A 230686-nucleotide genomic window follows, 5' to 3' on the forward strand; every position below is an offset into this window, starting at 1 on the left:
ATGCAGCACCTGCGCCACCTCCGGACGCGCCTCCAGCCACTGCGCGATCGCCAGCGCGCTCGATTGATGCTGGGCCAGCCGGACCGCCATCGTTCGCAGCCCGCGACTGCCGAGCCAGCAGTCGTCGGGACTGGCGATCTGCCCCAGCTGAAAGCTCGTCTCGCGCAGCGCCTTGAAATGGCCGGGCCCTGCCGTCACCGATCCGAGCATCGCGTCCGAATGGCCGACGACATATTTGGTGCACGCCAGGATCGTCAGATCGACGCCGTGGCCGATCGCCGGAAAGAACAGCGGCGTGGCCCAGGTATTGTCGAGCAGGGTCGTCACGCCGCGCGCGCGCGCGGCCGCGACAATGGCGGGGATGTCCTGCACCTCGAAACTGAGCGAGCCGGGACTTTCCATGAAGATCGCGCGGGTCTTCTCGCCGATCAGGTCGGCGATGCCCGCACCGATCAGCGGGTCGTAGAAGCGGGTCGTGATGCCGAACCGCTTGAGCAGGCCGTTCGCCATCCCGCGCGTCGGGTCATAGGCGCTGTCGACCAGCAGCAGTTCGTCGCCCGGCGACAACACCGAGAGCAAAGCCGCCGCGATCGCCGCGACCCCCGATCCATAGAGGAACGTGCCTTCCGCCCCGGGTTCGAGCGTGGTCAGCGCATCCGCAAGGCTCCACTGCGTCGGCGTCCCCTTGCGGCCGTAGAACAGCCGGTGATGCGTATCGCGGGTCGCGCTGTCGCGGAGATGGCTGACGGAGTCATACAGGATCGTCGACGCCCGCCAGACCGGCGGACTGACGATCGCCCCCTCCCCGACACCACGAGTCCATTCCGCGCGACGTCCGGCGAGCACCACCTTGGTGGCGTCGCCGACCGGCCTTGTCGTTTCGGTCATTGCGTTCCTGTCGCGTTCGCGCCCATTGCCTTCGGCGTCGACGGATCGCCGCCCCATTCCGACCAGCTGCCGTCGTACAGCGCGGCTTCGTTGCCAAGGAGGTGCGCGCCGAACGCCAGCACCGCCGCGGTGATTCCCGATCCACAGGTCGTGACGATCGGTCTGGCGAGATCGATGCCCGCGCGCTCGAATGTCGATCGCAGCGCGTCCCCCGTCTTCCACGTGCCGTCCGCGTTGAACAGCGTGGCATAGGGCAGCGACTTGGATCCGGGGATATGCCCCGATGTGGTGCCGGGTCGCGGGTCCGCCTCGGCACCGGTAAACCGGGCGGCGGAGCGTGCATCCACGACCTGCTCGGCGCCGCTCGACAGGTTCGCGGTCATCTGGTCCTTCGTGCGAACAGCCTTGTCGTCGGCCCAGATGGTGAAGTGGCGATGCCGCACCGCTTGCTTGCCCGACTCCGTCTCGCGCCCTTCGGCCTGCCATTTCGCCAGACCGCCGTCGAGGATCGCGACATTGTGCGCACCGAAGGTTCGCAGCATCCACCAGGCGCGTGCCGCCGTGCGCCAGGGCGAGCTGTCGTACAGCACGATGCGGCTGCCGTCGCCGAGCCCGAGCGACTGCATCCGGCTGGCGAACTTGGCGGGCGACGGCAGCATGTTGGGCAGGTCGCTGTCGGTGTCGCGAAGCTCGGCGAGGTTCATGAATACAGCGCCAGGAATATGCGCCGCCGCATAGTCCGCCGCGGCGTCGCGACCTTCGGCATAGGTTGCGTCGACGACCCTGAGATCGCCAGCGCCCGGGACGCTGGTCTCGAGCGCGTTCGCCAACCATTCGGTGCTCACCAGCGTGTCCATGCCCTGCCCTCCTGACGGTTGGCGTGGATAGTAACCGGCGCACAGTCGAACGTCGAGGCCGCGGCTCGGCGCCGTTCCGCCAGCTAGGTCTTGAAGGCCAGCCCGATCGTCACCGCCAGCCCGATCAGCGAAAGCATCTGGACGGTCGGCCAGTCGACCCAGCCGACCGCGTCGGGATCGCGCCGCCGATGGCGACGGCGGGCGCCCAGACCCGATGCGATCGCGAGCGCCGCAAAGCCGCCGCTCGCCGTCCACAGCAACGGTGCCATGTCAGCTCCCGAGCTTTTCCACCTTGTCCTGAAGACTGGCGAGTTCGGTGCGCAGGGCAGCGATCTCCTCGTCCTTCGTCGCCACCGGCCTGGCTGCTGGTGCGGGGGATGCTGCACCCGCAGCATTGCCGGGGGCAAAGGCCTGCGCTGCAACGTCGAACATCGCCAGATTACGCTTGGCAATGTCGGCGAAGGGCGAATGGGCAAACGCCCCCTCGACCGCGGTCTTGAACTGTTCCTGATTGCGGCGGAAACTGTCCATCGAGGCCTCGAGATAGCCGGGCACCATCTTCTGCATCGAATCGCCGTACATCGAGATCAGCTGGCGCAGGAAATTGACCGGCAGCATCGTCTCGCCGCGGCTTTCCTCCTCCATGATGATCTGGGTGAGGACGTTGTGCGTGATATCCTCTTCGGTCTTCGCATCGACGACCTTGAAGTCACGGCCCTCGCGAGTCATCGTCGCGAGATGATCGAGCGTGATGTAGGATGATGTTTCGGTATTATAAAGCCGCCTGTTGGCGTACTTCTTGATGATGACAAGCCCGTCGACCGTGCTTTGCTTCTTCATATGCAGCCCCTCCACGTGACCGGGGCAAACGCTACGCGCTTTGACATTGCGCCGCAACATGGTCCACGGCCGTTGCCGCTGTTCCTCGCCATGTTGCGCAACGAAACCGCAGCATCGCCCGACCGCCGCGCGCGGGCGCTGGCCGGGCTCGACCGCTATCAGGCCGCGCCCCGGGACCTGCCCCTGCCACCCCGCCCGATCCGCGCGTCGGCCGGCCGGGCGGTCCTGCGCGACTATGGCGGTGGCACTACGGGCAAGCCGGCGGTCATCGTCATACCCTCGCTGATCAACCCCGCGGCGATCCTCGATCTTTCCGCGGACACGTCGCTGATGCGGTGGCTGGCCGCGCGGGGATATCATGCGCACCTGCTCGACTGGGGAACGCCGGGGCCCGAGGATCGGGACCTCGACCTCGACGCGCATGTCGCGCGCATCCTCCTGCCCCTGCTGCAAGGATTTACCAAACCGCCGATCCTGGTGGGCTATTGCCTGGGCGGCACCCTCGCCGTCGCCGCTGCCGCCTTGACGCGGGTGGCGGGGCTGGCGACGATCGCCGCACCCTGGCATTTCGCCGGCTATGGCGAGATCGCGCGCGCGGAGATGGCGCGACTTTGGCGCGCCGCTGCTCCGTTCGCGCGCCAGACGGGGCTGTTGCCGATGGAAGTGCTGCAAAGCGGGTTCTGGCAGCTCGCGCCCGCGCAGACGATCGCGAAATACGAGGGGTTCGCCGACCGCGATCCGACCAGCCCCGGCGCGCGCGCGTTCGTCAGGCTGGAGGACTGGGCGAATGCGGGTGCGCCGCTCCCCGCCGCTGCCGCCGCCGCGCTGTTCGGGGACATGATCGCCCGGGACCTTCCTGGGCGTGGTCTGTGGCGGATTGCCGGTCGCCCGATCGCCCCGCGGGCATTGTCCTGCCCCGCGGTCGAATTCGTCGCGCGCAACGACCGGATCGTGCCCGCCGCCACCGCGATCGGGCTCGCGGACCGGCGCGACGTCGATGCCGGCCATGTCGGCATGATCGTCGGCAGCCGTGCCCGCGCCCAGCTGTGGGAGCCGCTCGCGAACTGGATAGATTCGCTCGGCTAGCGTATTGCATCCGCAAAACGAGAGGACCCGTCATGACCGCCACCCACCCCAGCGACATCGTCATCACCGCCGCCAAGCGTACCCCGGTCGGCAGCTTCCTCGGCGCCTTCGCCACCGTCCCCGCGCATGAGCTCGGCCGCACTGCGATCGAGGCGGCACTCGCGCAGGCGGGTGTCGACGGCGCCGATGTCTCCGAAGTGATCCTCGGCCAGGTACTGACCGCGGCGCAGGGGCAGAACCCCGCGCGTCAGGCGTCGATGGCGGCGGGCGTTCCCAAGGAAGTGCCCGCCTGGGGCGTCAACCAGGTCTGCGGCTCGGGGCTGCGCGCGGTCGCGCTTGCCTGTCAGGCGATCCAGACCGGTGACGCGACGATCGTCGTCGCCGGCGGGCAGGAATCCATGTCGCTGTCCGCGCACGCCCAGTCGATCCGCGGCGGGCAGAAGATGGGCAATCTCAGCCTTGTCGACACGATGGTCAGCGACGGTCTGACCGACGTGTTCAACGGCTATCACATGGGCATCACCGCCGAAAATCTCGCCGAGCAATATCAGGTTACGCGCAGCGAACAGGACGCCTTCTCGGTCGGCTCGCAGAACAAGGCGGAGGCGGCCCGCGGATCGGGCCGGTTCAAGGACGAGATCGCCGCGGTAACGATCAAGGGCCGCAAGGGCGACACGATCGTCAGCGATGACGAATATATCCGCGCGGGCGCGACGATCGAGAGCGTGTCGGGCGTCCGGCCGGCGTTCAAGAAGGACGGCACCGTCACCGCGGCGAATGCGAGCGGCCTCAACGACGGCGCCGCCGCGCTGGTGCTGATGCGCCGCGACGAGGCAGAGCGCCGCGGCAGTCCGGTGCTCGCGACGATCCGAAGCTGGGCCTCCGCCGGCGTCGACCCGTCGATCATGGGCATCGGCCCCGTCCCCGCCACGCGCCGCGCGCTGGAGAAGGCCGGCTGGACGATCGCCGATCTCGACCTGATCGAGGCGAACGAGGCGTTTGCCGCCCAGGCTCTGTCGGTCGGCAAGGAGCTCGGCTGGGATGCCGACAAGGTCAACGTCAATGGTGGCGCAATCGCGATCGGCCACCCCATCGGCGCCAGCGGCGCGCGCGTGCTGACGACGCTGATCTACGAGATGGAGAAGCGTGACGCGAGCAAGGGCCTTGCCACGCTGTGCATCGGCGGCGGCATGGGGATCGCCATGTGCCTCGAACGGTAAAGATTACCGTTGCCGCGTTTATGAGCCTCAAACGAAAAAGGGGCCGCTCGGTAAAACGAGCGGCCCCTCTTCAAATTATAGCCGGCTCAGAACTTTCCGGCAACGCTCACTGCAAATCGACGACCGATCAGGTCACTATAGCTCGCCGGGATGATGATCCCGTTGTACTTTTCGCCGACCCTGTTGAACAGGTTGGTCACGGCAAAGGTAACCCGGAAACGATCGCTTGCGTTGATGTAGACGCTCGGATTGACCGTCACGAAATCCTTGAGCTTGTCGATTTCGCGAAGATCGGCACCACGGCTGACGCGAGAGAAAAGCTGCTCGCCGGTATAGTTGAACGAGGTCGAGATGCCGAAGTCGTCATGAAAATAGGAAAGGTTGTACTGGCCCTGAAACGTCGGATCGCCCAGCGTTCCGTCGGTCCGCACGGGGGCAACGCCGGTGATGTCGTTGACGCGCTTGAGCGAGACGAACAGATTTCCCCGCATCCCGACCGAGCCAGGAATGCCCAGACCCGACAGCGAACGATTATAGGTGAGTTCGGACTGGATCCCTTCAAACTTGATCTTGTTTCCGTTGACGAAACCACTTCCGACACCTGGGTTTAGGGGGTCGTTGACCACCTGGCCGCCATTGTTGCCACCGTTCGCCGATGCGCCGCCTTGTCCCTGTGCATAGCGTCGGATCTGTGAGCAGAACGCATTGCCGTTCGCCGGATCGGCGGCGTTGAACGTCGAATTGTCGAAACACGCCGATGCGATCTGCGCGACCGTCAGGCTGGCAATTGGATCCGAGATCTTGATGTTCACATAATCGACCGTCAGCGTCAGGTTGGGAATGAAACGCGGCTGTAGAACGACACCGTAGGTGAAGCTCTTCGCCACTTCATTCGCAAGCCCGACATTGCCCCCGTTGCGTCCCGGGACGGTGGCGGCTGCGGCATCCAGTGGCGTGGCATTCGGGAATGCCGACAGGAAGGCCGCGCAGTTGCGGGCACGGTTTTCGGGCGCGGCACCGGCATTGATGTTGGCAGGCGAACACAGGTCGGGAACCGTGGTGAACACGTTCGCAACGGGGGAGAACAGTTCGGTGATGGCAGGTGCGCGGAACGACTTCGTATAATTGCCGCGCAGCGCGATATCCCGGATCGGCGCGAACGACACGCCGCCTGCATAGGCCGTGAAACCGCCATTGACGGTGTTGTTGACGTGACGGCCGCTGGCATTCAGTTGAAGCGAATGCAGGAACGACAACCCGTTCTGCGCCGTGACGATCGGAAGGATGACTTCGCCGAACACCTCGTCGACATTGTATCGTCCCGCGACCGGAAGAATGGCGACAGCACGACCCTGCCCCAGTTGCTCGAACGTGCTGGGGGTGAAACTTCCGCGCTCCTCGCGATGCTCATAGCCCAGGTTGAAGCCGGTCTCGTTGCCGAACAGATCGAACGGGCTGCCGCCGACATTGACGTTGTAAACGATCTGTTCGAGCCGGCTCCTCGTGATGTTCTCGGATACGATGTACGACCGTGCCTCCGGGCTCGAAAGACCTTCACCCAACAGGTTGAGCGGCACGCAGGCGGCGTCTGCGACTGGCGTACCGCCCGGTGCAGCCTGCACCAACGGGGTTGCCGTGCACACGATCTGTCCCGAGGCGTTCCGCGTGACGTTCACCGCATTGATGAACCGCTGCGCGTTGATGTCCTGGCGCGTATCGCGAATATCAACCCGACCGATGTTGCTGCTGGCTTCATAGTTGAAACGACGACCACCAACATTGAAATCGCCGCGGACGCCGGCGACGGCACGATATTGCTTGTTGGTCGAGAAGCCCGTCAGGTCGGCCAGATCGAGCGATGCACGCGAGACCTGGAACCGCTGGACGCCGAGCGCCGTCAGCTGCGCGCGCGCCTGATCCGTCAGGAACGGGCTTGCGGTCGTGAACGTCAGCGCGCCGCTGAGACCGCCGAACAGGCTGCTGTTGAAGGTCGGCTGCTGAACCAGTTCGTCACCGCGCGACTGGAAATAGGTTGCCTCGATGAAGACCTTGAACGCATCGGAAAAGTCGTAACCGGCAAAGCCGTTAAACACGTTGCGCCGCAGATCGCTGGTGATCTGCGAATAATCGTTGAAGCGGAACCCGTCGCCGCCGCTGCCCTGCTGGACGCTCACGAACCGGATACCCCGGTTGAAGGGCACCAGATTGCCGCTGCGGTCGAATTGATAATTCTGCACTGCCGCCGCGACTGAGCCGGTCCCGTTCGCGTTGGCGAAGGCCGACGTGATCAGACCTCCACCGGTCAGCAACGGCAACGTCCGGTCGCGTACCAGGATCGATCCGGGAAATCCGTCAGTTCCAGAATCATTGAAACCGATTCCCGTGTTCACCCGGCCGTCATTTGCGGCGGTCGTACCAGCAGGGCGGCCGAGCTGTGCGGACTGCGCTGTCGAGGGATTGTCGGCCGATCCGATATTGTCGCGCAGAAATCCCCGTGAATTGTACAGCAAACCCTTTTGATAGTCGCGCGTATAGGCCAGCGTGATGTTACCGCGGCCATCGTCAAAGTCGAAGCCACCCGCCAGCGCCAAGTTGTAACGGAATGCGTCGCCTTCTTCCGTGACACCGCTCAATGCGGTGTAGCGGACGCCCTTCAGGCGGGTGTCGAGAATGAAATTGACCGTCGAGGCAATCGCGTCCGAACCATAGGTGGTCGCCCCGACCGTCGAGGTCTGTTCGATACGGTCGAGCAACAGCGTCGGAATGACGTTGACGTCGACCTGCGTCCCCGCGCCGCCCTGGTTGAAGATCGTCGTCACGTTGGACGATACCGAGCGGCGGCCGTTGATCAGCGTGAGCGTCCGGTTCGAACCCAGACCAAGTCCGTTGATAAAATTGACGCCTTGGCCAAACGAACCCTGCGCGCCCGCTGGCGTGATGCTGCCGCGAATGCCCGGCGTCTCGTTCAGCGCATCGGCGGCATTGGTCAGGCCGCGATTGGACAGATACTGATTGTTGATCACCGTGATCGGCACGGTGCCTTCGACGTTCGGCAGCCGGATACGCGATCCGGTGACGGTGATCTCTTCGGGGGCGGACTCGCGCCGCGTTGCGCCATCGGCGCCCACCGCCGGCTCGCCCGCGACCGGCGCGCACAGCGACCCATCGGCGAGACGCTCCTGGCCGGGCGTGCATTCAGGGGTGGTCGAGGTTTGTGAATAGGCGTTGCCGGAAAATCCCGCGGCCAAGACGGCAAGCGCGGATACGCGAACGAGCAGATTGCATCGCATTAGTTATATCCCCCTGTGAACACGTGATTTTCTAGGGAGACATCAGACGAAGATCGACCCTTACATGACGGAATTGTCATTTGGCGCCGCACGCGTTGTAAGAATGCAACATATTTGTCACAATATGTCGATTTATAATCTATGTTTGTTGTTAAAAACCTCCGCAAGGCCGCTTGGGTGTATTTTGGTTTAAACCCTATGGTTTGCGATCGCACGGCGGAAGCTGTGAGCCTCGTTGACAACGACGCGGCCGCTATCGCCTCGCTGCGGTGATAACGCCACCTCGCCTCTTCGAGTTCACAACATGGAATATGGAAGGGGATGTGTCGAATTGTTGCGTGAACGCTACAGTTTTGTGAAAACTCGGACTTCCGTTCATGCTGCAGCAATAAACCAATTGCGCGGCCAATCGCATGGCGTCACCCTCTCGCCATCGAATAGGGCATAAATGCCAACGCAAAGGGGTATTATGAAATTTTCTCGCTTTCTGGGCGCGACGGCGATCGTCGGCGCGCTTGCGGCACTGCCCGGCACTGCGCTGGCACAAACCGCACCGGATCAGGTCGCACCTGTTGCGGAAGCACCCCAGCGCGAAGCGTCACAGCCTGCGAACGACGAGATCCTCGTCACCGGGTCGCGCATCGCCAGCCCGAACGGCGAATCCGCGGTTCCCGTCAGCACGATCAGTGCGGTCGAACTGACGACGACCGCCAAGACGTCGATCGGCGACGTCCTGAACGATCTGCCGCAGCTCCAGAGCACCTATAGCCAGGCGAACTCGACCCGCTTCCTCGGCACGGCCGGCCTCAACCTGCTCGATCTGCGCGGCCTTGGAACGCAGCGCACGCTCGTGCTCGTCAACGGTCGCCGGCATGTCGGGTCCGACATCCTCAACAACGCCGTATCGGTCGACACCAACACGATCCCGACTGACCTGATCCAGTCCGTCGATCTTGTGACGGGCGGTAATTCGGGCGTCTACGGATCGGACGCGCTGGCCGGCGTCGTCAACTTCATCCTGAAGGACAATTACGAGGGTCTGCAGGTCCGCGGCCAGGGTGCGATCAGCGAGCGCGGCGATGCAGGATCCTATTTCGGCAGCGTCCTGGCGGGCAAGAATTTCGCCGACGGTCGCGGCAACCTCGCGGTCAATCTGGAATATTCGCGGCAGAATGCGCTCTACGCGTCGCAGCGCGACTATCTGCGCCAGGCCAACGGCTTCATCGCAACCGATTCCGACTCCGCGGGCGTCGCTACCGGTCAGACGAACCTGAACTATGACGGCATTCCGGATTCGGTGTTCTTCCGCGATATCCGGTCGGCAACGATCTCGGCCGGCGGTCTTGTCGCCTTTGCAAGCCCGACCGGCGCGTGCGGGCGCGACAACACGCCGACGGCGACGTTCAACAATGCCGGACGCCCCTTCTCGTGCAACTTCCTGTTCCAGTCGTCCGGCGCCCTGGCGCAGCAAACCGGCTCGCGTGTCGGCCTTGCCGCAACGGCCGGCACGGGCAGTGCCACCAACCCGTTCCGCGCCAGCGCGGTACCGGCCGGATCCTATCTGAGCGGCAATGGCGACACGCGCCGTGAAGGGCAGCTGATTCAGATCCTGCCAGAACTTAACCGGTACTCGGCCAATCTCATCGGCCATTTCGAGGTATCGGACGCCTTCGTCCCGTTCATCGAGGCCAAATATTCGCGCACCGATTCGGTCGGACAGGGGAGCTCGGGACCGGCCTTCTTCACCGGCCAAACGCTGGACCTTCTCTACGAGCGGCCGCGACTTGATAACCCCTATCTGTCGGCCGATGCGCGCAACACCATCGCTGCGCAGATCCTCGCAAGCGGTATCAATCCGACTACCAACGCACCGCTCACGGCCGCGAACATCACCGCGATCAACAACGGGTCCTTCCGCTTCATCCTGCGCAAGAACCTCACCGATCTGGGCGTCCGCACCGAAGCCGCGCGGCGCGAAACCTACCGTCTTGTCGGCGGTGTCCGGGGAACGTTCAACGACGACTGGCACTATGAGCTTGCGGGGAACTATGGCGAGTTCCGCGAAAAGACGAAGGTCATGGGCAATCTGAACCAGCAGCGCATGGTGCTTGCCCTAGACGCTGTCACCAATCCGGCAAACGGCCAGATCATCTGCGGATCGCAACTGCCGGGTACGGGTCAGGCGCGCGCCGATGCGTCCTTCGGCGGTGACATCGCCGGAAACGCAGCCGTCCAGGCGGCGGATATCGCCGCCTGCCAGCCGCTCAATCCGTTCGGCACCGGGAATATCTCGCAGGCGGCCAAGAACTACGTCCTTCAGGACACGGTCTCGAGTGGCAAGATCACGCAGCTTGACATCAACGGCTTCGTCTCCGGCGATCTGAGCCAGCTGTTCAGCCTGCCCGGCGGCGACATCGGCTTCTCGGTCGGCGGCGAATACCGGCGCGAGACGGCCTTCTACGAGCAGGATCCCTTGGTCTCGTCAGGCTACACCTTCTACAACGCGATCGGAAAGTTCGACCCGACCTCGTTCGAGGTCAAGGAAGCGTATGGCGAAATCCGCATACCGCTGTTGAAGGACATCACGCTCATCCGCGAGCTGACACTGAGCGGTTCGGGCCGCGTGTCGGATTACAAGGGCTCGGCGGGCACGGTTTACGCATATAGCGGCAACGCGACCTATACGCCGATCGATGGGATCCGTTTCCGCGGAAACTATTCTCGCTCGGTCCGTGCGCCCAACCTGTCCGATCTCTACTCGCCGCAATCGCAGAACTTCGCTAACGTCACTGATCCGTGCTCGGCGCGAAACGTCGCGGGGGGCACGCAGTTCCGGGCCGGCAATTGCGCCGCGGCGGGCATTCCGACCACCTACGACTATGTCTACGCACAGACGCTGGAGATTGTCAGCGGCGGCAATCCGCAACTCGACGTCGAAAAGTCGGATTCCTACACCTATGGCGTGCTGCTCCAGCCCAGGTTTATCCCGGGCCTGACGCTGTCGGTCGATTACTACAACATCAAGGTCAACAATGTGATCACCGCGCCATCGGCGCAGGGCATCATCAACAGCTGCTACGATTCGCCAACGACCGGCAACCAGTTCTGCTCGCTCTTCACTCGCGTTCCCGCGGGTCAGACCGGTGCTGTCGGTGAAGAGCAGTATCGAATCGTCGAGGGCAGCCTTCAGCAGACCTTGCTCAACTATGCAAAGCTGCAGGTTCGCGGCATCGACGTCGACCTGAACTACACGCACACCTTTGGCGATGTTCGCCTGAACAGCCACATCATCTACACGCACGTGCTGACCAACAGCTCGTTCACCGACCCGACGCAGCCGGGCTTTGCTGACACGACGGTCGGCGAAGTTGGAACGCCCAAGGATCAGGTCAACTGGAACCTTGGCGCTGATTTCGGCTCGGTCTTCGGCAACCTGCAGATGCGTTACATCACGAAGCAGTCGGTCGGGGCCGCCGAGAACCGTCAGTCGTTCCAAGGCCGCGTCCCGCAGAACCTCGACGATTTCGACATCCCCTACTACCCCGACGTGTTCTACATGGACGTGAAGTTCGGCGTGAACGTCACGCGCGAAACGAACTTCTACTTCGGCATCGACAACCTGACCGACCGCCTCCCGCCACTGGGCTCGACGGGCATCGGCGCCGGCACCGCGATCTTCGAGCCGCTGGGCCGCAAATTCTACGCCGGGTTCCAGGCGAAGTTCTGACCTGATCGCGATTTTCGCGACAAACGCTATCCCTTGGGGGGCGGTGATTTCCACCGCCCCTTTTTTTGTAACCCGCCGGTCCGCGGACACCTATGCGGTGCTTGCCGTGACCTAGTGCCGCGCCTTGCCCGCGCGAAGCGTCACGCAGATATACGCGGCGCGTCCCAAAGGCGCTGGAACCTAGTGCCCATCGCGGTCAGCAGTTCATATTGCGACATCCCCGACACAACGGCCGCATCCGGCAAGGCTACGTCAAAGGCGATCCAGTCCCCCTCGCACACAGTCGCCGAAGTCACGTCGATCGCGACGAGATCCATCGAGACCCGCCCGATCACTGCCAGCCGGTCCTGGCCATGCCATGCGGTGCCGCAATTGGAAAATCCCCGGAAATACCCGTCGGCATATCCAAGATTGACGACCGCGACATCGGTGTCGGCCTTCGCGGTCCATGTCGCATTATACCCGACCGCGTCGCCTGCGCGCACCCGCCGGACCTGCAGGATCTCCGCCTCGGGATAAACCACCGGCGTGATCACTTCGCCCAGTTCCCCTCGCGGCACCCCGCCATACACCGCCAATCCCGGCCGTGTCAGATCGAACGCATAGTCGTGCCCCAGCGCGATACCCGCGGAATTGGCGAGACTCATCCGCCGCGCCCCCGTCATGCCCTGCAACGCCGCAAACCGATCGCGCTGCAGCGCGTTCATCGCCGCGTCCTCATCGGCGCAGGCGAGATGGCTCATCAGCGTCTCGATCGTCAGTCCGTCGAGCAGTCCGTCGGCAAGATCCTGCGCGGACACGCCGAGGCGGTTCATCCCCGTGTCGACCATGACGTCGCACGCGCCGCCACCCGCCGCCTTCCAGCGCGCGACCTGTGCGGGCGTGTTCAGCACCGGACGCGCGACCCCGGCGCGGGCCGCCGCCATGTCCTCGTCGCGGACGCCGTGCAGGACGGACACCGCGAGGCCGAGCGGCGCCAGCTCGACGGCCTCGCGCCAGTTGGAGACGAAGAAGTCGCGACACCCCGCCCCCGCCAGGCGCCGCGCGACCTCAACCGCGCCCAGACCATAGCCGTTCGCCTTGACCGCCGCACCGCACGCGGCGCGGCCACTCATCCGGTCGAGCGTCTGCCAGTTGCGGACGAGAGCGTCGCCGTCGAGGCGCAGGCGGAGCGGGGCGGGAATATCGATCACCCGCGCGGGATAGAGCGCTCGCGCGGCATCGTCGATGACCTTCCCGCCTCCCCGCCCTCGCCCGGCCCCGATCCGTCCGTTACCGCATGGCGTAGCGCAGCCCGATCCAGAGCGTGCGCGGCGTTGCACGTTCGACGATCGTGCCGCTGCTGATCCCCGCCTCGACCGTTTCATCGAACAGGTTTTCCGCGCGCGCCTCGACGACCAGGGCGCGGGTGATCGGATAGGCCGCATAGGCATCGAGCGTGGTCGCGGGATCGAGGCTGCGGCTGTTCTGATCGTCGTCGAACTGGCGCGCGACATGGCGCACCGTCAGCGATGCGGCGGCGGCATCGCGGCGCCAGTCGACCGTCGCCGATACTTGGTCGCGCGGCGTCTGGGCCGGACGCAGCCCGTCGAGCGCGATCGCGGCGGCCGAGGCGTCCACGGTCGAATTGACGTGCGACCACGAAGCCTGGACGCCGATCGGGCCTGGGCGATACGCGGCATCGATCTCGAACCCGTGTGCGCGGATCGCGTCGAGGTTGCGGCGGACGCGCGACGCGCTGGTCGCGGTCGACGACAGCGTGACGTTGGCGATCGCGTCCTTCAACCTGTTGTAGAAATAGGTCGCGGCGATGCTGACACCCGGCGCGGGCGCCAGCGTGACCCCACCCTCGACCCCGGTCAGCCGCTCTGGCGACAGCAGCGCATTGGCCGCGGTCGTATCGTTGCCGACGCGGAACGGGCGATAGAGTTCGTTGAGCGTCGGCAGCCGCCAGCCGCGATAGCCCGCGACACGCAGCGTAACCGCGTCGACGGGACGATAGGCGATCCCTGCGCGGCCCGTCGTTTCGGTGCCCTCGCGATCGGCATAGCGCAGGTCGGTGACCGGCAGCCCGCCGGCAAGCGGGCGTTCCGACAGATAGCCCTGATCGATCGTCCAGCGGTCGATCCGCCCGCCAAGGCTGAACGTCACATCGCCCGCGACGAGACTGCCGTCCGCGAACAGCCCCGACGTGGTCGAACTGCCCCCCGCTTCGCGTCGCCGCGTCGGATTGCCGCCGGCAAAAAAGAACAGCTCCTGCGTCTTGCCGCTGACGTCGCGAATGTCCGCGCCGAGCCGCAGGGTGATCGCCTCACCTAGCGGCGGGAGAAGCTCGAACCGCGCACCGAGCCCGGTCGCGGGCGTATTATACTGGTCGAGCGACTGGGTCGTCGCGCTGCGTGCCGCATTAATGCTGCCAAAGCTCGAGGCAAAGGCGCGAGTCTGAAGATAACCGAGCAGCGAATAGCCCCAGCGCCCCCGGCCGACTAGCCGCAGGCTGGCATCCGCGCCCTCGCTGCGATTGTCCGTGAAATCGGAACCGCGGTCGCGCGTATCGGTGAAGGCGCTCGCGTTCAGCTGCAGTTCGGTGGTCGCGTCGACGGCGATCACCGTGCGCACCGCGCCCGATGCCTGCTCATACGGTGCCGGACGATCGACTGCGCCGCGCGACCCCGCAACCGTCGGCGTGAAGCCGTCGCCGCGCGCATAGGCGCCCGACACGACCGCGAAACCGCCGTCGCGGACCAGCGCCGCCGAGGCCTGCGCGTCGACCGAATCGCGGCTGCCATAGGCGATGCCCGCGTGGAACGGGGTCAACTGGTCGGGACTGGCGCTTTCGAGCTCGACGGTGCCGGCAAGTGCGCCCGGCCCCTGATAGCCGCTGCCGCCGCCACGCGTGACGCGGATCCGGCCGAGCCGGCCCGTCGCATAGGCGGGAAACGCGACCCAGCCGCCGAACGGGTCAGCTTGCGGGACGCCATCGAACAGCAGCAGCGCGCGGCTCGACGCATTGCCGCCGATGCCGCGCAGCGAAATGCCTTGGCTGGTCGGGTTGGCGCTGCGTGAATCCGAGCGCCGGAACTGCTGCAGCCCCGCGACATCGGCGAGCACGGTTTCCAGCCGGTTGCTCGCGCTCGACTGGATGCGGTCGCGCTCGATCGTGACGATGTCATAGGCCCGGTCGCCGGGTGCATCCGCCAAGCCACGCCCGGTGACGACGATCACCGGCGGCGTCTCGGCGACGGGCGATGGGGCGACGTTTTGCGCGATGCCCGGCGTCGGGAGCGCGAGCGGAAGGAGAAGGACGGCGGACAGGCGACGCGATCGCGCGATAATGGTCATCGCGGGCTCATGCCAGCATTGCACCGCCGGCGAAAAGCCTCTTTCGCCAAAGACCCGACGCCAGGGCAAAGGCGGGCTGCGTCAGACGAGTTCGACCGCGACCGCCGTTGCCTCGCCGCCACCAATGCACAACGCCGCCACGCCCTTGCGCAGACCGCGCGCCTTGAGTGCGGCAACCAGCGTGGCGATGATCCGCGCGCCGCTTGCACCGATCGGATGGCCGAGCGCGGTTGCGCCGCCATTGACGTTCAGCCGGTCACGCGGGATTGCGAGGTCGCGCATCGCGATCATCGCCACCGTCGCGAACGCCTCGTTCACCTCGAACAGGTCGACGTCCCCGACCGTCCAGCCCGCACGGTCGAGCACCTTGCGGATCGCCGAGACGGGCGCGGTCGTGAACTGCGCGGGGGCGTGCGCATGCGCAGCGGTCGCGACGATCCGCGCCTCCTGCGCCAGCCCCAGCCGCGCGGCGACGCTCGCCCGCGTCAGGACCAGCGCCGCGGCTCCGTCCGAGATCGAGGCCGAGGTCGCCGCGGTGATCGTCCCGTCCTTGGCAAAGGCGGGGCGCAGGCCCGGGATCTTCTCGGGCTTTGCCTTGCCCGGCTGCTCGTCCTCGACGACCGCGACGTCACCGCCGCGCGTCTTGACCGTCACCGGCACGACCTCGTCGCGGAAATGCCCCCCGGTGACCGCCGCACTCGCCCGCGCCAGGCTTTCGAGCGCGAACGCGTCCTGGTCCGCCCGCGTGAACTGATAGGCCCCCGCCGTGTCCTCGGCGAACGCGCCCATCGGCTTGCCCTTCTCATAGGCATCCTCGAGACCGTCCAGCATCATCGAATCGGATACGACGTCATGGCCGATCCGCGCGCCGCCGCGATGCTTGGCGAGCAGGAAGGGCGCATTCGTCATGCTTTCCATTCCGCCCGCGACAACCACGTCGACGGTCCCGGCGGCAAGCGCCTCGAACCCCATGATCGCGGCCTGCATTCCGGATCCGCACATCTTGTTGATCGTGGTGGCTTCGACCGAATCGGGAAGCCCCGCACCGAGTGCCGCCTGCCGCGCGGGCGCTTGTCCTAGCCCGGCGGGCAGGACACAGCCCATATAGATGCGGTCGATCACCGCCGGGTCGACCCGCGCCCGCTCGACCGCCGCCTTGACCGCGGTCGCGCCGAGTTCGGTCGCGGTGACCCCTGACAGGGCCCCCTGGAATCCACCCATCGGCGTGCGGGCATAGCTGGCGATGATGATCGGATCGTCGGTCATGGTGATCGTTCCTGTAAACGGCATGCGGCGTGCGCCAGTGGACCGGGGCCGGCGTCGCCGCGCACGGGCGCGGACCATACCGGATCATCCAAAGTCGCTGCAACCGACGCTCTGAGCGCCCTGCCATACCCGCCGCGAATGGTGTGTCAACACCACCGCGCCGCCGTGGCGCGCTGCCCCGAATTGCCGCACTCAGGACGTCGCGCCCCCGGCCCGACGCGGTACCCGCGCAACGAACCGCCAGACGCGCGCGTTCACAGGGCATGGTCAATCGACCGTGCCCAGACTTGGAAGCGTCACCGGCCAGCATAAGCCGGGACCCGAAAGGAGACGAACATGACCCATATGCTGCTCGCCGGCCTCGCGCTCGCGACCGCCGCCACCATGGCCGCACCGACCATCGAACACACGACGCGGGTCGATCATCACAGCGGCCCCGTGGAGGTCCGTTATCGCGGCGCGGTCGTCGTCGAACACCGCCAGATCGGCGCGGTCGCACCCGCCGGACAATCCTCGACGCTGCGCTGTGCCTGGACCGCCAATATGATCGTCGATCGCCATGCCAAGGCGTCGTCGGGGACGCTGATGACGCGCAACTTCGCGCGCGATGGCGTAGCGGCGGGCCACCAGCCGGGATGGTGCAGCAGCAGCCGCGCCGCGATCGCGCGCGAGGTCGCCGCGAAGACGCGCGACCTGCATCACGACGTGACCGCGATGGCACAGGAAGACCATGACGTACTCCGCGCCGAACTCGATCAGATCCACGGAGCGTTGGCCGCAGGATGACGCGCCCCTTCACGCACACACTCGCGCTGACCCTGTGCAGCACGGCAGCCTTTCTCCCAACGTCCGTGCAGGCACAGGTCGCGCCCTCCGGCGGGATCGAGGTCGTCACCGACGAAGCACGCCGCGGTCTCAGCTGGAGCGAGGGCCGCGCGGTACTGTCCGCGGATGCGGCGGCCTCGCTCGGCAGGATCGACGCGACAGCGCGCGTGACGACGCTCCGCAACGCCGACCGCCACGCGGGCGCCGACGCGGTCGTCGACGTCATGCTGGCAACCGGGTGGGATCTGGGCGCAGTCACGCTCCGGACGTCCGCGACCGGGCATCTGTTCGGCGGCGCGCGCACCGGGATGGACTATGCGGAGATCGGCGCGTCCGCGCGGTACAGCTATGGTCCAGCCCGCCTGGTCGGCGGGATCGAGTTCGCCCCGTCGCAGGATGCGCTGGGGGGCAGCAACGTCTATCTTTATGCGAATGCCGATGCCGGGATCCCCGGGACGCCCTACACGCTGCTCGCGGGTATCGGGCACTCCTCGGGCACCACGACGGATCCGCTGCGCATACAGCGGCTGCGTCCCGGTGGCAGCTATACCGATTGGCGGTTTGGCGTCGAACGCCAGCAGGGGCCGCTGACGCTCGGGGTCGATTATATCGGCACCGACATCGCGCGCGCCGATGCGACCGGCCCGTTTGCGGATGCGCGACACAGCGGCGACCGTATCGTCGCCCGCGCGCGGCTGGGCTTCTGATCCCGCGGGAGCGCACTGATCCGCGCTCCCGAGTCCGGCCCCCTTGAAGGGCCGTGCTCACAAAGATCCAGAAATGACATGATGGGGTTTGGGAAGCCCGGACGTCCCTGAGGACATCCTCTGCTTCGAATTATCCCTACCCGGCTTTCTGTCTGCAAAGACGAGAAAGACCGGGTAGGGTCAATTCCATGGTGGGCGTGGCAAGGATTGAACTTGCGACCCCTGCGATGTCAACACAGTGCTCTACCACTGAGCTACACGCCCGCCGGAGCGCTCCACTAGCCGCGCTTATCGCGGGGCGCAAGCGCTCAATTGAAGCTTGTTGCATTATCCATCTCGAACAGCCGGTCGACCTCGGCCACCAGGTCGCGGAGATGGAAGGGTTTGGACAGCACGCGCGCCTGCGGCATCGTCTTGCCCGCCTTCAGCGTGACCGCCGCAAAGCCGGTAATGAACATGACGCGAAGATTCTTGCAGAGCTCGCCAGCACGCTGCGCCAGCTCGATGCCGTCCATCTCGGGCATCACGATGTCGGTCAGCAGCAGGTCGAACGTCTCGGTCTCGAGCAGCGGAATCGCCGCGGTGCCACGGTCGACCGCGGTCACCGCATACCCCGATCGCTGCAGGGCGCGGGTAAGATATTCGCGCATGACCTGATCATCCTCGGCCAGCAGGATTCGCAACATCGATATATTCCCGTGATTTAGCGGTCCGTTACTCCATAAGCAGTTAAGATTTCCAGATCGTTTGCCCGTTCATGCAATGCGCCCTACGCTTTTCCGCATGCCGTCCCCTTCGTTCACGCGCTTCGGCGACCTGCCGCCTGCCAGCCCGGTGGTGATGTCGGTACCGCATGCCGGGCGCGACTATCCGCCCGCCTTGCGCGAGGCGTTGCGCGTCCCGTTCGACACCGTGGTGGCGCTCGAGGACCGTCATATCGACATCGTTGCCACCCGGGCACGGACGGTCGAGACGATGATCGTGCAGACCCGGGCACGCGCCTGGATCGACCTGAACCGCAGCGAGGCCGAGCGCGATCCGCGCGTGGACGAGGGGGCGAACCCGATGGCGCAGCCTCAACCCTCCGCCAAGCTGCGAAGCGGCCTCGGCCTGGTACCGCGTCGGGCAGCCGCCGCGCCCGATCTCTGGCGGCGCCGGTTTACGGACGCGGACATCTCCAGCCGGATCGCCAACGACCACCGCCCCTATCATGACGCGGTGCACGACGCGCTGGCTGCAGCGCAGGCGAAGTTCGGGATCGCGATCCTCCTCGACGTCCATTCGATGCCGCCGCTCTCGGCGGCGGGCGTACCGGGCGGCAGTCCGCCCCGCATCGTGCTGGGGGACCGTTTCGGCCGCAGCGCCGACCCGCGCTTCCTGGCCTGCCTCGAGACCGAGATCGCGGACACAGGCCTGCCCTTTGCCCGCAACGCGCCCTATGCCGGGGGGCATATCCTCGAACGGCACGCGCGCCCCACTGCGGGGATCCACGCGATTCAGCTCGAATTCGATCGGTCGCTCTATCTCGATCGCCAGTTCGACGGCTTGGGCACCGGCGTAGATGCGACGGTGCGGCTGCTCAAGGCCCTTCTCACGGCCTTGACGAACGAGGCGCTGGCCATGGGCGCATCGGCCACCACCCGGGCCGCAGCGGCCGAATAAGGGCCAGCGCTAGCGACACCGATCCCCCGCAGCGGGACCCTAGCTCGGCACATAAAAAAACCACCCCGTGCGCGAAGCACGAGGTGGCCAAGGTTCAGGGAGGAGGCACGCTAGAAGCGTGCCGTACGACGCCGCGAAAGGGGGGGACACGGTGCCGTACAGGTCTAAAATGGGCGAGCGGGATTTTGGTTCAACCCCGACGCGAAAAATTCTGCGCCGCAACGATCGCAGCCCGGGATCCCGGCGCGAGCGCGCGGTATCTGGTGCGCCGACCGACCGCGCTGCGATCGGTCGGCGCGGACGGATCAGCCGCCGAGCTGCGGCAGCGGCGTCTTGCCGAGCTGGACCTGGCGGGCGAAGATGTCGCGCATCAGCGCGAGCGAGAACAGGTGGGCGTACAGCAGCGGCAGCATCCCCGACTTGCTGATCTTGCGCAGCGCATCGCCGCGCAGGTCGATCAGCTTTTCCTCGTTGACCATCTGGAACCCGCGATAGACGAAGGGCTGCTCGGCGCCGTCGGGCTGGATCGAGACTTCGCCGTCCATCAGCAGGCCGAGTTCGCGCAGCTCCTTCATGAAGTTCTGCGTGCGCGCGCCGGCCTGTTCGAACGATTCGTTGAACGCCAGGATCGACTTGGTGACCTCGGTCGGCGCGCCATCCGCGAACAGCGCGTCGCCCTCGTCGAACGCACCGAGCGCATCGGAGGTCGGATCGAAGCAGAGCGACAGCTCCTGCGCATCGGGATGCAGCCGCGCGAGCATGTACGGATAGCGGCGGATATAGGCGGGAACGTAGAAGGTGTTCTCGGTCAGCTTGCCGTCGTCGCCGATGAAGACGTTGACGCCCTCGTTGAGGCCCATCAGCGCCAGCGGGATCGCATCGTCGCCGACCGAGAAGACGATCGGCATGTGACGCTGCACCAGCGGGAATTCGTCGACGGTGATCGGGATCGCATGCTGGCCGACGAGGAACGGCGCGCTCTCCTGCGGGCGAACCTTGTAATCGGCGTGCGTGTCGCTCGAAAGCGGCTCCAGGCCATTGTAGAAGAGCGGAAGCTGCGGTGCGCTGGCCATCATGTATCTCCAGTGTTTCGTCAGAGGATCTGGGCGGCAGGACGCCGGCGATTGGCGCGAGGCTCTATGGCGTGACGCCTGCCCGTGCAAGCGTGACGAGCTTGCCGGGGTTCAGCAGCCCGTGCGGATCGAATGCGGTCTTCACCGCGCGCAGGATCGTCAGCCGTGCCGGCGACGACAACCGCTCCAGCTCGCTGATCTTCATCTGGCCGATCCCGTGCTCTGCGGAGATCGATCCTCCGGCCGCGACGACCAGATCGTCGACGAAGCGCGTCACGACCGGCGCATCCTCGGCATACCAGCGCGCGGGATCAGTGCCCTGCGGGGCGCGGACGTGAAAATGGACATTGCCGTCGCCCAGATGGCCGAACCCGCTGGCATGCGTGCCGGGAAACCGCGCGTCGCAGGCTCGCGCGGCATCGATCATGAAGCGCGGCATCGCCTCGACCGGGACCGAGATGTCGTGCTGTGTGGCGGGGCCGAGCGCGCGTTCTGCCGCCGAAAGGGAATCGCGGATCCGCCAGAATGCCGCGGCCTGCGCTTCGCTGGCGGCGATCACGGCATCCTCGGCCTGCCCTGCCTCCAGCGCGGCGCCCAGCAGCCGTTCGAGCAGCGCCGCGGGGGTCTCGCCGTCCATGGACGGTGTGGTTGCCTCGATCAGGGCATGCCAGGCATGGTCGCCGTCGAGCGGCGCACGCGTTCCCGGGAGATGCGCGACCGCTGCCGCTAGCGTCTCGCGGGGCAGGATCTCGAAGCTTTCGACACGGTCGGTCGCCGCCTGCAAGCGGCGGAGCAGCCGGAGCGCGCTGTCGGGTCCGGAGACCCCGACCCAGGCGACCGCGCGTGCGGCCACGGCTGGCACTAGCCGCAACGTGGCTGCGGTGACGATCGCCAGCGTTCCCTCGGATCCGACGAGCAGCTGATCGATGTCGTAGCCGCGATTGTCCTTCTTCAGCGCGGACAGGCCGTCATGGACGCTGCCGTCGAGCAGCACCGCCTCGACCCCTGCGACCAGTCCGCGCATCGTCCCGAACCGCAGCACCTGCGTGCCGCCGGCATTGGTCGAGACCAGGCCGCCGATCGTCGCGCTGCCGCGTGCGCCGAGCGTCAGCGGGAACCGTTGACCGACCGCCTGTGCGGCGTCGTCGAGATCAGCGAGGATTGCGCCGGCCTCCACCACCGCGAGACCGCCTTCGGGATCGATCGACCGGATGCGGTTGAGACGGCGCAGCGACAGCAGGGCGGCACGGCCATCGGCGGGCGGCGTCGCCCCGCCGACCATCGACGTGTTGCCGCCCTGCGGTACCAGCGGGACGCGGAACGCCAGCGCGGCCTGGGCGATCGCCGATACCTCGGCAACCGACGACGGAGCGAGCATCAGCGGGGCTGCACCATGGAACCGGCCGCGCCAGTCCTCAAGCCAGGGGGCGATATCTGCGGCATCGGTGACGATGGACTTGCGCTCGAGCTGCGGGGCAAGCGCATCGAGCATCTGTGTCTGTTCGGGCGTCATGACTGCGCCGCTAAGCGCAATTCACCTCCCGTTCAACGATCGCGGTTAACGCTGCTTAGCGACATCATGATTCACCCTGCGCTTCCCGCCTCCCTCCTCGCCCTCACCGCCCCCCTCGCGGCCGTGGCGAACCCCGCCGCGCCGACCCGCGCGCGCGTCGAGATCACGCAGGTCTCGATCCACGAGCGCATCATCATCCGCGTCCCCCGCATGTTCAGGCGATCGGCCCAACCCGTCGGTAGCGCGCCCTTGTCGAAGCCGCGCGAGTGGAAGGAGCGCAAGGGGCCCAAATGCGTCGCCGTCGCGGAGATAGCAGGCGCCTTTCTCGGCCAGCCGGGCTCGGTCGATCTCGTCATGCAGGACGGCACGCGATTGCGCGCGAAGCTTGATGGCGACTGCAAACCACTCGACTATTATCCGGGCTTCTACCTGCGGCCGAGCGGTGACGGTCTGATATGTCGCGATCGCGACGCGATTCGCATGCGGTCCGGCGCGCGCTGCGAAATCGATGACTTCAAGACGCTGAAGCTCAAGCAATAGACAAGACCGTACGGGTGATGTGCGACTTTCGTCGTGCCGCCACCCGCTTTCCTTGACATTTTGCTGGAAATCCGCGAGCGGCGGGGCGCTTGAGGGAATAATGCGCGCCCTCCTTTTCCCGGACATATAAATGAGCTTTGCCGATCTCGGCCTTTCCGAAGAACTCCTGAAGGCGGTCACTGACGCCGGCTATACCGAGCCGACGCCGATCCAGGCCGGCGCGATCCCTTCGGTTCTGATGATGCGTGACATCATCGGCATCGCCCAGACGGGCACCGGCAAGACCGCGTCGTTCGTGCTGCCGATGATCGACATTCTTGCCCATGGCCGAAGCCGCGCCAGGATGCCGCGCTCGCTGATCCTTGAGCCGACCCGCGAACTGGCCGCGCAGGTTGCCGAAAACTTCGAGAAATACGGCGTCAATTCGCATCTCTCGATGGCGCTGCTTATCGGCGGCGTGTCGATGGGCGACCAGCTCGCCGCGCTCGAAAAGGGCGTCGACGTCCTGATCGCGACGCCGGGCCGGCTGATGGACCTGTTCGGCCGCGGCAAGATCATGCTCAACGGCTGTTCGCTGCTGGTCATCGACGAGGCGGACCGGATGCTCGACATGGGGTTCATCCCCGACATCGAGGAAATCTGCACCAAGCTGCCCAAGTCGCGCCAGACGCTGCTATTCTCGGCAACGATGCCGCCGCCGATCAAGAAGTTGGCGGACAAGTTTCTCTCGAACCCCAAGACGATCGAGGTCTCGCGCCCTGCATCGACCAACCTCAACATCAAGCAGTATCTGGTCCCGGTCGCCAGCCAGACCGCGAAACGCGAGACACTGCGCCGGATCCTGGCGCAGGACGAGGTCACCAACGCGATCATCTTCTGCAATCGCAAGACGACCGTGCGCGACCTCAACAAGGTGTTGAAGCAGGCGGGTTACAAATCCGGCGAAATCCATGGCGACATGGAGCAGCCCCAGCGCCTCGCCGAACTGGACCTGTTCAAGAACGGTGCGGTGACGATCTTGGTCGCCTCGGACGTCGCCGCACGTGGTCTGGACATCAAGGGCGTGTCGACCGTCTTCAACTATGACGCGCCATGGCATCCCGACGATTATGTCCACCGGATCGGCCGAACGGGCCGCGCGGGCGCGACGGGCACAGCCTATACCTTCGTCGCACCCGACGATTCCGAAAATATCCAGAATATCGAAAAGCTGACGGGCCAGACGATCGAGCGGCTAAAGCTGTCCGAGCCGAGAGCGCTGGCTCCGGCGGCTACCGCGTCGTCCGATAGCAATGAAGAGCTGCCACCGCGGCGCGAGCGGTCGCGGACGCGGCGGGTGCCGCGTGCCGATGTCGTTGCCCATGCCGTCGAGGACGAAGTGATGGCAGCTGCCGAAATCGCAGCGCCCATGGCCGCTGCCACGCCGAAACCATCGCGCTGGGCTCGGACGCCGATTGACGAACCGGTCCCTGCCGCACAGCCTGCGCTTCCCCGTGTTGCTCCGGCAATGCCCATCGCGCCGGTCGCGGAACGTCCTGTCGCGGCCCCGGTGCCGACAGTGCCGCCAGCACCGTCGACCGCCATGCCCGAGCAGGCACGCGAGCCAAAGGTCGATCCCGTGCGGGCGACCCGCCGCAGTACCGTGCCCGACGCGCCGGTTGACGGGTGGAACGGCCCCTTCCCCAGCTTCCTGAATGCCGTGATTGGCGGATACGAGTGATGCCGAGAGACTAACTTCAGGCTTGCCCACCATAGGAGCGATAGAGACACAAGCGCGCGCTCGCCGTTTTGATCGTCGATCCACGCGGCGATCGCCTTGGGAGTGCGGGGGCACGTGGCCGAGTTGACGAATGCCCGCGCGATGGGGCCACAGGCGCTGGCGGGTTAGCTCGCGTCCTAGGCCGCCTGATCGGGCATTCGACCTCCTAGCGCAACTTCATGACGCCATCTTGGCCATAGCGTCATCATCCAGCGCTGCTGCCCGCCGATGGGCCGCGCGTTCGGTCAGGCGGGCGGCATAGGCCTCGAATGCTGCAAGCTTCGGCATCGTGCCGAACTGTAATCCCCATATGACCTGGGCACCCACATAGACATCGGCTGCCGTGAAGCGTTCGCCCGCGATATAGCTATGCGCCGCAACGGCATGCTCAAGTCCGGCGATCGCGGCCTCGAAACTTCCATAACCGACCATCCGCTGCTGCGTCTCGGTCGGGACCACGCCGAGCGATCGGTTGGTGATTGCCGCCTCCAGAGGCCCGGCCGCGTAAAATAGCCATCGATAATAGTCGGCCCGCTCGTCAGCCGTCGGCGCCAATTGCGCCTCGGGCACGGCGTCGGCCAGATAGGCGCAGATCGCGCCGCATTCGGTAACGACGTGGCCGTCATGGACGATAGCGGGCACCTTGCCCATCGGATTAACCGAAAGATACGGCGCCGCCTTCATCGTCGTCGCATAATCGAGCATCACCGTATCGTAAGCGGCCCCGGTCTCCTCAAGCATCCAGCGAGCAATACGCCCCCGCGACATCGGATTCGAATACAGCGTCAACGTCATGGCTCGCCCCTCAAGAACATAGAGTGAACGATGGTCTCATGGCGATGCCGTGCCGTCAAGATGCGATCGCGGATCGCACCCAGCGGGTTGTGCCGTCGAACGAAGCAGCCATGAATCTTACGCCAGCGCCGTCGCGAACAGCGCGAGCATGCGGCCCCACGCACGGTCCGCCTGCACCGGATTATAGACCTTGCTGTCGGGCGGGCACCATCCGTGCATCGTTTGCGGATAGACCTCGATTTCGGCCGGACGCTTCGCTGTCGCGAAGGCCGCCCGCAGCACGTCCTTCTCGGTCGGTGCGCGCGCATCATCGTTCGCCGCTATCGCGATCAGATAGCTGCCTTTCAGTGCAGGGATCAGCCGGTGCGGGCTGTCGGGTGTGTCGGTCACGAACCCCCCGCCGTGGAACGTCGCCCCCGCGCGGATGCGTCCCGATACCGCAGCAGCGGTGCGGATTACCATCGGCCCGCCCATGCAATAGCCGGTGGTCGCCAGCCCGCGCTTGCGATCCACCTGCGGTTGCGCATCCAGGAACGCGGTGAAGGATTTGGCGTCACGGACCGTACCCTCGGGTGTAAGCGCGTCACGAAAGGGTGCAATTCGAGCGCGGACGGCCGGCTGGTCGTAGGATTCACCGGGGCTAAGGAACGGTGCCTTGGTCGACCGATAGAACTGATTGACGACAAGGACGGCATAACCCGACTGCGCGAGTCGATCGGCCATCTGACGGAACGCTGGGCGCAGACCCATGATGTCCGGCCAGACAAGCACGCCCGGATGAGTCCCGGTGGCCGGCGCGACGAAATAGGCGTCAGCCTGACCATCGGGCGTCTTGATCGACACCTCGCGTCCGCTGATCGGCTTCGCATCGGCCGGCACGGGCAACAGCATCGCGAGGCCTGCGGCCCCGGTCATCACGCCGAACTGGCGCCGCGACATGGCGGCGAGATAGTGTTCGTTATCGTCTGCGGTATGCTCGTCGCACATGGGGCCTCTCCTGCCGGCTTTGATCTGATGCTAGCTCACGTTGCGCGCCACCACCACACGCCATCGACACTGTCCCGAACGGCGCGACCCTCGACCTCGAGCCGACGCAGATGCGCGAGCGCTTCACCCGTCGCCATGCCGAGCAGATCGGGGCCGATTGCGCGCCGGAACAGCCGTCCGAAACACTCGACCGCACGACGCGGCTCGGCGAGAAAGGCAGCGAGTTCGTCGAGCCGTTCGCGGTGCTCACGATCCATCGCGTCAAGCCTGGTATGAAGACCAGTAAACGGATCGCCATGCCCCGGCAGGACCAGCAGATCTGCGGGCAATGTCTTGAGCCGGGCGATCGCGGCAAACCATTCGCCCAGCGGATCCGCATGCGGCTCGGTGATGCCCAAAGAGATATTGGGGCTGATACGGGGCAGAACCTGATCCCCGGCAATCAGGACGCCCGATGCTTCGTTGAGAAGGCATGCATGCTCTGGGCTGTGGCCCGACCCGATCACGACCCGCCAGTCATCGCGGCCTACCGTCAACACGTCACCGTTGGTGATCCGCGTGTAACCAAAGGGAAGCGGCGTGATGATCTTGCGGAATCCCGCCCACCCCTTCGCACTGGCATGCGCGATCTGCGTATTGTCCCAGCCCGCACCGCGCCAGAATGCCAGCATTTCGGCAGGAACGGCATCCCGGGCATCAGCGGCCAGCATTCGTGCGGTCAGCCATTCGCCCCGGGTCATGACGAGCGCCGCGTCGTGCGTCTCGCATAGCCAACCAGCGAGGCCGATATGATCGGGATGAAAATGCGTGCCGATCACGCGGGTGATGCGGACGCCCGACTTCGGCCCTGCCAGGATTGCGGTCCACGCGTCGCGCGCTTCCGGCGTATTCATGCCCGTATCGACGAGCGCGTCGCCGTCGCCATCGGCGAGCATCCAGCAGTTCACGTGGCGCAGCGGACCGGGAATTTTGAGGCGTACCCAGTCAACGCCGGGAGCGATGCGAAATACGTTACCGGGTTCGGGCTCGCGGTGGCCCAAGGGGTAGACCAGCCCCTTGTGTGTTAGCGGTTCATCCTGTGGAGCCGGCAGCGACGTCATGTGTCGCAGGTAGCAACCGCAAGGCGCCAGAGATAGTCCCCGGGCCGACACGCGCATCAGCCATGCCGCGTGCCCTCAACGCCCTGTGCCGCCGGCCATCCCCGCGCCGTCAGGACCGCAAACCTATTCGATAGCCCGAACCGCCCCCGCACCGCGCCACGCGGGGAACGGGAACGTTCAGCGCTTGAAGGGGTCGTCGAACAGCGGCTTGACCGGCAGGACACCGCCCTCTGCGACGAACTGCGCGTCCGCCGCTGCCTGCGTACGCTCGTTACGAAGCTGCTCGAGCAGCGCCTCACGATCGCCCTCGAGACGCGTGTCGGTCGGTGCTTCCATACCCGCCGCCTTGGCGGCCTTGGCAACCGCGGCGTCGAGCTCGCGCTGCGACGTCAGGCCGAGCGTGACCGGGTCCTTTGGCGTGATGTTGGCGATGTTCCAGTGGCTACGGTCACGGATCGCAGCGATCGTCGTGCGCGTCGTGCCGATCAGCAGCGAGATTGCACCATCGGTGATCTCGGGATGATTACGGATAATCCAGGCAATGCCATCGGGCTTGTCCTGGCGCTTGGACACCGGCGTGTAACGCGGGCCCTTGGTCCGGCGGACCTGCTCGGGACCCTTGATCATCTTGAGCTGATAATCGGGATCGGCCGCGCCCTTGTCGATCTCGTCCTGCGTGACCTCATGCGCGCGGACGGGATCGCGCCCCGTCAGCTTGGTCGACGTGGTGTCGTCGGCGATCGCCTGGATCTCGAGAATGTGCAGACCGCAAAAATCTGCGATCTGTTCGAAACTGAGCGCAGTGTTGTCGACCATCCAGGCGGCGGTCGCATGGGGCATGAGCGGCTGGGCCACGGCGGAAACTCCGTAAAAATAGAAAGGGCCGCCCCTTTCGGAGCGGCCTGACATGACACATGACTTAGTGCGCCCATGACTAACAGGCAAGCGCGCGATCGTCGCGTCGCATCATGCCGCCATGCGCGGTCGATCGAGTGGACGGGCAAGCGGAACAAGGGCACGCAGAAACTGGCGCGCACTTGCGGGCCAGCTGTACCGGGCAGCATAGGCGGCGCAGGCGACGGGATCGCGGGTCAGTGCCGCCGCGATCGCTTCGTCGAGATCTTCATGCATCACGCCAACGCGCGGGTCGAGTACGTCGATCGGGCCGGCGACGGGATAGGCCGCAACCGGCGTCCCGCACGCGAGCGCCTCGATCATGACCAGCCCGAAGGTGTCGGTCCGGCTGGGAAAGACGAGGACGTCCGCAGTCCGATAGGCCGCCGCCAGCCCTTGTCCGTCGCGCTGACCGAGAAACACGGCATCGGGGAAGCGACGTGCGAGCGCGGCGCGCGCGGGCCCGTCGCCGACCACCACCTTCGTTCCCCGATGCGCGGACGAGAGAAAGGCCTCGACATTCTTCTCGACAGCGACGCGCCCGACATAGAGCAGGATCGGGCCGGGCAGCGCCGACATCTCCGGGTCGCGAGCGCCGTCCAGCCCGAATTGTGCAAAATCGACGCCTCGCCCCCATTCGCGAACCTGATGCAGCCCCTGTGCGGTAAGTGTTGCCGCGACGGAGGGCGTGGAGACCAGGATCGACTCGGCGGGACGATGGAACCAGCGAATATAGCGCCATATCCAGGCGGGGTTCGCGCCCGTCCGTGCCGCGATGTAATCGGGAAACTGGGTATGATAGGCGGTCGTGAACGGCAGATCTCGGGCCAGGCACCAGGTTCGTGCAGCGAGGCAGACCGGACCTTCCGTCGCGAGGTGTATCGCATCGGCACCAAAGCTTTCGAGCAATCGTCCGACTGCGCCCGACCGTGCAAAGGCCAGCCGAATCTCGGGATAAGTCGGACACGGCATCGAGGCGAACTGCGCGGGGGATATGATCAGCACTTGATGACCCACCGCTTCGAGTTCCCGTCGGACGGACTGCAGGGTGCGAACCACGCCGTTGACTTGCGGGCTCCAGGCATCGGTGACGATCGCGATACGCATCGGGGTCTCCTTGGGTAATCGCGGCATGAGCCGAATTGACGTGGGTCAGGCGGCCAGCGTGACGACGTTGTCGATTTCGCGTGCGGCGATCTCGTCTGCCCAGTGAAGCAGTTCCATTCGCCCGTCGAAATGCTCGACAAGTGCCGTGCAGCCTTCGACCCAGTCGCCGTCGTTATAATAGGCAACGCCGGCAATATCGCGCATTTCCGCGGTATGGATGTGTCCACACACAACGCCGTCAACCCCCCGCACGCCGGCCGCGTGCGCGACGACTTCTTCGAAATGCGAGATGAAGGCGACCGCGTTCTTGACCTTGGCCTTGGCATGCTTCGAGAGCGACCAATAAGGCATGCCGAGACGTCGCCGCGCGCCGTTCACCCATCGGTTGAGCCCCATGAGCAATGTGTACGCCGCATCCCCGATATGCGCGACCCAGCGATGCGCCAGCGTGATGGCGTCGAACTCGTCGCCGTGAAGAACCAGCAGGCGGCGGCCGTCGGCAGTTTCGTGGATCGCCTTGCGCCGGATCGAGATCCCACCGAAGTCGAGCCCCGAATATTGCCGGAACACCTCGTCATGGTTGCCCGGAATATAGACGACCCGCGTACCGCGCTTCGCGCGCTTGAGCAGCCGCCACAGCACGTCGTTATGCGCCGCCGGCCAGTAGAACTTTTTCTTCAATCGCCAGCCGTCGATCATGTCGCCGACCAGGAACATCGTGTCGCTGTCGACATGGTCGAGAAAGTCGTTGAGCATCGCCGCGTTGCAGCCACGCGTGCCGAGATGGACGTCGGAAATCCAGATCGTGCGATATTGCCGCCGTTCGACGACGCGTTCGGGCACGACGGGTCGCGAATGGATGAAGTCCGCGATGTCCGCCACATCGGCTATCGGCAACGCGTCGGTTGGAAACGTGACGGTGTCCATCGGCCTGCCCCGCAAATCTGTTCGTTGCGGTCCTGTCTAGCGGCGCAATGTGACATGGCAGTCGCAGTCCGGTGACTGTTCTGAGTCATCGGACGACGCACAGCCTCCGTCACGAATTGCAGAGACGGCTCGGGGACAGCCTGGTTAGGCGTGCCCGCGTCACGTCATGGACAGCACGATCTTCCCGACGTGATCACCTGCTTCCATCCGCGCATGCGCCGCCGGGGCGTCGGCAAAGGCAAAGACGCGATCGATCACTGGCTTGAGCTTGCCGGCCTCGACATGCGGCCAGACCGTTCGCGCCAGCTCGTCGGCCACGAGCGACTTGAATGCGGTATCGCGCGGACGCAGCGTCGATCCCGTCAAGGTCAGACGACGGCGCATGATCTCGAACAGCGGCACCGTCGCATTCGCCCCACCCTGAACCGCGATCGACACGTGCCGCCCGTCTTCGGCCAGACATTGCAGATTACGCGCGACATAGTCGCCACCCACCATATCGAGTACTGCCGCAACACCCTTGCCGCCGGTAATCTGCTTGACCCGTTCGACGAAGTCCTCGGTCTTGTAGTCGATCGCGTGCGTCGCTCCGAGGCTGAGCGCGGCTTGGCATTTCGCCTTCGAGCCCGCGGTGACGATGATGTCGATCCCGAAGATGCCACACAAGCCGATCGCCATCGTGCCGATCCCGCTCGTGCCGCCATGGACGAGTACCGTATCGCCTTCGGTCGCATAGGCACGCTCAAACAGGTTGGTCCACACCGTGAACAACGTCTCGGGCATCGCCGCGGCTTCGACCATCGTCAGCGCTTCGGGCACGGAGAGGCACTGGCCGAACGGGGCAACCGCATATTCGGCATAGGCACCGCCGGTGATCAGCGCACAGATCCGCTGCCCGATCTGTTCCTCGCCGACCCCGTCGCCGACCGCTACGATCGTCCCGGCAATTTCCATGCCCAAGATCGACGGGGCACCGGGCGGCGGCGGATATTTACCCTGCCGTTGCATCACCTCGGGACGATTGACGCCCGCCGCCGCAACCTTGACGAGGACCTCGCCGGCTCCGGGATGCGGCACGGCGCGCTCCACAAGGACGAGCACTTCAGGGCCTCCCGGAGCGTCGGGATCGATTGCCTTCATGACGTCAGGGACGATGTAACGCGGAGTCACGGTTTTTGCAGTCATGTGATCGAGACGCCCCATTGGATTTCCGTGCCTTATTGACATCACTCCGGTGCGGGTCAACGTTACAGGCGCAATGGATCCGGATGACGCCCCCTTTCGTCCCGACGATTTCCTCGATGCGCTCGTGCGTCAGGACATCGACTCGCTCTCGGTCGCCGAGCTCGATGCGCGGATCACCGTGCTGCAAGGCGAGATTGCGCGCTGCCAGTTGAAAAAAGATCGAGCGATCAGCCACCGCGCCAGCGCCGACGACCTATTTAGACGGTGATGTCCTCGACCTCGTCTCGGCGGTCCGCATTTGGACGGTGCAGGAACGCAGGCCGGCGGGGTCAAGTGCTTGATGCGATCGATTACCGTTCCGACATAGTGGCAAAGGGCCTGCGTCTGCGTGGCCCGACAGGAGTAATGTAAATGCCGTCATTTGCACCCGCCCTCGAGACCACCCTGCACAAGGCACTCGAGGCTGCATCGTCCCGACGCCACGAATATGCGACGCTCGAGCATCTCTTGCTGGCGTTGATCGACGACGAGCACGGATCGAAGGTCATGGGCGCCTGCAACGTCGATCTGGGCGAGCTGAAAACCACGGTAGCGCATTATCTCGACACCGAGCTCGATGCGCTCAAGGTCGATGCCGCGACCGATCCATCGCCGACGAGCGGCTTTCAGCGCGTCGTCCAGCGCGCCATCCTTCATGTCCAGTCTTCGGGCCGCGACGAAGTGACGGGTGCCAACGTGCTCGTTGCCTTGTTTAGCGAGCGGGAAAGCTATGCCGTCTATTTCCTGCAACAGCAGGACATGAGCCGCCTCGATGCGGTCAGCTTCATCAGCCACGGTGTCGGCAAGGGCAGACAGCAGCCGACTGAAGCTTCGACACCCAAGGGTGCCGACGACGAGAAGCCGACCAAGGGACAGGAGAAGGGCAAGACGGAAAGCGCGCTCAAGCAATTCACGGTCGACCTGAACGAGAAGGCCAAGAACGGGAAGGTCGATCCCCTGATCGGGCGCGGGCCGGAGGTGGATCGCACGATCCAGATCCTGTGTCGTCGCTCGAAGAACAATCCGCTTTATGTCGGCGATCCCGGCGTCGGCAAGACCGCGATCGCGGAAGGCCTCGCGCGCAAGATCGTCGAGGGCGAGGTCCCCGACGTGCTCAAGCCGGCGATAATCTATTCGCTCGACATGGGCGCATTGCTGGCAGGCACCCGGTATCGTGGTGATTTCGAGGAACGCCTGAAGGCGGTCGTCAACGAGTTGGAGAAGATGCCGGACGCGGTATTGTTCATCGACGAGATCCACACAGTCATCGGTGCCGGCGCGACGAGCGGCGGTGCGATGGATGCGTCAAACCTGCTCAAGCCGGCGCTCTCGGGCGGCACGATCCGCTGCATCGGCTCGACGACCTACAAAGAATTCCGCAATCATTTCGAGAAGGATCGCGCCCTGCTGCGGCGCTTCCAGAAGATCGATGTGAACGAGCCGACGATCGAGGATACGATCAAGATTCTGGCTGGCCTGCGGTCGGCGTTCGAGGATCACCACAACGTCAAATACACTCCCGACGCGATCAAGTCGGCGGTCGAACTCAGTGCGCGCTACATTAACGACCGCAAGCTGCCCGACAAGGCGATCGACGTGATCGACGAGGTCGGTGCGATGCAGATGCTGGTGCCGCCGAACAAGCGCAAGAAGACGATCACCCCCAAGGAGATCGAACAGGTCATCGCGACCATGGCGCGCATCCCGCCGAAATCGGTTTCGACCGACGACAAGCTCGCGCTCGCCACACTTGAAACAGATCTGAAGCGCGTGGTGTTCGGGCAGAATGCGGCGATCGAAAAGCTCAGTTCGGCGATCAAGCTGGCGCGAGCGGGTCTACGCGAGCCAGAGAAGCCGATCGGCAACTATCTGTTCACCGGCCCCACCGGCGTCGGCAAGACGGAGGTGGCCAAGCAGCTGTCTTCGATCCTGGGTATCCCGCTCCAGCGATTCGACATGTCCGAATATATGGAGCGGCACTCGGTCAGCCGTCTGATCGGTGCGCCCCCGGGCTATGTCGGGTTCGACCAAGGTGGGTTGCTGACCGATGCGGTCGACCAGAATCCGCATTGCGTGCTGCTGCTTGACGAGATCGAGAAGGCGCATCCAGACCTGTTCAATATCCTGTTGCAGGTGATGGACAACGGGCGCCTTACCGACCAGCACGGCAAGTCGGTCGATTTCCGCAACGTCATCCTGATCATGACGACCAATGCGGGGGCCAGCGACATGGCGCGCGAGACGGTGGGCTTCGGCAACCTTACGCGTGAAGGCGAGGACGAACAGGCGGTGCAGAAGATGTTCACGCCGGAGTTCCGCAATCGCCTCGATGCGATCGTGCCGTTCGGCTATCTGCCGACGACCGTGGTCGCCCGGGTCGTGGACAAATTCATTCTCCAGCTCGAGCTTCAGCTGGCGGACCGCGGCGTCCATATCCAGCTCGATGACGAGTCGAAGGCGTGGCTCACCGAGAAGGGCTATGACAAGCTCTACGGAGCACGTCCGATGGGGCGTTTGATCCAGGAAAAGATCAAGCAGCCACTTGCCGAGGAGCTGCTTTTCGGGAAACTGGTCCATGGCGGCGAGGTGACGGTGAAGATGAAGGATGGTGCGCTTTCGTTCGCGATTGAAAGTGCGGCGCCGAAAAAGCCCAAGAAGAAGGGGAAGGCTGAACCCGTCTCTGCCAAGTAGCAGCGAGACGGCGTCAAGCCGCGTTTATGAGACCCGGCGGCAGCGCTTGCCGCCGGGTTTTTTTGTGCCATAGCCAGCCAAGTTTACCGTTCTTTGCCGAACGCGCTTTACGAGGCATGTCATGGGGATATGGGCATATATGCGGTGGGTCATGGTCTTGCTGCTGTGGACGCTCTGCTTGGTGACTGCACCGCCCGCCGCCGCGACCGCCTTCCCTCTGGCGACCTGTCTCGTCCGCGCAGCACCCGGCATGACGGCGCCGGCCCTGTTCAAGACGCCGGAACGATTCGACTGCACCACCCCACAGCGCCGATTCGGCCCGGGTGATTTCTGGGTCCTGTCACAGCCGCTTCCCGCCGCTCAGCTACGCGGCACCAGCGTGCGTATCGGCAGTATCTGGATGACGCGCATCACGCTCTACGTCCGCTATGCCGATGGTGCGATTCGCCATGTCGGCGTCACGCCAAAAACCGCCCATGAGATCCTGAACCTCGGCGCCGTCCTCTCGCAACCGCTGCCGCGCCATGACGCGCCACCAGTGCGCCTCCTGTGGCATGTCGAAGGCGCCACGAATCTTCGCGGCGTCATCCTGCAGCCGGTACTGGCGGATCATGGCGAGGCGGCGACGACGGAGATCGTGCGCGGCGCACTTTACGGCGCCTTTGCCGGCATGGCGATCGCGCTGATCGTCTACAATCTGGCGCTATGGGGTGCGCTTCGCCAGGCTTTCCAGCCGGTCTACTGCCTCCTCGTCCTGTGCTTGCTGGCCTATGTATCGACGTCGTCAGGTGCTGCGGGCCAAGTCTTTACGGGCCTCGACAATAACGACCGCCAGCGGCTCAACATACTGTTCCTGGCCGCATCAGCCAGCACAGCACTCCTTTTCGCCCGCAGCTTTTTCGAACGCGCCGTGTTCTCGGGTTGGGTACGGCCGCTCAGCAGTGCTGTGATGGTCGGGCTGGTCGGCATGGCGGGGCTCTGGGTTATGCTCGCCCCCCGCGCGATCCATGTCCTCGATACCGGCATGTCGATCGCATATCTGGGGTTCATCGGGGTTGTGGCGATCATCCTGTGGCGCGCGTGGCGCGTCCGCAGCAATTATCTGTGGTTGTTTGCGCTTGCGTGGGGTGCACCGATCGTCATGTCCGGGCTTCGCATCGCCAGCAGCTTCGGGATGGTCGAGCCGAGCCTGCTGGTCGACAATTCGACGGTCATCGCGATGGCGATCGAGGCGCTTCTGTCGAGCACGGCGATTGCCTATCGCATCCTGTTGCTGAGCCGCGAACGCGACGCTGCGCGGGAACAGGAGATCGCGGCGCGCCTGCTCGCCGATACTGACCCGCTGACCGGCCTGCTCAATCGTCGCGCCTTTCTGGCACGCGCGATTGGCCGCCCCGGCGAGCAGACGCTGCTGATCGCCGACATCGACCATTTCAAGCGGGTCAACGAGACGATCGGTCATGATGGCGGCGACGAGGTGTTGCGGGCCTTCGCCCGTGCGCTCCGCAGCGCACTGCCAACCGATACGCTCATCGCCCGGATCGGTGGCGAGGAGTTTGCCATCCTCGTCGATGCCTCGACATCGGTTTCGCCCTGCGCAATCCGCGACCGTGTCCGCGGCCAGTCGATGCCGTATGATATCACCGTCACCGCCAGCATCGGTACATGCACCGGGCCCCTGTTGCACGACGCCGACTGGAAGACGCTCTACCGCGACGCCGACCGCGCCTTGTTCGAGGCCAAAGCGGCGGGGCGCGATCGATCGCGAAGCGCGGTCAGCCTCGTCTCGGCCGCCTGAATGCGGTGCCTGGTGCCGCGCCTTGTCAAAGCAGATTGACGACGTCAGGATGCAGCCTCGCCCGGGAGAATGACGATGCGTAATCGTAAGGCTGCCCTTGCTGTCGCTGCGCTGGTGCTGACGCTCGCAGTAATGCCGCAACCGACGGCGGATATCCGCCTCATCACGCATGACCCGTCCGACCCCGCGCCGCACAGGATGCAGGCTGCAGTCGACCTGGGGCTGATCGGCATATCGGTGCTTTACACCTGGACCGTCGACCGGTTGCGCTAGAATTCGCGGCAAACTCGGCGCGTGCCGGTCGCGGCATAGCCTCCGCCGTCGACGCGTCCTTGACCCCCGTCGCGCGCCTGCTCCATAGCAGCACGCATGGAAACGCCGACCGAAGACCTCTCATTCGAAGAGGCATTGAAAGAGCTGGAGACGATCGTGGGGCAGCTCGAGCGTGGCGATACGCCGCTGCAGCAGGCCATCGAGCTTTACGAACGCGGCAACAAGCTGCGCCAGCGTTGTGCCGATCGGCTCGACGCTGCGCAGGCGCGGATCGAAGCGATCCGGCTCGATGCCGAGGGTAAGCCGGCTGGGGTTCGCCCCTTTGCGGCAGGTTGAGCCGCGCATGACGACCTTGCCGCAATCGCTGGCAGAAGCGCTCGCGGAGGTTTCCGCAGAGATCGACGCGCAGTTCGACGTCCTTCTGGCGATCCCCAAAGATCCGCGTGCGGACCTGTATCGCGCCATGCGTCATGCCGCGATCGGCGGCGGCAAGCGGCTACGCCCGTTGCTCGTTTTCGCGACCGCCAGTCTGTTTGGGGTCGACCGTGCTTGTGCGGCGCGGGTGGCCACGGCCATCGAGGCGATCCATGTCTATTCGCTGATCCATGACGATCTCCCGGCCATGGACGACGACGACATGCGTCGGGGCAAGCCGACCGTCCACAAGATGTTCAGCGAAGCATGCGCGATCCTCGCAGGTGACTGCCTTCACGCGCTGGCGTTCGAGATCCTCGCCGACCCGTCAACGCACCCCGATCCGTTCGTGCGCGCCGATCTGGTGCTCGACCTTGCCAAGGCGTCCGGCCCGACTGGGATGGCCGGCGGCCAAATGATGGATCTCGAGGCGGAGAATGCCCGGTTCGATCTGAACACTGTCACCCGGCTTCAGCAGATGAAGACCGGTGCGCTGATTTTGGCGTCCGTCGAGGCAGGCGCCATTCTTGGCAGGATTGCGCCCGAGGGCCGGGTTGGCCTGCGCGGCTATGCGCACGACCTGGGGCTTGCCTTTCAGATCGCCGACGATCTGCTCGACGCCGAAGGCGATGAGGCGGCGGCGGGTAAACGCCTCCGCAAGGATGCCGGTGCGGGCAAGGAGACGTTCCTGTCGCTGCTCGGCGCGGATCGCGCGCGTGAACAGGCCCGCATGCTTGTCGACCAGGCGATCGCACATCTGCACAGCTATGGCCGCGAGGCCGATCTGCTCCGCGAGATCGCACGCTTCGTGCTTGACCGCGACCGCTGACCTCTTCCGGAGACACCGACCATGACGGCAAGCCACGAGACCGTAAGGGTCGGTGTTTACCCGGGTACGTTCGACCCGATCACGCTGGGCCATATGGACATCATCCGGCGTGGCGCGAAGCTGGTCGACCGGCTGGTCGTCGGCGTCACGACGAATGCCTCCAAATCGCCGATGTTTACGATCGAGGAACGCATGGCGATGGTGAGGCGTGAGGTAGACGGCGTGGCCGGCGAGATCCACGTGGTCGCGTTCGATTCTCTGTTGATGGATTTTGCCGAGCGCGAAGGCGCGAAGGTCATCGTCCGCGGTCTGCGTGCCGTCGCCGACTTCGAATATGAATATCAGATGGCGGGGATGAACCAGCAGATCAATCCGCGGGTCGAGACGGTGTTCCTGATGGCGGATGTCGCGCTGCAGCCGATTGCGAGCAAGCTGGTCAAGGAAATCGCGCTCTTTGGCGGGGACATAGCCAAATTCGTCCCGCCTGCCGTCAGTGAAGAGGTCATTGCCCGCGTCAACCGGATCGGCCGCAAGGGAAGTTGACGCGCGCGGGACGCCAGTTGGCGGACGATGTTCAGTTTGGCGCAAGCACGGATTTGTTCTAAGCGGCGGGCTTCAAGGTCGGCCCCGGCCCCATGGCCAATGCGAGTAGGGATTTGATGCGCTTTTTCGCCGGTATGTTTGCGATCCTCGGGTGCCTCGTCGCGGCGCCTGCGTCCGCCCAGATCATCGATCCCGCCGTTGCCGGACGCGCTACCCCGCCGTTGACGACGGACACGCAGAACCTGCTGCTGCTTGACCTGTCGACGGGGGGCCGTGTCACGATCTGGCTTCGTCCCGATGTCGCCCCTTTGATGGTCGAGCGCATCAAAACCCTGACCCGGCAGCATTTCTACGACGGCCTGGCGTTTCACCGGGTGATCGACGGGTTCATGGCACAGGGCGGCGATCCAAAGGGTGACGGTACCGGTGGCTCACCCCTGCCCGACGTGAAGGCCGAGTTCAATTATCTGCCGCACGTTCGCGGCGCGGTGTCCGCGGCGCGTTCGGAAAAGGAAGACAGCGCGAACAGCCAGTTCTTCATCGTCTTTCAGCCGCGCCTCAGCCTCGACAAGAAATATACCGTGTTCGGCCGGGTAATCGACGGCATGCAATATGTCGACGCCATTGAGCGCGGCGAGCCGCCGGCTAACCCCTCGCGGATCCTGCACGCCTATATCGCTGCGGACAGCCCACCGGCCTATGTCGCCGCGCCCGTTACCCCGCCACCGGCACTGGGCGCGCCTGTAACCCTGCCGGGGACCGGCAGCAGCAAGTCGAGGCCAGTACCGGCGGTCGTTGCAAAGCCCAAGCTCGCCAAGAAGGCCCCCGCGAAGAAGTGAGAGTCCGTTGAACGTCGACCTTTTCGACTTCGACCTGCCGACCGATCGTATCGCACTCCGGCCCGAAACGCCGCGCGATGCCGCACGGCTGTTGGTCTTGGACGGGGATGCAACACGCGACCTGCGCGTCACCGATCTGGCTGGACAGCTGCGTCGCGGCGACCTGCTGGTGTTCAACGACACGCGGGTCATCCCGGCGCAGCTCGAAGGACGTCGTGCTGGGATCGAGCAGGACGGGCAGCTATCGTCCGGGGCGAAGATCGGGGCGACGCTGCACAAGCGCGAAGGGCCGCGACGTTGGCGCGCCTTCATTCGAAATGCGCGCCGTCTGCGCGATGGGGATCCGATCGATTTCGGCAACGGCGTCGTCGCCCGGGCGGTCGACCGGGCAGAAGACGGCAGCTACGCGCTCGAATTCGCTGGCGACGAACCGATCGAACTGCTGCTTGATCGCGCGGGGCGAATGCCCTTGCCTCCCTATATCGCGGCGAAGCGCGCGACGGATGCGCGCGACGCCGAGGATTATCAGACAATGTTCGCCGCCGAGCCCGGCGCGGTCGCCGCACCGACCGCGGCGCTGCACTTCACCCCATCGGTCATGGCGGCGCTCGAGGCTGCGGGCATCGGGAAGGCCACGCTGACGCTGCACGTCGGTGCGGGCACGTTCCTGCCGATGAAGGTGGACGATACCGACGATCACCAGATGCATGCCGAATGGGGCCGGATCGATGCGACCACGGCGGACCAGCTGAACGCGGTCCGCGCCGCCGGCGGCCGGGTGATCGCGGTCGGCACGACATCGCTGCGACTGATCGAGAGCGCGACCGGTGACGACGGCGTCATCCGCCCGTTTGAGGGCGACACGGCGATCTTCATCACGCCGGGCTACCGCTTCAAGGGGATCGATGGCCTGATGACCAATTTCCACCTTCCGCGGTCAACGTTGTTCATGCTGGTATCGGCGCTGATGGGACGCGAGCGGATGCAGGCTGGCTATGCGCATGCAATTGCGGCCAAGTATCGCTTCTACAGCTATGGCGATGCCAGCCTGCTGCTGCCATGACCGGCCCATGTTGATCCCATTGATTCTGGCTTTGCAAGTCGTGCCTTCCGCTGGGATCGCGCAACCGCCCGCAACGATCTTTGCCGAACCGGCCGCAATGCTGATCGCCGCCTGCGATGCGGATCGCGACGCGCGCGTGACCAGGCCCGAACTCGATGCTTGCCTCGCGCGGAGCTTTGCGGGCGCCGAGGGCAGCATGACGGGCAAGATCGGCTATATCGCCTATGCCGACTGGTCGCTGAAATGGCTTGGCGATCGCAACGCCCTGCCCAGCCCCTTCGAAGTCGATCGCGACGGCGACAACGCGATCACCCTTGCCGAGCTTCAGGCCAGATTTGCGCAGTTCTTTCTCCGCTTCGACCGCAACCGGGACGGTGTGCTCGTGCGCGAGGAGCTGCTCACGATCAGGAGCTTTGCCCCCAACGCCCCACCGCGCGGCAAGCGCCGTTAATGGATCATCCCGTGTCCCCTCGTTTCGACTTCACCATTTCTGCCACCGATGGCGCAGCACGCACGGGCCAGATCGCGATGCAGCGCGGCGTGATCCGCACCCCCGCCTTCATGCCGGTCGGCACCGCCGCGACGGTCAAGGCGATGAAGCCCGACGACGTGGCGGCCGCGGGGGCCGACATCATCCTCGGCAACACCTATCATCTCATGCTGCGTCCCGGCGCGGAACGCGTCGCGCGACTGGGCGGGCTTCACGGCTTCATGGGCTGGTCGAAGCCCATCCTGACCGACTCGGGCGGGTATCAGGTGATGAGCCTTGCCGATCTTACCAAGCGGTCCGAGGAGGGCGTGTCGTTCAAATCGCATCTTGACGGCACCCGGCACCTGCTCAGCCCCGAACGGTCGATCGAGATCCAGCGATTATTGGGGTCGAACATCGTCATGGCGTTCGACGAGCTTGTCCCGACGACCTCCACGCAGGAGGTTCAGGCCGCCGCCATGGAACGATCGATGCGCTGGGCGAAGCGATCGCGCGACGCCTTCGATGCAGGCGGTGCCCATGCGGAGAACAACGCGATCTTCGGAATCCAGCAAGGCGCGCTGAATGAGTCGTTCCGCAAATCCTCGGCGGACGCGCTGATCGATATCGGCTTCGATGGTTATGCGGTCGGCGGATTGGCGGTCGGCGAAGGACAGGAGGCGATGTTCGGATGCCTGGATTTCGCCCCCGGACAATTGCCCGCCGACAAACCCCGCTATCTGATGGGCGTCGGCAAGCCTGACGATATCGTGGGCGCTGTCGAGCGCGGAATCGACATGTTCGATTGCGTTATGCCGACCCGGTCAGGGCGAACCGGACAGGCGTTCACACGCAATGGCCCGATCAACATCCGCAACGCCCGGTTTGCCGAAGACCAGTCGCCGCTGGCGGCCGACTGTGCCTGCCCGGTCTGCGCCATCTGGAGCCGGGCCTATCTGCATCATCTCGTCCGTGCGGGCGAGATGCTGGGCGCGATGTTGATGACCGAGCACAATATCTGGTTTTACGAAACGCTGATGGCAGATCTGCGCGCTGCGATCGCCGCCGGTACATTGACGAAGTTCGCAAATGATTTCCGAGCGGAGTATGGTCGGAAATCGAGTTAGGAGAGTGACGTGACCGACCCCATCACAACGGCTGCCGACGACGATACCCCCAACGAAATTCTCGCCGCAGCCAAGGAAGCAAAGCTTCACGCTGAAGCCGCAGCAAAGGCGACCGTAGAGAAAGCGAAGACCTGGCCGCTTGCAAAGATCGGGCTTGGCGTCGGCATAGGCTCAGCCGCCATCGCTGGTGCGGTGCTTTTCAACCGCTCGCGTACCCAGAAGTAAGGACACAGATGCGCCTCCTCCGCTCCGCCTTGCTGCTTGGTGCAGCCTGTTGTCCTGCAGCGGTGGTGGCGCAGTCCGCCCCCCCCAAATCGACGTCGAACGTCTCCGTAAAACCGCTCGCCTTCACCGAACGCGTGCTGGCCAACGGTTTGCGTGTCTACGCCATCCGGGACACGGCGACACCCAACGTTTCGGTCCAGGTCTGGTATGACGTCGGGTCCAAGGACGATCCCACGGGCCGGTCCGGCTTTGCCCATATGTTTGAACATCTGATGTTCAAATCGACCCGCAATCTGGTGTCTGAACAGATGGACCGGCTGACCGAAGACGTTGGCGGGTATAACAATGCCTCGACCAACGATGACTATACGAATTATTACGAGGTGGTGCCGGCCAATCACCTGCAGCGTCTGCTGTTTGCAGAGGCCGACCGGATGGCGAGCCTCGTGGTCGAGCCCAAGAGCTTCGCCTCCGAACGTGACGTCGTGAAGGAGGAGCTTCGCCAGAGCACGCTGGCTCGGCCCTATGGCAAGCTGTTCTCGCTCTATTATCCCGCGCTCGCCTATGCGCGACATCCCTATGCACGTGGTACGATCGGCAGCCTGGAAAATCTCGAAGCCGCCGGCATCGACGACGTCCGCGCTTTTCATGCAACCTATTACCGACCCGACAATGCGGTCCTAGTCGTCTCGGGCAATTTCGAGCCTGCACAGCTCGACCGCTGGATCGACACCTACTTCGCCCCCATCAAGAAGCCGGTCGGGGCAATTCCCCGGGTGACGGTCACCGAGCCGGCCCGTACCCAAGCCGTGACGCGTACCGTTTACGAGCCCAACACGCCGCTTCCCGCGGTGCTGATCAGCTATCATATCCCGGCGGATCGCGCTGCCGACATCCCCGCGCTCAGTCTCCTGAAAGCGATATTGTCGGAGGGCGAAAGCTCGCGGCTCTACGAAAGCGTCGTCTACCGCGATCAACTTGCGCAGTCCGCCGACGCCATGATCGACAGCAAGCAGTCGACCGGCAATCTGGTCGTCTACGCCATCATGGCCGGGGGCAAGAGCGTTGACGCTGGCGAGGCCGCGCTCAAACGAGAGATCGCACGGCTGCGCGACGCCCCCGTCACCCCTGCCGAACTGGCCGAGGCGAAGAACGAAATCCTGACTGCATCGATCATTGCCCGGGAAACCGCCGAAGGAAAGGCGAGCACCCTTGCGTCATCGGTGATCGTGGATGGTGATCCGCGCGCCGCAGATCGCCAGCTCGCGGCCATTGCGCAGGTCACGGCCGCAGATATCCAGCGCGTCGCACGGACCTATCTGGCTGACGCGCAGTCCGCGACGATCCGTTATCTCCCGCTCGATGCCAAGCCTGCTGCGACGCCGGTCGCGACGATCGATGTGGCTCCCAGCGTCCGCGTTGCCGATCTTAAGGCGCCCGCCAACGTCGAGATCGTTACCCCCGCCGCGGAAGGACAGCGCGTCCTTCCCCCCGCCCCCGGCATACCGATATCGCCGACCCTACCCCAGCCGATCACAACGCAGCTCGCCAACGGCATGCGGCTTATCACCGTGGAACGGCACGATCTGCCGATCGTCACCGCCTATCTTGTTACCGGTGGCGGCGCGGCAACCGATCCTGCCAATCGGGCAGGCGTCAGCAGCCTGGCGGCCGAGTTGCTGACCAAAGGCACGCGCACGCGGACAGCCACGCAGATAGCACGGCAGATCGAAGGCCTCGGCGGATCGATCGGCAGCGATGCAGGCAGCGACGGTGCCTCCGTCGACGTCACGGTGAAGGCTGATCAGCTTGCCCCCGCGCTGTCGATCCTCGCCGACGTGGCGATGCACCCTGCATTCGCGCCCGACGAAATCGAACGGGCACGGACGCAGCAGGTCGACGCAGTATCACTCGCGCTCAAGAATCCGGCGCAGCTGGCCGCACTGGTCGCCGATCGGGCAGTTCTCGGCACGTCTGCCTATGGCGCGCCGATCGGCGGAACCCCGATCTCGTTGAAGGCGATCACCCGGGCCGACATCACCGCGGCCTATGCACGCAGCTTCAGCCCCGATCAGGCTACGCTCATCATGGTCGGCGACGTCACCGCGGCGCAGGCGAAGACGCTGGCCGACGCCCAATTCGGCCCCTGGAAGAAGACCGGCGCGGCGACGACACCCGTCATGGCGATCGATTACCCGGCGCCTCGCGTGATCGTCGTCGACATGCCCGATGCGGGCCAGGCTGGCGTCGTCGTCGCCCGGCCGGCGATCGCGCGTACCGACCCCCGCTATTATTCGCTGGCGGTAGCGAACACCGTGCTTGGCGGAGGCTTCTCTTCACGACTGAACCAGGAAATCCGGATCAAGCGCGGTCTGGCTTATGGCGCAGGCAGCACGCTGGACGCGGGGAAGACACAGGGAACGGTTGCCGCGCGGACACAGACCAAGAACCCTACCGCAACGGAAGTCGTCTCGCTGATCGCAGCGGAACTGGCGGGCATGGGCAAGGCACCCGTGTCCCCGGGCGAACTGGAGACACGCAAGGCGGTAGTTGTCGGGAATTTCGGGCGCGGGATAGAGACGACGTCCGGCGTTGCAGGAATTCTGGGATCTTATGTCCAGAACGGCGTCAGCGTCGATGAACTGCAGCAGTTTACGGCAAAGGTCGGCGCAGTGGATTCCGCGTCGGTTCAAACCGCAGCCGCGGCGCTGCTCGATCCGAAAAAGGCGAGTATCGTGGTCGTCGGCGATGCCAAGCAATTCGCCCCCTCGCTCCGACAAGCCTATCCGCAAGCCGAGCTGATCCCCGAGGCTGCGTTAAAGCTCGATACCGCCGCACTTAAATAACTCTCGTCGGGGTGACCGCGGGCATTCGGTAGCGGAACGGTAGGGTTTCCTGCGATATGGCTGGCCGTCTTTGATGACGGTGGCGCAAGGATGGCGGGATTTTGAACACGACGCGCTGGGCCTCCCGGTCATCGAGACGACGATGGTTGCCGGTGGCCATATCCGGCGTGATCGCGTCGACCGCGCTGTTTGCGCACGCAGCGTTCCGTGACGCGCCAAGGGATGCCGGGACACCTTTGCGTGGCGGCAATGGCGAGGGGCGCCATAGCGATGCTCTTGAGAGCATTCCCAGGGACTTTGGGGCTCCCGTCCCCGGAGTGACGGGAACGACCGCCCTCCCCAAGATGCCCATTTTAGTTGATGCTTCCACGGGGGATCCCGGCGTCGTGGCGACACGTCCCTTTTCAATGACGCGGACGAGCGCGACCGACCGGGCGCGGGCGTTGTTATGCCTGACGACGGCGATCTATTACGAGGCCGCATCCGAGCCCGATGCCGGGCAACGCGCGGTTGCTCAGGTCATTCTCAATCGTGTCCGCCATCCCGCCTTTCCGGCAACCGTCTGCGGCGTGGTCTATCAGGGGCCGCATTCGGGCGGGGCATCGACTGCATGTCAGTTCAGCTTTGCCTGTGACGGTGCGACCGCGCGCGCACCGGCCAGGCTTGCCTGGGTCCGGGCTGAGCGGAATGCGGCGATGGTTTTGGCGGGCTATGTCTATGCGCCGGTCGGACTGGCGACGCATTATCATACCTATGCCGTCACGCCGCTATGGAGCCGCAGTCTGGTGATGACGGCGGTGGTCGGCGCACATTTCTTCCACCGGTGGAAAGGCTATTGGGGCACCGCTGCGGCATTTAACCAGCACTATCTCGGCCACGAGCCGGTGCCCGGCGGGGCAACCGGGACGGCATTTGTAGCACTCTCGACCACAGTGCTGCCTGATAGCGCGGGTGGCGCTAGAGGCGATTCCGGTCTGGCTGGAACCATGTCGGCTACGGTTCCGAAAAGTGCAAACAATGGTGCCTCGACACCAGTCGAAGCGGATCGATTACCGCCAGCACCGGAAATTCTCGACAGGTGGAAGGATACAGGCGGGCTGCGCTGACTGTGCAGCATGTTGCCATGGCCGAACGCTGAATATGGAAACGGCCGCCGATCGCGGCGGCCGTTCTAAGCCGATCTTATTCGGCGGGGATCATCGTGGTATTTGCCATGCGCTCGCCACCGGGGGGGGCGGCTTCGCGGGCGGCGCGCAACGTCTGCGTGCGCTCGGCGCGGCTGGCCATGTCGTCCCAAGCCTTTTCGGCGCGGCGGCAGCGGTCGCGGACATTGTCGAGCGAGGCGGCATCGCCGTTGCGACGCTCTTCTTCAGCGCGGGCCCGGTAGAATTCTGGATTATCGGCCATGCTGCTGCGCTCCTGAGGAACTAGAGGAAGTAGGCGCGGCGGCCATAAGGGCCGCCGCGCCGCAACCGAAATCAGTCATCGGCGGACAAGTCCGCCGACAGCCTCAGTCGGCCGGCTGGAGGTTCACAGCCGACTGTTTGCCACGCTTGTCGGGCTCGAGCTCGTAGGTGACGCGCTGGTTCTGGTTCAGCGTCGGCATGCCGGCGCGCTCAACCGCGGTGATATGCACGAATGCGTCGTTGCCACCGCCATCGGGAGCGATGAAGCCATAGCCCTTGTCGGCGTTGAAGAACTTTACGGTGCCAGTGATAGCCATGCGATGGCTCCTTCTTTGTTATGGGGCAATCCGAGGTTCGGACCGCCCGATGCCGCGGAGCAGGGAAAGAAGGAGAAAGGTGCCGCAAAGCGCCAAGAACCGTCGATATGCGACTGTAGCAAATCTCCATATGGGCCAGACGACCCGAAATTGCAAATCTGGCCGTGTTTTTAGACGACCATTACCAGCAGAAAGTCCTCCCGCAGCACCAAGGCCGGCGGCGTAACATATCGCCGCCGGCCCCGGTCATTAGCGGCAGCGTGCCGGAGTGTTGCTGCGATCGACCGCGCGTCCGGCGAGCGCGCCGCCGGCGGCGCCGAGCACGGTGCCGAGAAGGCCCGAACCGCCGGGTGCGATCACGTTGCCGAGCACGCCGCCGGCCACACCGCCGACGATCAGACCGGTCGTCCCGTCGTTGCGGCGGCAATAATAGCGGCCGTCATTGCCGCGGTAGATGCGGTCGTTGTTCGACAGGCGGCGTTCGCGGTAGCGGCGGTCGTCGCGGTAGTAGCGGCCCGCGTCGTAGCTGCCATAGGCGGGGTCGGGCCGATTATAGTCATAGGACCGATAGCGCGGGTCGACGCCGTAGCGGTCCCCGCCACCGCCGACGCAGCCGGCGATCAGGGTGGAGGCAGCCATAAGGCCCAGCGTCATAGCGCGCATTTCGTGTCCTTTCAGAGGGTTGTACTTATCACCTCAATGCTCGGCGCCGGCCTTGGTTGCCGGCGCCGATGCACTCAGTCCTGCAGACCTGCGGGGACGGTGCCGCCATTCTTGGCCAGTTCGCGCATCACGGCCTTGTGCAGCCAGATGTTCATTTCCGCGCTGCCGTCCTTGGCACCGGTATAGCCGAGCTCGGTGGCGAGTTCCTTGCGATTGTCGAGGCTGGAGTCGAGGTCGAGCAGCTTCATCAGGTCGACGATCGAACTGCGCCAGTTGAGGTCCGAATTCTTGCGCGACGCCATGCCCGAGAGCACCGCCTCGACATCGACCGGCTGGGTGGCGGCGGGGGCGGTCTGCGGAGTAGGTGCCGCCGGGGCAGCGGGGGCTGGTTTCGGGGCGATGGCGGCGGGGGCCGGCGCGGGTGCCGGTGCGGCGGGCTTGGGGGTGCCGAAATGGCCGCTGCCGAGCGGGCCCTTTTCGCCGAAGATGGCGGATTTGATCTTGCTGAAAATGCTCATGAAACTCTCCGTAAAAAAAGAAAAACTGAAATCAGGTGACCGGCAGCGTCGCGGGACGCAGCGAGTCATATTCCGCCCTGGTCGGGACCGCGGTGGGATCGGGGCGGAAGGCCTCCGGCGCGCGGTCGGCGGGGCCGGGATGCGGGCGGGCGGGGGCGAGATCGGGGGCGGCATGCTCGGCCGGATTGGCGGGCGCGCGGCGCAGCCAGGCCGCGAGCAGCGCGCCACCCAGGCCGAGCGCGGCGACCCCCGCGGCGATCGCGGTGCGGCCGAAGGTCTTGGGCTTGCGGTGCGGGTGACGCACGGGGGTTGGCATGACGAATGTCCTGGTTGTTGCGCAGCCTCAACGGCTTGCGTGCAACCCTGTTCCCGGATCGAGGCCGGGTTCGGCACCGGAACCGTCGCCGGGATCCGCCGACGCGGCGAGCTGAACCGTCAGGGCGGCGATCCGCGTCGTGACGCGCGCGAACCAGCGGTCGCGATCCTGCCGCTCCGACGCCGCGAGCGACGCGCGCGACAGATCCTGCGCGGCGTCCATCAGCTCCGCCTCGGCCGGCGTGAGCGCGCGGGCATAATCGTCGTCGCCATAGTCGCCGACCACCGTGCCGGCGAACCCCGCAGGCGGCGGGAAGCGGGTGCGCCACGCGCCGGTCGCCGCGCAGCGCCAGACCGGCGGGTCGAAACCGGGCAGCGCGCGCCCGACGTCCCCCGCCTCCGCATAGTCATCATCGTCGTCATAATCGTCGTCGTCGTCCTCCTCCTCGGCCGAATGTTGCGAATGTTGAGACGATGAAGCGGTTTCGTCGTCCCCGGCGGGAGGGGGCGCGGGCGGCGGCGGGGCGAGCGCGACCATCCCGGCGGCCTCGGCGCGCGCCCATTGCTCGCCGCTCCAGCCGGCGCGCGCGGCGGGATCGAGATCGGCGATATCGACCTCGGCCGCGGTCGCGACGCCGGTGCGGACGAGCCGGTCGGCGGCGGCGAGCGCATAGATCGGCGCGAGATCATGCGCGTCGGCCCCCGCGACATCATCGGCGCCCCCTGCCCCGGCCCATGCCCCGGCCCCTGCCCCGCCGGTCCGCCGCGCGAGGAACAGCCCGGCGCGCGCCGCACCCTGATCGCGCCCGACGAGATCGAGATAGGCGTCGAATTCCTGCGCGACGAGCCGCGCGGCCTTGGCATCGGCATCGGGCGCGCTCTCGGCCTGGCGATCGAGCCGGGCGAGCAGCGCGAGGCCGAGCCGGTTGTCATATTTGTGCCGGGTGATGACCGTCTCGCCGCGGACGATCGTGTCGACCGTCCCCTCGAGCGCGCGGACGAGCAGCGTCTCGGCGATCGAATCGCGCGCGACGAGCGCGGCGGCACGCCAGCCGAGCGCGAACACCGCGCCCTTGGCGGTGCGGCGGAACGCATAGGCCGAGGTGGCGGACAGGCCGACGCGGCGCGCGGCGACATCGACCCCGTGCCCCTCGGCGAGCGCCTCGAGAAAGCGGCGCTGGTTGGCGGCGGACCAGCCGTCCTGGCGGCGCGAGCCGCAGGCGGCGCCCGGTGGCATGAGGTCGAGCGCGTCGCGCGCGGGCTGGTGCGGGTCGGGGTGGTCGCGGGGCGAGTCCGGGTCGCCGGGCGCGCGGGGCGGCGCCGCGGCGGCGGGTGCGTCGAGGGGGTCGTCGTCGTCCTCCTCCGCGCCGCCGGTGACGAAGGTGGTGGGCGGCGAGGCCGTCACGGCCGTGTAGCGATCGTCGGTGCGGGGACCGCTCGCGGGGGCGCCGCCTTCGGAGATGATGGCGCGGGGGACCGCCAGCCCCGCGCCCGAGACGGCGGGGCCGGGCTGCACGCGCAGCCGCGCAGGCGTGCCGCCCCATCTGGGGGTGTCGGCGGTCGAGGGGATGCGCGGCTTTATGGGCTCGGGCGCGTAGAGCGCGGCATAGTCGGTGCCGGGGACTGTCGCGAAGGCCGGTGCGCGGGGCGGCGTGTCGGAACGTTTGTTCACGGTTTGATCCTATCCCGAGGGGAGAGGACCGATCAGATATGCTGAAACGGGGGTAGTAGGACAGCCCCCCGGGGCGGTCATTCCGTACCTTTCGCCGAGGTGTTTCGTGCAATTTGGCGGCCGGGCGGCGGTGGGGGGCCGGATCGGGCGGCAGAGACGGCGCGACTCGGCCGAGGGGTTGCAGGGTCGGGCAGCAGGGAACGTTACGGCTCGACCGATCCGGGCCGGCGAAGATCGGGATGCTCTAAGAGCGCATGGTCGTGATATTTTGGGTCGATGCCGAGGACGGTCTGCGCGTCTCGATGAGGAAGGCCAATGCCAGGGAACGCAAACGGTTCGCCCGCTACCTTGCTTGATCCGAACGACGACGCGCCGGAACTGACCGACGAGATGTTCAAGATCGCCGAGTTTTCGATCGGCGGCACGGTGATCCGGCTGGCGACGGGCTATCTGGGGCCGAACGGCGTCGTGAAGGGCTGCCCTCCCCTGCGCGACCGTGCCAAGCAGCAGGTGACGTTGCGGCTCGATCCCGACGTGCTGGCGAAGTTTCGCGAGGGCGGGCCGGGCTGGCAGGGGCGGATCAATGCGGCGTTGCGCGCGGCGGCGGGGCTGACTTAAGTGTTTTACATGTTCATCCTTAGTCGACGTATGCCCTATAGGCGCCTCATACTTGGCCTTCTCCAACGGTCGCGATCATATTCCCAAATATTTTAGCCGTCGCAAACAGCTCCAGTCTTGTATAGTTTGGGACAATTACGTCTATCATAGGAACCGGATCACCATAATACCACTTCTCTGCCGAGCCGTCTTTCTTCCTTTTTCCCTTTTCGAATATATCACGATATCGGTGAGGTGATATTCCAAGAAATGGATGAAAGGACACCCGATCTATACTTGGGTTTCCTAACTCAATTTCATTGCTGTGTAGTTCTTTTGCTCTACTTTTTGGGTATGGCTCTAAAAAGAATACTCGCGATATACCAGAAGCAAGAACGTGTTTGGTACAGTTGTGGCAAGGAAACGCGGTACAGAATAGTACGCTTCCCTTTATCGGCTTCCCCAAACGCGCAGCATCGCAAATAGCATTCATTTCTGCGTGGACGACGCGGCCAAATTCGGTCAGATCTGAAATAAGAGATCCATTAAGGCACCCCACACCAACGTCGTCGTTTTCTTTTGGCTTACGCAATAGTACATCTATTAGCTGACCACCCGACGACGCCAGCTCAAGCGCTTTATTCGACAATAGCTTATTGGATTCAAGTCTTTCTAGTATATCTCTTAGAACTTCTTTTTTTAAAATATCGTTTGGATCAGATCCGATCTTTACGTCCCGAAAGTCGGGCTCTTCTGTGTCCCAGTAATTTCCACCAAATGCTTTAGGGACTTCGTTGCAGCCCTGCGTTATCAATTCTCCGTCCGATGAAAATATCGCAGCTCCCACCTGCCTTGATAAGTCAGCAGATCTTAATGAAGCGGCTTTTGCCGCATACATTCCGTATTCGGTCTTGGTAGGCGTTATGTCATTAAGACCGAAAAGCGCGCCTATAAAACGATCTATCTTCGCACGCATATGAGCGACAGCAAGCCCGTCGACAAATACATCAGCGAGATGAAACGCATCCCTTAAGTGTTGTCCGTATTCGTCAGTGTCCTCGCTTGCGTCTTTTAATACCAGCGCCTCAGCAAACGCTGAGATTTTTGATTTTTTGGTTGCCAAAGGAAGCGTGCGTTTAATTTTTTCTGCAATTAGCGCAACTCTGTCTTCTTCTGCAGCAAAGGCAGATATCAAAACAAACTGCTTTCCGTATATATCTCTTAGTAGCTTAACTTCCTCGGGCCGTTTAATTTGCCGAATTATGTATGCGACGCGTTGCTGTATTTTGTCTTCCCGACCTACATCAACAAATGGAGCGTCCCCCTGCTCATGATCTTCATTGACCAAGTCAAAGCCTACTAGCTGCCCTCGCTTTCGACGAATAGCGTCGACGACAAATCGCATAGCCCACGCGGGATCGTCATTGTCGCGACACAACTGACTGGTGTGATCCATCTTATATTTAATTTGTGAATAATAGTCTGTTCTGACTGGCAATTTAACATCGGAACGAACGCTTGCTATTTCCTCCGTTAACCTGATCGGAATTGACTTGTAGTCGACTGTGTGTAGCGCATCGCTCAGGGATGCGGATATTGCGTCGATGTCAATTCCAATTGGCCCTGCAATCCCAAAAACTAACTCGGGATAACGAATCGAGCTAAAATCGTAGGCCACTCTGCATCCCCGTTATCGTTCTAGCGTTCTGCATACTCGGCGCTAAGGTGTGAAACGGTCAAGGGAGAGCAGCCATGGAGAATGAGACGTATGGTGAACAACGAGCGCGTCATGCCGCTCAAGTTGCGCTAGAATTTGCCAGACAAATGGGCGGGACCTTCGTAGCCAACGCCGAAAGACGATCGGGATTCGTCGCGAAAAGTGAGCAAATACAAGCCCACCGTATAATCAAATAATTTTTAAAAGGCCGCGGAGAATCCGCGGCCTAAATCGTCATATATTGACCGTCACTCCGCGGCCGCCACCACCTTCTTCTCCAGCAACGGCGCCAGATACTTGCCCGTGAAGCTGCCCTTGGCCTTGGCGACCTTTTCCGGCGTGCCTTCGGCGACGATCTCGCCGCCCTTGACGCCGCCCTCCGGCCCCAGGTCGAGGACCCAGTCGGCGGTCTTGATGACGTCGAGATTATGCTCGATCACGACGACGGTGTTGCCCTGCTCGACGAGCGCGTGAAGGACTTCGAGGAGTTTGCGGACGTCCTCGAAATGCAGGCCGGTGGTGGGCTCGTCGAGGATATACAGCGTGTTGCCGGTTGCGCGGCGCGAGAGTTCCTTGGCGAGCTTGACGCGCTGCGCCTCGCCGCCCGAGAGCGTCGTCGCCTGCTGGCCGACCTTGACGTAGCCGAGGCCGACCTCGACCAGCATCGCCATCTTGTCGCGGATCGGGGGGACCGCCTTGAAGAACTCGGCGGCGTCCTCGACGGTCATGTCGAGCACGTCGGCGATGCTGTGGCCCTTGAACTTCACCTCGAGCGTCTCGCGATTGTAGCGCGCGCCGTGGCAGACGTCGCACTGCACATAGACGTCGGGGAGGAAGTGCATCTCGATCTTGAGCACGCCGTCGCCCTGGCACGCCTCGCAGCGGCCGCCCTTGACGTTGAAGCTGAACCGGCCGGGCTTGTAGCCGCGCGCCTGGGCTTCGGGCAGGCCGGCGAACCAGTCGCGGATCTGCGTGAAGCTGCCGGTATAGGTGGCGGGGTTGCTGCGCGGGGTGCGGCCGATCGGCGACTGGTCGATGTCGATGACCTTGTCGAGATATTGCAGGCCGGTGATCTTGTCGTGCTTGCCCTGGACGATGCGCGCGCCGTTCAGCTCGCGCGCGGCGGCGGCGTAGAGCGTGTCGATCGTGAAGCTCGACTTGCCCGACCCTGAGACGCCGGTGACGCAGGTGAAGGTGCCGAGCGGGATGCTCGCGGTGACGCCCGTCAGGTTGTTCGCGGTGGCGTTGTGGACGGTGAGCTTCTTGCCGTTGCCCTTGCGGCGCGTGGCGGGGACCGGGACCTCGCGCGTGCCGTTAAGATAGTCGGCGGTGATGCTGGTCTTCGACTTCAGGATCTGTTTCAGCGTGCCTTGCGCCACGACCTGGCCGCCGCGGACGCCCGCGCCGGGGCCCATGTCGATGATGTAATCGGCGGTGCGGATCGCGTCCTCGTCATGCTCGACGACGAGCACGGTGTTGCCGAGATCGCGCAAGCGGCGCAGCGTCTTGAGGAGCATGTCGTTGTCGCGCTGGTGCAGGCCGATGCTGGGCTCGTCGAGGACGTAGAGCACGCCCGACAGCCCGCTGCCGATCTGGCTCGCGAGGCGGATGCGCTGGCTCTCGCCGCCACTCAGGGTTCCCGAGGTGCGGTCGAGGTTGAGATAGTCGAGCCCGACATTGTTGAGGAAGCCAAGGCGTTCGACGATTTCCTTCAGGATGCGTTCGGCGATCGCGTTCTGCTGGTCGCCGAGATGCTGCGGCATGTCGGTGAAGAACTGGAGCGCGTCGACGACCGAGAGGTGGGTGGCGTAGCTGATGTCCTTCATCGCGATCTTGACCGCGAGCGCCTCGGGCTTAAGGCGCGCGCCGCCGCAGACCTCGCACGGGGCGGCGGACTGGTATTTGTTCAGCTCCTCGCGCATCCACGCGCTCTCGGTCTGGAGCAGGCGGCGGTTGAGGTTGCCGATGACGCCCTCGAACGGCTTGGAGACGTCGTATTTCTTCTTGCCGTCGATGAAGGTGAGCGTGACGGGCTTGCCCTTCGAGCCGTGCAGGATGACGCGCTGGACCTCCTCGGGGAGCTCGCCCCAGGGGGTCTCGATGTCGAACTTGTATTCGCGCGCGAGGCTGCCGAGGACCTGCATGTAATAGGGCGAGGGCGGATTGGACTTCGCCCAGGGGACGACCGCGCCCTTCTTGATGCTGAGCATGTGGTTGGGGACGACGAGGTCTTCGTCGAACAGCAGCTTCTCGCCGAGGCCGTCGCAGGCGGGGCATGCGCCCTGGGGGGCGTTGAACGAGAAGAGGCGCGGCTCGATCTCGGAGATGGTGAAGCCGCTGACCGGACAGGCGAACTTCTCGCTGAAGACGATGCGGCCGTCGGGGGCGTTGCTGCCGAGGATTTCGGACTTGGGGGTGTGCGGCTCGACCGGGTCGGCGGGGTCGACATAGGCGAGGCCCTCGGCGAGCTTCAGCGCGGTTTCGAAGCTCTCGGCCAGACGCGTGGCGATCTCGCCGCCGACGACGAGGCGGTCGACGACGACCTCGATGTCGTGCTTGTACTTCTTGTCGAGCGCGGGCGCCTCGTCGATATCGTGGATCGTGCCGTCGATGCGGACGCGGGTGAAGCCCGCCTTCTGCCACTCGGCGAGTTCCTTGCGATACTCGCCCTTGCGGCCGCGGACGACGGGGGCGAGCAGATACAGGCGCGTGCCCTCGGGGAGCGCCATGACGCGGTCGACCATCTGGCTGACGGTCTGCGCGGCGATCGGCTCGCCAGTCGCAGGCGAGTACGGGATGCCGACACGTGCCCAGAGCAGGCGCATGTAATCGTAGATCTCGGTGACGGTCGCGACGGTCGAGCGCGGGTTGCGCGACGTCGTCTTCTGCTCGATCGAGATGGCGGGGCTGAGGCCTTCGATGTGGTCGACATCGGGCTTCTGCATCAGTTCGAGGAACTGGCGCGCATAGGCGCTGAGGCTCTCGACGTAGCGGCGCTGACCCTCGGCATAGATGGTGTCGAAGGCGAGGCTCGACTTGCCCGAGCCCGACAGCCCGGTGATCACCGTCAGCGTGTCGCGGGGGATGTCGATGTCGACGTCCTTGAGATTGTGTTCACGCGCGCCGCGTACGGAAATCTTGGTCAGCATAGGAGAGTCTGTTCCACATTTGTTCGGACGCGACAAGCCCGGGAGGGCGCCGGGCGGGTGCTCGCAAAGATGGGTAACGCCGAACCATTGTCCAAGGTGCCGACGATAGTTACATAGTGTATTGTTAGTACAATACAGTGCTGGAGACCGAGATGGGCAAGAAGAAGGAGCGTCGCGAACGCGAGGCGCGGGAGCGCGAGGCTGAGACGGGCGCGACGAAACGCGAGGGGTTCGAGGCGCGCTGGTCCGCCAAGGCGGGCAAGCATGGCGGCGCGGCGCCGTTCGCGGGGATGGCGGCGGCGCTGACGCGGCAGATGGGCACGCCCGCGGGACGCCAGGTGATCGCGGCCGGGCTGATGATGGCGGCGACCGCGATCACGGCGAAGGACACGCGTGGGGCGACGCAGCCCGAGCCGCCCAAGCCGCCCCAGCCGCCCGAACCCTCGGCCGAGGCTTCGCCGGAGGCTCCGGGCGCGTCGGCGGCGGGCAGCGGGCCGTTCGCGGGCGAGACGCCGGAACCGCCCAGGAGCGACGCTGCTGCGCTGCCGCCCGAATTCGCGAAGGTGATCGACTCGTTCGCATCGGGCCTGGAACGCTTCGCGGCGAACTTCGCTAAGCCGCCAAAGGGCTGATGCTTCCGATCCTCCCCCGCAAGGGGGAGGGTTCTACGCTCAGCGCGGCGTCGCGGGCGTCGCAGGCGGCACGGGGACCAGTTCGTAGAGATCGAGGATCGCGCCCTGCCCCGCGCGCGTCATCACGAGGCGCCAGCGCAGCGGCCCGACGCGTTCGACGACGCCCGCGACGTCGCGCGCCGGGTTGGTGCCATAGGGCGGCGCGACCTGCGCAGGCGTAGTGCGCACCGTGCCGAGGAACACCTGCCGCCGGTCGGTGTCGGGGTGTAGCCAGCCGCCGGGCAGCGTCGTGCCGGTCTGCTTGGTGAAGGAGAGCCCCGCGCCGTCGCCGTCGACATAGCAGAAATCGGGCGCGAAGCTCGCATAGCCCGCCCGCCCGCCGAGCCGGACCAGCCGGCAGCGATAGGAGCCGGGCGACAGCGCGGGAAGGTCGAGTGCGCCTGCGGGATCGAGCAGCGCACCCTCGGCCGCGATCCGCCCCGCCAGCCGTCTGGGCACCGCGGCGCGCGCGCGCGTCCAGCTGTCGCCGAGTGCGGCGAGCCGGGCGCGGTCGTCGGGCGTTGCGATCGTCGTCCAGTTTGGGGCGGCCGGTGCGGGGTCCGCCGCCACGGCCGGGGCCTTGCCCGCGCTTTCGCCCCGGGGCTGCGTCGCGCAGCCGGCGAGACAGGCGGTTCCTACCGCCAGGATCATCAACGCACGCACGGGCAGGCTCCTTGCACGGCCGGTCGCGACGATGGCGTCGCCGCGGCGTGGAGACGAGTGGCTATGCCGGGCTGGTAAACGGATTGCTAACAACTGCACTAATCTGGCTCAGTTTCGACCCGAGGTGAGGGCTGGATGCGGTGAGGTGCGGGTGAGCGGTTGGTGGAGGTTGGCAGGGTACGAGGCAACCCCCTGCCTGTCGTCATTTCGGCCCGAACCGGGACTCAGGGCCGCGGGCGGGTGCGCTTGGGGCTCTGGGTCCCGGCTTTCGCCGGGATGACGGGGGGGGGCGGGCGTGACGGTGGCGTGCGCGGCCCTTTGCGGGGGCGCCAGCCGCCAGCCATGCGATCGATGGCGAGAGAGACGCGATACGCCCGCCCCCTGCCGTCATCCTGGGCTCGACCCAGGACCCAGAGCCGCGGGGGGTTGCGCTTGCAGCTCTGGATCCTGGCTTTCGCCAGGATGACGGGAAGTGGGCGGGGCGTGACGGTGGAGTGCGCGCCGTTGCTGGGGCGAGTCGTCGCGGGTTTGGCAGACGCGGTGGCCAGGCGATCGATGCCGAGAGACGCGATGCGCCCACCCCCTGCCGTCATCCCGGGCTCGACCCGGGACCCAGGGCGCGGGCGGGTGCGCCTGTGGCTCTGGGTCCCGGCTTTCGCCGGGATGACGGGGGGGTGGGTTGTTGCGGGTGCGGGAGCGATTTTGTGGCGCCTCCCCTTCCCGTCATCCCGGCGGACGCCGGGACCCATGGTAGCGGACCGGGTTATGACGGCACGGGATCGCCGGGTCCGCCGTAACCATGGGTCCCGGCGTTCGCCGGGATGACGGATGGGGTCGAAGGTCGTTGCGGGTTTGCCTGCCGCTACGGCCCGGCGATCGATGGCGAGAGACATGTTGCGTTCACCTCTTCCGTCATCCTGGGCTCGACCCAGGATCCAGAGCCGCAGGGGGGTACGCTTGCGGCTCTGGATCCTGGCTTTCGCCAGGATGACGGGAGGGGGGCGGTTGTGGCGGGTGCGGGAGCGATTTTGAGGCGCCTCCCCTTCCCGTCATCCCGGCGGGCGTCGAGACCGATGGTCGCGGACCGGGTTATGGCGGCACGTGATCGCCGGGTCCGCCGTAACCATGGGTCCCGGCGTTCGCCGGGATGACGGGTGGGGGGTGCGGGTCGCTTATGGGGTTTGGGCTTGAGAGCGTGGACGTTTCGCGCGCGATCGGGAGACGTGGAGAGAGCGCCGGTGGGGTTTCCACCGACGCCCTTCCGAAACGCAGCTTTGCCGCGGCTTGGCCGGACAGGGGCGAAGCCCCTGTCGTCGGACGGCGCTGGAGCGCCGCCGGCCGGTCCGACCGCCGGGTGCTCGGCCGTAGCTTGCGCTACGGCCTTGCGTGGTCAGATGTGGATCGGCTTGCCCTGTACGGCCATCGCCGCTTCCTTGAGCGCCTCGGCATGCGTCGGATGCGCGTGGCAGGTGTAGGCGATGTCTTCGCTGGTCGCGCCGAATTCCATCGCGATGGCGGCTTCGGCGATCAGCGTGCCGGCGAGGCTCGACACGATCCAGACGCCCAGCACGCGGTCGGTCTTGGCATCCGCGATGACCTTGACGAAGCCGTCGGTGTCGCGGTTGGTCTTGGCGCGGCTGTTGGCGGCGAAGGGGAACTTGCCGACCTTGATCTCGGTCATGTCCTTCGCGGCTTCCTCGGTGAGGCCGACGCCGGCGATCTCGGGCATCGTGTAGACGACGGACGGGATGACGTCCTCGTTGACGATGCCGGTCTGGCCGGCGATGTTCTCCGCCACCGCGACGCCCTCGTCCTCCGCCTTGTGCGCGAGCATCAGGCCCGGGACGCAGTCGCCGATCGCCCACACGCCGTCGACCTTGGTCTTGAAGCTGTGGTCGGTCTCGATCTGGCCGCGCTTGTTGAGCTCGAGGCCGATGGCTTCGAGGTTGAGGCCGTCGACATTCGCCTTGCGGCCGATCGAGACGAGCACCGCGTCGGCGGTCATCGTCTCGGACGCGCCACCCGCGGCGGGCTTGACGGTGACGGTCGCGACACCGTTGTCGACGGTCACACCGGTGACCTTGGTCGAGAGCTTGAGCTCCATGCCCTGCTTCTTGAAGAGCTTAGCGCTCTCACGGCGGACTTCGCCGTCGAAGCCGGGGAGGATCTGGTCGACGAATTCGACGACGGTGACCTTCGCGCCAAGGCGACGCCAGACGCTGCCGAGCTCGAGACCGATCACGCCGCCGCCAATGACGACCATGTGCTCGGGCACCTTGGGGAGCGCGAGCGCGCCGGTCGAGTCGACGACGGTGGTCTGGTCGACCTCGACGCCGGGGAGCGGCATGACGCTCGAGCCGGTGGCGATGACGATGTTCTTCGCGGTGACCGTCTGGCCGTTGACGTCGACGGTGTGCGCGTCCTGGAACGCGGCCTTGCCCTTGAGCCAGGTCACCTTGTTCTTCTTGAACAGGAATTCGACGCCGCCGGTCAGTTCCTTGACGGCCTTGGCCTTCTCGGCGTGCATCTGGTCGAGGTTGAGCGAGACGCCGGTGAACTCGACGCCGAACTTGGTCATGTGACCGGCCTTGGCCTCCTCGTACAGCTCGGAGGCATGCAGCAGCGCCTTGGAGGGGATGCAGCCGACGTTGAGGCAGGTGCCGCCGAGCGTATCGCGGCTCTCGGCGCAGGCGGTGCGCAGCCCGAGCTGTGCGGCGCGGATCGCGGCGACGTACCCGCCGGGGCCTGCGCCGATTACGAGGACGTCATAGTCATAGTCAGCCATTGTCGCTTCTCTCTTACTTCCCCGGCGCAGGCCGGGGCCCAGTTGGGAGATATATGGGGAGGGCGAGGCGCTTCGTCACCGCGGCCTTCCCCACTGGGCCCCGGCCTGCGCCGGGGTGGTTAGATATTTACAGGTCGATCAGGATGCGCGTCGGGTCTTCGATCGCGTTCTTGAGCGCGACGAGGAACGTCACGGCTTCGCGGCCGTCGATCAGGCGGTGGTCGTAGCTGAGGGCGAGGTACATCATCGGGCGGATGACGATCTGGCCGTTCACGACGACCGGGCGCTCCTCGATGCGGTGGAGGCCGAGGACCGCCGACTGGGGCGGGTTGATGATCGGGGTCGACATCAGCGAGCCGAACACGCCGCCGTTCGAGATGGTGAAGGTACCGCCCTTCATCTCGTCCATCTTGAGCGCGCCGTCCTTGGCGCGCTTGCCGAAGTCGCCGATCGTCTTCTCGATCGTCGCGACCGACATCTGGTCGGCATCGCGGATCACGGGGACGACGAGGCCGCCCGGCGACGAGACCGCGACCGAGATGTCGGCGTAATCGTGATAGACGATGTCGTCGCCGTCGATCGATGCGTTGACGCTGGGGATGTCGCGCAGCGCCATCGTCGCGGCCTTCACGAAGAAGCCCATGAAGCCGAGGCGGACGCCGTGCTTCTTCTCGAACAGGTCCTTGTACTTGGCGCGCGCCTCGATCACCGCGGTCATGTCGACGTCGTTGAACGTCGTCAGCATCGCGGCGGTGTTCTGCGCTTCCTTGAGGCGCTTGGCGATCGTCTGGCGCAGGCGCGTCATGCGGACGCGCTCTTCACCGCGGCCCGAGGCTGCGGGCGCTGCGGCCGGTGCGGGCGCAGGTGCTGCGGCAGGCGCGGGCTTGCTCGAGGCGGCGGCGGTCACGTCTTCCTTGGTGATGCGACCGTCGCGACCGGTGCCCTTGACGGTGCCGGGGTCGACGCCGTGCTCGAGCACCGCGCGGCGAACCGACGGCGAGAGGGCTGCGGGCGAGTCGCTGGTGCCGGCGCCGGGCTGGTCGCCGTACCCTGCGCCGGACTCGTCCTTGGCGGGCGCCGCGGGCGTTGCGGTCGCGGCGGGCTCGGGCGCCTTGGCGGGAGCCGCTGCGCCGTCACCGGCGTCGATCGTGGCGAGCATCGCGCCGACCTGCACCGTGTCGCCGACCGCGACGGCGTGCTGGCCCATGACGCCGGCGACCGGCGAGGGCACCTCGACCGAGACCTTGTCGGTCTCGAGGCTGGCGATGGGCTCGTCGACGGCGACGGGATCGCCGGGCTGCTTCAGCCACTCGCCGAGGGTGGCTTCGGTGATCGATTCACCCAGGACGGGGACGGTGACTTCGGTTGCCATGGTTTCTGCCTACTTCCTTGTATCCCCGCGAAGGCGGGGACCCAGACTGGGCCCCCGCCTTCGCGGGGGAACAGAGTTGATTACGATGCGCGGGTGCGGCGGATTTCGTCGCGGACGCTGTGGCCGAGCGCGTCGGCGACGAGTGCGCCCTGCTCGGCCTGGTGACGCTTCATCAGGCCGGTCGCGGGCGAGGCCGAGGCGCTGCGCCCGGCGTAGCGCGCACGCTTGACCGGCGAATTCACGCTGGCCAGCGCCTCCTCGATCAGCGGCTCGACAAAGAACCAATAGCCGTTGTTCTTCGGCTCTTCCTGCGCCCAGACGATCTCTTCCAGGTTCGGCATCTTGGCGACGCGCTCGGCGATCGGGTTGCCGGGGAAGGGATAGAGCTGTTCGACGCGGACGATCTGCGTGTCGGTGTCGCCCGCCGCATCGCGTGCCTCGATCAGGTCGTAGGCGACCTTGCCGGTGCACAGGACGAGACGCTTGGTGTCGACGTCGGCCGCACCGTTGGTGTCGGACAGGAGGCGACGGAAGTGGCTGTCGCCCTGGAAGTCCTCGGCGTTCGACACCGCAAGCTTGTGCCGGAGCAACGACTTGGGCGTCATCACGATCAGGGGCTTGCGGAAATTGCGATGCATCTGCCGGCGGAGCAGGTGGAAATAGTTCGCCGGGCTGGTGCAGTTCGCGACCTGGATATTGTCGTCCGCGCAGGACTGGAGGAAGCGCTCGGGACGCGCCGAGCTGTGCTCGGGGCCCTGCCCTTCATAGCCGTGCGGGAGCAGCATCACGAGGCCGTTGGCGCGGAGCCACTTCGACTCGCCCGACGTGATGAACTGATCGATCATGATCTGCGCGCCGTTGACGAAATCGCCGAACTGCGCCTCCCAGAGGACGAGCGTCTTCGGGTCGGCGAGCGCATAGCCGTACTCGAAGCCGAGCACGCCGTACTCGGACAGCGGGCTGTCGAGCACCTCGAAATTGCCGTGCTCGATCTCCTGCAGCGGCACATACTTGTGCTCGTCGGTCTGGTCGACCCAGACCGCGTGACGCTGCGAGAAGGTGCCGCGGCCCGAATCCTGGCCGGACAGACGGACGCCGTATCCTTCGGAGAGCAGGCCGCCGAAGGCGAGCGCCTCGCCGGTCGCCCAGTCAAAGCCCTTGCCCGACTTGAACATCTCGCGCTTGGCATCGAGCACGCGCGCGAGCGTCTTGTGGATCTTCACGCTCTCGGGAACGGTCGTCAGCGTGCGGCCGAGCGAGTCGAACAGCTTCTGGCTGAGACCCGTCTCGACGTTGCGACGCGCGGAGGCGCCATCGGTCGGCGCGCTGAGGCCGGTCCAGCGACCGCCGAACCAGTCCGCCTTGTTCGGCTTGTACGACGCACCCGCTTCGAACTCGCCCTCGAGCCGCAATGTGAGCTGCTTCACATTCTCGTCGATCCAGGGCTGGTCGATGACGCCTTCCTTGATCAGGCGGTTGCCATAGACCGAGCTGACGCCGGGGTGCTTGCGGATGATGTCGTACATCAGCGGCTGGGTGAAGGAGGGCTCGTCGCCTTCGTTATGACCGAAGCGGCGATAGCACCACATGTCGATGACGATGTCGCGGTGGAACTTCTGACGGAATTCCATCGCCATCTTGGTGGCGAAGGTCACCGCTTCGGGATCGTCGCCATTGACGTGGAAGACCGGCGCCTGGACGCCCTTGGCGACGTCCGACGGGTAGGGCGACGAGCGCGCGAACTGCGGGCTGGTCGTGAAGCCGACCTGGTTGTTGATGATGAAGTGGACGCAGCCGCCGGTGTTGTAGCCGCGGATGCCGGAGAAGCCGAGGCACTCCCAGACGATCCCCTGCCCCGCGAACGCCGCGTCGCCGTGGATCAGCACGGGCAAGCTGGCGACATGGTCCTTCAGATCGTTGTTGAGCGTCTGGATCGCGCGCGTCTTGCCGAGCACGACCGGATCGGCCGCCTCGAGATGCGACGGGTTAGCGACGAGGCTCATGTGAACCTTGTGGCCGTCGAACTCGCGGTCGGTGCTGGTGCCGAGATGGTACTTCACGTCGCCCGACCCGCCGATGTCATCGGGGTTGGCCGAACCGCCGGCGAATTCGTGGAAGATGACGCGGAGCGGCTTTGCCATGACGTTGGCGAGCACGTTCAGACGACCGCGATGCGCCATGCCGATGACGATCTCGCGCACGCCCATCTGGCCGCCATACTTGATCACCGATTCGAGCGCGGGGATCATCGATTCGCCGCCGTCGAGCCCGAAGCGCTTCGTGCCGACATATTTCTTGCCGAGGAATTTCTCCCACTGCTCGGCTTCGATGACCTTGTTGAGGATCGCCTTCTTGCCGTCGACGGAGAATTCGATCGCCTTGTCCTGGCCTTCCATCCGCTCCTGGAGGAAGCGGCGCTCCTCGACATCGGCGATGTGCATGTATTCGAGGCCGACATTGCCGCAGTAATTCTTGCGCAGCGTGTCAACGAGTTCGCGGATGGTCGCCCATTCGAAACCCATCGTGCCGCCGAGATAGACCTTGCGGTCGATGTCGGCGTCGGAGAAGCCGTGATATTCGGTCTTCAGATCCTCGGGCATCTCGCGCTTCGAGAGGCCGAGCGGATCGAGATTGGCGGCGAGGTGGCCGCGGACGCGGTAGGTGCGGATCAGCAGCTGCGCGCGGATCGCGTCGGCCGCGGCCTTGGCGATCTCGTCCTTCGAGACGGGGGCGGGCGCGGCGGCGGCGGGAGCGGGCTTGCCGCCACCCTTTGCGGGCTTGGGCGCGGGCTCCATCTGGGTCGGGTCGAGCGCCGCGGTCAGGTCGTCCGTGGTGGTCAGCGGCCAGCGCGCGCTTTCCCAGCTCGGGCCCTGCGCGGAGCCTTCGAGCCCCTCGAAGAACGTCCGCCAGCCGGATTCGACCGAGGCCGGATCGGCGGTGAACTTGGCGTAGAGCGTCTCTACGAACGCCGGGCTGACGCCGGCTGCGATATCGCTGAAATCCTGGCCTTCGTAGCCCATGTCGTTCGTCCTCAGTTTCCCTCTCCCCCGCGGGGGAGTGGGAGGGGCCCGCCCGCACTTGCGGGTGGGAGGGTGAGGGCACGGGCGGTCACGTGCCCTCACCCTTCCGCCGCCAAATGGCGGCTCCTTCCCTCTCCCCGGGGGGAGAGGGGTAGTAAGATCAACCCTTCAGCACGCTCAGCAGCGTCTCGCCGAGCAGGCTGGGGCTTTCCGAGACCTTGATCCCGGCAGCTTCCATTGCCGCGATCTTGCTCTCGGCATCGCCCTTGCCGCCCGAGACGATCGCACCGGCATGGCCCATGCGACGACCCGGAGGCGCCGTGCGGCCCGCGATGAAGCCGGCCATCGGCTTCTTGCGGCCACGCTTGGCCTCGTCGATCAGGAACTGGGCGGCCTGCTCCTCCGCGTCGCCGCCGATTTCGCCGATCATGATGATCGACTTGGTCTCGTCGTCCGCGAGGAACAGCTCGAGCACGTCGATGAAGTTCGTGCCGTTGACGGGATCGCCACCGATGCCGACCGCGGTCGTCTGACCAAGGCCTGCGTTCGAGGTCTGGAAGACCGCCTCATAGGTGAGCGTGCCTGAACGGCTGACAACGCCGACCGAGCCCTTCTTGAAGATCGAACCGGGCATGATGCCGATCTTGCACTCGCCGGGGGTCAGGACGCCGGGGCAGTTCGGGCCGATCAGGCGCGACTTGGAGCCCGCGAGCGCGCGCTTGACCTTGACCATGTCGAGCACGGGAATGCCCTCGGTGATCGCGACGATCAGCTCGATCTGCGCGTCGATCGCCTCGAGGATCGAATCGGCCGCGAAGGGAGGCGGCACGTAGATGACCGACGCGGTCGCGCCGGTGACCGACTTCGCCTCGGCGACGGTGTTGTAGACGGGGAGGTCGAGGTGAGTCGTGCCGCCCTTGCCGGGGGTGACGCCACCGACCATCTGCGTGCCGTATTCCAGCGCCATCTTGGTGTGGAAGCTGCCGGTTTCGCCGGTCATGCCCTGCGTGATGACCTTGGTGTTCTTGTCGACGAGGATGCTCATTCTATCTCCAGTCCGGTCCGCCCCGGCGAAGGCCGGGGTCCAGTTGGGAAGGCGGTCATGGTAGGGCGATACGATCGTACAGGTCATCCCAAGCGGGATTAAGCCCTTCGATCTCACGCACTTTCCAGGCCCGCTTCCACTCCTTCATTTGCAGCTCGCGCTGCCGCGCCGCTTCCCATTCGCCGCACGCCTCGTACCAGACGAGTAGCTTGCAGCCATAACGCTTGGTGAAACCGCTCAAACCGTTGCGGTGCTCCCACACGCGCTTTGGCAGGTTCACTGTCGAGCCGAGGTAGATCGCCCCGTTGGGGAAGTTGGCCATGATGTAAACGAACGCCTGTTCTTCCATCATCGTGGCTTTCGCAACTGGACCCCGGCCTGCGCCGGGGTGGTGGCTATTCCCTTCGGTACGCTCCTACCTCAGCTCATGTCATCAAATCAGTTCAGGCTACCGTCGATACCCTTGCAGGCGACGATCAGTTCCTTGACCGCGTCGACCGAGACCTGGAGGTTGCCCTTGGCTTCGTCGTCGAGCTTGATCTCGACGATCTTCTCGACGCCGCCGGCGCCGATCACCACGGGGACGCCGACATACAGGTCGTCGAGGCCGTATTCACCCGAGACGTAGGCCGCGGCCGGCAGGACGCGCTTCTGGTCGTAGAGATAGGCTTCGGCCATCGCGATGCCGCTGGTGGCGGGCGCGTAATAGGCCGAGCCGGTCTTGAGCAGTGCGACGATCTCGCCGCCGCCGCCGCGCGTGCGCTTGACGATCGCGTCGATCTTCTCCTGCGTGGACATGCCCATCGCGATGAGATCGGGAACCGGGATGCCCGAGACGGTCGAATACTGGATCACGGGGACCATCGTGTCGCCGTGGCCGCCGAGCACGAAGCTGGTGACGTCCTTGACCGAGACCTTGAACTCGTCGGCGAGGAAATGGCTGAAGCGCGACGAGTCGAGCACGCCGGCCATGCCGACGACCATGTGATGCGGCAGACCCGAGAACTCACGCAGCGCCCAGACCATCGCGTCGAGCGGGTTGGTGATGCAGATAACGAATGCGCCCGGCGCGTTGGCCTTGATGCCCTCGCCCACGGCCTTCATGACCTTCAGGTTGATGCCGAGCAGGTCGTCGCGGCTCATGCCGGGCTTGCGCGCGACACCGGCGGTGACGATGATGACGTCCGCGCCGGCGATATCGGCATAGTCGTTCGAGCCGGTGATCGTCGAGTCGAAGCCTTCGACCGGGCCGCACTGCGACAGGTCGAGCGCCTTGCCCTGGGGGATGCCCTCGGCCACGTCGAACAGGACGATATCGCCCAGACCCTTGAGTGCTGCGAGGTGCGCGAGCGTGCCGCCGATGTTACCGGCGCCGATCAGCGCGATCTTCTTGCGAGCCATTCCAATCCGTCTCCGTCTGATGTGCGGGGTGATTGGTGACGCCGGTTACGCGCATTATGGCGCTACGGCAACCGTTAAAGCAGAAAAGTGCGAGCGTTATTGCAAATCGTTCGCAGGAGCAATAAGCTTGCCGATGTGCGCTGAACCACCCCGGCGGAGGCCGGGGCCCAGTTGGGGGACGGTGCAAACTGAGTACTGCGCGCTGTTACGACGGCCTTTCCAACTGGGCCCCGGCCTTCGCCCGGGTGGTGTTTGGGGTACGTCAGATATGCCCTTCCGCCAGATACTCCTCGGAGCGCATCTCTTCCAGCCGGCTGATCGTGCGGTCGAATTCGAACCGGCCGTCGCCGCTCGCATAAAGGTCGCCCGGCTGCGCGTCGGCGGCGGCGAGCAGCTTGACCTTGTGCTCGTAGAGCGCGTCGATGAGGCCGACGAAGCGCGCGGCCTCGTTGCGGTTTTCGGGCCCGAGCTTGGGGATGCCGACGAGGATGATGGTGTGGAATTTGCGGGCGATGGCGAGATAGTCGGCCACCCCCCTCGCCTCGCCGCACAGCTTCTTGAAGCTGAACACCGCGACGCCTTTCAGCGACTTGGGGACGCGCAGGGCCCGGCCCTGGACGATCAGCTCCTCGGACGGGACGTGCTCGCTGTCGTCGGGCGAGAAGTCGGTGAGGCGGAAGAAGGCGGCGGAGAGCTGCGCGGTCGCCTCGGGCCCGTTGGGGACGAGCCAGGTGTCCTGGCTGCCGAGCCGGTCGCGGCGGTAATCGACGGGGCCGTTGAGCGGGAGGACATCGAGCCGCTGTTCGATCGTCGCGATGAAGGGGAGGAAATGCTCGCGGTTGAGGCCGTTCTTGTAGAGATCGGCAGGCGGGCGGTTCGAGGTGGTGACGATCGTCACGCCGGAGTCGAGCAGCGAGGTGACGAGCCGCGACAGGATCATCGCGTCGGGGCTGTTGGTGACCATCATCTCGTCGAACGCGAGCAGGCGGGTCTCCTCGGCGATCGCGGTGGCGACGGGGACGATCGGGTCGCCGACCTCCTTGCGGCGCTCGGCGGCGATGCGGGCATGGACCTCGAGCATGAACTCGCCGAAATGGACGCGGCGCTTCCGGTCGACCGCGACCTCGGCGAAGAACAGGTCCATCAGCATCGACTTGCCGCGGCCGACACCGCCCCAGAGATAGACGCCGCGCGGGGCCGGCTTTTTCGCAAAGCGCGCGAAGAAGCCGGTCGCGACGGGCGCGGGGAGTTCGGTGGCGAGCGTGTTCAGGCGCGCGGCGGCGGCGGCCTGTTCGGGGTCGGGGCGGAGTTCACCCGAGGCGACGAGCGCTTCGTAGGCGGCGAGGACGGTCATTGGTCTTCACCACCCCGGCGGAGGCCGGGGCCCAGGGGGAAAGGTCGCCGTGATAGAACGCTACGCTTGAACAATGATCGTGTCCCAACTGGGCCCCGGCCTTCGCCGGGGTGGTGATAGCGGTCGGGGTCAGCCCTTCGGCGGCTTAGGCGACGGCTTGCGGATCGTCGCGGAGAAGGCCGCGATCTTTGCCTCGTCGTCGCCTTGCACCACGAGGCCCCGCAGGAACAAGAGGCGGCCGGTTTCCTTGAGCACCTCGACCTGCGCCTCGATCGGGGCGCCGATCCGGCCGCCACCGATGAACTGGGTGTTGAGGTCGAGCGTCACCGCGGTGCCGGCGGTGATCAGCCCGAAGCCGCGTGCGGCGGCGAACAGGGCGACGTCGATGAAGCCGAGCAGCGCGCCGCCGTGCACATTGTCCTGCAGGTTCGAATGGCGACGCTCGGGCGTGATGCGGACGCGGACGAGGTCGCCGTCGACGCGGTAGAGCATGGGGCCGAGCAGCGTGTTGAACCGGGTCGGGTCGGACAGGGTCCAGCTGCGCCAGCCGGGGTTTGCGGGGTCTTCGGCGTCGAGGAAATGGGGGGTATCGGTCATGAGTTCCGTTCGTCCTGAGCGAAGTCGAAGGACTTTTGGGAGCGCCACCCCCTGCCCCGGGCTTGTGCTTCGACTTCGCTCAGCACGAACGGGAGGGGGGGGAGGGATCAGCGGTTGAGCGAAGAAACCTCCCCCTCCCAGATCAGACGATCCGTTCGGCTTCCATCTTCTTGATCTCGGCGATCGCCTTGGCGGGGTTGAGACCCTTGGGGCAGGCGTTCGCGCAGTTCATGATCGTGTGGCAGCGATAGAGGCGGAACGGATCCTCGAGCTCGTCGAGCCGCTCGCCGGTCATCTCGTCGCGGCTGTCGGCGAGCCAGCGATAGGCCTGGAGCAGGATCGCCGGCCCCAGGAACTTGTCGGCGTTCCACCAGTAGCTCGGGCACGAGGTCGAGCAGCAGGCGCACAGGATGCACTCGTACAGGCCGTCGAGCTTCGAGCGGTCTTCTGGCGACTGGAGACGCTCCTTGCCCGAGGGCGGCGGGGTGACGGTCTGGAGCCAGGGCTTGATCGACGAATATTGCGCGTAGAAATGCGTGAAGTCGGGGACGAGATCCTTGATCACGTCCATGTGCGGCAGCGGCGTGATCTGGACCTCGCCCTTGCAATCCTCGATCGCGGTGGTGCAGGCGAGACCGTTCTTGCCGTCGATGTTCATCGAGCAGGAGCCGCAGATCCCCTCGCGGCACGAGCGGCGGAAGGTCAGCGAGCTGTCCTGTTCGCCCTTCATCCTGATCAGCGCGTCGAGCACCATCGGACCGGTCTCGTCGAGGTCGAGCTCGAACGTGTCGTAGCGGGGATTCTCGCCGCTATCGGGATCGTACCGATACACCTTAAACGATTTTAGCCGCTTGCCCCCGCTTGCCGAGGCATGCTTGACGCCCTTCTTGACGACGCTGTTTTTCGGGAGCGAGAATTCGGCCATTGCGAGCGGTCCGTCCGTGGTGTGATGACAAGGTTGTCAGAGCCGATACATGACAGGGGCCCTGCCCGCAAATCCTTAGCTTCGCGGGTGCAACATGAGTCACATGTGGGGCGCGGCACGGACCGCCGCAACCGTCAGATGATGTCGAGGATCAGCCCGAGATCGCGCGCTTCCTCCGCCTCGATATACCAGTTGGACGGCGCCTTGGCCTTCAGCTCCTCGATATCGACCTTGGTGCCGCGGACGAGATCGCGAAAGCCTTCTTCCTGGATGTTGATCGAATCCTCGATCTCGTGGAGCTTGGCCTTCAGCGTATAAGACAGCGCGTTGAGCGGGCCGTTGAGCTGGATCGTGCTCGTCATCTGGCGCTCATGGATCATCAGGCGGCTGTTGCGCGTGAGGAAGCGGCTGTCGGCGGGAAATGCCGACATGAAGGTCGCGCCGGCCGAATAGACCGCGACCTTGCCGAGGAACAGCGTCTCGCGATCGGTATATTCGCGCAGCAGCCGGATATGGTCGCCCATCGCGCGCGCCATTTCGGGATCGCCGCCAAGCGTGGTGATCGAGACGACGAGCGGGCCCTCGGTGGGCGCGGCCGCGACCTGCGCCTTGAAACTGTCGTACATCGCATCGTCGACGGGGCCGTGCAGCTGGACATGGGGGACGGCGAGCAACGGATAGTTGCGCGCGTTCGAAGCGGGGGAGGTGTCGGTCATGCGCGGGCAAACTTACCGCGGTATCGCGCGGTTCCGATGTCGTCCGCAAAAGACCGGGAGTATAGATTCTATACCGAAATTGCGGTAGAGTTGGCCATGTTCGAATTCGACCCGGACAAGAGCGCGGCCAACGCGGTCAAGCACGGTATTGATTTCGTCGAAGCTCAGGCGCTGTGGGGCGATGACGAGCGGATCGTCGTCGGATCGGCCCAGCGCCATGTGGGCGAGGACCGGCAATTGGTGATCGGCCGGATCGGCGATCGCTTGTGGACGGCGATCGTCACCGATCGCGGTACGGCGACCCGGATCATCTCGGTTCGCCGCGCGAGAGATTATGAGGAACTGGCTTATGAACGCGCCCGCACCGGCTAAATCCGTGCTGCACAAGGCTATCTCAGCCGACGAACTCGACCGGCGGTTCGACGAGGGCGAGGATGTCAGCGCGTATTTCGACTGGTCCAGCCCGCGCAAGCCTGCGCTGGAGGCCAAGCGCGTGAACGTCGATTTCCCCACGTGGATGGTAGAGAGTCTCGACGTGCAAGCCCGCAAGCGTGGCGTCACGCGTCAGGCGCTCATCAAGATGTGGCTGGCAGATCGTCTGGAAGCGGCAGCGAATGCGCCCGCCGCCCCCTGAGGTCAGACGTCCCGGTCGAGTGCCGGATCGGCCTGTCGCCTGTGCTGGAGGATCCAGCCGACCAGGCCGCCGGGGACGCCGCCGGCGAGCGAGAAGAGCGCGAAGAAGGTGATGGCGATCTTCTGCGGGTCTTCGCCGGGGGCGCGCGTCTCGATGCCGTAGATATAGATCGCGGTGCCGATCGCGACGATCGCCGGCCAGAGAAAGCCGGCGATCATCGGCGGGAACCGCGTCAGCAGCCCCACCGCGACGGGCACGAGGAACCCGATCGCGATGATGGCCCAGATCATCAATAGACCCGCTTCTTGGGCTTGATGTAGTCGACGTCGTCGGTGAGCGTGTAGTCGTGCACCGGGCGGAAATCGATCTTGGTCTGACCTCCCTTGCCGCCCCAGCCGTCGAAGGTGGTGATGGTGTGCTTCATCCAGTTGGCATCGTCACGCTCGGGGAAATCCTCGTGCATGTGCGCGCCGCGCGACTCGGTGCGGTTGGCGGCCGAGTTCATCGTGACGACGGCCTGGCCGATCAGATTGTCGAGCTCCATCGTCTCGACCAGATCGGTGTTCCAGATCATGCTGCGATCCTTCACGGCGACGTCGGTCATCCGGTTGTAGATGCCCGCCATCTTCTCGACGCCCTGGTTGAGCAGTTCGGTGTCGCGGAACACGGCGCAATGCTTCTGCATCGTCTGCTGCATGTCGAGACGGATCTGCGCGGTCGGCGACCCGCCGCTCGCGTTGCGGAACGTGTCGAGACGCGTCAGCGCGAGGTCTTCCGAGCCCTTGGGCAGCGGCGCGTGCGCGGTGCCGGGCTTGAGCGTGTCGCGGATCCGCAGGCCGGTCGCACGGCCGAACACCACGAGATCGATCAGGCTGTTCGAGCCGAGGCGGTTGGCGCCGTGAACCGAGACGCAGGCGGCCTCGCCGACCGCGAACAGGCCGGGGACGACCGCGTCGGGGTTGCCGCCGACGAGGTTGACGACCTCGCCGTGGAAGTTGGTCGGGATGCCGCCCATGTTGTAATGCACGGTCGGCGTGACGGGCAGCGGCTGGCGGGTGAGATCGACGCCCGCGAAGACCTTGCCGGTCTCGGTGATGCCCGGCAGGCGCTCGGCGAGCACCTTCGGATCGATGTGATCGAGGTGCAGGAAGATGTGGTCGCCGTTCTTGCCGACGCCGCGGCCTTCACGCATTTCGAGCGCCATCGAGCGGCTGACGACGTCGCGCGAGGCGAGATCCTTCGCCGACGGGGCATAGCGCTCCATGAAGCGCTCGCCCTCGGAGTTGGTCAGGTAACCGCCCTCACCGCGTGCGCCCTCGGTGATGAGCACGCCCGCGCCGTAGATGCCGGTCGGGTGGAACTGGACGAACTCCATGTCCTGGAGCGGCAGGCCGGCGCGGAGCACCATCGCGTTGCCGTCGCCGGTGCAGGTGTGCGCCGAGGTCGCTGAGAAATAGACGCGGCCATAGCCACCCGTGGCGAGCACGGTCTGGTGGCTGCGGAAGCGGTGGATCGAGCCGTCTTCCATGCACAAGGCGATCACGCCGCGGCAGACGCCGTTTTCCATGATCAGATCGAGCGCGAAATACTCGACGAAGAAGTCCGTGTTGTACTTCAGGCTCTGCTGGTAGAGCGCGTGAAGCATCGCGTGGCCGGTACGGTCGGCGGCAGCAGCGGTGCGCTGGACCGGGGGCCCCTCGCCCATGTTCTGCATGTGGCCGCCGAACGGACGCTGATAGATCGTCCCGTTCTCGTTACGGCTGAACGGCATACCGGCATGTTCGAGCTCGTACACCGCCTGCGGGGCCTCGCGGCACAGATATTCGATCGCGTCCTGGTCGCCGAGCCAGTCGGAGCCCTTGACGGTGTCGAACATGTGCCAGGTCCAGTGATCCGGCGAGTTGTTGCCGAGCGACGCGGCGATGCCGCCCTGGGCGGCGACGGTGTGCGACCGGGTCGGGAAGACCTTGGTGATGCACGCGGTCTTCAGGCCGCTCTCGGCGATGCCCATCGTGGCGCGCAGGCCCGAGCCGCCGGCCCCGACGACGACCGCATCATAGGTATGATCGATGATCTTGTAGGCAGCTGACATTACGCAGGGGCTCCGGAGAAGGCGACCTTCAGGATCGCGAACAGGGCGATGCCGCCCAGCGTGAAGGTGAACAGGTTGAGCAGGATCATCGTCACGACGCGGCTTTCGCCGTGCATATAATCCTCGATCACGACCTGAAGACCGAGACGGAAATGGTAGAAGACCGACAGGATCAGCAGCGCCATCGGGATCGCCGCCCAGGACGACTGGAGCCACAGATGCACCGAGGCATAGTCATAGGCGGGCATCCGCGCGACCGCGACCATCAGCCAGGCCATCAGGAAGATGTTGGCGCCGGCGGTCAGCCGCTGCTGCCACCAATGCTGCGTGCCGTGCTTGGCGCTGCCCAGACCGCGGACGCGGCCGACTGGCGTACCCGAACCCATTACTTCATCCCCATGTAGAGCCAGAAGGCGACCGTCAGCAGCGTGCTGGCCAGGATCGTCGCGCGCGCACCCATGCGGTTGCGCTTGAGTTCGAAACCGGCGCCGGTGTCCATCACCAGATGGCGGATGCCCGTCATCATGTGCTGGAGCAGCGACCAGGTCAGGCCGATGCCGATGACATAGCCCAGAATGTTGAGCCCGCCCGCGTCGGTCGTGAACACGTCGACAAAGGTCGCATAAGCCTGATCCCCCGAGGCGATCGCGGCGAGCCACCAGACGAGCAGCAGGCTGCCGACGGTCGCCATGCCGCTGCCGGTCGCGCGGTGCAGGATCGAGACCAGCATGTGCGGGCCCCATTTATAGACCTGCAGATGGGGAGAAAGCGGGCGTGCCGGGTTGCGCGATGCCAAGGGCTGTGTCCTCGAGTACGAAGGGCGAGTAACGAACGGTTTGCCGGTCTATTAGACGCCATGTGCTGCGATGCAACCCATCGCCGCCCGGGTTGATAACCCAGGGCAATGCGCAGGGGCCGCTGGACGGTTGGTCGGGCGGGGCGGCGGGCGCCCCCTGCCCCGCGGCATCGATCCCTAACCTGGCCTTAAGGAATCACCGTTAGCGCTGGCCGGGCAACGCGATCCGGAGTTTACCCTTTGACCTCACTCGACATGCCGGCCCCCGGGTCGATCGCCACCCAGATCGACCTGGCCGCACGGCTGCGCGCGTTCGACTTTGACGGCTCGCTCGCGGCAGCCAGCCGCGAGCTCTGGGCGCTGATCGAACCGCATGTCGTCACCATCTCCCAGGCCTATTGGGAACAGTGGCAGCGCTGTTTCAGCAACGAGCGGATCTGGTCGCCGCACGAGGCCGACGCGATGATCGAGGTCGGCTGCAATTTCCTGCGCGACCGCTTCCTCAACACCAATGCGCGCGGCTGGGTCGAATCGGTCGAGCGATCGGTCGCCGCGGCCTATGCCGCCGACGTGTCGCCGATGGCGCTGCTGTCGATGATCAGCGCGAGCGACCGTGCCGCGCTCGGCGTGCTGATGCAGAGCGTGGCGCGCGACAATGACCGACTTTCCTTGTATATCGACACGCTGATGAGGCTGTCGGCGCTGGAAGGTGAGATCACCGTGGCGATCTATACCAAATATCGCAACTTCTCGGCGCAGGGCGCGCGCGACACGCTGGCGGTCGAATTCCGCGACGGAATCGCGACGATGGTCGAGACCGCGACCGACGAGGGGCATGTGCTGCGCGAACAGGCGGTGCGCAGCTCGGCCTCGACCCGCGCGGTGCTGGGCAAGGCGAGCGAGGTGGCCGCCGCCGCCGAACAGTCCGCGGTCGCGATGCGCGAGGCCGCGCAGACCGCCGCGGGGCTGATCCGCGCGATCGAGGATGCGCGCAGCGAGGTCGAGGCCGCGGCCGAGATCGCCAATCGCGCGTCCGCACAGGCGACCGACGCGGTCGGCATGTCCGAGGCGCTGAGCGATCACGCCAAGTCGATCGAGTCGATCCTGGGGCTGATCCGCGACATTGCCGGCCAGACCAATCTGCTCGCGCTCAACGCGACGATCGAGGCGGCGCGCGCGGGCGATGCCGGGCGCGGCTTCGCGGTGGTGGCGCAGGAGGTGAAGAGCCTCGCCAGCCAGACCGCACGCGCGACCGACGACATCGCGGCGAAGATCGCCGCGATCCAGTCGGCGACGCGCGGCACGGTCGCGACCAATGCGAGCATCAAGGCGACCGTCGCCGAGGTACAGGACAGCGCCGACCGGATCCGCCACGCGATGGAGGCGCAGGCGCAGACCGTCACCGCGATCACCGCGGCGGTCGACGAAACCGCGCTCGCCGCCGATTCGATGTCGACGACGATCGCGGCGATCAGGGCGGATACCGAAATGGTGGCGACCGAGATCGACGGCGTCGGCCGGGGCTTCGACATGCTCGACAGCCGGCTGAGCAATCTGAAGACCAGCGCGGGCGTATTCATCGCGAAGGTGGCTGCATAACGGAGGGCACAAGGGGGGAGCATGACCGCGCCAATCGACCGCATGAGCAATGGCGTGCCACACGGCACGCTGGACTGGGGCAATGATGGCCGGCCGCTGTACGAACGCGTGCGCGACTATGACTGGGACGGCGCGATCGGGCCAAGCTGCGCGACGCTGACCGCGATGCTGGATGCCGCCGACCACCGGGTGATCGCGGAGACGTTCTGGCGGCATTACCTCTCGCTCGAGAGCGCGCTTCATGTCCGGCCCGCCTTCACCCCCGAGCGACTCGAACGCAGCATCGTCGCAAGCGCGGACTATGTCCGGCTGAAATATCTCTCCCCCTATGACCTGGCGTGGCGGGACATCGCGATCGACCATGCGATCCAGTCGCGCAAGGCGAACATCCCGCTGCCCGCCTTGCTCGCCGCGCTGGCGTTCGCGCACAGCGTCACGCTCGGGCTGATCGCCGAACGGGTCGGCACCGACACCGCGTCGATGCGGATGCTGGGCGACGTGATCCAGCGGCTCGCGCTGATCGAGGCGGACATCATGGCATCGCATCTGAGCGCGTCCGATGCCGAAGCGGCGCGGATCGCCCGCAGCGCGCGGGCGGCGGCGTTCCGTGAAAGCATCGCCTCGTCGATCGAGGACACCGCCGAGCTGGGCGCGCGGATCCGCGTCCAGGCGATGGGCGCGTCGACCTCGACCCGCAGCGTGCTGGGCAAGACGAGCGAGGTCGCCGCCGCCGCCGAACAGTCGGCGCTGGCGATGCGCGAGGCCGCGCACACCGCCTCGGGACTGATCTGCGCGATCGAGGGCGCGCGGATCGAGGTCGAGGCGGCCGCCGAGATCGCCAACCGCGCGTCGGCGCAGGCGACCGACGCGGTCGGGATGTCCGAGACGCTGAGCGCGCATGCCCAGTCGATCGAGTCGATCCTGGGGCTGATCCGGACGATCGCGGGGCAGACCAATCTGCTCGCGCTCAACGCGACGATCGAGGCGGCGCGTGCGGGCGATGCCGGGCGCGGCTTTGCGGTGGTGGCGCAGGAGGTGAAGAGCCTCGCCAGCCAGACCGCGCGCGCGACCGACGACATCGCGACCAAGATCGCCGCGATCCAGGCGGCGACGCACAGCTCGGTGACGACCAGCGTCGGCATCCGCACGACCGTCGGCGAGGTCCAGGACAGCGCGGTGCGGATCCGCCAGGCGATGGACGCGCAGGCGCGGACCGTCGCGTCGATCACCGCCGCGGTCGACGAGACCGCGCTGGCCGCCGACACGATGTCCGCGACGATCGACATGATCCGCGGCGATGCGGAGGCGGTCGCCAACGAGATCACGCTGCTGGGCCAGGATTTCGGGCTGATCGACGACAAGCTGAGCGTGCTGCGCGGTGCCGCCGACGGGTTTTCGTCCAGCGTCGCGTGAGCGACATCACCGCCGTGCGAACGGGTGGGTGACGAACCGTCATCGGGCGCGCTAAGGCCCTGGCCATGACCATCCTACTCACAGGGTCGAGCCGGGGCATCGGCGCGGCCATTCACCAGGCGCTGACCGACGCGGGCGCCACTGTCATCGGGCACAGGAGCAGCAACGGGGGCAGCGCGAGCGGGCTCCCCGCCGACTTCGCCGACCCCGCCGGGCCGACCGCGCTGTGGACCGCCGCGCTCGAACAGGCCGGCGGCACGATCGACGTGCTGATCAACAATGCCGGGGTGTTCGAGGCGAGCCCGCTGGGTGACGGCGACTGGACCGCTCAGTGGGAGCGGACGATGCGGATCAACCTGACCGCGTCCGCCGAACTCTGCCGGCTCGCGGTGCTGCACTGGCAGGCGCGCGGGTTTGCGGGGCGGATCGTCAACATCGCCAGCCGCGCCGCCTATCGCGGCGATTCGCCCGCGCACTGGCATTATGCCGCGTCGAAGGCGGGAATGGTGGCGATGACCAAGACGATCGCGCGCGGCTATGCCCGCGAGGGGATCCTGGCGTTCGCGATCTGCCCGGGCTTCACGATGACCGGGATGGCGGAGGATTATCTGTCGAGCCGCGGCGGTGATGCGCTGCTCGCCGACATTCCGCTCGGCAAGGTCGCGGACCCCGCCGAAGTCGCCTCGGTCGCACGCTATTGCGCGCTCGAGGCGCCGGCCTCGATGACCGGCGCGGTGATCGATGTGAACGGGGCGAGCCATGTCCGCTGAGAGCTGGAAACTCACCCTCCCCTGCACGCGCGCGGAGGCGGAGGCGATCGATGCGAGCGGCGATCTGGGCGACGCGATTCCGGGCGACGCGGTGCTGATGACCACCGAGGAGATCGAGGACGACGTCGAATCCTGGCGGCTCGACGCGTATTTCGAACATGAGCCGGGCGCCGACACGGTCGCGGCGGTGCGCGCGCTGGTGCCGAGCGCGGCGGGGGCCGGAATCGCGGTCGAGCGGCTGGCCGCGGCGGACTGGGTGACGATGAGCCAGGCGGGGCTCGAGCCGCTGTCGGTCGGACGGTTCTTCGTCCACACCCGCGCGCATGCCGATGCGGTGCCCGCGGGCAAGCGCGCCTTCCTGATCGAGGCGAGCCGCGCGTTCGGGACGGGGCATCACGAGACGACCAGCGGGTGCCTGGCGATGCTCGACGGGCTGGCGGATGCGGCGCCGGGCGAGCGGTTCGCCAACGTCATCGACATCGGCACGGGGACCGGGCTGCTCGCCTTTGCCGCGGCGGATCTGTGGCCCGATGCGGCGGTGATGGGGACGGATATCGATCCGGTCTCGATCGAGGTGACGCAGGAGAATGCGGACCTGAACGGCGTCGCGGGGATCGACCTGGTGGTGGCCGACGGGACGCTCGACGACGCGATCGTCGCGCGCGCGCCCTATGACCTGGTGATCGCGAACATCCTGGCGGGGCCGTTGGTGTCGATGGCGCCCGAGATCGCGTCGATCGCCGATGCGGGGGCGACGATCGTGCTGGCGGGGCTGCTCGAGACGCAGCGCGCGGGCGTGGTCGCGGCCTATACGGCGTGCGGGTGCTCGCTGGACGCGGTCGACCGGCGCGGGGACTGGAGCGTGCTGCGGCTGCGCGCGGGCGCGACGCGGTTCGTGGCGGACGGGCCGTTCGATCCCAAGGGGCGCGACGGGTGGGCGCTGGATATCTGATCCTGTTCCGCCGCGAAGGCGGGGGAAGATGAGGGTGCGGCCAGCGCCTTGCCTCACACTCTACGCCACCCCGGCGGAGGCCGGGGGCCAGTTGGGATGGCGGTTCGGTTCCATCTCCGGGGTTCGCCCAACTGGGCCCCGGCCTTCGCCGGGGTGGTTTGTGGGTGGGGCGGCGTTCGGTTCCACGAGGTGATACGGCCGGGTGCCGCCAGTGGTTCGCCTCACACCCGACACCACCCCGGCGGAGGCCGGGGCCCAGTTGGGATGGCGGTTCGGTTCCATCTCCGGGGTTCGCCTAACTGGGCCCCGGCCTTCGCCGGGGTGGTGGCTTTATGCGGCGCCTGTGGCCTTGGCGTTCGCATAGGCCTGCGTGCCTTGTGTCAGCACGACGTCGCCGGGTTCGATCCGGGCGACCGGGATGTCGGGCTGGGCCTTCAGCTCCTCGTACAGCGGTGCGAAATCGGTCTCGACCGTCAGGCGCAGCAGTTCGTCGAAGCTCGGGATGACGAAATAGTTCTGCTGGAAATCGTCGATCCGGTATTCGGTGCGCATGACCCGCGCGAGGTCGAGCGCGATGCGGTTGGGGCTGGGGTCGTCGAGTGCGAAGCGGGTTTCGGCGAAGCTCGAGACGATGCCCGAGCCGTAGATGCGCAGCCCCTCGGGCTCGGCGATCAGGCCGAATTCGACCGTGTACCAGTAGAGCCGGCCGAGATATTTGAGCGCGTCGAGCCCGAGCGCGCGCTGGCCGCCGCGGCCATAAGCCGCCAAATAATCCGCGAAGACCGGGTCGGCGAGCATGGGCACGTGCCCGAACACGTCGTGGAAGACGTCGGGTTCCTGGAGATAGTCGAGCTGGTCGGGACGGCGGATGAAATTGCCCGCGACGAAGCGGCGATTGGCCATGTGATCGAAGAAGACGTCGTCGGGGACGAGGCCGGGCACCGCGACGACCGACCAGCCGGTGAGCTTCATCAGCCGTTCGGACAGTTCCTCGAAATCGGGAATGCCGGGCTTCGAGAGTTTCAGCACGTCGAGCCCGCGCAGCCACGCGTTCGACGCGCGGCCGGGGAGCAGTTTCGACTGGCGCGCGAACAGCGTGTCCCAGGTCGCATGATCCTCGGCGGTATAGCTCGACCAGTTTTGCGGGATCGTCCAGTCGGGTGCCCCTTCGGGCGGCGTGCTGAGCACGTGCGTTTCTTCTAGCATGGCCATCGTCTAGCATGACCGAATGACAACGGAAACGCGCTGGATTCATTGGTCGTTAAGGATCCTTGCAGTCGTTCTCGCACTGGCTGCGGGCTATGCGGTGGCGGGGCTGGTCGGCGGGGCAATCCCGACCAACCGCGACTGGCGCCCTCCCCCGCGCGGCATCCGCATCTTCGTCGAGAGCAACGGGGTGCATACCGGGATCATCGTCCCGAAGGTCGCGGCCGGGGTGGACTGGCGCGGGTTTGCCCGGCCCGGCGACCTGCGCGACCCGCGTTATGCCGCGTCCGATCACCTTGCGATCGGCTGGGGGGAGAAGGCGTTCTTCCTTGAGACGCCGACCTGGGCGGACGTGAAGCTGCGGACCGTGCTGGCGTCGGCGATCGGCAGCGACGCGGTGCTGCTGCATGTCGAGCATCTCGCCGCGCCGGTGCCGGGTGGCGATGTGCGCGCGGTGATGCTGAGCGAACGCGAGTATCGGCGGCTGGCGGGGTATATCGCGGCGACGGTCCGGCCGGGGGGGCGGGCCTATCCGGGCTATGCCGGTTATGACGCGTTCTACGACGCGCGGGGGCATTATAGCGGGGTGGCGACGTGCAATGCGTGGACGGGGGATGCGCTGCGGTTCGCAGGCGTGCGGGTCGGGTGGTGGACGCCGTTTCCGGCTACGGTGATGTGGTGGTTTTGAGCTGAGATTGCAGCGATTTTCTGCTTACCCACCCCGGCGGAGGCCGGGGCCAGTTGGGGGACGGCGGTAACTGCGCGCTGCCCCTTGCCAGCAGCGGCCCCCAACTGGGCCCCGGCCTTCGCCGGGGTGGTATTTTTTTTGGGGCTATCACTCCCCCGCGCGATACCCCTGATATTGCCCACATTCGCCGCGCCGGGGGTCCTTCCTGCAGCGTTTGGCGAGTTCTTTCCGCTGCTTGCCCTCCTCGGCCTCCTGCTTGCGCATCTTGCGGCCGTAATTGCGGTCCGATTCCTCCTGGCTGGTGGTGGTCCAGTCGACCGCCTTGCCCGCGACCTGGAACGGCGCCTTCACGATCGACGTCGCGGTGCTGATGCAGCCCGCGGTCATCAGGGGCAGGATCGCCAGAACGGGAAGAACCTTACGCATCTACTTCACTCCCGCGCGCAGCCGATCGCGCGCCTGCGCCCCGTATAGCGGAAAATCGGTGAAGAATCCGTCGATACCTTGCGCGAGCCCGGCGTCGATCTCCGCGGCGATGTCGCCCTGCGCGGCGGGATCGGTGCCGCGGCGGAAGCGGTTGGGGACGAACATGTTCTCCGCGCGGTAGGTCCAGGGATGGACGCGCAGCCCCGCTTCATGCGCGTCGGCGACCAGCGGCGACGGCGTCGTGCCCGCCCACAGCATGCCCTTGTTCGGGCCGATGCCGTACGCATAGCCCGCCACCGCCTTCAGGCCCGCGGGCGTGATCATCGCGGCATAGCTCGGCTGGGCACCGTCGGCGGGGCCGCCCTCACCGTCGATCAGCTGGATCAGCCGCACCCGCGTCACCGCGTGGAGGCGCTGGAGGTTCTTCACCTCGAACGACTGGATGAAGACCGGTGCCGTCGCCGAATCCCAGCCCGCCGCCTTGAGCTGCGCGACCAGCAGCAGGTCGGTCGGATGGCCGATGCCGGCGAAATAGGTCGGGTGCTTTGTCTCGGGATAGATGCCGATCGTGCGGCCCGTCTCGGCGGAGCGCCGCTTGGCGAGCGCGATGATCTCGGCGAGCGTCGGGATCTCGAACCGGCCGTCATAGGCGGTGTTGGCGGGGCGGAGTTTCGGCAGCCGCTCCTTCGCGCGCAGCGTCTTCAGTTCGGCGAGCGTGAAATCCTCGACGAACCAGCCGGTGAGGTTGTGCCCGTCGATCGTCTTCGTCGTGCGGCGGCTGGCGAATTCGGGATGGTCGGCGACGTCGGTCGTGTCGGCGATCGCGTTTTCGTGCCGCGCGACGAGCACGTCGTCTTTCGTCGGGACGAGGTCGGGCTCGATGAAGTCCGCGCCCTGATCGATCGCGAGGTCGTAGGCGGCGAGCGTATGTTCGGGCCGGAGCCCGCTCGCACCGCGGTGCGCGATCACGATCGGGGGTGTCGAGGGAGGATTTTTCGGTGTCATCGCAACAGATTGCCCGCCGGCGACGCCAAGTACCAGCGCGGCGATTCGTGAGAGCCAATCGCAATAGGAAACCATTCGACGCATCGGCGTTCAGTCCTCATATTTCCCGGATCCAGAAGGGGCGACCCCATGCATTTCACGATCAATGGTCAATCATATGACGCCGAGCCCGATATCCGCACCTCGGTGCTCGACCTGTGCCGCGAGCATCTCGGCCTCACCGGCTCGAAAAAGGGCTGCGACCACGGCCAGTGCGGGGCGTGCACCGTCCTGATCAACGGCCGCCGCGTCAATTCCTGCCTGACGCTCGCGGTCATGCACCAGGATGACGAGATCACGACGATCGAGGGTCTGGGCCAGCCGGGCAACCTCCACGCGCTGCAGGATGCGTTCGTGCGGCATGACGGCTATCAGTGCGGCTATTGCACGCCTGGCCAGATCTGCTCGGCGGTCGGCATGCTCGACGAGGTCAAGAAGGGCTGGGCCAGCCACGCATCGGGCGACCTGACCGATCCCAAGTTCGACGATGCCGAGATTTCGGAGCGGATGAGCGGCAATCTGTGCCGTTGTGCCGCCTATCCGAACATCGTCGATGCGATCCGCGAAGTCGGCGACACCGCGCCCAAGGGCCGGTCCGCGGACGAAAAGGATGCGGCGATGGACGCCGATGCGCGCGGGGAGATGGTGGCATGAAGACCTTCACCTATGAGAAACCCGCGACCCCCGAGGCCGCGGTCCGGGATGCCGGGACGACCGGCGCGCGGTTCATCGCGGGCGGGACCAACCTGCTCGACCTGATGAAGCTGCAGGTCGAGACCCCCGACACGCTCGTCGACATCAGCCGCCTCGATCTCGCGAAGATCGAGGAGCGCGAGGATGGCGGGCTGACGATCGGTGCGCTGGTGCCGAACAGCGACCTTGCCGCCGACCGCCGCGTCGTCGCGAAGTACGAGGTGCTGAGCCGCGCATTGCTCGCCGGCGCATCGGGCCAGCTGCGCAACAAGGCGTCGACCGGGGGCAACATGCTCCAGCGGACGCGCTGCTATTATTTCTACGACACCGCGGCCGCGTGCAACAAGCGCGAGCCCGGCAGCGGTTGTTCGGCGATCGGCGGCTTCAACCGCATCCTCGCGGTGCTCGGCACGAGCGAGCAGTGCATCGCGACGCATCCGAGCGACATGGCGGTCGCGATGCGCGCGCTCGACGCGACGATCGTGACCTTGAAGGCGGACGGCGATCGTCGGCGCATCTCGGTACACGAGTTCTACCGCCTGCCGGGATCGACGCCCGAGATCGAGACCGTGCTCGAGACGGGTGAGCTGATCACGCATATCGAGCTGCCCGCGCCGCCCAAGGGCAAGCAGGCCTATCGCAAGGTGCGCGATCGTGCGTCCTATGCCTTCGCGCTCGTCTCGGTCGCGGCCGTGGTCGACGTGCAGGACGGCGTGATCGCGTCCGCCTCGCTCGCGTTCGGCGGGCTAGGGCCGATGCCGTGGCGCAACCCGGCGGTCGAGGCCGCGCTGGTCGGCAAGGCGCCGTCGGACGAGGCTTTCGAGGCCGCGGCGACCGCGCTCCTCGCCGATGCCAAGGGCTATGGCTCGAACGACTTCAAAATCCCCCTCGCGCGTCGCACGCTTATCGCGACGCTGCGCACCGTAACGGGAGCATAAACATGTTCGGTTTTGGAACCACCAACAGCCTGACGATGGACAAGCCGCATCCGGACAGTCTTCTGGACAGCGGCGTTCAGGGCGTCATCGGCAAGCCGCTCGACCGCATCGACGGTCCGCTGAAGGTCAGCGGCACCGCGACCTATGCGGCGGAATATCAGTTCGACGACATGGCGTACGGCGTGCTCGTCGGCACGAAGATCTCCGCGGGCAAGGTCGTGTCGATCGACGTCGACGCGGTGAAGAGCATCCCCGGCGTGCTCGACGTCGTCACCGACTTCGACCAGTTCATCCGCGTGTCCGCACAGGGCGGCGCGACCGATGCACCCACGCAGGGCGTCAAGGACATCGCGTTCTTCGGCCAGATCGTCGCGATCGTGCTCGCCGAGAGCTTCGAGGTCGCGCGCGATGCGGCGGCCCGCCTGCCGATCGTCTATGACGAGGCGGAGGGCCAGTATGACTTCGCCGCGCACCGCGACGAGACGCGGACGCCCCCCGACGATGCCGCGCCTGCGCATTTCAAGCAGGGCGATGTCGACACGGCGATGGCCGATGCGGCGGTGACGGTCGATTCGACCTATGTCACGCCGAGCCAGAACTCGGCGGCGATGGAGCCGCACGCCTCGACCGCGGTGTGGGAAGAGGACGGCTCGCTGACGCTGTACGGTGCCTATCAGATGCCGACCTCGGACGCGCAGCAGCTGGCCAAGTCGCTCGGCCTGTCGGAGAAGAAGGTCCGGATCGTCGCGCGCTATATCGGCGGCGGGTTCGGGTCGAAGCTCGGCATCGCGCCCGAGAGCGTCGCGGCGGCGATCGCCGCCAAGCAGCTCGGCCGTCCGGTCAAGGCGGTCATGTCGCGCCCGCAGGTGTTCGAGGCGACCGTGCGTCGCTCGAACACCGAGCAGCGCGTCCGGCTCGCGGCAAACGCCGAGGGCAAGCTGACCGCGATCGGGCACGAGACGCTCGCGTCGAACCAGTCGACCGAGGATTATTTCGAGCCCGCCGGTATCGGCACGCACCTGCTCTATGGCGGCGAGAACCGGCTGATCACGCATGAGCTGGTCGACGTGAACCTCGTCCTGTCGGGATCGATGCGCGCGCCGGGCGAAGCGGTCGGGATGCTGGCGCTCGAGGGTGCGATGGACGAGCTGGCTGAAAAGCTCGACATGGATCCGATCGAGCTGCGCAAGCGCAACGATCCGCGGATCGATCCGGAGAAGGACGTCCCCTATTCGTCGCGCAACCTGACGCGCGCGCTCGACGAGGGTGCGGCCCGCTTCGGCTGGGACAAGCGCCAGAAGGCCGGCACGCGCCGCGAGGGCGAATGGCTGATCGGCATGGGCGTGGCCTCGGCGGTTCGCGGCAACATGATGATGGAATCGTCCGCCAAGGTCGAGATCCATCCCGACGGCACCGCGACCGTATCGTCGGCGATGACCGATATCGGCACGGGCAGCTACACGATCCTCGCGCAGATCGCGTCGGAGATCCTGGGCATCCCGGTCGAGAACATCACCATGTCGCTGGGCGACACCAATGATCCCCCCGCGGCGGGTTCGGGCGGGTCCTGGGGTGCGGCCTCGTCGGGGACCGCGGTCTATCTCGCCTGCGAGATGCTGCGCGGCAAGATCGCCAAGGCGATGGGCGTCGACGAGGACGGCCTGACGCTGAAGGACGGCAAGGCGATCGGCGACAACCGCTCGACCCCGATCGGCGAGCTGGTCGGCAAGGGCCTCGAGGCGACCGGGCATATCAAGCCGGGCAAGCAGGAGAAGGAGACGTCGCAGGCAGGCTTTGGCGCGCACTTCGCCGAGGTCGCGGTCAACGTCATCACCGGCGAGACGCGCGTGCGGCGGATGCTCGGGTCGTTCGCGGCAGGGCGTGTGCTCAACGCGAAGACCGCGCGGTCGCAGTGCCTGGGCGGCATGACCTTCGGCATCGGCACCGCGCTGACCGAGGACCTGATCCACGACACGCGCACCGGCAAGCTGGTGAACCACGATCTCGGCGAATATCACGTGCCGGCCAATGCGGACGTGCCGCAGATGGACGTCCATTTCGTCGACGAGCGCGACATCCATGCGAACCCGATCCACGCCAAGGGGATCGGCGAGCTCGGGATTTCGGGCGCGGGCGCCGCGGTTGCGAACGCTGTGTATAATGCGACGGGGATCCGGGTGCGCGAGTTCCCGATTACGTTGGACAAGCTGTTGGATCAGCTGCCGGCGGTTTGATCGGTTCCCCCGCGGAGGCGGGGGCCGAGGGGTCACGGGCGGTGTCGCTTGTGACCCTGGATCCCCGCCTCCGCGGGGAAACAGGTGGAGGTGGGCGCCACCCTCCTTACTACCACCCCGGCGAAGGCCGGGGCCCAGTTGGGGGACTTTCCTGGCAGCGGATCGTCCTTCGTCACGACGACCTTCCCAACTGGGCCCCGGCCTTCGCCGGGGTGGTGGTGGGGGTGGCTGCGGCCTGCGCTGGGGCGGCGTTGAGACCACGCCGCCACCCTCGTCAAATACCCCGGCCCCTCCTATCTCAGACCCTCCACACCCGAGGACGAGCCTATGACCGACCACGTAATGGACGCCGCTTTCCGCCCGGCCGGGCTCGACCGGGCGACGCAGGGGGTTCTCGGGCGCGGGATCGATCGGGTCGAGGGGCCGGCGAAGGTCACCGGCGTCGCCGATTATGCCTATGAGGGCACGCCCGAGCGGGTCGCCTATGCCGCGATCGTCGGTACGCCGGTCGGCAGCGGCCGGATCCTCAGCATCGACGCGCGTGCGGCCGAGGCGATGCCCGGCGTGATCGCGGTGCTCCACGGCGATCCGCGCATGCCCGCGGGCGAATCCAATTCGAGCGCGCTGCCGCTGCTCGATACCGACGTCATCCTCCATCTCGGCCAGCCCGTCGCGATCGTCGTCGCCGAGGACCAGGCGATCGCGCGCGATGCCGCGGCCTTGGTCCGTGTCGAGACCGAAGCGGGCGAGGACCGGTTCGACGTCGAGGCGCAGCCGGTCGATACCGATCCCGCGATCGGCTTCGTGCCGCCGGTCGACATGGGCGACCTCGATGCGGCGATGCGCGACGCACCCGTGACGCTCGATGCGACCTATACGACACCGGTGCATTTCCCCGCCGCGCTCGAGCCGCATGCGACCACCGCCTGGTGGGACGACGACCGGCTGACGGTGCGCTCGAGCAACCAGGTGATCGGCGCCGCGCGCAAGACGATCGCCAAGGTGCTCAAGATCGATGCCGACAAGGTCCGCGTGCTCGCGCCCTATGTCGGTGGCGGCTTTGGCGGCAAGACCGGCGTAGGCCCCGAGGCGATCCTCGCCGCGATCGCCGCGGAGGCGGTCGGCCGCCCGGTCAAGATCGCGCTGCCGCGGCGCCAGACCGCCTATGTCGTCCACCACCGCTCGCACACGACGCAGCGCATCCGCATCGCCGCGGACGAACGCGGCGTGATCCAGGGCATGGGGCATGAGAGCGTCGCCGCGCAGAATGACGACGCGCCGTTCCTCGAACCCGTGCCGTTCGGGACGATCCCGCTCTATCGCGGCGAATCGCGGCGGTTCAGGACCGACCTCGTCCGCGTCGACCTGCCCGCGAGCGGCGCGGTACGCGCGCCGGGCGAGGCGGTCGGCACGTTCGGCGTCGAATGCGCGATGGACGAGCTCGCGGTCCAGCTCGGGATCGACCCGATCGAGCTGCGCCGCCGCAACGAGCCCGACTGCGATCCGGGCAGCGGCAAGCCCTTCTCCACGCGGCGCATGCTCGACTGCTACTCGCAAGGGGCGGAGCGGTTCGGCTGGCCCGCAGCCGTTCCCGCGCCCGCATCGGTGCGCGAGGGCGAATGGCTGATCGGGATCGGCATGGCGGCCAGCCTGCGCGGCAATTTCACGGTCCAGGCGCAGGCGCGCGTGCGGCTCGAGGCGGACGGCCGCGCCGCGGTCGAGTGCGACATGACCGATATCGGCACCGGTACCTACACGATCCTGGCACAGGCCGCGGGCGAGATGCTCGGGCTGCCGGTCGCGGATGTCGACGTCCGGCTGGGCGATACCGACTTCCCGCCGACCGCGGGGTCGGGCGGATCGTTCGGTGCAGGGAGCGCGGTGTCCGCGGTGGTGCTGGCGTGCGAGGACATCCTGGCCGAGCTCGCGCTGCGGATGAACGCGGCGCCCGAGGAACTGAGCCTCAAGGACGGTTGCGTCAGCGCGGGCGGGCGGCAGGTCAAGCTTGCCGACCTGCTGCGCGGGGCGCCGATCGTCGCGACCGGCAAGACCGGCCCCGGCAAGGAAAGCAAGCGCACCAGCCAGGCGAGCCACGGCGCGCATTTCGTCGAGGTCGCGGTCAACGCGGTCAGCGGCGAGGTGCGCGTGCGGCGGATGCTCGGCGTGTTCGACGTCGGCCGCGTGCTCAACCGCAAGACCGCGACCAGCCAGATCATCGGCGGCATGGCCTGGGGCATCGCCTATGCGCTGACCGAGGAGGGCGTCGTCGACACGCGCACCGGCGCGTTCGTGAACCCCGATTTCGGCGAATATCACGTCGCGGTGAACGCCGACATTCCGCAGCTCGAGGCCTATTTCATCGAGGAGATCGACGATTCGGCGAACCCTGCGGGCGCCAAGGGGGTCGGCGAGCTCGGGATTTCGGGTGCGGGCGCGGCGGTTGCCAACGCGATCTACAATGCGACCGGTGTGCGGGTGCGCGATTTCCCGGTGACGCTCGACAAGCTGCTCGAGGGCTTGCCCGCGGTATAAAGTCTGTTCCCACGCCGATGCGGAGGAACGAGAAGAGAGAGAAGACATGGCCGAAAACGATAGCGTGATTGCCGCGGCGAAGACCTGGAAGGGCGAGAGGATGGCGATCGCCACGGTCGTCTCGACCTGGGGCTCCGCGCCGCGCCCCAAGGGGAGCCACATGCTGGTCCATGAGGACGGCCGGTTCGAGGGCTCCGTCTCGGGCGGCTGCGTCGAGAGCGATATCCTCGCCACCGCCGCCGACGTGATCGCCGGCGCGCCGTTCCAGGTGCGGAACTACGGCGTCGCGGATGCGGCCGCGTGGGAAGTCGGGCTGCCCTGCGGCGGCGAGATCGCGGTGATGGTCCAGCCGGTGTCCGCCGAGGGCTTCGACCCCGAATTGTTCGACCGGATCGCCGACGCGCGCGACCAGGGCGATGCGCTGACGGTGACCACCGACCTCGCCACCGGGCACAGCGATGCGCGACCGGCGGAGACGGGCGAGGTGTTCGTCAACCGCTATGATCCGCCGCGCCGCCTGCTGATCGTCGGCGCGGTGCAGATCGCGCAGGCGCTGGCCGGCCTCGCGCGCGAGTTGGGGATCGCGACGGTCGTGATCGATCCGCGCGCGCGCTTCCTGACCGACGAGCGCTTCCCCGGCGTCACGCTTGACGATCGCTGGCCCGACGAGGCGATCGCCGCGCTGCGCCCCGGTCCGTCGACCGCGGTCGTGACGCTGAGCCACGACATCAAGATCGACGACCCCGCGCTGATCGCTGCCCTTGCGACCGATGCTGCCTATGTCGGTGCGCTCGGCAGCCGCAAGAGCCATGCGGCGCGGCGCGAACGGCTCGCCGCGGCGGGGGTCAGCCCTGAGAATATCGAACGGATCGACGCACCCGTCGGGATCGACATCGGCGCGATCGGGCCGTCCGAGATTGCGCTGTCGGTCGCCGCCGCCATGATCGGAGCGTTCCATGATCGCCGCTGAAGACGTCGTCCTCATCCTGCTCGCCGCGGGCCGATCGCAGCGGTTCGGCATACCGAACAAGCTCGAGGTGCCGTTCCTCAACAAGCCGGTCGGGCTGCACGTCGTCACCGCGTTCGAAGCGATCCCGTTCCGCGACCGGCTGGTCGTCACCGATGGCTGCACGCTCGATTTCGCGAGCCATGGCTATGCGGTGGTGCATAACGACGATCCCGCGGCGGGGATGGCGCAGTCGGTCAAGCTGGGCGTGCAGCGCGCCAAGGACGACGGCGCGCAGGCGGTGCTGATCGCGCTGGCCGACATGCCGCGCGTGACCGCGGCGCATGTCTACCGGATGCTCGACGCCGCCGACAGCGCGGACGCGGTGGTCGCTTCGAGCGATGGGGTGAAGCCGTCGCCCCCTGCCCTGTTCGCCCGCGACCGGTTCGACTTCCTGCTGTCGCTCGACGGCGATGCGGGCGCGCGCGACCTGGTGCGCGCGGGGCGGCACGTGGTGACCGCGCCGGCCGAGCTGATCGACATCGACACGCCCGAGGATCTGGAGCGACTGCAGGCGCTGGTCCATGACCCGCGCGCGGCGATCACTCGTGCCTTAACGCGTCGATAGGGTTCATCGCGGCGGCGCGGCGTGCGGGAAAATAGCCGAAGACGACGCCGATCACCGCGGAGATGCCGAACGCGAACAGGTTGATCTCGGGCACGAACAGCCACTGGACCTTGATCAGCGGCGCGATGATCGCGATCGCCAGCTGCGCGATCACCAGCCCGATCAGCCCGCCCAGGCACGACAGCACGATCGCCTCGACGAGGAACTGCAACAGCACCTCGCGCGCGACCGCGCCGATCGCGAGCCGGATGCCGATCTCGCGCGTGCGTTCGGTCACCGACACCAGCATGATGTTCATGATCCCGATCCCGCCGACGACCAGGCTGATCCCCGCGACCGCCGCGACGATGCCGGTCAGCAACGTCGTCGTGCCGGTCAGCGTGTCGGAAATCTGCTTGGTGTCGAAGATGTTGAAGTCATCCTCCTTGCCCGCGGTGATCGTCCGGCGTTCGCGCAACAGATCGGTGATCGACGCCTGCACGGTCGCGGTCGAGAATTTCTGGTCGACGCCCACCAGCATCAGCCGGATGTCGCGATTGCCCGTGAAGCGGCGCTGCACCGCCTTGATCGGCATGATGACCACATCGTCCTGATCGCCGCCGAACCCCGCCTGCCCGCGCGTCGACAGCACGCCGATCACGTCGCAGCTGATCGCGCCGATCCGCATGCGAAGGCCGACCGCGTCGCCGCCGCGGAACAGGTTGGTGCGCACGGTATTGCCGATGATGCACACCGCCTTGCCCGAGGCTTCCTCGACCGGCGTGAAGATCCGCCCGGTCGCGAGCGGCCAGGGCTGGACCTGGAAATAGGCGCTGGTGGTGCCGTTGATCGTCGTCGACCAGTTCGCGCCTTCATAGATCGCGGTGGCGGTCGCCTGCGCCTGGGGTGCGACCGCGGTGACGCCGGCGATCTGGTTGGCGACCGCGGTGACGTCCTCGGGCTTGAAGTCGGGCGGCCGCGGTCCGCCGCCGCCACGACCGAAGCCCTGACCCGGCCGGATCTGCAGGATATTGGTGCCTAGCGCGGAAATCGACTGCTGTACCGCCGCGGTCGTCGCCTTGCCGAGCGTGACCATCGTCACGACCGCCCCGACGCCGATGACGATGCCGAGAATGGTCAGGAACGACCGCAGGATGTGGCGGCGGATCGAGCGCAGCGCGAGCGAGAGGGTGGTGCCGAACATTACCGGATCATCCCGCCTGCGGGGTTCTGTCGAACCTGGCTCAAAGACCGACAAAAGAGACCCGTCATCCCCGCGCAGGCGGGGATCCAGATGCTCGAGGGCTGGCGGGCTTGCCGCGACGGTTGCCGGTCTGGATTCCCGCCTGCGCGGGAATGACGGTGTCGGGTCGGGACGTGAGTGGATGGTGTCCGGGCCATCACGACTCGACCCTTTCGCCTTGCTCGTGGCGGCTTTCGATGCGTTCCACCAAGCCGTCCTTGAAGTGCACCACGGTACGCGCGAAGGCGGCCATGTCGGGTTCGTGGGTGACCATCAGGACGGTGATGTTCTGCTCCGCGTTGAGCCGGGTCAGCAGCTGCATGATCTCGACCGAGCGTTCGCTGTCGAGGTTGCCGGTCGGCTCGTCGGCGAGCAGCACGTCGGGGTTCGTCACCAGCGCGCGCGCGATCGCGACGCGCTGTTGCTGGCCGCCGGACAGCTCGGCGGGGGTGTGGTCCCACCAGTCCGCCAGCCCGACCGTGTCGAGGCTCGCCATCGCCGCCGCGCGCCGCGCGCGCTTCTCGTCGCCGCGGTACAGGAGCGGCAGCTCGACATTCTCGAGCGCGGAGGTGCGCGAGAGGAGGTTGAAGCCCTGGAACACGAAGCCGAGATATTTGCGGCGGAGCAGCGCGCGCTGGTCGCGGTCGAGCGTCTCGACATGATGCCCGCGGAAAAGGAAGGTGCCGGCACTCGGCACGTCGAGACAGCCGAGGATGTTCATCGTCGTCGACTTGCCCGACCCCGACGGCCCCATCACCGCGACGAAATCGCCGCCGGCAATGTCGAGGTCGACGCCTTTCAGCGCCTGGAACATCGTCGCGCCCGCGCCGTACGTCTTGGTGACGCCGCGCAGCGAGATCAGGGGCGGATTACTGGCCACCGCCCCCGCCCTTGCTCGCGCCGCCGCCGCGCCGACCGCCGCCGCGCTTGGTCTCGTCCGACCCGCTCGCAAGCTGGCCGGTGATGACCTGCGCACCGGGCTGGAGATTGCCCGACAGGACCTCGGTCATCGTCCCATTGGTGTCGCCGGTGGTGATCTGTACCGGCTGCGGCGTGCCGTCGGCGCCCTTCACATAGATGGTCTGCTGCGCGCCGCGGCCGAGCGTCGCGGTGCGTTCGGCCCCGCCGCCGCGCCGCGGGCGGAAGGTCAGCGAGCCGGCGATCCCGCCGCCGGCATCGCCCGACGCGGCGGTCGGCTTGAAGCGCAATGCGGCGTTGGGGACGAGCAGCACGCGCTGCTTGTCCGAGGTGACGATATCGGCGGTCGCGGTCATCCCCGGGCGCAGCGTGAGCGACGGATTGGCCACGGTCAGGTCGGCGGCGTAGGACACGACCTGGCCGGTGGTGGTCGTCGTGCTGGTGCTCGAACTCGACGACGTCGCCGAGCTGACCGTCAGGTTCGAGCCGAGATCGACACGCGTGATCGTCGCGGGGAAGGTCTTGCCGGGAAAGGCGTCGACGGTGAAGTTGGCGCGCTGGCCGATCTTGACCTCGCCGACGTCGGCCTCGTCGATCGCGACCTCGAGCTTCATCTTGGTCAGGTCCTCGGCGATCACGAACAGCGTCGGCGTGTTGAACGACGACGCGACGGTCTGGCCGGGATCGATCTGCCGCGCGAGCACGACGCCGGTCACCGGCGAGCGGATGATCGCACGCGCGCGCTGCGTCTGGCTCTGCGCGAGTGCGGCGCGGCTGGCGACGACATTGGCCTCGGCGACCTTCTGCGCGGCGAGCGCACGCTGATAATCGGCGCGGCCGGCCTGAAGCTCGGTCTTGGACGGCACGCGCCCGCCCGACAGCCGCGCGACTTCCTCGAGCCGGTTGAGCTGTGCGCGCGATTCGGCGACGGTCGCCTGCGCCTGGTTCACCTGCGCCTGGTTGGCGGCGAGCTGTGCATTGCCCTGGCGGATCTGGTCGTCGAGCTGTTCGGGATCGATCAGCGCGAGCGGCTGGCCCGCGACGACACGGTCGTTGACGTCGGCGACTACCTTGGTGACCAGCCCCGACAGCTGCGACCCGACCGTCACCTGGTTGGTCGGCGCGAGCTTGCCCGTCGCGGACACCGTCACCGTCAGGTTGCCGCGCTCGGCCGCCTGGGTCGAATATTGCGTCTGCTCCTTCGCGCCGAAGCACTTGGCGAGCAGCAGGCAGAGCAGCACGACGCCGACCGCGATCGCGACCCATTTGATGTAGCGTTTCCAGGGGGCCTGCGGCCTCACGCCCAGAAAGTCGTCGATCGATGCGTCGGCCATCAGCGTGCCTCTGGATTGGAGATGGGCGCTTGCGGGATCACGGTCGCGTCCCAGCCGCCGCCAAGCGCGGCATAGAGCGCGACCAGCGCGGTCGCGGCGTCGGCGCGCGCCTGGGTCGCGCCGTTGCGCGCGGACAGCAGCGCGACCTCCTGCTGGTTGAGCGTGGTGAAGTCGGTCAGCCCGGTGCGATACTGGCTGCGGCTGAGGATCGCGGAGTTGTTCGCGGCATCGAGCGCGATCGCGAACTGCCGCTCGCGCTCCTGCGCGGTCTGGAGTGCGACGACCGCATTCTCGACATCCTCGAGCGCGGTCAGCACGGTCGACTTGTAGAAGGCCAGCGCGCCGTCGGCGGCGGCCTCGCTGGTCCGCACCTGGCTGCGCAGGCGCCCGCCGTTGAAGATCGCCTGGGTCAGCCCCGCGAACAGCCCGCCGGTGATCGCATCGCCGATATTGCCGATCGAGGTCGCGTTGGTGTTGATGTTGCCGGTGATCGCGAGCGCGGGATAGAGCTGGGCCTTGGCCACGCCGATCCGCGCGGTGGCGGCGGCGAGCGCGCGTTCCGCCGAGCGGATGTCGGGACGCTGGCGCAGCGTGTCACCGGGAATGCCGACGCCGACCGCTTTCGGCCCGACCGGGATCGGCTTGACCGGCGCGAGCAGCGGCCGGAGCGCGCCCGGCGCCTGCCCGGTCAGCACGCCGATCCGCGCGACCGCGGCGGCATATTGCTGATCGAGGCTCGGGATCGTGGCCGCGGTCTGTGCCCGCTGCGCGCGCGCCTGTTCCTGGTCGAGGCTGGAGACGAGCCCCGCCTGGACGCGGAACCCGGCGATCTCGAGATTGTCGTCCTGGATCGTCAGCGACGCGCGCGCGTTGGCGAGCTGCTGCTGATACAGCCGGGCGAGCACGTAATTGCGCGCGACCTCGCTCTCGATCGAGATCAGCACGGTCGCATAGTCGTAGCCAGAGGCTGCGTACTCCGCGCGGCTCGCCTCGATCGTGCGGCGGATCTCGCCGAACACGCCGACCTGGTAGCTGGCGCTTGCCCCCAGCGTGAAGCTGTTGGTGCCGCCGCCGCCGGTATCGACGACGGTGCCGTCGGGCAGCGTGAACGACCGCCCGCCGCCGCGCAGATTCTCGTTGCGCTGATAACCGCCCGAGCCGCTGAGCGTGGGGAGCAGCGAGGCGCGGTTCTGGACCAGGCTCTCGCGCGCCTGGCGGAGGCGGGCGACGCTCTGCGCGATGTCGAGATTGGTCCCCGCCGCCTGTTCGACAAGCTGGCCGAGCACGGGGTCGTCGAACCGCTGCCACCAGCGGGTCAGGTCCTCGGGGCTGGTCGCGGGGGTGACGGAATAGGCGTCTGGCACCCCCAGCTCGGCCGCCGCCTTCGGACGATAGTCCGGCCCGACCGAGCAGCCGGCGAGCAGGACGGGCATGAGGAGGAAAGCTCGGACGCGGGACATGGGCGGCAGGCATGACGCAATGCCCCTTCCCTCGTCCAGTGGTTTCGTGTCGCAACCTGTCGCAACCGGGGCGAGCTGTGGGTGGGGGTTGGGTTGGTGACGGCCCCGAAGCATCGCCCCGATGCCCAACCCCTGCTATGACGGCAATCGAACCGCACCCGTTCCAATTTTGCACTGCAGCGGAACGGAGCGTCACAGCCGGGGGTTAGACGACCATGCTTGCCGAACGCCAGCCTGCGACTGAAGTCCTCGCACCCCCGCCGCACGTCCGCGACGACGCCAGCCTGTTCTTCGATTTTGACGGCACCCTGGTCGATCTGGCCCCGACCCCCGATGCGGTGGTCGTCGATGCCGGCCTGCTCGACCAGCTTGACCGGCTCGCCGTGCGCTTTCCGGCGCGCGTCGCGATCATCAGCGGGCGGTCGATCGCGCAGCTCGACGCGATGCTCGGCCAGCATGCGCGCCGGTTCGCGGTCGCGGGCAGTCACGGTGCGGAACGGCGCACGCCAGAGGACGGCCATGTCGCCGCCGAACGCCCCGCCTCGCTCGAGACCGCCGCGGAGGCGCTGCGCGCTTATGCCGAGGCGAACGCGCTGGTCTATGAGGCAAAATCGCTCGGCGCCGGGCTGCATTACCGGATGGCGCCGGCGTTCGAGGCGGATGCGGTCAGCCTCGCCGAGGATCTTGCCCGCACGCACGGCCTGACGCTCCAGCGCGGCAAGATGATGGTCGAGCTGCGCACCCCCGGTGACAAGGGCGCGGCGCTGCGCGACCTGATCGCCGCACCGGCGCTGGTCGGCAGCCGCCCCTTCTTCTTCGGCGACGACGTCACCGACGAGGATGGTTTCGTCGCCGCACACGCGCTGGGCGGCGCCGGGATCCTGATCGGCCCCGAACGCCCTACCGCCGCCACCTACCGCCTCGACGATGTCGCGGCCCTTCGCGGCTGGATTGCCGCCATATTGGAATCATGATGACCGCTACCCCGCTCGCCGCCCGCCCGTTCGACAGCAACCCGACGCCGGACATGAACCTGTGGCCGATCGGCAATTGCCAGGTCTCCGCGCTGATCGACAGGACCGGCACGTTCGTCTGGGGCTGCGTGCCCCGCGTCGACGGCGACCCTGCCTTCTGCGCGCTGCTCGGTGGCGACGCACCCGAGACGGGGCTGTGGGCGATCGAGCTCGAGGGCAGCGCGAAGACGACGCAGGCCTATATCCGCAACACCCCGATCCTGGTCACCCGGCACGAGGACGAGGCGGGCAACGCGGTCGAGGTCACCGATTTCTGCCCGCGCTTCGTGCGCGAGGGGCGGACCTATCGCCCGACCAGTTTCGTGCGGATCGTCAAGCCGGTCGCAGGCAGCCCGCGGATCCGCATCCGCCTGCGCGTCGCGACCAACTGGGGCCAGCCGACCACGCATACGCAGGGGTCGAACCATATCCGCTTCCTGATGGACGACCAGACGCTGCGGCTGACCACCGATGCGCCGGTCGGGCATATCGTCGGCGAGCGCTGGTTCCGGCTCGAACGGCCGATGCACCTGTTCCTGGGGCCCGACGAGAGCTTTGCCGGCGTGCTGCACGAGGCGGCCGAGGCGATGCTGACGCGTACCAAAGACGAATGGCGCCACTGGGTGCGCGGCCTGGCGACCCCGGTCGAATGGCAGGACGTCGTCATCCGCGCGGCGATCACGCTGAAGCTGTGCCAGCACGAGGAGACCGGCGCGATCGTCGCCGCGCTCACCACCTCGATCCCCGAACATGCGGGGTCGGAGCGCAACTGGGATTACCGATACTGCTGGATCCGCGACGCCTATTACACGGTGCAGGCGCTCAACCGGCTCGGCGCGCTCGACGTGCTCGAGGGGTATCTCGAATATCTGCGCAACATCGTCGATGCGTCGAAGGGCGGGCATGTCCAGCCGCTCTACGGCGTCGGCGGCGAGGCGACCCTGGTCGAACGCGTCGCGCCTGCGCTGCCGGGCTATCGCGGCATGGGCCCGGTCCGCGTCGGCAACCAGGCCTATGAGCAGATCCAGCACGATGCGTACGGCCAGATCATTCTGTCCGACGTCCAGGCGTTCTTCGACCAGCGGCTGTTCCGCATGTCGAGCCACGAGGATTTCAAGAGCCTCGAACTCGTCGGCGATCGCGCCTGGGAAACCTATGACAAGCCCGATGCGGGGCTGTGGGAGCTGCGCACCAAGGCGCATGTCCACACCTATTCCGCGGCAATGTGCTGGGCGGCGTGCGACCGGCTCGCCAATGCGGCGGGCGTGCTCGGGCTCGAGGATCGCCGGACCTTCTGGAACGCGCGCGCGGACACGATCCGCAAGACGATCGAGACCTCGGCCTGGCGCGAGGAGACTCAGCGCATCTCCGCGACGTTCGGTGGCGACGATCTCGATGCGAGCCTGATCCAGCTGCTCGACCTGCGTTTCTTCGCGCCCGACGATCCACGCTTCCAGTCGACGCTGAAAGCGGTCGAAGAGGGCCTGCGGCGCGGCAGCCACATGCTGCGCTATGCGACCGAGGATGATTTCGGCCTGCCGCATACCGCGTTCAACGTCTGCACCTTCTGGCTGATCGAGGCGCTGCACGCGACCGGCCGCACCGCGGATGCGTGCGCGCTGTTCGCCGAGATGGTCGCGCGGCGCACGCCCGCGGGGCTGCTGTCCGAGGATATCGACCCCAATACCGGCGAACTGTGGGGCAATTATCCGCAAACCTATTCGCTGGTGGGGCTGATCAACTGCGCCGTCCTCCTCAGCAAACCCTGGAGCGCCGTACGATGAGTCGCCTGGTCGTCATTTCGAATCGCGTGCAATCGGTCGACGCGCCGTCGGGCAACCAGGGCGGCCTCGCGGTCGCGCTGCTCGCCGCCCTGCGGGAAAAGGGCGGGGTCTGGTTCGGCTGGTCGGGCGCGACCACCGAGACCTTTACCGGGCATATCAACTTCCAGCAGGGCAAGGGCGTCACCACCGCGACGATCGACCTGGAGGAACAGGATTTCGACGAATATTATAACGGCTATGCGAACCGGACCTTGTGGCCGCTGTTCCATTACCGGATCGACCTGACCGAGTTCGAACGCGATTTCTCCAGCGGCTATGCGCGGGTGAACAAGCGCTTTGCCGAGACGGTGCTGCCGCTGATCGAGCCCGACGATCTCGTCTGGGTGCACGACTATCATCACGTGCCGCTGGGGCGCGAGCTGCGCAAGCTGGGGGTCGAGAACAAGATCGGTTTCTTCCTGCATATCCCCTGGCCGCCGATGGCGATGCTGCTGTCGCTGCCGAGCCACCGCGCGCTTGTCGAATCGATGTTCGCCTACGACGTGGTCGGGTTCCAGACGCAGGACTGGCTCGACAGCTTCCTGCATTACGTCACCAGCCAGCTTGACGGCGTGGTCGGCGAGGATGGCTGGGTGACGGTCGGCGACCGGACGATCAAGGCGATCACCACGCCGATCGGGATCGAGACCGCGGATTTCGAGAAGTCCGCGAGCAGCGACACCGCGCGTCACGCCAAGGAGCGGATGTACATGTCGGCGACCGGGCGCAGCCTGATCGTCGGGGTCGACCGGCTCGATTATTCGAAGGGGCTGGCCGAGCGCTTCTCGGGCTATGAGCGGTTCCTCGCGTCGCATCCCGATCACCGCGGGCTGGTCTACATGCTGCAGATCGCGCCGCCCTCGCGCGAGAAGGTCGACACCTATCAGGAGATCCGCGCGAACCTCGATTCGATGTCGGGGCGGATCAACGGCGAGTTCTCGGACATCGACTGGACGCCGATCCGCTACGTCAACCAGGGTTTTCCGCGCGACGTGCTGGCGGGAATCTACCGCGCGGCGCGGGTCGGGCTGGTGACGCCGCTTCGCGACGGGATGAACCTGGTCGCGAAGGAATATGTCGCGGCGCAGGATCCCGAGGATCCCGGCGTGCTGATCCTGTCGCAATTCGCGGGCGCGGCGGCGCAGCTGTCGGATGCGGTGCTGGTCAATCCGTACAGCCCGGAGGAAATGTCCGACGCGATCGCACGCGCGCTGAAGATGCCGCTCGCGGAGCGCAAGGCGCGCTGGGAGAAGCTGATCGACAACGTCCGCAAGGAGGACGTGATGTGGTGGTGCGAACTGTTCATCACGGCGCTTGAAGATGCGCCGGAGCATGTCGAGGCGTAACTAGCTTCGTCATCCCCGCGCAGGCGGGGATCAAGACTGGCTACCCCCGCGAGTCCCCTCCACGGCCAGCCAATATGGATCCCCGACTCCGCGGGGATGACGGCTTGAGCGGGGATGACGGCTTGAGCTGGGATGGTGCCGAGCGGTGACGGGTTCTCCTCATAACCCGTCATCCTGACGAAACGGGTGTCATACGCCGCGCCAGCGTTACGACGCGGTGCCGCGCACCGGGTCCGGGGCCATCAGCAGGCGGCCGCGGGGCATCGCCTCGGGCATTTCCGCTGTGATAAACGCCAGCATCGCCTCGCGCACGTCGCAGCGCAGGTCGAACGCGACCGAGGCGTTCTTGGCGGTCATCAGCGCGCGGAGTTCGACCGCGTCCGCCTTCATGTCGGTGACCTGCAGGTTGAAGAACCGGCCGTCCCAGCGCGGATTGGCCTTCACCACCTCGGCGAGCTTTTCGCGCAGGCGGGGCACATCGGTCGACGGATCGACATACCAGAAGACCGAGCCCATCAGCTGGCTGGTCTCGCGCGTCCAGTTCTGGAAGCTCTGTTCCAGGAACTTCGACACCGGCACGACGAGGCGGCGCTCATCCCAGATCTTGATGACGACGAAGGTCAGGTTGATCTGCTCGACGCGCCCCCATTCGCCGTCGACGATCAGCACGTCGTCGAGCCGGATCGGTTCGGTGAACGCCATCTGCACGCCGGCGATCAGATTCTTGAGCGCAGGCTGGGCGGCGGCACCGACGACGAGGCCGGCGATACCCGCCGACGCCATCAGCGTGACGCCGATCGAACGGATGCCGGGGACGCTCAGCAGCATCAGGCAGACGCTGATGAAGATGATGAAGAAGGTGCCGATCCGTCCGAGGATCGCCGCACGGGTGCGCTTGCGTCGCGCACGCAGATTGTCCTCGACGGTGATGTCCGAGCGGATCTCGATCACGTCCTGGAATGCGCGCAGGGCCGCGACCGCGAGCCAGCCGAGCAAGGCGGGGACGAGGAAGCCGAGCAGCTGCTTCCACAATTCCTCGATATCGTCGTCCATCGGCAGGATCCGCGCGACGAACGCGACGCTGACCGCGACGAACACCGCGCGCAGCGGCCGGCGGACGCGCGCGAGGACGAGCCCGTCGGTCTTGGCGGTCGACCGCCGCTGCGCATGGCCGGCGATCCGCATCGTCAGCCAGTGCGCGACGAGCGCGAAGAGCACCGCCGCGGAGACCACGGCGACGCTTTCCAGCCAGACCCATTCGGGCGGTATGTGGAGCGATCTGAATATGCGCATGACAGCGCAACGGTGCGGGTGCGGGGATGTTCCGCTGCGGTGCAGCATGGGGGGGACATCCAGCACGATGGCGACCACCCCGGCGGAGGCCGGGGCCCAGTTGGAGAGGTCGCAGTAATGGAGGGCGGCCCGCTGTTACCGCCGTCCCCCAACTGGGCCCCGGCCTTCGCCGGGGTGGTGTTTTTCCTGGGAAAATCGCTCGCCGCGATCCGTCTTCCCGGATGACGTGCCTCCGTGATCATGCCACAAGACAGCGACCATGATCGCCCGGAGAATCAGACGCTTCCTGAGTGAGGAAGACTGGACGTTCGCGCCGCACGAACTGCCCGTCCTCCCCGGCTCACCGGGCTCGCCCGCGCATCCGCGGCACCGCCAGATCGCCTATGCGCTGATCGGCATTTTGCTGGGGCTGACGGTCGGGTTCGGCAATGCGCTGATCAGTGCGAACACCTATACGCTGCAGGGTGCGCTCGGGCTCGATCCCGCCGAGATCGCGTGGCTGCCGACGGTCTATGTGATGACCAACGTCAGCATCAACCTGCTGATGATCAAGTTCCGTGCGCAGTTCGGGCTCAGGCCCTTCGCGCTGATCTTCCTCACGCTCTATGTCCTCGTGACGCTCGCGCATCTGTTCGTCCACGGCTTTGCCACCGCGATCGCGGTTCGCGCGATCAGCGGGATGGCGGGCGCCGCGCTCAGCAGCCTGTGCCTCTATTATGTGATGCAGTCGCTGCCCGCGAAATGGCGGCTGAAGGCGGTCGTGCTCGGCATCGGCATCCCGCAATGCGCGACGCCGCTCGCGCGGCTGTTCTCGCCCGACCTGCTCGCCATGTCGCAGTGGCGCACGCTGTATTTGTTCGAGCTCGGCCTCGCGCTGCTGTCGCTCGCTGCGGTCGCGGCGCTGCGCCTGCCGCCGACGACGCGGAGCAAGGCGTTCGAGCCGCTCGACTTCCTCACCTTCGTGCTGTTCGCGGGGTCGACCGCGCTGTTCGCCGCAGTGCTCGGGCTCGGGCGGATCCTGTGGTGGACCAATGCGCCGTGGATCGGCTGGGCGCTGATCGTCGCGATCCCGATGTTCGCCGCCGCGATCGTCGTCGAGCATCACCGCGTCAACCCGCTGCTCAACACCCGCTGGCTCGGCAGCGCGGACATATTGCGCTTCACCGTCGTCATCGTGATGGCGCGGATCGTGCTGTCCGAACAGACCTATGCCGCAGTCGGGTTGCTGACCGTGCTGGGTCAGAACAACGACCAGCTTATCCCGTTCTTCCTGATCATCTTCGTCGCCTCGGTCGCGGGCGTGATCGCGAGCGCGGTGACGCTCGACGTCGAGCGGCTCGGCCACCCGATCATGCTCGCGATCGGGCTGGTCGCGGTGGCGGCGTGGTTCGATTCCTATGCGACCAGCCTGACGCGCGCGCCGCAGATGTACGTGACGCAGGCGATCATCGGTTTCTCTGCGACCTTCTTCCTAGGCCCGGCGCTGCTGTTCGGGATGACGCGCGCGCTGAAGGAGGGTGCGGGGCACATCATCAGCTTCATCGCACTGTTCGGGATCATCAACTCATTGGGCGGGCTTGGCGGCACCGCGCTGCTCGGCAGCTATCAGGTGGTCCGGGAGAAGGCGAACAGCGCCGCCCTCGTCCAGCAGATCTCGCCGACCGACCCGATCGTCGCGCAGCGCATCGCCGCGGGCGGTGCCGCGGTCGGCCGGGTGATCGTCGACCCGACGCTGCGCAGCGCGGAAGGTGCGGCGATTTTGTCCCAGACCACGACGCGCGAAGCAAACGTGCTTGCCTATGCCGACGTCTTCCGCTTGGTCGCGATTCTCGCCGGAGGGACGTTCGGGTATCTCGTCTTCCTGATGGTGCGACGCCAACGACGCGAACGCCGTGCGCGACTTGAGAGGACGACATGACCGACGCCCGCAGCCCGGTGGCAGAAGGACCCGCGACGGAGGAGAAACAGGCGGAGACGGCCGCCGCCCCTACGGCCGCGCCTGCGCCCGCCCCCGCCGCGACGCCCGCCACCCCGGTCGGCTCGGGCTGGCGACCGCAGCCGCCCAGCCCGCGCGTCATCGGCGTCATTGTCCTGCTCGTGATCGCGGGCGTCTGCGCGGTGCTCGCGGCGTGGCGGCTGCCGCCGTTCGCGACCAGCTACCAGTCGACCGACAATGCCTATGTCCGCGGCCGCACCACGGTGATCAGCCCGCAGGTCAGCGGCTATGTGACGCAGGTGCTCGTGCGCGACTTCGCGGATGTGAAGGCGGGCGATCCGCTGGTGAAGATCGACGACCGCATCTATCGCCAGCGGATCGACCAGGCGCAGGCACAGGTCGACGCGCAGGCGGCGACGCTGTCCAACAGCCTGCAGACCGCGCGCAGCCGCCAGGCGAGCCTCGCCGCGCAGGACGCCGCGGTCGCCAATGCCGCGGCGCAGCTGATGCGCGCGCAGGCGGACATGGCGCGCGTCAACGACCTCGTCACCGACGGCTCGGTCAGCCTGCGCGAACGCGACCAGACGCTCGCCGCGCTCCGCCAGGCGGAGGCACAGGTCCAGCAGGCCAAGGCCGCGCGCGAGATCGCCCGCCAGGACATCCGCACCGTCGAGGTCGGGCGCGGCGGCCAGGAGGCGGGCGTCTCGGGCGCGGAGGCGGCGCGCCAGCTCGCGCGGATCGACCTTGCCAACACGGTGATCCGAGCGCCCGAGACGGGGCGGCTGAGCGAGGTCGGCGTCCGGCTCGGCCAATATGTGACCGCGGGGTCGCAGCTGATGTTCCTCGTGCCGCCCGAAACCTGGGTGATCGCGAATTTCAAGGAGGCGCAGACCGCGCGGATGGCAGTCGGCCAGCCCGCGTCGTTCACCGTCGACGGGCTCGCGAACGAGCGGCTGACCGGGCGCGTCGAACGGATCTCGCCCGCGGCGGGGTCGGAATTCGCGGTGCTGAAGGCGGACAATGCGACCGGCAACTTCACCAAGGTGCCGCAGCGGATCGCGGTCCGCATCCGCGTCGATCCGGGCCAGCCGCTGAGTGCGCGGTTGCGGCCGGGGATGTCGGTGCAGGCGCGGGTCGATACCGCCGGCGGGCCGGGGCCGCGGTGATGTCGCGCCCCCCCCTCGGTCCCTGTTCTCCAGCCCAGCCTGGATCGCCGCCTTCGCGGGGAGACATTTTGGCAGGGGCGACAAGCCAAACCAAGATTTCCACCCCGGCGAAGGCCGGGGCCCAGTTGAGGGACGGCGATAACGGAGCGTTGTCCGCCCTTACTGCGACCTTCCCAACTGGGCCCCGGCCTTCGCCGGGGTGGAGACAGGGGGTGCGGGTGATACCCGACGCCGCGCGCGCGTCCTGTTCTCCCGCGGAGGCGGGAGAACAGACTGGGTCCCCGCCTTCGCGGCGAAACATTTTGGCAGGGGCGGTAAGCCAAACCAGGATCCCCACCCCGGCGGAGGCCGGGGCCCAGTTGGGGGACGGCGATAACGGAGCACTGTCCGCCGTTACTGCGACCTTCTCAACTGGGCCCCGGCCTTCGCCGGGGTGGTGGCAGGGGGTGCGGGCGGTGCCCGACGCCGCGCGCGCGTCCTGTTCTCCCGCGGAGGCGGGAGCCCAGCCTGGGTCCCCGCCTTCGCGGGGAGACATCTTGAGGGAGGGCGCTGCGCCGACCCACGCCGCCGCCGCAATCAAAACCGCTACCCCGGCGAGAACGTCCACCCCGGCGGAGGCCGGGGCCCAGTTGGGGGACGGCGATGACGTAGCGCTGTCCGCCGTTACTGTGGCCTTCCCAACTGGGCCCCGGCCTTCGCCGGGGTGGTGGCGTGTGTGGCGGGGCGTGTGGACGTGGCGGAGGATAGAGGCATGGCGGACCGCCACCGCCCTCCCCCTCGCGCTACTCGCCACCGCGTGTATCGGCCCCCGCCCCGAGGCGCCTGCCGCGACTGCGGTTGCCCCACCCCCCGCGTGGCGGACCGCGCTGGGGCCGGGTACGCCGATCCGGGCGGACTGGTGGAGCGCGTTCGGGGATCCGGTGCTGACGCAGCTGGTCGGGCGGGCGCTCGCCAACAGCCCCGATCTGGGGGCGGCCGCCGCGCGGATCGACGAGGCGCGGGCCGCCGCGCGGCTGGCGCGGGCGCAGCAGACGCCGCTGGTCAACGGATCCGCGCCCGGCACCACCGGGCAGACGGTCGGCGCGCTCGGCACGCCGATCGATGCGATCGGCGCGCAGCCCGCGGTCAGCATCAGCTATGATCTCGACCTGTTCGGCCGCCTTCGCCAGGCGAGCCGCGCGGCGCAGGCGCAGCTGCTCGCGAGCGAAGCGTCGCGCGACACCGTCCGGCTCGCGATCGCGAGCAGCGTCGCGACCGGCTACATCACGCTGCGCGCGCTCGACCAGCGGCTCGCGGTCGCGCGCCAGACGCTCGATGCGCGCGCCGAGGGGCTGCGCATCGCCCGCCGCCGCGCCGAGACCGGCTACACCTCGAACCTCGAACTGCGCCAGGCCGAGGCGGAATATCACGCCACCGAACAGCTTGTCCCCGCCGCCGAACTGTCGATCAGCCGCCAGGAAAACGCGCTCAGCCTGCTGCTCGGCGATGTCCCCGGGCCGATCCCGCGCGGCCTGCCGCTCGACCGGCTCGCCGCGCCCGCGATCCCCGACGGGCTGCCCGCCGACCTGCTCCGCCGCCGCCCCGATCTCTATCAGGCGGAGCAGACGCTGGTCGCGACCGACCGCTCGCTCGACAGCGCGCGCGCGGCGATGCTGCCCAATCTCGCACTCACCGGCTCGGCGGGTGTCGTGCTGTCGAGTGCGCTCGCCGATCCGATCGCGGTGTTCTCGATCGGCGCGAGCGTGCTCAGCCCGATCTTCGACGGCGGCCGGCTGGGCGCGCAGGCCGATGCCGCCACCGCGCGTCGCGACCAGGCGGCGTTCGCCTATCGCCGCACCGCGCTGCAGGCGTTCCGCGAGGTCGACGACAGCCTTGCGGGTGTCCGCCGCTCGGGCGAACAGGCCAATGCGTTCGCGGCACAGCGCGATGCGCTCGCGGGTGCGCTGCGCAACGCGTCGAACCGCTACCGCGCGGGCTATTCGGCCTATATCGACCAGCTCGATGCGCAGCGCGGGCTGCTGACCGCGGAGCTGTCGCTGGTCCAGGCGCGCGCGGACCGGCTGACGGCCTATGTGACGCTCTACCAGGCGATGGGCGGCGGCTGGTCGCGCGACGATGCGGCGGTCGTGCGGCGCTGAGGAGCGTGCCCAGGGTTACGCAGGACATCGCCCGGAACCCTGGGCTCCCGCCTTCGCGGGAGAACAGGTTTTGCCACACCGGATCCGCCACCGTTCCCCCGCGCAGGCGGGGGTCCAGCACCAGGCAGGACGACGCGCGCGACTCTGCCCCGCATCCACGGACGAATCGCTGCATTTTCCTGCCACAGTTGATGCATAAGCGGGTGCCATGAAGGCCATCATCCTTGCCGCGGGCCACGGATCGCGGCTCCTGCCGCTGACGCTCAGCACGCCGAAATGCCTCGTGCAGGTCGGCGGGCGGGCGATCCTCGATTCGCAGCTCGACGCGGTCGCGGCGGCGGGGTTCGATGGCGCGGTGATCGTCGGCGGGTATCGTATCGACCAGATCGCCGCGCATCTGGCCGGGCGGTGCGGCGATCCGCCGACGACGCTGATCTTCAACCCCTTCTGGTCGGTCGCCAACAGCATCGGCAGCGTCTGGGCGGCGCGCGCGCATCTGGGCGCCGCGTTCGCGCTTATGAACGGCGACACGCTGTTCGACGCCGCGATCCTGCAGGCGGCGCGCGCCGAGCCCGCGCCCGGCGTGACGCTGGTGGTCGAGCCGCTCCACGAACCCGGGCTCGACGACATGCTGGTCGAGGCGGACGGCGAGCGGGTGATCGCGGTCGGCAAGCATCTGGTCGGGCATCAGGCGACCGACCGGTCGCTCGGGCTCATCCTGTCGGGCGGCGGCACCGCCTATGCCGACGCGCTGCGCGCGGTGATCGGCGAGGACGAGGGGATCCACGCCTATCACCACGCGGTCGTCCGCCGCGTCGCCGAGGGCGCCGGCGTCCGTGCGCTGCGGATTCCTGCGGGTGCGCGCTGGCAGGAGATCGACCGGCCCGAGGACATTGCGCATTGGCAGGCGTCATGAGCCGCAAGGTCGCGTTCCTGTTCCTCGGCGAGACGCTGCTGATCCCGCATCTCTATCCGATCGTCGAGGCGCTCGCCGCTGCCGAGCCGACGCTGCCGATCGAATTGTGGGTCAGTACGTCGGTGCACGAAGCGCTGCTTGCACGCTGGAGCACGGGGCTTGGGCAGGTGACGATCCGGCGCGCACCGGGGTTTCGCGCGATGCCCGGCCATGCCGAGGGCGACAATCCGCCGCTGCCGCCCAAGCTGCCGACGCTGTTCCGCCTCCTGCCGCATCTGCTGCGCACGCCCGTGGTGGTGTGCGCCGAACAGACCAGCCTGTGGCTGCCCGCGACGCTGCCGCTGCGGACGCGGTTCATCGACACGTTCCACGGCGCGGGGTCGATGATGGCGCGCGGTCACTGGCGGCGGCGCGCGGGCTGGCGCACGCTGGTTGCGGCCGAGCGCGACCGGCAGGCGCTGATCGACGGCGGCGACGCGCCCGCGCGGATCGTCACCACCGGCTATGTGAAGGCCGCGTTCCGCCAGCGCACCCCCGCCGCGCGGCTGTTCGCCGATCCGCGCCCGGTGATCCTCTACACCCCGCACTGGCAGGCGCACCGCTCGTCGTGGTGGCGCTGGGGGCCCGAGGTGGTCGAGCGGATCCTCGCCGACGGGCGCTACAATCTGATCTTCGCGCCGCACCAGCGGCTCGTCGAGCGCGCGCCCGAGCTGCGCGGCTTCGTCGCAGGGCTCGCCGGCCGCGCGGGGGTGCATGCCGATCTCGACAGCTTCGCGATGGTCGATGGCAGCTACACCGCCGCCGCCGACCTGTATCTGGGCGACACGTCGAGCCAGGTGGTCGAATATATGATGCGCCCGCGGCCGTGTGTGTTCCTGAACGCGCTGGGGGCCGACTGGGAGGGCGATCCCTCTTATGCGATGTGGGGCGCAGGCGCGGTGGTCGACAGCCTCGACGCGCTGATCCCGGCGATCGACGCCGCACCCGCGCTGCATCCCGGATATCGGGATTTCCAGACGCGGTTCGTCGAGACCGCGCTCGGCGACGTGTCGGGCGGCGCGCCCGCACGCGCGGCGCAGGCGGTGCTCGCCGCGCTGCGCTGAACCAGCCCGGGCTCGCAATCCGCGCGCAATCGGCTATCGGGCAGCGGATGCAAGACATGCCAGCACTCGTGCCCCTGGGCGACAATCCGACCCTGCTCTGGGGGATGCGCAACGACGAGCGGTTGCGGCGGATCGGCGTGGCGCAGGGCTTTGCCGGCAGCGACGCGGCGGACGGCCCCGCGATCCTCGCCAACATGGCGTTCGCGTTCGACCCGGTCTGGACCGCGCATCTGAAGACGCGCCCCGGCACCGTGATGACGCGCGCGGGCGTTCCCGTGCTGGCGCATGTCCGGACCACCGAGGAGCGCGCGCGGGTCGCCGCGGCGATGCACGCGGACGCAGCCCTCGACGCCGCCAGCGGGCTGACGCTCATCGCCGCCGAGTCGGACGAGGGGATCCTCAACGAGGCGCTGCGCAAGCGCGAAAAGCCGTTTGCCGAGCGGCTCGTCCCCGCCGCGGTCCCCGCGATCGAGCGGGCGAGCTATGTCGGCGCGTACAAGGGCGTCACCGACCTGCTGACCAAATATCTCTGGCCCGAATGGGCGCTGGCGATCACCCGGGTCTGCGCGCGCGCGGGGATCACGCCGAACCAGGTCACCGCGATGGGATCGGTGCTGTGCATCGTCGCGACGATCGCCTTCTGGTATGGCTGGTTCTGGACCGGGCTTGCCACCGGACTCGTCTTCATGGTGCTCGACACCGTCGACGGGAAGCTCGCGCGCTGCACGATCACCGCGTCGAAGCTCGGCAATGCATGGGATCACGGCGTCGACCTGGTCCATCCGCCCTTCTGGTGGTGGGCCTGGGCCGCGGGCTGCGCGCCCTATGGCCGGCCGCTCGACGATGCGACCTTCTGGGCGGTGATCGGCACGATGCTGTTCGGCTATGTCGCACAGCGGCTGATCGAGGGGGCGTTCATCGTCCGGTTCGGGATGCACATCCATGTCTGGGAACGCTTCGACAGCTGGTTCCGGCTGATCACCGCGCGGCGCAACCCGAACATGGTGATCCTGTTCGCGGGGCTGGTCGTGACGCGGCCCGACTGGGGGATCATCGGCGTCGCGGCGTGGACCGCGATCTCGCTGGTCGTCCATCTCGTCCGGCTGTTCCAGGCGATGGCACGGCGCGCGAAGGGCGGCGCGATCACGAGCTGGCTCGCCTGATCGCGTTGGATCGGGCGGTTCGGCGGGCGGTCTTGCGGCCGCGACTTGCCGCACCGCACCGCGCGCTTTAGGGGCCGCAGGGCGCATGACCCAGGCCCCCGCCCCTTCCCCCACGACCAAGGATTTCGGTGGCGTGCTGCGTTCGGCGGCGCGCAACCTGGGCTGGCTGCTCGCGAGCCGCAGCGTGCTGGCGATCCTGTCGCTCTTCTATCTCGGCTTTGCGACGCGGACATTGGGGGTCGTCGATTTCGGCCGGTTCGCGCTGATCACCGGTGCGGTCCAGGCGCTGACGACGTTCGTCGGCTTCCAGACGTGGCAGATCATCGTCCAGTACGGCGTCCAGCCGCTCCATGACGGCGACAGCCCGCGGCTCGCGCGGCTGTTCCGGCTGGCGGCGCGGCTCGACCTGTCGAGCGCGATCCTCGGCGCGCTGCTGACGATCGGCATCCTCCAGATCTGGGCGAACGCGTTCGGCATCCCGCGCGACCTGATGCACTACACGCTGGTCTTCGCGGTGATCCAGCTGCTGACGATCCGCTCGACCCCGCTCGGCATCCTGCGGCTGCGCGACAAATTCTCGCTCTCCGCACTCGCCGACAGCATGACGCCGGTGATCCGCTTCGTCGGCGCAGGCGCGGCGATGCTGTTCGACCCGACGATCCGCGGCTTCATGATCGCCTGGGCCGCGGCCGAGCTGGTCACCGCGGCGACCTACTGGATCATGGTGTGGCGGAGCGGCGACTTCGCACTGATGCTGGGCGGGCGCAGCGGCTGGCGCGCGCTGGTCGCGGAGAATCCCGGCGTCGTGAAGTTCGCGCTGAGTACCAATGCCAGCGCGACGCTCGGCCTGTCGAGCAAACAGATCCCGCTGCTGCTGGTCGGTGCGTCGATCGGCCCCGCCGCGGCGGGCGCGTTCCGGCTCGCGGCACAGGTCGCGCAGGCACTCGCCAAATTGTCGCAGCTCCTGTCGCGCGCCGCCTTCCCCGAGATCGTCCGCGCGGTGCGGACCGCGGCGCCCGAGCGGCTGCGCTACATCCTCGTGCGGACGATGCTGGCGAGCAGCGCGGCGGCGCTCGCGATCCTCGCGGTCGTCGCGCTGATCGGTGAGCCGATGCTTAAACTGGTCGGCGGCAAGTCGTTCGGCAGCGCCTATCCGGTGCTCCTCTGGCTCGCGGCGGCGGGGTGTTTCGACCTGGCGACGGTCAGCCTCGACACCGTGCTGACCGCGGTCAACCGCGCGGGCACGGTGTTCGCGATCCGCGTCGTCGGCGTCGTCCTGCTGTTCATCGGCGCGTTCGCCTTGATGCCGCTCTATGGCTCGTCCGGGGTGGCGATGGGCGTCGCGATCGGCTCGGTCGCGGTCGCGATCCTGCTCGGGTTCGCCGCGGCACATCTGACGCGCCGCCGTCCCTGAGGGCGGCACGGCCCGCCGCGGTCGATAAAGCGCGGGTTCACAGAGCCGACGTCATTGGCCTCCAAATTGCCGTTATGCGATTGCAAGGGTCCCCCATGACGAATCTGCCTCTCCTGCTCGCGCTCGCCGCGGGTGCAACGCTCGCCTCGACGTCCGCGGCTGCTGCGGAGACGTGCGTCGGCACGCCCGGGAACGGCGCGGCCAAGCTCGTGCTCGAGGCGACCACGCTGCACAATGCGGTCGGCGAGGTCGCGTTCACCGTCTATCCCGACGACAAGCGCCGGTTCCTGTCCAAGGGCGGCAAGCTGGCGCGCGCGCGCGTGCCCGCCGCGCAGCCGCATGCCTGTTTCTGGCTGAAGCCCGGTTATTACGCGATCGCGCAATATCATGACGAGAACAGCGACCATGATTTCAACCGCACGCTGTTCCTGCCCAAGGAGGGGTTTGGATTTTCGAACGACGCCCCCACATCGGTCGGCCTGCCCTCCTTCGCGTCGGCGCGGGTGGCGTTGCCGGCCGGGGGGACGGTCGTGCGGATGAAGATGCGGTATCGGCGCTAGCGTCGATCAGGGGCAGACGTGCCATAAAAATGTAGCGATACTAGCCTGCGACAGGTAGCCAAGAGTGTGAGCGACGCCGTTTCCAATTTCCAGGCCTTTGATGGCATGCCGTTTCCAGCGGCCAGACGCGGCGCGGCACCGGACGTGACCGCGCGCAGTGCTGCGTCGCAGATCCGCACCGGGATCATCTGCAACCCCAAGAGCCACCGCAACCGCAGCAGCGTCGAGGCGACGCGGCCGTTCGTGTCGGGCACGGTGCTCGCAGTCACGCCGCGGACCCAGGCCGAGCTGGCCGCGGTGCTGAGCGATTTCGCGCAGCACGGGATCGAGCTGCTGGTGATCGACGGCGGCGACGGCACGATCCGCGACGTGCTGACCGCGGCGGCGACGGTGTGGACGGGCGCGATGCCGCGGGTCGCGATCGTGCCGTCGGGCAAGACCAACGCGCTCGCGCTCGATCTGGGCATTCCCGATCACTGGACGCTCGACCAGGCGCTCGCCGCGGCGCGCGACGGCGCGAGCATCGTCCGGCGCCCGGTCGAGGTCGAACGCGCCGGCACCGGCCAGAAACTCCGTGGCTTCCTGTTCGGCGCGGGCGCGTTCGTCGAGGCGACCGGGCTGGCGCAGCGCGCGCACCGCGCGGGCGCGTTCAAGGGGTTCGCGGTCGGCGTCGCGCTGAGCTGGGCGATCGTCCAGACCTTGTTCGGTCGCGCATCTGGGATGTGGCGCGCGGGCAACCGGATGCACGTCCGCTACGATGCCGCCGCCGATGCCGGCCGGGTCGCGGATACCGACACGCATCGCTATATCCTGCTCGCCTCGACGCTGACGCGGATGCCGCTGGGCGTCCAGCCGTTCGGCGCGGCGCGCGACGGGCTGAAGACGCTGCTGGTCGATGCGCCGCCACGCTGGCTCGCCGCCGCAGCACCGCTGATCGTCGCGGGGTCGCCCGCCAAATGGCTCGACCGGGCGGGCTATCACCGGATCGACACGCCCGCGCTCGACGTGACGATGGAGGCGGGCTTCATCCTCGACGGCGAAGTCTATCCGGGCGGCGCGCTGACGATCCGCCAGGCGGCGCCGATCAGCTTCGTCGTTCCGTGAGCGCGACGCTCGGCGCGCTCGTGCGCGACCAGCTCGCCACCCCGGTGATCCCTGCGGTGCGGCGCGTCGCCGAGGCGCTCGCGGCGACGCCCGGCGCGGTCGGCATCCTGTTCTACGGCTCCAACCTGCGGACCGGCGCGACCGAGGGGGTGCTCGACTTCTACGTGCTGACCGCGGGCGCGCCCGAACGCGGCATCTGGCCGACCGTCAGCTACCGCGAGATCGACGAGGCGGGCGAGACGCTGCGCGCGAAGATCGCGACGATGCGGCTGTCGACCTTCGCCAGGGCGGCGGACGCCGGGACGCTCGACACGACGATCTGGACGCGCTTCGTCCAGCCCTGTGCGCTGGTGTGGTCGCGCGACGAGGCGACGACCGCGCGGATCGCCGAGGCGATCGCCGCCGCCGCGCGCTCCGCCGCGCGGTTCGCCGCCGCGCTCGGCCCCGAGACGGGCACCCCGCGCGACTATTGGCGGGCGCTGTTCCGCCAGACCTATGCCGCCGAATTCCGCGTCGAAAAGGGCGGGCGCGAGGATCAGATCATCGGCTTCGACCCCGACCGCTATAACCGGCTGCTTCCGCTCGCCTGGGCAGCGGACGGGATCGCGGTGACCGCCGAGGGCCAGGCGCTGCGCCCTGCCCTGCCGCCCGCGCGCCGCGCCGCGGTGCTGCGCGCGTGGCGACTGCGGCGGCGCGCGGGCAAGCCGATCAACATCGCCCGGCTGATGCGCGCCGCCTTCACCTTCGACGGCGCCGCCCGTTACGGCGCGTGGAAGATCGAGCGGCATACCGGGATCGCCGTGCCGCTGTCGCCCTGGGCCGAGCGGCATCCGATCCTTGCCGCGCCCGGCGTGCTGTGGCGCGTCTGGCGCGCGCGGCAGGCGGCATGACGGAGGTGCCTACCCCGTTCAACGCGCTGATCCTCGCCGGGTCGCGCGGCGGCGTCGATCCGCTCGCGGCCTATGCGGGCGTCGCGCACAAGGCGCTCATCCTGCTGGAGGGACAGACATTGCTCGCGCGGGTCGCGGACGCACTGCGACAGGCGGGCGCGGGCGTGATCGCGGTATCGGTATCGGACGACGCGGTGCGCGATCATGCGGTCGCGCTGGGGCTGCGGGTGCTCGACGCCGCGAGCGGCCCGAGTCTGAGCGTCGGCGACGGGATCGCCGCGCTCGGCACCCCGCTGCTCGTCACCACCGCGGATCATGCGCTGCTCCGGCCCGAATGGATCACGCGGTTCCAGGCCGACATTCCCGCCGACGCCGATGTCGCGGTGCTGCTCGCACGGCGCGACGTGGTCGAGGCGGCAGCGCCCGGGACGCGACGCACCTATCTCCGCTTCGCCGATGGCGGCTGGTCGGGGTGCAACCTGTTCCGCTTCGCGACCCCCAGGTCGATCGCCGCGATCGATCTGTGGCGGCAGGTCGAGGCGGATCGCAAGCGGCCGTGGCGGATCGTCCGCCGGCTCGGCCCGGGGCTGTTGCTGCGCTATGCGCTGGGCCGGCTGACGCTCGGCGATGCGATCGCGCATCTCGGGCGCAAGGCGGGGCTGGTCGCCGCGGCGGTCGCGACGCCGTACGGGCTGGCCGCGGTCGATGTCGACAAGCCCGCCGATCTCGACCTCGTCCGGTCGCTCCCGTCCGTCCCGCGATAACGCTATCGCGCGGATTTGGGGTCTATTCGCGACCCCCCGCTTCGTGCGAAAGCGCGCGCATGATTGCACCGACCTCGCCTCCGTCCGCCCCCCGGGCCCGCATGACCGCGATCGGCATTTATGGCAGCGCCGGCCGGATGGGCCGCGCGATCACCGACGCGATCGAGACCGCGGGCGCGACGCTCGCGGGCGGCGTCGATGCCGGCGATGACCCCAGCCCGCTCGCGGCGGCCGCCGACGTGCTGGTCGACTTCTCGACCCCCTCGGCAATCGAGGCGCATCTCGCCGCCGCGCGTGCAGTCGGCACCGCGCTCGTCATCGGCACGACCGGCCTGACCCCGCAGCACCAGTCGCTGATCGACGCGGCGGCTGCCGATATCGCGATCCTCCAGACCGGCAACACCTCGCTCGGCGTCACGCTGCTCGGCATCCTGGTGCGCGAGGCCGCGGCGCGGCTCGGCCCCGACTGGGACGTCGAGATCGTCGAGATGCATCACCGTCACAAGGTCGACGCGCCGTCGGGCACGGCACTCCTGCTCGGCGAGGCCGCCGCACGCGGGCGCGATTCGACGCTCGCCGAACTGCGCGTCGACAGTCGCGCCGGGCTGGTCGGCGCGCGCAGCGAGGGGACGATCGGTTTCGCGTCGCTGCGCGGCGGATCGGTGATCGGCGACCACAGCGTGATCTTCGCCGGCGAAGGCGAGCGGATCGAGCTCAACCACCGTGGCGACGATCGCAGCATCTTCGCCCGCGGTGCGGTGCGTGCGGCGCTCTGGCTCGCCGACCAGCCCGCCGGCCGCTACCGGATGGGCGACGTGCTGGGGCTGTGAGCCGGTGAAGAAGGCCGACGTCGTCGACTTCTATGCGCGGCTCGCCGAGGCCGATCCGCATCCCGAGACCGAGCTCGAATTCGTCAATCCCTACACGCTCGTCGTGGCGGTCGCGCTGTCCGCGCAGGCGACCGACATCGGCGTCAACAAGGCGACGCGCGCGCTGTTCCGCATCGCCGATACGCCGCAGGCGATGCTCGCGCTCGGGATCGACGCGCTGAAGGAGCACATCAAGACGATCGGCCTGTACAACACCAAGGCCAAGAACGTCATCGCGCTGTCGCAGATGCTCGTCGACGAATATGACGGCATCGTCCCGAACGACCGCGCCGCGCTCGAACGCCTGCCCGGCGTCGGGCGCAAGACCGCCAATGTCGTGCTCAACGTCGCGTTCGGCGCGGAGACCTTCGCGGTCGACACGCACATCTTCCGCGTCGGCAACCGCACCGGCCTCGCGCGCGGCAAGACCCCGCTCGCGGTCGAACTGAAGCTCGACGCGGCCACCCCCCAGCCCTTCCGCCTCCACGCGCATCACTGGCTGATCCTGCACGGCCGCTATGTCTGCAAGGCGCGCATCCCCGAATGCTGGCGCTGCCTCGTCGCGGACCTGTGTGCGTTCAAGCCCAAGACCCCGCCGCCCAAGCTCGCCGCCAAGATCGGCACGGCCAAGAAAATGGCTGGCGCACCCGACTAGGCTTTGCTACGCGCACGCCTCAGGCACCCGTAGCTCAGCTGGATAGAGCGCTGCCCTCCGAAGGCAGAGGCCACTGGTTCGAATCCAGTCGGGTGCACCATTGCCGTTCCGCTATGTACGCCGACTGCGCTTAGCCGACCGCCTCCACCCGGTACCGCAAATTGACCGCCCCGGCGGCCAGGTGTTCGCATCCGAGCAGTGACAGCGTCACCTTGCCCTTCAGGCCGTCGCCCGCCGCGACGATCCGCTCCGCATCGGCCCCGCCGTCGAGTGCGGGTGCGATGACGAGGTTGAGTTCGTCGACCAGACCGGCGGCGAGGAACGAGCCGTTGATGCCGGCGCCGCCTTCAAGCAGCAATGTTTCGATGCCGAGTTCGCGGCGCAACGTTGTGAGCGCACCGGCGAGGTCGATCTCGTCGCTGTCCGACACGAGGTAGGACACGCCATTGGCGGCGAGCTCCGCGAGATGGGCGTCGCTCACCCCGCGTCCGAGCAGCACGACCACAGGGTCGCCGCCGATGTCGGGCCCGGCGAAGCGGATCTTGCCGGCGCGATCGAGCGTGATCGCGAAGGACGTGGCATCGCGCGCCTGGAACAGCGACGGTCGCGCGGGCGCGTCCGCCGTCGTCGACGCACGCGGCTCTCCCTTCGCCATCTCCGCCATGGTGACGCGTCCGACGATCCAGCCATCGGCGTCGAGGCGCTCGTGCAGCGACTCATAGGCGCGCGTCCATGCCTTGGCGGTGCCATCCGGGCTGTCGGTGTAGCGGCTGGGATGCAGCCCACCATCGACCGACGCGGTCATGAGGCAGATGATGCGGGGGCGGTCGGTCATGGTGGGATACTCGCAGGTGCAGATCGGGATGAACGCCGCTCGGCATCCGCGGTTTCCGCGGTATCGGGCCGGATGACCGCGCCGATGGAACGGTCCGCGCCGCGGTTCGTCGAGCAGGGACCAGCACGCCGGCGACCCCGACCCACCGACAAGGATCCGATCATGAGCAACGGTGAAACCTCCCGCCGCAGCATCCTGGGCAGTGCCGCCATCGGCCTTGCAGCCGCGGCCGCGCCGGGCATGGCGCGGGCCCAGTCGACCGAGGCCTCCGGCACCGGGCCCGCCCCCAGCCTGCGCGACCCGCGCACCGTGTACACCCGCACCCCCTTCCCCGAGCAGCGCCAGACCTGGCCCGCGCTCGCCAGCAAGATGACCCCCCGCCCCGATCATGGCGAGCAGAGCTATCGCGGCAGCGGCAAGCTGATCGGTCGCAAGGCGCTGCTCACCGGCGGCGACAGCGGCATCGGGCGCGCCGCCGCGATCGCCTTTGCGCGCGAGGGCGCGGACGTCGCGATCAACTATTATCCCAGCGAGGAGCCGGACGCGCGCGAGGTCGCTGACCTGATCCGGCAGGCGGGGCGCAAGGCGGTGCTGCTGCCCGCCGACATCCGCACGCAAAAGGCCTGCGAGGATACTGTCAAAAAAGCGATCGCGCAGCTCGGCGGTCTCGATATCCTGGTCAACAATGCCGCCTATCAGCAGTCCAAGGCGGACATCATGGAGATCAGCGACGAACAGTTCGTCCGTACCTACGAAACCAACGTGTTCCACGTCTTCCGCTTTTCGAAGGCCGCGATCCCAGCGATGCCGCCGGGTTCGGTGATCATCAACACGATCTCGCAGAACGCCTATGATCCGAATGACGACCTGATCGACTATGCCTCGACCAAGGCGGCGATCCAGAACCTGACGCGCGGCATGGCCAAGCAGCTCGCCAAGAAGGGCATCCGCGTCAACGCCGTGTCGCCCGGCCCGATCTGGACACCGCTTCAGGTCGCCGGCGGGCAGCTGCCGGGCAAGATGCACGAATTCGGCCAGGACACGCCGCTTGGCCGCGCGGGGCAGCCGTCCGAACTCGCGATATTGTTCGTCGCGCTGGCATCCGGCGAGGCGAGCTACTCGACCGGGACCGCGGTCGGTGCGCATGGCGGTGCGGGCTTCCCCTGATCCGGACCGCGCCCGCGCCGCCAAGCGCCATGGACATCGACCGCAGCGCGTCCTGCCGCGCTAACCAACTGTAAACACACTGCCGCTAGGGTTCCTTTGATCCTCCGGGACGGATGTCCGTGGATGAGGAAAAGAGGACTGCCGTGGGCATCAGAGCAACCGTCCGCGCAGGGGCACTCGCGATCGCGCTGGCGTCCGCGCTGTCCGCTACCGCTGCCGCCGCGCAGGTCCGCGTCGCGATCGGCGGACAAATCCAGGATGTCCCGGCGAACACCGTGCGCACCGTCACCACGATCAACGGTCGGACGCGCATCGTCGACACCGCCTGGCGCGGCGGCACGGCGACGCCGGGCATGGCGGTGATCACGACGACCGAGACGACCGACGAGGACGACGAGGGGCACATATTGTCGCGCACTGTCGTCACCTGCATCGAGCCACAGCGGACGATGGTCGCCGCGGTGAGCTATGCGCCGCCACCTGCCCCCCGCATCGAGATCGACCCCGCCGACCTCGACGAGCCGGTCACCTTCGGGCAGCCGCATGTCCTGCGGATCAATCGCGATCCCTGGGGCGGGCATTTCGTCGCGGCGATGATGGTCAACGGCGTCCGCATCCGTGCGATCGTCGACACCGGCGCGGCCTACACCATCCTGTCGGCGGACGATGCGCGCGTGACAGGGGCCGACCGTGCCGTGCAGCGCGAGGAGACGGCGATCGGCATCGGCGGCTATACCCGGCTCGGCGTCGCGCGTGTCGCCTCGGTCGAGATCGGCGGGCAGAGCCTCGGCCGGATGGCGATGCGCATCGGCCAGCGCGGCATGCCCTATACGCTGCTCGGCCAGCCCGAGATCGCGCGGCTGGGACGTGTGACGATCGAGGACGGCGTGATGACGATCACGCCGCGCGCGCTGACGACGCAGCTCGCGATGCGCTGAGTCCCGGGCCACGCGCTGGCCCCGGCAGTTACGAAGCGTCGACCGTCCGGCTCCCGGTCACACCGTGCAGGTCCGGACCGCCTGGGCAAGCGCCGTCAGGGGATCGCCGACCGGCACGAATTCATGCGCGAAATAACCCTGGAATTTGAGATCGGCGACGCTGCGCGCCACTGCCCGCCAGTCGACCTCCTGCGTGCCGTCGAGATTATGCCGCCCGGGAACCCCGCCGGTATGGAAATGGCCGATCCACTCGATATTCTTGCGGATCGTGTCGATCAGGTCGCCTTCCATGATCTGCATATGGTAGATGTCGTAGAGCAGCTTCACGCGGGGCGACGCGACTTCCTTGGCGACCCGCACGCCCCAGGCGGTGTGGTCGGCCATGTAATCGGGGTGGTCGACTTTGCTGTTGAGCAGCTCGACGCAGATCGTCACATCATGATCCTCGGCGATCCGCTTGAGACGGTTCAGCCCCGCGACGGCGTTGTCGGCGCCCTCCGCGTCGGACAGGCCGCGGCGATTGCCCGAAAAGGCGATCACATTGGGGACGCCTGCCTTGGCGGCCTGCGGGATACCGATGCGGAACGCCCGTTCGATCGCCGCGTGGTTTTCCCGCCGGTTCAAACCATTGGGGATGGTCATGATGTCGGCGGCATAGCCCATGGTGCAACGCAGTCCGTGCCGGCGCGGCACCGCATATTCGGCGGGCTGGAGCAGGTCGATGCCGTCCAGCCCGATCCGCGCCGCGGCGGCGCACAGCGCATCAAGCGGCATGTCCTGATAGCACCAGCGGCTGACGGACTGCTTCAGACGGCCACGCCGCGCGGGCGCCGCGGCGATCGCCGAGGTTGCGCACAGGGCGAGAGAAGAAGCGATGACAGTGCGCCGATTAATCATGCCCGCACACTAGGCCAGACGGCCCTGCCGGCAAGCGGTATTGCACCCCGACGCCACGCGCCGCGGTCGGCATGCGACCAAGCTCTTGATCACGGGGAGATTTCGTGGTGGTCGGGGTACAAAGCGAACCTCGCTTGTCAGGGACCGGGGGCGCATGATGGAGATGCCGGCGATGTCCGACGATTATGCACGCGGACGGCGGGACGGGCTTCGTCTCGCACTCTCGATCCTCGCTGCCGAGGAGGCCAAATGGGAGGCGCTGCTCGGTGAGAGCTCCTCCTGGCGGACGAACGCAACGCGCGCGATCCGGCACAAGGCGTATCAGGTCGCCACCAAACGCGTGCAGACCGCACTCAACCGCCTATTGCCCAAGGCGGAAACCGCGTTGCCGGCCGAGATCGCATCGATGATCGATCAGGCCGGATTATAGGGGAATCGTGTCAGCGGCGGTTGGCGTTGAACGCAGCCTTTTCGGCCTCGGTGGCGCGGCGCGGCGCGGATTCGAGCTGGGGCAGGCGCAAGGGCGGGCGTGATGGATCGCGACGGGTGGTCGTGGCGTCGGCGCTTGCCGCGCGGCGCGGGGTGGGCGTCGCAGCGGCGGCGGGCGGCGCGGATGGCGGGGCATCCTGCAGCGCATAGGCCTTGGCCTCAACGGCCGCGAGACGGCCCTTGAGCAGGTCGATCTCGACCGTCTCGGGCGTGGTCTGCATCTCCGCGAGCGATTTTTCGAGTGCCTCGATGCGCTTTTCGGCAATCGAGAGGCGGACGGACTCTTCGGTCCGGGCAATATCCTGCGCGACTCGCTGCGTCTCGGTGCGCCTGAAATCGGCATCACGCCGCGCCATCGGGTCGCGGCTGTCCGTATCGGCGCCCCCGCGCGCCCAGCGTGGCGGATCGCAGGCCGACAATGCCAGGGGGAGTGCGAGCGACGGGACGATCAGGGCGCAGCATCGGACGATACGGGTCATGTCCCAGCCCTACACGTCGCGGCCTTGAAACGTCTATCGCCCGATACCGGGCGACAGAGGTTGCGGGGGCGGCGCGACCGCCGCCCCCGCGCTTAACTCAGTTGCTGTCCGAGTTGTCGTCGTCATTTTCCTTGTCGATGACAAGGTAGGTGACGCCCGCGAGCATGCCGACGCCGATGACGAGCGGTGCGATGCTGTCCGCTGCGATCTTGCTCGAGCGCTTGGTGGCGGTGCCTGTGCGAACCGACGACGCGACCGACAGCGACTTTGCAGCGTTGCCGGTTGCCGGTGCTGCGCTCGCCGCGACGGGGAGGGCAGTCATGGCAAGCGCGGCTGCGCCAAGGATCAATGTCTTCATAAAATTCGCTTTCTCGAAAATGAGCCCGGTTGGGAACCACCGCCCTAACGATTGCGCCAGTAAAGTGTTCCTAATTCAGATCAACGATGCAGGAGGGTCTTCACGGCCCCGCATGTCGGTTGCAACGGCGGCGCGCAATCGGTCGCGGCCCGGCCGGGTGGTTGATTCCGGTCGTCCCGTCACCATTTTTCAGCCTGAATTCTTCTGTATCGACGACGATACGTCACCCGAAAATGGTATGATCATGGCAACCGCATTCGTCACGCCCGACCCCCTTGCTGCGACCCTGTCGCGGGCCTCGGCCGCGCTCGCGCGTCCTAAGGCGGCGCAGGCGGGTCGCGAGGATATCGCGATGATCAAGGCCGCGGCGTCGCTGACGCGCGACCTGCATGCGGCGCGCCCGATCGTCTACTGGACCGATCTGATCGCGTCCGCGGGTCTCGGCTATGCGGGCATGGCGGTGGCGATCGTCGCGACGCCGGTCTGGGCCAAGCTCCTCGGCGCGGTCGTCGCGGTGCTCGCCTTGTACCGCGCGCTCAGCTTCATCCACGAACTGTCGCACATGAAGCCGAACGCGGTGCGTGGCTTCACTGCGGGGTGGAACATCCTGTTCGGTGTGCCGGTGATGATGCCGTCGCTGATGTACGAGGGCGTCCACACGCTCCACCATGCCAAGACCCGCTACGGCACGAACCGCGATCCCGAATATATGCCGCTCGCCCGCGGGCCGGCGGCGACGCTCGCGATCTTCGTGCTGGTGTCGGCGCTGCTGCCGATCGGGCTGATCCTGCGCTACGGCGTGCTCGCGCCCTTGTCGCTACTATCGCCCAAGCTGCGCGAGATCGTCGTCACGCGCTATTCCGCGCTCGCGATCAACCCGCAGTTCCGCCGCAAGCCGCCCGAGGGCGCCGCGCTGCGCAGCTGGCGGATCTGGGAGACCGCGGCGAGCATCTGGGCGATCAGCTTCGTCGTGCTGACCGCGACCGGCGTGTTCCCGCTGGCCGCCTCGCTAACCTTCCTCGCGATCGTCTCGGCGATCGCGGTGCTCAACCAGGTCCGCACGCTTGTCGCGCATCTGTGGGAGAATGAGGGCGATGCGATGAGCATCACCGACCAGTATCTCGACAGCGTCAACGTGCCGCCGCCGGGCCTGCTTGCCGAGATCTGGGCGCCGGTCGGCTTGCGCTATCACGCGCTGCACCATCTGCTGCCGGGGCTGCCCTATCATGCGCTGCCGAAGGCGCATCGCCGCCTGACGGGCGAGCTTGGTGACGGATCCTCCTATCACCACGCCAATTATTCGACGCTGTCGGGGCTGATCGTCAATCTGGTCAAGGCGTGCCGCAAGGCGGTGCGCGGCTGATCACGCCGGTATCGCTGCGCCGAGCATCACGGTAAGCCCCCGCCCGGGCAGCACCCTGCCCGCGGCGGAGGCTCTACGTGTTACCCAAAATCTACCATCAGTGGATCGACTGGGTCGGCGACGGTACCGGCCTTCCCGACACCATCCTGCACATCCATGCGGGCATGGCGCTGCTGATGATCGCACGGCTGATCACGCGGCGCTCGTTCGGCACCTTCATCCCCTGGACCGTGGTCGCGGCGGGCGAGGCGTTCAACGAGATCATGGACCGGCTGAACTACGGGTCGTGGCGCTGGGACGACACGCTGGTCGATGTCGCGAACACGATGTTCTGGCCGACCGTCATCTGCCTCGGCGTCCGCCTGCGGCCCATCATCGGCAAGCGCGGGCGGTAGGTCGCGCGCCCATCCACCCTTCCGTCACCCTGACGAAAATCAGGGTGACGAAGCGGGTGAGGCCGTTCGACGGGCCTCAGGCGGCCTTGGCGAGGTCGATATAGCGCTGGAGGTGATGGTCCTCGTCGCCGAGCTGGTGGTCGATCATCACCAGTCGCTTGGCATAATGCGACACTGCATATTCCCAGGTCATGCCGATCCCGCCGTGGAGCTGGATCGATTCCTCCGCGACCAGCGCGCCCGTCCGGCCGATCGTGTATTTCGCCGCCGCCAGCGCCCGCGCGCGCGCGGTCGCGTCGTCGCCGTCGAACGCTGCCGCCGCGTTGATCACGGCGGACTGCGCCTGTTCGATCTCCAGCAGCACGGTCGCCATGCGGTGCTGCAGCGCCTGGAACTTGCCGATCGGCACGCCGAACTGCTTGCGGTCGCGCAGATAGCCGAGCGTCGCCTCCTTGACGAACGCCATGGCGCCGAGCGCCTCGGCGGACAGCGCGAGCAGCCCCGCCTCGATCGCCGCATCAACGATCGCACGCCCCTGCCCGTCGGTGCCGATCCGGGCGTCTGCGCCGAGCACAACGCCGTCGAACGTCACCTCGCCCGCGCCGCCGCCCTCGACGACGCTGTAGCGGCGGACCGACACCCCGGCGGCATCGGCGGGGACGAGCAGGACCAGCGGGTCGCCCGGCTGTTCGACGCTGACGACGAAGACCGATGCGGCGCCTGCCTGGTGCACGACCGCCTTGGTGCCGTTCAGTGTCCAGCCGTCTCCAGCAGCCGTGGCGGTCACGGGATTTTGCGCATCTTCGTGCGCGAAGGCGGCGATCGTCTCGCCCGCGACGATCTGCGCCAGCACCGCGTCGTGCCCGCCCGCGGCGGCGAGCGCGCGGCCGGCCATCAGCGCGCCGAGAAACGGCTCGACCACCAGCGCGCGGCCGAGCGCCTCGAACACCACCATGATGTCGAACCCGCTGCCGCCGAATCCGCCCGCGGCCTCGTCGAACAGCGCCGAGACGATGCCGAGTTCGGTCAGCTGCTGCCAGACGGCGGGGTCGTAGCCCGCCTCGCCATAGGCACCCGCGTTGCGCGTCTCGATCGGATAGCCGTCGCGGAGTGCCCGGACGAGCGTGTCGGCCAGCATCCGGCGGTCATCGCTATGCTCGAAGTTCATATGCTCAGAGACCCAATATGGCTTTGGAGATGATGTTCTTCTGGATCTCGTTGGATCCGCCGAAGATCGACAGCTTGCGGTTGTTGAAATAGCTCGGCGACGCGGTCGCCGCATCGTCGGGCCCGACCGGTTCGCCATTCCACCCCGCCTCGAGCGCCTCGGGGATATAGGGCGCGGCATAGGAGCCATAGGCGCGCCGCGTCAGCGCGGTGATCTCCTGGCGGATCTCGGTCCCCTTGATCTTGAGCATCGAGCTTTCCGCGCCCGGCGCACCGCCGCCCGCCACCGCCGCGACGACGCGCAAATTGGTGGTCTGCATGTTGGCGAGGTCGATCTCGACCCGCGCCATCCGCGCCGCGAACAGCGGATCCTCGGCGAGCGGCCGGCCATTCTTCGTCTGCGTCCGCGCGACCGTCTTCAGCTGCTCGAACGACGCGATCGAGAAGCCGACCCCGGCGATGTTGGTCCGCTCATAGGTCAGCAGATATTTGGCGTAGGTCCAGCCGTCATTCTCGGTACCGACGAGATTCTCGACCGGCACCTCGACATCGGTGAAGAACACCTCGTTCACCTCCTGCTCGCCGTCGATCAACGTGATCGGGCGGACCTCGATGCCGGGCGTCTTCATGTCGATCAGCAGGAAGCTGATCCCCTCCTGCTTCTTGGCGGCGGGGTCGGTGCGGACGAGGCAGAAGATCATGTCGGCATGCTGGCCGAGCGTCGTCCAGGTCTTCTGCCCGTTGACGACATAGACCTCGCGGCCATCCCGCGTCTCGCGCACCGCAGTGGTCTTGAGCCCGGCGAGATCGGAGCCGGCGCCGGGCTCCGAATAGCCCTGGCACCACCAGTCGGAGCCGTCGAGGATGCGCGGCAGCCAGTGGCGCTTCTGCTCCTCCGACCCGTATTTGATCAGCACCGGCCCCAGCATGTTGACGCCGAACGGCACCACGCGCGGCGCGTGCGCGAGCGCGGATTCATTGTCGAAGATGAACCGCTGGATCACGCTCCAGCCCGGCCCGCCCCATTCGCGCGGCCAGTGATTGGCGAGCCAGCCGCGGTCGTTGAGGATCGCGTGCCATTCCTCCATGTCGGCCTTGCGCAGCCGCCTGCCCTCGCGGACCAGCGTCGAGAGACGCGCGGGGAGTTTTTCGCGGAAGAAGTCGCGCACCTCCTCGCGGAAGGCCTCTTCGTCGGGTGTGAAGCTCAGATCCATGACCATGTGACTCCTGATGATGGAGCCCATGTGCCACAGTCGATCACGAAATTGAAGGACCGGTATGGTCGGAAGGACGGAAAATACGGGTGGGTGCGACGCAGGTTAATCCTGACGGTATCGCGTGCCGTCACGATCCTCCCCCGCCGGGGGGAGGATCGAGGTCATCAGAAGCGGTAGCTGAGCCAGCCGGCGAGGAAGTCCGAGTTCTTGTACCCGGCGCGGGTCAGTGACGACCCCGCGATCAGATGCTCGTAGCGGCCGGTGAAGGACAGCCGCGACGAGATCGGATAGACCGCCTGGAAACGGATCGTGTCGGCGATCTTGCTGCCCGACACATTCTGCGTGCCGGCAAAGGCGCTGCCATTGGCGCGGTACACCGCGTCATTCTGCGAATCGCGCCACGACAGCTGATATTCCGCGGTCAGACGCAGCTTGTCGAGCACGGTGAAGCTGACGTTCGGCGCGACCGCGATCAGGTTGGTCGGCGTCGCGAACAGCTGATAGCTGTAATAGATGTTGTTGCCGAACGGTGCGAGCGCGGTGCGCAGCGTGCCGTTCCCGTAGGCACCACCACCGCTGGCATAGTCTGCATGGAAGCCGACGCGCGGCGCGTTGCGCCCCTTGCCGAGCTTGTAGGTCTGCGCGAGCAGGATCAGCCACGCCTTGATCGAGCGGTTGTCATAGCTGCCGCCCTGATAATTGACGGTCCAGTCGAGATTGACCGGCCCCGCATCACCCCAGAAATGCAGGCCGTAGAAATTGCGGACCTCGCGCGCATTGTCGGTGCCCCAGACCGCGTTGCGGTTGCGCAGCCGCCAGAGGAACGGATCAAGATAGAGCTTCGACCCGCCGAACAGCGTGTCGGGCAGGACGACGCCGGTCGAGATGCCCGAGAAGCGCCGTGCGCTCTCCGCATCGTCGTCGCGCGTGCCTTGCGTGCCGTAGGCGGTCGGCTTGAAGTCGAACACGTCGGCGCGCACGCCCGCGGTCCGCGCCCAGGCGCGAAAGCCGTTGAACCCGAAATACAGCGTGTTGTTGTCGCGCGGCACGACCATCAGGTTCGGGCCGTCAGCAAAGGTCTGGCGACCATAGCGCACCCCGACATCGACATCAGCGACGGTGCCCGTCAGGTCGACGAACGCCTGTTGCACCGCGAGCTTGTTGCGCAGGTTCGGCAGCACGTTGCCGAGATTTTCACCCTCGAGCGTGCCGTGCGCGACTTCACCGTAGAAGCGCAGATGCTCGCCGACATGCAGGTCCGCGCCGCCGAACAGGCGAAGGATGTCCTGCCGCTGCGCCTCGCTGTCGCGCAGATTGGGGTTGGTGGTGTGGTTGACGCGCAGCCGCGCCTCGCCCGACAGCGTCAGGTAGACGTCGCCGTCGCCCGCGATCGAGATGAATTTCAGCTGGTCGATGATGTCCTTGCGCTTGGCCGGGTCGCGCAGTTTCGACCAGTCCTCCGCCCAGCGTGACTGGTTGTAGCCGCCCGCGGTGACGCCGTCGCCGACCGCGGCATTGGGATAGCTCTCGGCGATCGGCGAGGCCGCGCTGGTGCCGGCCGCGTCCTTGGACACGGGACCGAGCCGTTCGCGCGCCTTGGGCGGTGCGCTTTCGGGAGCAGCCTGTTGCGGCGCGGCCTGGGCGAGCGCCATTGCGGGAAGGGTCGCGACGGCAAAGCCGGCCGCATGGCGCACGCGGCGCATCATCATCGAGGTCATAAAAGCTATCCGGTACTGGTCGCGGGGCCGGCCAACGCCGGCCCCGTCGGGATCATGCGGCAGGAGCGGCGGCGGTCGTGATCGGCGCCGGTGCGAGTTCGGGCAGCTGGCCCGACAGCGCCGCGTTCAGCTTGTCGCGGTCGAGCGCACCTTCCCAGCGGGCGACGACGATCGTCGCGACCGCATTGCCGATGAAGTTGGTCAGGCTGCGGCACTCGCTCATGAAGCGGTCGACGCCAAGGATCAGCGCCATGCCCGCGATCGGCACGGTCGGCACGATCGACAGCGTGGCCGCCAGCGTGATGAAGCCCGCGCCGGTGACGCCCGCGGCGCCCTTGGACGAGATCATCGCGACGACGAGCAGCAGCAGTTCCTGGCCCAGCGTCAGGTCGGTGTTGGTCGCCTGTGCGATGAACAGCGCGGCCAGCGTCATGTAGATGTTGGTGCCGTCGAGGTTGAACGAATAACCGGTCGGCACGACCAGCCCGACGACCGACTTCTCGCAGCCCGCAGCCTCCATCTTCTGGATCAGGTTCGGAAGCGCGGCCTCCGACGACGAGGTGCCGAGCACCAGCAGCAGTTCGGCCTTCAGATACTTGATCAGCTTGAAGATCGAGAAGCCCGTCAGACGCGCGACGGTGCCGAGGATGACGACGACGAACAGCGCCGCGGTCAGGTAGAAGGTCGCGACCAGCGCGCCGAGATTGGCGAGGCTGCCGATCCCGTATTTGCCGATCGTGAACGCGATCGCGCCGAACGCACCGAGCGGGGCGGCGCGCATCAGGATGCCGACCAGCTTGAAGACGATCAGGCTGAGACGCTCGAGGAAGTTGAGCACGGGCTTGGCAGGCTCGCCGACCAGGCTCAGCGAAATGCCGAACAGGATCGCGATCAGCAGGATCTGCAGGATGTTGCCGTCGGTGAATGCGCTGACCATCGTGTCCGGGATGATGCTCATCAGGAACCCGGTGATCGTCGTCTCATGCGCCTTGACCGTATAGTCGGCGATGCCCTTGGTATCGAGCGAGGCGGCGTCGATGTTCATCCCCGCGCCCGGCTGGACGACATTGGCGACGATCAGGCCGACGATCAGTGCGAGCGTCGAGAAGAACAGGAAATAGGCGAACGCCTTGCCCGCGACGCGACCGACCGCGCCCAGTTCCTTCATCCCGGCGATACCCGTGACGAGCGTCAGGAAGATCACCGGGGCGATGATCATCTTCACCAGCTTGATGAACGCGTCGCCGAGCGGCTTCAGCGCCGCACCGTACGTCGGATAGAAATGCCCGAGCGCTGCACCCAGCGCGATCGCGATCAGCACCTGGATATAGAGCTGGCTGGTCCAGCCTTTGCGTGCCGGCGTTTCCGCGACCGCATATGTCTGGGATGGTAGGGTCAACATCGCCTCCTGAAAGTCTCGTCCACTCACGCGGGACGTTAGTGAGGGCGGTAATGCCGGGCCGGACCCCGGACTACAAGTGATCACGTCAAGCACGTCAAACCCTTGGATTCGCGTGAGTTTGCGCCGTACCGATGCTTCGAATGTGCGGAAAATGCACATTTTTGCCGATGGCGCCACGCGAATGTGTGTGATAATCCGCACAGATGAGACGGACTCGATCCTCGCTGGTGACGACCGCGTTGGCGGTGCTGATGGCGTTCGCCGCGCTCGGCGTGATCGTCTCGGTGGTCGCCTCCGTCTATGGCCGGCGGACGGTGGCGGATGCGACCGCCGCGGTCCGGCTCCGGGCGATGCAACAGACGCGCAGCAACCTGCGGCTGCTCGAGGCGGAACTGCAGACCTATCGCCTGCTCCCGGTCATGCTCGGCGAATATACCGATGTCCGCGCGGCCCTCGCGTCGGGCACGGTCGATCCGGCGCTCAATGCCAAGCTCGCGCTGCTCGCGGCGCGCACCGGTGCACCGGTCATCTACGCGCTCGATACGCAGGGGATGACGATCGCCGCGTCGAATGCGGACCGCCCCGACAGCTTTCTCGGCCATGATTATCGCTACCGCGACTATTTCACCAAGGCGATGGCGTCGGGCGCGACCGAGTTCTTCGCGCTGGGCAGCGTCAGCGGACGCCCCGGCCTCTATCTCTCGCGACGGATCGACCGCGCGGGACGGCCGCTCGGCGTCGTCGTCGTCAAGGTCGAGTTCGACCGCATCGCACAGGCCTGGATCCAGGATCACATGGCGACCTTCGTCGTCGATGCGGACGGCGTGATCCTGATCTCCAGCGATCCGCGACTCGAGTTCCACACGACGCGCGCGCTGTCCCCTGCACGGCGTCGGACACTCGCGCAGACGCGGCAGTTCGGCACGCTGCCGCTGCTCCGCGCACCGCTGACGCTGGCGGACGACCGGTCGCGGCTCGGCGACGGGACGCCCGCGGTGACGGTGTCGCTGCCCGTGCCGATCGCGGGCTGGCATCTGGTCCATATGGAGCCGCTCGACGCCGCGCTGCGCAGCGCGGCCGTGCGGACGCGCTCGGCGACGACGATCGCCGCGCTGGCGACGATCGCGGCGATGCTCGGCGCATGGTGGCTGCATCAGCGCCGCAAGCGCAACGCGGGTGCGCGCGCCGAACTCGAGGCCGAAGTCGCACGCCGGACCGCCGAGCTCAGCGCCACCGCAGACCGGCTGCAGATCGAGGTCGAGCAGCGCGAGGCCGCCGACCAGCGCTTCCGCCAGGCGCGCGAGGAGCTCGCCCATGCCAACCGCGTCGGCTCGATCGGCACGATCACCGCGAGCGTCGCGCACGAGATCAACCAGCCGGTCGCGGCGATCCGCACCTTTGCCGACAATGCCGCCGCGTTCCTCGCGCGCGACGAACCCGCGCGCGCCGCGACCAACCTGCAGGCGATCGTCGAGCTGACCAGCCGGATCGGTACGATCACCGCGGGGCTGCGGCGCTATGCCAGGCGGGGCGCGGGCTCGATCGGCCCGGTCGCGCTCGACGCGGCGATCGACGGCGTCCGCCTGCTGATCGGCGACCGCTTCCGGGCGAAGGGCGTGACGCTCGATCTGCCGAGCGGGCCCGAGGCGCGGCTGACCGTCATCGCCGGCCGCGTCCGGCTCGAACAGGTGCTCGTCAACCTGCTCCAGAACGCGCTCGACGCGGTCGCCGAGCGGCCCGATGCGCGCGTCGACGTCACCGTCGGGCGCAAGGGCCGCGACGTCGTGCTGACCGTCGCCGACAACGGCCCCGGGATCGATCCCGGCATCGCCGACGACCTGTTCACACCGTTCGCGACCAGCAAGACCGACGGCCTTGGCCTCGGGCTCGGCATCGCGCGCGACATCATGACCGAGTTCGGCGGCACGCTCGACCTCGTCCCTGCTCCACGAGGCGCCGTCTTCCGCATGATCCTGGTAAAAGCATGAGCGAGCAGAGCGTCCTGCTCGTCGACGACGACGACGTGCTGCGCGGTGCGCTCGAACAATCGTTCGAACTCGCCGGGATCGCGGTGATCGCCGAACGTGATCCGACCGTCGCACTCGCGCGGATCGATGCGGGGTTCGACGGCGCGGTGGTGTCCGACATCCGCATGCCCAAGATGGACGGGCTCGAGCTGTTCCGCCGCATCGCCGCGATCGACCACGAGATCCCCGTGCTGCTGATGACCGGCCACGGCGACGTCGCGATGGCGGTCGCGGCACTCAAGAACGGCGCGTTCGACTTCATCCCCAAGCCGTTTGCGACCGATCACCTGATCGCGGGCGCCAGGCGTGCGCTCGAGATGCGCCGCCTCGTCCTCGACAATCGCCGGCTGCGCGCCGCCGCCGAGGAGACGATCGGCGCCGAACCGCTGATCGGCGAGACCCCGGTGATGGTCCGGCTGCGCGAGACGATGCGGCAGATCGCGCAGGCCGATATCGACGTGCTGGTCGAGGGCGAGACCGGGACCGGCAAGGAGCTGGTCGCGGTGCTGCTCCACCGCTGGAGCAACCGCCGGTCGCGGCCGTTCGTCGCGGTCAACTGCGCCGCGCTGCCCGAGGCGGTCGCGGAGATCGAGCTGTTCGGTCATGACGGCGATTCCCGCCTCCCGCGCACCGGCCGGATCGAGGCGTCGAACCGCGGCACATTGTTCCTCGACGAGATCGAGAGCACCTTGCCCGCGGTCCAGGCCAAATTGCTCCGCGTGCTCGAGGAGCGCGAGGTCATGCCGGTCGGCGGCGACCTGCCCCGCGCGCTCGACCTGCGGGTGATCGCCGCGGCGAAACCCGGGCTCGACCAGGCGGTCGAGGACGGCCGGTTCCGCGCCGAGCTGCTGTTCCGGCTCGACGCGGTGCGGCTGCGCATCCCGCCGTTGCGCGAACGGCGCGACGACGTGCCGCTGCTGTTCGGGCATCTGCTGCACCAGGCCGCCGAGCGGTTCGGGCGCGAGGTGCCGACGATCGACACCGCGACGCTCGCCTATCTCGGCCAGCATGACTGGCCGGGCAATGTCCGCGAGCTCGACAATCTGGCGAAGCGGCTGGTGCTGCGCGTCGAGGCGGATGCGCCGGCGGACGAGGATGGCGACCTGCCGCTCCCCGCGCGCGTCGACAAGTTCGAGGAAGCGACGATCCGCGCGACGCTCCACCAGGTCAGCGGCGACGTCCGCTCCGCGCTCGCCGCGCTCGGCATCCCGCGCAAGACCTTCTACGACAAGCTGAAACGCCACGAGATCGACGTCGAGGCCTATCGCCCGACCAAGGGGTGACGCTCCCAACCCCGTTCGCCCTGAGCGAAGTGGAAGTGACGGGTCGAGGCTACCGGTAACGCCCCCAACCCCGTTCGCCTTGAGCGAAGTAGAGGTTACAGGCCGGGACTACCGGTAACGCCCCCAACTCCGTTCGCCCTGAGCGAAGTCGAAGGGCAGGCCGCGCGCGCAGGTGCTTCGACTTCGCTCAGCACGAACGGATTGGGGTTAGGCGGGTCGATCCACGCCTAGGTCGGAATGACCGGGACCACCCCGCCCTGCCGCGTCGCCACGAACCGCGCGAGCGGCGGTCCGATCAGCAAGACGCCCAGGAACCGCATCACCTGCAACGCCATCACGAACGGCACGTCGACCGGGCTCGACGCGGCGATGATCGCGACCGAGTCCATCCCGCCGGGGCTCGACGCAAGATAGGCGGTGACCGGATCGATCCCCGCCCAGCGCGTCAGCGCCGCCGCGATCCCGCCGCAGAACAGGATGAGCAGCCCGACCGACAGCAGGATCCGCGGCATCGCCTTGCCCGCCACGCGGAGCGTATCGCGCGTGAACGACAGCCCGATCTTCCACCCGACCACCGCATAGCTGATCGCGAGCAGCCATTGCGGCAGCACCGGCTGCGCGATCCCGGTGACGTTGAGCACCCCGCCCAGCACGAGCGGTCCGAGCAGCGCGCCCGCCGGCAGCCGCAGCTTGACGCCAAGAATCGCGCCCACGCCCGCGATCGCCACCGTCCGCAGCACTGCGACCGGATTGACGCCCACGAACCACGCCGCGGCCGGATGGTGCCCGCTGCCGCCGCCGACCATCACCGCCGCCAGCACCGAGGCGACGACCGCGACGCACACGACGCGCGTATAGGTCATCACCGCGACCAGCCGCGAATCCGCGCCATAGGCCTGTGCCATCAGCACCATCGCGCTCGCGGCGCCCGGCGTCGAACCCCACACCGCGACGGTGCCCGGCAGCACCTGCCAGCGGCTGAGCAGATAGCCGAGCACACTGCTGGCCGCGAGCGTCGCGACATTGACCGCGAGGAACACCGGCCAGTGCTGCGCAACGGTCGCGACGATCCCGGTGGTGATCGACCCCGCGATCAGCGTCCCCACCGCCGCCTGTGCGCCGCGAAAGGCGAGGATCGGCACCCCCAGCGACCAGCCGCGCACCGCGAGCACGACCGCCGCGATCATCGGTCCGAGCAACAGCCCCGCGGGCAATCCGATCCATTCCAGCGCCCCCGCCACCAGCGCCGACAGCGCGACCAGCAGAGCCCAGCGCCAGATCATGCCTTGGTCGCGAACCAGATCACGTGACGCGCGCCGCCCTTGCGCGTCGCGCGCGCGACGACCTCGTCGACCACGAACCCCGCCTCGTCGAGCCGGCGGGCGAACGGCTTGCTCGGCGCCGACGACCAGACCGCGAGCACCCCGCCCGGCCGCAGCGCGGCACGCGCCCGCGCCAGCCCCGAAGCGCCGTAGAGCCGGTCGTTCCCCGGCCGCGAAATCCCGTCGGGGCCATTGTCGACATCGAGCAGGATCGCGTCCCACTCCCCGTCCGCGATCGCCGCGGCGACATCGCCCTCGAAGATCCGCGTGCGCGGGTCGGTCAGGCTGTCGCCGTGCAGCGCCGCCATCGGCCCGCGCGCCCATTCGACCACCGCGGGCACGATCTCGGCGACCGCCACCTCGGCATCGGGCCCGAGCCGCGCGAGCGCCGCCCGCAACGTGAAGCCCATGCCGAGCCCGCCGATCAGCATCCGCACGCCCGGCCGCGCGCCGATCCGTTCGCACGCCTGCTCGGCCAGCGCCTCTTCCGACCCGCTCAGCCGGCTGTTCATCAGCTCGTTCGCGCCGAGCATGATCGAGAATTCCGCGCCGCGCTGGAGCAGCCGCAACTCGCCGCCGCCCGGCACCTGCGCCGTCCCGAGAAGAACCCGCGGGATCATGCAGACCACGCCGCGATGTCGTCCTGCTCGCCGATCAGCGCAAGGCCGTGCGCGATCGAGGTCAGCTCGCCGCCGCTCATGATCGCCGCCTCGCCGAACCGCTCGACGAAGATCTGCCGCACCCGCGGGATCAGCGACGATCCGCCGGTCAGGAACACGCGGTCGATATCGCCGCCGCCGACCTTCGCCGCGACCAGCGCGCTGTCGACCGTCGCCTCGATCCGCGCGACGTCGTCGGCGATCCAGCCCTCGAACTGCGCGCGCGTCACCTCTGCCTCGATCTCCAGCCCCGCGCCCGCAAAATGGAAATGCGCATCTTCGCCCTGCGACAGAGCGCGCTTCAACGTGCCGACCGCGTCGTACAGCGGATAGCCGAGCTCGTTCTCGATCACCGCGATCATCCGCCCGATCGCATCGGGGTCGATCGCGGTCTTCTGCAACCGCTCGAGCTCGGTCATCGTCTTGCGGTTGCGCATCAGCGCGAGCCGCGACCAGTCGGCGAAATCGGCGAAATAGGCGCGCGGGATCTCGAGCTCCTTGCCGAACGACTTGTACGCGCCGCCCTTGCCGAGCATCGGCAGCACCAGCCGGTCGAGGATCCGGTAGTCGAACCGGTCGCCCGCAATGCCGATGCCCGCATGGCCGAGCGGCGTACAGCGTCGCGCCGCGCCCGGCTCGGCGACGCGCACGACCGAGAAATCGCTCGTCCCGCCACCGAAATCGGCGACCAGGATCGTCGCGGGCTCGGTCAGCCGCGTCGCATAGCTGTACGCAGCACCAAGCGGTTCGTAGACATAATGGATCTCCGCGCCGAACCCCTTGAACATCGCGTCGTAGCGCGTCCGCGCCAGCGCCTCGTCGGGCCGCGCACCGGCATATTCGACCGGTCGCCCGACCACGATCCGCTGCGGCCGCGTGTCGAGCTTGCCGCCCGCATGCGCGATCAGCTTGTCGAGGAACAGCTTGCCCATCTCCTCGAAGCGATAGCGCTTGTCGAAGACGGAGGCCTGCTCGAACGTCTTCATCGCCGCGACCGACTTGAACGACTGGATGAACCGGCTGTCGAGCGGATATTCCATATATTCCGCGATCGCCCACGGCCCCGCATCGACCGCGAGCCCCTTGCCGCTGTCGTCCTGCCAGAAGCAGAGCGCGGAGCGGAACACCGGGCTGGTCTCGGCGGGGGCGGCGAAGGTCACGAGTTCGGGCGTGCCGCCGGGCGTCCCGAGCGCCACGACGCTGTTGGTCGTGCCGAAGTCGAGCCCCAGTGCGGGACTCGCGGCTGGCGTTTGCATGAAGGTCTCCGGGAGCGGGTGGCGCCTGCCTATGCCGACCGGGGCCCCGGGATGGCAACCGGTAAAGTCGCGGGCGACGCGTCTTCGCGCTCGCCCGGGGTCAGCGCGCGACCATCTCGCGGATCCGTTCGGCGAGCATGTCGAGCGCGAACGGCTTGGTGATCATCTCCATCCCCGCACCGAGAAATTCGCCGCGCACCGCCGCCTTTTCGGCATAGCCGGTGACGAACAGGATGCGCAGATCGGGGCGATGCCGCCGCGCGACCTCGGCCAACTGGCGCCCGTCCATCCCGGGCAGGCCGACATCGCTGACCAGCAGGTCGATCCGCCGCTCGCTCTCGAGGATCGGGATCGCCGCGTGCGCGTCGCCCGCCTCCATCACGCCGTAGCCGAGGCTGCCGAGGATATCGACGATCAGCATCCGCACCGCGACATCGTCCTCGACCACCAGCACGCATTCGCCGTCCGCGCGCGGCAGGTCGCGGTCCGCGGTCGGCACACTGACCGCGGCGGTGCCGTGGAAGCGCGGCAGGTACAGCTTGACCGTCGTGCCCTCGCCCTCCTCCGAATAGATCCGGACATGCCCGCCCGACTGGCGCGCAAAGCCATAGATCATCGACAGGCCGAGCCCGGTGCCCTGCCCGATCGGCTTGGTGGTGAAGAACGGGTCGAACGCCTTCTCGATCACCGCCTTCGACATGCCCGTGCCGGTGTCGCTGACGCCGATCGCGACATAGTCGCCGGGCGCCAGATCCCCGATCGCCTCGGTATAGTGCGCGTCGAGATGCGTGTTCTCGGTCTCGATCGTCAGCCGCCCGCCCTCGGGCATCGCGTCGCGCGCGTTGATCGCGAGGTTGAGCAGCGCGCTTTCGAGCTGGTTGGCATCCGTCGTCACCGGCCAGGTCGCGTCCTGCCGCCGGATCTCGAGCCGCGCATTCTCGCCGAGCGTCCGTGCGAGCAGATCCTCCATGTCGGCGATCAGCCGGTCGACATCGGTCGCCTTCACGTCGAGCGACTGGCGCCGCGAAAAGGCGAGCAGCCGCTGCGTCAGCCCGGCGGCACGTTGCGCGGAGACCGTCGCCGCCTCCAGATAGCGGTCGACCTTGTCCGGGCGCGGTTCGGGCACGTTGCGCCGAACCATGTCGAGCCCGCCCAGGATACCGGTCAGCATGTTGTTGAAGTCGTGCGCGATGCCGCCGGTCAGCTGGCCGACCGCCTCCATCTTCTGCGCCTGGCGCAGCGCATCCTCGGCGCGCGCGAGCTGCGCCTCGCGCTCCTTGTCCGCGGTGACGTCGCGCCCGACCGCGTTGATCAGCCCGTCGCCCGGCCGCGCCGCCCAGCTGATCCAGCGATAGCTGCCATCCTTGTGGGCATAGCGATTGTCGATCCGCGCGACCGCCTCGCCGCGGGCGATCCCCGCCGCGGCCAGGCCGGTATGCGCGACGTCGTCGGGGTGGAGCAGCGCGAAGAGCTGGCGTCCGACGATCTCGTCCATCGACCAGCCGAGCATGTCGGTCCAAGCGGGATTGGCGGCGACGATCGTGCCGTCGAACTCGGCGCGCAGCATGATGTCGGACGACAATTCCCACAACCGGTCGCGGTCCGCGGTCGACGCCTCGACGGCCTCGGCCAGTCCCTCGTTGATCGCGCGCAGCTGGCGCTCCGCCGCCTTGCGCGTCGACTGGTCGAGGATCGCGCCGATCATCCGCGTCGGCGCGCCGTCCTCGTCGCGGATGACGTAGCCGCGGTCGAGCACATCGGCATAGCGGCCGTCGGCGCAGGCGAACCGGTATTCGTCGGTCCAGTCGCTGTCCTGCCCGTAAATTACCGCATCGATGCTCGCATGGATCCGCGCGCGATCCTCGGGATGGACCTGTTCCAGCCACCAGTCGCCGGTCGACTTCACATCGGGCAGGACATGGCCATAGGCGCGCGTCAGCGCCTCGTTCCACAGCACCGAGTTGCTCCGCAGGTCCCAGTCCCAGATCGCGTCGTTGGTCGCGCGGCTGGCGAGCCGCAGCCGCTCGCTCGTCTCGCGCAGCGCCGCCTGTGCGCGGCGATCGTCGCTCATGTCGACGACCGTCCCGACCAGCCGGATCGGAATATCGCCATCGAAGAACGCGATGCCGTGCGCGACGATATGGCGCTCGACGCCGTCGCTCTGGCCGATCGTGCGATATTCCGAATCGAACATCCGCGTGCCGCGCGGATCGAGCGCGGCGGCGACTTGCGCATCGGCAGCTGCCCGGTCGTCGGGGTGGAGATTGGCGAGGAAGGCGGACTCGTACTCGACCGGCGCTCCCGCCGGGATCCCGAACAGCGCGCGGCACCGGTCGTCCCAGCGCAGCATGCCGTCCGCCGGACGATAGTCGAACCGCCCCAACCGCGCGACCCGCGTCGCCAGTTCCAGCTCCTCACGGCTTTCGGACAGCGCGACCTCGTTGCGGCGGCGCTCGCTGATGTCGTTGAACAGCACCGCGACATGATTCAGCTCGGGCGCATCGACGCGGTAGGCATAGACCTCGAACCAGCGATCCTGCAGCGCGGAGGCGGGATCCTCGAACCGCAGCGGCTCGCCGGTCGTCGCGACATGGCCGTACAGGTCGAACCAGCGCTGTTCCATGTCGGGCGCGACGTCGCGCATCGTCCGCCCGATCATGTCGTCGAGCCCGGTGTTGCGCGCGAACGCCCGGTTCACCTCGAGGAAGCGATAGTCGTACGGCGCGCCGTCGGCGAACAGCACCTCGATCACGCAGAACCCCGCATCGATCGATTCGAACAGCGAGCGATAGCGCGCCTCGCTCGCCTTCACCGCGATCTCACCGCGCACCCGGTCGACCGCGTCCGAGGTGCGCAGCGCGACGTCCTCGACCAGCGCGATATCCGCCCTGGTCCAGTCGCGCGGCGTGGCCTCGTGGAGGTACAGGACCGCCGCCAGCCGCCCGTCGCGGAGCAGCGGCGCGGCGATCAGCGCGCCGACGCCGGCCTGCGCCCAGCACCGCGCGGTCGCCGGATCGCGCGCGCGGGCGTCGGTCGCGCAATCGTCGACGATCACCGTGAGCCCGCGCCGCAGATCGGCGATCACGCCCGCGCCCAGTGCCGCGTCCCCGTCCCCGTCTCCGTCTCCGTCTGGCGTCGCGGCGAGGCCGGGCAGCGTCCCGTTCGACCAGTCGCCGACGCCCTGGGTCATCGCGCCGTCCGCCGACACCTCGTCATAGCCGCAGCGCGCGACGTCGAGATGCGAGCCCAGCGCCGCTGCGGCCGCCGCCATGATGTCGTCGGGTCGCGCCATCGTCCGGAACAGGTCGACCAGCGCGAGCTGGAAGGCCTGTCGCGCGAGCAGTTCATCACGATCGAGCAGAGGGGGACGCATAACCTATGTGTGCCCGGAGAGACCCGGGAAGTCGAGCCATGCCTCAGCCGCGCTTCAGCCGGACCAGCGCAGCGTCGAGCGCGGACAGGAAGCGCGACCGGTCCGCCTTGGAGAACGGTGCGGGCCCACCGATCACGTCGCCGCCCGCGCGCAGATCGGCCATGATCGCGCGCGTGGCGATCGCACCGCCGATCGAGCTGGTGGTGAACGGCTTGCCGGTGTTTGCGAGCACGGTCGCCCCCGCTTTCACGCAGCGATCGGCGAGCAGGATGTCCGCGGTGATCACCACCGCCTTCGCATCGGCCTGCTCGGCGATCCAGTCGTCGGCGGCGTCGAACCCGTCGCTGACGACGACGCGGTTGACCAGCGGGTGGACGGGCACGCGAAAATGGCTGTTCGCGACGATCGTGACGGGCACCTCGTGCCGCCACGCGACCTTGTAGATCTCGTCTTTGACGGGACACGCATCGGCGTCGACGAGGATGCGGAGGGCGGTGGGTGCGGTCGTCATCGGCTATCTCCCGATTTCACCAACGTCGTCATCCTGACGAAAGTCAGGATCCAGGATCAAGCAGGACGGCGTCCGCGGCTCTGGATCCTGACTTTCGTCAGGATGACGGGGCTGAAAGGGTTCTCGGCATCGTCAGGATGACGGCGCGGGGGCAGCCCGCGCCCTCACCCCGTTCGCCCTGAGCGAAGTCGAAGGGCATGCCCCAGGCCGGGGTACCTCGACGTCGCTCAGCACGAACGACGTGTCGATTCAGCTACGCTCGCGGTTGCCGCGATACGGCGCCTTGCGGGCCGGCGCCGGACCGCCGCGCGGGGCCGCGCGGTGCAGCGTCGAGCGCGGGGCGCCCGCGTTGCTGCGGCCACCGCCACCGGCATGGCGTGCGGTGCTCTCGGGCGCGCCCTGCATCGCCTCGATCGCGACACCGCTCTCCTCTTCGCCCGCCTGCGCGGTGCGCTGGATCGCCGCCGAGAAGCGCGACGCGACCGCGCGCGGGATCTCGAACGCGGTCTCGTTCGGGCCGATGCGGATCGCACCGATCTCGGACTTGGTGATGTGCCCGCGACGGCAGATCAGCGGCAGGATCCAGCGCGGATCGGCGTTCTGGCGACGACCGATGTCCATGCGGAACCAGACGGTGTCCTCGAAGCCCGCGCGCGGACCCTGGCTGCGATCATCGCTGACCGACTGCTTGCTCTGGTCGATCAGATCCTCGGCCTGCGGCATCGTCGCGCGGTGCATGTGCACCAGCGCCGCGGCGATATCCTCAGGGGTCTTCTCGGCCATCAGGCGGGTCGCGAGCTCGCGATCCTCCTCCTCGACCTCGACCGGCTGCATCAGCATCGTGATCAGACGCTCATGGTCGTTCTTGCGGATGTCCTCGGCGGTCGGGGCGTTGACCCACTCCGCGTTGATCTTCGCACCTTTCAGCATCATGTCGACGCGACGACGACGCGGGAACGGCACGATCAGGACGGCGGTGCCCTTCTTGCCTGCACGACCGGTACGACCCGAGCGATGCTGCAGCGTCTCGGCATCGCGTGGCAGTTCGACGTGCACGACGAGGCTGAGCGTCGGCAGATCGATGCCGCGCGCGGCGACGTCGGTCGCGACGCAGACGCGCGCACGGCGGTCACGCAGTGCCTGGAGCGCCGCGTTACGCTCGTTCTGCGAGTGCTCGCCCGACAGCGCGACCGCGGCGAAACCGCGCTCGACCAGGCTCGCATGCAGATGGCGCACGTTATCGCGCGTCGCGCAGAACAGCATCGCCGTCTCCGCTTCGTGGAAGCGCAGCAGGTTGATCACCGCATGCTCGATCTCGGACGGCGAGACCGTGACGGCCTGGTACGAGATGTCGCCATGACCGCGATCCTCACCGACGGTCGAGATCCGCACCGCGTCGCGCTGGTAGCGCTTGGCAAGCGCAACGATCGGCCGCGGCATCGTCGCCGAGAACAGCAGGGTGCGGCGCTGCTCGGGCGACGCGTCGAGGATCTGCTCGAGATCTTCGCGGAAGCCCATGTCGAGCATCTCGTCGGCTTCGTCGAGCACCGCGACCTTCAGGGCCGACAGGTCGAGCGCGCCACGCTCGAGATGGTCGCGCAGACGGCCGGGCGTCCCGACGACGATATGCGCGCCGTGCGCGAGGCTGCGACGCTCCTTCGAGGCATCCATGCCGCCGACGCAGGTCGAGATGCGCGCGCCGGCCTTGGCATAGAGCCACATCAGCTCGCGGCTGACCTGAAGCGCGAGTTCGCGCGTCGGTGCGATGCACAGGACGAGCGGCTTGTGCGGCGCCGGCAGGCGCTGGACGCCGTCCTCTCCTGCTTCACCGAGCAGTTCGCCGGCCATCGCCAGGCCGAACGCGACGGTCTTGCCCGAGCCGGTCTGCGCCGACACGACGAGATCGCGACCGACCGCATTCTCCTCGATCACATGCGCCTGGACGGGGGTGAGCGCGGTATAGCCACGCGCGGCGAGCGCTTCGGAAAGAAGCGACGGAATATTTGAAAAAGGCATGTACGTCCTAATTGGTGGCCGGCTTGACGCTACGGCAAAGCACTGGCGTGGTGGTCCCTACAGGACTTGGCCCGCGGCCCACCCGCTCGCCCATGCCCATTGGAAGTTGTAGCCGCCGAGCCACCCTGTGACATCGACCGCTTCGCCGACCGCATACAGGTTTTTTACGCGTTTGGCTTCCATTGTTTGTGAAGAAAGCTCAGCAGTGCTGATTCCGCCCGCCGTCACCTCCGCCTTGGCATAGCCTTCGCTGCCATTTGGCGTGAATTGCCAGTGGCTTAGCGCACGCTCCGCATCCTGAAGCCGGCGATCGGTGAGCGTGGAAATCTCCCCCGTCATCCCCAGCCGCTCGCTCAGCGTCTCCGCGAGTCGGTCGGGCAGCGTCCGCCCGAGCAGCTTGCGCAGCGTCGTGCGCGGCGTGGTGCGCTTGGCCGCGGGGAGCCAGCCGGAGTCCCGGTCGGGGACGAAATCAATGCCCACGGGCTGGCCGTGCCGCCAATAGGACGAGGCCTGCAGGATCGCCGGGCCCGACAGTCCGCGATGCGTGAACAGCGCCGCCTCACGAAACGCGGTCTTGCCGGCCGTCGCAACGACGTCGGCGGCGACGCCCGACAATTCGCGAAACAAAATCTCGTCGCCGCCGAGCGTCAGCGGGACGAGCGCGGGCCGCGGCTCGACCACCTTCAACCCGAATTGCCGCGCCAGATCATAGGCAAAGCCGGTCGCGCCCATCTTCGGGATCGACGGCCCACCGGTCGCGATGACCAGCGCGGGCGCGGTGACCGCGCGGCCGTCGAGCGACACGCGGTAGCCGCCGTCATGAGACTCGACCCCCGTGACGCCGCGTCCCAGCGACAGGTCGACGCGCCCCTTGTCGCATTCGTCGAGCAGCATCTCGACGATCTGTTTCGCCGAGCCGTCGCAGAACAGCTGCCCCAGCGTCTTTTCGTGCCACGCGATCCCGTAGCTCTCGACGAGCGCGAGGAAATCCTGCGCGGTGTAGCGGCCGAGCGCGGACTTGGCGAAATGCGGATTGGCGGAGATATAGCGGTCGGCGGCGGTGTGCATGTTGGTGAAATTGCACCGCCCGCCGCCCGAGATCAGAATCTTCTTGCCCGCCTGCTCGGCATGGTCGACGAGCAGGATCCGCCGCCCGCGCTGCCCCGCGACCGCGGCGCACATGAGCCCGGCGGCGCCCGCCCCGAGGATGATCGCGTCGTAATCGGACAAGGTTCGCTCCGTGCGGCGCGGGGTGCGGGCCGCTGGTCAAAGGTGTTTCCCCGCGAAGGCGGGACCCGGGCTGGGCTCCCGCCTTCGCGGGAGAACAAGGCCGGATTCAGCGCGTTCGGGATCGCCCATATAGGCGCCACCGGCTCCTAACGAAAGCACCACCCCGGCGAAGGCCGGGACCCAGTTGGGGGACGGCAATGACGCACGTCGCGCGCCGTTACCCCACCTCTCCAACTGGACCCCGGCCTCCGCCGGGGTGGTCAATTCGTCAATCGTCATCCTAACGAAAATCAGGATGACGAAAAATCAGCGCAGCTTCGCGATATTCAGCGAATCTTCCTTCGCGCGCGTCTTCACCGATTCCTCGCTCCGCGTCAGCGCCTTGGCGATCGCCTTCAGCGCCATGCCCTTCTTGGCGAGCGTGTGCAGCTTCTGGATCTCGTCCTGGGTCCAGGGCTGGCGATGCCGTTCGAATTTTGCCTCGGCCATTATGCGATCTCCACTATCTCGATCGCATCCGCCTTGCCGGCAAACGCGACCGTCTCGCCCACCGCGGCGCCCATCAGCGCGCGTGCGAGCGGGGCGGAGAAAGCGAGGCGATCCTCGCCCGGCTCCGCCTCGTCACCGCCGACGATCACGATCGTCCGTTCCGCGCCGTTCATCCGCACGCGCACCGATGATCCGATCCCGACCTCGCCCTCTTCGGGCTCCGGCGCGAGTTCGGCGGTCGTCTGGCGCGTATGCCAGTAGCGCAGGTCGCGCAGCAGGACCTTGCGTGCTTCCTCGTCCGTCTCGGCCGCCACCGCCGCCTCGATCGTCTCGACGCGCTCGCCGATCAGCGCAAGGCCGCGCGCCGTGACCAGATTGGGCCCCGGCGCGATCGGCTGTTCGAATTTCGGCTCGAGATGTTCCTCGTCGCTTTCACGGCGAAACGCGACGCTCATGCGCTTACTTCAGGCATGCGACGATCCCGGCGATCGCCGCCAGCGTGCCGTCGACATTCTTCACCTTCACTACGTCGAGCCCGAGCTGCTCGGCCGGATAGTCGTTGCCGCCCGGGAAAATCGCGTCGCCTATGAACATCATCTTGTCGAGCGCGATGCCGCTCGCCTCGTTGAGCTTCTTCAGGCCGTACGCCTTGTCGACACCCTCGCGCGTGATGTCGATCGAGGTCGCGCCGCCCATGTTGATCGACAGACCCGGCAGACGCTGGCGCAGATCGGCCTGGATCACCTTGCGCTTGGCGAAGTCGGGATCCCAGCTGTGCTTGGCGTCGATCGGCGCTTCCTGGCCGAGCGCGGAGAAGGTGATCTGGCTGCCGCGATCCTCGATCCGCTCGCCCCAGGTCTGCTCGGGGACGAACCCGGTCGCCTCGAGCGACTCGTCGAATGCCTTGAGGATCTTCTGCTTCTCGTCGTCCTCGAACAGCTCGGCATAGACCGCACGCCAGGCGTCGTCGAACCGGTACAGCTTGGTACCGGTCGTCGGCATCAGCCACAGCTTGGTGCGATCGGCGCGCTCGGGCAGACGGCTCGCGACCTGCTTTTCGAACTGCGGCCAGTCGCCACCCGAGATCACCGCGACATGCGCGACGTCGAGCAGGTCGGCGAGCGCCTCGCCCATCGGCTCCTGCAAGGGCTGCTTGCTTTCGGCCAGCGTTCCGTCGAGGTCAAAGGCAACCAACTCTTTCATGCGGAAACTCCAGTCAGGATAAATGTGTCGATCGCGTGCGCGACGCCATCGGCATCGTTCGCGGTGGTAATCTCATGCGCGACGTCGCGGACGGACTGCGGCGCATTGCCCATCGCGATCGCCAGCCTGGCCCGCTTGAGCATCGCGATGTCGTTCGCCTGGTCGCCGATCGCCGCGGTCTGCGTCAGGCTGATACCGAACGCGTCCGCGAGTTCCTCGATCCCGCTGCCCTTGTTGCCCGCCACGGGCGTGATGTCGAGATAATAGGTCTGGCTCTGGACGATCGTCGCCTGCGCGTCGAACTTCGCCGCGACCTTGGCGTGCAGGTCGCGCAGCAGGTCCTCGTCGTCGCTGACGAACGTCACCTTGTCCGCCTTGCCGAGCAGGTCGGTGAAGTCGGCGACGATCACCGGATCCTGCGCCGAGGCCTTGCGCTCACTGTCGACATGGCTGCCCTGGTCGGTGCTGGCATACCAGACGTCGTCGGCGAAGATCCAGGTATCGACGGGGGCGTCACCGATGATCTCCATCGCGCCGCGCACGACGTCGACATCGACCATGTGATGCTCGATCACGGTGCCGTCGCGCTTGAACACGATCCCGCCGTTGAACGCGCCCATCGGCTCGTCGATGCCGAGCAGTTCGGCGATCGGCATCATGCCTGACCGCGGCCGCGCGCTGATGATCGTGAAGCCCAGGCCCGCTGCCTTCAGCCGTTTGACCGCATCGACGGTCGCGGGTGCGACCTTCTTGTCCTTGTCGACGAGCGTGCCGTCGACGTCGGACACGAGCAGCTTGATATTCACTTGCCCGTTCACTGGGGCATCTCGACATGCCCGCCAAAGCCGAAGCGCATCGCCGACAACAGCTTGTCGCCGAACGTGTGGTCGACCCGGCTGCGATAGCGTGCGTAGAGCGCGGCGCTCAGCACGTTGGCCGGCACCTTCTCCTCCATCGCCGCGTCGATCGTCCACTGGCCCTCGCCGGAATCCGCGACGCTGCCGCTGAACCCTTCGAGCGTGCCGTCCTTGGCCAGCGCGATCGCCGACAGGTCGAGCAGCCACGACGAGATCACGCTGCCGCGACGCCACACTTCGGCGACGTCGGTCAGGTTGATGTCGAAACGCTGGTCCTCGGCGACATGCTCGCCCGACTTGCCCTTGAGGATGTCGAAGCCCTCGGCATAGGCCTGCATCAGGCCGTATTCGATGCCGTTATGGACCATCTTGACGAAATGCCCGGCACCCGGAGGGCCGGCATGGATATAGCCCTTTTCCGCACGCGGATCGGCCTGCCCCTCGATGCGGCCCGGCGTGCGGACGATCTCGCCCATGCCCGGTGCCAGCGTGTCGAAGATCGGATCGAGATAATCGACCGTCTCCGTCTCGCCGCCGATCATCATGCAATAGCCGCGCTCGAGGCCCCAGACGCCGCCCGACGTGCCGACGTCGACATAGCGGATGCCCTTTTCGGCGAGGTCCTTCGCGCGGCGGACGTCGTCCTTGTAGAAGCTGTTGCCGCCATCGATGATGATGTCGCCCTTGGCGGCCTTTTCGGCGATCGCCTGCACGGTCTGCTCGGTCGGCTCGCCGGCGGGCACCATCACCCACCAGATCGCCGGCGTGTCGAGCTTGCCGCGCATGTCGTCGAGCGAGTCCGCACCGATCGCGCCATCCGCCGCGAGCTTCTTCACCGCCTCCGCATCGCGATCGAACGCGACGACCTCATGGCCGTTCTTCATCAACCGGCGCGCGATATTGCCGCCCATCCGGCCGAGGCCGATCAGTCCGATCTTCATAGGGAAATCCTTGTCTTCTCCCTCTCCCCTCCGGAGAGAGGGTCGGGGTGAGGGGCAGTTGGAGAGGATTGCGCTCGCGGCGCCCCTCACCCCGGCCCTCTCCCCAAAGGGGAGAGGGAGCAGAAATATTACGCCGTCGCCGGCTGCTTCTTCGCGATCGACCCGAGCAGGTCGTCGAACGCCTTCACGAACGACGCGACACCCTCTTCGACCAGCGTGCCGGTCACGCCGGTCAGGTCGAGGCCCAGCCGTTCGGCTTCCGCCAGCACATGCTTCGCGCCATCGACATCCGCGGTGATCGTCTCCGCCGCGGTGCCATGGTCGCGAAACGCGTCCATCGTCTTTGGCGGCATCGTGTTGACGGTGTCACGGCCGATCAGCGTGTCGATGTAGAGCGTGTCGGGATAGCTCGGATCCTTGACCCCGGTCGACGCCCACAACAGCCGCTGCGGCTGTGCGCCCTTGGCGGCGAGCGCATGCCAGCGGTCCGACTTCAGGAAGTCGAGATACCATTGATACGCCATCTTCGCATTGGCGATCGCGACCTTGCCGCGCACCGCCTTCAGCGCATCCGCCTCGGCGTCGCCCTTTTCGAGCCGTGCATCGATCTGCTTGTCGATCATCGTATCGATCCGGCTGACGAAGAAGCTCGCGACGCTGGCGATCCGGTCGATCGGCTTGCCCTCGGCGACGCGCTTCTCGAGTCCCGCGGCATAAGCCTCGGCGACGCGGACATAGGCGTCGATCGAGAACAGCAAGGTCACATTGACGTTGATCCCTTCCGAGATCGCGGTCGAGATCGCCGGGCCGCCCGCGAGCGTCCCCGGGATCTTGATCATCAGGTTCGGCCGGTCGACCGCCGCCCACAGCTTGCGCGCCTCGGCGATCGTCGCGTCGGTGTCGTCCGAGATATAGGGCGACACTTCGAGGCTGACATAGCCGTCCTTGGCGTCGAGCCGGTCATACACCGGCTTCAGCGTCTCCGCCGCCGCCTTGATGTCCTGGATTGCGAGATGCTCGTAGCGGTCGATCGTCGCCGCGCCGGGGTTCTCCTCGTCGAACTTCGCGAGCGTCGAGTCATAGGCGTCGCCATGCCCCATCGCCTTTTCGAAGATCGACGGGTTGGACGTGACACCGGTCAGCCCGTCTTCGTCGACCAGCTTCTGAAGGCCACCCGCCTCCAGGAACTTCCGGTCGACGAAATCGAGCCACACCGCCTGGCCGAAGCCTTCGAGTTCGTTGAGCGCACCCATCACTTGGTCTCCATAACCTGGCGGGCAACCTTGACGACATTGTCGACGGTGAACCCGAACTTGTCCTGCAGTTTGGCGAGCGGTGCCGAGGCACCGAAGGTCGACATCGTCACGGTCGCGCCCTCGAGCCCGACATAGCGGTCCCAACCGATCGACCCGGCCATCTCGATCGCGACGCGGGCGCGCACGCCCCGCGGCAACACGCTTTCCTTGTAGGCGGCGTCCTGCAGCTCGTAGCGATACCAGCTCGGCATCGACACGACCCGGCTCTTCACGCCGTCCGCGACCAGCTTCTCATGCGCGTCGACCGCGAGCGACACTTCGCTGCCCGTCGCGATCAGGATCACGTCGGGCGTGCCGTCACAGTCCGCAAGGACGTAGCCGCCCTGCTCGACGCCATCCGCGCTCGCATATTTCGTGCGATCCAGCGTCGGCAAAGCCTGGCGCGACAGGATCAGCGCGGCGGGCGTGCTGGCGTCCTTCAGGACCGCTTTCCACGCCGCGACGACCTCGTTCGCATCGCTCGGGCGGATCGTGTCGAGACCCGGGATCGCACGCAGCGTGGCGAGATGCTCGATCGGCTGGTGCGTCGGGCCGTCCTCGCCGACGCCGATCGAATCATGCGTGAACACCCAGACCGCGCCGACCTCCATGATCGCCGACAGGCGCACCGGTGCGCGCATGTAATCGACGAAGACTAGGAAGGTGGAGCCGTAGGAGCGCAGATGCGACAGCGCCATGCCGTTGACGATCGCGCCCATGCCATGTTCGCGAATGCCGAAATGGAAGTTGCGGCCGGCATAGTTGTTCGCCTCGAACGAGGGCTGGCCCTTGATGTCGGTCTTGGTCGACGGCGCGAGATCCGCCGAGCCGCCGATCAGCCACGGCACCTTGGCGGCGATCGCATTGAGCACCTTGCCGCCCGAATCACGGCTGGCGACACCCTTGGGATCCGCCTCGAACACGGGAATGTCCGCGTCCCAGCCCTCGGGCAGCTCGTCCTTGAGCAGCAGGTCGAGTTCGGCCGACAGCTCGGGATATGCACCCCGATATTTGTCGGTCAGCGCGACCCATTCGTCGCGCAGCTTCGCTCCACGCTCGGCGATCGCACCGTTGAAATGTTCGATCACGCCATCCGGCACGTAGAAGGACTTGTCCTCGGGCCAGCCATAAGCCTGCTTGGTGAGGCGGATATTCTCGTCGCCAAGCGGCTCGCCATGCGCCTTCTCGCTGCCCGCCTTCGGGCTGCCGTAACCGATCACCGAATGCACGACGATGAAGGTCGGCTTGTCAGTGGTCGCCTTGAACGTCTCGATCGCACGGCTCAGCGCGGCAGTGTCGTTCGCGTCGTCGACATGGATGACGTTCCAGCCATAGGCGTCGAAGCGCAGGCCGACATCCTCGTCGAACGCGAGATCGGTCGCGCCCTCGATCGAGATGTGGTTGCTGTCGTAGATCCAGCACAGATTGCTGAGCTTCAGATGCCCGGCCATGCTCGCCGCTTCGGCGGAGACGCCCTCCATCATGTCGCCGTCACCACAGATGGTGTAGACGTCATGGTCGAACAGCGTGAAGCCGTCCTTGTTGTAGCGCGCCGCGAGCCAGCGCTCGGCGATCGCCATGCCGACCGAATTGCCGCAACCCTGGCCGAGCGGGCCGGTGGTGGTCTCGACACCCGTGGTGTGGCGATATTCGGGGTGGCCCGGGGTCTTGGACGAAAGCTGACGGAACTGCCGGATGTCCTCGAGGCTGACCGCCTCCTTGCCGCTCTTCTCGCCGTCCGCGCTGATCTCTTCGATCTTGGCGAGGTGAATCAGCGCATAGAGCAGCATCGACGCATGGCCGACCGACAGCACGAACCGGTCGCGATTGGGCCAGTCGGCGTGCTTGGGGTCGTAACGCAGGAATTTCGACCAGAGCGTGTAGCCGACCGGCGCGAGCGCCATCGGCGTGCCGGGATGGCCCGAATTGGCCTTCTGCACCGCGTCCATCGACAGCGTGCGGATCGTATCGATCGTCAGACGCTCGGGCGACCCGTCCTCGTGCAGGTTCGGATCCGCCTTCATCGTGGGGGCGGTTGCGGTATCGGTCATGAAAGAAAGCCTCGCTCTAGACGGTGACCGAACGCCGCGCATCCGATCTGGTTGCCAACATAGGATGCCTTTAGGCGGATGCACCCGAGCGTTCCAGTCGCGTAACGACGCCTTTCGATGCAATATACGCGGCATCGACCTCGTCGAGGAACAATCCGTGGCCCAGCACGCCGGGAATCGCCGCCAGCACCGCTGCCAGCGCGTGCGGGTCGCCGAGCGTCGGAAACCGGCAATCCGCGACCAGATTGTCCTGATCCGTCCGATAGTTGGCACGAATCACCGGCGCTCCGCCAAGGTCGGCCAGCACGCGCATCACATAGCCTCGCGCGAAGGGCAGCAGCTCGACCGGCAGCTTCGCCGCACCGATCCGTTCGACCCGCTTAGATCCGTCCGCAATCACGACCATCCGTGCCGAGCTTGCGGCGACGATCTTCTCGCGCAGCATCGCGCCGCCCGCGCCCTTGATCGCGAAACAGCGCGCATCGATCTCGTCCGCGCCGTCGATCGTCAGGTCGACCTGCGCGATATCGGCAAAGTCGAGTACCGCAATGCCCACCTGTCGCGCCAGCGTGCCGCTCGCCTCGGACGTGACGACCGCGCGGACGTCGAGCCCCGCCGCGACCCGCTCGCCCAGCGCACGGATCGCGAACGCCGCGGTCGACCCGGTACCCAGCCCGACCAGCATCCCGTCCCGAACCTCCGCCACCGCCGCCACCGCCGCCGCCTGCTTGTCGTCATCGATCATCGTCACACGCCTTTCAAACCAATTGCCCCCGGTCCAACCCACCCGCGCCCTTCCCCCCTCCCCGTTCGCCCTGAGCGAAGTCGAAGGGCATGCCCCAAGCGAAGGTGCTTCGACTTCGCTCAGCACGAACGGGGGGGGGGAGGAGAACGAACGGATAAACGCAACGAACGGATTGGGGGGACGGACGGGTTTGGGAACACGAACGGATCAGGAGAACGAACCGCCCCGGGGAATCATCCTAACAGCCCCCCCCAACCCTCCGTCATCCTGACGAAAGTCAGGATCCAGAGCCCCCAACGATCCCCTCGCGACCCCGGATCCCGACCTTCGTCGGCATGACGGAAACACCAGAAAACACCCCCACCAACAAACCAGGTTACTCTTTCTTCCCTATTTTTCGCGTCCGCTTTTCAACTGACATACTTCTGGTACATCCGCATGGTTTAGCCGGCCCTCATCTGATCGCGGATACCCCACTTGATAGCCAAACGACTTACCCCTTGGCGCTACGCCGTGATGGCACCCGCGCTGATCGGCCTTGCGGCCTGTTCCGGTGGCGGCGGCGATGCCGCAAAAGGCAAGGGCAAGGGCGGTCAGCCGGGTCAGGGCACCCCAACCGTCGGCTATGTCGTCATCCAGCCGTCGAGCGTCGCGATGACCACCGAGCTGAGCGGCCGCACGACCGCGTTCGAAAGCTCGGACGTCCGGCCCCAGGTCACCGGGATCATCCGCCGCCGCTTCTTCACCGAGGGCACGCTCGTCAAGAAGGGCCAGCCGCTCTACGAGATCGACCCGCGCCTCTACCGCGCCGCCGCCAACGAGGCGCAGGCGAACCTGCAGAGCGCGCGCGCCAATGCCGAGGCGCAGGGCATCCTTGCGCAGCGGTACAAGCCGCTCGCCGAGATGGAGGCGATCAGCAAGCAGGATTACACCAACGCGATCGCGACCTCGCGTCAGGCGACCGCGTCGGTCGCGCAGACCCGCGCCGCGCTCGAGACCGCGCAGATCAACCTGAAGTTCACGACCGTCCCCGCGCCGATCACCGGGCGGATCGGCCGCTCGCTGTTCACCGTCGGCGCGCTCGTCTCCGCGACGCAGACCGATCCGCTGTCGCAGATCCAGCGGCTCGACCCGATCTTCGTCGACATCCAGCAGGCCTCGGGCGACCTGCTCGCGCTGCGCCGCTCGCTCGGCCAGAACGGCATCGTCCCGACCCGCGCCGAGGTGCGCCTGAAGCTCGAGGACGGCAGCGATTACGGCGCGACCGGCTCGGTCGAATTCGCCGAGGCGCTGGTCAACACCGAGACCGGCACCGTGACGCTGCGCGCGCGCTTCCCCAATCCCCAGGGGCTGTTGCTGCCCGGCATGTTCGTCCAGGCGAAGTTCGCGCAGGCGATCAACCAGCGCGCCTTCCTCGTGCCGCAGGCGGGCGTCGCGCGCGACGCGAAGGGCAATGCGACCGTCTATGTCGTCAGCGCCGACAACAAGGCGGTGCAGAAGACGATCAAGGCCGACCGGACGCAGGGCCCCTATTGGGTCGTCACCAGCGGGCTCAACCCCGGCGACCGGATCATCACGCAGGGGCTGTCGAAGATCGCCCCCAATCAGAGCGTGAAGCCGGTCCCCGAGAACACCGCGCAAAAGATCGAAGCGCCCAAGGGCGACTCCTCGGGTGGCGATAAGGCCAGCCAGAAAAAGGCCGGCTAGACCCTTATGTTATCCCGTGTCTTCATCGATCGCCCGATCTTTGCCTGGGTGCTCGCGATCATCGTGATGCTCGGCGGCATCGGCGCGATCATGAGCCTGCCGATCGCGCAATATCCCGACGTCGCGCCGCCACAGGTAACGATCCGCGCGACCTTCCCGGGCGCCAACGCGCAGACGATCCAGAACAGCGTGACGCAGGTCGTCGAACAGTCGCTGACCGGGATCGACGGGCTGATCTATTTCAGCTCGTCCTCGTCGTCGCGCGGCTCGGTGACGGTCACGGTCACGTTCGAAAAGGGCACCGATCCCGACATCGCGCAGGTCCAGGTCCAGAACCAGGTCCAGCAGACACTGTCACGCCTGCCCACCCAGGTGCAGCAGCAGGGCCTCGTCGTCCGCAAGTCGAATCCGGACAACCTGCTGATCGTCGGCGTCTATGACGAGACCGACAAGCTGACCAACCAGGACGTCTCGGACTATCTCGTCTCGAACCTCCAGGATCCGCTCGGCCGCATTCCGGGCATCGGCGACAGCAACGTCTTCGGCGCGCAGTATGCGATGCGGATCTGGCTCGACCCGAACAAGCTGGCGAGCTTCCAGCTGATCCCGAGCGACGTGACGACCGCGATCCAGGCGCAGAATACCGAGGTCGCGGCCGGCGAGCTCGGCGGCCAGCCCCAGCCCGACACGCAGATGCTCAACGCGACCGTCACCGCGCAGTCGCGTCTCCAGACGCCCGAGCAGTTCGCCAATATCATCCTGAAGACCACCAACACCAGCGCGACGGTCAAGCTGCGCGACGTCGCGCGGATCGAACTGGGCGCCGAAAACTACAACGCGCGCAGCCGCGTCAACGCGCATCCGGGCGCGGGCATCGCGGTGCTGCTGGCCCCCGGCGCCGACGCGCTCAAGACCGCCGAGCTGGTCAAGGCCTATGTCGAGAAGTCCGCCAAGAGCTTCCCGCCAGGCCTCAAATTCGCCTACGCCAACGACACGACCAACTTCATCAAGCTGTCGATCGAGGAGGTCATCAAGACGCTGATCGAGGCGGTCATCCTCGTCGTCATCGTCATGTTCGTCTTCCTGCAGAGCTGGCGCGCGACGTTGATCCCGACGATCGCGGTCCCGGTCGTGCTGCTCGGCACGTTCGGCGTCTTCTATCTCGCGGGCTTCTCGATCAACACGCTGACGCTGTTCGGGCTCGTGCTCGCGATCGGCCTGCTCGTCGACGACGCGATCGTCGTCGTCGAGAATGTCGAGCGGCTGATGGAGGAAAACCCCGACATGTCGCCGCGCGAGGCGACGATCGAGTCGATGAACGAGATCACCGTCGCGCTGGTCGCGATCGCGCTCGTGCTGTCCGCGGTGTTCCTGCCGATGGCGTTCTTCGGCGGGTCGACCGGCGTGATCTACCGCCAGTTCTCGCTGACGATGGTGTCGGCGATGGTCCTGTCGGTGCTCGTCGCGCTGATCCTGTCGCCGGCGCTGACCGCGACGTTGCTCAAGCAGAAGAAGAAGGATGCCGACGGCAATCCCGAACAGAGCTGGGGCGAGCGCAAATTTCCGAAGGTCGCGCATTTCTTCACGCGCGCGGGCGACAAGTTCAACGACACGTTCGAAAAGGGTACCAGGAAATACGTCGGCGCCGTCCAGTCGGTGGTCAATCGCAAATGGCTGTTCCTGCTGATCTATGCCGCGGTCGTCGCGCTGCTCGCGGTGATGTTCCTCCGCCTGCCCACGGGCTTCCTGCCGACCGAGGACCAGGGCACCGGCATCGTCCAGTTCCAGCTGCCCGCGGGCGCGACGCAAGGGCGCACCTTCGCGCTGCAGAAGCAGATCGAGAAATATTACTTCACGAACGAGAAGGCGAATGTGAGCACGATGTTCACCGTCAGCGGCGGCGGTGGCGGTGGTGCGAGCGGACAGAATACCGGCCAGGGCTTCGTTTCATTCGCGCCGTGGGAAAACCGTGAGGGCAAGGAGAATACAGCCGAGGCGATCACCGGGCGCGCGGCCCAGGCGTTCGCAGGGTTCCGCGATGCGCAGGTCTATTCGCTCGTCCCGCCGGCGATCCGCGGTCTCGGCTCGTCGAACGGCTTTACGATGCAGCTGCAGAACAGCGGCAGCCTGAGCCAGACCGAATTCAACGCCGCGCGCGACAAGCTGCTCGCGCTCGCCCGCGCCGATTCCTCGCTGACCGCGATCCGCCTGACCGAATTGCCCGACGTCGCGACGCTGCGTGTCGATGCCGACCAGCAGAAGCTCTCGACGCTCGGGCTGACCCAGGCCAACGTGAACTCGACGCTGTCGACCGCCTGGGGCGGCCAGTATGTCAACGACTTCATCGACCGCGGCCGCGTCAAGCGCGTCTATGTCCAGGGCGACGCACAGTTCCGCGCCGCGCCTTCGGACCTGAGCCAGTGGTTCGTCCGCGGATCGAACGGCCAGATGGCGCCCTTCTCCTCGTTCGCGCGGACCAGCTGGTCGCAGGCGCCGACGACGCTCTCGCGGTTCAACGGCATCTCGTCCTACGAGATCCAGGGGTCGGGCGCGGCGGGCGTCAGCTCGGGCGACGCGATGACCCGGATCGCCGAGCTGGCCGGGAAGATCCCCGGCACCTCGGTCGCGTGGTCGGGGCTCTCCTACCAGGAGCGCCTGTCCTCGGGTCAGGCGCCGATCCTCTACGGTCTGTCGCTGCTCGTCGTCTTCCTGTGCCTCGCCGCGCTCTATGAGAGCTGGTCGATCCCGATCGCGGTGCTGCTCGTCATCCCCTTGGGCCTCGTCGGCGCGATCCTCGCGGTGACGCTGCGCGGGCTGATCAACGACGTGTATCTCCAGATCGGGCTGCTCACGACGATGGGGCTCGCGGCGAAGAACGCGATCCTGATGATCGAGTTCGCCGAACAGGAAGAGCGCAAGGGCAAGCGCGTCATCGAGGCTGCGCTGTCCGCCGCCAAGATCCGTCTTCGCCCGATCCTGATGACGTCGTTCGCGTTCATCCTCGGCGTGCTGCCGCTCGCGCTGTCGACCGGTGCGGGCGCGAACAGCCGCATCGCGATCGGCACCGCGGTGGTCGGCGGGATGCTGACCGCGACCCTGCTCGCGATCTTCTACATCCCGCTGTTCTTCGTGCTCGTCCGCCGCGGCGCGCGCGACGGCATCGCCAAGCTGCGTGGTCGCCCGACCGGCTTCCACGGCGGCGAGGATGACCATGACGGTCGCGATTCCGAAAAGCTCGGCCCTCCCGAACAACCAGGCCCCCACCGGCCGGAGCCCGCATGATGCGATCGCCACTCCTGATCCTCGCCGCGTCGACCGCGCTCGCGGGCTGCTCGCTTGCCCCCAAATATGTCCGGCCCGAGCTGCCGACGCCGGTGTCCTGGCCGGTCGGCGACGCCTATCTGCGGCAGTCCGAGGCGGCGCTGCCGGCCTTCACCTACCGCGACGTGTTCCGCGACCCGCGGCTCCAGCAGATCATCGTCCAGGCGCTCGCGAACAACCGCGACCTGCGCGTCGCCGCGGCGAACATCGCCGCGACCCGCGCGCAATATCGCATCCAGCGCGCCGACCTGCTCCCCCAGATCGATGCGAGCGGCCGCTACAGCTATTCGGGCGGCGGCAATGGCGCGCGCAGCACCGCGACCAGCAACACGGGCACAGGCACGGGCACCGGCGGCACAGGAACCGGGACAGGCACCGGCACGGGCGGGACCGGCACGGGGACCGGCGGCACCGGCACGGGCGGGACCGTCGTCAGCTCGTCCAGCTCGAACAGCGCCTTCTCGGTCGACCTCGGCACCACCGCGTTCGAGCTCGACCTGTTCGGCCGCATCCGCTCGCTCACCGGTGCCGCGCTCAACCGTTATTTCGAGACCGAGGCCGCGGCGCGCGCGACCCGGCTGACGCTGGTCGGCGACATCGCCGACGCGTGGCTGACCTATGCCTCGGACCAGAGCCTGCTCAAGATCGCGCAGGACACCGTCGCCAGCTCGCAGCGTAGCGTCACGCTGACCCAGGCGCGGCTCCGCGGCGGCGTCGCGCCGCGCACCGACCTGCGCCAGGCCCAGCAGATCCTGTTCACCGCGCAGTCCGACCTCGCGACCCAGAAGACCGCACTCGCCCAGGACATCAACGCGCTGCAACTGCTCGTCGGTGCGCCGGTCGACGCCGCGCTCCTCCCCGCCTCGATCGAGCAGGCGCTGCCGACCGTCGCCACCCTGCCCGCCGGCCTCGACAGCGGCATCCTGCTCCGCCGCCCCGACGTCGTTCAGGCCGAATATGAGCTGCGCGCGACCAATGCCGAGATCGGCGCGGCGCGTGCCGAGCTGTTCCCGCGCGTGTCGCTCACCGGTCTGCTCGGCTTTGCGAGCAGCGCGTTGACCTCGCTGTTTTCGGGCGGCGCGTTCAACTATTCGGTCGCGCCCTCCATCAGATACCCGATCTTCCGCGCGGGCGCGGGCGTCGCCAATGTCGAATATACCAAGGCGCAGCGCGACGCCGCGCTCGCCACCTACGAGAAATCGATCCAGACCGCGTTCCAGGAAACCGCCGACGCACTCGCGCGCCAGGGCACGATCGCCGATCAGCTCGCCGCCAACGTCAATTTCGCCGCGGCGGCACAGGACACCTATCGCCTGTCCGACGCGCGCTATCGCGGCGGCATCGACACCTTCCTCAGCTCGCTCGACGCGCAGCGCTCGCTCTACACCGCACAGCGCAACCTCGTCGCGACGCAGCTGGTCGGCGCGAGCAACCGGGTCACGCTCTACCGCGTGCTCGGCGGCGACTCGACGCTCGAGGCGACCGCCAACGGACCGCGCCCTGTCACCGCCAACGGCACACCGCGCACGGAATAGGCCGGTCGCGCCGGGCCGATCCTGTCGGCCCGGCGCGGATCGATGATCAGCCGCCCTTCATCGGCGTGACCGCGTCGCGCCCGAACCGCATGATCAACTCGCCGATCTCGCGCGCCTGGCTCATGCTCCGCTCGCTCTGTGTCCGCAGATAGTCGCTCTGGATCTTCATCACGTCGGTCAGGTCCTTGGCGGACGCCGCTTCGCGCATCGCCGCGAACGCCTCGCGCGTATTCTGTTCGGCCTGGTCGATCATCTTCGCGCCGATCGTCGATCCGTTCTCGGCCATCTTGCGCCCCGATTCCTTCAGCGCCTCGCCGGCGCGCTTGGCGGGTTCACCGAAATGATCCGAAAACGCGGCCTGCGCGCTCTGCGCATCCGCCTGCATCCGGTCGGTTGCGGTCTTCGCGGCGTCGGCGGCCTGATCGGTCGCGGCCTTTGCCCGACCAGCACCCTTGTCGATCGCGGCTTTGACATCGTCTGACATATTTACGGTCCTCTCCATTCCGGCGTGCTTGCTGCATCGACCTTCGACGGGCCCGAAGCATAACCGGTTGTGGCCCGGTCGCAATGTTAGTCGCGCACGCGAAACCGCGTCTAAGGCAAAACCCGCCCTTCCCCCGCTCGCCCCCCCTTGCTAAGGCCCCGGCAGTAACCGCATTCAGGTCGGTCCCCTACGCGCCCCCGCGGTCCCATAGGCCGCTTTCCCCTCGGCGCCCGGCGGCCCGACGCCCACGGGAAGGACCCCTATGACTGCCATCGGCCAGGACACCCTCAAGACCCGCACGAGCCTTTCGACCGGCGGCAAGTCCTATGACTATTACAGCCTCGCCAAGGCCTCCGAACAGCTCGGCGACATCAGCCGCCTGCCCTTCTCGATGAAGGTGCTGCTCGAGAACCTGCTGCGCTTCGAGGACGGCGTCACCGTCACGCGCGACGACATCCAGGCGATCGTCGACTGGCAGAAGGAGCGTCGCAGCGACCGCGAGATCCAGTATCGCCCGGCGCGCGTGCTGATGCAGGATTTCACCGGCGTGCCCTGCGTCGTCGATCTCGCCGCGATGCGCGATGCGATGACCAAGCTCGGCGGCAACCCCGAGAAGATCAACCCGCAGGTCCCCGTCCACCTCGTCATCGATCACTCGGTTATGGTCGACGAGTTCGGCACGCCCAAGGCGTTCGAGGATAACGTCGACCTCGAGTACGAGCGCAACATCGAGCGCTACGAGTTCCTGAAGTGGGGCAGCAAGGCGCTCGACAATTTCCAGGTCGTCCCCCCCGGCACCGGCATCTGCCACCAGGTGAACCTCGAATATATCGGCCAGGCCGTCTGGTCGTCGGCTAGCTCGGGCGACCACGGCGACGGCACGATGATCGCCTATCCCGACACGCTGGTCGGCACCGACAGCCACACGACGATGATCAATGGTCTTGGCGTGCTCGGCTGGGGCGTCGGCGGGATCGAGGCCGAGGCAGCGATGCTCGGCCAGCCCGTGTCGATGCTGATCCCCGAAGTCGTCGGCTTCAAGCTGACGGGCGCGCTGAACGAGGGCATCACCGCCACCGATCTCGTGCTCACCGTCACGCAGATGCTGCGCGCCAAGGGCGTGGTCGGCCGCTTCGTCGAGTTCTTCGGCCCCGGCCTGTCGTCGATGACGCTCGCCGATCGCGCGACGATCGCCAACATGGCGCCGGAATATGGCGCGACCTGCGGCTTCTTCCCGATCGACGACAAGACGCTCGACTACATGCGCCTCACCGCGCGGTCTGACGAGAATGTCGAGCTGGTCGAGGCCTATGCCAAGGCGAACGGCTTCTGGCGCGACGAGAATGCCGAGGACCCCGTCTTCACCGACACGCTCGAGCTCGACATGGGTTCGGTCGTCGCCAGCCTCGCAGGCCCGAAGCGCCCGCAGGACCGCGTCAGCCTGAACAAGGTCGACGAGGTGTTCAACAGCGACCTCCACAAGCTCTACCACAAGGAGCAGCCCGAGCGCGTCGCGGTTGAGGGTCGTGAGCATGACATCGGCGACGGCGACGTCGTGATCGCCGCGATCACCAGCTGCACCAACACGTCGAACCCGTCGGTGCTGGTCGCCGCCGGCCTCGTCGCCCGCAAGGCGAACGCGCTGGGCCTCAAGTCGAAGCCCTGGGTGAAGACCTCGCTCGCGCCGGGTTCGCAGGTCGTCACCGACTATCTCGACAAGGCCGGCCTCACCGCCGACCTGAACGCGCTCGGCTTCAACCTCGTCGGCTATGGCTGCACGACCTGCATCGGCAATTCGGGCCCGCTGGCGCCGGCGATCTCGTCGGCGATCAACGAGAACGACCTCGTCGCGGCCTCGGTCCTCTCGGGCAACCGCAACTTCGAAGGCCGCGTCTCGCCCGACGTCCGCGCCAACTTCCTCGCATCGCCGCCGCTCGTCGTCGCCTATGCGATCAAGGGCACCGTCACGACCGACATGATCGAGACGCCGCTGGGTCAGGGCACCGACGGCCAGGACGTGTATCTGCGCGACATCTGGCCGACCAACGAGGAGGTCCGCAGCACGATGGACGCCAACATCGACGCGTCGATGTTCGGTGCGCGCTACGGCGACGTCTATGCCGGCGACTCGAAGTGGCGCGAGATCGACGTCACGGGTTCGGACACCTACGCCTGGCGCGCAGGGTCGACCTATGTCGCCAACCCGCCCTATTTCGAGGGCCTCAGCATGACGCCCTCGCCGGTGCAGGACATCATCGACGCCAAGCCGCTCGCGATCCTCGGCGATTCGATCACCACCGATCACATCTCGCCCGCAGGCTCGATCAAGGCGGACAGCCCGGCCGGCCGCTTCCTCCAGGAGCATCAGGTCAGCAAGGCCGACTTCAACAGCTATGGCGCACGCCGCGGCAACCATGACGTGATGATGCGCGGCACCTTCGCCAACATCCGCATCAAGAACGAGATGGTCCCCGGCGTCGAAGGCGGCATGTCCAAGTATGACGGCGAGGTCATGGCGATCTACGACGCCGCCATGCGCTTCAAGCAGGACGGCACGCCGCTCGTGATCGTCGCCGGCAAGGAATATGGCACCGGCTCGTCGCGCGACTGGGCGGCCAAGGGCACCAACCTGCTCGGCGTCCGCGCGGTCATCACCGAGAGCTTCGAGCGTATCCACCGTTCGAACCTGGTCGGCATGGGCGTGCTGCCGCTGCAGTTCGCCGAAGGCACCGATCGCAAGACGCTCGGCCTCGACGGCTCGGAGACGTTCACCATCCTCGACGTGGCAAGCATCCGCCCGCGTCAGGACGTGAGCGTGAAGATGACCCGCGCCGACGGCACCAGCGAGACGTTCGAGACCAAGTGCCGGATCGATACCGTCAACGAGCTGGAATATTTCCTCAACGGCGGCATCCTGCACTACGTCCTGCGCAAGCTGGCCGCCTGATCCGGCGACGTCGTCCCGGCGCAATCCGGGGCGACGCCTGCCCCCTGAACTACCGTCATCCCAGCGAAAGCCGGAATATCCCCGTGAGGCGCATGTCGCCCCCCACGAGGGATATCCCGGCCTTCGCTGGGATGACGTGTTTCAGGTCAGGAGCGTGGCGGACGGCGCGTCTCGAACGCGACCCAGGCCCGGCAGAAAAAAGCGGGGCGACCATGACGGTCGCCCCGTAGTTCAGGGAGGGACCGGGAGGGGGAACAACCCGGCCACGTCGCCGTCCACAGGGGGAGAGGGAGCGGCGACCCCCACCTCATCGCGCCGATATGTTGCACCAATGTGTCGGAGTCCTCGGATCGCCGCAATTCTTCCGCCGATCACCGCACCCGGTGGCAGACCACCACCTCCCCGAACCGTCATCCTGACGAACGTCAAGACCCAGAGCCTCGCGCGTCACGCCGCCGCTAGAGCGCCCGCCCCGCCACCGCGTCGAGCTTCGCCACCAGCACTGGATCCCGCGCGCCCTGCGCCGTGATGATCGCACTGTCGAGACACGTATCGATCGGCGATGCCGGACGCTCCGCCGGCAGCCCGCGCAGCAACGCCATCACCATCGCCCGCGCTTTCGCCGCATTCGCGCCGAGCTGCGCAATTACCTCCGCGACATCGACCCCCGCCGCCTCCTCGCGCCAACAGTCATAGTCGGTCACCATCCCGACCAGCGCATAGGGCAGCTCCGCCTCGCGCGCGAGTTTCGCCTCGGGCATCGCGGTCATCCCGATCACGTCGCACCCCCATTGGCGGTAGAGCCGGCTCTCCGCGCGCGTCGAGAATTGCGGCCCCTCCATCGCCAAATAGGTGCCGCGGTCGTCGACCTGCGCACCGGCCTGACGCGCGGCATCGGCGGCATGGCCCGACAGGCGTGGACATACCGGGTCCGCCATCGAGACATGCGCGACCAGGCCCGTGCCGAAGAAGCTCGACACCCGCCCTTTGGTCCGGTCGATGAACTGGTCGACGATCGTGAAGCTCCCCGGCGGCCGCGCCTCGACCAGCGACCCGACCGACGACACCGCCAGCACATCGGTCACGCCCAGCCGCTTCATCGCATCGATATTCGCGCGCGCATTGAGCTCGGACGGCGAAATCCGGTGCCCCCGCCCGTGCCGCGGCAGGAAAGCCACCCCGACAGGCCCGACCCGCCCGGTATAGATCGCATCCGACGGCGCACCCCAGGGTGTTTCCACCGTCTGCCAGCGCCCGTCCTCGATTCCCTCGACCGCATAGAGCCCCGAACCGCCGATGATCCCGATCGTCCAGCCGCTCATTCGGCCAGCGCCCGCGGTCGGGCGTAGACGAAGTAGATCACCAGCCCGAGCAGGTTCCACAGCCCGAAATAGAGTTGTGTCTTCGAGGGCAGGCTGAAGAACAGGTACAGGCAGCCGAGGATGCCGACGATGCCCACGAGCGTCGCGGCCGGCGCGCGGAACGTCCGCACCGCATCAGGCGCGCGGCGGCGCATCACCAGCATGCAGGCGCACACCGCGACGAACGCCGCGAGCGTGCCGGCATTGGCCAGCGCGGCGATCTCGGCCAGCGGCAACAGCCCCGCGATCACCGCGACGATCGCCGCGGTAATCCAGGTGATCCGCACCGGCGCACCGCGCTTCGACACCTTGGCAAGGCCCAGCGGCAGCAAGCCGTCACGCGCCATCGTGAAGAAGATCCGGCTCTGCCCGAACAGGAAGGCGAGCAGCACGGTCGGTAGCGCAATGACCGCCGACGCGCCCAGGAACGTCGCGAACCCCGGCCGCCCGATCTCGCGCAGGATCAGCGCCAGCGGCTCGGCCGAGCCTGCGAACCGTGTGTAGGACAGCGCGCCTACAGCGGCGACCGCGACGAGGATATAGATCGCGATGCACGCCACCATCGACCCGAGGATGCCGATCGCAAGGTCGCGGCCCGGATTCTTCGTCTCTTCCGCCGCGGTCGAGATCGCGTCGAACCCGTAGAATGCGAAGAAGATGATCGCCGCCGCCGCCATCACGCCGCGCTCGGCGCCGTCGGGCTGGACCGCCTTGGGGAAGCCATAGGGCATGAACGGCTGCAGGTTCGCGCTGTTGAAATAATGGAGCGCGATGAACACGAACACGGTCAGCGCGATCATCTTCACCGCCACCAGCACCGCGTTCAGCGTCGCACTCTCGCGCGTCCCGAACGACAGCACGCCTGCAACCGCCGCGATGATCACGATCGCCGGGACGTTCAGTACGCCGCCGAGTTCGGGGCTGAGCGTCAGCGCCTCGGGAAACCCGAACGCGCCGCGCAGCAAGGGTGCAGCATAACCCGACCAGCCGACCGCGACGGTCGATACCACCAGCGAATATTCGAGGATGAGGCTCCAGCCGATCACCCAGGCGATCAGCTCGCCGAGCACGACATAGCTGTAGGTATACGCACTGCCCGACGCGGGGATCATCGTCGCCATCTCGGCATAGGCGAGCGCGGCGCAGGCACAGATCCCGCCGGCGATGATGAATGACAGTATGACCGCGGGGCCCGCGAGTCCCGCCCCGACGCCGATCAGCGTCAGGATCCCCGTGCCGACGATCCCGCCCACGCCCATCGCCACCAGATGCGGCCATGACAAGGTCCGCGCGAGCTGATGCTCGGGCGGCTGCTCGGTGACGATTTTTCGGCGAAACAGACTGGCCACGTAGATCCCCTCGTCATCTGGACGCGGATCATTCCGTTCGGTCCAGCGCGCCACCCCGGCAAGGCGCCGGGGTCCAGTTGGCGCGGCCCTTGTAACGCGGTCCGTCCCGTCAGCAACCTTTGCCCGGCCGGGCGGCCGTATGACGGTAACGCCCCCAACCTCTACCGTCATTCCCGCGAAGGCGGGAAGCCATACTGGCTAACGCTCGCGGTCCATCACCACGGTCTGCCGTTATGGATCCCCGCGTCCGCGGGGATGACGATCAAGGATTAGGGACCGAACACTCCGCCTTCAGCTCAAACCGTGAAGCTCTCCCCGCACCCGCACGCACCCTTGGCGTTGGGGTTCTGGAACACGAACCCGGCGGTGAAGTCGTCCTCGACCCAGTCCATCGTCGAGCCGATCAGGTACAATATCGATCCGCCATCGACGAACAGCGTGCCGCCAGGCGTGTCGATCCGCTCGTCGAACGGCTTGGCCTCGCTCACATAATCGACCGAATAAGCGAGCCCCGAACAGCCGCGCTTGGGCGTCGACAGCTTGACTCCGATCGACTCCTCCGGCGCGCGCGCCATCAGGTCCGCGATCCGCGCATGCGCGGTCGCGGTCAGGTTCAGCGCCGCGGGCCGTGCTCGTAATGTCGTCGCCATGATCAAAGCTCCGTTCGTGCTGAGCGTAGTCGAAGCACAGGGGGGAAGCGCCCGGCAGGTCCTTCGACTACGCTCAGGACGAACGGACGTTGGAGGCCGTAAAGGGTCACAGCATGCCCAGTTCGAGCTTCGCCTCGTCGGACATCTTCTGCGGATCCCACGCCGGATCCCAGACCAGGTTCACCTCGGCGACACCGACACCCGGGACCGCGCCGACACGCATCTCGACCTCCATCGGCATCGATTCCGCGACCGGACAGTTCGGCGTGGTTAGCGTCATCGTGACGACCGCATGCCCGTCCTCGGTCACCTCGACGCCGTAGATCAGCCCCAGGTCATAGATGTTCACCGGGATCTCGGGATCATAGATGTCCTTCAGCGCGTCGATGATCGCATCATAGACCGCGCCGCCCGGTTCGCCGGGGGAGTCCACCTGCGGCTTCTGCGCCAGGAACCCGGCGAGATAGTCGCGCTTGCGCTCCGCATCGCCGTCGGTGTCGAGCACGACACGCGCCTTGGGCGGCGACTGCACCGCCTCGACTTCCTCGATCTCGAACCGATCGCTCATCCAAATATCCTCGTTACTCGCGCGATACCGCGCACCAGCGCATCCACGTCTGCCGGACCGTTATAGACACCGAAGCTCGCCCTGGCCGTCGCCTCGACGCCCAGCATCTCCATCAGCGGCTGTGCGCAATGATGGCCAGCCCGGATCGCGACGCGCTCTTCGTCCAATATGGTGCCGATGTCGTGCGGATGAACCCCTTCGATCGTGAACGAGACGATCCCCGCCGAATCCGCCGGGCCGTAGAGCCGCACCGAATTGATCCCCGACAGCGCCTCGCGCGTCGCGGTGACCAGCGCCGTCTCATGCGCATGGATCGCCGCCAGCCCGATGCTCTCGACATAGTCGATCGCCGCATGCAGCCCGAGCGCGCCGACGATATGCGGCGTTCCCGCCTCGAACCGTCCCGGCGCTGGCGCATAAGTCGTCTTCGCGAACGACACCTTGTCGATCATCGACCCGCCACCCTGATAGGGCGGCATCGCGTCGAGCAGCTCGGGCTTTGCCCACAGCACGCCGATCCCGGTCGGGCCGTACAGCTTGTGGCCCGAGAACACGTAGAAATCGCAGCCGATCGCAGACACGTCGACCGCGATCCGCGGCACCGACTGGCAGCCGTCGAGCAGGATCTTCGCCCCCACCGAATGCGCGATCTCCGTCGCGCGCTTCGCATCGAGCACCGAGCCGAGCACGTTCGACACATGGCCGAGCGCGACCAGCTTGTGCGCGGGCGTGATCATCCGCTCCATCGCGTCGAGATCGATGCGGTGGTCTTCGGTCAGCGGCAGCACGTCGATCGCGACACCGCGGGCCTCGGCGATCATCTGCCACGGCACGATGTTCGAATGATGTTCGAGCATCGACAACAGGATGCGGTCGCCCGCCTTCAGCTGGGTCCCCGCCCAGCAGGTCGCGACCAAGTTGATCGCCTCGGTCGCGCCGCGCACGAACACGATTTCGTCGGGCGATCCCGCGCCGATGAACCGCGCCACCGCCCCCCGCGCCGCCTCGTACGCGACGGTCATGTCGGCGGAGCGCTGGTACACACCGCGGTGCACGGTCGCATAGGTCTCGCCGTACGCCCGCGTGATCGCGTCGACCACAGGCTGCGGCTTCTGCGCGGTGGCGGCGGTATCGAGATACGCCCAGCCCTCGGGGATAGCCGGAAAGTCCGACACCCGGTCGAGCGGGCGCGTTTCGAGCGTCAGAGTCATAATGCCGCCTCCAGCCACGCATCCGCGTCCGCGACGAACGCGTCGCGCACCGTCTCGTCCGCGATCTGCGCGAACGCATCGCCGACGAACGCACGCGTCAGCAGCGCCTGCGCCTTGGCATGCGGGATGCCGCGGCTCTGCATGTAGAACAGCGCGCGCTGGTCGAGCTCACCGACCGTCGCGCCGTGCGCGCACTTCACGTCGTCGGCGAAGATCTCGAGCTCGGGCTTCAGATTGACCGTCGCGGTCCGCTTGAGCAGCAGCCCGCGCAACGACTGCACGCCGTCGGTCTTCTGCGCATCGCGCGCCACCTCGACGCGCGCCGCAAGGCTCGCGGTCGACGTGTCCGCCGCGACCGCGCGCCAGATCTGCTTGCTCTGCCCGTTCAGCGCGGCATGCCGCACCGACAGCGCGCATTCCTGCCGCTGATCGCGCCGCGTCAGCAGCGCGCCGCCATATTCGGCAAACGCATCGTCGCCCGACACGGTGATCGCGCCGTCGATCCGCGTCCCCGCATCGCCCGCGCCCAGCATCGTCACGATCAGGCTCGCGCCCGCGCCGACATCGGCCTCGTCGCGCACCGACACGAAGCCCGCGGTCTGCAGCAACCGCACCGCGCGCGTCAGCTTCGCGCCCGCGCCCAGCATCATCCGCGTCGACCGGTTCGACCAGCCGGTCCCGACATAGGTCTCGATCACCGACGCCTGCGCGCCGTCCGCAAGCACGATCTCGGCGGGAACATGGTTCTCGCCCCCGGTCGCGATATGGACGATCTGGATCAGCTCCGCCGAAGCGTGCGCCTCGACGCGCAGCGACCAGCCATGACCGGTCGTCCGCGCGCCCAGCACATGGGTGCCACCCTCGAGCGGCGCGATCGCGACATGCCGCAGATCGCTGCGACCTTCATCCAGCACGCCATCGACGAACACCGCCCGCGCGCCCTCAAGCTCGAGGAACCACGCGCCCGCCGGCGCCTCACCCCGCGGCAACCCCGCCGCCGCCGCAATCGCCGCCGGATCACCCCAGCGCCACGACTCCTCGCGCGTGGAGGGAAGCTCCATAACCGCGGCCATCATACGCTCCTCGAAAAGAAGATGGGTTCACGCGGAGGCGCGGAGACGCGGAGAAGAGGGGAGGCTTTGCCCGCAAGGGCCCTAAAATCCCGGCCCGTAAAGACCCGCGGGAGCGCAGACGAGGCGACACCACCTCCGCGCCTCCGCGCCTCCGCGCGAACCAGACTTCTTCTATCTACGCCTGCGGCGCGAACCATGGTCATGCGGCGATCCCCACATAGCCTTCGCTCTCGAGCTGCTGCGCGAGTTCCTTGCCGCCCGACCGGACGATGCGCCCGTCGGCGAGCACATGGACGAAGTCCGGCTCCACATAGTCGAGCAGCCGCTGATAATGCGTGATCAGCAGCACCGCCTTGTCGGGCGCGCGCATGATGCGGTTGATGCCGTCGCCGACGACGCGCAGCGCATCGATGTCGAGGCCGGAATCCGTCTCGTCGAGGATCGCGAACTTCGGGTTGACGATGCCCATCTGCACCATCTCGTTGCGCTTCTTCTCGCCGCCCGAAAAGCCGACATTCACCGGCCGCTTGAGCATGTCGTAATCCATCCCGAGCAGATCCGCCTGCCCGCGCGCGAGCTTCAGGAACTCGCCGCCCGACAGCGCCTTCTCGTCCCGCGTCGCGCGCTGGGCGTTGAGCGCCTCGCGCAGGAACTGGACGTTCGACACGCCGGGGATCTCGACCGGATACTGGAAGCCGAGGAACACGCCCGCCGCGGCGCGCTCATGCGCCTCGAGCTCGAGCAGGTCGACGCCGTCGAACGTCACCGAACCAGACGTGACCTCGTACCCAGGCCGCCCGCCGAGCACATAGCCCAGCGTCGACTTGCCCGCGCCGTTCGGCCCCATGATCGCGTGCACCTCGCCCGCATTCACCTCGAGCGAGAGTCCCTTGAGGATTTCCTTGCCGTCGATCTCGGCATGAAGGTTTTCAATTTTCAGCATCGAATTCTGCCCAATTCCAAATCTCTAAATTTCCGCGGTGCGTCCTGCGCCAGCGCTGTCCCGTCATGCCCGCGCCAGCGGGATGACGGGCGGGGATCACCCCACCGACCCTTCCAGCGAAATCCCCAGCAGCTTCTGCGCTTCCACCGCGAACTCCATCGGCAGCTGCTGCAACACCTCGCGCGCGAAGCCGTTGACGATCAGCGCGACCGCCGCCTCCGCATCCAGCCCGCGCGACATCGCGTAGAACAGCTGGTCCTCGGAGATCTTCGACGTCGTCGCCTCATGCTCGATCTGCGCGGAGGGGTTGCGGACCTCGATATAGGGCACGGTATGCGCGCCGCACTGGTCGCCGAGCAGCAGGCTGTCGCACTGGGTGAAGTTGCGCACGCCCTCCGCGGTCGGTGCGACGCGCACCAGCCCGCGATAGGTGTTGTCCGACCGCCCGGCCGAAATCCCCTTCGACACGATCGTCGACCGCGTGTTCTTGCCGAGGTGGATCATCTTCGTGCCGGTATCGGCCTGCTGGCGATTGTTCGTCACCGCGACCGAATAGAATTCGCCGACCGAGCCGTCGCCCGCCAGCACGCACGACGGATATTTCCACGTGATCGCACTGCCGGTCTCGACCTGCGTCCAGCTGACCTTCGAGTTCTTGCCCTGGCACAGCGCGCGCTTGGTAACGAAATTGTAGATCCCGCCGACGCCGTTCTCGTCGCCTGGATACCAGTTCTGCACGGTCGAGTACTTGATCTCGGCATCGTCGAGCACGACGAGTTCGACGACCGCCGCGTGCAGCTGGTTCTCGTCGCGCATCGGCGCGGTGCAGCCTTCGAGATAGGAGACGTAACTGCCCTTGTCGGCGACGATCAGCGTGCGTTCGAACTGCCCGGTATTCTCGGCATTGATCCGGAAATAGGTCGACAGCTCCATCGGGCAGCGCACGCCCTCGGGGATGTAGACGAACGTCCCGTCGGAGAAGACCGCCGAATTCAGCGTCGCGAAGTAATTGTCACGCTGCGGCACGACCTTGCCGAGCCACTTGCGGACCAGGTCGGGATATTCCTTGATCGCCTCGGAGATCGAGCGGAAGATCACCCCCGCGGCCTCCAATTCCTTGCGGAACGTCGTCGCGACCGAGACGCTGTCGAACACCGCGTCGACCGCGACGCGGCGCTTCGGCGTGCCGTCCTCGTTCAGCGGATCCTCGACCACGCCCGCGAGCATCTTCTGCTCGCCGATCGGGATGCCGAGCTTTTCATAGACGCGCAGGATCTCGGGATCGACCTCGTCGAGGCTCCCCAGCTTCGGCTTCGCCTTGGGCTCCGCATAGTAATAGGCGTCCTGATAATCGATCGGCGGCACGTTGAGCTTCGACCAGTCGGGCGCCTCCATCGTCTGCCACAGCGCGAACGCCTTCAGCCGCCAGTCGAGCATCCACTGCGGCTCGCCCTTCTTGGCGGAAATGAAGCGCACCGTGTCTTCCGACAGCCCCTTGGGCGCGAATTCCTGTTCGATGTCCGAGGAGAAGCCCCACTCGTACGTCTTGTTCGCGGCGGCGTATGCCTCTGCGTTCCGGGTAGCCATCATTCCATCTCCGCCGCAACGCGGCTCTCTAATGTCTTCGCGCCTTCGCGGCTTCGCGTGAACAGACTCTTCTCACGCGAAGGCGCAAAGGCGCGAAGGAAAGGGGTAGGCGCTGCGCGCGTCATGCGGGCACCGGCGAATTCGGGACTTGCAAAAGGCTGGCGAGCGTCACGTCGGCAAGTGCGCCGCGGACTGCGCCGTTGACCGCGTTCCAGTGCGGCTTCACCTTGCACGTCTGGTCGATGCAGCAATCCTGCGCCGCACCGTCGACGCACGCGGTCAGCGCGATCGGGCCCTCGACCGCCTCGATGATGTCGGCGAGCGAGATCGACGCAGGCGGCCGCGACAGGCGAAACCCGCCGCCGGTCCCGCGCGTGCTCTCGATCAGACCCGCCGCCGACAAGCGGCTGACCAGCTTCTGCACGGTCGGCAGCGGCACGCCGGTCTCCTCGCTCAGCAGCGTCGCGTTCAGCCGCGCGATACCACCGCAATGACGCGCCGCGGCGCTCATCATCACGACCGCATAGTCGGCTAGGCTGGAAAGACGCATGGTGCTTCGTGAGTCCAATCGGACCGATATGATCCGATTGACAAATGGGCTTTGCGGGGGGCAGCGTCAACCCGTCCGCCAGTGCTAACGACTCGCAACTGAGTCCACCTCGTCATTCCCGCGGAGGCGGGAATCCACTCTACCGTTTGCGCCTGCGGACGGATGGATTCCCGCCTGCGCGGGAATGACGGAAGAAGGGTTTGGCCGCCCCAGCCGATCTGGGTAAGAGCGCGCATGGCCTTCTACCACCCGCTTCTCTTCCGCCTCGACGCCGAACGCGCGCATGGCCTGACGATCGCCGCGCTCGCCGCCTGGGGCAAGGCGGGCACGCCGCTCGCCCCATCCGTCCCGCGGCTTGCGACCAGCGTGGCGGGGATCGCCTTCCCCAACCCGGTCGGGCTCGCGGCAGGCGTCGACAAGGACGGTCGCGCGATCGACGGGTTCTTCGGGCTCGGGCTCGGCAGCGTCGAGATCGGCACGCTCACCCCCCTGCCCCAGCCCGGCAACCCGAAGCCGCGCATCTTCCGCCTCCCCGAAGACCGCGCGGTGATCAACCGCCTCGGCTTCAACAATGGCGGCCTCGACGCGGCGCTCGACCGGGCGAAGGCGCACGGCCGCGGCAAGGGCGTGCTCGGCATCAACGTCGGCGCGAACAAGGACGCGACCGATCGCACCGCGGATTACGTCCACGGCGTCACCCGCGCCGCGCCGCACGCCGATTACATCACGATCAACATCAGCTCGCCCAACACCCCCGGCCTGCGCGATCTGCAACATGGCGCAGCACTGCGCGATCTGCTCGCCGCCTGCACCGCCGCCAAGGGCACCACGCCGATCTTCCTGAAGGTCGCGCCCGACCTCGAGCCCGCCGACATCGACGACATCGCCCGCGCCGCGATCGACAACCGGATCGACGCGCTGATCGTCAACAACACGACGATCGGCCGCCCCGGCCTGCGCTCGGCGAACGCGACGGAAACCGGCGGCCTGTCGGGCGCCCCGCTCGCCCCGCTCGCCCGCCAGCGCCTCGCCGACTTCCGCAAGGCGACCGGCGCCGCGATCCCGCTGATCTCGGTCGGCGGCATCGGCAGCGGTGCGGAAGCCTATGCCCGCCTCCGCGCGGGCGCGAGCCTCGTCCAGCTCTACACAGCCCTGGTCTATGAAGGCCCCGGCCTCCCCGCACGGATGCTGCGCGAGCTCGACGCGCTGCTCACCCGCGACGGCTTCGCCACCATCGCCGACGCGATCGGCGTCGACGCCCGCTGACACACTTCGTCATCCTGGGCTCAACCCAGGATGACGGCGAGTTTGCGGCGGACGCCTTGCCACCCACCCGATCCGCGCTAGATTCGCACGCGATGAAGACTCCCCTCCTCGCGCTCGCGCTCCTCCTCCCCACCGCCACCGCCGAAGCCCGCCGGACCGCCCCCACCCCCGCCCCGGCGAAGGACCAGGGCATGGTCAGCGCCGCCGATCCCCGCGCCGCCGCCGCGGGGGTCGAGATCCTGCGCGCGGGCGGCAGCGCGACCGATGCGGCGATCGCGACGATGCTCGCGCTCAACGTCGTCGAACCGCAAAGCTCGGGGATCGGCGGCGGCAGCTTCTGGGTCAGCCACGCGGCGAATGGCGGGCTCAGCACGATCGACGCGCGCGAAAAGGCCCCCGCCGCCGCCGATCCGCGCTGGTTCTACGCCGCCGACGGCACCCCGCTCAGCCACCGCGACGCGGTCCCGGGCGGTCGCAGCGTCGGCGTCCCCGGCGCGCTGCGCGGCATGGCGCTCGCGCACCGCGCGTCGGGCAAGCTCCCCTGGGCGCGGTTGTTCGACCCCGCGATCCGGCTCGCGACCAATGGCTTCAAGGCGTCGCCGCGACTCGTCAACGGGATGAAGGCGTATGGCGGCCACATCACCCCCGAAACGCGCACGCTCTTTTCCGCCCCCGACGGATCGCCCGTCGCGATCGGCGCGATGATCAGGAACCCCGCCCAGGCCGCCTTGCTCCAGCGGATCGCCGCGCGCGGCGCCGACAGCTTCTATGTCGGACCCGAGGCGCAGAAGATCGTCACCACGGTCAACACCGCCGCGCGCAACCCGTCGAAGATGACGACCGGCGACCTCGCCAGCTATGACGCGAAGACCCGCCCGCCGGTCTGCGTCACCTACCGCGTCCACCGCATCTGCGGCATGGGCCCGCCCTCCTCGGGGGGCATCGCCGTGCTGATGATCCTGAAACAGCTCGAACGCTTCGACATGGCCAAGCTCGGCAAGGACAGTCCACAGGCGTGGCACCTGTTCGCCGAAAGCTCGCGGCTCGCCTATGCCGACCGCGACCTCTATGTCGGCGATCCCGATTTCGTGTCGGTGCCGGTCAAGGGCATGCTCGACCCCGCCTATCTCGCCACGCGCTCGGCGCTGATCCAGCCGACCACGACGATGGCCAGCGTCAGCGCCGGCTCGCCCCCCGGCGCCCCGGCCCGGCAATCCGCCCCGGTCAGCGAAGTCCCCGGCACCACCGACCTCGCGGTCGCCGATGCGCGCGGCAACGTCGTCGAGGTGACGACCACGGTCGAGGGCTATTTCGGCTCGGGCCTGACCGTCGACGGCACCGTGCTCAACAACCAGCTCACCGACTTCGACACCGTGCCTGAAAAGAACGGCTATCTCGTCGCCAACCGCGTCGAGGGCGGCAAGCGCCCGCGCAGCTCGATGTCGCCGACGATCGTCTACGGCCCCGACGGCAAGGTCCGGCTCGCGGTCGGTGCGGCAGGCGGCTCGACGATCATCGCGCAGGTCGCGAAAGCGATCATCGGCGTCGTCGACTGGAAACTGTCCGCGCAGGATTCGATCGCGCTCGGCCTGATCTACGCGCCCGGCCATGTCGCCGCGGTCGAGAAGGGCACCGAGCGCGAGGCGATGATCCCCGCGCTTCAGGCGCTCGGCGAGACGGTGCAGGTCACCGCGCTCGGCCTGAAGGCGAACGCGGTCGAGCGGGTGAACGGCCGCTGGGTCGGCGCGGCGGACCCGCGCAGCGAAGGCGTCGGAATCGCGCAGGACGGCACCGTGACACAGATCCAGCGCGTCGGCGCCCTCCAGCGCGCACCGGAATAGCATGCCCCGCCCCTTTGTCGTCATCCCCGCGCAGGCGGGGATCCATAGGCGCTGACGTCGGTGACCCCACATGCCGGTCAGCCAATATGGGTTCCCGCCTCCGCGGGAATGACGACGGACCGTTAGCAGACTATACCGCACCAAAGACCGAGCGGCCCCGCGAGGGGACACAGTTCGCAAGAGCGCCCCAGGAGAGACCATGCCCCGCCAGCTCGAACCCTTTCCCAACCTCGTCACCATGTTCTTCGCGCGCGCCGCGGAGAGGGGCGACTCGCCGTTCCTCTGGACCAAGCAGAGCGGCGCCTGGGTGGCGACCAGTTGGGCCGACGCCGCGCGGCAGGTGGCGAGCCTCGCCACGGCCCTCACCGCGATCGGGCTCAAACGCGGCGACCGGGTGATGCTGGTCAGCGAGAATCGCCCCGAATGGTGCCTCAGCGACCTCGCGATCATGGCCGCGGGCTGCGTGACGGTGCCGACCTATGTCACCAACACCGAACGCGATCACCTGCACATCATCGAGAATGCGGGCGCCTGCGCGATCTTCGTCTCGACCGCCAAGCTGGCAAAGACGGTGCTCCCCGCCGTCCTGCGCTCGAACCAGGCGCAGATCGTGATCGGGCTCGAGGACATGCGCGTTCCCGCCGCGATCGACTTCCACAACTGGCAGGCGCTGATCGCCGCGCACCCGACCACGCCCGAGACCGCGGCGGCGCGCGCGACCTTCACCCGCGACGATCTCGCCTGCATCATCTACACCTCGGGCACCGGCGGCGCGCCGCGCGGCGTGATGCAGCATCACGGCGCAATCCTGCACAATTGCGCGGGCTGCGCCGCCGTCATCTCGGAGGATTTCGGCTGGGACGACGAGGTCTTCCTGTCGTTCCTCCCCTTGAGCCACGCCTATGAACATACCGGCGGCCAGCATTTCCCGATCTCCTTGGGCGGCCAGATCTATTATGCCGAAGGCCTCGAAAAGCTCGCCGCGAACATCGAGGAAACGCGCCCGACGATCATGTTCGTCGTCCCCCGCCTGTTCGAGGTGCTGCGCACGCGCATCTCGAAGACGATCGAGAAACAGGGCGGCGCGTCGGCCTATCTGCTTGCCCGCGCGCTCGACATCGGCGCCAGGCGCTATGCGGGCAAGCTCCGCCTGATCGACCGGCCGGCGCAGGCCGCCGTCGCGACGCTGTTCAAGCCCAAGATCGCCAAGAAGTTCGGCGGCCGGCTGAAGGCGATGATCTCGGGCGGCGCGCCGCTCAACCCGGAGGTCGGGCTGTTTTTCGAATCGATCGGCCTCACCTTCCTCCAGGGCTATGGTCAGACCGAGGCCGCGCCCGTCATCTCGTGCAACCGCCCCAAGGCGGGCGTGCGGATGGATTCGGTCGGCCCGCCGCTCAAGGATACCGAGGTGCGGATCGCCGAGGATGGCGAGATCCTGGTCCGCGGCGAGCTCGTCATGCACGGCTATTGGCGCAATGACGCCGAGACCGCGAAGGTGCTGAAGGACGGCTGGCTGCACACCGGCGACGTCGGCGAGATCGACGCGCAGGGGCGCATCCGCATCACCGACCGCAAGAAGGACCTGATCATCAACGACAAGGGCGACAATGTCGCCCCGCAGAAGATCGAGGGGATGCTGACGCTCCAGCCCGAGATCGTCCAGGCGATGATCGCCGGCGACAAGCGCCCCTATATGGTCGCGCTGATCGTGCCCGATCCCGAATGGACGCAGCAATGGTGCGCGTCGAACGGCGATGCGTGCAATTTCAGCAGGCTGGCCGAGAATAGCGAGTTCCGCACCGCGCTGGGCCACGCAATCGAACGCGTGAACAAGGATCTGACCGTCACCGAACGCGTCCGCCGTTTCGTGCTGGCGGACGGGCCGTTCACGATCGAGAACGAACAGCTGACGCCCAGCCTCAAGATCCGCCGTCACGTCATCCGCCAGGCGTACGGCGACCGGCTCGACGCGCTCTACCTCAAGGGCTGACGAATGGGGGGCCACATTGGCCCCCCGCCCCCTCAGGCTGCGCCCAGCGGAAGGTTGCTGCGCTTGCAGACATAGGTCGCCAGCTCCTCGCGCAGCGGCAGCCCGGCGATCGGCCGCAACGGACCGTCATAGGCGATGCTCGTCTCGACCAGCGAACGGCGCGGCGCGACGCCTAGGACATGGAACAGGCGACGCTCGCAATCGACCTCGGTGCGGGCATAGGCGACGCGGCCGGCATGCTCCTGGCGGATGATCGCGATCACCGTGCCGCCGATCGCCCGGCGCTCACGCAGCAGGAAATAGCGCGAGGCGGTGTCCGACGGGGTCGGGATCAGGTCGCCCTTGACCGTCAGCGCGGGCGGCGCCGGCGCTGCGACTTCGGTTTCGCCCAGATTGCGCAGCGATACGCCCGCCGTGCTCATCGCATTGTTATCGACCGCATCGGTCGACGGCGCGCCCGAACAGGCGGACACGCCCAATCCGCCGGCAACCGCCAGCGCTAACCACGTCTTCTTCATCAATACACTCCCGGGTATGAATCAGGTTCAAACGCCCGCGGCATGACGATCGATCCGGTGGTGCGGATCGATCCCCGCCGCCCGACGTTGCGCGAGGATATTTTCTTCGGCGAAGGGCGCGCACCGACCGACACGCGCCCTCCCGGTCCGCTTATTTCGCCGCCGACTTGGGCGCCGCGGCGGGCACGACTGCCATCGTCCAGTCGCGGTCGGGGCGCAGATATTTCGCCGCGACCGCCTGCAGGTCGGCGGGCGTCGTCGACACAAGGTCCTCGGCGATCCGCTTGGTCGCGTCGATCCGCCGCGGATCATAGGTCGCCCCGCCGAGCTGCTGCATCCAGAACTGGTTCCCGGTCGAGGCGCGCATGATGTACTGCCCCATCGGCCGCTTGATCCGCTGCAGCTCGTCATCGGCGATCGGCGTCGAGACGAGCTCGGCGGCGATCTTGCGCGCGGTCTCGAAGAAGAACGCGACCTTTTCCGGCGCGACCTGGCCGATCGCGACGAGGCGACCGCCGCTGTTCATCCCGGTCGGCCACTGGCTCTGCACGTTCGGGCTGTAGCTCGCGCCCGCCGCCTGGCGGAGCCGCTCGAACAGCCGGTCGGCGAACACCTGCGCGAGCACGTCGAGGCGACGGCTCTCGGTGATCGCCTCGATCCCGCCCCCGGTCGGCCAGGCGATGACCGCCGCCGCCTGGTTCTGCGGGCCGGTATGCGTGCGCATCACCGGGGTCGCGACATGCGCGGGGAAGCGCACCGGCGCCGCCACCGCGGTCGACGCGGAGCGCGCGGCGATCGCGCCGAAGCTCTTGGCGACCGCGGCGATCGCCTCCTCGCTCTTCACGTCGCCGAACACCGACACCTCGATCGGCCCGGTCTTGAGCAGCGGCTCCCAGAACTTGCGGAAGTCCTTGGCGTTGAGCGCCTCGACCGACTCGCGCGACGGCGTGCCCCAGCGCGGATCGCCCGCGCGCAACAGCTTCTCCAGATCGCGCGACAGCACGCCGTCGGGCGACGACTCATAGCCCGCAAACGCCGCCAGCGCCGCGACCCGCGCCCGCGCGACCGGCGCTGCATCCCACGCCGGGAAGGCGAGCTTGGCGGCCATCAGCGTCAGCTGGTCGGCATAATCCGCAGGCGAGGTCAGCGCGCCCAGCGTGAACGCGTCGTCGTCGATCCCGAAGTCGAGGCCGATGCGACGCCCGGCGGTCAGCTGGTCGAGATCGCCCTGGTCGAGCTTGCCGATCCCGCCCGCGACCAGCGCGAGGTCGCCCGCCCAGGCCGGACTCGGCTTGTTAGCCGGGATCGCGCTGTAACCGCGACCGAACCGGACGCGGACATAGACGCGGCCGGTCTCGCCCGTATTGGGGAACAGCAGCAGGCGGGTGCCATTGGCATAGGTCACCTGCTCCATGTCGAACGCGGCGATCTTTTCGCGCGACGCCACGACGCCGGGCTTGCCCAGCGGCGGCAGCGCGGCGAACGTCACCGCATTCTGCTGGCGACGCAGCCCCGCGAGACCCGAGACATCGGCCTTCAGCGCGGTCTCGAGCTTGGCCAAAGCGGCGGGGTCAGGCGTGATCGTGTTGACCAGCGCGCGCGTCGCGGTCCCCTCGAAGATCCGCTTCGACGCCGCGAGCAGCGTGGCGGGCGTGAACATGCCCTTCGCCTTGGCATCCTGCAGGATCTTGTACGACGTCTCCGGCCCCGCGACGGTCTCGCGGATGTCGAGCGCACCGACCATGTCGTCGGCCTGACGCGCGCCCGCCTCGACCCGCGCGGTCTCGACCTGGGTGCGCATGATCGTGTCGAAATCGGCATATTCGCGGTCGACCTCGGCCTGGCTCGGCGCATTGGTCTGCGCGTCGGCGATCACCGCGCGCACGTCCTTCAGCGCCGCTTCCCAGTCGGTCCCGATCGGCACGATGTTGACGCTGGTCAGGTTCGCCGACCGCGACACGTCGTCGATCGACACCCCCGCCTGGAGATAGCTGCCACCGGCGCGCGCGCGCGTCTCCAGCCGCCGGCTGATCAGCCGCGTCGCCAGCACGTCGACCAGCCGCGTCTGGTTCATGATCGCGGTGTCGTCCTTGTACACCCAGGGCCGGACCACGCCGAGCGTGACGACCGCGGGCAGCGACGGTTCGGCGATCGCCTGTGCGGCGGGGGCGGCGGGATCGGGCTTGCCGAAATCGGGCGCCGCGGTGAACGCGCCGACCGGCTTCCAGTCCGCGAAGTTCTTGACGATCAGCCGTCCGAACAGCGCCGGATCCATGTCGCCCGAAATGATGACGACGGTGTTCTCGGGCCGGTACCAGCGATCGTGGAACGCCTTGATGCTCGCCCCCGTCGCCGCCTCGAGCGTCTTGATGCTGCCGATCGGCGACCGGTCCGCGAGCGGCTGGCCGGCGAAGAAGGTCGAACGGATCGCATCGCCGATCCGCACCTGGGGTCCTGGCTGCTCGCGCTGTTCGGCGAGCACCACCGGGCGCTCGGCGGTGACCGTCGCATCGGTCAGCACCGGCTGCTCCATCATCCCCGACAGGATCTTCAGGCTGTCGTCGAGCCCCGCCTCGCTCGCCGAGGGCAGGTCGAGCTTGTACGTCGTCGAGACGGGCGTGGTCTGCGCGTTGGTATCCGAGCCGAACGTCGCGCCGAACCGCTGCCAGACGCGCTTGGCCTCGCCGTCGGGGACGTATTTCGACCCGCGGAACGACAGATGCTCGATGAAATGCGCATAGCCGCGCTCGGCGTCGCTCTCGTTCAGCGACCCGGCATCGACGCGCACGCGGACCGACACCTGGCCCGGCGGGACGCCGTTCTTGCGCACGGCAAAGCGCAGCCCGTTGGGCAGCGTGCCGAACTTCCATTCGGGGTCGCGGGTGAGATCGCTGCCCTTGTACAGCCACGCGGTCGTGTCGATCCCAGGCAGACCCGGCAGCGTCGGCGCCTCGCCGGGCATCGACACGGTCTGCGGCTGGACGGGTGCGGCAGGTGCCGCCGCGGGCGGCTTGGCGCGAGCCGCGGGCCGCGTCCCCGATTGGCCGATGGCAGGGATCGCCAGGCACAGCACGAGCGACAGGAAGACGGGAGCGCCGAGCGCGCGGGGGGTAAACGCCATGCCGTCCTGTAGCGCCCCCGGCCGCCGACCGCCAGCGCCGTGCCCGTCGCGCGCGCCGCGCCATCATTTCGTCCCATAGCCGCGCTATCTCAATCACCTGCAAGCGCGGATACGGGCGCGCGGTACGAGCGAACGACGAAGAGTGGAGTGCGAATGCAAGCCGAAGTCAGGGCGAAGACCGGGACCGCGACGGGTCCGGCAATGTGGCGAAATTCTGGTCGTGATCACCGCAGCACCCCCCACCGCACCCCCGATCTGACGGTCATTTCGGGTGCGCCCCGGCCCGGCGCGCCGCTCGCGGCGGAACCCGGCCGGCCGCTGATCATCCGCGTCGGCAAACATCTGCGCGGCGTGTTCGACCGGCTGATCGCAAGCTCGTCGCTGGTCTCGAACGATCCGGTGCTCGACGTCCGCGACTTCGCCTGGACGCAGATGTTACGCGAGCATTGGCGCGATATCCGTGACGAGGCGGTCGCGGTCGCGCTGCGCGGCGAGGCCTCGCCCAGCCTCGCGACGATCTCGCCCGATCACCGCGCGATCGCCGAGATCGACAAGTGGCGCTCGTTTTTCCTCTGGGGCTATGGCTATCCGATCGACGAGAATCTGGTGCGCTGCCCGCGCACGCGCGATCTCGTCGCACAGATCCCGGGCCTCAACAGCGCCTTCTTCTCGATCCTCGCGCCCGGCACGCACATCCCCGAGCATCGCGGCGTGACCAAGGGGCTGATCACCTGTCACCTCGGCCTGATCGTACCGCGCGACGGCGACGTCCGGATGCGCGTCCACGACCGCACCGTGCGCTGGTCGGAGGGCGAGACGCTGGTGTTCGACGACACCTACAACCACGCGGTCTGGAACGACACGAGCGGCACGCGCGTCGTCCTGCTCATCCAGTTCGAACGGCCACTGCGCAATCCGGGCAAGTGGATCGCCGACGCCTTCCTGAACGTCGTCCGCCGCTCGGCCTTCGTCCAGGACGCGGTCCGCAACATCGGCGACTGGAACGCCGCGGTAAAACAGCTCGACGTCTGACGGCATCCGGCCGCTCAAACGCTATGCCGGTGCCAAAGAAGAGTTTGCTTGATCCCTCCGCCCCCCGTCGCCACATGCACCCCATGCTGATCGAAACGGAATCCACCCCGAACCCCGCGACGTTGAAGTTCCTGCCGGGACGCACCGTCATGGAGTCCGGCACCCGCGACTTCGCCACCCCCGAGGAGGCCGAGGCGAGTTCGCTCGCCGATGCGATCTTTAGGCTCGGCGACGTGACCGGCGTGTTCTTCGGGCGCGACTTCGTCTCGGTGACCGCCGCGCCCGGCGTCGCCTGGTCGGATCTGAAGCCCGACGTGCTCGCGATCATGCTCGACCATTTCTCCGCTGCGATGCCGCTGTTCCGCCCCGCGAGCGCTGGCTTCTCGGTGCCGTCCGACGATACCGTGCTGACCGACGACCCCGCCGATGCCGATATCGTCGCGCAGATTCGCGACCTGATCGAGACGCGCGTCCGTCCCGCGGTCGCCAATGACGGCGGCGACATCGTCTATCGCGGCTTCGACAAGGGCAAGGTGTTCCTCCAGCTCCAGGGCGCGTGCGCCGGCTGCCCCTCGTCGAGCGCGACGCTCAAGAACGGCATCGAGCAGCTGCTGAAATATTACGTCCCCGAAGTCACCGAAGTGCGCGCCGTCTGATGACCCCGCGCGGTCCGCAGCCCGACGCCGTGCTCGACTCGGTCTTCCGTGAGGCGCGCAGCTATAACGGCTATACCGACCGCCCGGTCGCGACGGCCGATCTGCACGCGATCTGGGATCTGATGAAATGGGGCCCGACGTCCGCCAACCAGCTGCCCGCGCGGCTGGTCTGGTGCGTCAGCGACGAATCGAAGCAGAAGCTCGCCGAGGCGTGCAGCGCGCAGAACCAGCCCAAGATCCTGAACGCCCCCGTCTCGGTGATCATCGGCATGGACACCGAATTCCACGAGCATCTGCCCGAACTGTTTCCGCACGTCGACGCCAAGTCCTGGTTCACGGGCAGCGCCGAACTGCGTGCGGCGTCCGCCTTCCGGAATTCGACGCTGCAGGGCGCCTATTTCATCATCGCCGCGCGGATGCTCGGGCTCGACACCGGACCGATGTCGGGGTTCGACGCGGACAAGGTCGATGCCGCGTTCTTCGCTGACACGCCCGCGGTCCGCACCAACTTCATCGCGACGCTCGGCTATGGCGATCCCGCGACGATCTTCGCCAGGTCGCCACGCCCCGACTTCGCGAAGTTCAACAGCATCGCCTGACATGACGCCCTCTTCCCGGAGGGGAGAGGAATTACCGATATGCGCACGCTGATCATCGAGACGTCCACCGCCGCCTGTTCGGTCGCGCTCGCCGATGATGGCGTGATCGTCGCGCGGACGCATGACGTCGTCGGACGCGGTCATGCCGAACGGCTCGTGCCGATGATCGCCGCGCTGCCCGGCGGCGGCCGCGCCGACCGCATCCTCGTCGATGTCGGCCCCGGCAGCTTCACCGGCGTCCGTGTCGGCATCGCCGCCGCGCGCGGGCTGGCACTCGGCTGGTCGGCGACGGTCACCGGCTTCTCGTCGCTGCCTTTGGTCGCCGCGGCGGGATTCGATGATCGCTTAACCGATGATATTGCAGTAGTTTTAGAGGGCGGGCATGGCGAGGTCTTCATGCAGTGCTTTGCCGCCGATCTGTCGCCGCGCACCGACATGGTGTCGCTGAAGCCCGACGCGGCGCTCGCGGCGCTGGCGGGGCGGCGCGCGGTCGGCAATGGCGTGCGCTGGCTCGCCGCACTCGCCGATGATCTCGACCTGACCGAGGCGCTGCCCGATGCGGGCGCCGCGATCCTGCTGCCTGATGCGCTTACCGCGCTGCCGCCCGTCCCGATCTATGGCCGCGCGCCCGATGCGAAGCCCGCCGCGGTCCGTCCGGCGGTGCCGCGCTGATGGCGACCCGCGCCGTGCCCCCGCCCTCCGACGAAGACGCAGCGTCCGCGGTCGTGCTGCGCGCGGGCGACGCGCGCGACCTCGCGATCGTCGACGCGCTGATGGGCGACGCATTCGACCCTGCGTACGGCGAGGCGTGGACGCGCACCCAGTGCCTCGGCGTGCTCGCGCTGCCCGGCATCCAGCTCGTCCTCGCCTTTGTCGACGATCGCCCCGCGGGCTTCGCGATGACGCGGACCGTGCTCGACGAGGCGGAGCTGCTGCTGATCGCGGTCGCGACCGATGCGCGCCGCCGCGGCATCGGCACCGCGCTGGTCGGCGCGGTGATCGCCGACTGCATCGCCGCCAACGTCGCCACGCTGCATCTCGAGGTGCGCGCGGGCAATGAGGCGGTCCAACTCTACACCGCGCACGGCTTTGCCAAGGTCGGCGAACGCCGCGCCTATTACCGCGGCCGGTCGGGGGTGGCGCATGACGCGCACACCTATTCGCGCGCGCTCGGCAGCTGAGGCTTATTGCGAGTCACTATCCCTTTTCGCAACAGCGTTAACCGCCTACATGGAGGTTTACCAAGGGAATGACACATGCCGCGCAAGATCGATCTGGAAGCCCTCTGCAACGAGAAGGGCCTGCGCATTACCGAGCAGCGCCGCGTCATCGCCCGCGTCCTGTCGGAAGCGGATGATCATCCCGATGTCGAGAAGGTCTATGAGCGCGCCTCGGCGATCGACCCCGGCATCTCGATCGCGACCGTCTATCGCACCGTGCGGCTGTTCGAGGAGGCGGGCATCCTCGACCGCCATGATTTCGGCGACGGCCGCGCGCGCTACGAACCCGCACCCGAGGCGCATCACGACCATCTGATCGACGTCGAGAGCGGCAAAGTGATCGAATTCGTCGATCCCGAGCTTGAGCAGCTGCAAAAGGCGATCGCCGAGAAGCTCGGCTTCCGGCTCGTCGACCACCGCATGGAACTCTACGGCGTCGCGCTGACCCGCAAGGACTGATCCCATCGGGCGCCTGCGTCTCGTCGCGCGGCTCGCGGCGCTGCTGATCGCGCTGCTGCTCGCGCTGCCGGTCCACGGGCTGTGGCGGCTGTTCGGCCGGCGATCGCCCTGGCCGCCGCGCTTTCTCGGGCTGGTCGGCCGGATCGTCGGCGCGCGGCGACGGATCGTCGGCACGCCGCTGCGCCATGACGTGGTGTTCGTCGCCAATCATCTCAGCTGGATCGACATTCTGCTGCTGTCGGGCGCGACCGGCACCGCCTTCATCGCCAAGGCCGAGCTTCGCCGGGCGCCGCTGGTCGGGTGGCTCTGCACGCTGAACGCCACCATCTTCGTCAGCCGCGCCGATCGCATGGCGGTGACCGCGCAGATCGCGCAGCTCCGCGACACGCTCGCGCGCGACTGGCCCGTTACGCTCTTCCCTGAGGGCACGACCGGCGACGGCGTCACGCTCCTCCCCTTCAAGGCCGCGCTGCTCGCCGCGCTCGACCCGCCCCCGCCCGGCGTCCGCGTCCAGCCGGTCCGCATCGACTATGGCCCCGCCACGCACGAACTCGCCTGGGTCGGCGACGAACCCGGCCAGCACCACGCCGCCCGCGTCCTGAAACGCCGCGGCAGCTTCGTCGCGACCTTGCACTTCGCCGAGCCGTTCGCCCCCGCCGATTTCGGCAACCGCAAGGCCATAGCCACCGAAGCCCGCCGCCGCATCGAAGCCCTCTGACTACACTGTAAGGGGGGAGCGCGTTGCCCTCACCCCGCCCCCAACACCACCCCGGCGAAGGCCGGGGCCCAGTTGGAAAGGCCGCAGTAACTAAGCGTTGCCCTAAGTCAGCAACGTCCCCCAACTGGACCCCGGCCTCCGCCGGGGAGGTGCAGTTAGTTGATGTCGTGGCACCCTCGGACACCACCCCCGAAGACGCCCCTCCCCCCACGCACACAAATTTGGTACGGCGCGCGCATGACCTCGAAACCCAAGACCTATCACGTCAAGTCGTTCGGCTGCCAGATGAACGTCTATGACGGCGAGCGCATGGCCGAACTGATGGCCGCCGACGGGCTGACCCAGGCCGATGCGGTCGATGCCGACATCGTCGTGCTCAACACCTGCCACATCCGCGAACGCGCGACCGAAAAAGTCTATTCGGACATCGGCCGGCTGCGCAAGGACCAGCTCCGCAAGAACGGCAAGACGCCGATGATCGCGGTCGCCGGCTGCGTCGCGCAGGCCGAGGGGCAGGAGATCTTCACCCGCGCCAAGGTCGACGTCGTCGTCGGCCCGCAGGCCTATCACAACCTCCCCGACCTCGTCGCCAAGGCGGCCGCAGGTACGCCGTCGCTCGACACCGACATGCCGCTGCTGTCGAAGTTCGGCGCGCTCCCGACCCGCCGGAAAGTCGCGCCGTCCGCGTTCCTGACCGTGCAGGAAGGCTGCGACAAGTTCTGCACCTATTGCGTCGTCCCCTACACGCGCGGCGCCGAGATCAGCCGCCCCTTCGCGGCGATCGTCGACGAGGCCAAGGCGCTGGTCGACGCCGGCGCGCGCGAGATCACGCTGCTCGGCCAGAACGTCAACGCCTGGTCCGAGGACACGCGCGGCCTCCACGACCTGATCCGCGACCTCGACCGCATCCCCGGCCTCGCACGGATCCGCTACACGACCAGCCACCCCAACGACATGACGCAGGGCCTGATCGACGCGCACCGCGACGTCGAGAGCCTGATGCCGTTCCTCCACCTCCCCGTCCAGGCGGGCAGCGACCGCGTGCTGAAGGCGATGAACCGGTCGCACACCCGCGACTCCTATCTCCGCCTGCTCGACCGCGTCCGCGCGGTGCGCCCCGACATCGCGCTGTCGGGCGACTTCATCGTCGGCTTCCCCGGCGAGACCGATGCCGAGTTCGAGGACACGCTGAGCCTCGTCGACGCGGTCGGCTATGCGCAGGCCTACAGCTTCAAATACAGCCCGCGCCCCGGCACCCCCGCCGCCGCGATCGTCGAGCAGGTCCCCGAGGCGGTGATGGACGAGCGTCTCCAGCGCCTCCAGGCCGCGCTCAACCGCGACCAGCACGCGTTCAACGCCGCCACCGTCGGCCGCACCTGCACCGTCCTGCTCGAACGCCCCGGCAAGCTCCCCGGCCAGCTGATCGGCAAGTCGCCCTGGCTGCAATCGGTCCACCTGATCGGCGACCATGCGATCGGCGATCTGGTGGAGGTGACGCTCGCGGCGGCCGGCCCCAATTCGCTCACCGGCATCGAACGCATCGCGCAGGCCGCCTGACGACCACCCATGATTTCCACCCCGGCGAAGGCCGGGGCCCAGTTGGGAGACGGACATAACGACGGACGATCCTCCGTCACATCGACCTTCCCAACTGGACCCCGGCCTGCGCCGGGGTGGTATGCCAATCATGGGAATCGCGCACCTCGCCCCACCCGCTGAGGCTTTCAGGCAACGCCCCCCCAGCCTTCGCACACCACACCAAAACTACCGCTGTCCCCCACCCGAATCCCCTGCCACACTCCCCGTCGATGCAGCTTCGCCCACGCGACTCGAATCATCGCCAGCCAGGCGCCCCGGCGCCGCTTGAACGCGCGGGCTCCCATGCTCATCTCTGGTCGAACGCCATCCCAGGCGTGATGCGTGCCGGCCCGACCATACCCAATCACCGATCCGACACGTCTGCCCCCGAAAGGACCGCATGAGCCGTAAACCCGTTCCCGCCCAGTCCGGTGACCGCGCCCGAGTCGAACTGCTGTTCGACAAGCCCCAACTCCTCGTCCGGCTCTTCGGCCAGTACGACCAGAATCTGGTAGCGCTCGAAAACCGCCTCGGTGTGTACATCACCGCGCGCGGCAACAAGATTGGTCTGGAGGGCACCGCGGAACAGGTCGCCAAGGCGCGCGACGTGCTCCACGATCTCTATGCCCGGATCCAGCGCGGCGAGGATGTCGACACCGGCCTCGTCGACGCGTCGATCGCAATGGCCGACGAACCCGTGCTCGAAGGCATCATCCGCGCCGATGCCGGCGGCGGCGCTGCCCCGCCGATCATGATCCGCACGCGCAAGAAGACGATCGTCCCGCGCACGCCGGCACAGGCGCATTACATGCGCGAGCTGACCAGCAACGACATGATCTTCGCGCTCGGGCCGGCAGGCACCGGCAAGACCTATGTCGCGGTCGCACAGGCGGTCCAGCAGCTCATCACCGGCAGCGTCCAGCGCCTGATCCTGTCGCGCCCCGCGGTCGAAGCAGGCGAGCGGCTGGGCTTCCTTCCCGGCGACATGAAGGAGAAGGTCGATCCCTATCTCCGCCCCTTGTACGATGCGCTCTACGACTGCCTCCCCGCCGAGCAGGTCGAACGCCGCATCGCGAGCGGCGAGATCGAGGTCGCACCGATCGCCTTCATGCGCGGCCGTACGCTGGCCGACGCGTTCGTGATCCTCGACGAGGCGCAGAACACCACGCCCGCGCAGATGAAGATGTTCCTCACGCGCTTCGGCCAGAATAGCCGGATGGTGATCTGCGGCGATCCCAAGCAGGTCGACATTCCCGGCGGCGTCGCCGCCTCGGGTCTGGCCGACGCGGTCCGCCGTCTGGAGGGGGTCGAGAGCATCTCGATGTGCCGCTTCACCGTCGGCGACGTCGTCCGCCACCCGATCGTCGGCCGCGTCGTCGAGGCCTATGAGGGCAGCGACGCGTGATCCCTACGCGGCTGTCCCGGACCTGCCGGGATAGCCGCCGGGCCATCCGCATACCGTAAGGGGTGCGGAACTTTGCCACCTGTGTAATGATTTCGTCCTGACGTTTCCGCCGGAAGGACCCGCATGCTCGAAATCGCGCTCTCTTCGGAGGCTCCCTGGCCCGACCAGGACTGGGACGGCCTTGCCCAGCGCGCCGCGACCGCGGCGATCGAACGCACCCCGCACGGTCAGCTGCTGACCGGCGCCGCCACGGTCGAGATCTCGTTCCGGCTCGCGTCCGACGACGAGGTCCACACGCTCAACAAGCAGTATCGCCAGAAGGACAAGCCGACCAACGTCCTGTCCTTCCCGATGGTGCAGGCCGATCTGCTCGAGACGATCGCGCAGAATTCGGACGATGGCGAGGTGCTGCTCGGCGACATCATCCTCGCGCACGGCGTCTGCGTCGCGGAAGCCGCCGAGCGCGGCATCTCGGTCGAGGATCATGCGATGCATCTGATGGTGCACGGCACGCTGCATCTGCTAGGCTATGACCATATGGACGACGACGAGGCAGAGGGTATGGAGCAGATCGAACGCGACGCGCTCGCCGCGCTCGGGCTCCACGATCCCTATCTCATCACAGAGGACTGACGACCACGATGGCCGATGGCCCCAATGCCGGAAACGGCGATAGTACCGACAGTATCTGGCGCGGGCTGAAAGGCCTGATCTTCGGTGCCCCCGACGAATCGCTGCGCGACCAGCTCGAGGATGCGATCGACCGGCACGAGGGCGATCCCGCCCCCGATGCCAAGGGCGATCTCACCCCGCTCGAACGCCAGATGGTCCGCAACCTGCTGCATTTCAGCGAGCGGGACGCAGGCGATGTCGGCGTGCCGCGCGCCGACATCATCGCGGTCGAGGAGGAGACGTCGTTCGCCGACCTCGTCAAGCTGTTCGCCGAGGCCGGCCACAGCCGCCTGCCGGTGTACCGCGACAATCTCGATACGATCATCGGCATGGTCCATATCAAGGACGTCTTCACGATCCTCGCGACCGGCGCCGAGCATCCGACGACGCTCGCCGGGCTGATCCGCGAGCCGCTCTACGCGCCGATGTCGCGCGGTGCGCTCGATCTGCTCGCCGACATGCGCCAGAAGCACGTCCATCTGACGATCGTGCTCGACGAATATTCGGGCACCGAGGGGCTCGTCACGTTCGAGGACCTGATCGAGGAGATCGTCGGCGATATCGAGGACGAGCATGACGACGCGCCGCAGGTGCTGATGACGCCGATCGACGGCGGCGCCTGGGACGCGGACGCGCGCGCCGAGCTCGAGGACGCCGCCGAACTGATCGACCCGCGGCTCGCCGAGGTCGATGGCGATATCGACACGCTGGGCGGCCTCGCCGCGCTGCTCGCAGGCCATGTCCCGCAGATCGGCGAATGCGTCGATCATCCGAGCGGCTGGAAGCTCGAAGTCACCGAAGCCGACGAACGCCGCGTCAACCGCCTCCGCCTCCACCCCCCGGTCGTGCTGGTCGAAGACGACGACTGACACGAAGGGGGCGGTGCGTCGGCCGACACGCCCCGCCCCCCCCGCCCCCCTTCGTCATTCCCGCGAAGGCGGGAACCCATACTGGCTGACAGTCCGACAGCACGCAGACCCTGCCCCTCTGGATCCCCGCCTCCGCGAGGATGACGAAGCTCGCGGGATACCCAACCGCAATCACGCCATTGCCCCCGCCCGCACTCCCGCCTAACTCTGCTGCATGCGCAAACACATCCTCATCGTGCTCGGGCTGATCATCCTGGTCGGGATCGCCGGGTTCACCTGGCTCGCCTGGCCCGATACCGCCCGGCTCGACGTCAACCAGGTCACCGGCAAGCGGCCTGACATCACCGCGCCGCGGATCCAGATGCTGCCGACGATCGGCGTCGCCAAGGCGGTCGGCTGGCCCAAGGGCGCGATGCCGACCGCGGCGGCGGGGATGAAGGTCCAGCCGTTCGCGGCCGGGCTCGATCATCCGCGCTGGCTCTACCGCCTGCCCAATGGCGACGTGCTGGTCGCCGAGACCAATTCGCCACCGCGTAAAGGTCCCGGCATCGTCACGACCGTGATGAACTTCCTGATGGGCCGCGCGGGCGCGGGCGTGCCCTCGGCCAACCGCATCACGCTGCTGCGCGACGCGGACGGCGACGGCATCGCCGAGACGCGCTCGGCCTTCATGACCGGGCTCAACTCGCCCTTCGGCATGACGCTGATGGATGGCCAGCTCTATATCGGCAACACCGACGCGCTGGTCCGCGTGCCCTATACCGAGGGCGCGACCCGGATCACCGCCAAGCCCGAGCGTGTCATCCCGCTCAACGGCGGTGGCAATCACTGGGCGCGCAACGTGATCGCCGCCCCCGACGGCAAGACTCTCTATGTCGGCGTCGGCTCGGCGTCGAACATCGCCGAAAACGGCATGGATGCGGAGAAATACCGCGCCAACATCCTTCAGGTCTGGCCGAAGGACAAGAACTGGCGGATCTACGCCGCCGGTCTGCGCAACCCCAACGGCATGGCGATCAACCCCAAGTCGGGCCAGCTCTGGACCGTCGTCAACGAACGCGACATGCTCGGCTCGGACCTCGCGCCCGACTATCTGACCCAGGTCGAGTTCGGCGATCACTTCGGCTGGCCCTGGTATTATTGGGGCGGCTATCCCGACGACCGGGTCGAACCGAAGAACCCTGCGCTCCAGCAATATGCCAAGCGTCCCGACTATGCACTCGGACCGCATGTCGCCGCCCTCGGCCTGACCTTCGCGGGCGACGCGAAGCTCGGCGACCGCTTCACCAACGGCGTGTTCGTCGGCGAGCACGGTTCGTGGAACCGCAAGCCGCTCTCGGGCTACAAGGTCGTCTACATCCCGTTCGGCGGCACCGGCTTCCCGGCGGCGAACGCGAAGCCCGTCGACGTGCTCGGCGGCTTCCTCAACAAGGATGGCGAAGCACAGGGCCGCCCGGTCGGCGTCATCACCGACAAGAGCGGCGCGCTGCTGGTCGCCGACGACGTCGGCAACACGATCTGGCGCGTCAGCACGAAGTAAGTGCGGGGAGGCATGAGAACGCCTCCCCTCCCCCGTCATCCTGACGAAAGTCAGGATCCAGAGTAACACACGACACCGCCCGTTACCCTGGATCCTGACCTTCGTCAGGATGACGGACGGGGCGTCACACCGCAAACCCTCACCGCAGCAGCTTCGGCCCTTCCTTGCGGATCATGTCCTGCACCTTGCCCGCGAACAACCCGAGCAGCCCCGGCAGGTCGACGATCGCATGGACATTGTCCTCGAACACCGTGACCTTGCTGCCGATGACCTGCCCCATCGCGCTGACGGTGAAGTGCAGCGTATCGCCTTCCCAGCGGCGATCGGTCACCGATCCGCCGGGGATCTTCGACCCGATCGTGTCGATGCCGCTGTCGAGCCGCGAGCGCACCCCCGCCTTGCCGAGCTTGTGGGGGATATCGACCGAAATGGGATTGGACATTCTTTGATCCTCAGTGTGCGAACAGCATCGCGTCCTGTGCGAACGCCTTGAACTCGAGCGCGTTGCCGCTGGGGTCGCAAAAGAACATCGTCGCCTGCTCGCCGACTTCGCCCTTGAAGCGGATATGCGGCGCGATCCCGAACCGGACCCCCGCCGCCGCGACCCGCTCGGACAGGCTGATCCAGTCGTCCATCGTCAACACGACGCCGAAATGCGGCACCGGCACCTGATGCCCGTCGACCGCATTCTCGACCGCGACCGCCTTCGCCGCCGGATCGAGATGCGCGACGATCTGATGCCCGAACAGGTCGAAATCGATCCAGTGATCGCTCGACCGCCCCTCGGGACAGCCAAGCGTCCCCCCGTAAAAAGCCCGCGCGGCGGCGAGGTCATGGACGGGAAAGGCGAGATGAAAGGGGCGCAGCGTCATGCGGGCAGGATAGAGCGGATGATCCCCTGCGTCACCCCGCCCCCGCTATGCAATGCCCGCTGCGCGTCCGCCACCCTCTTCCCAAGCACCGCCCCCCCCTGTTCTCCCGCGAAGGCGGGAGCCCAGACTGGATCCCCGCCTTCGCGGGGAAACAGCTCGAGGTGCATCGCAAGCACCCCGCCCCGCAACCCCGCAACCACCCCGGCGAAGGCCGGGGTCCAGTTGGTGGACGACGGTAACGAAGGACAGCGCGTCGTCACAGCGACCTCCCCACCTGGACCCCGGCCTCCGCCGGGGAGGTGCAAGGGATGCTGCCTGCACGATCCTAATTGTCGATAAAGTACCAGCCGCCCGCAAAGGAGATGGCACCACCCCGGCGAAGGCCGGGGCCCAATTGGGGGACGGTGGTAACAAAGGACATCGCGTCCTTACTGCGACCTTCCCAGCTGGACCCCGGCCTCCGCCGGGGTGGTGCAAGGGATGGGGCCTGCACCATGCTATTTGTCGATATAGTACCAGCCGCCCGCAAAGGAGATGACACCACCCCGGCGAAGGCCGGGGCCCAATTGGGGAACGGTGGTAACGCAGGACAGCGCGTCGTCACTGCGACCTTCCCACCTGGGCCCCGGCCTCCGCCGGGGAGGTGCAAGGGATGCGACCTGCACGATGCTATTTGTCGATATAGTACCAGCCGCCCGCAAAGGAGATGGCACCACCCCGGCGAAGGCCGGGGCCCAGTTGGGGGACGGTGGTAACTAAAGGTTGCGCGTCGTCACGGCGACCTTCCCAGCTGGACCCCGGCCTTCGCCGGGGTGGTCATGTGTGGGGGTAGATTCAGGAGTTGGTACCGAGTCCAACGAAAGCGCCCACCGCACCAACCCCGGCACCCCCATCCAGCCCCGCCGCCACGTCAGATGCATCCTCAGATATTGCCCGCCCCCCGCCGCCACGCCATAGCGCAGGCGTGACCCGCTCTCCCGCCCGCGCCGCCCGCGCCGCCCTCACCTCCCCCGCGCTCGCCAGCCTCCTGCTCGGCGCGATCGCCGCGACGGGGTTTGCGCCGCTCGATCTCTGGCCGCTCGCGCTCGTCGCAGTCGCCGCGTGGCTCGCGCTCGTCCACGATGCACCGACGTTCCGCCAGGCGCTGTGGCGCGGCTGGCTGTTCGGGCTCGGGCATTTTACCGTCAACAACAACTGGTTCCAGCACGCGTTCGACTTTCAGGACGCGATGCCACCGGTGCTCGGCTATTTCGCCGCGGTCGGGCTCGCGCTCTACCTCGCGGTCTTCCCGATGATCGCTACAGGCCTCGCCTGGCGGTTCGGACGCCGCGCGACCGCGACGCCCGATCCCGCCTTCATCCTCGTCTTCGCCGCCGCATGGATCGCGACCGAGTGGCTGCGCAGCGTGCTGTTCACCGGCTATGCCTGGGATCCGCTCGGGGTGATGTGGCTTCCCGCGATCGGCATCGCGCGGCTGTCGGCGTGGATCGGCACCTATGCGCTGTCGGGCGTGACGATCGTCGCGGCGGGATCGCTGTGGATGCTCGGACTTCGCCGCTTCGCGATGCCCGCGATCGTCGCCCCGCTGCTCGCGTTCGCCGCGCTGTCGGCGCTGTGGACCGACGCCCCCGCCGCCCCCGCCAACGCCCCCCGCGTCCGCGTCGTCCAGCCCGATATCGGCCAGGAGGATCGCAGCGAATCGGACGGCGAACGTGTGCTGTCCGCACTCGAAAAGCTGTCGGGCACCCCCGGCGCCACCCCCCGCCTCGTCGTCTGGCCCGAGGGCGTGGTGCGCGACTATCTCGAGGATGGCTATCCCTTCTACGCCTATGACTGGTCGAGCCCGGCCTATCTGCGCCGCCGGATCGCGCGCCTGCTCGGCCCCGACGACATATTGCTGACCGGCGGCACCTCGCTGTCGTTCGACCGCGAGGACCGGATCGCGGGCGCGACCAATTCGGTGTTCGCGATCGACGCACAGGCGCGGCTGCGCGGTCGCTACGACAAGGCGCATCTCGTCCCCTACGGCGAATATCTGCCGATGCCGTGGCTGCTGAAACCGCTCGGGCTCGCGCGGCTCGTCCCCGGCGACATCGACTTCACCTCGGGCGACGGGCCGGGCAACCTGACGCTCGCGGGCTTCGGCTCGATCGGCATCCAGATCTGCTACGAGATCATCTTCTCGGGCCAGACGGTCGACCGCGCGCACCGCCCGCGGCTGTTGTTCAACCCCTCGAACGACGCCTGGTTCGGCAGCTGGGGCCCGCCGCAGCATCTGGCGCAGGCGCGGATGCGCGCGATCGAGGAGGGGCTGCCGATCGTCCGCGCGACCCCGACCGGCATCTCCGCGATCATCGCCGCGGACGGCCGCCTGCTCGCCACCGTCGCGCACGAGACCGCGGGCGCGGCCGAGCTGCCGATGCCGCCCGCGCTGCCCGTTACGCTGTTCGCGCGGCTCGGCAATCTGGCGGCGGGGCTGGTCATGGCGGCGATGATCGCCTTGGCCGTTGCCCTGCGCCGCCGCGAACGCTAGAAGGACATATAAAGCTTTCCTTATATGATGCTCCGCGGTGCCCCACCGCCGGGCCTTTTGCGAAGAGGTTTCATGCGCAAGTCCTTTCTCTTCACCTCCGAGTCGGTCTCCGAAGGCCATCCCGACAAGGTCGCCGACCAGATCAGCGACACGATCGTCGACCTGTTTCTCGCCAAGGATCCCGAGGCACGCATCGCCTGCGAGACGCTGACGACCACGCAACTCGTCGTCCTCGCCGGCGAGATCCGCGGCAAGGGCATCTATGAGAACGACCAGTGGGCCGACGGCGTGCTCGACGAGATCGAGGCGGCCGTCCGCAACACCGTCAAGGAAATCGGCTACGAGCAGTCGGGCTTCCACTGGAACGAGTTCCGCTTCGAGAACAACCTCCACGGCCAGTCCGCAGAGATCGCGATGGGCGTCGACGAGAGCGGCAACAAGGACGAGGGTGCCGGAGACCAGGGCATCATGTTCGGTTACGCGACCGACGAGACGCCGGGCCTGATGCCCGCGACGCTCTACTACAGCCACAAGATCCTCGAGCGGATGGCCGCCGATCGCCATTCGGGCGCAGCCCCGTTCCTCGAGCCCGACGCCAAGAGCCAGGTGACGCTCGCCTATGAGAACGAGAAGCCGGTCCGCGCGACCGCGCTCGTCGTCTCGACCCAGCACGCGCCGGGCTATTCGGAAAAGGGCAAGAATCCCGATCCGGCCAAGTACGCCGAGCTGCGTGACTATGTCATGGGCGTGTTCACCGACGTGCTGCCCGCGGGCTTCATCTCGGACGAGACCGCGATCTACATCAACCCGACCGGCGCGTTCGAGATCGGTGGCCCCGACGGCGACGCAGGCGTCACCGGCCGCAAGATCATCGTCGACACGTACGGCGGCGCAGCCCCGCATGGCGGCGGCGCGTTCTCGGGCAAGGATCCGACCAAGGTCGATCGCTCGGCCGCCTATGTCGCACGCTATCTCGCCAAGAACGTCGTCGCCGCCGGGCTTGCCCGCCGCTGCACGATCCAGCTGAGCTACGCGATCGGCATCGCCGAGCCGCTGTCGGTCTATGTCGACACGCACGGCACCGGCACGGTCGAAGAGGCCAAGCTCGAGGCGGTCCTGCCCAAGCTCGTCCGCCTGACGCCCAAGGGCATCCGCGAGCACCTCAAGCTCAACGCGCCGATCTACAAGAAGACCGCGGCGTACGGCCATTTCGGCCGCGAGCCCGAGGGTGACAGCTTCACCTGGGAGCGCACCGATCTGGTCGACAAGCTGAAGGCCGCAACCGCCTGACGCACTTCGCCGAATAGGTGATACAGAAAAGCCTCCTCCGGACCGTCCGGGGGAGGCTTTTTTATGTCCGCTACGCCGGATCGGAAACGATCAGCCAGGTGGCGACCGGTCGGCCCCCGCCGTGTCGCCGACCATCGGCGCGCTCGCGCGCTGCCGATGCCGTTGCTCGGTCAGGATCTGCCACGACGCCAGGAACAGCGCCGCGACCAGCGGCCCGACGACGATGCCGCTCAGGCCGATCAGCTCGATCCCGCCCAGCGTCGTGACCAGCACGACGAAATCGGGAATCCCCGTGTCGCGCCCGACCAGGATCGGCCGCAGGATATTGTCCGCCATACCGATCACGACGACGCCCGAGATGATCACCACCAGCCCCTGCCAGATCGCAGTGGTCGCGAGCAGATAGACCGCGACCGGGACCCAGACGATCGCCGGCCCGAGCGCGGGCAGCAGCGAGGTCAGCGCCATCAGCAGGCCCCAGAGCAGGGCCGCGGGCAGCCCGACGATCCAGAAGGTCGCCGCACCCAGCCCGCCCTGGACCAGCGCGACGATCACCGTGCCCTTGATTGTTGCACGCACGACCGACACGAACTTGTCGACCAGCGCGGCGGTGACCGACCGCTCGAGCGGCAGCGCGTCGCAGATCTTGGGCCCGATCGTCTCGCCGTCGCGCAGCAGGAAGAACATCACGTACAGCGCGATACCGAAGGCGAGCAGGAAGGCGGCGGCGTTGCGCCCGATCGACAGCGCCTGGCTGGCGATCGTCCGCACGCTGTTGCCCATCGTCTGCGACAGCCGCGCCTGGATCCGCTCGATCGAATCGAACCCGGCCTTGTCGAGCAGCGTCTGCAGACGCGTCGGCAGCGCATCATGCACCTGGTTGAAATAGGCGGCGAAATTGATCTCGCCATTCTGGATGCGGGTATAGACCGTGCCCGCCTGGTCGACGATCATCCCGCCGATGATCATGCTCGGCACAACGACCGCGAACAGGATGATCAGCAAGGTCAGCGCGGCGGCGGTGTTGCGACGCGTCGGCATCCGCTCGAGCAGACGCTGGAACAGCGGCTGGAACAGGATCGCGGCGAGCGCGGCCCAAAGCAGCGCCAGGGCGTACGACCAGACGACCACGACAAGCGCGATCGTGATCACCACCAGGAATATCAGGAATCCGCCCGTTTCGAGCCGGCGCCGGTTGATCATCATGCATCCCCCCCAACATCGTCGGTCGGCCCCAGGCGCCGCCGACGATACCGCCCCCGCCCGAATCGGCGGGGACGGCATCATTGTACTTAGCGCAGCGCGGCGCTGCCGTTGACGAGGGCCGCCTTCTGCTCGTTCGACATCGCGGCGGCGTTCACGTCCGCGTCGTCGACCGCCTCGCCCTGCTTCTCGCCCTGATCGCGAACCGCCTCGGCGCGATCCTCGAGATTGTCGGCAGCCGCCTCGAGCGCGTCGGCACGGTTTTCCGCGGCGCCCTCGACCTGGCTGCCCAGCTTGTCGTCACCCTTGCCGCCACAGGCTGCGAGCGGAATGGTCAGCGTTGCGAGCATGAGCGCGGTAGCAATGGTCTTCATGAATAAATCCCTCTTGTGAGGCCATCCAAACCGTCACGCAGGCGGAACGGTTCCCTCGGCCCTGTTCGGTACCGTCGCGGGGTCGTGATCCGCGGATCTTTCCGTGTTTTCAGTGACATGCTCGACGACCGGCGCGACTCGGTCGAACAGCGCGCTGACCGCCGCCTCGGCGATCCAGCCGACCGCCGCGCCGACGACCAGGTCGGACAGATAATGCTTGCCGTTGACCGGCTGCGCCGCCGCCACCGCGACCGTCGCCAGCGCCGACGGCATCGCCGCGCCGTCGATGTCACGCGACGCCGCACGCGCGACCGCCACCGCGCCTGCGGTATGGCCCGACGGGAAGGACGTCTGCTTGTGGTCCTGGCTGTCGCCCGTCTCGAACCGCGCCTTGCCGGTGTCGAGCGCATGGCCCGGCCGCGTCCGGTCGACCGAATGCTTGATCACCGATTTCGCCGCGGTCGCCGCCAGATGCGAGGCGAGCATCCGCGCGCCGCCGCGGATCAGGTCGGGCCGCCGCGCGACCAGCCCGATCACCAGCGTGCCGATCGACGTCGCGATCAGCTGCGGCTGGTCGGCGACCTCGGCGAGGAAGCCGGTCGCCTTCACCACCGGCGCGTCGCGGTGTTCGGCCAGTTTGTAGGTCGCCTTGCGGTCCGCCTCGGCGATCTTGGCCGCCGCACTCTTGCTCTTGCCCGTCATCATCAGTCCTTCTGTCGCATTTCGCCGCGCACCTGCGCATGCGCCAGCAGCGCGAACACCCCCGCACCACCGACGAGATTCCCCATGATCGCCGGCAGCAACAGTCCGGCAAAGGTCCGGACCAGATCGACATGCCCGGTGAACAGCAGCAGGAACGCCTCGTCCGATCCGACGATCGAATGGCTGAACCCGCCGATCGCCACCACATAGGTCACCGCGAAGATCACCATTAACGCCTCGCCGCGCGCATTGGGCAGCGACCAGGCAAGGATCGCGATCATGAACCCGGCCGGGATCGCGTTGACGAACGTCGCCCAGGCACCAAGTTCGGTGATCCGCATCGACACCGCGATCATCGCTTCGCGCAGCTCCGCCCCGCCAAGTACTCCGCCCGCGATCGCCGCCGCGGTCAGCGCGGTGCCGAGCAAGTTGGCGCCCAGCACGATGCCCCACAGCCGCAGCGTCCGCCGCAGCGCCCAGCGCGACGGCTTGGTCACCAGCGGCAGCATCGCACTGATCGTGCTCTCGGTGAACAATTGCATCCGCCCGAGAATGACGACCAGGAACCCCGCCGGATAGCCGAGCGACACGACCAGCTCGCGCCACGGCGTATCGGGCAGTGCGGCGTGGAGCGCACCCTCGGCGACCAGCGACGCGGTGATCGCGAGCCCCGCCGCGAGCGCGGAGAAGAACAGCGAGACCCCCGGGCGCGCGAGTTCCTCCTCGCCCGCCTCGCGCACCGCGCGGTGGAGATCGCCCGCGTCCGCCGCCTTCAGGTCCTCGACGTCCTGCTCGGGCCCCTCGGGCGCGGACCCGGTGTCCGACGTGGTGGTGCTGTTTTCGGCCATTACGGCCTTGTAACGGACCGCTACGTGCTTTGCTCCCGCGCAATCGACCGCTAGAGCGCGCGGCGATGAACGATCCCGCCACCATTCGCCGCCTCTATGGCCGTCGCCAGGGCCACAAGCTTCGCCAGGGCCAGTCCGCGCTCGTCGAGGAGATGCTCCCGCGTCTGTCGGTTCCCGAGACGGGGATCGTCGACGCCGCGACCCTGTTCGGCGACGACCGCCCGCTGCATGTCGAGATCGGCTTCGGCGCGGGCGAGCATCTCGCCGGCCAGGCCGCGGCCAATCCGGATGTCGGCTTCATCGGCTGCGAACCGTTCCTCAACGGCGTCGTCGGCGCGCTCGGCCATATCCGCGACGGCGGGCTGACCAATGTCCGGCTCTATATGGGCGACGCGCTCGAGGTGATCGAGCGGCTGCCCGATGCCAGCCTCGACCGGCTCTACCTCCTCCACCCCGATCCCTGGCGCAAGGCGCGCCACGCCAAGCGGCGCATGGTCAATCACGGCCCGCTCGACACGATCGCCGCCAAGCTGAAGCCGGGCGCCGAATTCCGGCTCGGCACCGACGATCCGACCTATTGCCGCTGGTCGATGATGATCATGGACCAGCGCCGCGACTTCACCTGGCAGGCGCGCACCCCGCAAGACTTCCTGACCCGCCCCGACGACTGGCCCGAGACGCGCTATGAGCGGAAAGCCCGGCGCCAGGGCCATGAGGTCTGGTATTTCCGCTATATCCGCGACTAGCGCCCGCCGCTGCGCCGCCACCAGCCGGCCAGCGCGCGACCCGCAATCGCGGGCAGCCCGGGCCTGAGCAACAGCCAGTCGCGGATCGGCGCGCCCTCCGTCGCGCCGATCACCCGCTTGTAGCCGCTGTCGCCTGCGCCCCAGTCGACCCTGGTCGCGCCGCGCGCCATCGCCGCGACCAGGTTGCGCCAGTAGAGCAGCTTGCCCGGCGAATGCTTGGCGAAGCGCGGGTCGTAGCTGTTGGCGATCGCGTAGATCAGCGCCCCCGTGTCGATGTCGAACGAGAAGGCCGCGGGCACGCCGTCGACGCGGAGCAGCGCCGCGCGGAACATCGCTGCGAGCACCGGATCGACCGCCGCTGCCTGCCAGAAGGCGAGATGCCCGTCGGTCGTGAACTTCATGTCGCGACGATCGGTCTCCTGCGCGACCCAGCTCGTCTGCTCGACCGCGCCCAGATCGGCGAACCGCGCCGGCCAGTCCGCCCCCGCCAGCGCCTGCCAGTCGAGCGCGCCATGCTCGGCCAGATGCTTTTCGTGAAAGCGGTTCTTGCGCAGCGTCGAGTTGCGCGGCCAGCGCTCGCCATCGACGCTCGGCACGAGGTCGAGCACCCAGGCGTCGCCGAGGTGCCGGTCGATCGCGCACCAGCCCGCCGCCCGCGCGCTCGCGATCAGCGCGCCCGCCGCCGGATCGCCGTCCCGGACCGGCCCGATCCGCAGGCCGTTGCACTGCGCAGATAGTCCGCGCAGCGCCGCCGCGCGTGCCGCCTCGCTCGCCCCCATCGCCATGCCGAAACTGCGGAACGGCCAGTAACAGCCCGGCACCGTCGCCAGTCGCAGCCACGCCGGGCCGAGCGCGACGAACGGCAACGCGATCGCCGCGACGCCGTCCTCCTCGACCACCAGCGTCTTCGCACGCCCGCCATAGGCACTCAGCGCGGCGGCATACCAGCCATAGCGCAGGAACCGGTGGCTCGGCGCCGCGCGCGCGGCGACCGCGTCGATCGCGATGCTCAAGCCCTCGACCACGCTTGCCTGCGCGCTCGGTGGCACCGGCACGCGGTCGGACAGGAGCATCGGTTTCGACATCGCACGCCCCCTAGCAGCAATCCCTTACCAGGTAGTGCAGGATCGCACCGGGCGCCGCGGGGCTTCAGGGCGGGGGCGGGATTGACTTCCCTCCGGCGCGGTTATTCCGCATGGTGATCAGGATGATACCGCTTCCCGCCGTTTCGACGATCGCGCAGACGATCCAGCTGTCGCTTGCGCCCGTCTTCATGCTCGCGGGCATCGGCCAGCTGCTCAACGTGCTCGCCGGTCGCCTCTCGCGCGTGATCGACCGCGCCCGCCAGCTCGAAAAGCTCCATCCCAGCAGCGCGGGGCCCGAACGCATCCGCCATATCTGGGAGTTGCGGCTGCTCGACCGGCGGATGACGATCATCAACGCCTCGCTCTTCCTCGCGGTGTCGAGCGCGATCATGACCTGTATCGTTATCGCGCTGCTGTTCATCGCCGAACTCGCCAAGTTGCACTTCGGGACCTATGTCGCGGTCTCGTTCATCCTCGCGATGATCCTGCTGATCGCCGCCTTTGCCAGCTTCATGATCGAGGTGCGGATCTCGCTGGTCGCCTTCCGCATCCGCCCCGAACTGCTCGACAACCCCGAACTGCTCGACAAGCTGACATGACGCTCGAACACCGCCTGCTGCAGGGCGTCGTCGCGATCGCCTGCCTCCTGCCGCTGCTCGTCGGCGGTCAGGGGATCGTCCACGGCCCAGCCCCGTTCGGCCACCTCGCCGACGTGCCGCGCGATCTCGACAGCCATTTCCGCTATATCTCGGGCATCTTCTTCGCGACCGGGCTCGGCTTCCTCAGCTGTATCCCACATATCGAGACCAAGGGCCCGCGCTTCCGGCTGCTCGGCGGGCTGATCGTGGTCGGCGGCTTCGCGCGGCTCGTCTCGCTGATCGATGTCGGCATGCCGTCGCGCGGGCATGTGCTCGGGCTGGGCATGGAAATCCTCGTCGTGCCGCTGCTGACGCTCTGGCAGGCGCGCCTCGCCCGCCGGGCCCTTTCCAACGCCGGACCGAATCCCTAGACGACGCTTGACCATACCCGGTCCTCGAAAGGTCCAAGCATGCGTGAAGCCGCCATCGTCTCGACTGCCCGTACCGCCATCGGCAAAGCCTATCGCGGCGCGTTTAACGCGACCGAGGCACCGGTGCTCGGCGGACACGTCATGAACGCGGCGGTCGAGCGCGCCGGGATCGACCCCGCGCGCATCGACGAGGTGTTCTGGGGCGTCGGCAACCAATGGGGGACGCAGGGCGGCAATGCCGGACGCATGGCGCTCTTCGCCGGCGGCCTGCCCGAATCGGTCCCCGCGGTCACGCTTGACCGCAAATGCGGCTCGGGACTGACCGCGGTCGCGCTCGCTGCCCGCACGATCATCTGCGACGAGGCCGATGTCGCGCTGGCGGGCGGGATGGAATCGATCAGCTACACCGTGACGAAGGACGCGCCGCGCTACGTCAACCAGAGCGTCACCGCGCGCGAGCCCGCCGCCTATATCCCGATGATCGAGACCGCCGAGATCGTCGCGCGCAAATATGGCATCAGCCGCGAGGCGCAGGACGCCTATGCCGCGATGAGCCAGCAGCGCGCCGCCGCCGGCCTCGCCAGCGGCGCGTTCGCCGAGGAGATCGTCCCGATCACCGTCGAGAAGGCACTGTTCGACAAGCAGGGCACGCGCACCGGCAGCGAGAACGTCACGCTGAGCCAGGACGAGGGGATCCGCGCGGGCACCACTGCGGAGGCGCTTGCCGGGCTGAAGACGGTCTGGCCGGGCGGCGACTTTTCCAGCCCGGGGACCAGCGTCACCGCGGGCAATGCCAGCCAGCTCTCCGACGGCGCGTCCGCGCAACTGCTGATGGACCGCCGGACCGCGGAGGCCGAGGGCAAGGAGATCCTCGGTATCTATCGCGGCTTCCAGTCCGCGGGCTGCGATCCCGCCGAAATGGGCATCGGCCCGGTCTTCGCGATCCCCAAGCTGCTCGACCGCGCCGGGCTGACCGTCGCGGACATCGGTCTGTGGGAGCTGAACGAGGCGTTCGCGTCGCAATGCCTCTATTGCCGCGACCATCTCGGCATTGATCCCGAGAAGTACAACGTCAATGGCGGCGCGATCGCGGTCGGCCACCCCTTCGGCATGACCGGCTCGCGCCTCGTCGGCCACGCACTGATCGAAGGGCGCAAGCGCGGCGTCCGCTATGTGGTGGTCTCGATGTGCACCGCCGGCGGCATGGGCGCCGCGGGCCTGTTCGAGATCGTCTGACGTGACGGGGGGGGGAGGGTAACCCCGCCCCCACCCGTCATCCTGACGAAAGTCAGGACCCAGGGTAACGGGGTGCGGCGCATGTGGCTCTGGGTCCTGACTTTCGTCAGGATGACGGCGGGTATACAGGGCGACCCCTGTTCAGAATGACAAGGTCGTGCCCTGCGTATGCGTTTCCTCCTCCTCCCGGCACTAGCGCTGCTGGCCACCCCGGCCTCCGCCGCCCCCCAGAAACCCACCCCCGCGAAACCCGGCACCGTCCGCGTCCGCCTCACCACGTCCGAAGGCCCGATCACGCTCGCGCTCGACACGCGCCATGCCCCCAAGACCAGCGCGAACTTCCTCGCCTATGTCGATGACGGCCGCTTCGACGGCACCGATTTCTACCGCGCCGCGCGCAGCAAGAAGGCGCCCAAATTCGGCTTCATCCAGGGCGGCATCCGCACCGATGCGCGGCGCATCCTGCCCGCCTTCCCGCTGGAGACGACGACGCAGACCGGCATCCGCCATCTCGACGCGACGATCTCGATGGCGCGCGGCAGCGAGCCCGGCTCGGCGGGCGGCAATTTCTTCATCACCGTGGGCCCGACGCCCGCGATGGACGCGCGCCCGGGCTATCTCGGCTATGCGGCCTTCGGCCATGTCGTCGGCGGCATGGACACGGTCCGCCGCATCCTCGCCAAGCCGACCGGCGGCGGGCTCGACGCGTTCAAGGGCCAGATGATCCTCAACCGCGTCGCGCTCATCAGCGCCAAGCGTCTCGACGGCACGCCCCGCCCGACCAGCGGCCCGCGACCATGGCTGTTGAAGACCCGCCCCACCCCGCCACGGCCGCGCTGACGCCCCACGGTCCGGGACGTCAGTCCGCGAACAGCAGGACCGGCGTCTCGAGATACTTTTTCAGCCCCTGGACGAAGCTCGCCGCATCCCAGCCATCGACGACGCGGTGGTCGCAGCTGATCGACAGGTTCATCAGCTTCGCACGGACCACCTCGTCGCCCTTAAAGACGGGGCGTTCGACGATCTTGTTCGGCCCGATGATCGCGACCTCGGGCCGGTTGATCACCGGCGTCGTCGCGATCCCGCCGAGCGGCCCGAGCGAGGTGACGGTAATCGTCCCGCCACCCATCTCGTTCGGCGCGAGCTTGCCCGCACGCGCCGCCTCGGCAAGCCGCGTGATCTCGGTCGCGAGCTGCCAGACATTGCGATCCTGCGCGTCGCGGATCACGGGGACGGTCAGCCCCGCATCGGTCTGCGCCGCCATGCCCAGATGAATCGCGCCGTGCCGCGTCACCACGCCCGCCTCGTCGTCATAGCGCGCGTTGAGCATCGGAAAATCGGGGATCACTTTACAGATCGCGACGATCATCAGCGGCAGCATCGTCAGCTTGGGTCGCCCGCCGCGATTGGCGTTCAGATCGGCGCGCATTGCTTCCAGCGCGGTGACGTCGATCTCGTCGACATAGGTGAAATGCGGGATCGCGCGCTTCGACGCGGCCATGTTCTCGGCGATCTTGCGCCGCATGCCGATGACCTTGATCGGCTGGTCCGCGCGCGCCCGCCTCGCCCCCGGCGCCTGATAGCCCTGCCCCGCGCCGTACCGCAGATACGCGTCGAGATCGGCATGACGGACCCGGTCGGACTCGGTCTTCACCGACGCCAGATCAATCCCCAGATCCCGCGCCCGCGCCCGCACCGCGGGCGACGCCAGCGCATGCGCCTTGGCAGCAGCGACCTGCTCGTCACTCCCCCCCGGCGAAGGCCGGGGTCCAGTTGGAGAGGTCGTCGTGATGACGGACTGCGCGTCGTTACCGGCGCCCCCCACCTGGGCCCCGGCCTCCGCCGGGGTGGTGGCGGTCGGCGTGTCGACCACCTCCTCGACCCCCGGATTCTCCGCCTCATACTGCTCGGCCGTCTCCGCCTGCGCCGCCGTCAACGGCGCCGCCACGACCTCGCCCCCGGCGTCGACCGCATCCGTCTCGATTACCACCAGCGCAGCCCCGATCGACACCTGATCGCCGACCTCGCCCGCCAGCTCGACGACGACGCCCGATACGGGCGACTCCATCTCGACCGTCGCCTTGTCGGTCATCATGTCCGCGACCGGCGAATCCTCCTCGACGCGGTCGCCGATCGCGACATGCCATGCGACGATCTCGGCCTCCGAGATGCCTTCGCCGATATCCGGCAGTTTGAAGGTAAAGCGAGCCATTATGCGTCCTTCATGATCTTCTTGAGGGCCTCGGTGATACGGACCGGCCCCGGGAAATAGGCCCATTCCAGGCTGTGCGGATAGGGCGTGTCGAACCCGGTCACGCGTTCGATCGGCGCCTCGAGATGGTAGAAGCACCGCTCCTGCACCAGCGCCGACAGCTCCGCGCCGAACCCGCTGGTCCGCGTCGCCTCGTGCACGATCATGCAGCGCCCGGTCTTCTTCACCGACGCCTCGATCGTCTCGATGTCGAGCGGGACGAGCGTGCGCAGGTCGACGATCTCCGCGTCGATCCCCGTCTCGGCGATCACCGCCGCGCAGACATGCACCATCGTCCCGTAGGCGAGGATGGTCAGCGCCTCGCCCGCCCGGACGATCTTCGCCTTGCCGAGCTCGATCTTGTAGTATCCCGTCGGCACTTCGCCGGCCGGATGCTTCGACCAGTTCTGCGACGGCCGGTCCCAATAGCCGTCGAACGGCCCGTTATAGATGCGCTTGGGCTCGAAGAAGAGCGTCGGGTCGTTATCCTCGATCGCCGCGATCAGCAGGCCCTTCGCGTCATAGGGCGTCGACGGAATGACCGTCTTGATCCCCGACATGTGCGTGAACAGCCCCTCGGGGCTCTGGCTGTGCGTCTGCCCGCCGAAAATGCCGCCGCCGAACGGCGATCGCACCGTGATCGGCGAGGTGAACTCGCCCGCCGAGCGATAGCGCAGCCGGGCGGCCTCGGACACGAGCTGGTCGAGCGCGGGATAGATGTAGTCCGCGAACTGGATCTCGGGGACGGGACGCAGGCCGTACGCGCCCATACCCACCGCGACGCCGATGATCCCGCATTCGGTGATCGGCGTGTCGAACACGCGCGTCTTGCCGTGTTTCGCCTGCAACCCCGCGGTCGCGCGGAACACGCCGCCGAAATAGCCGACATCCTCGCCCATCACGATCACGTTGGGATCGCGCGTCATCATGATGTCCATGGCGGAATTGATCGCCTGGATCATGTTCATCCGGCTGGTCTCGCCGCCGTCCGCTGTTTCGGACCCGGGTGCCTCGATCATGTCGCTCATGCCTTGCGATCCCATGGACGGCCGCTTGCCGTCTCCTCATCGAGCATCTGCTGACGCTGCTCCTTCAGATGCCAGGGCAGCTCCTCGAACACGCCGTCGAACAGCGATTCGAGCGGCTGGTGCAGCCCGTGGCCGAGGATGCCGTTCTTCTCGGCCTCCTTCTGCGCGGCCTTCACCTGCTCGGCGAGCTCCTTGTCCTGCGCGGCGTGGCGTTCGTCGTCCCATTCGCCGATCGCGATCAAATGGTCCTTCAGCCGCTTGATCGGGTCGCCGAGCGGCCACGCATTGGGCTCGCCCTCGCTGCGATACTGACCCGGATCGTCCGAGGTCGAATGCCCCTCCGCACGATAGGTGAAATGCTCGATCAGCGTCGGCCCCTGATTGGTCCGCGCCCGCTCGGCCGCCCAGAGCGTCGCGGCGTACACCGCCAGCGCGTCGTTCCCGTCGACCCGAAGCCCGGCAATGCCATAGCCGACCGCGCGCGCAGCAAAGGTCGTCGCCTCCGCGCCCGCAAAGCCCGAAAAGCTCGAAATCGCCCACTGGTTGTTGACGACGTTGAAGATCACCGGCGCGCGGTAGACCGCGGCAAAGGTGCACGCCGAATGGAAGTCGCCCTCAGCGGTCGATCCCTCGCCGCACCAGGTCGCCGCGATCCGCGTGTCGCCCTTCGCCGCCGACGCCATCGCCCAGCCCACGGCTTGCGGATATTGCGTCGTGAGGTTGCCCGAGATCGAGAAGAACCCGGCTTCCTTGACCGAATACATGATCGGCAGCTGCTTGCCGCCCAGCCGGTCCGCGGTGTTCGAATAGATCTGGTTCATCATGTCGACGAGGCTCCAGCCCCGTGCGATCAGCAGCCCCTGCTGGCGATAGGAGGGGAAGCACATGTCCTCGTAATCGAGCGCATAGGCCGCCGCGACCGCGACCGCCTCCTCGCCCAGCGCCTTCATGTAGAAGCTCGTCTTGCCCTGCCGCTGTGCGCGGAACATGCGCTCGTCGAACGCGCGGAGCAGCGCCATGCTGCGCAGCATACGGCGCAGCATATCGGGCGAAAGCTTGGGATCCCATGGCCCCACCGCATTGCCGTCATCGTCGAGCACGCGGACCAGCGTATAGGCCAGGTCGGTGAAATCGCTCGCCTTGTCCGCGGTATCGGGACGCCGCGCCTGCCCCGCGGGCGGCACGTCGACTTCGGCGAAATCGACCGGATCGCCGGGTCGAAACTTCGGTTCGGGCACATGCAGCGTCAATCCGGGTAGATTGCGCAGCGGCTGCGAATCGGCGCGAGGGTGCTCGCTGGCCATCGTCACTCCATCTCCATCGCCCGGCGGCGTACGCGCCGGATCGCTCTTCGCGGCCTTGTTATAAAATTTCAACGGCATTGGCGAGAGGGAGTTTTGCCCGGTTGCCGCATTCGCACCGGCCGCGTGCAACGCCGTGCGATCAATGCGATAACAGCACCCTGCGGACGCGGGCAGACACGGGCAGACAGGGGGAGGGACAGCGCGACATGCTGCAGGACTGGGACGCCATCGTCGCGATCGGATGCACGCTGCCGGGTGTCGAGCCGGGCACCAGCTACGGCCGGCCCGCACTCAGGTTCCGCGGCAAGACGCTCGCGTCGACCACCGCGCCCGATCCCGGCAGCTTCGTGCTCCATATCGGCCTCGACGAGAAGGACATCCTGCTCGACACCGACCCCGCGACCTTCTGGCAGACCGATCATTATGACGGCTGGCCGGCGGTGCTGGTCCGCTACGGCACCGGCGCGGGCGAGCGGATCGCGGATCTGCTCGCCCGCGCCTGGTGGGACCGCGCTACCGCGGCTCAGCGCAAGGCCTATGGCGAGCGCCCCTAGCCGGGTCGCGCGCTACTCTACCGTCTGCTCGATCACCCCGAAGATCGGGCGATGCCGGTCGTCCTCCGCCCAGATCCGCACCGTGTCGCCCTTTTTCAGGAACGGGGTCACCGCCGCGCCGCCCGCGATCGTCTCGATCGTCCGCACTTCCGCCAGGCAGGAATAGCCGACGCCGCCCTCGGCAATCGGCTTGCCCGGCCCGCCGTCCGCGCCGCGGTTCGACACGGTGCCCGACCCGACGATCGTCCCCGCGCCCAGCTTGCGCGTCTTGGCGGCATGCGCGATCAGCGTGCCGAAATCGAACGTCATGTCCTCGCCCGCCTCGGCGCGGCCAAAGGGCTGGCCGTTCAGGTCGACCATCAGCTTGCGGTGCAGCTTGCCGTCCTGCCACCAGTCGCCAAGCGACTCGGGCGTCACGAACACCGGTGAAAACGCGCTGGCGGGCTTGGACTGGAAGAATCCGAACCCCTTGCCCAGCTCGGCCGGGATCAGGTTGCGCAGCGACACGTCGTTGGTCAGCCCGACCAGCCGCACCGCCGCCAGCGCCTCGTCGCGGCTCGCCCCCATCGCCACGTCGCCGGTGACGACGACGACCTCGCCCTCCATGTCACAGCCCCAGCTCTCGTCGGCGAGCGGGATCGGGTCGCGCGGCCCCAGAAACCCGTCCGATCCGCCCTGATACATCAGCGGATCGTGCCAGAAGCTGTCGGGCATCTCGGCGGCGCGCGCCTGCCGGACCAGCGCGACATGGTTCACATAGGCGGAGCCATCCGCCCACTGATAGGCGCGCGGCAGCGGCGACGCCGCGTCATGCTCGTGGAACCGCCGCATCGGGATCATCTCGTGCTCGAGATCGGTCGACAGATTCTCGAGCATCGGCGCAAGCCGGTCCCAGTCGTCGAGCGCGGCCTGCAGCGTCGGCGCGATATGCGTCGCATCGGCATACCAGGCGAGGTCGTTCGACACGACGACGAGCCGGCCGTCACGGCCCCGGGCTGGATCTGCGTCCTTCAGGCTGGCCAGTTTCATTGCGGATCCTCTCAATGTTTTCACCACCCTACGCCCGCCCGCCGCAGGAAGTCGAGACCGACGGTTACGCGCGCATCCCGACCGCCCACTGATGCGTTATCCTTGCATCCCCCCGACCCCGGCGCCACACCTGGCCACCGCCTTCGAAAGCTCCGCCATGCCCCTCGACGCCATGCCCCTCGACATCGTCCGCGTGCCCGTCCTCAGCGACAATTACGCCTGGCTGATCCACGATCCCGACAGCGGCAAAACGGTCGCGCTCGACCCGGGCGAGGCGGACCCGGTGATCGCCGCGGCGACCGCGCGCGGCTGGCGGATCGATCAGGTCTGGACGACGCACTGGCATCCCGACCACACCGGTGGCAACGCCGCGATCCGCGCTCAGGGCGCGACCGTCACCGGCCCCGCCGCGGAGGCCGCGAAGATCCCGACGCTCGACCGCACCGTGACCGAGGGCGACGTCGTCTCGCTCGGCACGCACGCCGCGCAGGTGATGACCGTGCCCGGACATACCCAGGGCCATATCGCCTTCCACTTCGCCGACGACGCGGTGATCTTCACCGGCGACACGCTGTTCGCGATGGGCTGCGGCCGGCTGTTCGAGGGCACCCCCGCCGACATGTTCGCCAACATGCAGCGCTACGCCACGCTGCCCGACGAGACGCGCGTCTATTGCGGCCATGAATATACCCAGTCGAACGGCCGCTACGCGCTGGTCGCCGAGCCCGACAATGCCGCGATCCGCGACCGGATGGCCGAGGTCGACGCGGCCCGCGCGCGCGGCGAGGCGACCGTGCCGACGACGATCGGGCTCGAACGCGCGACCAATCCGTTTCTCCGTGCGACCTCGGCCGCCGAGCTCGGCGAACGCCGCGCGGCAAAGGATGCGTTCAAGGGCTGAATAGGCTATGCTGTACGCTTGGGGGCGCGAAGGAAACCGCATGCGCATCATGACACGCTTATCGCTGCTCTGCCTGACGATCGCCGCCACCGCCTGTACGGCCACCCCGCGCGAACAGGCGCAGATCGCGCAGCGCGAAACCGAAACGCAGCAAAAGCTCGCGACCGCGCTCAAGGGGCTGACCCCCGGCGAGCCGACCCTGTGCCTCAACGCCCTCGGCCAGAAACAGGTGACCAGCTACGGCTCGACCTTCCTCTACCGCGTCAACAACGGCACGATCTACCGGACCGAGACCAATGGCGGATGCGGCGATCTCGACCGCAACATCCTGATCACGCGGACGCCGACCGGCCAGCTCTGCCGCGGCGACATCGCCAACACGATCGACCGCGCCAGCCGCTTCCCCAGCGGCAGCTGCAGCTTCGGCGAATTCGTCCCCTATCGGAAGGTTCGGTGAGGATGCCGCGCTCCGGCCGGATAGCCGCCCTCGCCGCGCTCGCGCTGACGCTCGTCGCCGGCCGCGACGATCCACTCGCGGGGCGCATCGCCGGCGCGCCGGTCCGCTGCATCGGCATCGGCCTGGTCCAGGGGCCGACGATCCTCGACGCGACCACCATCCTCTATCGCCAGTCGGGCAAGCGCGTCTGGCGCACCGGCCCGGTCGGCCCCTGTCCGCAATTGCGCCCGCTGTCGACGATCATCGTCGACATCTATGGCGGCCAGCTCTGCCGCAACGACCGGTTCCGGCTGATCGAACCCGGCCTGTCGATCCCCTCCCCCTCCTGCCGCTTCACCGACTTCACCCCCTACGACAAACCCTGACGCCCGGCCGCCCCGGATGATATGTTGCATCATGGCAACAACCCGCCGCCCAATTTTCCGCAGCTGCGAACATGTGCTTTGATATGATACATCATTCGCGCTAGGCGGCAGCTCCGGGGTTCAAGGAGCGTTTCTATGCGTAAGACTTTCATCGGGATCAGCGCGCTGGCGGTCTTCGCCGCGACCGCTGCGACCGCCCAGACCGACACGACGCCGACCGGCGCACCGGCCGATACGCCTGCCGCAACCCCAGCCCCGACCCGCACCCCGCGCGCCGCCGCCGAGATTCTCGTCACCGCCCCCGTCCGCCAGAGCGAGACCGACGTCCTCCAGGGCACCTCGATCCTCTCGGGCGCCGAGCTCACCCGCAACCTGCGTCCCACCATCGGCGAGACGCTCGCGCGCCAGCCCGGCGTGTCCGCCACCTCGTTCGGCCCCAGCGCCTCGCGCCCGATCCTGCGCGGCTTCCAGGGCGAGCGCATCCGCGTGCTGACCGACGGGATCGGCTCGATCGACGTCTCGAACACCTCGGTCGATCACGCGGTCATCATCGACCCGCTGCTCGCCGAGCGGATCGAGGTGCTGCGCGGCCCCTCCGCGCTGCTGTTCGGCTCGTCCGCGGTCGGCGGCGTCGTCAATGTCATCGACACGCGCATCCCGCGCAGCGTCCCCGAAAACGGCTACCGCGTGAACGGCATCGCCAGCTACGGCTCGGCCGCGAACGAGCGCTCGGGCGGCGCCGCCGGCGACGTCGCGGTCGGCCAGCACCTCGTCCTCCACGCCGACGGCTCCTATCTGAAGTCGGGCAATCTGCGCACCGGCGGCAACATCCTGTCGTCGCAGGCGCGCGCCGCCGCGCTCAGCCAGGTCGGCCTCCCGCAGGACACCGACGAGCCGATCGACTTCGCCGGCTCCGCCGCGCTCCGCGGCAAGCTGCCCAACACCCAGTCCGAGACCTGGACCGCGGGCGTCGGCGCGTCGATCATCACCGATGGCGGCAATCTCGGCGTGTCGTACAGCCATTATGACAGCCTCTACGGCGTGCCGATCCGCTATGCGACCGCGGTCGGCCAGGAGCAGGAGGCGCCCCGCCTCGACGTCGTCCAGAACCGCGTCGACCTGCGCGGCGAGATCAACACCGGCGGCGGTTTCCTCGACAAGATCCGCGTCCGCGCGGGCCACGCCACCTATCGCCATTTCGAGCTCGAACCCGATGGCGGCGTCGGCACCGCCTTCTTCAACAACGGCACCGAAGGCCGGATCGAGCTGGTCCAGGCCAATCGCGGCGGCTGGCAGGGCGCATCGGGCGTGCAATATTTCAACCGCCTGTTCGACGTGAACGGCGACGAGGCCTTCCTGCCGCGCAACGAGACCAACCAGACCGGCCTCTTCACGCTCCAGCAATATAGCGCCGGCGCGTTCCGGGCCGAGGGCGGGCTGCGCTACGAGACGACGTCGCTCTCCGCCAAGACGCCGCTCGACGATCTCCGCTTCTTCCGCGGCAGCCGCAGCTTCGACGCGGTCTCGGGCTCGCTCGGCGCCTCCTACGGCGTGACCGACGCGGTCCGCTTGGGCGTCAACCTCTCGCACACCGAGCGCGCGCCGTCCGCCGAGGAGCTGTTCGCGAACGGCGGCCATGCCGGCACCCAGGCCTATGAATTCGGCAGCCCCGATTTCAAGCTCGAGAAGAGCTGGGGCATCGAGGGCACGCTCCACGCGCATGGCGACGGCTTCAGCTTCGACGCGTCGGCCTATTACAACGACTTCTCCAACTATATCTCGGAGAACCAGGTCGCGCAGAGCGTCTGCCAGACCGCCGCCGATCCCTCGGGGCGCGAGGTCGACCTGCCCTGCTTCCAGTATCAGCAGGCCGATGCGCGCTATTACGGGTTCGAGGCCAATGCCTCGGTCCGGCTCGCGCAGATCGGCGGCTATGTCCTCAACGCCGACCTGCTCGGCGATTATGTCCGCGCGACGATCGTCGACAACGGCCCCGTGCCGCGCATCCCGCCAATGCGCGTACTCGGCGGGATCGAGGCGCAGGGCGACCGCGTCAACGGCCGGCTCGAGGTCGAGCACGTCTTCGACCAGGACCGCATCGCCGCGTTCGAGACGACCACCAACGGCTATACGATGGTCAACGCGACCTTGGGCTTCAACCCGTTCGGCAAGGACAGCAAGACCTCGATCCTGCTCAGCGCGAACAACCTGTTCGACGTCGAAGCCCGCCGCCACGCCAGCTTCCTCAAGGACTTCGCCCCCCTAGCCGGCCGCGACATCCGCGCCACCCTCCGCTTCGGGCTGTAACGCCCCCCAGAAAATGAGCACCACCCCGGCGAAGGCCGGGGCCCAGTTGGAGGGACCAGAGTAACCCCGCACCGCCCGCCCCCACGAAAGCCTACCCAACTGGACCCCGGCCTCCGCCGGGGTGGAAGCGATCGCGCGAACCAGCCCGGAGACGCGCCGCCCCCCGCCCCCTATACCCAACCCATGCTCCCCATCCTCTACAGCTTCCGCCGCTGCCCCTACGCGATCCGCGCCCGCAGCGCGGTCGTCGCCAGCGGCATCGCGGTCGAGCTCCGCGAGATCGTCCTGCGCGACAAGCCCGCCGCGATGCTCGCCGCCTCCCCCAAGGGCACCGTCCCCGTCCTGATCCTCCCCGACGGCCGCGTCATCGACCAGAGCCTCGCCATCATGCACTGGGCGCTGGCACTCGCCGATCCGCTCGACTGGCTCGCCGGAGCAGACGCCGACCTGATCGCGAACAACGACGGCGCGTTCAAGCATCATCTCGACCGCTACAAATATGCCGATCGCCACGCGACCGACCCGCTCGAGCACCGCGCCGCCGCCACCGCGATCCTCGCCGATCTCGACGCGCGGCTGGCAGCCACCGGCCACCTCGCCGGCCCCCGCGTCACCCTAACCGACATGGCGATCCTCCCCTTCGTCCGCCAGTTCGCGCAGACCGACCGCGGCTGGTTCGACACGCTCCCCCTCCCCGCGCTCCACGACTGGCTGGGCCGCTATCTCGCAAGCCCGCTCTTCGCCGCCGTCATGCCCAAATTCGCGCCGTGGCAGCCGGATGCGCCGACTGTCATTTTTCCAACATGATCCGCGGCTAGCGCGTCGCCGGGGGGCATTGCGACAGCATGAGCCGCGCGACGGCGATCACGGTCCACGGGGGTGGCCGCGATCGGCGCGCGCGGCTCGTCGGGTGCGTCCCTGTCGACACCAAGAAGATCATCCAGGGAATATCACCGTGACACGCACCCGTCTGACCACGTCGCTCCTGCGCGGCATCGCACCCGCGACATTGCTGCTCGCCGCACTGCCCGCCGCCGCCCAGGACACGACCACCGCCCCGGCTGCCACCCCCGCTGAAGACGGCCTCGGCGAGATCGTCGTCACCGCCGAACGCCGCTCGGAGAATCTCCAGCGCGTGCCGCTGTCGGTCGGCGTCGCCTCGGGCGATGCGTTGCGTGCGTTCCAGGCGGGTGGCGACGACACGCTGCTGTCGCTGTCGGGCCGCGTCCCCGGCCTCTATGTCGAGACGACCACCGGCCGCATCTTCCCGCGCTTCTACATCCGCGGTCTCGGCAACATCGATTTCTACCTCGGCGCGTCGCAGCCGGTCACGATCATCCAGGACGACGTGATCCTCGAGCATGTCGTGCTGAAGTCGAACCCGGTCTATGACGTCCGCCAGGTCGAGGTGCTGCGCGGCCCGCAGGGCTCGCTGTTCGGCCGCAACACGACCGCGGGCATCATCAAGTTCGACACGATCAAGCCGACCAACGATTTCGACAGCCGCGCCTCGGCCTCGGTCGGCACCTATGGCAGCGTCAGCGTCGACGCGGGCGTCGGTGGCCCGCTGATCAAGGACCTGCTGTCGATCCGCGTCTCGACGCTGCTCCAGCACCGCGAAAACTATGTCGACAACGTCTATGCCGGCGTCACGCAGGACAGCACCGCGACCCCGCGCAAGAACGCGATGGGCGGCTTCGACGACCGCAACGTCCGCGTCCAGCTCGCGCTGACCCCGGGCAACGCCTTCTCGCTTGACCTGTCGGGCCATGCCCGCTGGTATGACGGCACCTCGACGCTGTTCCACCGCGCCGCGCTGAAGAAGGGGTCGAACGACGTCCAGGCCGAACCGCGCAACATCGTCGCGCTCGACGAAGGCAATGACAATCCGCAGAGCTACACCACCTATGGCGGCTCGGTCCGCGCGACCTACGACTTCGGTCCTGCCGCGCTCACCTCGATCACCGCCTACGAGACGACCTCGGGCTTCAGCCGCGGCGACACCGATGGCGGCGCGGGCGCGAACTTCCCCGTGCGCGGCACGGCGAACGGCTTCGGCCAGTCGCAGGGCCAGATCCGCGATCTCGACCAGTGGTCGCAGGAGCTGCGTCTGTCGGGCACGCAGGGCGGGCGCTTCAACTGGCAGGTCGGCGGCCTCTATTTCGACACGCGCGACATCACCGATTTCTACCAGCGGACCTTCTTCCTGACGACCGCACAGCGCAACCCGAACAACTGGGTCCGCCTCCACGACGTCAACACCTCCTGGGCCGGCTTCGGTCAGATCAGCTACGAGCTGATGGACCGGCTGACGCTCACCGCCGGCGGCCGCATCACCGAGGACAAGAAGCGCACGCAGCTGCTCAAGCCCGTCCAGAATGTCGCCGGTATCAGCCAGTATCCGGCCAACTTCCGCACCGACGTCACGCTGAAGGCGACCAAGCCGAGCTGGGACGCGAGCCTCCTCTACCAGGCGAGCCCCGACATCAGCCTCTATTCGCGCATTGCACAGGGCTTCCGCGGGCCGACGATCCAGGGCCGCTCGGCGGTGTTCAACTCGGACTTCTCGACCGCCAATTCGGAGACGATCCTGTCCTGGGAGACGGGCATCAAGACCCGCCTGCTCGACAACACGCTCAGCCTCAACGCGACCGTGTTCGGCTACCGCGTCAACGACATCCAGCTCAACGGCAACGATCTCAACGGCAACGGCATCCTGTTCAACGGCAACAAGGCCGAGGCCTACGGCATGGAAGCCGAGGCGAACTGGAAGCCCGTTCCCAACCTCACGCTCGGCGCCGGGCTCAGCCTGCTCCACAGCGCGATTCGCGACAAGACGACCGAGGTGCAGATCTGCGCGCTCAATAACGCGGTCGTCTGCACGCCCTCCGCGGCGGTCCGTCCCGTCCCCGGCGCGTTCGGCACGACCTTCCTCGTCAAGATCGACGGCGAGCCTTTGCCCAATGCCCCTGAGTATAATGTCGACCTGACCGCACGCTACGACCAGCCGCTCGGCAATGGCGGTCGCGCGTTCATCGCGGGCGACTTCAACATCCAGGGCTATACGCAGTTCGTGCTCTACAAGACCAAGGAGTTCACCGCGAACGGCAACTTCGAAGGCGGCCTGAAGATCGGCTATGCCGCGCCCGACGATGCCTATGAACTCGCGGTGTTCGCGCGCAACATCACCGGCGAGAAGAACCTGAAGGGCGTGATCGAGAACTACATGGCCGCGGTGTTCAACGAACCGCGGATCATCGGCGTCTCGCTCAGCGGCAAGTTCCGCTGATACGGCCGGCGTGGCGGTAACCCCGCCACGCCATTCCCTTGCGGATCGTGGCGGTTCATCCGCCACGCCACCTTTGCAGAGCGTCTGGCGCTCGCGCGCGGTGCGTGTCAGACATCGGGTTTGACCTTGCCCGAGGACCCGACCGATCCGTCAGATCGCTGCCCTGCCCTACCGGATCACCGCCGACGGATCCGCCGAGATCCTGCTCATCACCTCGCGCGAGACGCGCCGCTGGGTGATCCCCAAGGGCAATCCGATTGCCGGCCTCGCCTCGCACGAGGCGGCGGCGCAGGAAGCGTTCGAGGAAGCCGGGATTCGCGGCATCCCCTGCCCCAGCGCGGTCGGCGATTTCTGCTACGACAAGCGGCGCCGCAGCGGGCGTCTCCGGCCGATGATCGTCAGCGTCTATCCGATGCAGGTCGTCGAACAGGTCGCGGACTGGCCCGAGCGGGATCAGCGCGAGACACGGTGGTTTCCGCCTGATAAGGCCGCCGCCGCGGTCGACGAGCCCGAACTCAAGGCTCTGATCCGAGGATTCCGAAAGCCACCGATCCCGGTGGCGTTCGAACAACGCGTGCTGCCGGTGCTGCGGTCACGAATGAGGAGGCGTTTTCCGATGCTGGGCTGGTTCCAGGCACTCATGCCCAAGCAGGGGCGGTTCTTCGAGCTGTTCGACGCGCATGCCGCGACGCTCGTCGCGGGCGCCGACGCGCTCGCCCGGCTGCTCCACGGCGAAGGCTCGATCGAAAGCCAGATCGCCGAGATCGTGCGCCGCGAACACGAGGCCGACGACATCACGCGCGAGGTCCTGCAGGACGTCCGCCGCGTGTTCGTGACGCCGTTCGACCGCAGCGCGATCACCGACCTGATCGGCGTGATGGACGATGCGATCGACCAGATGAACGGCACCGCCAACGCGATCGCGCTCTACGAGGTGACCGAATTCGCGCCCGAGATGCGCGACATGGCGGGGATCATCGTCGAGGCCGCGCGGATCACCGCCGAGGCGATCCCGCTGCTCCGCTCGCTCGGCAGCAACGCCGGCCGCCTCCACGACCTGACCGCCCGGCTGATCCAGATCGAGGGTCATGCTGACGACATCCACGACACCGGCCTGCGCGCGCTCTTCGCCGCGTCGAAGAGCCATGCCGACCCGATGGCCTTCATCATCGGCCGCGAAATCTATTCGAGCCTCGAAAAGATCGTCGACCGCTTCGAAGACGTCGCCAACGAGATCCAGGGACTCGTCATCGACCATGCGTGACGTGCTTCGCGGGCGTGCAGCGGATCGCGCGCGCCCTTCCCGTTCCCCCGCGAAGGCGGGGGCCCAGGAATTCCATCCACCACGCCGATTGGTACCCTGGGCTCCCGCCTTCGCGGAAGAACAGATAGGTTGGGGTGACCCGGCACCGGCAGGCATCCCCGCATGATCCTCTCGCTTCCGGTCCTCATCGGCCTGATCGGCATCGCGCTGCTGTTCGATTTCCTCAACGGGCTGCACGACGCCGCGAACTCGATCGCGACGGTCGTCTCGACGCGTGTGTTGAAACCCCAATATGCCGTGCTCTGGGCGGCATTCTTCAACTTCATCGCCTTCGCCGTCTTCGGCCTCCACGTCGCGCAGACCGTCGGCACCGGCATCGTCCATGCGCAGGTGATCGACGCGCAGGTGATCTTCGCCGCGCTCATCGGCGCGATCGCGTGGAATGTCATCACCTGGGTACTCGGCATCCCCTCGAGCAGCAGCCATGCGCTGATCGGCGGGCTGCTCGGCGCGGGCGTCGCCAAGATCGGCTTCGGCGCGATCGTCTGGAGCGGCGTGATCAAGACCGTCAGCGCGATCTTCGTCTCGCCCGCGGTCGGGCTGCTGCTCGCGCTGCTGCTCGTCCTGCTCGTCGCCTGGACCAGCCTCAAGCTCACCCCGCTCGGCGTCGACAAGCGCTTCCGCAAGCTCCAGCTGATCTCCGCCGCGCTCTATTCGCTCGGGCACGGCGGCAACGACGCGCAGAAGACGATGGGGATCATCGCGGTGCTGCTCTATTCGCAGGGGCTGCTCGGCGGCGAGTTCCACGTGCCCTTCTGGGTCGTGCTGTCCTGCCAGGCGGCGATGGCGCTCGGCACGCTGTCGGGCGGCTGGCGGATCGTCCACACCATGGGGTCGAAGATCACCCGGCTGACGCCCGCGCAGGGCTTCTGCGCGGAGACCGGCGGCGCGATCACGCTGTTCGCAGCGACCTTCTGGGGTGTGCCGGTCTCGTCGACGCACACCATCACCGGCGCGATCGTCGGCGTCGGCGCCGCGCGACGCCTGTCCGCGGTGCGCTGGAACGTCGCCAGCAACATCATCATCGCCTGGACCGTGACGCTGCCCGCCGCCGCCGCGATCGGGGCGGCGACCTATTGGCTGACCGGGCTATTTATCTGATAAATGCAAACGCTTACGGTCTGTTAAGCATGATCGGAGGGCAATTGCGCAACCGCTGATGCGGTACGCTTGCGGGATGTTCTCGCGCTCTCCCGCCATTTCCCTCCGCGATCATCCCGACGCCACGAGCCTCGTCCTGTTCGGGCTCGTCGAAAGCGACGAGGATGCGTGGAGCGCCGCGCAGCATGTCCGCCTCGCCAAGGTCGGCGCGGTCTGGCCGGTCGCGCTGATCGCGCACCTCGTGGCCGCGGCGATCGTCTTCGGCGTCTCGCTGGCGGCACGGCCGGCGCTGATCGCGGCGGTGGCGGTGCATGCGGGCGTGATCGCTCTGCTGTCCGGCGCGGCCTTTGCGACGGTGCGCAGCAGGACGCTGCGTGAATGGCCGATCCATCGCCGCAACGCGGTGCTCGCGACCTGCGCCGCCGGGCTCTCCGCCGCGCTCCTGTCCTTGCTCTGGGTCACCGTCGAGCTGCCGGGCGGGCCGATCGAGCTCGCCGGGCTGGTCGCGATCGTCGGCGCGATCAGCGTCACCGCGATCACCCTCTATGCCGTGCGCGCCGCGACCCTGGGGTTCGGCATTGGCCTGGCGCTGATGCTGACCTTGCTGTCGGGCGTGGGGATCGCGCCGGTCGTCGCGATCGCCGCCTTTGCCGGTTTTGCCGCGGTCGCCTACCGGATGGCGCGGATCGACTATGCGCTCGCGCTCGATCATGCGGACCAGTCGAGCGAGGGCCGGCTCGCGATGAAGCTGATGGCGGAGTTCGAGAATTACGGCCCCGGCTGGTTCTGGGAAGCCGACCGGCGCGGCCGCATCACCTATATCTCGCCAAAGATGGCGCACGCGCTCCCGCCGCCGTCGGACCCGGAGGAGGGGTGCGACCCGTCGTCCGGGCTGGTCGGCTGCATCCTCACCGACCTGTTCCGCATGGACAGCGACGCGCCCGGCACCGAACGCACGCTCGCCTTCCATCTGTCGTCGCGCACCTCCTTCTCCGACTATTCGGTCTGCGCCGCCGCCGACCCCGCGCCCGAGCGCTGGTGGTCGATGTCGGGCCGACCGGTGATCGACGAGATCGGCCGGTTCCAGGGCTTTATCGGCACCGGCTTCGACCTCACCGAAAAGCGCAAGGCCGATGCCGAGATCAACCGCCTCGCGCTGTTCGACGGGCTGACCGGGCTCGCCAACCGCCAGCGGATGCGGCTGTCGCTCGACAAGACGCTCGCGCAGCAGGCCGGGCCCTACCGGCCGACCGCCTTGTTCCTGATGGATCTCGACCGGTTCAAGGCGGTCAACGACACGCTCGGCCACCAGGCGGGCGACCTGCTGCTCAAACAGGTCGCGCAGCGGCTCACGCGCGTGGTCGGTGACGCAGGGCTGGTCGGCCGGCTCGGCGGCGACGAATTCCAGGTCGTCCTGCCCGGCGTCGACAACCGCGACACGCTCAGCACCCTGTCGCGCGAGCTCATCCTCGCGCTGTCGCAACCCTATTTCATCAGCGGCGCGTCGGTCTCGATCGGCTGTTCGATCGGCATCGCGATCACGCCGCAGCACGGCAAGGATTCGGAGACGCTGATCCGCAATGCCGATCTCGCGCTCTATGCGGCCAAGGCCGATGGCCGCGGCGTCCACCGCTTCTATTCGGACGACATGCTGGCGGGGGCGAAGTCGCGCAAGCAGCTCGAGGACGATCTGCGCATCGCGGTCACCGAAGGCGCGTTCCACCTCTGCTACCAGCCCGTCGTCAGCACCAAGTCGACGCGGATCGTCGGCTATGAGGCGCTGATCCGCTGGAACCACCCGACGCGCGGCCCCGTGTCGCCCGCCGACTTCATCCCGATCGCCGAGGAATGCGGGCTGATCGAGGCGATCGGCACCTGGGTCCTGCGCACCGCGTGCAACGCCGCCGCGCGCTGGCCCGCCGATGTCCGCGTCGCGGTCAACGTCTCGCCGATCCAGTTCGCCAACCCCGCGCTCCCAGCCCTCGTCACCAGCGCGCTCGCCCAGTCCGGGCTGCCCGCCAACCGGCTCGAGCTCGAGATCACCGAGGGCGTCTTCCTCGACGAGAGCGCGTCCTCGGACCAGATGTTCAAGGCGCTCAAAGGAATCGGCGTCCGGCTCGCGCTCGACGATTTCGGCACCGGCTATTCGTCGCTCGGCTATCTGCGCACCGCGCCGTTCGACAAGATCAAGATCGACCAGTCGTTCGTGAAGGGCGCGGCCGAACCCGGCAACCGCAACGCCGCGATCATCAAGGCGATCGTCATGCTCGCCGACACGCTCGGCATGGAGACGACCGCGGAAGGCGTCGAGCTGCAGGACGAGATCGCACTCGTCCGCGATCTCGGCTGCAGCCATATCCAGGGCTATGTCTATGGCCGCCCGGTCCTCAACGAGGTGGTGATGGAACAGCTTGCCACCGCCGCGGGGGTGGCGACCGCCGCCGGGTTCAAGACCAGCCGGGCGCCGCGCGTGCGGATGCTGCGCTCGGCGCGGCTGCTGGTCGAGGACACGCTCGTCGATGTCCGCGTCCGCGACATCTCGACCAGCGGCGCGATGGTCGAGGGGCTGATGGTCCGCGGCGATCCGACCGGCGCCGGCGTCTCGATCGAGCTCGTCGACGGCCAGATGATCGGCGCGCAGATTCGCTGGCTGCGCGACGGCCGCGCCGGGCTCGCCTTCGATCATCCGGTCGATATCGAACGGCTCGGCCCACCGCCGCTGGTCCGCGGGATGCGCCGCGCGGGCTGACCGCGGGCGCGCGCGGCTCGCTCGAAAATATTTCGAAAGACGCGAAATCCGCTTGCGTATCGCGAACCCGGCGCAGATCCACGCGTCGCGCCGCCGCCGCCGCCTCGCGATACCCCCATCGACCCCGGGCAGGGCCGCAACGGGCCAACTAGCGGCTTGCACCCGCTGCGGGATTGGCACAGTATCTGGGGGCTACTTACAGCGGCAGGCCCTATCTCTGGTAGAACATGGTGCGCCCCTCGGGCTGCCACCCTGATTGTCGACAGGCGTGACCACGCGCTGCCGATCAGTTTTTGTTCTGCTTTTGATCTGCCCGATGATAGCATGGGATATGCTCCCGATTCGAACGATTACAGAATTTTAGGAGCGGTCTTTTGGATTTCAGAGACAGCAGCCGGGATAGCGACATGACGACCGACACCATCGAACAGACCCTCGACACGCCCGCAGCAGAGGCCCCCAAGGCGCCGCGTCAGGCGCAGGACAGCCATTCCGTGCGCGCGCAGATCTACCCGGTCGAAGTCGATCACAGCCGCGACGCGCTGCTGACCGAATTCGGCAAGGAGACGCTGAAGGACCGCTATCTGCTCCCGGGCGAGAGCTATCAGGACCTGTTCGTCCGTGTCGCCTCGGCCTATGCCGATGACGCCGGCCACGCGCAGCGCCTCTACGACGCGATCTCGAAGCTCTGGTTCATGCCCGCCACCCCCGTTCTCTCGAACGGCGGCACGGGTCGCGGCCTGCCGATCTCCTGCTATCTCAACTCGGTCCCCGACAGCCTCGGCGGCATCGTCGACACCTGGAACGAGAATGTCTGGCTCGCCTCGCGCGGCGGCGGCATCGGCACCTATTGGGGCAATGTCCGCGGCATCGGCGAGCCGGTCGGCCTCAACGGCAAGACCAGCGGCATCATCCCGTTCGTCCGCGTCATGGATTCGCTCACCCTCGCCATCTCGCAGGGCTCGCTGCGCCGTGGCTCGGCGGCCGTCTATCTCGACGTCTCGCATCCCGAGATCGAGGAATTCCTCGAGATCCGCAAACCCTCGGGCGATTTCAACCGCAAGGCGTTGAACCTCCACCACGGCGTGCTGATCACCGACGCCTTCATGGAGGCCGTGCGCAACGGCGAGGAATGGCATCTCCGCTCGCCGAAGGACCAGGCGATCCGCGCCACGGTCGACGCGCGCTCGCTGTTCCAGAAGCTCGTCGAGACGCGTCTCCAGACCGGCGAGCCCTACATCGTCTTTGCCGATCACGTGAACAAGGCGATGCCCAAGCATCACCGTGAACTGGGCCTCAAGGTCTCGACCTCGAACCTCTGCTCGGAAATCACGCTGCCGACCGGCAAGGATCATCTCGGCAACGAGCGGACCGCGGTCTGCTGCCTGTCGTCGCTGAACCTCGAAACCTGGGATCAGTGGAAGGACGAGAAGGGCCTGATCGAGGACGTGATGCGCTTCCTCGACAACGTGCTGCAGGATTATATCGACCGCCACGAGCCCGGCATGGAACGCGCCGCCTATTCGGCGGGCCGCGAGCGTTCGGTCGGCCTCGGCGTCATGGGCTTCCACAGCTTCCTTCAGGCACGTGGCATCCCGTTCGAGGGTGCGATGGCCAAGTCGTGGAACCTGCGGATGTTCAAGCACATCAACGCGCAGGCCAACGAAGCCTCGATGCAGCTCGCGATCGAGCGCGGGCCCTGCCCCGACGCCGCCGATGTCGGCGCGATGGAGCGGTTCAGCTGCAAGATGGCGATCGCACCGACCGCGTCGATCAGCATCATCTGCGGCGGCACCAGCGCGTGCATCGAGCCGATCCCGGCGAACATCTACACGCACAAGACGCTCTCGGGCAGCTTCTCGATCAAGAACCCGTATCTCGAGAAGATGCTCGCCGAAAAGTCGAAGAACTCGGACGCGGTGTGGAACTCGATCCTCGAACAGGGCGGTTCGGTCCAGCATCTCGACTTCCTCTCGACCGAGGAAAAGGACTGCTACAAGACCAGCTTCGAGATCGACCAGCGCTGGCTGCTCGAACTCGCCGCGGACCGCACGCCCTATATCGACCAGGCGCAGTCGCTGAACCTGTTCATCCCCGCGGACGTCGAGAAGTGGGACCTGCTGATGCTCCACTTCCGCGCCTGGGAGCTCGGCATCAAGTCGCTCTACTATCTCCGCTCCAAGTCGGTGCAGCGCGCCGGCTTCGCGGGCGGGGTCGAGGCGGACAACACCATCGACCTGCGTCAGATCGACGTCGAATCGAAGGACTATGACGAGTGCCTCGCCTGCCAGTAAACCCCCGACCCATCACCGTGGCGGGCCCGCCCGCCACCTGATCGAACAGCCTGTCGCGCTCCCCGCGCGACAGGCTTTTTCGTGGGCGCGCGGCCTAGGTCCAAAGCGGGCCGGTCTGCGGCTTGTCGCCCCCGTGCGCGCGGCCTAGCCCGGTCGCCGGGACAGCGCGCTGGGGGGCGTCGATGGGGACAAGGCTCGCGACGCGTCTGGCGATCATGCTGCTGGCCCCGGCCCTGACACTCGCGCCCGCCTCACCCGCCGCCGCCCGCCAGAGAAGCGCGCAGAAGACCGGCTTCACGCTCCCCCCGGGCAGCGGCAGGACCATCCTCCTGATCCGCCCGAGCATACGCGTCGGGGCGCGATCGACCGGCGGGATGTTCGAACCCAATGGCGACTGGACCGACCAGGCCCGCCGCAACATCGAAACCGCACTCGCCGCGCAGCAACAGGCGCTCGGCAACCGCGTGGTCGCCGCGCCCGTAGCGGACGGCGATGCGGCGCGGCTCGTGGCGGACTATGCCGCGCTGTTCGCCGCGGTCTCGCAATCGGTGATCCGCTATCAGTTCTTCGCCGGCGACCGGCTGCCGACCAAGAAACGGGCGACGCAGGCCGGGCGGTTCGAGTGGACGCTCGGCCCGGGGATCGCGCGGCTGCCCGGCGCGCGCGACGCCGATTACGCGCTCTTCCTCAGCACCAGCGACGCCTATGGCTCGACCGGGCGCAAGCTGCTGCAGATCGTCGCGATGCTGGGGCCCGGCATCCCGCTCAGCGCGGGCGAACATGCGGGCTATGCCGGGCTGGTCGATCTGCGGACGGGCGACCTGCTCTGGCTCAACGCCGACCGCGCGATGGGCGGCGACCTGCGCACCCCCGAAGGCGCCGCCCGCCGCGTCCAGCAGCTGCTCGCCGATTTCCCCGGCAGCACCCCCGCCCCCCGATGACCGTCACCGCGCTCGCCCTTGCCCTGCTCGCGGCCACCGCGCCGGCCCCGCCCCCCTATGCCGGCGCCTATCAACCGGTCGGCGTCGACGAGATCGGCGCCTGGGCCGAGGCGGACGAGGACGAACGGCAGCTCGCGCTGTCGCCGCTGCTGATCCGCGACGCCGCGCTCGACGCCTATGTCCGCCGCGCGCTCTGCGACACGGTCGGCGCGGCGCGCTGCGCCGGCGTGCGCGTCTATGTCCTGCGGGTGCCTTTGTTCAACGCAAGCATGGCGGCGAACGGGACGATGCGCGTGTTCAGCGGGCTGCTGCTCCGCGCGCGCAGCGAGGCCGAGCTCGGCGCGGTGCTCGGGCATGAATTCGGGCATTTCGAACGCCGCCACACGCTCGCGCAGTTCCGGGCGCAGCGCACCGGATCCGACCTGCTCGGCTGGGGCGCGGTGCTCGCCGCGATGGCCCCCGATGCCGATCTGCGCCGCCGCTTCGCCACGCTTGGCCGATCGGTCTACGGCGCGCTCTACCGCTTCTCGCGCGATCAGGAGCGCGAGGCCGATCGGCTCGGGATCGGCTATCTCAACGCCAGCCGCCTCCGCCCGCAGGCCGCCGCGCAGCTGTGGCAGAACGCGATCGCCGAGGCCGGGGCCTCCGCGGTTGCGCGCGGCGCGCACCGCCCCCGGCTCGACCGCATCGGCTTCTACGCCTCGCATCCGCCCGAGGCCGAACGCGCCGCCACGCTCGATGCGCTCGCCCTGCCCGACGCGGCGGACCGCGACGACGGCGCCGACCGCCATGCCGACGCGCTCGCGCCGTGGCTGCCGCTGTTCCTCGACGATCAGATCAAGCTCAACGATTTCGGCGCCAGCGCCTATCTGATCGCCGCCTGTGCCGCGCGCGGCTGGACCGCGGCACTCTGGCGCGCGCGCGGCGACCTGCACCGCGCCCGCGGCAACCCCCGCGACCTCGTCAACGCCGCGCACTTCTACGCGCAGGCCACCGCACTCGACCCGGGCCTCGCCGCCGCACAGCGCGGGCTGGGGCTGGCACTGGTCCGGACCGGTCGCCTCGCGGAGGGACAGGCCGCACTGCGCCGCTATCTCGCGCTCGACCCCGCCGCCGGCGATGCGGGCATGATCGCGGCCCTGATCGCCGCCCCGGAGGACCGCTGATGCGCTACCCGCTGCTCCCTGCCCTCCTCATGCTCCTGCCCGCGCCCGCCGATGCCAACGCCTATCGCGCGCAGGGCAAGCCGGTCCGCGTCGCCCGCACGATCACCGTCACCCCGCCGCGCGACTGGAACCAGCTTTCCGCCCGACCGGGCCGCAAGGCCGAGGTCTGGACACTCGACGGTGAGCGGCTCAACGCGGTCACGTGGTTCGGCGGGATCGCACCCGGCGAGGCGCTGCTGCGCGAACCCCGGCGCCGCAGGACGCTGCCCCGCTACACCGGCGCGATGCTGCTCGCCGAGATCCCCGAACTGCTCGAATCGACCTATCGCAGCGCGGGCGGGATCGCGGACTTCACGCTCACCACCGCGGTGCCCGACCCGTTTCTCGGCCATGCCGGCATCCGCTTCGGCTATGCCTATGTCGACGCCGACGATTTGCCGCGTCGGGGCGAGGCACGCGCGGCGATCGTCGCCGGGCTGCTCTACATCGTCACCTTCGATGCGCCGCGCACCGACTATTTCGACCGGCTGCTCGGCGACGTCCACCGCCTCACCGACAGCGCCGTGCTCTAGAACGCGCCCGCCGCCAGCGGCCGGTCCGCCTCCATCACCGCATGCAGCGCGCGCGCGAGCTCCGCCATCGAATAGGGTTTGTGCAACAGCGCAAAGCCCTGCGCGCCGTCCTTCGAAATCACGTCGCTATAGCCGCTGGTCAGCAGCACGCGCATCGCGGGAAAGTCCCGGCGGACATATTGCGCCAGCGCGACGCCGTTCATCCCCGGCATCACCACGTCGGAGAACATCACGTCGAACGCGTCCACCTCCCGCGTAAGGATCGCCAGCGCCTCCTCGGCATCGCGCGCGAACACGATCGCGTGCCCCAGATCGGCGAGCGCGGACATCGCGAAGTCGCCGACCGCGGCATTGTCCTCGACCACCAGGATCCGCAGCGACGGCCCGTCGCCGCGCGCCTCCGCCGCGATGCCGACCCCCGCCGGCACGCCGGTCGGATCATGCGGCAGATACAGCGTGAAGGTCGCGCCTGCGCCCGGCGTGCTCTCGACGATCACCTCGCCGCCCGACTGCTTCACGAAGCCGAACACCTGCGACAGGCCCAGCCCGGTGCCGTGGCCGATCGCCTTCGACGTGAAGAACGGCTCGAAGATATGCTCGATATGCGCCGGGTCGATCCCGCTGCCCGTGTCGCGTACGCCGATCGTCACGAAATCGCCGTCGCGCGCGACATGGCCGCGCACCGCCGGGATCCGCGCCGCGCGCCCGACCACGATCCTCAGCGCGCCGCGCCCCGCCATCGCGTCGCGCGCATTGACCGCCAGATTGACGATCGCGGTCTCGAGCTGGCTCGCATCCGCATGCGTCAGGCACGGCGTGTCGGGCAGGCTCAGCGCGATGTCGATGAACGATCCCGACAGCGTCGCCAGCATGTCGGTCATCCCGCTGACGACGGCGCGGACGTCGAGCACCTCGGGGGTCAGCGACGATCGCCGCGCAAAGGCGAGCAGCTGGTTGGTCAGCTTGGTCGCGCGATCGGCGGTGTCGGCGATCGCGGTGATGTAGCGGTCGCGCCGATCCGCGCTCAGGTCGGGCCGCCGCAACAGGTCGGTCGATCCGCGGATCACCGTCAGCAGGTTGTTGAAATCATGCGCGATACCCCCGGTAAGCTGGCCCAGCGTCTCCATCTTCTGCGCCTGGCGCAGCGCCTCGTGCGCCTGGGTCAGCTCCGCGGTCCGCTCCGCCACGCGCTGTTCGAGCGTGTCGTTGACCTCCTGCACCGCCTTGAACAATTGCGCATTGTCGATCGCGATCGCCGCCTGCGCCGCGACGCCGACCAGCAGCCGCTCGTGCCGTTCGCCGAAGCGGCCCGGCTCGGAATGGCCGAACAACAACCCGCCCAGTACCACCCCGGTGCGCGACGTGACCGGCACCGACAAATAGCTCCGCACCGGCAGATGCCCGCGCGGCATCCCGTAATGCGGCGCGCTCTTCCCGTAGCGCGGGTCGGTGCGGATATCGTCCGAACGGATCACGCCCTCGTTGCGGAAGGTCGGTCCGAACACCGCGGTCGCGCGCGGCCGCCCGAGCTTCTCGAACGCCGCACGCTCCGCCCCGGCCAGCGTGAACAGGTGCAGCCGCTCGCCGGTCTCGTCCATCAAATTGTGGAAATACGCCCCGAACTCCGCCCCGGTCAGCTTGACCCCCGCATCGGTGACCATCTGGATCAGCGGCTCGAGCTCGAGCTCGGCGACCAGCGCCGCGCCGGTGACGTTCAGTGTCTCGAGGCTGTGCGTCTCCCAGCGCAGGCTGCGCTCGGCGAGCACCGCGTCGGTCGTCTCGATCACCACCGCCAGCACGCCCGCGGGCACCCCGTCCGCATCGAGCACGGGCGAATAATTGAGGTCGAGGAACACCGTCTCGGGCTCGCCATGGCGGTACAGCGTCAGCTCCTGCCGCGCATAGCTCCGCGTCTTGCCGGCCATCCCGGCGCGCACCACGCCGTCGTTGAACGCCGCCGCCTCCGTCCAGGCCTCGCGCACCGGCATGCCGAGGATCGCGGGGTGCTTGTCCTGCGCGATCGTCGCATAGCGCGCATTGTAGAGCAGGATCCCCTCCTCGCCCCACAGCAGCGCCATCGGCACTGGCGCGCGCAACAGGATCGACACCACGGTCCGCAGATGCGGCGGCCAGCCCTCGATCGGCCCGAGCGGGGTCGCCGACCAGTCGAACGCAGCGATCAGCGCCGCGAGCGGTCCGTCACCCAGGAATCCATGCCGCTCAGTCACGCTGCCCCACCTTGCCCCCACCCCGGGTCCGAAATCCTGCGTCCCTGATCACCCTACACGCACGGGCCTTACCCCATCCTATACACCGCACCGCCACCGCGAAACGCTGCAATGTCCGTCACCTGCGCTACTGCGTCGACTCCGCCGACAGTGCGTCGCCGATCCGCGCCGCGACCTCGCCGATGCGATAGGGTTTCTTCAGCACCGTCTCCGCCGCCAGCTCGTCGCCGAACGTCGCGACATCGGCATAGCCGCTCGCGAACAGCAACGGCATGGCGGGGGCGACCGCGCGGATCCGCCGTGCCAGGTCGACGCCCGACATGCCCGGCATCACCACATCGGTCAGCACCAGGTCGAACGACGCGCGCCCGAATTCGGTCAGCGCCTCGGTCCCGCTCGCCGCCGCGACCACCTGATAGCCGATCTCCTCGATCATCTGCGCTGCGACCCCGCGGACGTCATTGTCGTCGTCGACCACCAGGATCCGCTGCCGCGACCCGGTCGCCTGGGTCAGCCGCTCGATCGCGACCGGATCGGCGACCTCGGTCGTCCGCGGCAGGTACAAGGTGATTACCGTCCCCTCGTTCTCCGCGCTGACGATCCGGACCGTGCCGCCCGACTGGCGGGCAAAGCCGTAGACCTGCGCGAGCCCCAGGCCCGTGCCCTTGCCCTGCCCCTTGGTGGTGAAGAACGGCTCGAACGCACGCGCCAGCACTGCAGGGGTCATGCCCGCACCGGTATCGGCGACCTCGATCGCGACATAGGCGCCCGGGTTCAGCTCGGCGGTCAGCGCGTCGGGCACCGCGGCCAGGTTGCGCGTCGCGATCCGCACCACTCCGCCCGACGGCATCGCGTCGCGCGCGTTGATCGCCAGGTTGAGCAGCACGACCTCGAGCTGCGTCGGATCGACCATCGCGCGCCAGACATCGTCCGCCAGGTCGAGCTCGACCGTCACCGCCGCACCGATCGACCGCGCGAGCAAATCCGCCATCGACGCGACGACCTGATTGGGCTCGACCGGCACCGGCGACAGATGCTGGCGCCGCGAAAAGGACAGGAGCTGCGCGGTCAGCGTCGCGCCGCGCTCGCCCGCCTGCAACGCCATGCTCGCCAGCCGCCGGATCTTCTCGTCGTCGGTCCGCCGCAGCAACAGGTCGAGCGAGCCGATCACCGCGGTCAGCAGATTGTTGAAATCATGTGCGATGCCCCCGGTCAGCTGGCCGATCGCCTCCATCTTCTGCGCCTGCACCAGCCGCGCCTCGGCCCGCTCGCGCTCGGCGATCTCCGCGGTCAGCCGGTCGTTCGCCGCCGCCAGCTCGCGCGTCCGCGCCTCGACCTTCGCCTCCAGCGTGTCGGCCAGATCGCGCAGCTCGGCGCGCGCCTTTTCGCGGTCCTCGAAATGCCGCGCGGCCAGCCGCTGGCGTTGCCGCGCGCGCAGCGCCGCCCGCGCCGCGCTGACCAGCGACGCAGGATGCAGCGGGCGTTCGAGCAGCGTGACGTTGGCGACCGCCTCGACCTCGCGCGCGCCGCGCCGCGGTTCGCCGCGCTTGCTCAGCAGGATGAACGGAAAGTCGGACCAGGGCGCCTGCGCCGCGATCGCCGCGAGCAGCCGCTCCTGGTCGAGCCGCGACAGCGCGTCGTCGGTCAGGATCGCGCCGGCATGCGTGCCCCCCGCGATCGCCGCGAACAGCGCGGTCCCGTCGGCATCCGGCACCGCGGCGATATCGGCAGAGCGCAGCACCTGCGCGGTCACGTCGGCGTCGCGGCCGGTCGGCGCGACCACCAGGAAATCGTCGGTCATCATCGCCGGTCGGTCAGGATTCGTCACGGTTCGTCAGCAGGGCGGCGCTGCCCCCATATTCGGGCGTGCCGGTCAGCACACCGCGAAACCCGGTAAGCTGCGGCCCGACGCGGATCCCGCCGCTGTCGATCCGGAACTCGCGCAAGGTCCCCTCATGCGGACCCATCCGGCGTTTCAGGAACGACATCACCCGCCGGATCGCGCCATCCGCCTCGAAGAACCTGAGCAGCATCACTGAATCCGCCAGATAGGTCAGGTCGACCGGCGACTGCATCGTCCCGATCATCCCCGCCTGCGTCAGCACCAGCAGCCCCAGCACGCCCTGCTGGTTCAGATAGGTCACGACCTCGTGCATCTGCAGCAGCATGTGCTGCTCCTCGGGCATGGCGAGCTGATAGCCCGACAGCGAATCGAGCACGACCACCGTCGCGCCGACCCGCTCGACCTGGTCGCGGATGATCCCGGTCAGCTCGCCCGGCGACAATTCGCCCGGATCGACCTGGCGGAAACACAGCCGCCCCGCCGCGACATGGTCGCTCAAGTCGAGGTCCATCCCCGCCGCGCGGCGCATGAACACGCGCTCGGTCTCGTCGAAGCTGACGAACAGCGCCTTCTCCCCGCGTTCGAGTGCGGCGAAGACATATTGCAGCGACAGCGTCGTCTTGCCCGATCCCGACGGCCCGATGATCAGTGTCGTCGTCCCGTAATCCAGCCCGCCGCCCGACAGCGTGTCGAGCTCCTCGATCCCGCTCGACGCCAGCCGGTCGACGAAACCGGTATCGGGATGCGCGACCGCGGTCAGCCGCGGAAAGATCTGCAGCCCGCCGCGCCGGATCACGAAATCATGAAAGCCGCCGCGAAACGCGCGCGCGCGCATCTTGTACACGCGCAGCCGCCGCCGCTCGGATCCATAGGGCAACGCGATCTGTTCGAGCCGGACGACGCCGTGTGCCAGGCTGTGCAGGCTAAGATCGTCCTCGGTCTGCGTCAGATCGTCGAGGAACAAGGCGGTGCAGCCGCGCTGCGCGAAATAATGCTTGAGCGCGAGCAGCTGCCGGCGGAACCGCAGCGGCCCCTGCGCGAGCAGGCGGATCTCGGACAGGCTGTCGAACACGATCCGCGTCGGCTCGACCTTGCTGACCGCCTCCATCACCATGTTGACCGTCTCGCCGAGTTCGAGATCGGACGAATAGACGATCGACTGTTCGCGATCGACGTCGAGGCTGAGCTCGGGCGGCACCAGTTCGAAGATGTCGACCCCGGTCATGTCCCAGCCATGCGTCCTGGCGACATGGAGCAGCTCGTCGCGGCTTTCCGACAGCGTGATGTACAGGCACCGCTCGCCCGCATCGCGCCCGGCGAGCAGGAACTGCAGCCCGAGCGTCGTCTTGCCCGACCCCGGCTCGCCCTCGATCAGGTGGACGCGGTTATACGCATAGCCGCCGTCGAGGATATAGTTCAGCGGGTCGAGGCCGGTCGATACGACGCTCCCGTCGGAGGGTGATGACGGTTCTTGGCGCACGCGACATTTCTCCAGGCCAGTCCGGGCGCCGCGCCGGACCATGTCCGGTTCGAGAGCCCCCGCCCAACAACCCCCCGGCAACGCACAAGTTTCCGCTGCGGAATTTTTGCAAAAGTCACCGCGGTCCGGCCGCGTCGGCAAGCTGGGGGGCCTAAGCCCCCGCCCCCGTCCGGCGCACCACGCGTTCGAGGATCGCCAGCGGCATCGCTCCCTTCAGCAGCACCGAATGGAAGCCCTTCGGCGTATATCCCGGCCGCGCCTTCGCCTCGTCGCGCAGGCGGGTCCACACCGTGTGGCCGATCTTGTAGCTGCACGCCTGACCGGGCCACACGGTGTAGCGGTCGATCTCGCCCTGGCTGCGGCCGCGTGCGATGCCTGTCGTCGCGATCAGGTAATCGGTCGCCTTTTCGCGGCTCCAGCGTTTCGCGTGCATCCCGCTGTCGACCACCAGCCGCGTCGCGCGGAACAGCAGCGACTGCAGATAGCCGACCTGCCCCAGCGGATCGCCCTCGTACATCCCCATCTCGTCGGCGAGCTGTTCGGCGTAAAGCGCCCAGCCCTCCGAATAGCCGCTGAAGAACCCGCGCCGGCGGATCAGCGGGATCTGCTCGCTCTCGAGCGCGAGGCTGACCTGGAGGTGATGCCCCGGCACCGCCTCGTGATGCGTCAGCGTGGCGAGCCCGAATTTGGGCCGGTCGAACGTGTCGCGCAGGTTGATGTAATAGATCGCCGGTCGCGACCCGTCGAGCGAGGCGTTCTGGTAATAGCCGCCCGGCGCGCCCGCCTGGATCGTCGGCGGCACGCGGCGCACCTCGACCGGCGCCTTGGGCAGGCTGGCGAACGCCTCGGGCAGCCGCGCCTGCATCGCGACGATCTGCCGGTTGAGATGCGCGAGCAACGCGTCGCGGCCCGCATCGGTGTTGGGGTAAAGCTGGTCGGGTCGCTTGTTCAGCGCCACCAGCCGCTCGCCGACGGTGCCTTGCGTCATCCCCTGCGTCTTCAGGATGCCGTCGATCCGCGCGCCGATCTCGGCGACCTGCGCGAGGCCGAGGCGGTGGATCTCGTCCCCGCTCATCGCCACCGTCGTCGCGGCCTCCGCCGCCGCGGCATAATAGGCGTCGCCATCGGGCAGCCGCCAGCAGCCCGCATCGTGCACCGCCTTGGCGCGCAACTCGGCGACCAGCGCACGCTGCCGCTCGAGCGCGGGGCGGACGTCGCGCTCGACGATCGCAGTCGCGCGCGCGACGCGGTCGTCGGGCAGCCCCGCGGCCTTCAGCTTGGTGGCGAAACTCGTCACCATCACGCTCTCCGCGGCCGCGCCCTCCATCGCGCTGCCCAGCTGTTTCAGCGTCGTGTCGAGGATATAGTCAGGCGCGAACACGCCGCGTGCCGCGTCGCTGCGCTGCTGCTCGCTGCTGTCGTCGATCGCCTTGGGCAGCGCGGACAGTCGCTGCAGATACGCGTCCGCCTCGCCCGCATCGCGCACCCGCGTCTGCGATTCGAGGAAATCGGGCACGTCGCGATACGGCCCGGTCAGCTGGCTCAGCACATAGGGGGCGAACCGCCCGAGGCTGCTGCCATAGGTGAACCGCTTCGCGCCCGCGACCGCGCGCGTCAGCTGATAGGTCACGATCTCGTGGTCGAGCGCGGCGTCGCTCGACAGCCCGCCCGTCCCGAACGCGCGCAGCTCGGCGAGTTCCTTGGTCGCCTGCGCCAGCTCGCGCGCACGTCCCGCCGCCGACTGGTCGTCGAGCCGCGCCTTCAGGCCGCTGCGCGTCCCCGTGTCGAGCCCCAGCCGCGTCGCCTGTTCGGGCGAGTCGTCGAGCCGCGCATAGAAGAACCGGTCGAGCATCGTGCGCAGTGCCGCATCGCGCGATCCCGCCGCGGCGGCCCCCTTCAGCGGGACCGCGCCGATGACGGACGCGGCAGCGGCACTCGTTAGAAACCGACGACGATGCATGGACTACTCCCCTGATTCGGGGAGGGGTGTAGCATCCGGGCGGCAGCGATCCACCCCGGGCCGCCTCTCAGACCGGCGAGACGCCGTCCGCATTCACCAGATCGTCGCCGACCAGCGTGCCGACCAGCCGGACGCGCTTCTCGACCAGGTCGACCGGCGTGCGGTGGAGCTCGAGCTCGTAGCGCCCGCCCATGTCGCGGCGCAGATAGAACGCACCGCCGTCACGGATCAGCGTCCCCGTCTCGTCGATCTTGGTTCCGATGGTCGTCATGGCGCGCGGCCTCCTGCCAGCGGCGATACCGCAGGTGACGCGCGACGCAACCCCCGGCGGCGTCGGTCCGCCGGCAGAAGTGTCCCACGCGCCCAAGGGATACGGCAAGGGATACGACAGGCGGTCTGCACCGTTATACCCGCACGCGCGTCCTGCCGACGCGATCCTGGAACATCATGGCCCTCACCCCCCGTCTCTCCGGCAAGCTGGCGGCGCGCGCGCATCATTCGCCCGCCGCCGCCGGTTTCCTCCACCGCCTCGCGCCGTTCTTCGCCGCCGATCAGGTCGTTGGCGGGCCGCTGCTCATCGCCACGATCGTCGCCTTGGTCTGCACCAACCTGCCGATCGCGCATGATTATCAGACGATGTGGGACAGCACGCTCGAAATCCGGCTCGGCAGCTTCCGCGCCGCGCACCCGCTCGCCGACTGGGTGAACGAGGCGCTGCTGCCGCTGTTCTTCCTGATCATCGGCGCGGAGGTAAAGCGCGAATTCACCAAGGGCGCGCTGTCGACCGTGCGCACCGCGATGTTCCCGCTCGCCGGCGCGATCGGCGGGATCCTCGTCCCCGTCGCGGTCTATCTCGCCTTCAACT

The 230686-nt window shown here is 67.4% G+C and carries 201 protein-coding genes and 2 tRNA genes (2 of these 203 cut by a window edge); 102 read left to right on the top strand and 101 right to left on the bottom strand.

The window, feature by feature from the left end; genetic code table 11:
- From metC to phaR, 4 genes are all read right to left on the bottom strand, one after another.
- Positions 1–888, bottom strand: the 5' portion of a protein-coding gene (gene metC, locus J3A66_RS06985; RefSeq protein WP_183935156.1) for a cystathionine beta-lyase. The gene continues 324 nt to the left of window position 1, outside the view; only the first 888 of its 1212 coding nucleotides appear in the window; its start codon is at positions 886–888; its stop codon lies beyond the left edge, outside the window.
- Positions 885–1745 (bottom strand): sulfurtransferase, encoded by an 861-nt coding sequence (locus J3A66_RS06990; protein WP_209567922.1) that lies wholly within the window; start codon positions 1743–1745, stop codon positions 885–887. The genes metC and J3A66_RS06990 overlap by 4 nt, the downstream gene beginning before the upstream one ends.
- Before the next feature lie 83 nt (positions 1746–1828).
- Complete coding sequence (locus J3A66_RS06995) at positions 1829–2014, bottom strand: hypothetical protein (RefSeq protein ID WP_107932107.1); 186 nt, start codon at positions 2012–2014, stop codon at positions 1829–1831.
- Position 2015: 1 nt separating this feature from the next.
- Positions 2016–2585 carry a polyhydroxyalkanoate synthesis repressor PhaR gene (gene phaR, locus J3A66_RS07000; protein ID WP_166746851.1) on the bottom strand — a complete coding sequence of 190 codons (570 nt, stop codon included), beginning with the start codon at positions 2583–2585 and terminating at the stop codon, positions 2016–2018.
- A gap of 72 nt (positions 2586–2657) precedes the next feature.
- Between phaR and J3A66_RS07005 the strand changes: the two genes are divergently transcribed.
- Together J3A66_RS07005 and J3A66_RS07010 are read left to right on the top strand one after the other, a co-directional pair.
- Positions 2658–3671, top strand: a complete 1014-nt coding sequence (locus J3A66_RS07005) for an alpha/beta fold hydrolase (RefSeq protein ID WP_245336724.1) — start codon at positions 2658–2660, stop codon at positions 3669–3671.
- Positions 3672–3703: 32 nt separating this feature from the next.
- Complete coding sequence (locus J3A66_RS07010) at positions 3704–4891, top strand: acetyl-CoA C-acetyltransferase (RefSeq protein WP_209567924.1); 1188 nt, start codon at positions 3704–3706, stop codon at positions 4889–4891.
- 86 nt (positions 4892–4977) lie between these two features.
- Here the strand turns inward: J3A66_RS07010 and J3A66_RS07015 are convergent, their stop codons facing one another.
- Positions 4978–8181, bottom strand: a complete 3204-nt coding sequence (locus tag J3A66_RS07015) for a TonB-dependent receptor (protein WP_209567926.1) — start codon at positions 8179–8181, stop codon at positions 4978–4980.
- A gap of 469 nt (positions 8182–8650) precedes the next feature.
- Between J3A66_RS07015 and J3A66_RS07020 the strand changes: the two genes are divergently transcribed.
- Positions 8651–11908, top strand: a complete 3258-nt coding sequence (locus J3A66_RS07020; protein ID WP_209567930.1) for a TonB-dependent receptor — start codon at positions 8651–8653, stop codon at positions 11906–11908.
- A gap of 140 nt (positions 11909–12048) precedes the next feature.
- Here the strand turns inward: J3A66_RS07020 and alr are convergent, their stop codons facing one another.
- The 3 genes from alr to J3A66_RS07035 form a co-directional block, all read right to left on the bottom strand.
- A complete protein-coding gene (alr, locus tag J3A66_RS07025; protein WP_348634085.1) occupies positions 12049–13092 on the bottom strand; it encodes an alanine racemase in 1044 nt (347 codons plus the stop codon).
- A gap of 88 nt (positions 13093–13180) precedes the next feature.
- Positions 13181–15250, bottom strand: coding sequence for a TonB-dependent receptor (locus J3A66_RS07030; RefSeq protein WP_209567934.1), 2070 nt, complete (start codon positions 15248–15250; stop codon positions 13181–13183).
- Between the two features lie 81 nt (positions 15251–15331).
- Complete coding sequence (locus J3A66_RS07035; RefSeq protein ID WP_166746858.1) at positions 15332–16516, bottom strand: acetyl-CoA C-acyltransferase; 1185 nt, start codon at positions 16514–16516, stop codon at positions 15332–15334.
- A gap of 336 nt (positions 16517–16852) precedes the next feature.
- Here J3A66_RS07035 and J3A66_RS07040 point away from each other — a divergent pair, with 336 nt between their 5' ends.
- Both J3A66_RS07040 and J3A66_RS07045 read left to right on the top strand, forming a co-directional pair.
- Positions 16853–17302: a hypothetical protein gene (locus J3A66_RS07040; protein ID WP_236559145.1), complete on the top strand. Its 450-nt coding sequence runs from the start codon at positions 16853–16855 to the stop codon at positions 17300–17302.
- Positions 17299–18048, top strand: a complete 750-nt coding sequence (locus J3A66_RS07045; protein WP_209567937.1) for a TorF family putative porin — start codon at positions 17299–17301, stop codon at positions 18046–18048. The genes J3A66_RS07040 and J3A66_RS07045 overlap by 4 nt, the downstream gene beginning before the upstream one ends.
- Positions 18049–18237: 189 nt before the next feature.
- Here the strand turns inward: J3A66_RS07045 and J3A66_RS07050 are convergent.
- Together J3A66_RS07050 and J3A66_RS07055 are read right to left on the bottom strand one after the other, a co-directional pair.
- Positions 18238–18312, bottom strand: a tRNA-Val gene (locus J3A66_RS07050).
- 44 nt (positions 18313–18356) lie between these two features.
- Complete coding sequence (locus J3A66_RS07055; protein WP_031394969.1) at positions 18357–18734, bottom strand: response regulator; 378 nt, start codon at positions 18732–18734, stop codon at positions 18357–18359.
- A 97-nt stretch (positions 18735–18831) separates the two neighbouring features.
- Between J3A66_RS07055 and J3A66_RS07060 the strand changes: the two genes are divergently transcribed.
- Positions 18832–19710 (top strand): N-formylglutamate amidohydrolase, encoded by an 879-nt coding sequence (locus tag J3A66_RS07060; RefSeq protein WP_209567939.1) that lies wholly within the window; start codon positions 18832–18834, stop codon positions 19708–19710.
- 305 nt (positions 19711–20015) lie between these two features.
- Here the strand turns inward: J3A66_RS07060 and J3A66_RS07065 are convergent, their stop codons facing one another.
- Positions 20016–20783, bottom strand: a complete 768-nt coding sequence (locus tag J3A66_RS07065) for a SapC family protein (protein ID WP_031394972.1) — start codon at positions 20781–20783, stop codon at positions 20016–20018.
- A gap of 64 nt (positions 20784–20847) precedes the next feature.
- Positions 20848–22296 (bottom strand): FAD-binding oxidoreductase, encoded by a 1449-nt coding sequence (locus J3A66_RS07070; RefSeq protein WP_209567941.1) that lies wholly within the window; start codon positions 22294–22296, stop codon positions 20848–20850.
- Between the two features lie 66 nt (positions 22297–22362).
- Here J3A66_RS07070 and J3A66_RS07075 point away from each other — a divergent pair, with 66 nt between their 5' ends.
- Positions 22363–22836: a hypothetical protein gene (locus tag J3A66_RS07075; protein WP_031439984.1), complete on the top strand. Its 474-nt coding sequence runs from the start codon at positions 22363–22365 to the stop codon at positions 22834–22836.
- 130 nt (positions 22837–22966) lie between these two features.
- Entirely contained in the window at positions 22967–24556 is a 1590-nt protein-coding gene (locus tag J3A66_RS07080; protein WP_209567943.1) for a DEAD/DEAH box helicase, read from the top strand.
- Positions 24557–24772: 216 nt separating this feature from the next.
- Here J3A66_RS07080 and J3A66_RS07085 read toward each other — a convergent pair whose 3' ends face one another.
- The 7 genes from J3A66_RS07085 to J3A66_RS07115 all read right to left on the bottom strand — a co-directional run bounded on the left by J3A66_RS07085 (position 24773) and on the right by J3A66_RS07115 (position 31545).
- Entirely contained in the window at positions 24773–25390 is a 618-nt protein-coding gene (locus J3A66_RS07085) for a glutathione S-transferase family protein (protein ID WP_192069811.1), read from the bottom strand.
- Between the two features lie 117 nt (positions 25391–25507).
- A complete protein-coding gene (locus tag J3A66_RS07090) occupies positions 25508–26377 on the bottom strand; it encodes a dienelactone hydrolase family protein (RefSeq protein WP_056405232.1) in 870 nt (289 codons plus the stop codon).
- Positions 26378–26412: 35 nt separating this feature from the next.
- A complete protein-coding gene (locus J3A66_RS07095) occupies positions 26413–27324 on the bottom strand; it encodes an MBL fold metallo-hydrolase (protein ID WP_348634009.1) in 912 nt (303 codons plus the stop codon).
- 330 nt (positions 27325–27654) lie between these two features.
- Entirely contained in the window at positions 27655–28332 is a 678-nt protein-coding gene (locus J3A66_RS07100) for a DUF1013 domain-containing protein (RefSeq protein WP_081874195.1), read from the bottom strand.
- A gap of 111 nt (positions 28333–28443) precedes the next feature.
- Positions 28444–29478: a glycosyltransferase family 1 protein gene (locus J3A66_RS07105; RefSeq protein WP_209567946.1), complete on the bottom strand. Its 1035-nt coding sequence runs from the start codon at positions 29476–29478 to the stop codon at positions 28444–28446.
- Positions 29479–29523: 45 nt separating this feature from the next.
- Positions 29524–30405, bottom strand: coding sequence for a UDP-2,3-diacylglucosamine diphosphatase (locus J3A66_RS07110; protein ID WP_209567949.1), 882 nt, complete (start codon positions 30403–30405; stop codon positions 29524–29526).
- A gap of 159 nt (positions 30406–30564) precedes the next feature.
- Positions 30565–31545 carry an NAD(P)H-quinone oxidoreductase gene (locus J3A66_RS07115; protein ID WP_209570427.1) on the bottom strand — a complete coding sequence of 327 codons (981 nt, stop codon included), beginning with the start codon at positions 31543–31545 and terminating at the stop codon, positions 30565–30567.
- Positions 31546–31663: 118 nt separating this feature from the next.
- Between J3A66_RS07115 and J3A66_RS07120 the strand changes: the two genes are divergently transcribed.
- The 14 genes from J3A66_RS07120 (at position 31664) to J3A66_RS07185 (ending at position 45852) form a co-directional block, all read left to right on the top strand.
- Positions 31664–31858: a DUF1192 domain-containing protein gene (locus J3A66_RS07120; protein WP_209567951.1), complete on the top strand. Its 195-nt coding sequence runs from the start codon at positions 31664–31666 to the stop codon at positions 31856–31858.
- Between the two features lie 143 nt (positions 31859–32001).
- Entirely contained in the window at positions 32002–34320 is a 2319-nt protein-coding gene (gene clpA / locus J3A66_RS07125; protein WP_209567953.1) for an ATP-dependent Clp protease ATP-binding subunit ClpA, read from the top strand.
- Positions 34321–34459: 139 nt separating this feature from the next.
- The gene (locus J3A66_RS07130) at positions 34460–36118 is read left to right on the top strand and encodes a diguanylate cyclase (protein WP_245336725.1); all 1659 of its coding nucleotides are present in this window, start codon (positions 34460–34462) and stop codon (positions 36116–36118) included.
- 75 nt (positions 36119–36193) lie between these two features.
- Complete coding sequence (locus J3A66_RS07135; protein ID WP_209567955.1) at positions 36194–36391, top strand: hypothetical protein; 198 nt, start codon at positions 36194–36196, stop codon at positions 36389–36391.
- Between the two features lie 96 nt (positions 36392–36487).
- Positions 36488–36727, top strand: coding sequence for an exodeoxyribonuclease VII small subunit (locus J3A66_RS07140; protein ID WP_031394986.1), 240 nt, complete (start codon positions 36488–36490; stop codon positions 36725–36727).
- Between the two features lie 7 nt (positions 36728–36734).
- Entirely contained in the window at positions 36735–37634 is a 900-nt protein-coding gene (locus tag J3A66_RS07145) for a farnesyl diphosphate synthase (RefSeq protein WP_209567957.1), read from the top strand.
- A 21-nt stretch (positions 37635–37655) separates the two neighbouring features.
- Positions 37656–38177: a pantetheine-phosphate adenylyltransferase gene (gene coaD / locus J3A66_RS07150; RefSeq protein WP_166746871.1), complete on the top strand. Its 522-nt coding sequence runs from the start codon at positions 37656–37658 to the stop codon at positions 38175–38177.
- Positions 38178–38293: 116 nt separating this feature from the next.
- Positions 38294–39016 (top strand): peptidylprolyl isomerase, encoded by a 723-nt coding sequence (locus J3A66_RS07155; protein ID WP_209567959.1) that lies wholly within the window; start codon positions 38294–38296, stop codon positions 39014–39016.
- Positions 39017–39023: 7 nt separating this feature from the next.
- Positions 39024–40079 carry a tRNA preQ1(34) S-adenosylmethionine ribosyltransferase-isomerase QueA gene (gene queA / locus J3A66_RS07160; RefSeq protein ID WP_031394990.1) on the top strand — a complete coding sequence of 352 codons (1056 nt, stop codon included), beginning with the start codon at positions 39024–39026 and terminating at the stop codon, positions 40077–40079.
- On the top strand, positions 40051–40530 hold the full coding sequence (locus J3A66_RS07165) for an EF-hand domain-containing protein (RefSeq protein ID WP_348634010.1): 480 nt from the start codon (positions 40051–40053) through the stop codon (positions 40528–40530). The genes queA and J3A66_RS07165 overlap by 29 nt, the downstream gene beginning before the upstream one ends.
- A gap of 11 nt (positions 40531–40541) precedes the next feature.
- On the top strand, positions 40542–41675 hold the full coding sequence (tgt, locus tag J3A66_RS07170) for a tRNA guanosine(34) transglycosylase Tgt (RefSeq protein WP_348634011.1): 1134 nt from the start codon (positions 40542–40544) through the stop codon (positions 41673–41675).
- 9 nt (positions 41676–41684) lie between these two features.
- Positions 41685–41900 carry a hypothetical protein gene (locus J3A66_RS07175; RefSeq protein ID WP_197975095.1) on the top strand — a complete coding sequence of 72 codons (216 nt, stop codon included), beginning with the start codon at positions 41685–41687 and terminating at the stop codon, positions 41898–41900.
- Positions 41901–41908: 8 nt separating this feature from the next.
- On the top strand, positions 41909–44746 hold the full coding sequence (locus J3A66_RS07180) for a pitrilysin family protein (protein WP_209567963.1): 2838 nt from the start codon (positions 41909–41911) through the stop codon (positions 44744–44746).
- Positions 44747–44898: 152 nt separating this feature from the next.
- Entirely contained in the window at positions 44899–45852 is a 954-nt protein-coding gene (locus J3A66_RS07185; RefSeq protein WP_348634012.1) for a cell wall hydrolase, read from the top strand.
- 76 nt (positions 45853–45928) lie between these two features.
- On the opposite strand, the gene J3A66_RS07190 is transcribed toward J3A66_RS07185, so the two are convergent.
- The 6 genes from J3A66_RS07190 to J3A66_RS07215 form a co-directional block, all read right to left on the bottom strand.
- Positions 45929–46153, bottom strand: coding sequence for a hypothetical protein (locus tag J3A66_RS07190; RefSeq protein WP_107932064.1), 225 nt, complete (start codon positions 46151–46153; stop codon positions 45929–45931).
- A gap of 103 nt (positions 46154–46256) precedes the next feature.
- The gene (locus tag J3A66_RS07195; protein ID WP_031394996.1) at positions 46257–46469 is read right to left on the bottom strand and encodes a cold-shock protein; all 213 of its coding nucleotides are present in this window, start codon (positions 46467–46469) and stop codon (positions 46257–46259) included.
- A gap of 249 nt (positions 46470–46718) precedes the next feature.
- Positions 46719–47132 carry a glycine zipper 2TM domain-containing protein gene (locus J3A66_RS07200; protein ID WP_192003563.1) on the bottom strand — a complete coding sequence of 138 codons (414 nt, stop codon included), beginning with the start codon at positions 47130–47132 and terminating at the stop codon, positions 46719–46721.
- A 74-nt stretch (positions 47133–47206) separates the two neighbouring features.
- On the bottom strand, positions 47207–47650 hold the full coding sequence (locus J3A66_RS07205; protein ID WP_192069798.1) for a DUF3597 domain-containing protein: 444 nt from the start codon (positions 47648–47650) through the stop codon (positions 47207–47209).
- 31 nt (positions 47651–47681) lie between these two features.
- The gene (locus tag J3A66_RS07210) at positions 47682–47966 is read right to left on the bottom strand and encodes a hypothetical protein (RefSeq protein ID WP_209567972.1); all 285 of its coding nucleotides are present in this window, start codon (positions 47964–47966) and stop codon (positions 47682–47684) included.
- Positions 47967–47993: 27 nt separating this feature from the next.
- Positions 47994–49637, bottom strand: coding sequence for a hypothetical protein (locus tag J3A66_RS07215; protein WP_209567974.1), 1644 nt, complete (start codon positions 49635–49637; stop codon positions 47994–47996).
- A gap of 315 nt (positions 49638–49952) precedes the next feature.
- On the opposite strand from J3A66_RS07215, the gene J3A66_RS07220 reads away from it, so the two are divergent.
- A complete protein-coding gene (locus tag J3A66_RS07220; RefSeq protein WP_209567976.1) occupies positions 49953–50255 on the top strand; it encodes a BrnA antitoxin family protein in 303 nt (100 codons plus the stop codon).
- Positions 50256–50301: 46 nt separating this feature from the next.
- Here J3A66_RS07220 and J3A66_RS19420 read toward each other — a convergent pair whose 3' ends face one another.
- Together J3A66_RS19420 and uvrA are read right to left on the bottom strand one after the other, a co-directional pair.
- On the bottom strand, positions 50302–51912 hold the full coding sequence (locus tag J3A66_RS19420) for an anti-phage dCTP deaminase (RefSeq protein ID WP_209567978.1): 1611 nt from the start codon (positions 51910–51912) through the stop codon (positions 50302–50304).
- Between the two features lie 287 nt (positions 51913–52199).
- The gene (uvrA, locus tag J3A66_RS07230; RefSeq protein ID WP_209567980.1) at positions 52200–55100 is read right to left on the bottom strand and encodes an excinuclease ABC subunit UvrA; all 2901 of its coding nucleotides are present in this window, start codon (positions 55098–55100) and stop codon (positions 52200–52202) included.
- A gap of 152 nt (positions 55101–55252) precedes the next feature.
- On the opposite strand from uvrA, the gene J3A66_RS07235 reads away from it, so the two are divergent.
- On the top strand, positions 55253–55732 hold the full coding sequence (locus tag J3A66_RS07235; protein WP_209567982.1) for a hypothetical protein: 480 nt from the start codon (positions 55253–55255) through the stop codon (positions 55730–55732).
- A gap of 39 nt (positions 55733–55771) precedes the next feature.
- Here the strand turns inward: J3A66_RS07235 and J3A66_RS07240 are convergent, their stop codons facing one another.
- From J3A66_RS07240 to J3A66_RS07290, 11 genes are all read right to left on the bottom strand, one after another.
- Positions 55772–56434: a DUF4893 domain-containing protein gene (locus tag J3A66_RS07240; protein WP_348634013.1), complete on the bottom strand. Its 663-nt coding sequence runs from the start codon at positions 56432–56434 to the stop codon at positions 55772–55774.
- A gap of 1390 nt (positions 56435–57824) precedes the next feature.
- Complete coding sequence (gene lpdA, locus J3A66_RS07245; RefSeq protein WP_209567984.1) at positions 57825–59219, bottom strand: dihydrolipoyl dehydrogenase; 1395 nt, start codon at positions 59217–59219, stop codon at positions 57825–57827.
- Between the two features lie 127 nt (positions 59220–59346).
- Complete coding sequence (gene odhB / locus J3A66_RS07250) at positions 59347–60591, bottom strand: 2-oxoglutarate dehydrogenase complex dihydrolipoyllysine-residue succinyltransferase (protein WP_209567986.1); 1245 nt, start codon at positions 60589–60591, stop codon at positions 59347–59349.
- Positions 60592–60671: 80 nt separating this feature from the next.
- On the bottom strand, positions 60672–63611 hold the full coding sequence (locus tag J3A66_RS07255) for a 2-oxoglutarate dehydrogenase E1 component (protein ID WP_159510773.1): 2940 nt from the start codon (positions 63609–63611) through the stop codon (positions 60672–60674).
- A 160-nt stretch (positions 63612–63771) separates the two neighbouring features.
- Positions 63772–64656, bottom strand: coding sequence for a succinate--CoA ligase subunit alpha (sucD, locus tag J3A66_RS07260; RefSeq protein WP_031395407.1), 885 nt, complete (start codon positions 64654–64656; stop codon positions 63772–63774).
- Positions 64657–64711: 55 nt separating this feature from the next.
- Positions 64712–65008: a GIY-YIG nuclease family protein gene (locus J3A66_RS07265; protein ID WP_348634014.1), complete on the bottom strand. Its 297-nt coding sequence runs from the start codon at positions 65006–65008 to the stop codon at positions 64712–64714.
- Between the two features lie 86 nt (positions 65009–65094).
- Positions 65095–66057, bottom strand: coding sequence for a malate dehydrogenase (gene mdh, locus J3A66_RS07270; RefSeq protein ID WP_183935123.1), 963 nt, complete (start codon positions 66055–66057; stop codon positions 65095–65097).
- A gap of 262 nt (positions 66058–66319) precedes the next feature.
- Positions 66320–67411 carry a cell division protein ZapE gene (gene zapE, locus J3A66_RS07275; RefSeq protein ID WP_209567988.1) on the bottom strand — a complete coding sequence of 364 codons (1092 nt, stop codon included), beginning with the start codon at positions 67409–67411 and terminating at the stop codon, positions 66320–66322.
- A gap of 129 nt (positions 67412–67540) precedes the next feature.
- The gene (locus J3A66_RS07280; protein ID WP_209567990.1) at positions 67541–68008 is read right to left on the bottom strand and encodes a PaaI family thioesterase; all 468 of its coding nucleotides are present in this window, start codon (positions 68006–68008) and stop codon (positions 67541–67543) included.
- Positions 68009–68150: 142 nt separating this feature from the next.
- Entirely contained in the window at positions 68151–68933 is a 783-nt protein-coding gene (locus J3A66_RS07285; protein WP_209567992.1) for a succinate dehydrogenase iron-sulfur subunit, read from the bottom strand.
- Positions 68934–69067: 134 nt separating this feature from the next.
- Positions 69068–69649: an ATP-dependent Clp protease proteolytic subunit gene (locus J3A66_RS07290; protein ID WP_031393666.1), complete on the bottom strand. Its 582-nt coding sequence runs from the start codon at positions 69647–69649 to the stop codon at positions 69068–69070.
- Between the two features lie 96 nt (positions 69650–69745).
- Here J3A66_RS07290 and J3A66_RS07295 point away from each other — a divergent pair, with 96 nt between their 5' ends.
- On the top strand, positions 69746–70021 hold the full coding sequence (locus tag J3A66_RS07295) for a BrnT family toxin (RefSeq protein ID WP_031393665.1): 276 nt from the start codon (positions 69746–69748) through the stop codon (positions 70019–70021).
- Positions 69999–70283, top strand: coding sequence for a CopG family antitoxin (locus tag J3A66_RS07300; protein ID WP_197976043.1), 285 nt, complete (start codon positions 69999–70001; stop codon positions 70281–70283). Before J3A66_RS07295 ends, J3A66_RS07300 begins: the two co-directional genes overlap by 23 nt.
- 2 nt (positions 70284–70285) lie before the next feature.
- Here the strand turns inward: J3A66_RS07300 and J3A66_RS07305 are convergent, their stop codons facing one another.
- The 4 genes from J3A66_RS07305 to sdhC are packed head-to-tail and all read right to left on the bottom strand — an operon-like array spanning position 70286 to position 73171.
- Positions 70286–70573 carry a hypothetical protein gene (locus J3A66_RS07305; protein ID WP_209567994.1) on the bottom strand — a complete coding sequence of 96 codons (288 nt, stop codon included), beginning with the start codon at positions 70571–70573 and terminating at the stop codon, positions 70286–70288.
- On the bottom strand, positions 70573–72375 hold the full coding sequence (gene sdhA, locus J3A66_RS07310) for a succinate dehydrogenase flavoprotein subunit (protein WP_031440116.1): 1803 nt from the start codon (positions 72373–72375) through the stop codon (positions 70573–70575). Before sdhA ends, J3A66_RS07305 begins: the two co-directional genes overlap by 1 nt.
- The gene (gene sdhD / locus J3A66_RS07315) at positions 72375–72761 is read right to left on the bottom strand and encodes a succinate dehydrogenase, hydrophobic membrane anchor protein (RefSeq protein ID WP_031440117.1); all 387 of its coding nucleotides are present in this window, start codon (positions 72759–72761) and stop codon (positions 72375–72377) included. Before sdhD ends, sdhA begins: the two co-directional genes overlap by 1 nt.
- The gene (sdhC, locus tag J3A66_RS07320; protein ID WP_209567997.1) at positions 72761–73171 is read right to left on the bottom strand and encodes a succinate dehydrogenase, cytochrome b556 subunit; all 411 of its coding nucleotides are present in this window, start codon (positions 73169–73171) and stop codon (positions 72761–72763) included. The genes sdhD and sdhC overlap by 1 nt, the downstream gene beginning before the upstream one ends.
- A gap of 240 nt (positions 73172–73411) precedes the next feature.
- Here sdhC and J3A66_RS19425 point away from each other — a divergent pair, with 240 nt between their 5' ends.
- From J3A66_RS19425 to J3A66_RS07340, 4 genes are all read left to right on the top strand, one after another.
- Positions 73412–74770: a methyl-accepting chemotaxis protein gene (locus J3A66_RS19425; protein ID WP_274602310.1), complete on the top strand. Its 1359-nt coding sequence runs from the start codon at positions 73412–73414 to the stop codon at positions 74768–74770.
- Positions 74771–74791: 21 nt separating this feature from the next.
- Positions 74792–76183 carry a methyl-accepting chemotaxis protein gene (locus tag J3A66_RS07330; protein WP_209567999.1) on the top strand — a complete coding sequence of 464 codons (1392 nt, stop codon included), beginning with the start codon at positions 74792–74794 and terminating at the stop codon, positions 76181–76183.
- Between the two features lie 65 nt (positions 76184–76248).
- Positions 76249–76953: an SDR family NAD(P)-dependent oxidoreductase gene (locus tag J3A66_RS07335; RefSeq protein ID WP_209568000.1), complete on the top strand. Its 705-nt coding sequence runs from the start codon at positions 76249–76251 to the stop codon at positions 76951–76953.
- Positions 76943–77905: a 50S ribosomal protein L11 methyltransferase gene (locus J3A66_RS07340; protein ID WP_209568003.1), complete on the top strand. Its 963-nt coding sequence runs from the start codon at positions 76943–76945 to the stop codon at positions 77903–77905. The genes J3A66_RS07335 and J3A66_RS07340 overlap by 11 nt, the downstream gene beginning before the upstream one ends.
- Positions 77906–78235: 330 nt before the next feature.
- Here J3A66_RS07340 and phhA read toward each other — a convergent pair whose 3' ends face one another.
- Complete coding sequence (gene phhA / locus J3A66_RS07345) at positions 78236–79111, bottom strand: phenylalanine 4-monooxygenase (RefSeq protein WP_037530019.1); 876 nt, start codon at positions 79109–79111, stop codon at positions 78236–78238.
- Between the two features lie 22 nt (positions 79112–79133).
- On the opposite strand from phhA, the gene J3A66_RS07350 reads away from it, so the two are divergent.
- Positions 79134–79799, top strand: coding sequence for a TIGR02117 family protein (locus tag J3A66_RS07350; RefSeq protein ID WP_209568005.1), 666 nt, complete (start codon positions 79134–79136; stop codon positions 79797–79799).
- 147 nt (positions 79800–79946) lie between these two features.
- On the opposite strand, the gene J3A66_RS07355 is transcribed toward J3A66_RS07350, so the two are convergent.
- Both J3A66_RS07355 and J3A66_RS07360 read right to left on the bottom strand, forming a co-directional pair.
- Entirely contained in the window at positions 79947–80225 is a 279-nt protein-coding gene (locus tag J3A66_RS07355) for a hypothetical protein (RefSeq protein ID WP_031396071.1), read from the bottom strand.
- Positions 80226–81230, bottom strand: coding sequence for a glycerophosphodiester phosphodiesterase (locus J3A66_RS07360; protein WP_209568007.1), 1005 nt, complete (start codon positions 81228–81230; stop codon positions 80226–80228).
- 129 nt (positions 81231–81359) lie between these two features.
- Here J3A66_RS07360 and J3A66_RS07365 point away from each other — a divergent pair, with 129 nt between their 5' ends.
- From J3A66_RS07365 to J3A66_RS07390, 6 genes are all read left to right on the top strand, one after another.
- On the top strand, positions 81360–81923 hold the full coding sequence (locus J3A66_RS07365) for a 2Fe-2S iron-sulfur cluster-binding protein (RefSeq protein WP_081874216.1): 564 nt from the start codon (positions 81360–81362) through the stop codon (positions 81921–81923).
- Positions 81920–82900 carry a xanthine dehydrogenase family protein subunit M gene (locus J3A66_RS07370; protein WP_037530016.1) on the top strand — a complete coding sequence of 327 codons (981 nt, stop codon included), beginning with the start codon at positions 81920–81922 and terminating at the stop codon, positions 82898–82900. Before J3A66_RS07365 ends, J3A66_RS07370 begins: the two co-directional genes overlap by 4 nt.
- Positions 82901–82902: 2 nt before the next feature.
- On the top strand, positions 82903–85134 hold the full coding sequence (locus J3A66_RS07375) for a xanthine dehydrogenase family protein molybdopterin-binding subunit (protein ID WP_209568009.1): 2232 nt from the start codon (positions 82903–82905) through the stop codon (positions 85132–85134).
- Between the two features lie 327 nt (positions 85135–85461).
- Positions 85462–87666 carry a xanthine dehydrogenase family protein molybdopterin-binding subunit gene (locus J3A66_RS07380; RefSeq protein ID WP_209568011.1) on the top strand — a complete coding sequence of 735 codons (2205 nt, stop codon included), beginning with the start codon at positions 85462–85464 and terminating at the stop codon, positions 87664–87666.
- A gap of 46 nt (positions 87667–87712) precedes the next feature.
- On the top strand, positions 87713–88636 hold the full coding sequence (locus J3A66_RS07385; protein WP_209568013.1) for an XdhC family protein: 924 nt from the start codon (positions 87713–87715) through the stop codon (positions 88634–88636).
- The gene (locus J3A66_RS07390; protein ID WP_056405176.1) at positions 88623–89240 is read left to right on the top strand and encodes a nucleotidyltransferase family protein; all 618 of its coding nucleotides are present in this window, start codon (positions 88623–88625) and stop codon (positions 89238–89240) included. The genes J3A66_RS07385 and J3A66_RS07390 overlap by 14 nt, the downstream gene beginning before the upstream one ends.
- Here J3A66_RS07390 and J3A66_RS07395 read toward each other — a convergent pair.
- From J3A66_RS07395 to J3A66_RS07410, 4 genes are all read right to left on the bottom strand, one after another.
- The gene (locus J3A66_RS07395; RefSeq protein ID WP_031440131.1) at positions 89215–90423 is read right to left on the bottom strand and encodes an ABC transporter permease; all 1209 of its coding nucleotides are present in this window, start codon (positions 90421–90423) and stop codon (positions 89215–89217) included. The genes J3A66_RS07390 and J3A66_RS07395 overlap by 26 nt on opposite strands.
- A 196-nt stretch (positions 90424–90619) precedes the next feature.
- Positions 90620–91276, bottom strand: a complete 657-nt coding sequence (locus tag J3A66_RS07400; protein WP_081874217.1) for an ABC transporter ATP-binding protein — start codon at positions 91274–91276, stop codon at positions 90620–90622.
- Between the two features lie 55 nt (positions 91277–91331).
- The gene (locus tag J3A66_RS07405; RefSeq protein ID WP_209568016.1) at positions 91332–92714 is read right to left on the bottom strand and encodes an efflux RND transporter periplasmic adaptor subunit; all 1383 of its coding nucleotides are present in this window, start codon (positions 92712–92714) and stop codon (positions 91332–91334) included.
- Positions 92714–94147, bottom strand: a complete 1434-nt coding sequence (locus J3A66_RS07410) for an efflux transporter outer membrane subunit (protein WP_245336726.1) — start codon at positions 94145–94147, stop codon at positions 92714–92716. Before J3A66_RS07410 ends, J3A66_RS07405 begins: the two co-directional genes overlap by 1 nt.
- 242 nt (positions 94148–94389) lie before the next feature.
- On the opposite strand from J3A66_RS07410, the gene otsB reads away from it, so the two are divergent.
- The 3 genes from otsB to J3A66_RS07425 are packed head-to-tail and all read left to right on the top strand — an operon-like array spanning position 94390 to position 98356.
- A complete protein-coding gene (gene otsB, locus J3A66_RS07415) occupies positions 94390–95148 on the top strand; it encodes a trehalose-phosphatase (protein WP_056405169.1) in 759 nt (252 codons plus the stop codon).
- Positions 95148–96971, top strand: a complete 1824-nt coding sequence (locus J3A66_RS07420) for a glycoside hydrolase family 15 protein (protein WP_245336727.1) — start codon at positions 95148–95150, stop codon at positions 96969–96971. Before otsB ends, J3A66_RS07420 begins: the two co-directional genes overlap by 1 nt.
- Positions 96968–98356, top strand: a complete 1389-nt coding sequence (locus J3A66_RS07425; protein ID WP_031394052.1) for a trehalose-6-phosphate synthase — start codon at positions 96968–96970, stop codon at positions 98354–98356. The genes J3A66_RS07420 and J3A66_RS07425 overlap by 4 nt, the downstream gene beginning before the upstream one ends.
- A gap of 207 nt (positions 98357–98563) precedes the next feature.
- On the opposite strand, the gene J3A66_RS07430 is transcribed toward J3A66_RS07425, so the two are convergent.
- Positions 98564–99649: a mechanosensitive ion channel domain-containing protein gene (locus J3A66_RS07430; protein WP_192069772.1), complete on the bottom strand. Its 1086-nt coding sequence runs from the start codon at positions 99647–99649 to the stop codon at positions 98564–98566.
- Positions 99650–99908: 259 nt separating this feature from the next.
- On the opposite strand from J3A66_RS07430, the gene J3A66_RS07435 reads away from it, so the two are divergent.
- The 14 genes from J3A66_RS07435 (at position 99909) to J3A66_RS07500 (ending at position 114427) form a co-directional block, all read left to right on the top strand.
- Entirely contained in the window at positions 99909–101567 is a 1659-nt protein-coding gene (locus tag J3A66_RS07435) for an MFS transporter (RefSeq protein WP_031440138.1), read from the top strand.
- Complete coding sequence (locus J3A66_RS07440) at positions 101564–102751, top strand: HlyD family secretion protein (protein WP_209568020.1); 1188 nt, start codon at positions 101564–101566, stop codon at positions 102749–102751. The genes J3A66_RS07435 and J3A66_RS07440 overlap by 4 nt, the downstream gene beginning before the upstream one ends.
- A 743-nt stretch (positions 102752–103494) precedes the next feature.
- The gene (locus J3A66_RS07445; protein WP_209570431.1) at positions 103495–104889 is read left to right on the top strand and encodes an efflux transporter outer membrane subunit; all 1395 of its coding nucleotides are present in this window, start codon (positions 103495–103497) and stop codon (positions 104887–104889) included.
- A gap of 208 nt (positions 104890–105097) precedes the next feature.
- Positions 105098–105805: an NTP transferase domain-containing protein gene (locus J3A66_RS07450; protein ID WP_209568021.1), complete on the top strand. Its 708-nt coding sequence runs from the start codon at positions 105098–105100 to the stop codon at positions 105803–105805.
- Positions 105802–106908, top strand: a complete 1107-nt coding sequence (locus J3A66_RS07455) for a hypothetical protein (RefSeq protein WP_209568023.1) — start codon at positions 105802–105804, stop codon at positions 106906–106908. The genes J3A66_RS07450 and J3A66_RS07455 overlap by 4 nt, the downstream gene beginning before the upstream one ends.
- Positions 106909–106955: 47 nt before the next feature.
- Positions 106956–108071, top strand: coding sequence for a CDP-alcohol phosphatidyltransferase family protein (locus tag J3A66_RS07460; protein ID WP_209568025.1), 1116 nt, complete (start codon positions 106956–106958; stop codon positions 108069–108071).
- A gap of 85 nt (positions 108072–108156) precedes the next feature.
- Positions 108157–109485: a lipopolysaccharide biosynthesis protein gene (locus J3A66_RS07465; protein ID WP_209568027.1), complete on the top strand. Its 1329-nt coding sequence runs from the start codon at positions 108157–108159 to the stop codon at positions 109483–109485.
- Between the two features lie 95 nt (positions 109486–109580).
- Entirely contained in the window at positions 109581–110045 is a 465-nt protein-coding gene (locus J3A66_RS07470) for a DUF2141 domain-containing protein (RefSeq protein WP_209568029.1), read from the top strand.
- A gap of 105 nt (positions 110046–110150) precedes the next feature.
- Positions 110151–111149: a diacylglycerol kinase family protein gene (locus tag J3A66_RS07475; RefSeq protein ID WP_209568032.1), complete on the top strand. Its 999-nt coding sequence runs from the start codon at positions 110151–110153 to the stop codon at positions 111147–111149.
- Positions 111150–111193: 44 nt separating this feature from the next.
- Positions 111194–112039: a hypothetical protein gene (locus J3A66_RS07480; protein WP_348634086.1), complete on the top strand. Its 846-nt coding sequence runs from the start codon at positions 111194–111196 to the stop codon at positions 112037–112039.
- Positions 112036–112803: a nucleotidyltransferase family protein gene (locus J3A66_RS07485; protein ID WP_209568037.1), complete on the top strand. Its 768-nt coding sequence runs from the start codon at positions 112036–112038 to the stop codon at positions 112801–112803. Before J3A66_RS07480 ends, J3A66_RS07485 begins: the two co-directional genes overlap by 4 nt.
- Positions 112804–112904: 101 nt before the next feature.
- Complete coding sequence (gene dapB / locus J3A66_RS07490) at positions 112905–113633, top strand: 4-hydroxy-tetrahydrodipicolinate reductase (RefSeq protein WP_209570432.1); 729 nt, start codon at positions 112905–112907, stop codon at positions 113631–113633.
- 4 nt (positions 113634–113637) lie between these two features.
- A complete protein-coding gene (gene nth / locus J3A66_RS07495; RefSeq protein WP_209568039.1) occupies positions 113638–114327 on the top strand; it encodes an endonuclease III in 690 nt (229 codons plus the stop codon).
- A 23-nt stretch (positions 114328–114350) separates the two neighbouring features.
- Positions 114351–114427 (top strand) — tRNA-Arg (locus tag J3A66_RS07500).
- Positions 114428–114457: 30 nt separating this feature from the next.
- Here J3A66_RS07500 and J3A66_RS07505 read toward each other — a convergent pair.
- Positions 114458–115162, bottom strand: coding sequence for a dihydrofolate reductase family protein (locus tag J3A66_RS07505; protein WP_209568041.1), 705 nt, complete (start codon positions 115160–115162; stop codon positions 114458–114460).
- Positions 115163–115324: 162 nt separating this feature from the next.
- Between J3A66_RS07505 and J3A66_RS07510 the strand changes: the two genes are divergently transcribed.
- Together J3A66_RS07510 and J3A66_RS19520 are read left to right on the top strand one after the other, a co-directional pair.
- Complete coding sequence (locus J3A66_RS07510; RefSeq protein ID WP_209568043.1) at positions 115325–116329, top strand: SDR family oxidoreductase; 1005 nt, start codon at positions 115325–115327, stop codon at positions 116327–116329.
- Positions 116330–116472: 143 nt separating this feature from the next.
- Positions 116473–117267 carry a retroviral-like aspartic protease family protein gene (locus J3A66_RS19520; RefSeq protein ID WP_209568045.1) on the top strand — a complete coding sequence of 265 codons (795 nt, stop codon included), beginning with the start codon at positions 116473–116475 and terminating at the stop codon, positions 117265–117267.
- 57 nt (positions 117268–117324) lie between these two features.
- Here J3A66_RS19520 and J3A66_RS07520 read toward each other — a convergent pair whose 3' ends face one another.
- Positions 117325–118164 (bottom strand): TIM barrel protein, encoded by an 840-nt coding sequence (locus J3A66_RS07520; RefSeq protein WP_209568048.1) that lies wholly within the window; start codon positions 118162–118164, stop codon positions 117325–117327.
- Positions 118165–118336: 172 nt separating this feature from the next.
- On the opposite strand from J3A66_RS07520, the gene J3A66_RS07525 reads away from it, so the two are divergent.
- Entirely contained in the window at positions 118337–118594 is a 258-nt protein-coding gene (locus J3A66_RS07525; RefSeq protein ID WP_037531029.1) for a hypothetical protein, read from the top strand.
- A gap of 10 nt (positions 118595–118604) precedes the next feature.
- Here the strand turns inward: J3A66_RS07525 and J3A66_RS07530 are convergent, their stop codons facing one another.
- Both J3A66_RS07530 and J3A66_RS07535 read right to left on the bottom strand, forming a co-directional pair.
- A complete protein-coding gene (locus tag J3A66_RS07530; protein ID WP_209568050.1) occupies positions 118605–119132 on the bottom strand; it encodes a hypothetical protein in 528 nt (175 codons plus the stop codon).
- Positions 119133–119229: 97 nt separating this feature from the next.
- Positions 119230–119490 carry a hypothetical protein gene (locus tag J3A66_RS07535; RefSeq protein ID WP_037532231.1) on the bottom strand — a complete coding sequence of 87 codons (261 nt, stop codon included), beginning with the start codon at positions 119488–119490 and terminating at the stop codon, positions 119230–119232.
- Positions 119491–119734: 244 nt separating this feature from the next.
- Between J3A66_RS07535 and J3A66_RS07540 the strand changes: the two genes are divergently transcribed.
- Together J3A66_RS07540 and J3A66_RS07545 are read left to right on the top strand one after the other, a co-directional pair.
- Positions 119735–120853, top strand: a complete 1119-nt coding sequence (locus J3A66_RS07540; protein ID WP_209568052.1) for a fatty acid desaturase — start codon at positions 119735–119737, stop codon at positions 120851–120853.
- 77 nt (positions 120854–120930) lie between these two features.
- Positions 120931–121248 carry a hypothetical protein gene (locus J3A66_RS07545; RefSeq protein WP_209568054.1) on the top strand — a complete coding sequence of 106 codons (318 nt, stop codon included), beginning with the start codon at positions 120931–120933 and terminating at the stop codon, positions 121246–121248.
- Positions 121249–121324: 76 nt separating this feature from the next.
- Here the strand turns inward: J3A66_RS07545 and J3A66_RS07550 are convergent, their stop codons facing one another.
- The 4 genes from J3A66_RS07550 to J3A66_RS07565 form a co-directional block, all read right to left on the bottom strand.
- Complete coding sequence (locus J3A66_RS07550) at positions 121325–122416, bottom strand: acyl-CoA dehydrogenase (protein WP_209568056.1); 1092 nt, start codon at positions 122414–122416, stop codon at positions 121325–121327.
- Positions 122417–122420: 4 nt separating this feature from the next.
- Positions 122421–123629 (bottom strand): acyl-CoA dehydrogenase family protein, encoded by a 1209-nt coding sequence (locus tag J3A66_RS07555; protein WP_209568058.1) that lies wholly within the window; start codon positions 123627–123629, stop codon positions 122421–122423.
- Between the two features lie 167 nt (positions 123630–123796).
- A complete protein-coding gene (locus J3A66_RS07560; protein ID WP_056409205.1) occupies positions 123797–125350 on the bottom strand; it encodes an alginate export family protein in 1554 nt (517 codons plus the stop codon).
- Between the two features lie 52 nt (positions 125351–125402).
- On the bottom strand, positions 125403–126749 hold the full coding sequence (locus J3A66_RS07565; RefSeq protein ID WP_260171256.1) for a dicarboxylate/amino acid:cation symporter: 1347 nt from the start codon (positions 126747–126749) through the stop codon (positions 125403–125405).
- Positions 126750–126979: 230 nt separating this feature from the next.
- Here J3A66_RS07565 and J3A66_RS07570 point away from each other — a divergent pair, with 230 nt between their 5' ends.
- Both J3A66_RS07570 and J3A66_RS07575 read left to right on the top strand, forming a co-directional pair.
- Positions 126980–128740 carry an ATP-binding protein gene (locus tag J3A66_RS07570; protein WP_056679588.1) on the top strand — a complete coding sequence of 587 codons (1761 nt, stop codon included), beginning with the start codon at positions 126980–126982 and terminating at the stop codon, positions 128738–128740.
- Complete coding sequence (locus J3A66_RS07575) at positions 128737–130062, top strand: sigma-54 dependent transcriptional regulator (protein WP_056409201.1); 1326 nt, start codon at positions 128737–128739, stop codon at positions 130060–130062. The genes J3A66_RS07570 and J3A66_RS07575 overlap by 4 nt, the downstream gene beginning before the upstream one ends.
- A 227-nt stretch (positions 130063–130289) precedes the next feature.
- Here the strand turns inward: J3A66_RS07575 and J3A66_RS07580 are convergent, their stop codons facing one another.
- The 15 genes from J3A66_RS07580 to rpiA form a co-directional block, all read right to left on the bottom strand.
- Positions 130290–131345 carry an AbrB family transcriptional regulator gene (locus J3A66_RS07580; protein WP_209568060.1) on the bottom strand — a complete coding sequence of 352 codons (1056 nt, stop codon included), beginning with the start codon at positions 131343–131345 and terminating at the stop codon, positions 130290–130292.
- The gene (locus J3A66_RS07585) at positions 131342–132004 is read right to left on the bottom strand and encodes a hypothetical protein (RefSeq protein WP_209568062.1); all 663 of its coding nucleotides are present in this window, start codon (positions 132002–132004) and stop codon (positions 131342–131344) included. The genes J3A66_RS07580 and J3A66_RS07585 overlap by 4 nt, the downstream gene beginning before the upstream one ends.
- On the bottom strand, positions 132001–133299 hold the full coding sequence (locus tag J3A66_RS07590) for an Hsp70 family protein (protein ID WP_209568064.1): 1299 nt from the start codon (positions 133297–133299) through the stop codon (positions 132001–132003). The genes J3A66_RS07585 and J3A66_RS07590 overlap by 4 nt, the downstream gene beginning before the upstream one ends.
- A 100-nt stretch (positions 133300–133399) precedes the next feature.
- Positions 133400–136672: a PAS domain-containing protein gene (locus J3A66_RS07595; protein ID WP_209568066.1), complete on the bottom strand. Its 3273-nt coding sequence runs from the start codon at positions 136670–136672 to the stop codon at positions 133400–133402.
- Positions 136673–136715: 43 nt separating this feature from the next.
- Positions 136716–137183 carry a YaiI/YqxD family protein gene (locus J3A66_RS07600; protein WP_209568068.1) on the bottom strand — a complete coding sequence of 156 codons (468 nt, stop codon included), beginning with the start codon at positions 137181–137183 and terminating at the stop codon, positions 136716–136718.
- 249 nt (positions 137184–137432) lie between these two features.
- Complete coding sequence (locus J3A66_RS07605; RefSeq protein WP_166746924.1) at positions 137433–139199, bottom strand: DEAD/DEAH box helicase; 1767 nt, start codon at positions 139197–139199, stop codon at positions 137433–137435.
- Positions 139200–139256: 57 nt separating this feature from the next.
- A complete protein-coding gene (locus J3A66_RS07610; RefSeq protein ID WP_281064162.1) occupies positions 139257–140429 on the bottom strand; it encodes an NAD(P)/FAD-dependent oxidoreductase in 1173 nt (390 codons plus the stop codon).
- Positions 140430–140735: 306 nt separating this feature from the next.
- Positions 140736–140918, bottom strand: a complete 183-nt coding sequence (locus J3A66_RS07615) for a hypothetical protein (protein ID WP_031396458.1) — start codon at positions 140916–140918, stop codon at positions 140736–140738.
- Positions 140918–141373 (bottom strand): GreA/GreB family elongation factor, encoded by a 456-nt coding sequence (locus tag J3A66_RS07620; RefSeq protein ID WP_209568070.1) that lies wholly within the window; start codon positions 141371–141373, stop codon positions 140918–140920. Before J3A66_RS07620 ends, J3A66_RS07615 begins: the two co-directional genes overlap by 1 nt.
- Positions 141374–141377: 4 nt before the next feature.
- Positions 141378–142121, bottom strand: a complete 744-nt coding sequence (locus J3A66_RS07625) for an HAD-IIB family hydrolase (protein WP_031441770.1) — start codon at positions 142119–142121, stop codon at positions 141378–141380.
- On the bottom strand, positions 142118–142939 hold the full coding sequence (locus J3A66_RS07630; protein ID WP_209568072.1) for a Cof-type HAD-IIB family hydrolase: 822 nt from the start codon (positions 142937–142939) through the stop codon (positions 142118–142120). Before J3A66_RS07630 ends, J3A66_RS07625 begins: the two co-directional genes overlap by 4 nt.
- On the bottom strand, positions 142936–143919 hold the full coding sequence (gene gnd / locus J3A66_RS07635) for a phosphogluconate dehydrogenase (NAD(+)-dependent, decarboxylating) (RefSeq protein WP_209568074.1): 984 nt from the start codon (positions 143917–143919) through the stop codon (positions 142936–142938). Before gnd ends, J3A66_RS07630 begins: the two co-directional genes overlap by 4 nt.
- A gap of 128 nt (positions 143920–144047) precedes the next feature.
- The gene (gene tal, locus J3A66_RS07640) at positions 144048–145172 is read right to left on the bottom strand and encodes a transaldolase (protein WP_209568076.1); all 1125 of its coding nucleotides are present in this window, start codon (positions 145170–145172) and stop codon (positions 144048–144050) included.
- On the bottom strand, positions 145172–147265 hold the full coding sequence (tkt, locus tag J3A66_RS07645) for a transketolase (RefSeq protein WP_209568079.1): 2094 nt from the start codon (positions 147263–147265) through the stop codon (positions 145172–145174). Before tkt ends, tal begins: the two co-directional genes overlap by 1 nt.
- A gap of 70 nt (positions 147266–147335) precedes the next feature.
- A complete protein-coding gene (gene rpiA / locus J3A66_RS07650; protein WP_209568081.1) occupies positions 147336–148010 on the bottom strand; it encodes a ribose-5-phosphate isomerase RpiA in 675 nt (224 codons plus the stop codon).
- Positions 148011–148526: 516 nt separating this feature from the next.
- Between rpiA and J3A66_RS07655 the strand changes: the two genes are divergently transcribed.
- The 3 genes from J3A66_RS07655 to J3A66_RS07665 are packed head-to-tail and all read left to right on the top strand — an operon-like array spanning position 148527 to position 154573.
- Positions 148527–149717, top strand: coding sequence for an efflux RND transporter periplasmic adaptor subunit (locus J3A66_RS07655; protein WP_056679550.1), 1191 nt, complete (start codon positions 148527–148529; stop codon positions 149715–149717).
- Positions 149718–149723: 6 nt separating this feature from the next.
- A complete protein-coding gene (locus tag J3A66_RS07660; RefSeq protein ID WP_042467751.1) occupies positions 149724–152999 on the top strand; it encodes a multidrug efflux RND transporter permease subunit in 3276 nt (1091 codons plus the stop codon).
- Positions 152996–154573: an efflux transporter outer membrane subunit gene (locus tag J3A66_RS07665; RefSeq protein WP_209568084.1), complete on the top strand. Its 1578-nt coding sequence runs from the start codon at positions 152996–152998 to the stop codon at positions 154571–154573. Before J3A66_RS07660 ends, J3A66_RS07665 begins: the two co-directional genes overlap by 4 nt.
- Before the next feature lie 46 nt (positions 154574–154619).
- Here the strand turns inward: J3A66_RS07665 and J3A66_RS07670 are convergent, their stop codons facing one another.
- The gene (locus J3A66_RS07670) at positions 154620–155057 is read right to left on the bottom strand and encodes a phasin family protein (RefSeq protein WP_056409166.1); all 438 of its coding nucleotides are present in this window, start codon (positions 155055–155057) and stop codon (positions 154620–154622) included.
- A 262-nt stretch (positions 155058–155319) separates the two neighbouring features.
- Here J3A66_RS07670 and acnA point away from each other — a divergent pair, with 262 nt between their 5' ends.
- Positions 155320–158004, top strand: coding sequence for an aconitate hydratase AcnA (gene acnA / locus J3A66_RS07675; protein WP_192071399.1), 2685 nt, complete (start codon positions 155320–155322; stop codon positions 158002–158004).
- Between the two features lie 458 nt (positions 158005–158462).
- Here the strand turns inward: acnA and mtnP are convergent, their stop codons facing one another.
- The 9 genes from mtnP to J3A66_RS07720 form a co-directional block, all read right to left on the bottom strand.
- Positions 158463–159326 (bottom strand): S-methyl-5'-thioadenosine phosphorylase, encoded by an 864-nt coding sequence (gene mtnP, locus J3A66_RS07680; protein WP_209568086.1) that lies wholly within the window; start codon positions 159324–159326, stop codon positions 158463–158465.
- Positions 159323–160714, bottom strand: coding sequence for an amino acid permease (locus J3A66_RS07685; RefSeq protein WP_209568088.1), 1392 nt, complete (start codon positions 160712–160714; stop codon positions 159323–159325). The genes mtnP and J3A66_RS07685 overlap by 4 nt, the downstream gene beginning before the upstream one ends.
- 296 nt (positions 160715–161010) lie before the next feature.
- Positions 161011–161364 carry an iron-sulfur cluster assembly accessory protein gene (locus J3A66_RS07690; protein WP_031441054.1) on the bottom strand — a complete coding sequence of 118 codons (354 nt, stop codon included), beginning with the start codon at positions 161362–161364 and terminating at the stop codon, positions 161011–161013.
- A 106-nt stretch (positions 161365–161470) separates the two neighbouring features.
- The gene (locus J3A66_RS07695; protein WP_031395029.1) at positions 161471–161932 is read right to left on the bottom strand and encodes an SUF system Fe-S cluster assembly protein; all 462 of its coding nucleotides are present in this window, start codon (positions 161930–161932) and stop codon (positions 161471–161473) included.
- Positions 161929–163143 carry a cysteine desulfurase gene (locus J3A66_RS07700; RefSeq protein WP_209568090.1) on the bottom strand — a complete coding sequence of 405 codons (1215 nt, stop codon included), beginning with the start codon at positions 163141–163143 and terminating at the stop codon, positions 161929–161931. Before J3A66_RS07700 ends, J3A66_RS07695 begins: the two co-directional genes overlap by 4 nt.
- Positions 163140–164216 (bottom strand): SufD family Fe-S cluster assembly protein, encoded by a 1077-nt coding sequence (locus J3A66_RS07705; RefSeq protein ID WP_209568092.1) that lies wholly within the window; start codon positions 164214–164216, stop codon positions 163140–163142. The genes J3A66_RS07700 and J3A66_RS07705 overlap by 4 nt, the downstream gene beginning before the upstream one ends.
- Before the next feature lie 199 nt (positions 164217–164415).
- Positions 164416–165159: a Fe-S cluster assembly ATPase SufC gene (gene sufC / locus J3A66_RS07710; protein WP_031441058.1), complete on the bottom strand. Its 744-nt coding sequence runs from the start codon at positions 165157–165159 to the stop codon at positions 164416–164418.
- Positions 165160–165255: 96 nt separating this feature from the next.
- A complete protein-coding gene (gene sufB / locus J3A66_RS07715) occupies positions 165256–166746 on the bottom strand; it encodes a Fe-S cluster assembly protein SufB (protein ID WP_056020496.1) in 1491 nt (496 codons plus the stop codon).
- 121 nt (positions 166747–166867) lie between these two features.
- On the bottom strand, positions 166868–167296 hold the full coding sequence (locus tag J3A66_RS07720; RefSeq protein ID WP_031396624.1) for an SUF system Fe-S cluster assembly regulator: 429 nt from the start codon (positions 167294–167296) through the stop codon (positions 166868–166870).
- 234 nt (positions 167297–167530) lie between these two features.
- On the opposite strand from J3A66_RS07720, the gene J3A66_RS07725 reads away from it, so the two are divergent.
- The 3 genes from J3A66_RS07725 (at position 167531) to J3A66_RS07735 (ending at position 172393) form a co-directional block, all read left to right on the top strand.
- Positions 167531–168562, top strand: a complete 1032-nt coding sequence (locus J3A66_RS07725; protein WP_209568094.1) for a quinone-dependent dihydroorotate dehydrogenase — start codon at positions 167531–167533, stop codon at positions 168560–168562.
- 92 nt (positions 168563–168654) lie between these two features.
- Positions 168655–170403, top strand: a complete 1749-nt coding sequence (gene ggt / locus J3A66_RS07730) for a gamma-glutamyltransferase (RefSeq protein ID WP_209568096.1) — start codon at positions 168655–168657, stop codon at positions 170401–170403.
- A 199-nt stretch (positions 170404–170602) separates the two neighbouring features.
- On the top strand, positions 170603–172393 hold the full coding sequence (locus tag J3A66_RS07735; RefSeq protein WP_209568097.1) for a long-chain fatty acid--CoA ligase: 1791 nt from the start codon (positions 170603–170605) through the stop codon (positions 172391–172393).
- Positions 172394–172425: 32 nt separating this feature from the next.
- On the opposite strand, the gene J3A66_RS07740 is transcribed toward J3A66_RS07735, so the two are convergent.
- Positions 172426–172911, bottom strand: a complete 486-nt coding sequence (locus J3A66_RS07740) for a hypothetical protein (protein ID WP_037531841.1) — start codon at positions 172909–172911, stop codon at positions 172426–172428.
- A 151-nt stretch (positions 172912–173062) separates the two neighbouring features.
- Entirely contained in the window at positions 173063–176032 is a 2970-nt protein-coding gene (locus J3A66_RS07745; RefSeq protein ID WP_209568099.1) for an insulinase family protein, read from the bottom strand.
- 153 nt (positions 176033–176185) lie between these two features.
- Here J3A66_RS07745 and J3A66_RS07750 point away from each other — a divergent pair, with 153 nt between their 5' ends.
- The 12 genes from J3A66_RS07750 to J3A66_RS07805 all read left to right on the top strand — a co-directional run bounded on the left by J3A66_RS07750 (position 176186) and on the right by J3A66_RS07805 (position 186780).
- Positions 176186–177064, top strand: coding sequence for an aspartyl/asparaginyl beta-hydroxylase domain-containing protein (locus J3A66_RS07750; RefSeq protein WP_209568101.1), 879 nt, complete (start codon positions 176186–176188; stop codon positions 177062–177064).
- 83 nt (positions 177065–177147) lie between these two features.
- The gene (locus J3A66_RS07755; RefSeq protein WP_031396534.1) at positions 177148–177720 is read left to right on the top strand and encodes a NifU family protein; all 573 of its coding nucleotides are present in this window, start codon (positions 177148–177150) and stop codon (positions 177718–177720) included.
- Positions 177720–178319: a malonic semialdehyde reductase gene (locus J3A66_RS07760; protein WP_209568103.1), complete on the top strand. Its 600-nt coding sequence runs from the start codon at positions 177720–177722 to the stop codon at positions 178317–178319. Before J3A66_RS07755 ends, J3A66_RS07760 begins: the two co-directional genes overlap by 1 nt.
- Positions 178320–178358: 39 nt before the next feature.
- Positions 178359–178991 (top strand): tRNA (adenosine(37)-N6)-threonylcarbamoyltransferase complex dimerization subunit type 1 TsaB, encoded by a 633-nt coding sequence (gene tsaB, locus J3A66_RS07765; RefSeq protein ID WP_209568105.1) that lies wholly within the window; start codon positions 178359–178361, stop codon positions 178989–178991.
- Positions 178991–179500, top strand: coding sequence for a GNAT family N-acetyltransferase (locus J3A66_RS07770; RefSeq protein ID WP_209568107.1), 510 nt, complete (start codon positions 178991–178993; stop codon positions 179498–179500). The genes tsaB and J3A66_RS07770 overlap by 1 nt, the downstream gene beginning before the upstream one ends.
- A 75-nt stretch (positions 179501–179575) precedes the next feature.
- Positions 179576–179998: a Fur family transcriptional regulator gene (locus tag J3A66_RS07775; RefSeq protein WP_031394622.1), complete on the top strand. Its 423-nt coding sequence runs from the start codon at positions 179576–179578 to the stop codon at positions 179996–179998.
- A 193-nt stretch (positions 179999–180191) separates the two neighbouring features.
- The gene (locus J3A66_RS07780; RefSeq protein WP_236558978.1) at positions 180192–180716 is read left to right on the top strand and encodes a lysophospholipid acyltransferase family protein; all 525 of its coding nucleotides are present in this window, start codon (positions 180192–180194) and stop codon (positions 180714–180716) included.
- Between the two features lie 237 nt (positions 180717–180953).
- Positions 180954–182273: a tRNA (N6-isopentenyl adenosine(37)-C2)-methylthiotransferase MiaB gene (gene miaB, locus J3A66_RS07785; RefSeq protein WP_107931923.1), complete on the top strand. Its 1320-nt coding sequence runs from the start codon at positions 180954–180956 to the stop codon at positions 182271–182273.
- Positions 182274–182694: 421 nt separating this feature from the next.
- Positions 182695–183699: a PhoH family protein gene (locus J3A66_RS07790; protein ID WP_192098902.1), complete on the top strand. Its 1005-nt coding sequence runs from the start codon at positions 182695–182697 to the stop codon at positions 183697–183699.
- 123 nt (positions 183700–183822) lie between these two features.
- Positions 183823–184332, top strand: coding sequence for an rRNA maturation RNase YbeY (ybeY, locus tag J3A66_RS07795; RefSeq protein ID WP_031393855.1), 510 nt, complete (start codon positions 183823–183825; stop codon positions 184330–184332).
- An 8-nt stretch (positions 184333–184340) separates the two neighbouring features.
- On the top strand, positions 184341–185240 hold the full coding sequence (locus J3A66_RS07800; protein WP_056409144.1) for a hemolysin family protein: 900 nt from the start codon (positions 184341–184343) through the stop codon (positions 185238–185240).
- 214 nt (positions 185241–185454) lie between these two features.
- Positions 185455–186780, top strand: coding sequence for a sorbosone dehydrogenase family protein (locus J3A66_RS07805; RefSeq protein ID WP_209568109.1), 1326 nt, complete (start codon positions 185455–185457; stop codon positions 186778–186780).
- Positions 186781–186919: 139 nt separating this feature from the next.
- Here the strand turns inward: J3A66_RS07805 and J3A66_RS07810 are convergent, their stop codons facing one another.
- Together J3A66_RS07810 and J3A66_RS07815 are read right to left on the bottom strand one after the other, a co-directional pair.
- Entirely contained in the window at positions 186920–187222 is a 303-nt protein-coding gene (locus J3A66_RS07810) for a polyhydroxyalkanoic acid system family protein (protein WP_031396320.1), read from the bottom strand.
- Positions 187223–187232: 10 nt separating this feature from the next.
- A complete protein-coding gene (locus J3A66_RS07815; RefSeq protein ID WP_209568111.1) occupies positions 187233–187652 on the bottom strand; it encodes a VOC family protein in 420 nt (139 codons plus the stop codon).
- A 964-nt stretch (positions 187653–188616) separates the two neighbouring features.
- On the opposite strand from J3A66_RS07815, the gene lnt reads away from it, so the two are divergent.
- Together lnt and metK are read left to right on the top strand one after the other, a co-directional pair.
- Positions 188617–190185: an apolipoprotein N-acyltransferase gene (gene lnt / locus J3A66_RS07820; RefSeq protein WP_209568113.1), complete on the top strand. Its 1569-nt coding sequence runs from the start codon at positions 188617–188619 to the stop codon at positions 190183–190185.
- Between the two features lie 72 nt (positions 190186–190257).
- Positions 190258–191475, top strand: coding sequence for a methionine adenosyltransferase (metK, locus tag J3A66_RS07825; protein WP_031438941.1), 1218 nt, complete (start codon positions 190258–190260; stop codon positions 191473–191475).
- A 90-nt stretch (positions 191476–191565) separates the two neighbouring features.
- Here the strand turns inward: metK and J3A66_RS07830 are convergent, their stop codons facing one another.
- The 4 genes from J3A66_RS07830 to J3A66_RS07845 all read right to left on the bottom strand — a co-directional run bounded on the left by J3A66_RS07830 (position 191566) and on the right by J3A66_RS07845 (position 194602).
- The gene (locus J3A66_RS07830; RefSeq protein WP_209570434.1) at positions 191566–192678 is read right to left on the bottom strand and encodes an AI-2E family transporter; all 1113 of its coding nucleotides are present in this window, start codon (positions 192676–192678) and stop codon (positions 191566–191568) included.
- Positions 192679–192767: 89 nt separating this feature from the next.
- A complete protein-coding gene (locus tag J3A66_RS07835) occupies positions 192768–193052 on the bottom strand; it encodes a hypothetical protein (RefSeq protein WP_042466252.1) in 285 nt (94 codons plus the stop codon).
- 33 nt (positions 193053–193085) lie between these two features.
- Positions 193086–193754 (bottom strand): phosphatase PAP2 family protein, encoded by a 669-nt coding sequence (locus J3A66_RS07840; protein ID WP_209568115.1) that lies wholly within the window; start codon positions 193752–193754, stop codon positions 193086–193088.
- A 2-nt stretch (positions 193755–193756) separates the two neighbouring features.
- Positions 193757–194602 carry a formate/nitrite transporter family protein gene (locus tag J3A66_RS07845; RefSeq protein WP_209568117.1) on the bottom strand — a complete coding sequence of 282 codons (846 nt, stop codon included), beginning with the start codon at positions 194600–194602 and terminating at the stop codon, positions 193757–193759.
- A 65-nt stretch (positions 194603–194667) separates the two neighbouring features.
- Here J3A66_RS07845 and trmB point away from each other — a divergent pair, with 65 nt between their 5' ends.
- Positions 194668–195348, top strand: a complete 681-nt coding sequence (gene trmB, locus J3A66_RS07850) for a tRNA (guanosine(46)-N7)-methyltransferase TrmB (RefSeq protein ID WP_037530578.1) — start codon at positions 194668–194670, stop codon at positions 195346–195348.
- On the opposite strand, the gene J3A66_RS07855 is transcribed toward trmB, so the two are convergent.
- Complete coding sequence (locus tag J3A66_RS07855) at positions 195345–196433, bottom strand: GNAT family N-acetyltransferase (RefSeq protein ID WP_209568119.1); 1089 nt, start codon at positions 196431–196433, stop codon at positions 195345–195347. The genes trmB and J3A66_RS07855 overlap by 4 nt on opposite strands.
- Before the next feature lie 122 nt (positions 196434–196555).
- On the opposite strand from J3A66_RS07855, the gene J3A66_RS07860 reads away from it, so the two are divergent.
- From J3A66_RS07860 to J3A66_RS07875, 4 genes are all read left to right on the top strand, one after another.
- Positions 196556–197032, top strand: coding sequence for a DUF2721 domain-containing protein (locus tag J3A66_RS07860; RefSeq protein WP_031440529.1), 477 nt, complete (start codon positions 196556–196558; stop codon positions 197030–197032).
- Complete coding sequence (locus tag J3A66_RS07865) at positions 197029–197442, top strand: DUF4345 domain-containing protein (RefSeq protein ID WP_209568122.1); 414 nt, start codon at positions 197029–197031, stop codon at positions 197440–197442. The genes J3A66_RS07860 and J3A66_RS07865 overlap by 4 nt, the downstream gene beginning before the upstream one ends.
- Positions 197443–197481: 39 nt before the next feature.
- Complete coding sequence (locus J3A66_RS07870) at positions 197482–198678, top strand: thiolase family protein (RefSeq protein WP_209568124.1); 1197 nt, start codon at positions 197482–197484, stop codon at positions 198676–198678.
- Positions 198679–198846: 168 nt separating this feature from the next.
- Positions 198847–199518, top strand: a complete 672-nt coding sequence (locus J3A66_RS07875; protein WP_209568126.1) for a peptidylprolyl isomerase — start codon at positions 198847–198849, stop codon at positions 199516–199518.
- Positions 199519–199537: 19 nt separating this feature from the next.
- On the opposite strand, the gene J3A66_RS07880 is transcribed toward J3A66_RS07875, so the two are convergent.
- From J3A66_RS07880 to J3A66_RS07890, 3 genes are read right to left on the bottom strand one after another with little or no spacing between them, the layout of a single operon-like run.
- On the bottom strand, positions 199538–200890 hold the full coding sequence (locus J3A66_RS07880) for a dihydrolipoamide acetyltransferase family protein (RefSeq protein WP_209568128.1): 1353 nt from the start codon (positions 200888–200890) through the stop codon (positions 199538–199540).
- Complete coding sequence (locus tag J3A66_RS07885) at positions 200890–201897, bottom strand: alpha-ketoacid dehydrogenase subunit beta (RefSeq protein WP_209570435.1); 1008 nt, start codon at positions 201895–201897, stop codon at positions 200890–200892. Before J3A66_RS07885 ends, J3A66_RS07880 begins: the two co-directional genes overlap by 1 nt.
- Positions 201898–201953: 56 nt before the next feature.
- Positions 201954–203261: a thiamine pyrophosphate-dependent enzyme gene (locus J3A66_RS07890; protein WP_209568129.1), complete on the bottom strand. Its 1308-nt coding sequence runs from the start codon at positions 203259–203261 to the stop codon at positions 201954–201956.
- Between the two features lie 206 nt (positions 203262–203467).
- Here J3A66_RS07890 and J3A66_RS07895 point away from each other — a divergent pair, with 206 nt between their 5' ends.
- A complete protein-coding gene (locus J3A66_RS07895; RefSeq protein ID WP_245336728.1) occupies positions 203468–203815 on the top strand; it encodes a hypothetical protein in 348 nt (115 codons plus the stop codon).
- Between the two features lie 12 nt (positions 203816–203827).
- On the opposite strand, the gene J3A66_RS07900 is transcribed toward J3A66_RS07895, so the two are convergent.
- Positions 203828–204844, bottom strand: coding sequence for a fumarylacetoacetate hydrolase family protein (locus J3A66_RS07900; protein WP_037530570.1), 1017 nt, complete (start codon positions 204842–204844; stop codon positions 203828–203830).
- A gap of 172 nt (positions 204845–205016) precedes the next feature.
- On the opposite strand from J3A66_RS07900, the gene gloB reads away from it, so the two are divergent.
- From gloB to J3A66_RS07965, 13 genes are all read left to right on the top strand, one after another.
- Positions 205017–205745 carry a hydroxyacylglutathione hydrolase gene (gloB, locus tag J3A66_RS07905; RefSeq protein ID WP_209570437.1) on the top strand — a complete coding sequence of 243 codons (729 nt, stop codon included), beginning with the start codon at positions 205017–205019 and terminating at the stop codon, positions 205743–205745.
- Between the two features lie 40 nt (positions 205746–205785).
- Positions 205786–206202 carry a hypothetical protein gene (locus J3A66_RS07910; RefSeq protein ID WP_209568131.1) on the top strand — a complete coding sequence of 139 codons (417 nt, stop codon included), beginning with the start codon at positions 205786–205788 and terminating at the stop codon, positions 206200–206202.
- 2 nt (positions 206203–206204) lie between these two features.
- The gene (locus J3A66_RS07915; RefSeq protein WP_056679464.1) at positions 206205–206567 is read left to right on the top strand and encodes a hypothetical protein; all 363 of its coding nucleotides are present in this window, start codon (positions 206205–206207) and stop codon (positions 206565–206567) included.
- 135 nt (positions 206568–206702) lie between these two features.
- Positions 206703–208874, top strand: coding sequence for a TonB-dependent receptor (locus J3A66_RS07920; RefSeq protein WP_209568134.1), 2172 nt, complete (start codon positions 206703–206705; stop codon positions 208872–208874).
- A 183-nt stretch (positions 208875–209057) separates the two neighbouring features.
- Complete coding sequence (locus J3A66_RS07925) at positions 209058–209681, top strand: glutathione S-transferase (RefSeq protein WP_209568136.1); 624 nt, start codon at positions 209058–209060, stop codon at positions 209679–209681.
- A 217-nt stretch (positions 209682–209898) separates the two neighbouring features.
- Positions 209899–212163, top strand: coding sequence for a TonB-dependent receptor (locus J3A66_RS07930; RefSeq protein ID WP_244650326.1), 2265 nt, complete (start codon positions 209899–209901; stop codon positions 212161–212163).
- A 145-nt stretch (positions 212164–212308) separates the two neighbouring features.
- A complete protein-coding gene (locus J3A66_RS07935) occupies positions 212309–213427 on the top strand; it encodes a DUF47 family protein (protein WP_056679450.1) in 1119 nt (372 codons plus the stop codon).
- Positions 213428–213589: 162 nt separating this feature from the next.
- On the top strand, positions 213590–214588 hold the full coding sequence (locus J3A66_RS07940) for an inorganic phosphate transporter (RefSeq protein WP_031394897.1): 999 nt from the start codon (positions 213590–213592) through the stop codon (positions 214586–214588).
- Positions 214589–214664: 76 nt separating this feature from the next.
- A complete protein-coding gene (locus J3A66_RS07945) occupies positions 214665–217337 on the top strand; it encodes an EAL domain-containing protein (protein WP_056679447.1) in 2673 nt (890 codons plus the stop codon).
- 374 nt (positions 217338–217711) lie between these two features.
- Positions 217712–219631: a ribonucleoside-diphosphate reductase subunit alpha gene (locus J3A66_RS07950; RefSeq protein ID WP_031393864.1), complete on the top strand. Its 1920-nt coding sequence runs from the start codon at positions 217712–217714 to the stop codon at positions 219629–219631.
- A gap of 182 nt (positions 219632–219813) precedes the next feature.
- The gene (locus J3A66_RS07955; RefSeq protein ID WP_348634015.1) at positions 219814–220572 is read left to right on the top strand and encodes a hypothetical protein; all 759 of its coding nucleotides are present in this window, start codon (positions 219814–219816) and stop codon (positions 220570–220572) included.
- Positions 220569–221738, top strand: coding sequence for a M48 family metallopeptidase (locus J3A66_RS07960; protein ID WP_209568139.1), 1170 nt, complete (start codon positions 220569–220571; stop codon positions 221736–221738). The genes J3A66_RS07955 and J3A66_RS07960 overlap by 4 nt, the downstream gene beginning before the upstream one ends.
- On the top strand, positions 221738–222310 hold the full coding sequence (locus J3A66_RS07965) for a hypothetical protein (RefSeq protein ID WP_209568141.1): 573 nt from the start codon (positions 221738–221740) through the stop codon (positions 222308–222310). The genes J3A66_RS07960 and J3A66_RS07965 overlap by 1 nt, the downstream gene beginning before the upstream one ends.
- On the opposite strand, the gene J3A66_RS07970 is transcribed toward J3A66_RS07965, so the two are convergent.
- The 5 genes from J3A66_RS07970 to J3A66_RS07990 form a co-directional block, all read right to left on the bottom strand.
- The gene (locus J3A66_RS07970; RefSeq protein ID WP_209568143.1) at positions 222307–224538 is read right to left on the bottom strand and encodes an ATP-binding protein; all 2232 of its coding nucleotides are present in this window, start codon (positions 224536–224538) and stop codon (positions 222307–222309) included. The two genes, J3A66_RS07965 and J3A66_RS07970, sit on opposite strands and share 4 nt — an antisense overlap.
- 127 nt (positions 224539–224665) lie before the next feature.
- Positions 224666–226339: a response regulator gene (locus J3A66_RS07975; RefSeq protein WP_209568145.1), complete on the bottom strand. Its 1674-nt coding sequence runs from the start codon at positions 226337–226339 to the stop codon at positions 224666–224668.
- A 13-nt stretch (positions 226340–226352) separates the two neighbouring features.
- Positions 226353–227861, bottom strand: a complete 1509-nt coding sequence (locus J3A66_RS07980; protein ID WP_234387640.1) for an ATPase domain-containing protein — start codon at positions 227859–227861, stop codon at positions 226353–226355.
- A gap of 151 nt (positions 227862–228012) precedes the next feature.
- The gene (locus J3A66_RS07985) at positions 228013–229821 is read right to left on the bottom strand and encodes a DUF885 family protein (protein ID WP_209568147.1); all 1809 of its coding nucleotides are present in this window, start codon (positions 229819–229821) and stop codon (positions 228013–228015) included.
- Positions 229822–229888: 67 nt separating this feature from the next.
- Positions 229889–230092, bottom strand: coding sequence for a DUF5818 domain-containing protein (locus J3A66_RS07990; protein WP_031440577.1), 204 nt, complete (start codon positions 230090–230092; stop codon positions 229889–229891).
- Positions 230093–230268: 176 nt separating this feature from the next.
- On the opposite strand from J3A66_RS07990, the gene nhaA reads away from it, so the two are divergent.
- Positions 230269–230686 carry the beginning of a Na+/H+ antiporter NhaA gene (nhaA, locus tag J3A66_RS07995; protein WP_209568149.1) on the top strand. Its footprint extends 971 nt past the window's final position, so 418 of the gene's 1389 nt are visible here — the first part of the coding sequence; its start codon is at positions 230269–230271; the stop codon falls past the right edge of the window.

The organism is Sphingomonas sp. PvP018 (genome assembly GCF_017876865.1).
GTDB classification, from domain to species: Bacteria; Pseudomonadota; Alphaproteobacteria; order Sphingomonadales; family Sphingomonadaceae; genus Sphingomonas; species Sphingomonas aerolata.

Excerpts from the sequence above, each read along its gene's own strand:
- J3A66_RS07805 (WP_209568109.1), top strand. The coding sequence starts at position 185,455 with ATGCGCAAACACATCCTCATCGTGCTCGGGCTGATCATCCTGGTCGGG.
- J3A66_RS07725 (WP_209568094.1), top strand. The coding sequence starts at position 167,531 with ATGGCCTTCTACCACCCGCTTCTCTTCCGCCTCGACGCCGAACGCGCG.
- J3A66_RS07390 (WP_056405176.1), top strand. The coding sequence starts at position 88,623 with ATGATCGCCGCTGAAGACGTCGTCCTCATCCTGCTCGCCGCGGGCCGA.
- J3A66_RS07145 (WP_209567957.1), top strand. The coding sequence starts at position 36,735 with ATGACGACCTTGCCGCAATCGCTGGCAGAAGCGCTCGCGGAGGTTTCC.
- J3A66_RS07865 (WP_209568122.1), top strand. The coding sequence starts at position 197,029 with ATGACGCTCGAACACCGCCTGCTGCAGGGCGTCGTCGCGATCGCCTGC.
- J3A66_RS07790 (WP_192098902.1), top strand. The coding sequence starts at position 182,695 with ATGAGCCGTAAACCCGTTCCCGCCCAGTCCGGTGACCGCGCCCGAGTC.
- J3A66_RS07755 (WP_031396534.1), top strand. The coding sequence starts at position 177,148 with ATGCTGATCGAAACGGAATCCACCCCGAACCCCGCGACGTTGAAGTTC.
- J3A66_RS07035 (WP_166746858.1), bottom strand. The coding sequence starts at position 16,516 with ATGACCGACGATCCGATCATCATCGCCAGCTATGCCCGCACGCCGATG.
- J3A66_RS07120 (WP_209567951.1), top strand. The coding sequence starts at position 31,664 with ATGGATCCGGATGACGCCCCCTTTCGTCCCGACGATTTCCTCGATGCG.
- sdhD (WP_031440117.1), bottom strand. The coding sequence starts at position 72,761 with ATGGGTTCGGGTACGCCAGTCGGCCGCGTCCGCGGTCTGGGCAGCGCC.
- J3A66_RS07955 (WP_348634015.1), top strand. The coding sequence starts at position 219,814 with ATGGGGACAAGGCTCGCGACGCGTCTGGCGATCATGCTGCTGGCCCCG.
- J3A66_RS07430 (WP_192069772.1), bottom strand. The coding sequence starts at position 99,649 with ATGCGCATATTCAGATCGCTCCACATACCGCCCGAATGGGTCTGGCTG.
- J3A66_RS07385 (WP_209568013.1), top strand. The coding sequence starts at position 87,713 with ATGGCCGAAAACGATAGCGTGATTGCCGCGGCGAAGACCTGGAAGGGC.
- J3A66_RS07665 (WP_209568084.1), top strand. The coding sequence starts at position 152,996 with ATGATGCGATCGCCACTCCTGATCCTCGCCGCGTCGACCGCGCTCGCG.
- otsB (WP_056405169.1), top strand. The coding sequence starts at position 94,390 with ATGCTTGCCGAACGCCAGCCTGCGACTGAAGTCCTCGCACCCCCGCCG.
- J3A66_RS07890 (WP_209568129.1), bottom strand. The coding sequence starts at position 203,261 with ATGGCCAGCGAGCACCCTCGCGCCGATTCGCAGCCGCTGCGCAATCTA.
- J3A66_RS07210 (WP_209567972.1), bottom strand. The coding sequence starts at position 47,966 with ATGCCAACCCCCGTGCGTCACCCGCACCGCAAGCCCAAGACCTTCGGC.
- J3A66_RS07130 (WP_245336725.1), top strand. The coding sequence starts at position 34,460 with ATGCGGTGGGTCATGGTCTTGCTGCTGTGGACGCTCTGCTTGGTGACT.
- J3A66_RS07510 (WP_209568043.1), top strand. The coding sequence starts at position 115,325 with ATGAGCAACGGTGAAACCTCCCGCCGCAGCATCCTGGGCAGTGCCGCC.
- J3A66_RS07045 (WP_209567937.1), top strand. The coding sequence starts at position 17,299 with ATGACGCGCCCCTTCACGCACACACTCGCGCTGACCCTGTGCAGCACG.
- J3A66_RS07560 (WP_056409205.1), bottom strand. The coding sequence starts at position 125,350 with ATGACCTCGATGATGATGCGCCGCGTGCGCCATGCGGCCGGCTTTGCC.
- miaB (WP_107931923.1), top strand. The coding sequence starts at position 180,954 with ATGACCTCGAAACCCAAGACCTATCACGTCAAGTCGTTCGGCTGCCAG.
- sucD (WP_031395407.1), bottom strand. The coding sequence starts at position 64,656 with ATGAGCATCCTCGTCGACAAGAACACCAAGGTCATCACGCAGGGCATG.
- J3A66_RS07655 (WP_056679550.1), top strand. The coding sequence starts at position 148,527 with ATGGCACCCGCGCTGATCGGCCTTGCGGCCTGTTCCGGTGGCGGCGGC.
- metK (WP_031438941.1), top strand. The coding sequence starts at position 190,258 with ATGCGCAAGTCCTTTCTCTTCACCTCCGAGTCGGTCTCCGAAGGCCAT.
- J3A66_RS07075 (WP_031439984.1), top strand. The coding sequence starts at position 22,363 with ATGATTCACCCTGCGCTTCCCGCCTCCCTCCTCGCCCTCACCGCCCCC.
- J3A66_RS07875 (WP_209568126.1), top strand. The coding sequence starts at position 198,847 with ATGCGTTTCCTCCTCCTCCCGGCACTAGCGCTGCTGGCCACCCCGGCC.
- phhA (WP_037530019.1), bottom strand. The coding sequence starts at position 79,111 with ATGCTAGAAGAAACGCACGTGCTCAGCACGCCGCCCGAAGGGGCACCC.
- J3A66_RS07395 (WP_031440131.1), bottom strand. The coding sequence starts at position 90,423 with ATGTTCGGCACCACCCTCTCGCTCGCGCTGCGCTCGATCCGCCGCCAC.
- J3A66_RS07330 (WP_209567999.1), top strand. The coding sequence starts at position 74,792 with ATGACCGCGCCAATCGACCGCATGAGCAATGGCGTGCCACACGGCACG.
- J3A66_RS07575 (WP_056409201.1), top strand. The coding sequence starts at position 128,737 with ATGAGCGAGCAGAGCGTCCTGCTCGTCGACGACGACGACGTGCTGCGC.
- J3A66_RS07810 (WP_031396320.1), bottom strand. The coding sequence starts at position 187,222 with ATGTCCAATCCCATTTCGGTCGATATCCCCCACAAGCTCGGCAAGGCG.
- J3A66_RS07340 (WP_209568003.1), top strand. The coding sequence starts at position 76,943 with ATGTCCGCTGAGAGCTGGAAACTCACCCTCCCCTGCACGCGCGCGGAG.
- J3A66_RS07770 (WP_209568107.1), top strand. The coding sequence starts at position 178,991 with ATGGCGACCCGCGCCGTGCCCCCGCCCTCCGACGAAGACGCAGCGTCC.
- J3A66_RS07830 (WP_209570434.1), bottom strand. The coding sequence starts at position 192,678 with ATGATCAACCGGCGCCGGCTCGAAACGGGCGGATTCCTGATATTCCTG.
- J3A66_RS07735 (WP_209568097.1), top strand. The coding sequence starts at position 170,603 with ATGCCCCGCCAGCTCGAACCCTTTCCCAACCTCGTCACCATGTTCTTC.
- acnA (WP_192071399.1), top strand. The coding sequence starts at position 155,320 with ATGACTGCCATCGGCCAGGACACCCTCAAGACCCGCACGAGCCTTTCG.
- J3A66_RS07450 (WP_209568021.1), top strand. The coding sequence starts at position 105,098 with ATGAAGGCCATCATCCTTGCCGCGGGCCACGGATCGCGGCTCCTGCCG.
- mdh (WP_183935123.1), bottom strand. The coding sequence starts at position 66,057 with ATGGCTCGCAAGAAGATCGCGCTGATCGGCGCCGGTAACATCGGCGGC.
- J3A66_RS07140 (WP_031394986.1), top strand. The coding sequence starts at position 36,488 with ATGGAAACGCCGACCGAAGACCTCTCATTCGAAGAGGCATTGAAAGAG.
- J3A66_RS07060 (WP_209567939.1), top strand. The coding sequence starts at position 18,832 with ATGCCGTCCCCTTCGTTCACGCGCTTCGGCGACCTGCCGCCTGCCAGC.
- J3A66_RS07720 (WP_031396624.1), bottom strand. The coding sequence starts at position 167,296 with ATGCGTCTTTCCAGCCTAGCCGACTATGCGGTCGTGATGATGAGCGCC.
- J3A66_RS07110 (WP_209567949.1), bottom strand. The coding sequence starts at position 30,405 with ATGGACACCGTCACGTTTCCAACCGACGCGTTGCCGATAGCCGATGTG.
- J3A66_RS07845 (WP_209568117.1), bottom strand. The coding sequence starts at position 194,602 with ATGGCCGAAAACAGCACCACCACGTCGGACACCGGGTCCGCGCCCGAG.
- J3A66_RS07595 (WP_209568066.1), bottom strand. The coding sequence starts at position 136,672 with ATGCGTCCCCCTCTGCTCGATCGTGATGAACTGCTCGCGCGACAGGCC.
- J3A66_RS07590 (WP_209568064.1), bottom strand. The coding sequence starts at position 133,299 with ATGCAAACGCCAGCCGCGAGTCCCGCACTGGGGCTCGACTTCGGCACG.
- J3A66_RS07375 (WP_209568009.1), top strand. The coding sequence starts at position 82,903 with ATGTTCGGTTTTGGAACCACCAACAGCCTGACGATGGACAAGCCGCAT.
- J3A66_RS07535 (WP_037532231.1), bottom strand. The coding sequence starts at position 119,490 with ATGAAGACATTGATCCTTGGCGCAGCCGCGCTTGCCATGACTGCCCTC.
- J3A66_RS07940 (WP_031394897.1), top strand. The coding sequence starts at position 213,590 with ATGATCCTCTCGCTTCCGGTCCTCATCGGCCTGATCGGCATCGCGCTG.
- J3A66_RS07135 (WP_209567955.1), top strand. The coding sequence starts at position 36,194 with ATGCGTAATCGTAAGGCTGCCCTTGCTGTCGCTGCGCTGGTGCTGACG.
- J3A66_RS06990 (WP_209567922.1), bottom strand. The coding sequence starts at position 1,745 with ATGGACACGCTGGTGAGCACCGAATGGTTGGCGAACGCGCTCGAGACC.
- J3A66_RS07895 (WP_245336728.1), top strand. The coding sequence starts at position 203,468 with ATGCTGCAGGACTGGGACGCCATCGTCGCGATCGGATGCACGCTGCCG.
- J3A66_RS07405 (WP_209568016.1), bottom strand. The coding sequence starts at position 92,714 with ATGGCCGACGCATCGATCGACGACTTTCTGGGCGTGAGGCCGCAGGCC.
- J3A66_RS07400 (WP_081874217.1), bottom strand. The coding sequence starts at position 91,276 with ATGTTCCAGGCGCTGAAAGGCGTCGACCTCGACATTGCCGGCGGCGAT.
- gloB (WP_209570437.1), top strand. The coding sequence starts at position 205,017 with ATGCCCCTCGACATCGTCCGCGTGCCCGTCCTCAGCGACAATTACGCC.
- J3A66_RS07040 (WP_236559145.1), top strand. The coding sequence starts at position 16,853 with ATGACCCATATGCTGCTCGCCGGCCTCGCGCTCGCGACCGCCGCCACC.
- lpdA (WP_209567984.1), bottom strand. The coding sequence starts at position 59,219 with ATGGCTGACTATGACTATGACGTCCTCGTAATCGGCGCAGGCCCCGGC.
- J3A66_RS07205 (WP_192069798.1), bottom strand. The coding sequence starts at position 47,650 with ATGAGCATTTTCAGCAAGATCAAATCCGCCATCTTCGGCGAAAAGGGC.
- J3A66_RS07855 (WP_209568119.1), bottom strand. The coding sequence starts at position 196,433 with ATGTCGAAACCGATGCTCCTGTCCGACCGCGTGCCGGTGCCACCGAGC.
- J3A66_RS07860 (WP_031440529.1), top strand. The coding sequence starts at position 196,556 with ATGATACCGCTTCCCGCCGTTTCGACGATCGCGCAGACGATCCAGCTG.
- J3A66_RS07200 (WP_192003563.1), bottom strand. The coding sequence starts at position 47,132 with ATGCGCGCTATGACGCTGGGCCTTATGGCTGCCTCCACCCTGATCGCC.
- J3A66_RS07055 (WP_031394969.1), bottom strand. The coding sequence starts at position 18,734 with ATGTTGCGAATCCTGCTGGCCGAGGATGATCAGGTCATGCGCGAATAT.
- J3A66_RS07305 (WP_209567994.1), bottom strand. The coding sequence starts at position 70,573 with ATGATCTGGGCCATCATCGCGATCGGGTTCCTCGTGCCCGTCGCGGTG.
- J3A66_RS06995 (WP_107932107.1), bottom strand. The coding sequence starts at position 2,014 with ATGGCACCGTTGCTGTGGACGGCGAGCGGCGGCTTTGCGGCGCTCGCG.
- J3A66_RS07670 (WP_056409166.1), bottom strand. The coding sequence starts at position 155,057 with ATGTCAGACGATGTCAAAGCCGCGATCGACAAGGGTGCTGGTCGGGCA.
- coaD (WP_166746871.1), top strand. The coding sequence starts at position 37,656 with ATGACGGCAAGCCACGAGACCGTAAGGGTCGGTGTTTACCCGGGTACG.
- J3A66_RS07925 (WP_209568136.1), top strand. The coding sequence starts at position 209,058 with ATGCTCCCCATCCTCTACAGCTTCCGCCGCTGCCCCTACGCGATCCGC.
- J3A66_RS07280 (WP_209567990.1), bottom strand. The coding sequence starts at position 68,008 with ATGACCGATACCCCCCATTTCCTCGACGCCGAAGACCCCGCAAACCCC.
- J3A66_RS07425 (WP_031394052.1), top strand. The coding sequence starts at position 96,968 with ATGAGTCGCCTGGTCGTCATTTCGAATCGCGTGCAATCGGTCGACGCG.
- J3A66_RS07460 (WP_209568025.1), top strand. The coding sequence starts at position 106,956 with ATGCAAGACATGCCAGCACTCGTGCCCCTGGGCGACAATCCGACCCTG.
- gnd (WP_209568074.1), bottom strand. The coding sequence starts at position 143,919 with ATGAAGATCGGACTGATCGGCCTCGGCCGGATGGGCGGCAATATCGCG.
- tal (WP_209568076.1), bottom strand. The coding sequence starts at position 145,172 with ATGGGTGCGCTCAACGAACTCGAAGGCTTCGGCCAGGCGGTGTGGCTC.
- J3A66_RS07555 (WP_209568058.1), bottom strand. The coding sequence starts at position 123,629 with ATGGATCTGAGCTTCACACCCGACGAAGAGGCCTTCCGCGAGGAGGTG.
- J3A66_RS07815 (WP_209568111.1), bottom strand. The coding sequence starts at position 187,652 with ATGACGCTGCGCCCCTTTCATCTCGCCTTTCCCGTCCATGACCTCGCC.
- J3A66_RS07740 (WP_037531841.1), bottom strand. The coding sequence starts at position 172,911 with ATGAAGAAGACGTGGTTAGCGCTGGCGGTTGCCGGCGGATTGGGCGTG.
- J3A66_RS07920 (WP_209568134.1), top strand. The coding sequence starts at position 206,703 with ATGCGTAAGACTTTCATCGGGATCAGCGCGCTGGCGGTCTTCGCCGCG.
- J3A66_RS07355 (WP_031396071.1), bottom strand. The coding sequence starts at position 80,225 with ATGCGTAAGGTTCTTCCCGTTCTGGCGATCCTGCCCCTGATGACCGCG.
- J3A66_RS07520 (WP_209568048.1), bottom strand. The coding sequence starts at position 118,164 with ATGATTAATCGGCGCACTGTCATCGCTTCTTCTCTCGCCCTGTGCGCA.
- J3A66_RS07885 (WP_209570435.1), bottom strand. The coding sequence starts at position 201,897 with ATGAACATGATCCAGGCGATCAATTCCGCCATGGACATCATGATGACG.
- J3A66_RS07085 (WP_192069811.1), bottom strand. The coding sequence starts at position 25,390 with ATGACGTTGACGCTGTATTCGAATCCGATGTCGCGGGGGCGTATTGCT.
- J3A66_RS07155 (WP_209567959.1), top strand. The coding sequence starts at position 38,294 with ATGCGCTTTTTCGCCGGTATGTTTGCGATCCTCGGGTGCCTCGTCGCG.
- J3A66_RS07370 (WP_037530016.1), top strand. The coding sequence starts at position 81,920 with ATGAAGACCTTCACCTATGAGAAACCCGCGACCCCCGAGGCCGCGGTC.
- J3A66_RS07300 (WP_197976043.1), top strand. The coding sequence starts at position 69,999 with ATGAACGCGCCCGCACCGGCTAAATCCGTGCTGCACAAGGCTATCTCA.
- J3A66_RS07365 (WP_081874216.1), top strand. The coding sequence starts at position 81,360 with ATGCATTTCACGATCAATGGTCAATCATATGACGCCGAGCCCGATATC.
- J3A66_RS07525 (WP_037531029.1), top strand. The coding sequence starts at position 118,337 with ATGTCCGACGATTATGCACGCGGACGGCGGGACGGGCTTCGTCTCGCA.
- J3A66_RS07350 (WP_209568005.1), top strand. The coding sequence starts at position 79,134 with ATGACAACGGAAACGCGCTGGATTCATTGGTCGTTAAGGATCCTTGCA.
- J3A66_RS07090 (WP_056405232.1), bottom strand. The coding sequence starts at position 26,377 with ATGTGCGACGAGCATACCGCAGACGATAACGAACACTATCTCGCCGCC.
- J3A66_RS07550 (WP_209568056.1), bottom strand. The coding sequence starts at position 122,416 with ATGAACTTCGAGCATAGCGATGACCGCCGGATGCTGGCCGACACGCTC.
- trmB (WP_037530578.1), top strand. The coding sequence starts at position 194,668 with ATGAACGATCCCGCCACCATTCGCCGCCTCTATGGCCGTCGCCAGGGC.
- tkt (WP_209568079.1), bottom strand. The coding sequence starts at position 147,265 with ATGACCGATACCGCAACCGCCCCCACGATGAAGGCGGATCCGAACCTG.
- J3A66_RS07870 (WP_209568124.1), top strand. The coding sequence starts at position 197,482 with ATGCGTGAAGCCGCCATCGTCTCGACTGCCCGTACCGCCATCGGCAAA.
- J3A66_RS07965 (WP_209568141.1), top strand. The coding sequence starts at position 221,738 with ATGCGCTACCCGCTGCTCCCTGCCCTCCTCATGCTCCTGCCCGCGCCC.
- J3A66_RS07540 (WP_209568052.1), top strand. The coding sequence starts at position 119,735 with ATGGCAACCGCATTCGTCACGCCCGACCCCCTTGCTGCGACCCTGTCG.
- sdhA (WP_031440116.1), bottom strand. The coding sequence starts at position 72,375 with ATGTCAGCTGCCTACAAGATCATCGATCATACCTATGATGCGGTCGTC.
- J3A66_RS07700 (WP_209568090.1), bottom strand. The coding sequence starts at position 163,143 with ATGACTCTGACGCTCGAAACGCGCCCGCTCGACCGGGTGTCGGACTTT.
- sufB (WP_056020496.1), bottom strand. The coding sequence starts at position 166,746 with ATGGCTACCCGGAACGCAGAGGCATACGCCGCCGCGAACAAGACGTAC.
- zapE (WP_209567988.1), bottom strand. The coding sequence starts at position 67,411 with ATGACCGTCCTCGCCGCCTACGAAGCGCTCGTCGCCTCGGGTGAACTC.
- J3A66_RS07080 (WP_209567943.1), top strand. The coding sequence starts at position 22,967 with ATGAGCTTTGCCGATCTCGGCCTTTCCGAAGAACTCCTGAAGGCGGTC.
- J3A66_RS07800 (WP_056409144.1), top strand. The coding sequence starts at position 184,341 with ATGGCCGATGGCCCCAATGCCGGAAACGGCGATAGTACCGACAGTATC.
- phaR (WP_166746851.1), bottom strand. The coding sequence starts at position 2,585 with ATGAAGAAGCAAAGCACGGTCGACGGGCTTGTCATCATCAAGAAGTAC.
- J3A66_RS07620 (WP_209568070.1), bottom strand. The coding sequence starts at position 141,373 with ATGAGCGTCGCGTTTCGCCGTGAAAGCGACGAGGAACATCTCGAGCCG.
- uvrA (WP_209567980.1), bottom strand. The coding sequence starts at position 55,100 with ATGCTGACCAAGATTTCCGTACGCGGCGCGCGTGAACACAATCTCAAG.
- J3A66_RS07010 (WP_209567924.1), top strand. The coding sequence starts at position 3,704 with ATGACCGCCACCCACCCCAGCGACATCGTCATCACCGCCGCCAAGCGT.
- J3A66_RS07985 (WP_209568147.1), bottom strand. The coding sequence starts at position 229,821 with ATGCATCGTCGTCGGTTTCTAACGAGTGCCGCTGCCGCGTCCGTCATC.
- J3A66_RS07475 (WP_209568032.1), top strand. The coding sequence starts at position 110,151 with ATGCCGTTTCCAGCGGCCAGACGCGGCGCGGCACCGGACGTGACCGCG.
- ybeY (WP_031393855.1), top strand. The coding sequence starts at position 183,823 with ATGCTCGAAATCGCGCTCTCTTCGGAGGCTCCCTGGCCCGACCAGGAC.
- clpA (WP_209567953.1), top strand. The coding sequence starts at position 32,002 with ATGCCGTCATTTGCACCCGCCCTCGAGACCACCCTGCACAAGGCACTC.
- J3A66_RS07750 (WP_209568101.1), top strand. The coding sequence starts at position 176,186 with ATGCAAGCCGAAGTCAGGGCGAAGACCGGGACCGCGACGGGTCCGGCA.
- J3A66_RS07265 (WP_348634014.1), bottom strand. The coding sequence starts at position 65,008 with ATGATGGAAGAACAGGCGTTCGTTTACATCATGGCCAACTTCCCCAAC.
- J3A66_RS07020 (WP_209567930.1), top strand. The coding sequence starts at position 8,651 with ATGAAATTTTCTCGCTTTCTGGGCGCGACGGCGATCGTCGGCGCGCTT.
- J3A66_RS07470 (WP_209568029.1), top strand. The coding sequence starts at position 109,581 with ATGACGAATCTGCCTCTCCTGCTCGCGCTCGCCGCGGGTGCAACGCTC.
- J3A66_RS07900 (WP_037530570.1), bottom strand. The coding sequence starts at position 204,844 with ATGAAACTGGCCAGCCTGAAGGACGCAGATCCAGCCCGGGGCCGTGAC.
- J3A66_RS07505 (WP_209568041.1), bottom strand. The coding sequence starts at position 115,162 with ATGACCGACCGCCCCCGCATCATCTGCCTCATGACCGCGTCGGTCGAT.
- J3A66_RS07410 (WP_245336726.1), bottom strand. The coding sequence starts at position 94,147 with ATGCCCGTCCTGCTCGCCGGCTGCTCGGTCGGGCCGGACTATCGTCCG.
- J3A66_RS07335 (WP_209568000.1), top strand. The coding sequence starts at position 76,249 with ATGACCATCCTACTCACAGGGTCGAGCCGGGGCATCGGCGCGGCCATT.
- J3A66_RS07585 (WP_209568062.1), bottom strand. The coding sequence starts at position 132,004 with ATGATCCCGCGGGTTCTTCTCGGGACGGCGCAGGTGCCGGGCGGCGGC.
- J3A66_RS07235 (WP_209567982.1), top strand. The coding sequence starts at position 55,253 with ATGGGCAAGAAGAAGGAGCGTCGCGAACGCGAGGCGCGGGAGCGCGAG.
- sufC (WP_031441058.1), bottom strand. The coding sequence starts at position 165,159 with ATGCTGAAAATTGAAAACCTTCATGCCGAGATCGACGGCAAGGAAATC.
- J3A66_RS07015 (WP_209567926.1), bottom strand. The coding sequence starts at position 8,181 with ATGCGATGCAATCTGCTCGTTCGCGTATCCGCGCTTGCCGTCTTGGCC.
- rpiA (WP_209568081.1), bottom strand. The coding sequence starts at position 148,010 with ATGATCGATGACGACAAGCAGGCGGCGGCGGTGGCGGCGGTGGCGGAG.
- J3A66_RS07625 (WP_031441770.1), bottom strand. The coding sequence starts at position 142,121 with ATGAAAGAGTTGGTTGCCTTTGACCTCGACGGAACGCTGGCCGAAAGC.
- J3A66_RS07760 (WP_209568103.1), top strand. The coding sequence starts at position 177,720 with ATGACCCCGCGCGGTCCGCAGCCCGACGCCGTGCTCGACTCGGTCTTC.
- mtnP (WP_209568086.1), bottom strand. The coding sequence starts at position 159,326 with ATGAGCGGCTGGACGATCGGGATCATCGGCGGTTCGGGGCTCTATGCG.
- J3A66_RS07440 (WP_209568020.1), top strand. The coding sequence starts at position 101,564 with ATGACCGACGCCCGCAGCCCGGTGGCAGAAGGACCCGCGACGGAGGAG.
- J3A66_RS07835 (WP_042466252.1), bottom strand. The coding sequence starts at position 193,052 with ATGAAGACCATTGCTACCGCGCTCATGCTCGCAACGCTGACCATTCCG.
- J3A66_RS07705 (WP_209568092.1), bottom strand. The coding sequence starts at position 164,216 with ATGGCCGCGGTTATGGAGCTTCCCTCCACGCGCGAGGAGTCGTGGCGC.
- J3A66_RS07380 (WP_209568011.1), top strand. The coding sequence starts at position 85,462 with ATGACCGACCACGTAATGGACGCCGCTTTCCGCCCGGCCGGGCTCGAC.
- J3A66_RS07295 (WP_031393665.1), top strand. The coding sequence starts at position 69,746 with ATGTTCGAATTCGACCCGGACAAGAGCGCGGCCAACGCGGTCAAGCAC.
- J3A66_RS07960 (WP_209568139.1), top strand. The coding sequence starts at position 220,569 with ATGACCGTCACCGCGCTCGCCCTTGCCCTGCTCGCGGCCACCGCGCCG.
- J3A66_RS07115 (WP_209570427.1), bottom strand. The coding sequence starts at position 31,545 with ATGAAGGCAATCGATCCCGACGCTCCGGGAGGCCCTGAAGTGCTCGTC.
- J3A66_RS07775 (WP_031394622.1), top strand. The coding sequence starts at position 179,576 with ATGCCGCGCAAGATCGATCTGGAAGCCCTCTGCAACGAGAAGGGCCTG.
- J3A66_RS07975 (WP_209568145.1), bottom strand. The coding sequence starts at position 226,339 with ATGACCGACGATTTCCTGGTGGTCGCGCCGACCGGCCGCGACGCCGAC.
- J3A66_RS07840 (WP_209568115.1), bottom strand. The coding sequence starts at position 193,754 with ATGACGGGCAAGAGCAAGAGTGCGGCGGCCAAGATCGCCGAGGCGGAC.
- J3A66_RS07065 (WP_031394972.1), bottom strand. The coding sequence starts at position 20,783 with ATGGCCAGCGCACCGCAGCTTCCGCTCTTCTACAATGGCCTGGAGCCG.
- odhB (WP_209567986.1), bottom strand. The coding sequence starts at position 60,591 with ATGGCAACCGAAGTCACCGTCCCCGTCCTGGGTGAATCGATCACCGAA.
- J3A66_RS07695 (WP_031395029.1), bottom strand. The coding sequence starts at position 161,932 with ATGAGCGATCGGTTCGAGATCGAGGAAGTCGAGGCGGTGCAGTCGCCG.
- J3A66_RS07990 (WP_031440577.1), bottom strand. The coding sequence starts at position 230,092 with ATGACGACCATCGGAACCAAGATCGACGAGACGGGGACGCTGATCCGT.
- J3A66_RS07915 (WP_056679464.1), top strand. The coding sequence starts at position 206,205 with ATGCCGCGCTCCGGCCGGATAGCCGCCCTCGCCGCGCTCGCGCTGACG.
- J3A66_RS07105 (WP_209567946.1), bottom strand. The coding sequence starts at position 29,478 with ATGCGTATCGCGATCGTCACCGATGCCTGGAGCCCGCAAGTCAACGGC.
- J3A66_RS07945 (WP_056679447.1), top strand. The coding sequence starts at position 214,665 with ATGTTCTCGCGCTCTCCCGCCATTTCCCTCCGCGATCATCCCGACGCC.
- J3A66_RS07880 (WP_209568128.1), bottom strand. The coding sequence starts at position 200,890 with ATGGCTCGCTTTACCTTCAAACTGCCGGATATCGGCGAAGGCATCTCG.
- J3A66_RS07580 (WP_209568060.1), bottom strand. The coding sequence starts at position 131,345 with ATGATCTGGCGCTGGGCTCTGCTGGTCGCGCTGTCGGCGCTGGTGGCG.
- J3A66_RS07030 (WP_209567934.1), bottom strand. The coding sequence starts at position 15,250 with ATGACCATTATCGCGCGATCGCGTCGCCTGTCCGCCGTCCTTCTCCTT.
- J3A66_RS07600 (WP_209568068.1), bottom strand. The coding sequence starts at position 137,183 with ATGACGACCGCACCCACCGCCCTCCGCATCCTCGTCGACGCCGATGCG.
- J3A66_RS07910 (WP_209568131.1), top strand. The coding sequence starts at position 205,786 with ATGCGCATCATGACACGCTTATCGCTGCTCTGCCTGACGATCGCCGCC.
- J3A66_RS07485 (WP_209568037.1), top strand. The coding sequence starts at position 112,036 with ATGACGGAGGTGCCTACCCCGTTCAACGCGCTGATCCTCGCCGGGTCG.
- J3A66_RS07190 (WP_107932064.1), bottom strand. The coding sequence starts at position 46,153 with ATGGCCGATAATCCAGAATTCTACCGGGCCCGCGCTGAAGAAGAGCGT.
- J3A66_RS07220 (WP_209567976.1), top strand. The coding sequence starts at position 49,953 with ATGCCAGGGAACGCAAACGGTTCGCCCGCTACCTTGCTTGATCCGAAC.
- J3A66_RS07435 (WP_031440138.1), top strand. The coding sequence starts at position 99,909 with ATGATCGCCCGGAGAATCAGACGCTTCCTGAGTGAGGAAGACTGGACG.
- ggt (WP_209568096.1), top strand. The coding sequence starts at position 168,655 with ATGAAGACTCCCCTCCTCGCGCTCGCGCTCCTCCTCCCCACCGCCACC.
- J3A66_RS07745 (WP_209568099.1), bottom strand. The coding sequence starts at position 176,032 with ATGGCGTTTACCCCCCGCGCGCTCGGCGCTCCCGTCTTCCTGTCGCTC.
- J3A66_RS07660 (WP_042467751.1), top strand. The coding sequence starts at position 149,724 with ATGTTATCCCGTGTCTTCATCGATCGCCCGATCTTTGCCTGGGTGCTC.
- dapB (WP_209570432.1), top strand. The coding sequence starts at position 112,905 with ATGACCGCGATCGGCATTTATGGCAGCGCCGGCCGGATGGGCCGCGCG.
- J3A66_RS07455 (WP_209568023.1), top strand. The coding sequence starts at position 105,802 with ATGAGCCGCAAGGTCGCGTTCCTGTTCCTCGGCGAGACGCTGCTGATC.
- J3A66_RS07690 (WP_031441054.1), bottom strand. The coding sequence starts at position 161,364 with ATGGCGACGACATTACGAGCACGGCCCGCGGCGCTGAACCTGACCGCG.
- J3A66_RS07255 (WP_159510773.1), bottom strand. The coding sequence starts at position 63,611 with ATGGGCTACGAAGGCCAGGATTTCAGCGATATCGCAGCCGGCGTCAGC.
- J3A66_RS07285 (WP_209567992.1), bottom strand. The coding sequence starts at position 68,933 with ATGGCCGAATTCTCGCTCCCGAAAAACAGCGTCGTCAAGAAGGGCGTC.
- J3A66_RS07195 (WP_031394996.1), bottom strand. The coding sequence starts at position 46,469 with ATGGCTATCACTGGCACCGTAAAGTTCTTCAACGCCGACAAGGGCTAT.
- tsaB (WP_209568105.1), top strand. The coding sequence starts at position 178,359 with ATGCGCACGCTGATCATCGAGACGTCCACCGCCGCCTGTTCGGTCGCG.
- J3A66_RS07290 (WP_031393666.1), bottom strand. The coding sequence starts at position 69,649 with ATGACCGACACCTCCCCCGCTTCGAACGCGCGCAACTATCCGTTGCTC.
- J3A66_RS07360 (WP_209568007.1), bottom strand. The coding sequence starts at position 81,230 with ATGACACCGAAAAATCCTCCCTCGACACCCCCGATCGTGATCGCGCAC.
- J3A66_RS07180 (WP_209567963.1), top strand. The coding sequence starts at position 41,909 with ATGCGCCTCCTCCGCTCCGCCTTGCTGCTTGGTGCAGCCTGTTGTCCT.
- J3A66_RS07070 (WP_209567941.1), bottom strand. The coding sequence starts at position 22,296 with ATGACGCCCGAACAGACACAGATGCTCGATGCGCTTGCCCCGCAGCTC.
- J3A66_RS07465 (WP_209568027.1), top strand. The coding sequence starts at position 108,157 with ATGACCCAGGCCCCCGCCCCTTCCCCCACGACCAAGGATTTCGGTGGC.
- J3A66_RS07420 (WP_245336727.1), top strand. The coding sequence starts at position 95,148 with ATGACCGCTACCCCGCTCGCCGCCCGCCCGTTCGACAGCAACCCGACG.
- J3A66_RS07615 (WP_031396458.1), bottom strand. The coding sequence starts at position 140,918 with ATGGCCGAGGCAAAATTCGAACGGCATCGCCAGCCCTGGACCCAGGAC.
- J3A66_RS07605 (WP_166746924.1), bottom strand. The coding sequence starts at position 139,199 with ATGCCTTTTTCAAATATTCCGTCGCTTCTTTCCGAAGCGCTCGCCGCG.
- J3A66_RS07165 (WP_348634010.1), top strand. The coding sequence starts at position 40,051 with ATGGCGATGCCAGCCTGCTGCTGCCATGACCGGCCCATGTTGATCCCA.
- J3A66_RS07530 (WP_209568050.1), bottom strand. The coding sequence starts at position 119,132 with ATGACCCGTATCGTCCGATGCTGCGCCCTGATCGTCCCGTCGCTCGCA.